The 226,251-nt window shown below is 64.7% G+C and carries 210 protein-coding genes, 3 tRNA genes and 4 pseudogenes (2 of these 217 only partly in view); 99 read left to right on the top strand and 118 right to left on the bottom strand.

All coding sequences use genetic code 11. The annotated features are described in order from the left end of the window. Positions 1-1,170: the 5' portion of an acetate--CoA ligase gene (gene acs, locus HAP48_RS14935; protein WP_166213121.1), read on the bottom strand. It extends 771 nt beyond the left edge of the window; the window shows 1,170 of its 1,941 coding nt (coding positions 1-1,170); its start codon is at positions 1,168-1,170; the stop codon falls past the left edge of the window. Between the two features lie 822 nt (positions 1,171-1,992). Here acs and HAP48_RS14930 point away from each other — a divergent pair. Further along, positions 1,993-3,165, top strand: a complete 1,173-nt coding sequence (locus tag HAP48_RS14930) for a DNA topoisomerase IB (protein ID WP_166213123.1) — start codon at positions 1,993-1,995, stop codon at positions 3,163-3,165. 156 nt (positions 3,166-3,321) lie between these two features. Here HAP48_RS14930 and HAP48_RS14925 read toward each other — a convergent pair whose 3' ends face one another. Both HAP48_RS14925 and HAP48_RS14920 read right to left on the bottom strand, forming a co-directional pair. Further along, positions 3,322-3,735 carry an EVE domain-containing protein gene (locus HAP48_RS14925; RefSeq protein ID WP_166213125.1) on the bottom strand — a complete coding sequence of 138 codons (414 nt, stop codon included), beginning with the start codon at positions 3,733-3,735 and terminating at the stop codon, positions 3,322-3,324. 176 nt (positions 3,736-3,911) lie between these two features. After that, complete coding sequence (locus HAP48_RS14920) at positions 3,912-5,039, bottom strand: alpha/beta hydrolase (protein WP_166213127.1); 1,128 nt, start codon at positions 5,037-5,039, stop codon at positions 3,912-3,914. A gap of 250 nt (positions 5,040-5,289) precedes the next feature. On the opposite strand from HAP48_RS14920, the gene HAP48_RS14915 reads away from it, so the two are divergent. After that, entirely contained in the window at positions 5,290-6,054 is a 765-nt protein-coding gene (locus HAP48_RS14915; protein WP_166213129.1) for a haloacid dehalogenase type II, read from the top strand. A gap of 102 nt (positions 6,055-6,156) precedes the next feature. Here HAP48_RS14915 and HAP48_RS14910 read toward each other — a convergent pair whose 3' ends face one another. Both HAP48_RS14910 and tsaD read right to left on the bottom strand, forming a co-directional pair. Further along, complete coding sequence (locus tag HAP48_RS14910) at positions 6,157-7,137, bottom strand: NAD(P)H-dependent glycerol-3-phosphate dehydrogenase (protein WP_166213131.1); 981 nt, start codon at positions 7,135-7,137, stop codon at positions 6,157-6,159. A 13-nt stretch (positions 7,138-7,150) separates the two neighbouring features. Continuing rightward, positions 7,151-8,224: a tRNA (adenosine(37)-N6)-threonylcarbamoyltransferase complex transferase subunit TsaD gene (tsaD, locus tag HAP48_RS14905; RefSeq protein ID WP_166213133.1), complete on the bottom strand. Its 1,074-nt coding sequence runs from the start codon at positions 8,222-8,224 to the stop codon at positions 7,151-7,153. Positions 8,225-8,421: 197 nt separating this feature from the next. Between tsaD and HAP48_RS14900 the strand changes: the two genes are divergently transcribed. The 10 genes from HAP48_RS14900 to HAP48_RS14855 all read left to right on the top strand — a co-directional run bounded on the left by HAP48_RS14900 (position 8,422) and on the right by HAP48_RS14855 (position 16,838). Next, the gene (locus tag HAP48_RS14900; RefSeq protein ID WP_166213135.1) at positions 8,422-9,153 is read left to right on the top strand and encodes a uroporphyrinogen-III synthase; all 732 of its coding nucleotides are present in this window, start codon (positions 8,422-8,424) and stop codon (positions 9,151-9,153) included. Positions 9,154-9,274: 121 nt separating this feature from the next. Then, positions 9,275-10,531, top strand: coding sequence for a COG4223 family protein (locus HAP48_RS14895; protein WP_166213137.1), 1,257 nt, complete (start codon positions 9,275-9,277; stop codon positions 10,529-10,531). Between the two features lie 20 nt (positions 10,532-10,551). Continuing rightward, entirely contained in the window at positions 10,552-12,321 is a 1,770-nt protein-coding gene (locus HAP48_RS14890; protein WP_166213139.1) for a heme biosynthesis protein HemY, read from the top strand. Positions 12,322-12,428: 107 nt separating this feature from the next. Then, positions 12,429-12,504 (top strand) — tRNA-Thr (locus HAP48_RS14885). Between the two features lie 188 nt (positions 12,505-12,692). Then, positions 12,693-13,940, top strand: coding sequence for a tyrosine-type recombinase/integrase (locus tag HAP48_RS14880; RefSeq protein WP_166213141.1), 1,248 nt, complete (start codon positions 12,693-12,695; stop codon positions 13,938-13,940). A gap of 225 nt (positions 13,941-14,165) precedes the next feature. After that, positions 14,166-14,987 carry a hypothetical protein gene (locus tag HAP48_RS14875; RefSeq protein ID WP_166213143.1) on the top strand — a complete coding sequence of 274 codons (822 nt, stop codon included), beginning with the start codon at positions 14,166-14,168 and terminating at the stop codon, positions 14,985-14,987. Between the two features lie 147 nt (positions 14,988-15,134). Then, the gene (locus HAP48_RS14870) at positions 15,135-15,350 is read left to right on the top strand and encodes a helix-turn-helix domain-containing protein (protein WP_224497051.1); all 216 of its coding nucleotides are present in this window, start codon (positions 15,135-15,137) and stop codon (positions 15,348-15,350) included. An 82-nt stretch (positions 15,351-15,432) separates the two neighbouring features. After that, the gene (locus tag HAP48_RS14865; RefSeq protein WP_166213145.1) at positions 15,433-15,636 is read left to right on the top strand and encodes a hypothetical protein; all 204 of its coding nucleotides are present in this window, start codon (positions 15,433-15,435) and stop codon (positions 15,634-15,636) included. 49 nt (positions 15,637-15,685) lie between these two features. Next, positions 15,686-16,465, top strand: coding sequence for a YdaU family protein (locus HAP48_RS14860; protein ID WP_166213147.1), 780 nt, complete (start codon positions 15,686-15,688; stop codon positions 16,463-16,465). Between the two features lie 40 nt (positions 16,466-16,505). Then, positions 16,506-16,838 (top strand): hypothetical protein, encoded by a 333-nt coding sequence (locus HAP48_RS14855; RefSeq protein WP_166213149.1) that lies wholly within the window; start codon positions 16,506-16,508, stop codon positions 16,836-16,838. Between the two features lie 838 nt (positions 16,839-17,676). Here HAP48_RS14855 and HAP48_RS14850 read toward each other — a convergent pair. Next, positions 17,677-17,943, bottom strand: a complete 267-nt coding sequence (locus HAP48_RS14850; RefSeq protein ID WP_166213151.1) for a helix-turn-helix transcriptional regulator — start codon at positions 17,941-17,943, stop codon at positions 17,677-17,679. 84 nt (positions 17,944-18,027) lie between these two features. Between HAP48_RS14850 and HAP48_RS14845 the strand changes: the two genes are divergently transcribed. Further along, positions 18,028-18,867, top strand: a complete 840-nt coding sequence (locus HAP48_RS14845; RefSeq protein ID WP_166213153.1) for a COG3904 family protein — start codon at positions 18,028-18,030, stop codon at positions 18,865-18,867. Positions 18,868-19,023: 156 nt separating this feature from the next. Here the strand turns inward: HAP48_RS14845 and HAP48_RS14840 are convergent, their stop codons facing one another. From HAP48_RS14840 to HAP48_RS14820, 5 genes are all read right to left on the bottom strand, one after another. Then, a complete protein-coding gene (locus tag HAP48_RS14840) occupies positions 19,024-19,770 on the bottom strand; it encodes a M48 family metallopeptidase (protein WP_166213156.1) in 747 nt (248 codons plus the stop codon). Beyond that, on the bottom strand, positions 19,770-22,817 hold the full coding sequence (locus tag HAP48_RS14835; RefSeq protein WP_166213158.1) for a type I restriction endonuclease subunit R: 3,048 nt from the start codon (positions 22,815-22,817) through the stop codon (positions 19,770-19,772). Before HAP48_RS14835 ends, HAP48_RS14840 begins: the two co-directional genes overlap by 1 nt. Continuing rightward, the gene (locus HAP48_RS14830) at positions 22,814-24,007 is read right to left on the bottom strand and encodes a restriction endonuclease subunit S (protein ID WP_166213160.1); all 1,194 of its coding nucleotides are present in this window, start codon (positions 24,005-24,007) and stop codon (positions 22,814-22,816) included. Before HAP48_RS14830 ends, HAP48_RS14835 begins: the two co-directional genes overlap by 4 nt. Further along, positions 23,997-25,511 (bottom strand): type I restriction-modification system subunit M, encoded by a 1,515-nt coding sequence (locus HAP48_RS14825; RefSeq protein ID WP_166213162.1) that lies wholly within the window; start codon positions 25,509-25,511, stop codon positions 23,997-23,999. The genes HAP48_RS14830 and HAP48_RS14825 overlap by 11 nt, the downstream gene beginning before the upstream one ends. A gap of 774 nt (positions 25,512-26,285) precedes the next feature. Next, on the bottom strand, positions 26,286-27,344 hold the full coding sequence (locus HAP48_RS14820) for a polysaccharide deacetylase family protein (RefSeq protein ID WP_166213164.1): 1,059 nt from the start codon (positions 27,342-27,344) through the stop codon (positions 26,286-26,288). Positions 27,345-27,863: 519 nt separating this feature from the next. On the opposite strand from HAP48_RS14820, the gene HAP48_RS14815 reads away from it, so the two are divergent. After that, positions 27,864-28,079: a hypothetical protein gene (locus tag HAP48_RS14815; protein ID WP_166213166.1), complete on the top strand. Its 216-nt coding sequence runs from the start codon at positions 27,864-27,866 to the stop codon at positions 28,077-28,079. A gap of 16 nt (positions 28,080-28,095) precedes the next feature. On the opposite strand, the gene HAP48_RS14810 is transcribed toward HAP48_RS14815, so the two are convergent. The 4 genes from HAP48_RS14810 to HAP48_RS14795 form a co-directional block, all read right to left on the bottom strand. After that, positions 28,096-29,841 carry a TRAP transporter large permease gene (locus HAP48_RS14810; protein WP_166213168.1) on the bottom strand — a complete coding sequence of 582 codons (1,746 nt, stop codon included), beginning with the start codon at positions 29,839-29,841 and terminating at the stop codon, positions 28,096-28,098. Continuing rightward, a complete protein-coding gene (locus HAP48_RS14805; protein WP_166213170.1) occupies positions 29,838-30,506 on the bottom strand; it encodes a TRAP transporter small permease subunit in 669 nt (222 codons plus the stop codon). The genes HAP48_RS14810 and HAP48_RS14805 overlap by 4 nt, the downstream gene beginning before the upstream one ends. Positions 30,507-30,593: 87 nt before the next feature. Then, on the bottom strand, positions 30,594-31,733 hold the full coding sequence (locus HAP48_RS14800) for a TRAP transporter substrate-binding protein (protein ID WP_166213172.1): 1,140 nt from the start codon (positions 31,731-31,733) through the stop codon (positions 30,594-30,596). A 223-nt stretch (positions 31,734-31,956) separates the two neighbouring features. After that, positions 31,957-33,636: an MFS transporter gene (locus tag HAP48_RS14795; protein ID WP_166213174.1), complete on the bottom strand. Its 1,680-nt coding sequence runs from the start codon at positions 33,634-33,636 to the stop codon at positions 31,957-31,959. A gap of 152 nt (positions 33,637-33,788) precedes the next feature. On the opposite strand from HAP48_RS14795, the pseudogene HAP48_RS14790 reads away from it, so the two are divergent. The 6 genes and pseudogenes from HAP48_RS14790 (at position 33,789) to HAP48_RS14765 (ending at position 40,626) form a co-directional block, all read left to right on the top strand. Further along, positions 33,789-35,077: pseudogene (locus HAP48_RS14790) on the top strand (hydrolase). 82 nt (positions 35,078-35,159) lie between these two features. Beyond that, the gene (locus HAP48_RS14785) at positions 35,160-36,545 is read left to right on the top strand and encodes a cytochrome P450 (protein WP_166213176.1); all 1,386 of its coding nucleotides are present in this window, start codon (positions 35,160-35,162) and stop codon (positions 36,543-36,545) included. 41 nt (positions 36,546-36,586) lie between these two features. Next, positions 36,587-37,996: an adenylate/guanylate cyclase domain-containing protein gene (locus tag HAP48_RS14780; protein ID WP_166213178.1), complete on the top strand. Its 1,410-nt coding sequence runs from the start codon at positions 36,587-36,589 to the stop codon at positions 37,994-37,996. A gap of 154 nt (positions 37,997-38,150) precedes the next feature. Then, positions 38,151-38,654, top strand: coding sequence for a tellurite resistance TerB family protein (locus HAP48_RS14775; protein WP_166213180.1), 504 nt, complete (start codon positions 38,151-38,153; stop codon positions 38,652-38,654). A gap of 226 nt (positions 38,655-38,880) precedes the next feature. Then, positions 38,881-39,660, top strand: a complete 780-nt coding sequence (locus tag HAP48_RS14770; protein ID WP_166213182.1) for an SDR family NAD(P)-dependent oxidoreductase — start codon at positions 38,881-38,883, stop codon at positions 39,658-39,660. Between the two features lie 162 nt (positions 39,661-39,822). Beyond that, positions 39,823-40,626, top strand: a complete 804-nt coding sequence (locus HAP48_RS14765; protein WP_166213183.1) for a glutamine amidotransferase — start codon at positions 39,823-39,825, stop codon at positions 40,624-40,626. 101 nt (positions 40,627-40,727) lie between these two features. Here the strand turns inward: HAP48_RS14765 and HAP48_RS14760 are convergent, their stop codons facing one another. After that, the gene (locus HAP48_RS14760) at positions 40,728-42,062 is read right to left on the bottom strand and encodes an IS1182 family transposase (protein WP_166202952.1); all 1,335 of its coding nucleotides are present in this window, start codon (positions 42,060-42,062) and stop codon (positions 40,728-40,730) included. Positions 42,063-42,211: 149 nt separating this feature from the next. Between HAP48_RS14760 and HAP48_RS14755 the strand changes: the two genes are divergently transcribed. Continuing rightward, complete coding sequence (locus HAP48_RS14755) at positions 42,212-43,021, top strand: enoyl-CoA hydratase (protein WP_166213185.1); 810 nt, start codon at positions 42,212-42,214, stop codon at positions 43,019-43,021. A gap of 119 nt (positions 43,022-43,140) precedes the next feature. Here HAP48_RS14755 and HAP48_RS14750 read toward each other — a convergent pair. Then, a tRNA-Ala gene (locus tag HAP48_RS14750) sits at positions 43,141-43,216 on the bottom strand. Between the two features lie 297 nt (positions 43,217-43,513). Here HAP48_RS14750 and HAP48_RS14745 point away from each other — a divergent pair. Genes HAP48_RS14745 through HAP48_RS14735 form a run of 3 tightly spaced genes read left to right on the top strand, consistent with a single transcriptional unit; the run spans position 43,514 to position 45,063 of the window. Beyond that, positions 43,514-43,804 (top strand): YggT family protein, encoded by a 291-nt coding sequence (locus HAP48_RS14745; RefSeq protein ID WP_016847252.1) that lies wholly within the window; start codon positions 43,514-43,516, stop codon positions 43,802-43,804. Positions 43,805-43,841: 37 nt separating this feature from the next. Then, entirely contained in the window at positions 43,842-44,177 is a 336-nt protein-coding gene (locus HAP48_RS14740; RefSeq protein ID WP_166213187.1) for a DUF167 domain-containing protein, read from the top strand. 1 nt (position 44,178) lies between these two features. Next, the gene (locus HAP48_RS14735; RefSeq protein WP_166213189.1) at positions 44,179-45,063 is read left to right on the top strand and encodes a bifunctional methylenetetrahydrofolate dehydrogenase/methenyltetrahydrofolate cyclohydrolase; all 885 of its coding nucleotides are present in this window, start codon (positions 44,179-44,181) and stop codon (positions 45,061-45,063) included. 189 nt (positions 45,064-45,252) lie between these two features. Here the strand turns inward: HAP48_RS14735 and ppa are convergent, their stop codons facing one another. Both ppa and HAP48_RS14725 read right to left on the bottom strand, forming a co-directional pair. Next, a complete protein-coding gene (gene ppa, locus HAP48_RS14730) occupies positions 45,253-45,783 on the bottom strand; it encodes an inorganic diphosphatase (protein ID WP_166213191.1) in 531 nt (176 codons plus the stop codon). Positions 45,784-45,944: 161 nt separating this feature from the next. Next, positions 45,945-46,454: a GNAT family N-acetyltransferase gene (locus HAP48_RS14725; RefSeq protein ID WP_166213193.1), complete on the bottom strand. Its 510-nt coding sequence runs from the start codon at positions 46,452-46,454 to the stop codon at positions 45,945-45,947. Positions 46,455-46,828: 374 nt separating this feature from the next. Between HAP48_RS14725 and HAP48_RS14720 the strand changes: the two are divergent. The 3 genes and pseudogenes from HAP48_RS14720 to HAP48_RS14710 all read left to right on the top strand — a co-directional run bounded on the left by HAP48_RS14720 (position 46,829) and on the right by HAP48_RS14710 (position 49,031). Next, a pseudogene (locus HAP48_RS14720) lies at positions 46,829-47,291 on the top strand (DUF2269 family protein). A gap of 7 nt (positions 47,292-47,298) precedes the next feature. Next, positions 47,299-48,627 (top strand): SDR family oxidoreductase, encoded by a 1,329-nt coding sequence (locus HAP48_RS14715; protein WP_166213194.1) that lies wholly within the window; start codon positions 47,299-47,301, stop codon positions 48,625-48,627. Further along, positions 48,624-49,031, top strand: a complete 408-nt coding sequence (locus HAP48_RS14710; RefSeq protein ID WP_166213195.1) for a thiol-disulfide oxidoreductase DCC family protein — start codon at positions 48,624-48,626, stop codon at positions 49,029-49,031. Before HAP48_RS14715 ends, HAP48_RS14710 begins: the two co-directional genes overlap by 4 nt. A gap of 97 nt (positions 49,032-49,128) precedes the next feature. On the opposite strand, the gene HAP48_RS14705 is transcribed toward HAP48_RS14710, so the two are convergent. From HAP48_RS14705 to HAP48_RS14675, 7 genes are all read right to left on the bottom strand, one after another. Next, the gene (locus tag HAP48_RS14705) at positions 49,129-50,376 is read right to left on the bottom strand and encodes a flavin monoamine oxidase family protein (protein WP_166213196.1); all 1,248 of its coding nucleotides are present in this window, start codon (positions 50,374-50,376) and stop codon (positions 49,129-49,131) included. A gap of 173 nt (positions 50,377-50,549) precedes the next feature. After that, positions 50,550-52,376 (bottom strand): translational GTPase TypA, encoded by a 1,827-nt coding sequence (gene typA, locus HAP48_RS14700; protein ID WP_166213197.1) that lies wholly within the window; start codon positions 52,374-52,376, stop codon positions 50,550-50,552. Positions 52,377-52,667: 291 nt separating this feature from the next. Continuing rightward, on the bottom strand, positions 52,668-52,904 hold the full coding sequence (locus tag HAP48_RS14695) for a hypothetical protein (RefSeq protein WP_166202902.1): 237 nt from the start codon (positions 52,902-52,904) through the stop codon (positions 52,668-52,670). Between the two features lie 9 nt (positions 52,905-52,913). After that, positions 52,914-53,183, bottom strand: a complete 270-nt coding sequence (locus HAP48_RS14690) for a hypothetical protein (protein ID WP_166213198.1) — start codon at positions 53,181-53,183, stop codon at positions 52,914-52,916. Beyond that, positions 53,180-54,625: a radical SAM protein gene (locus HAP48_RS14685; RefSeq protein WP_166213199.1), complete on the bottom strand. Its 1,446-nt coding sequence runs from the start codon at positions 54,623-54,625 to the stop codon at positions 53,180-53,182. The genes HAP48_RS14690 and HAP48_RS14685 overlap by 4 nt, the downstream gene beginning before the upstream one ends. Next, positions 54,606-55,325: a prolipoprotein diacylglyceryl transferase gene (locus HAP48_RS14680; protein WP_166213200.1), complete on the bottom strand. Its 720-nt coding sequence runs from the start codon at positions 55,323-55,325 to the stop codon at positions 54,606-54,608. The genes HAP48_RS14685 and HAP48_RS14680 overlap by 20 nt, the downstream gene beginning before the upstream one ends. A gap of 187 nt (positions 55,326-55,512) precedes the next feature. Then, entirely contained in the window at positions 55,513-56,277 is a 765-nt protein-coding gene (locus HAP48_RS14675) for a Crp/Fnr family transcriptional regulator (protein ID WP_166213201.1), read from the bottom strand. Positions 56,278-56,544: 267 nt separating this feature from the next. Between HAP48_RS14675 and HAP48_RS14670 the strand changes: the two genes are divergently transcribed. Continuing rightward, positions 56,545-56,922, top strand: coding sequence for a response regulator (locus HAP48_RS14670; protein ID WP_166213202.1), 378 nt, complete (start codon positions 56,545-56,547; stop codon positions 56,920-56,922). Between the two features lie 5 nt (positions 56,923-56,927). Here the strand turns inward: HAP48_RS14670 and HAP48_RS14665 are convergent, their stop codons facing one another. After that, a complete protein-coding gene (locus tag HAP48_RS14665) occupies positions 56,928-57,626 on the bottom strand; it encodes a hypothetical protein (RefSeq protein WP_176539571.1) in 699 nt (232 codons plus the stop codon). A gap of 213 nt (positions 57,627-57,839) precedes the next feature. Here HAP48_RS14665 and HAP48_RS14660 point away from each other — a divergent pair, with 213 nt between their 5' ends. Beyond that, a complete protein-coding gene (locus tag HAP48_RS14660; protein ID WP_166213204.1) occupies positions 57,840-58,994 on the top strand; it encodes a hypothetical protein in 1,155 nt (384 codons plus the stop codon). A 59-nt stretch (positions 58,995-59,053) separates the two neighbouring features. Here HAP48_RS14660 and HAP48_RS14655 read toward each other — a convergent pair whose 3' ends face one another. The 3 genes and pseudogenes from HAP48_RS14655 to HAP48_RS14645 form a co-directional block, all read right to left on the bottom strand. Next, positions 59,054-60,064, bottom strand: coding sequence for an N-acetylmuramoyl-L-alanine amidase family protein (locus HAP48_RS14655; RefSeq protein WP_224497050.1), 1,011 nt, complete (start codon positions 60,062-60,064; stop codon positions 59,054-59,056). Positions 60,065-60,193: 129 nt separating this feature from the next. Continuing rightward, positions 60,194-61,757 (bottom strand): annotated as a pseudogene (locus HAP48_RS14650) (alkaline phosphatase D family protein). Positions 61,758-62,055: 298 nt separating this feature from the next. Then, positions 62,056-63,462 carry a TAXI family TRAP transporter solute-binding subunit gene (locus HAP48_RS14645; protein ID WP_224497049.1) on the bottom strand — a complete coding sequence of 469 codons (1,407 nt, stop codon included), beginning with the start codon at positions 63,460-63,462 and terminating at the stop codon, positions 62,056-62,058. Positions 63,463-63,770: 308 nt separating this feature from the next. Between HAP48_RS14645 and HAP48_RS14640 the strand changes: the two genes are divergently transcribed. Both HAP48_RS14640 and HAP48_RS14635 read left to right on the top strand, forming a co-directional pair. After that, positions 63,771-64,076 carry a 4a-hydroxytetrahydrobiopterin dehydratase gene (locus HAP48_RS14640; RefSeq protein WP_166213205.1) on the top strand — a complete coding sequence of 102 codons (306 nt, stop codon included), beginning with the start codon at positions 63,771-63,773 and terminating at the stop codon, positions 64,074-64,076. A gap of 91 nt (positions 64,077-64,167) precedes the next feature. Then, the gene (locus HAP48_RS14635) at positions 64,168-64,557 is read left to right on the top strand and encodes a YkvA family protein (protein WP_166213206.1); all 390 of its coding nucleotides are present in this window, start codon (positions 64,168-64,170) and stop codon (positions 64,555-64,557) included. Positions 64,558-64,823: 266 nt separating this feature from the next. Here HAP48_RS14635 and HAP48_RS14630 read toward each other — a convergent pair whose 3' ends face one another. The 3 genes from HAP48_RS14630 to HAP48_RS14620 all read right to left on the bottom strand — a co-directional run bounded on the left by HAP48_RS14630 (position 64,824) and on the right by HAP48_RS14620 (position 68,230). After that, positions 64,824-65,996, bottom strand: coding sequence for a TAXI family TRAP transporter solute-binding subunit (locus HAP48_RS14630; protein ID WP_166213207.1), 1,173 nt, complete (start codon positions 65,994-65,996; stop codon positions 64,824-64,826). A gap of 35 nt (positions 65,997-66,031) precedes the next feature. Then, positions 66,032-66,850 carry a hypothetical protein gene (locus HAP48_RS14625; RefSeq protein WP_051346280.1) on the bottom strand — a complete coding sequence of 273 codons (819 nt, stop codon included), beginning with the start codon at positions 66,848-66,850 and terminating at the stop codon, positions 66,032-66,034. Positions 66,851-67,249: 399 nt separating this feature from the next. Then, on the bottom strand, positions 67,250-68,230 hold the full coding sequence (locus HAP48_RS14620; protein ID WP_166213208.1) for an NADPH:quinone oxidoreductase family protein: 981 nt from the start codon (positions 68,228-68,230) through the stop codon (positions 67,250-67,252). 90 nt (positions 68,231-68,320) lie between these two features. On the opposite strand from HAP48_RS14620, the gene HAP48_RS14615 reads away from it, so the two are divergent. The 6 genes from HAP48_RS14615 to argG all read left to right on the top strand — a co-directional run bounded on the left by HAP48_RS14615 (position 68,321) and on the right by argG (position 73,962). Beyond that, on the top strand, positions 68,321-69,160 hold the full coding sequence (locus tag HAP48_RS14615; RefSeq protein WP_166213209.1) for an SDR family oxidoreductase: 840 nt from the start codon (positions 68,321-68,323) through the stop codon (positions 69,158-69,160). A 178-nt stretch (positions 69,161-69,338) separates the two neighbouring features. Beyond that, a complete protein-coding gene (locus HAP48_RS14610) occupies positions 69,339-69,947 on the top strand; it encodes an invasion associated locus B family protein (protein WP_166213210.1) in 609 nt (202 codons plus the stop codon). Between the two features lie 74 nt (positions 69,948-70,021). Then, the gene (rlmN, locus tag HAP48_RS14605; RefSeq protein ID WP_166213211.1) at positions 70,022-71,236 is read left to right on the top strand and encodes a dual-specificity RNA methyltransferase RlmN; all 1,215 of its coding nucleotides are present in this window, start codon (positions 70,022-70,024) and stop codon (positions 71,234-71,236) included. A 4-nt stretch (positions 71,237-71,240) separates the two neighbouring features. Beyond that, a complete protein-coding gene (locus HAP48_RS14600) occupies positions 71,241-71,726 on the top strand; it encodes a hypothetical protein (protein WP_166213212.1) in 486 nt (161 codons plus the stop codon). A 39-nt stretch (positions 71,727-71,765) separates the two neighbouring features. Next, positions 71,766-72,545 (top strand): phosphatase PAP2 family protein, encoded by a 780-nt coding sequence (locus HAP48_RS14595; protein WP_166213213.1) that lies wholly within the window; start codon positions 71,766-71,768, stop codon positions 72,543-72,545. Positions 72,546-72,624: 79 nt separating this feature from the next. Continuing rightward, positions 72,625-73,962, top strand: a complete 1,338-nt coding sequence (gene argG, locus HAP48_RS14590) for an argininosuccinate synthase (protein ID WP_166213214.1) — start codon at positions 72,625-72,627, stop codon at positions 73,960-73,962. 223 nt (positions 73,963-74,185) lie between these two features. Here the strand turns inward: argG and HAP48_RS14585 are convergent, their stop codons facing one another. Beyond that, positions 74,186-74,773 carry a TetR/AcrR family transcriptional regulator gene (locus HAP48_RS14585; RefSeq protein WP_166213215.1) on the bottom strand — a complete coding sequence of 196 codons (588 nt, stop codon included), beginning with the start codon at positions 74,771-74,773 and terminating at the stop codon, positions 74,186-74,188. 97 nt (positions 74,774-74,870) lie between these two features. On the opposite strand from HAP48_RS14585, the gene HAP48_RS14580 reads away from it, so the two are divergent. Continuing rightward, complete coding sequence (locus HAP48_RS14580; RefSeq protein WP_166213216.1) at positions 74,871-75,236, top strand: nuclear transport factor 2 family protein; 366 nt, start codon at positions 74,871-74,873, stop codon at positions 75,234-75,236. A gap of 274 nt (positions 75,237-75,510) precedes the next feature. Here the strand turns inward: HAP48_RS14580 and HAP48_RS14575 are convergent, their stop codons facing one another. The 5 genes from HAP48_RS14575 to HAP48_RS14555 form a co-directional block, all read right to left on the bottom strand. After that, on the bottom strand, positions 75,511-77,784 hold the full coding sequence (locus HAP48_RS14575) for an OmpA family protein (protein WP_166213217.1): 2,274 nt from the start codon (positions 77,782-77,784) through the stop codon (positions 75,511-75,513). Positions 77,785-78,032: 248 nt separating this feature from the next. After that, on the bottom strand, positions 78,033-78,251 hold the full coding sequence (locus HAP48_RS14570; protein ID WP_166213218.1) for a hypothetical protein: 219 nt from the start codon (positions 78,249-78,251) through the stop codon (positions 78,033-78,035). Between the two features lie 111 nt (positions 78,252-78,362). Beyond that, complete coding sequence (locus HAP48_RS14565; protein WP_166213219.1) at positions 78,363-78,749, bottom strand: VOC family protein; 387 nt, start codon at positions 78,747-78,749, stop codon at positions 78,363-78,365. Between the two features lie 412 nt (positions 78,750-79,161). Beyond that, positions 79,162-81,228 carry an ABC transporter ATP-binding protein/permease gene (locus tag HAP48_RS14560; protein WP_210292845.1) on the bottom strand — a complete coding sequence of 689 codons (2,067 nt, stop codon included), beginning with the start codon at positions 81,226-81,228 and terminating at the stop codon, positions 79,162-79,164. Positions 81,229-81,995: 767 nt separating this feature from the next. Beyond that, positions 81,996-84,140 (bottom strand): hybrid sensor histidine kinase/response regulator, encoded by a 2,145-nt coding sequence (locus HAP48_RS14555; RefSeq protein ID WP_166213220.1) that lies wholly within the window; start codon positions 84,138-84,140, stop codon positions 81,996-81,998. A gap of 333 nt (positions 84,141-84,473) precedes the next feature. On the opposite strand from HAP48_RS14555, the gene HAP48_RS14550 reads away from it, so the two are divergent. The 3 genes from HAP48_RS14550 to HAP48_RS14540 all read left to right on the top strand — a co-directional run bounded on the left by HAP48_RS14550 (position 84,474) and on the right by HAP48_RS14540 (position 89,496). Next, a complete protein-coding gene (locus HAP48_RS14550) occupies positions 84,474-84,773 on the top strand; it encodes a FeoA family protein (RefSeq protein ID WP_166213221.1) in 300 nt (99 codons plus the stop codon). Next, positions 84,770-86,644, top strand: coding sequence for a ferrous iron transporter B (feoB, locus tag HAP48_RS14545; protein ID WP_166213222.1), 1,875 nt, complete (start codon positions 84,770-84,772; stop codon positions 86,642-86,644). The genes HAP48_RS14550 and feoB overlap by 4 nt, the downstream gene beginning before the upstream one ends. Positions 86,645-86,745: 101 nt before the next feature. After that, positions 86,746-89,496 carry a bifunctional acetate--CoA ligase family protein/GNAT family N-acetyltransferase gene (locus HAP48_RS14540; RefSeq protein WP_166213223.1) on the top strand — a complete coding sequence of 917 codons (2,751 nt, stop codon included), beginning with the start codon at positions 86,746-86,748 and terminating at the stop codon, positions 89,494-89,496. Between the two features lie 28 nt (positions 89,497-89,524). On the opposite strand, the gene HAP48_RS14535 is transcribed toward HAP48_RS14540, so the two are convergent. From HAP48_RS14535 to HAP48_RS14515, 5 genes are all read right to left on the bottom strand, one after another. After that, positions 89,525-90,310, bottom strand: a complete 786-nt coding sequence (locus HAP48_RS14535; RefSeq protein WP_166213224.1) for a succinate dehydrogenase iron-sulfur subunit — start codon at positions 90,308-90,310, stop codon at positions 89,525-89,527. An 18-nt stretch (positions 90,311-90,328) separates the two neighbouring features. Further along, positions 90,329-92,167 (bottom strand): succinate dehydrogenase flavoprotein subunit, encoded by a 1,839-nt coding sequence (gene sdhA, locus HAP48_RS14530; RefSeq protein WP_166213225.1) that lies wholly within the window; start codon positions 92,165-92,167, stop codon positions 90,329-90,331. Positions 92,168-92,170: 3 nt separating this feature from the next. Continuing rightward, entirely contained in the window at positions 92,171-92,545 is a 375-nt protein-coding gene (gene sdhD, locus HAP48_RS14525) for a succinate dehydrogenase, hydrophobic membrane anchor protein (RefSeq protein WP_166216401.1), read from the bottom strand. 14 nt (positions 92,546-92,559) lie between these two features. Beyond that, complete coding sequence (gene sdhC, locus HAP48_RS14520; RefSeq protein WP_166213226.1) at positions 92,560-92,955, bottom strand: succinate dehydrogenase, cytochrome b556 subunit; 396 nt, start codon at positions 92,953-92,955, stop codon at positions 92,560-92,562. Positions 92,956-93,184: 229 nt separating this feature from the next. Then, a complete protein-coding gene (locus tag HAP48_RS14515; RefSeq protein ID WP_224497159.1) occupies positions 93,185-94,087 on the bottom strand; it encodes a LysR family transcriptional regulator in 903 nt (300 codons plus the stop codon). A gap of 122 nt (positions 94,088-94,209) precedes the next feature. On the opposite strand from HAP48_RS14515, the gene HAP48_RS14510 reads away from it, so the two are divergent. Beyond that, complete coding sequence (locus tag HAP48_RS14510) at positions 94,210-94,473, top strand: hypothetical protein (protein ID WP_166213228.1); 264 nt, start codon at positions 94,210-94,212, stop codon at positions 94,471-94,473. Then, entirely contained in the window at positions 94,470-95,330 is an 861-nt protein-coding gene (locus HAP48_RS14505) for a sulfite exporter TauE/SafE family protein (RefSeq protein WP_166213229.1), read from the top strand. The genes HAP48_RS14510 and HAP48_RS14505 overlap by 4 nt, the downstream gene beginning before the upstream one ends. 190 nt (positions 95,331-95,520) lie before the next feature. On the opposite strand, the gene HAP48_RS14500 is transcribed toward HAP48_RS14505, so the two are convergent. Further along, positions 95,521-96,006, bottom strand: a complete 486-nt coding sequence (locus HAP48_RS14500; protein ID WP_166213230.1) for a DUF3658 domain-containing protein — start codon at positions 96,004-96,006, stop codon at positions 95,521-95,523. 17 nt (positions 96,007-96,023) lie between these two features. After that, positions 96,024-97,550, bottom strand: coding sequence for a malonate--CoA ligase (locus HAP48_RS14495; protein WP_166213231.1), 1,527 nt, complete (start codon positions 97,548-97,550; stop codon positions 96,024-96,026). A 194-nt stretch (positions 97,551-97,744) separates the two neighbouring features. Here HAP48_RS14495 and HAP48_RS14490 point away from each other — a divergent pair, with 194 nt between their 5' ends. After that, positions 97,745-98,506 (top strand): SDR family oxidoreductase, encoded by a 762-nt coding sequence (locus tag HAP48_RS14490; RefSeq protein ID WP_166213232.1) that lies wholly within the window; start codon positions 97,745-97,747, stop codon positions 98,504-98,506. A gap of 185 nt (positions 98,507-98,691) precedes the next feature. Here HAP48_RS14490 and HAP48_RS14485 read toward each other — a convergent pair whose 3' ends face one another. Then, positions 98,692-100,092, bottom strand: a complete 1,401-nt coding sequence (locus HAP48_RS14485) for an MFS transporter (RefSeq protein ID WP_166213233.1) — start codon at positions 100,090-100,092, stop codon at positions 98,692-98,694. 324 nt (positions 100,093-100,416) lie between these two features. Between HAP48_RS14485 and HAP48_RS14480 the strand changes: the two genes are divergently transcribed. The 3 genes from HAP48_RS14480 (at position 100,417) to HAP48_RS14470 (ending at position 102,580) form a co-directional block, all read left to right on the top strand. Continuing rightward, positions 100,417-100,971, top strand: coding sequence for a fasciclin domain-containing protein (locus HAP48_RS14480; RefSeq protein WP_166213234.1), 555 nt, complete (start codon positions 100,417-100,419; stop codon positions 100,969-100,971). A 180-nt stretch (positions 100,972-101,151) separates the two neighbouring features. Next, positions 101,152-101,784 (top strand): cytochrome b/b6 domain-containing protein, encoded by a 633-nt coding sequence (locus HAP48_RS14475; RefSeq protein ID WP_166213235.1) that lies wholly within the window; start codon positions 101,152-101,154, stop codon positions 101,782-101,784. A 10-nt stretch (positions 101,785-101,794) separates the two neighbouring features. Next, entirely contained in the window at positions 101,795-102,580 is a 786-nt protein-coding gene (locus tag HAP48_RS14470; RefSeq protein WP_166213236.1) for a molybdopterin-binding protein, read from the top strand. A gap of 124 nt (positions 102,581-102,704) precedes the next feature. Here HAP48_RS14470 and HAP48_RS14465 read toward each other — a convergent pair whose 3' ends face one another. Both HAP48_RS14465 and HAP48_RS14460 read right to left on the bottom strand, forming a co-directional pair. After that, positions 102,705-103,880, bottom strand: coding sequence for a YbfB/YjiJ family MFS transporter (locus tag HAP48_RS14465; RefSeq protein WP_166213237.1), 1,176 nt, complete (start codon positions 103,878-103,880; stop codon positions 102,705-102,707). A gap of 89 nt (positions 103,881-103,969) precedes the next feature. After that, a complete protein-coding gene (locus tag HAP48_RS14460) occupies positions 103,970-104,833 on the bottom strand; it encodes a DMT family transporter (protein WP_166213238.1) in 864 nt (287 codons plus the stop codon). A gap of 258 nt (positions 104,834-105,091) precedes the next feature. Between HAP48_RS14460 and leuB the strand changes: the two genes are divergently transcribed. Beyond that, a complete protein-coding gene (leuB, locus tag HAP48_RS14455) occupies positions 105,092-106,204 on the top strand; it encodes a 3-isopropylmalate dehydrogenase (RefSeq protein ID WP_166213239.1) in 1,113 nt (370 codons plus the stop codon). 110 nt (positions 106,205-106,314) lie between these two features. Here the strand turns inward: leuB and HAP48_RS14450 are convergent, their stop codons facing one another. Further along, positions 106,315-106,713: a hypothetical protein gene (locus tag HAP48_RS14450; protein WP_166213240.1), complete on the bottom strand. Its 399-nt coding sequence runs from the start codon at positions 106,711-106,713 to the stop codon at positions 106,315-106,317. 178 nt (positions 106,714-106,891) lie between these two features. Next, positions 106,892-107,686, bottom strand: a complete 795-nt coding sequence (locus tag HAP48_RS14445; protein ID WP_166213241.1) for a hypothetical protein — start codon at positions 107,684-107,686, stop codon at positions 106,892-106,894. Between the two features lie 116 nt (positions 107,687-107,802). On the opposite strand from HAP48_RS14445, the gene HAP48_RS14440 reads away from it, so the two are divergent. Together HAP48_RS14440 and HAP48_RS14435 are read left to right on the top strand one after the other, a co-directional pair. After that, a complete protein-coding gene (locus tag HAP48_RS14440; protein WP_166213242.1) occupies positions 107,803-108,837 on the top strand; it encodes an aspartate-semialdehyde dehydrogenase in 1,035 nt (344 codons plus the stop codon). Positions 108,838-108,963: 126 nt separating this feature from the next. Then, positions 108,964-109,518 (top strand): TIGR00645 family protein, encoded by a 555-nt coding sequence (locus HAP48_RS14435; protein ID WP_166213243.1) that lies wholly within the window; start codon positions 108,964-108,966, stop codon positions 109,516-109,518. A gap of 25 nt (positions 109,519-109,543) precedes the next feature. Here HAP48_RS14435 and HAP48_RS14430 read toward each other — a convergent pair whose 3' ends face one another. Continuing rightward, the gene (locus HAP48_RS14430) at positions 109,544-110,179 is read right to left on the bottom strand and encodes a carbonic anhydrase (RefSeq protein WP_166213244.1); all 636 of its coding nucleotides are present in this window, start codon (positions 110,177-110,179) and stop codon (positions 109,544-109,546) included. A 204-nt stretch (positions 110,180-110,383) separates the two neighbouring features. Here HAP48_RS14430 and HAP48_RS14425 point away from each other — a divergent pair, with 204 nt between their 5' ends. Further along, complete coding sequence (locus tag HAP48_RS14425) at positions 110,384-111,262, top strand: HpcH/HpaI aldolase/citrate lyase family protein (protein WP_166213245.1); 879 nt, start codon at positions 110,384-110,386, stop codon at positions 111,260-111,262. A gap of 181 nt (positions 111,263-111,443) precedes the next feature. On the opposite strand, the gene HAP48_RS14420 is transcribed toward HAP48_RS14425, so the two are convergent. From HAP48_RS14420 to HAP48_RS14405, 4 genes are all read right to left on the bottom strand, one after another. Continuing rightward, entirely contained in the window at positions 111,444-112,670 is a 1,227-nt protein-coding gene (locus tag HAP48_RS14420) for an integrase core domain-containing protein (RefSeq protein WP_420869824.1), read from the bottom strand. Positions 112,671-112,790: 120 nt separating this feature from the next. Next, complete coding sequence (locus HAP48_RS14415) at positions 112,791-113,585, bottom strand: glycosyltransferase family 32 protein (RefSeq protein ID WP_166213246.1); 795 nt, start codon at positions 113,583-113,585, stop codon at positions 112,791-112,793. 93 nt (positions 113,586-113,678) lie between these two features. Continuing rightward, complete coding sequence (leuD, locus tag HAP48_RS14410; RefSeq protein ID WP_029081278.1) at positions 113,679-114,281, bottom strand: 3-isopropylmalate dehydratase small subunit; 603 nt, start codon at positions 114,279-114,281, stop codon at positions 113,679-113,681. Positions 114,282-114,365: 84 nt separating this feature from the next. Beyond that, the gene (locus HAP48_RS14405) at positions 114,366-114,764 is read right to left on the bottom strand and encodes a metallopeptidase family protein (protein WP_166213247.1); all 399 of its coding nucleotides are present in this window, start codon (positions 114,762-114,764) and stop codon (positions 114,366-114,368) included. Between the two features lie 103 nt (positions 114,765-114,867). Here HAP48_RS14405 and HAP48_RS14400 point away from each other — a divergent pair, with 103 nt between their 5' ends. Continuing rightward, positions 114,868-115,194, top strand: a complete 327-nt coding sequence (locus tag HAP48_RS14400) for a hypothetical protein (protein WP_166213248.1) — start codon at positions 114,868-114,870, stop codon at positions 115,192-115,194. Here the strand turns inward: HAP48_RS14400 and HAP48_RS14395 are convergent. After that, complete coding sequence (locus tag HAP48_RS14395; protein WP_166202904.1) at positions 115,191-115,418, bottom strand: hypothetical protein; 228 nt, start codon at positions 115,416-115,418, stop codon at positions 115,191-115,193. The two genes, HAP48_RS14400 and HAP48_RS14395, sit on opposite strands and share 4 nt — an antisense overlap. A 258-nt stretch (positions 115,419-115,676) precedes the next feature. Here HAP48_RS14395 and HAP48_RS14390 point away from each other — a divergent pair, with 258 nt between their 5' ends. Together HAP48_RS14390 and HAP48_RS14385 are read left to right on the top strand one after the other, a co-directional pair. Next, complete coding sequence (locus tag HAP48_RS14390; protein ID WP_166213249.1) at positions 115,677-115,895, top strand: hypothetical protein; 219 nt, start codon at positions 115,677-115,679, stop codon at positions 115,893-115,895. 127 nt (positions 115,896-116,022) lie between these two features. Beyond that, a complete protein-coding gene (locus tag HAP48_RS14385) occupies positions 116,023-116,361 on the top strand; it encodes a hypothetical protein (protein WP_166202906.1) in 339 nt (112 codons plus the stop codon). Positions 116,362-116,454: 93 nt separating this feature from the next. Here HAP48_RS14385 and HAP48_RS14380 read toward each other — a convergent pair whose 3' ends face one another. Both HAP48_RS14380 and HAP48_RS14375 read right to left on the bottom strand, forming a co-directional pair. Continuing rightward, the gene (locus HAP48_RS14380) at positions 116,455-118,152 is read right to left on the bottom strand and encodes a methyl-accepting chemotaxis protein (protein WP_166213250.1); all 1,698 of its coding nucleotides are present in this window, start codon (positions 118,150-118,152) and stop codon (positions 116,455-116,457) included. 198 nt (positions 118,153-118,350) lie between these two features. Beyond that, positions 118,351-118,644: a DUF1330 domain-containing protein gene (locus tag HAP48_RS14375; protein ID WP_166213251.1), complete on the bottom strand. Its 294-nt coding sequence runs from the start codon at positions 118,642-118,644 to the stop codon at positions 118,351-118,353. A 158-nt stretch (positions 118,645-118,802) separates the two neighbouring features. On the opposite strand from HAP48_RS14375, the gene HAP48_RS14370 reads away from it, so the two are divergent. Further along, positions 118,803-119,375, top strand: a complete 573-nt coding sequence (locus HAP48_RS14370; RefSeq protein WP_166213252.1) for a hypothetical protein — start codon at positions 118,803-118,805, stop codon at positions 119,373-119,375. A gap of 66 nt (positions 119,376-119,441) precedes the next feature. Here the strand turns inward: HAP48_RS14370 and HAP48_RS14365 are convergent, their stop codons facing one another. Then, on the bottom strand, positions 119,442-119,654 hold the full coding sequence (locus tag HAP48_RS14365) for a hypothetical protein (protein WP_414645665.1): 213 nt from the start codon (positions 119,652-119,654) through the stop codon (positions 119,442-119,444). A gap of 194 nt (positions 119,655-119,848) precedes the next feature. Further along, positions 119,849-121,255 (bottom strand): 3-isopropylmalate dehydratase large subunit, encoded by a 1,407-nt coding sequence (gene leuC, locus HAP48_RS14360; RefSeq protein WP_166213253.1) that lies wholly within the window; start codon positions 121,253-121,255, stop codon positions 119,849-119,851. A 6-nt stretch (positions 121,256-121,261) separates the two neighbouring features. Here leuC and HAP48_RS14355 point away from each other — a divergent pair, with 6 nt between their 5' ends. Further along, positions 121,262-121,453: a hypothetical protein gene (locus HAP48_RS14355; RefSeq protein WP_166202908.1), complete on the top strand. Its 192-nt coding sequence runs from the start codon at positions 121,262-121,264 to the stop codon at positions 121,451-121,453. Between the two features lie 321 nt (positions 121,454-121,774). On the opposite strand, the gene rplS is transcribed toward HAP48_RS14355, so the two are convergent. The 4 genes from rplS to HAP48_RS14335 all read right to left on the bottom strand — a co-directional run bounded on the left by rplS (position 121,775) and on the right by HAP48_RS14335 (position 125,582). After that, complete coding sequence (gene rplS, locus HAP48_RS14350; RefSeq protein WP_166213254.1) at positions 121,775-122,155, bottom strand: 50S ribosomal protein L19; 381 nt, start codon at positions 122,153-122,155, stop codon at positions 121,775-121,777. Between the two features lie 108 nt (positions 122,156-122,263). Further along, positions 122,264-123,010 carry a tRNA (guanosine(37)-N1)-methyltransferase TrmD gene (gene trmD / locus HAP48_RS14345; RefSeq protein WP_166213255.1) on the bottom strand — a complete coding sequence of 249 codons (747 nt, stop codon included), beginning with the start codon at positions 123,008-123,010 and terminating at the stop codon, positions 122,264-122,266. A gap of 9 nt (positions 123,011-123,019) precedes the next feature. Next, positions 123,020-124,102 (bottom strand): quinone oxidoreductase family protein, encoded by a 1,083-nt coding sequence (locus HAP48_RS14340; RefSeq protein WP_166213256.1) that lies wholly within the window; start codon positions 124,100-124,102, stop codon positions 123,020-123,022. Between the two features lie 280 nt (positions 124,103-124,382). Next, positions 124,383-125,582 (bottom strand): MFS transporter, encoded by a 1,200-nt coding sequence (locus tag HAP48_RS14335; protein WP_166213257.1) that lies wholly within the window; start codon positions 125,580-125,582, stop codon positions 124,383-124,385. A 171-nt stretch (positions 125,583-125,753) separates the two neighbouring features. Between HAP48_RS14335 and gcvA the strand changes: the two genes are divergently transcribed. Beyond that, complete coding sequence (gene gcvA, locus HAP48_RS14330) at positions 125,754-126,665, top strand: transcriptional regulator GcvA (protein WP_166213258.1); 912 nt, start codon at positions 125,754-125,756, stop codon at positions 126,663-126,665. A gap of 13 nt (positions 126,666-126,678) precedes the next feature. Here gcvA and rimM read toward each other — a convergent pair whose 3' ends face one another. From rimM to ffh, 3 genes are all read right to left on the bottom strand, one after another. Beyond that, positions 126,679-127,200, bottom strand: coding sequence for a ribosome maturation factor RimM (gene rimM / locus HAP48_RS14325; RefSeq protein ID WP_166213259.1), 522 nt, complete (start codon positions 127,198-127,200; stop codon positions 126,679-126,681). Between the two features lie 17 nt (positions 127,201-127,217). Next, positions 127,218-127,550: a 30S ribosomal protein S16 gene (gene rpsP / locus HAP48_RS14320; protein ID WP_029081296.1), complete on the bottom strand. Its 333-nt coding sequence runs from the start codon at positions 127,548-127,550 to the stop codon at positions 127,218-127,220. 85 nt (positions 127,551-127,635) lie between these two features. Then, positions 127,636-129,183, bottom strand: a complete 1,548-nt coding sequence (gene ffh, locus HAP48_RS14315; protein WP_166213260.1) for a signal recognition particle protein — start codon at positions 129,181-129,183, stop codon at positions 127,636-127,638. 551 nt (positions 129,184-129,734) lie between these two features. Here ffh and HAP48_RS14310 point away from each other — a divergent pair. Beyond that, positions 129,735-130,715, top strand: coding sequence for an MBL fold metallo-hydrolase (locus HAP48_RS14310; protein WP_420869898.1), 981 nt, complete (start codon positions 129,735-129,737; stop codon positions 130,713-130,715). 161 nt (positions 130,716-130,876) lie between these two features. Here HAP48_RS14310 and HAP48_RS14305 read toward each other — a convergent pair whose 3' ends face one another. Together HAP48_RS14305 and HAP48_RS14300 are read right to left on the bottom strand one after the other, a co-directional pair. Next, complete coding sequence (locus tag HAP48_RS14305) at positions 130,877-131,584, bottom strand: SIMPL domain-containing protein (protein ID WP_166213262.1); 708 nt, start codon at positions 131,582-131,584, stop codon at positions 130,877-130,879. Positions 131,585-131,589: 5 nt separating this feature from the next. Continuing rightward, positions 131,590-132,300 carry a GyrI-like domain-containing protein gene (locus HAP48_RS14300; protein WP_029081300.1) on the bottom strand — a complete coding sequence of 237 codons (711 nt, stop codon included), beginning with the start codon at positions 132,298-132,300 and terminating at the stop codon, positions 131,590-131,592. 185 nt (positions 132,301-132,485) lie between these two features. Between HAP48_RS14300 and dapF the strand changes: the two genes are divergently transcribed. Together dapF and mtaB are read left to right on the top strand one after the other, a co-directional pair. After that, complete coding sequence (gene dapF / locus HAP48_RS14295) at positions 132,486-133,370, top strand: diaminopimelate epimerase (protein WP_166213263.1); 885 nt, start codon at positions 132,486-132,488, stop codon at positions 133,368-133,370. A 5-nt stretch (positions 133,371-133,375) separates the two neighbouring features. Then, positions 133,376-134,647, top strand: coding sequence for a tRNA (N(6)-L-threonylcarbamoyladenosine(37)-C(2))-methylthiotransferase MtaB (gene mtaB, locus HAP48_RS14290; protein ID WP_166213264.1), 1,272 nt, complete (start codon positions 133,376-133,378; stop codon positions 134,645-134,647). A gap of 731 nt (positions 134,648-135,378) precedes the next feature. On the opposite strand, the gene HAP48_RS14285 is transcribed toward mtaB, so the two are convergent. Together HAP48_RS14285 and HAP48_RS14280 are read right to left on the bottom strand one after the other, a co-directional pair. Beyond that, entirely contained in the window at positions 135,379-136,518 is a 1,140-nt protein-coding gene (locus HAP48_RS14285) for a DUF2336 domain-containing protein (protein ID WP_176399268.1), read from the bottom strand. 105 nt (positions 136,519-136,623) lie between these two features. Then, a complete protein-coding gene (locus tag HAP48_RS14280; protein WP_166213265.1) occupies positions 136,624-137,325 on the bottom strand; it encodes an RluA family pseudouridine synthase in 702 nt (233 codons plus the stop codon). Between the two features lie 211 nt (positions 137,326-137,536). Here HAP48_RS14280 and ftsY point away from each other — a divergent pair, with 211 nt between their 5' ends. Both ftsY and HAP48_RS14270 read left to right on the top strand, forming a co-directional pair. Next, positions 137,537-138,481, top strand: coding sequence for a signal recognition particle-docking protein FtsY (ftsY, locus tag HAP48_RS14275; RefSeq protein WP_166213266.1), 945 nt, complete (start codon positions 137,537-137,539; stop codon positions 138,479-138,481). 157 nt (positions 138,482-138,638) lie between these two features. Beyond that, the gene (locus HAP48_RS14270) at positions 138,639-139,238 is read left to right on the top strand and encodes a septation protein A (protein WP_166213267.1); all 600 of its coding nucleotides are present in this window, start codon (positions 138,639-138,641) and stop codon (positions 139,236-139,238) included. 150 nt (positions 139,239-139,388) lie between these two features. Here the strand turns inward: HAP48_RS14270 and HAP48_RS14265 are convergent, their stop codons facing one another. The 6 genes from HAP48_RS14265 to ccmA all read right to left on the bottom strand — a co-directional run bounded on the left by HAP48_RS14265 (position 139,389) and on the right by ccmA (position 143,056). After that, entirely contained in the window at positions 139,389-139,763 is a 375-nt protein-coding gene (locus HAP48_RS14265; RefSeq protein ID WP_166213268.1) for a ComEA family DNA-binding protein, read from the bottom strand. A 160-nt stretch (positions 139,764-139,923) separates the two neighbouring features. Further along, entirely contained in the window at positions 139,924-140,517 is a 594-nt protein-coding gene (locus HAP48_RS14260) for a DsbE family thiol:disulfide interchange protein (protein ID WP_166213269.1), read from the bottom strand. Then, positions 140,514-140,693, bottom strand: a complete 180-nt coding sequence (gene ccmD, locus HAP48_RS14255; protein WP_166213270.1) for a heme exporter protein CcmD — start codon at positions 140,691-140,693, stop codon at positions 140,514-140,516. The genes HAP48_RS14260 and ccmD overlap by 4 nt, the downstream gene beginning before the upstream one ends. 4 nt (positions 140,694-140,697) lie before the next feature. Next, the gene (locus HAP48_RS14250; protein WP_166213271.1) at positions 140,698-141,429 is read right to left on the bottom strand and encodes a heme ABC transporter permease; all 732 of its coding nucleotides are present in this window, start codon (positions 141,427-141,429) and stop codon (positions 140,698-140,700) included. A 90-nt stretch (positions 141,430-141,519) separates the two neighbouring features. After that, positions 141,520-142,188, bottom strand: a complete 669-nt coding sequence (gene ccmB / locus HAP48_RS14245) for a heme exporter protein CcmB (RefSeq protein ID WP_021078801.1) — start codon at positions 142,186-142,188, stop codon at positions 141,520-141,522. 265 nt (positions 142,189-142,453) lie between these two features. Further along, on the bottom strand, positions 142,454-143,056 hold the full coding sequence (ccmA, locus tag HAP48_RS14240; protein WP_166213272.1) for a heme ABC exporter ATP-binding protein CcmA: 603 nt from the start codon (positions 143,054-143,056) through the stop codon (positions 142,454-142,456). 239 nt (positions 143,057-143,295) lie between these two features. Between ccmA and acnA the strand changes: the two genes are divergently transcribed. From acnA to HAP48_RS14225, 3 genes are all read left to right on the top strand, one after another. After that, on the top strand, positions 143,296-146,016 hold the full coding sequence (gene acnA / locus HAP48_RS14235; protein ID WP_166213273.1) for an aconitate hydratase AcnA: 2,721 nt from the start codon (positions 143,296-143,298) through the stop codon (positions 146,014-146,016). 246 nt (positions 146,017-146,262) lie between these two features. After that, positions 146,263-147,024, top strand: coding sequence for a DUF1223 domain-containing protein (locus tag HAP48_RS14230; protein ID WP_166213274.1), 762 nt, complete (start codon positions 146,263-146,265; stop codon positions 147,022-147,024). A 547-nt stretch (positions 147,025-147,571) separates the two neighbouring features. Continuing rightward, a complete protein-coding gene (locus tag HAP48_RS14225) occupies positions 147,572-147,943 on the top strand; it encodes a DUF2794 domain-containing protein (protein WP_166213275.1) in 372 nt (123 codons plus the stop codon). 179 nt (positions 147,944-148,122) lie between these two features. Here the strand turns inward: HAP48_RS14225 and HAP48_RS14220 are convergent, their stop codons facing one another. From HAP48_RS14220 to HAP48_RS14205, 4 genes are all read right to left on the bottom strand, one after another. Next, on the bottom strand, positions 148,123-148,653 hold the full coding sequence (locus tag HAP48_RS14220) for a GNAT family N-acetyltransferase (protein ID WP_166213276.1): 531 nt from the start codon (positions 148,651-148,653) through the stop codon (positions 148,123-148,125). A gap of 86 nt (positions 148,654-148,739) precedes the next feature. Beyond that, the gene (locus tag HAP48_RS14215) at positions 148,740-149,531 is read right to left on the bottom strand and encodes a Bax inhibitor-1/YccA family protein (protein WP_029081319.1); all 792 of its coding nucleotides are present in this window, start codon (positions 149,529-149,531) and stop codon (positions 148,740-148,742) included. Positions 149,532-149,764: 233 nt separating this feature from the next. Continuing rightward, positions 149,765-152,335, bottom strand: a complete 2,571-nt coding sequence (locus HAP48_RS14210) for an ABC transporter permease (RefSeq protein WP_166213277.1) — start codon at positions 152,333-152,335, stop codon at positions 149,765-149,767. After that, positions 152,332-153,051 (bottom strand): ABC transporter ATP-binding protein, encoded by a 720-nt coding sequence (locus HAP48_RS14205; RefSeq protein WP_166213278.1) that lies wholly within the window; start codon positions 153,049-153,051, stop codon positions 152,332-152,334. The genes HAP48_RS14210 and HAP48_RS14205 overlap by 4 nt, the downstream gene beginning before the upstream one ends. A 55-nt stretch (positions 153,052-153,106) precedes the next feature. Between HAP48_RS14205 and HAP48_RS14200 the strand changes: the two genes are divergently transcribed. From HAP48_RS14200 to HAP48_RS14145, 12 genes are all read left to right on the top strand, one after another. Beyond that, positions 153,107-153,766: an arylesterase gene (locus HAP48_RS14200; RefSeq protein ID WP_166216407.1), complete on the top strand. Its 660-nt coding sequence runs from the start codon at positions 153,107-153,109 to the stop codon at positions 153,764-153,766. 168 nt (positions 153,767-153,934) lie between these two features. Continuing rightward, positions 153,935-154,471, top strand: a complete 537-nt coding sequence (gene thpR, locus HAP48_RS14195; protein ID WP_166213279.1) for an RNA 2',3'-cyclic phosphodiesterase — start codon at positions 153,935-153,937, stop codon at positions 154,469-154,471. 151 nt (positions 154,472-154,622) lie between these two features. Next, positions 154,623-155,810 carry a cell division protein ZapE gene (gene zapE / locus HAP48_RS14190; protein WP_166213280.1) on the top strand — a complete coding sequence of 396 codons (1,188 nt, stop codon included), beginning with the start codon at positions 154,623-154,625 and terminating at the stop codon, positions 155,808-155,810. 223 nt (positions 155,811-156,033) lie between these two features. Continuing rightward, positions 156,034-157,002, top strand: coding sequence for a malate dehydrogenase (mdh, locus tag HAP48_RS14185; RefSeq protein WP_166213281.1), 969 nt, complete (start codon positions 156,034-156,036; stop codon positions 157,000-157,002). A 159-nt stretch (positions 157,003-157,161) separates the two neighbouring features. After that, on the top strand, positions 157,162-158,358 hold the full coding sequence (gene sucC / locus HAP48_RS14180) for an ADP-forming succinate--CoA ligase subunit beta (RefSeq protein WP_166213282.1): 1,197 nt from the start codon (positions 157,162-157,164) through the stop codon (positions 158,356-158,358). A 2-nt stretch (positions 158,359-158,360) separates the two neighbouring features. Then, positions 158,361-158,837 (top strand): DUF1579 family protein, encoded by a 477-nt coding sequence (locus tag HAP48_RS14175; RefSeq protein ID WP_029081327.1) that lies wholly within the window; start codon positions 158,361-158,363, stop codon positions 158,835-158,837. Positions 158,838-158,870: 33 nt separating this feature from the next. Then, on the top strand, positions 158,871-159,752 hold the full coding sequence (sucD, locus tag HAP48_RS14170; protein ID WP_166213283.1) for a succinate--CoA ligase subunit alpha: 882 nt from the start codon (positions 158,871-158,873) through the stop codon (positions 159,750-159,752). A gap of 260 nt (positions 159,753-160,012) precedes the next feature. Further along, entirely contained in the window at positions 160,013-162,973 is a 2,961-nt protein-coding gene (locus HAP48_RS14165) for a 2-oxoglutarate dehydrogenase E1 component (protein WP_166213284.1), read from the top strand. A 151-nt stretch (positions 162,974-163,124) separates the two neighbouring features. Then, entirely contained in the window at positions 163,125-164,372 is a 1,248-nt protein-coding gene (gene odhB, locus HAP48_RS14160; protein WP_166213285.1) for a 2-oxoglutarate dehydrogenase complex dihydrolipoyllysine-residue succinyltransferase, read from the top strand. A gap of 71 nt (positions 164,373-164,443) precedes the next feature. Continuing rightward, positions 164,444-165,193, top strand: a complete 750-nt coding sequence (locus HAP48_RS14155) for an SDR family oxidoreductase (protein WP_166213286.1) — start codon at positions 164,444-164,446, stop codon at positions 165,191-165,193. Positions 165,194-165,375: 182 nt separating this feature from the next. Then, positions 165,376-166,776, top strand: coding sequence for a dihydrolipoyl dehydrogenase (gene lpdA / locus HAP48_RS14150; RefSeq protein WP_166213287.1), 1,401 nt, complete (start codon positions 165,376-165,378; stop codon positions 166,774-166,776). A 39-nt stretch (positions 166,777-166,815) separates the two neighbouring features. After that, positions 166,816-167,355, top strand: coding sequence for a hypothetical protein (locus HAP48_RS14145; protein ID WP_166213288.1), 540 nt, complete (start codon positions 166,816-166,818; stop codon positions 167,353-167,355). A gap of 191 nt (positions 167,356-167,546) precedes the next feature. On the opposite strand, the gene HAP48_RS14140 is transcribed toward HAP48_RS14145, so the two are convergent. Beyond that, positions 167,547-168,137 carry a DUF4337 domain-containing protein gene (locus HAP48_RS14140; RefSeq protein WP_166213289.1) on the bottom strand — a complete coding sequence of 197 codons (591 nt, stop codon included), beginning with the start codon at positions 168,135-168,137 and terminating at the stop codon, positions 167,547-167,549. A gap of 161 nt (positions 168,138-168,298) precedes the next feature. Further along, positions 168,299-169,270, bottom strand: a complete 972-nt coding sequence (locus HAP48_RS14135; protein ID WP_166213290.1) for a tyrosine recombinase XerC — start codon at positions 169,268-169,270, stop codon at positions 168,299-168,301. 223 nt (positions 169,271-169,493) lie between these two features. Between HAP48_RS14135 and HAP48_RS14130 the strand changes: the two genes are divergently transcribed. Further along, positions 169,494-171,704 carry a primosomal protein N' gene (locus HAP48_RS14130; RefSeq protein WP_166213291.1) on the top strand — a complete coding sequence of 737 codons (2,211 nt, stop codon included), beginning with the start codon at positions 169,494-169,496 and terminating at the stop codon, positions 171,702-171,704. A 101-nt stretch (positions 171,705-171,805) separates the two neighbouring features. Here HAP48_RS14130 and HAP48_RS14125 read toward each other — a convergent pair whose 3' ends face one another. Further along, positions 171,806-172,300, bottom strand: coding sequence for a septal ring lytic transglycosylase RlpA family protein (locus HAP48_RS14125; protein ID WP_166213292.1), 495 nt, complete (start codon positions 172,298-172,300; stop codon positions 171,806-171,808). Positions 172,301-172,930: 630 nt separating this feature from the next. Here HAP48_RS14125 and HAP48_RS14120 point away from each other — a divergent pair. The 7 genes from HAP48_RS14120 to HAP48_RS14090 all read left to right on the top strand — a co-directional run bounded on the left by HAP48_RS14120 (position 172,931) and on the right by HAP48_RS14090 (position 180,997). Next, a complete protein-coding gene (locus HAP48_RS14120) occupies positions 172,931-173,491 on the top strand; it encodes a F0F1 ATP synthase subunit delta (RefSeq protein ID WP_166213293.1) in 561 nt (186 codons plus the stop codon). Beyond that, positions 173,491-175,020: a F0F1 ATP synthase subunit alpha gene (gene atpA / locus HAP48_RS14115; RefSeq protein WP_029081339.1), complete on the top strand. Its 1,530-nt coding sequence runs from the start codon at positions 173,491-173,493 to the stop codon at positions 175,018-175,020. Before HAP48_RS14120 ends, atpA begins: the two co-directional genes overlap by 1 nt. A 91-nt stretch (positions 175,021-175,111) precedes the next feature. Beyond that, positions 175,112-175,990: a F0F1 ATP synthase subunit gamma gene (locus tag HAP48_RS14110; protein ID WP_166213294.1), complete on the top strand. Its 879-nt coding sequence runs from the start codon at positions 175,112-175,114 to the stop codon at positions 175,988-175,990. Positions 175,991-176,015: 25 nt separating this feature from the next. Beyond that, a complete protein-coding gene (gene atpD / locus HAP48_RS14105) occupies positions 176,016-177,458 on the top strand; it encodes a F0F1 ATP synthase subunit beta (protein ID WP_029081341.1) in 1,443 nt (480 codons plus the stop codon). Positions 177,459-177,574: 116 nt separating this feature from the next. Further along, positions 177,575-177,982: a F0F1 ATP synthase subunit epsilon gene (locus HAP48_RS14100; RefSeq protein WP_166213295.1), complete on the top strand. Its 408-nt coding sequence runs from the start codon at positions 177,575-177,577 to the stop codon at positions 177,980-177,982. A 205-nt stretch (positions 177,983-178,187) separates the two neighbouring features. Beyond that, complete coding sequence (locus HAP48_RS14095) at positions 178,188-179,876, top strand: adenylate/guanylate cyclase domain-containing protein (protein WP_166213296.1); 1,689 nt, start codon at positions 178,188-178,190, stop codon at positions 179,874-179,876. Between the two features lie 125 nt (positions 179,877-180,001). Continuing rightward, positions 180,002-180,997, top strand: coding sequence for a helix-turn-helix transcriptional regulator (locus HAP48_RS14090; RefSeq protein WP_166213297.1), 996 nt, complete (start codon positions 180,002-180,004; stop codon positions 180,995-180,997). Here HAP48_RS14090 and HAP48_RS14085 read toward each other — a convergent pair. The 12 genes from HAP48_RS14085 to HAP48_RS14030 all read right to left on the bottom strand — a co-directional run bounded on the left by HAP48_RS14085 (position 180,955) and on the right by HAP48_RS14030 (position 192,291). Then, positions 180,955-181,455: an RNA pyrophosphohydrolase gene (locus HAP48_RS14085; RefSeq protein ID WP_029081345.1), complete on the bottom strand. Its 501-nt coding sequence runs from the start codon at positions 181,453-181,455 to the stop codon at positions 180,955-180,957. The two genes, HAP48_RS14090 and HAP48_RS14085, sit on opposite strands and share 43 nt — an antisense overlap. Before the next feature lie 22 nt (positions 181,456-181,477). Then, on the bottom strand, positions 181,478-181,984 hold the full coding sequence (locus HAP48_RS14080) for an RNA pyrophosphohydrolase (RefSeq protein ID WP_029081346.1): 507 nt from the start codon (positions 181,982-181,984) through the stop codon (positions 181,478-181,480). A gap of 81 nt (positions 181,985-182,065) precedes the next feature. Further along, positions 182,066-183,283: a divergent polysaccharide deacetylase family protein gene (locus HAP48_RS14075; RefSeq protein WP_166213298.1), complete on the bottom strand. Its 1,218-nt coding sequence runs from the start codon at positions 183,281-183,283 to the stop codon at positions 182,066-182,068. Positions 183,284-183,422: 139 nt separating this feature from the next. Then, a complete protein-coding gene (locus HAP48_RS14070; protein ID WP_166213299.1) occupies positions 183,423-184,790 on the bottom strand; it encodes a S41 family peptidase in 1,368 nt (455 codons plus the stop codon). Then, the gene (locus HAP48_RS14065) at positions 184,787-186,193 is read right to left on the bottom strand and encodes a murein hydrolase activator EnvC family protein (RefSeq protein WP_166213300.1); all 1,407 of its coding nucleotides are present in this window, start codon (positions 186,191-186,193) and stop codon (positions 184,787-184,789) included. Before HAP48_RS14065 ends, HAP48_RS14070 begins: the two co-directional genes overlap by 4 nt. A gap of 40 nt (positions 186,194-186,233) precedes the next feature. Further along, positions 186,234-186,716, bottom strand: coding sequence for a 23S rRNA (pseudouridine(1915)-N(3))-methyltransferase RlmH (gene rlmH / locus HAP48_RS14060; protein ID WP_166213301.1), 483 nt, complete (start codon positions 186,714-186,716; stop codon positions 186,234-186,236). Positions 186,717-186,766: 50 nt separating this feature from the next. Continuing rightward, positions 186,767-187,135 (bottom strand): ribosome silencing factor, encoded by a 369-nt coding sequence (gene rsfS / locus HAP48_RS14055; protein WP_029081351.1) that lies wholly within the window; start codon positions 187,133-187,135, stop codon positions 186,767-186,769. Between the two features lie 186 nt (positions 187,136-187,321). Then, the gene (locus HAP48_RS14050; RefSeq protein WP_166307839.1) at positions 187,322-187,945 is read right to left on the bottom strand and encodes a nicotinate-nucleotide adenylyltransferase; all 624 of its coding nucleotides are present in this window, start codon (positions 187,943-187,945) and stop codon (positions 187,322-187,324) included. Positions 187,946-187,990: 45 nt separating this feature from the next. Next, entirely contained in the window at positions 187,991-189,283 is a 1,293-nt protein-coding gene (locus HAP48_RS14045) for a glutamate-5-semialdehyde dehydrogenase (RefSeq protein ID WP_166213302.1), read from the bottom strand. Between the two features lie 111 nt (positions 189,284-189,394). Next, a complete protein-coding gene (gene proB / locus HAP48_RS14040) occupies positions 189,395-190,537 on the bottom strand; it encodes a glutamate 5-kinase (protein WP_166213303.1) in 1,143 nt (380 codons plus the stop codon). 68 nt (positions 190,538-190,605) lie between these two features. Continuing rightward, positions 190,606-191,655: a GTPase ObgE gene (obgE, locus tag HAP48_RS14035; RefSeq protein WP_166213304.1), complete on the bottom strand. Its 1,050-nt coding sequence runs from the start codon at positions 191,653-191,655 to the stop codon at positions 190,606-190,608. Positions 191,656-191,811: 156 nt separating this feature from the next. Then, entirely contained in the window at positions 191,812-192,291 is a 480-nt protein-coding gene (locus tag HAP48_RS14030) for a MaoC family dehydratase (protein ID WP_166213305.1), read from the bottom strand. Between the two features lie 227 nt (positions 192,292-192,518). On the opposite strand from HAP48_RS14030, the gene HAP48_RS14025 reads away from it, so the two are divergent. Further along, positions 192,519-193,433, top strand: a complete 915-nt coding sequence (locus tag HAP48_RS14025) for a DMT family transporter (RefSeq protein ID WP_166213306.1) — start codon at positions 192,519-192,521, stop codon at positions 193,431-193,433. Between the two features lie 99 nt (positions 193,434-193,532). On the opposite strand, the gene HAP48_RS14020 is transcribed toward HAP48_RS14025, so the two are convergent. From HAP48_RS14020 to HAP48_RS14005, 4 genes and pseudogenes are all read right to left on the bottom strand, one after another. Next, positions 193,533-194,129: a GNAT family N-acetyltransferase gene (locus tag HAP48_RS14020; protein WP_166213307.1), complete on the bottom strand. Its 597-nt coding sequence runs from the start codon at positions 194,127-194,129 to the stop codon at positions 193,533-193,535. Between the two features lie 169 nt (positions 194,130-194,298). Further along, a complete protein-coding gene (gene rpmA / locus HAP48_RS14015) occupies positions 194,299-194,568 on the bottom strand; it encodes a 50S ribosomal protein L27 (RefSeq protein ID WP_029081359.1) in 270 nt (89 codons plus the stop codon). Between the two features lie 102 nt (positions 194,569-194,670). Further along, complete coding sequence (gene rplU / locus HAP48_RS14010; RefSeq protein ID WP_166213308.1) at positions 194,671-195,141, bottom strand: 50S ribosomal protein L21; 471 nt, start codon at positions 195,139-195,141, stop codon at positions 194,671-194,673. Between the two features lie 255 nt (positions 195,142-195,396). Further along, a pseudogene (locus HAP48_RS14005) lies at positions 195,397-196,347 on the bottom strand (GlxA family transcriptional regulator). Between the two features lie 124 nt (positions 196,348-196,471). Between HAP48_RS14005 and HAP48_RS14000 the strand changes: the two are divergent. Further along, the gene (locus HAP48_RS14000) at positions 196,472-197,275 is read left to right on the top strand and encodes an SDR family NAD(P)-dependent oxidoreductase (protein WP_166213309.1); all 804 of its coding nucleotides are present in this window, start codon (positions 196,472-196,474) and stop codon (positions 197,273-197,275) included. A gap of 107 nt (positions 197,276-197,382) precedes the next feature. Continuing rightward, complete coding sequence (locus HAP48_RS13995) at positions 197,383-198,540, top strand: ROK family protein (protein WP_166213310.1); 1,158 nt, start codon at positions 197,383-197,385, stop codon at positions 198,538-198,540. Positions 198,541-198,755: 215 nt separating this feature from the next. Here HAP48_RS13995 and HAP48_RS13990 read toward each other — a convergent pair whose 3' ends face one another. Further along, the gene (locus HAP48_RS13990) at positions 198,756-199,619 is read right to left on the bottom strand and encodes an alpha/beta fold hydrolase (RefSeq protein WP_166213311.1); all 864 of its coding nucleotides are present in this window, start codon (positions 199,617-199,619) and stop codon (positions 198,756-198,758) included. Between the two features lie 214 nt (positions 199,620-199,833). On the opposite strand from HAP48_RS13990, the gene HAP48_RS13985 reads away from it, so the two are divergent. Continuing rightward, positions 199,834-199,923, top strand: a tRNA-Ser gene (locus HAP48_RS13985). Positions 199,924-199,998: 75 nt separating this feature from the next. On the opposite strand, the gene HAP48_RS13980 is transcribed toward HAP48_RS13985, so the two are convergent. From HAP48_RS13980 to HAP48_RS13970, 3 genes are all read right to left on the bottom strand, one after another. After that, positions 199,999-200,526: a DUF1269 domain-containing protein gene (locus tag HAP48_RS13980; protein WP_029084302.1), complete on the bottom strand. Its 528-nt coding sequence runs from the start codon at positions 200,524-200,526 to the stop codon at positions 199,999-200,001. Further along, entirely contained in the window at positions 200,523-200,789 is a 267-nt protein-coding gene (locus HAP48_RS13975; RefSeq protein WP_175612326.1) for a hypothetical protein, read from the bottom strand. Before HAP48_RS13975 ends, HAP48_RS13980 begins: the two co-directional genes overlap by 4 nt. 187 nt (positions 200,790-200,976) lie before the next feature. Beyond that, positions 200,977-201,207, bottom strand: a complete 231-nt coding sequence (locus HAP48_RS13970; protein WP_156928937.1) for a hypothetical protein — start codon at positions 201,205-201,207, stop codon at positions 200,977-200,979. A gap of 221 nt (positions 201,208-201,428) precedes the next feature. On the opposite strand from HAP48_RS13970, the gene HAP48_RS13965 reads away from it, so the two are divergent. After that, complete coding sequence (locus tag HAP48_RS13965) at positions 201,429-201,770, top strand: hypothetical protein (protein ID WP_084518684.1); 342 nt, start codon at positions 201,429-201,431, stop codon at positions 201,768-201,770. A gap of 428 nt (positions 201,771-202,198) precedes the next feature. On the opposite strand, the gene HAP48_RS13960 is transcribed toward HAP48_RS13965, so the two are convergent. The 3 genes from HAP48_RS13960 to HAP48_RS13950 all read right to left on the bottom strand — a co-directional run bounded on the left by HAP48_RS13960 (position 202,199) and on the right by HAP48_RS13950 (position 206,908). Further along, positions 202,199-202,711 (bottom strand): lipocalin-like domain-containing protein, encoded by a 513-nt coding sequence (locus HAP48_RS13960; protein WP_084518685.1) that lies wholly within the window; start codon positions 202,709-202,711, stop codon positions 202,199-202,201. A 1,146-nt stretch (positions 202,712-203,857) separates the two neighbouring features. Then, the gene (locus HAP48_RS13955) at positions 203,858-205,450 is read right to left on the bottom strand and encodes an ABC-F family ATP-binding cassette domain-containing protein (protein WP_166213312.1); all 1,593 of its coding nucleotides are present in this window, start codon (positions 205,448-205,450) and stop codon (positions 203,858-203,860) included. A gap of 138 nt (positions 205,451-205,588) precedes the next feature. Continuing rightward, positions 205,589-206,908 carry an Hsp70 family protein gene (locus HAP48_RS13950; protein WP_166213313.1) on the bottom strand — a complete coding sequence of 440 codons (1,320 nt, stop codon included), beginning with the start codon at positions 206,906-206,908 and terminating at the stop codon, positions 205,589-205,591. A gap of 222 nt (positions 206,909-207,130) precedes the next feature. Between HAP48_RS13950 and HAP48_RS13945 the strand changes: the two genes are divergently transcribed. Next, positions 207,131-207,880 carry a class I SAM-dependent methyltransferase gene (locus HAP48_RS13945; RefSeq protein WP_166213314.1) on the top strand — a complete coding sequence of 250 codons (750 nt, stop codon included), beginning with the start codon at positions 207,131-207,133 and terminating at the stop codon, positions 207,878-207,880. Positions 207,881-207,895: 15 nt separating this feature from the next. Here the strand turns inward: HAP48_RS13945 and HAP48_RS13940 are convergent, their stop codons facing one another. Further along, positions 207,896-208,852 (bottom strand): LysR family transcriptional regulator, encoded by a 957-nt coding sequence (locus HAP48_RS13940; RefSeq protein ID WP_166213315.1) that lies wholly within the window; start codon positions 208,850-208,852, stop codon positions 207,896-207,898. Between the two features lie 98 nt (positions 208,853-208,950). On the opposite strand from HAP48_RS13940, the gene HAP48_RS13935 reads away from it, so the two are divergent. Then, entirely contained in the window at positions 208,951-210,132 is a 1,182-nt protein-coding gene (locus HAP48_RS13935) for an MFS transporter (protein WP_166213316.1), read from the top strand. Positions 210,133-210,253: 121 nt separating this feature from the next. On the opposite strand, the gene HAP48_RS13930 is transcribed toward HAP48_RS13935, so the two are convergent. Next, entirely contained in the window at positions 210,254-211,156 is a 903-nt protein-coding gene (locus HAP48_RS13930) for a helix-turn-helix transcriptional regulator (protein ID WP_166213317.1), read from the bottom strand. 311 nt (positions 211,157-211,467) lie between these two features. On the opposite strand from HAP48_RS13930, the gene HAP48_RS13925 reads away from it, so the two are divergent. After that, on the top strand, positions 211,468-213,108 hold the full coding sequence (locus tag HAP48_RS13925) for a flavin-containing monooxygenase (protein WP_166213318.1): 1,641 nt from the start codon (positions 211,468-211,470) through the stop codon (positions 213,106-213,108). Positions 213,109-213,196: 88 nt separating this feature from the next. Further along, positions 213,197-214,390, top strand: coding sequence for a methyl acetate hydrolase AcmB (acmB, locus tag HAP48_RS13920; RefSeq protein WP_166213319.1), 1,194 nt, complete (start codon positions 213,197-213,199; stop codon positions 214,388-214,390). Between the two features lie 32 nt (positions 214,391-214,422). On the opposite strand, the gene HAP48_RS13915 is transcribed toward acmB, so the two are convergent. Genes HAP48_RS13915 through HAP48_RS13905 form a run of 3 tightly spaced genes read right to left on the bottom strand, consistent with a single transcriptional unit; the run spans position 214,423 to position 217,402 of the window. Then, complete coding sequence (locus HAP48_RS13915) at positions 214,423-215,556, bottom strand: threonine synthase (RefSeq protein ID WP_166213320.1); 1,134 nt, start codon at positions 215,554-215,556, stop codon at positions 214,423-214,425. An 11-nt stretch (positions 215,557-215,567) separates the two neighbouring features. After that, positions 215,568-216,224 (bottom strand): HAD-IA family hydrolase, encoded by a 657-nt coding sequence (locus tag HAP48_RS13910; protein ID WP_166213321.1) that lies wholly within the window; start codon positions 216,222-216,224, stop codon positions 215,568-215,570. 17 nt (positions 216,225-216,241) lie between these two features. Continuing rightward, complete coding sequence (locus HAP48_RS13905; protein ID WP_166213322.1) at positions 216,242-217,402, bottom strand: DSD1 family PLP-dependent enzyme; 1,161 nt, start codon at positions 217,400-217,402, stop codon at positions 216,242-216,244. Between the two features lie 71 nt (positions 217,403-217,473). Here HAP48_RS13905 and HAP48_RS13900 point away from each other — a divergent pair, with 71 nt between their 5' ends. Beyond that, the gene (locus HAP48_RS13900; protein ID WP_166213323.1) at positions 217,474-218,394 is read left to right on the top strand and encodes a LysR substrate-binding domain-containing protein; all 921 of its coding nucleotides are present in this window, start codon (positions 217,474-217,476) and stop codon (positions 218,392-218,394) included. A 10-nt stretch (positions 218,395-218,404) separates the two neighbouring features. Here HAP48_RS13900 and HAP48_RS13895 read toward each other — a convergent pair whose 3' ends face one another. After that, positions 218,405-220,477 (bottom strand): acetoacetate--CoA ligase, encoded by a 2,073-nt coding sequence (locus HAP48_RS13895; RefSeq protein WP_166213324.1) that lies wholly within the window; start codon positions 220,475-220,477, stop codon positions 218,405-218,407. A 159-nt stretch (positions 220,478-220,636) separates the two neighbouring features. Between HAP48_RS13895 and HAP48_RS13890 the strand changes: the two genes are divergently transcribed. Beyond that, the gene (locus tag HAP48_RS13890) at positions 220,637-221,638 is read left to right on the top strand and encodes a glycoside hydrolase family 3 protein (protein ID WP_166213325.1); all 1,002 of its coding nucleotides are present in this window, start codon (positions 220,637-220,639) and stop codon (positions 221,636-221,638) included. Positions 221,639-221,734: 96 nt separating this feature from the next. Then, positions 221,735-221,917 (top strand): hypothetical protein, encoded by a 183-nt coding sequence (locus HAP48_RS13885; protein WP_166213326.1) that lies wholly within the window; start codon positions 221,735-221,737, stop codon positions 221,915-221,917. 93 nt (positions 221,918-222,010) lie between these two features. Here HAP48_RS13885 and HAP48_RS13880 read toward each other — a convergent pair whose 3' ends face one another. Next, positions 222,011-222,433, bottom strand: coding sequence for a hypothetical protein (locus tag HAP48_RS13880; protein ID WP_166216410.1), 423 nt, complete (start codon positions 222,431-222,433; stop codon positions 222,011-222,013). Between the two features lie 543 nt (positions 222,434-222,976). On the opposite strand from HAP48_RS13880, the gene HAP48_RS13875 reads away from it, so the two are divergent. Continuing rightward, a complete protein-coding gene (locus HAP48_RS13875; protein WP_166213327.1) occupies positions 222,977-223,585 on the top strand; it encodes a helix-turn-helix domain-containing protein in 609 nt (202 codons plus the stop codon). 16 nt (positions 223,586-223,601) lie between these two features. Here HAP48_RS13875 and HAP48_RS13870 read toward each other — a convergent pair whose 3' ends face one another. The 3 genes from HAP48_RS13870 to HAP48_RS13860 all read right to left on the bottom strand — a co-directional run bounded on the left by HAP48_RS13870 (position 223,602) and on the right by HAP48_RS13860 (position 225,547). After that, on the bottom strand, positions 223,602-223,850 hold the full coding sequence (locus HAP48_RS13870; protein ID WP_166213328.1) for a hypothetical protein: 249 nt from the start codon (positions 223,848-223,850) through the stop codon (positions 223,602-223,604). Between the two features lie 86 nt (positions 223,851-223,936). Beyond that, positions 223,937-224,656, bottom strand: coding sequence for a Crp/Fnr family transcriptional regulator (locus HAP48_RS13865; RefSeq protein ID WP_166213329.1), 720 nt, complete (start codon positions 224,654-224,656; stop codon positions 223,937-223,939). Positions 224,657-224,836: 180 nt separating this feature from the next. Next, positions 224,837-225,547, bottom strand: coding sequence for a Crp/Fnr family transcriptional regulator (locus HAP48_RS13860; RefSeq protein WP_035977971.1), 711 nt, complete (start codon positions 225,545-225,547; stop codon positions 224,837-224,839). 549 nt (positions 225,548-226,096) lie between these two features. Here HAP48_RS13860 and HAP48_RS13855 point away from each other — a divergent pair. Next, positions 226,097-226,251: the start of a flagellin N-terminal helical domain-containing protein gene (locus HAP48_RS13855; protein WP_166213330.1), read on the top strand. 1,447 nt of this gene lie beyond the right edge of the window; 155 of the gene's 1,602 nt are visible here — the first part of the coding sequence; its start codon is at positions 226,097-226,099; its stop codon lies beyond the right edge, outside the window.

The following is a 226,251-nucleotide window of genomic DNA, read 5'->3' as shown; positions in this document are numbered from 1 at the left end:
TTCCGGATTGATCGGCTCGCCGACCGAGCCGAGCAGGCGCAGCGATTGGCGCGAGGTCTTCTTCACCGGCTCGTCGCCGCCCTGCATCAGCGCGCGGATCGCGGTCGGCGCGGTGTAGAAGATGTTGACCTTGTGCTTGTCGACCACGTTCCAGAAGCGCGAATTGTCCGGGTAGTTCGGCACGCCCTCGAACATCAGCGTGGTCGCGCCGTTACAGAGCGGCCCGTAGAGGATGTAGCTGTGACCAGTGACCCAGCCGACGTCGGCGGTGCACCAGTAGATGTCGCCGTCGTGATAGTCGAACACATATTGATGCGTCATCGAGGCGAACACGAGATAGCCGCCGGAGGTGTGCAGCACGCCCTTCGGCGTGCCGGTCGAGCCTGAGGTGTAGAGGATGAACAGCGGGTCCTCGGCGTGCATGTGCTCGGCCGGGCATTCCGTCGTCACCATCTCGGCGGCCTCGTGATACCAGAGGTCGCGGGTCGGGTTCATCTCGATCTTGCCACCGGTGCGCTTCACCACCACGACCCAGTCGACGCCGCCGGTCTTGGCGATGGCGGCATCGACATTGGCCTTCAGCGGCACCTTCTTGCCGCCGCGCAGGCCTTCGTCCGCGGTGATGACGACCTTCGAGTCGCAGTCCTTGATGCGCTGGGCGAGGCTGTCCGGCGAGAAGCCGCCGAACACCACCGAATGGATCGCGCCGATCCGCGCGCAGGCCAGCATGGCGTAGGCCGCTTCCGGAATCATCGGCAAATAGATCGTGACGCGGTCGCCCTTCTTGACGTTCCGGGTGCGCAGGATGTTGGCCATCTTGCAGACTTCGTCGTGCAGCTGGCGGTAGGTGATGTGCCTGGACTCGGAGGGGTCGTCGCCCTCCCAGATGATCGCGGTCTGGTCGCCGCGCTTCTCGAGATGCCGGTCGATGCAATTCCAGGCGACGTTCAAAACGCCATCCTCGAACCATTTGATCGAGATGTTACCGGGCGCAAAGGAGACGTTCTCGACCTTGCTGAAGGGCTTGATCCAGTCGATCCGCTTGCCGTGCTCGGCCCAGAAGCCGTTGGGGTCCTTGACCGAGCGCGCGTACATCTCGCGATATTTGGCGTCGTTGACGTAGGCGCGCTTGGCCCAATCGGCCGACACGTCATAGATCTTCTCGGACATCGCTTTCCTCCACTCATTGCCGATCGCACACGACGCGACGGCAAGCCGTCTTGATCATTGCCGCGATTATGCGTTGCCGCATTCCGGCCCGGCAAGGAAAAAGGACTGTCACTTTCGTCGCGGGAAGCCGCCGGACATTCCGCCGGCTTCCGCATCTGATGGGCGGTTTACCGCGCCTCGTTGACGAGAGAAACCTATGCGCGATCACGCGCACCGCGTCACTGGTCTCTTGGTCGTAGTGATGTCGCTCCCAGCGCCGCTCGCCGCCACCGCGGCAAAGTCGCCCACGATGACGATACGCCGGCGCCGATTTAGATGGACGGCTTCAGGCAGAGTTGAACGAAGTGTCGGACGCCGCTGCGCTGCTCGCCGCTGACAATTGCTTGGCCGGCGACTGGCGTGGCCTGACGGCCCGCGGCCGGAAATTTTGTCGAGACGACACCGGCGACCTCCGCAATCCCTGCCCGCGGGCCAGCGGTTCGGCCACCGGCATTAGGCGGCATGCCAGCGCGGAATTGGCACGAAGGGGCACGATCTCCGACCTGGTCTGCGCGAGTCCGGCCCGGCCTGCTCGGCCCTCCCAAACCCGGTTCCGGGCAGTGATCTCGCCATTTTGACCGGTCCCGGAGGGACCAAAATCAAGGTTACGGGGCGAATGGCACCCATGAAAGGTAATTAGGAACCGTCAATAACTGATTCGCGACTCGCAATGTCGGCCCCGACGCCCTAAATCGCCTTTCCGAGGCCGGGACGGCCCGACCGGAACGAAGCCCGAAGCAACGGCATTACCGGGAGAACAGCGGAGCAAGGCGTCTTGGAAGTATGATGGATCAGCAGAACATCGCGGCTGTGCGGCCCATGTCCGCCGATCCCGCTGTCGCCCTGGCGAAGGCGCTAGGCCAGTGGCCCAAGCGGCCGCAGGCAAAGTTGCAGCCGCCGCGGGCCAAGCTCAACCTCGACGCGCCCATCAAGACCTCGGTCGAGGATCTCGCGCGCGATCTGGGCCTGCGGCTCGGCGACCAGAACGAGCTGACCATCCGCCGCATCAAGCGCGGCAAGAACTATTCATTCGTTCGTGCCAATGGCTCGCGGGTCCGCGATGCGCGGACGATCCGTCGGCTGCACGCCATGGCGGTTCCGCCGGCCTATCGCCAGGTGCGCTATTCCAGCGATCCTAGCTCGCATTTGCAGGCGGTCGGCCGCGATGCCGCAGGTCGTTTGCAATACCGTTATCACGCCGATTGGGAGAAGGTCCGCGAGCAGCGCAAGGCGCATCGCCTGGCCAAGCTCGTGGCGGCGCTGCCGAAGATCCGGCGCAAGGTCTCGGCGTTCCTGTCCGGCGAAGAGCCGACGCGCGAATTCGCGCTGTCGGCGGTGATCGAGCTGATCGCGCGCACCGCGATCCGGCCCGGCAACGAATCCTATGCCCGCCTCAACGGCACCCGCGGCGCCACCACGCTTTTGAAGTCCAACGTCACGCTGGAAGACGATTCTCTGGTGCTGACCTTCAAGGCCAAGGGCGGCAAGGCCGTGCGCAAGGAATGCGACGCGGCCAAGCTGGTGCGGGCGATCGGCATTCTGCGCGGTGTCCCGGGCAAGCGCATGTTCCAGTATCACGACCGCTCCGGCGTCGTTCGCGCCGCCTCGACCACGGCGGTGAACGCGTTCCTGCGCGAGATCGCCGGCATCAAGATCTCGCTGAAGGATTTCCGCACGCTGATGGCGTCGGCCGTCGTCGTGGAGTCGCTGTCGCGGATCACGCCGGCCACCAGCCAGCGCGGCCGCAAGCGCCAGGTGCTGGATGCGATCCGCGCCGCCGCCGACCAGCTCTCCAACACGCCGGCGATCTGCCGCAAGAGCTACGTCCACGACACCATCGTCACTGCCTTCGAGGACGGCATCCTCGAACGCTTCGCCGCGACGATGGGAGGCTACCGCACCCAGTCCAAGCGCGAGCAGCTGCTGGCGCAGGTGGTGATGGCGGCCGGGGCGTAAAGCTCCGAACTCTACGTCGTCCCGGCGAAGGCCGGGACCCATTACCCCAAATGTTGATTGCGGAAACAAGCTGGAGCCACAGCGCGCTCTAATAATGCTCGCCTGTGGTTATGGGTCCCGGCCTGCGCCGGGACGACGGTGGACTTCGTTGGAACGCTAAAGCCCACCCATCTTGCAGACGTACTTCCATTCCTCCGCAGTCACCGGCTGCACCGAGAGCCGCGAATACTTCACCAGCGCCATGTCGGCGAGTTTCTTGTCGGCCTTGATCGCGGCCATCGTCACCGGTGTCTTCAGCGGCTTGTCGGCCTTGATGTCGACGCAGACGAACTTGCCGGTTTTGTCGGTCGGGTCCGGATAGGCCTCTTTGATGATCTCGGCGATGCCGACGATCTCCTTGCCTTCGTTGGAATGATAGAAGAACGCCTTGTCGCCCTTCTTCATGTTGACGAGGTTCTGCCGCGCCGTGAAGTTGCGCACGCCGGTCCAGGCTTCGCCCTTCGCGCCCTTGGCGACCTGCTGGTCCCACGACCAGACTGACGGTTCGGATTTCACCAGCCAGTAGTTCATCGCAACTCACCCCGTTCCAAAACGCCGATTGCGCGGCAATCTACAGGCACACGGATGCCCGCGACAAGCGCGGGCATCCGATCAGAGCGTTTTCGAGCGAAGCCTGTCCCGCACTTGATGCGGGATCGGTACCGGTTCGCGTTGAAGAAACGCGTCAAATGAAGACGCCATCACGCTCACTGTTTCAGATATCGATCGAAGAATTTGGCGATGTCGGTGAACGCCTCTTTCGTCTCGGGCGCATCGGCGTTCATCTGGTACTGGGCGTGCGACTGCCCCTCATAGACATTGAGGTCGGCAATCACGCCGGCGCGCCGCAATTTGCGATGGGTGCGAACCGTGTTGCTGAGGAACAGGTCGCGCGTGCCCGATGTCAGGATGGTCGGCGGAAAGCCCTTGAAGTCGCCGTAGATCGGCGAAATGTAGGGGGTCTTCAGACTGGTCCCGTTTGCATAGAGCTTCGCCGCGCGGCCGAGCCATCCGTCCCAGGTCACCAGCACATTGTCGATCCACTCATTGCTGGCGTAGCTGTCGCCGATCTTGTCGATGTCGGACCACGGCGTGCCCGGCGCGATGGCGGCCGGCAGCGGCAGCTTCTCGTCCCTCGCGCGCAACACCATCGCGAGCGTCATCGCGCCGCCGGTCGAGGTGCCGAAGATCGCGAGCCGGTGGCGCTCATGCGACCTCAAGACCTCCTTCCACACCGCCATCGCGTCATCAAGCGCGGCCGGATAGGGGAAGTCCGGCGGCATCCGGTAGTCGACCGAGATCACCTTGAAGCCGCCAAAGCCGGCCATCATGATGGCTTCCGGCAGCGCCGCTTCGCCGGGGCCGAACACGTAACCGCCGCCATGGACGTGAATCAGCAGGCGCCGCCGGTTCTCGAGCGCGATCTTGTTCGGCGTGACGATGTAGCAGTGCACGCCGGCAATTTTGGTCTCCTCGACCTTGACGCCGAGCTTCGCCTTCATCGCCGGAAGACCCGCGATCAAAAGCTTGGCGTGGCGATCGATCAGCTCCTTCCATTCCGCTGATGTCTTCGGGTCGGCGTTGAAATGCGGCGGATAGGGCGCGCCGATGATCGCCTGCATTTCGGGAGAGACGTCGCTGGTGGGATTGCCGATCGATTTGAGCGGCGCGACCCGCTTGCCGTTCTCGGCATTGGTCGCGGCCTCGCTCCTGGCAAGGTCGTCGTATGAGGCTGCAGTTTGGGCGTGAGCGATAGCGGACGAGGCGGCGAGGGCGAGTGCAAGGCTGAACGAAACAAGGCTGAAGGAGACGATGACGCGTTGCGGTTGACGCATGTGTTTTTCCCTTGGGATCCGCTTTTCGATTCTTAGACCGGGATCCGACGGTTCGCCGCCACGCTAGTACAGCGCCTTCAGGCCGTGAAGGGCGGCTTGCGAGACGCTTTGGAGCGCATTTCTCCGGCCTGAGCGGTCGCGCCAGCAGGCGTCGATTGTTTTGAAATCTGGAATGGTCTCTGCCGCAATCCGGCGATTGTGCCGATGCGCTTTTTCTGTGAACGGTCGCCGCTCGTTCGACGGAGATCACATGCTTCTCAATCGCCGCACGTTCACGGCCTTGACCGCAGTTTCGGTCGCGACGGCGACAGTGCTGCCGTCCCAGGTGCGCGCCGCAGGGCGTTCCTCGTTCAAGGCGATCGCCTTCGACGGTTTTCCGATCATCGATCCGCGTCCGGTCTTCGCGCGCGTGGAGGAGATGTTTCCGGGCAGGGGTGCCGAGTTGAGCGCCTCCTGGCGCACGCGGCAGTTCGAGTATGGTTGGCTCAGGACGCTTGGCGGACGCTACACCGATTTCTGGCGCGTCACCGAGGACGCGCTGGCCTTCGCGGCCAAGGCGATGAAGATCGAGTTGTTATCCGAGCAGCGCGACCGACTGATGCAGACCTATCTGGAGCTGAAGGCGTGGCCGGACGTCGGGCCGGCGCTGCGGCAGCTGCGTGATGCGGGCCTTCGCATGGCGTTCCTGTCGAATCTCACCGCGCCGATGCTCGATGCCGCCATCAAGAACTCCGGGCTTGAGGGGCTGTTGGAGCCTCACCTCTCAACCGACAGGGTTCAAGCCTTCAAGCCCGATGCCCGCGCTTACCAGATGGGCGTCGACGCGTTCGGTCTACCGAAAGAAGAGATCGTCTTTGCGGCGTTCGCCGGCTGGGATGTCGCCGGAGCGAAGTGGTTCGGCTATCCGACCTTCTGGGTCAACCGCGCCACCGCGGCAGTCGAGGAGCTTGGCGTCGCGCCTGACGGAATGGGATCGGGATTGAACGACCTCGTCGCTTTCGCGACGGCGCGGTGACTAGAGCGCGATGACTTTTCTTCGAATCGTCATCCCGCTCTAGCTCTTTGATTTGAGCATGATCTTTTCGGAAAACCGCTACACACTTTTCCGGATCATGCTCTAGCCTTCGGCCTTGAACGGACGTGTCAGCAGGCCTTCGATCGCCGCGTCGATCGTCAGCCGGTTGCTCAGGATAGCGGCGACTGCGTTCGATACCGGCATATCGACCTTTCGCGAGGCGGCGAGCTCGCACAAGACAGGCGCAGTGAATGCGCCCTCGGCGAGCTTGCCGACCGGCGCGGCTTCACCGCGCCCGAGCGCGACGCCGAGCGCGAAATTGCGCGATTGCGCGGTCGAGCAGCTGAGCAGCAGATCGCCAAGTCCGGACAGGCCGGCGAGGGTTTCGGCGCGCGCGCCGCAGGCGCGGCCCAATCGTGCGAGCTCGCTGAAGCCGCGCGTGGTCAGCGCGGCGAGCGCAGAGGCACCGAGATTTCTGCCGACCACGATGCCGGCGGCGATCGCCAGCACGTTCTTGGCCGCGCCGCCGATCTCGACGCCGCGCACGTCGGTGGTGTGATAGGGCCGGAAGGTCGCCGAACCGAGCGCCTGCACGAGTGCACTCGCCAGCGCCTCGTCCCTGGCGGCCAGCGTCACGGCGGTCGGCAATCCGCGCGCGACGTCGTCGGCAAAGCTCGGTCCCGACAGGATCGCGGGCACGGCGCCGGGTGCTGCCTCCGCGATCACCTCGGTCATGAATTTGTGGGTGCCGTGCTCGATGCCCTTGGCGCAGGCGATGACGGGCGTATCAGGTTTGAGGTGCGACGCGATATGTCCGACCGCCGCGCGCAAATGCTGCGCCGGGGTCACGGCCAGAATGATGTCCGCGCGGGCGGCAGTAGCGATATCCGACGTCACGACGATGCCAGGATCGAGCTGGACGCCAGCCAGCTTCGGATTGACTCGCGTCGCCTGGATCTGCGTCGCATGCTCGGCATTGCGCGCATACAGCGTCACCTTGCGTCCGGCGCGCGCTGCGACCTCGGCCAATGCCGTGCCCCAGGCGCCGGCACCGATCACGCTGACTGACTTATGCGCGGGCATCAAAACCCTCGGTTCAATGTCCGGCGCGGCTGTTGGCGTAGCCGGCCGGCGCCTTGGCGTTGGCATCGAGCAGCCAGCGGGCGCGCGGCGGCGCTTCCATCGTGTCGGTCAGCCCGAGCGCCAGCCGCTCGGCGCCGGCCCAGGCGATCATCGCGCCATTGTCGGTGCAGAGCGCCGGCGGCGGGATGATCAGCGTGGTCTGCGCCTCCGCCGCGACATCCTGCAGCGCGCTGCGGATCGCGTGGTTGGCGGCAACGCCGCCGGCCGCGACCAGCGCACGCGGCGTGCCGAACCGCTCCTCGAACAGCTTCAAGCCAACGCTCAGGCGGTCCGCGGTCGATTCCAGCACCGCCGCCTGGAAGCTCGCACAGAGATCGCTGATGTCCTGCGGTTCGAGCGGCTCCAGCCGGCTCGCTTCATTGCGCACCGCCGTCTTCAGTCCCGACAGCGAGAAATTCGCATCGGGCCGGCCGAGCATCGGGCGCGGAAAGGCAAACCGCGTCGGGTCGCCGCCGGCGGCCGCGCGCTCGACCTCCGGCCCGCCCGGATAGGGCAGCGACAGCATTTTCGCCACCTTGTCGAAGGCCTCGCCCATCGCGTCGTCGACCGTGGTGCCGAGCCGCACATAGTCGCCGACGCCGACCACGGCGACGATCTGGGTGTGGCCGCCCGAGGCGAGGAACAGGCAATAGGGAAACGCCAGCGCGCAGGTCAGCCGCGGCGTCAGCGCGTGCGCCTCGAGATGGTTCACCGCGATCAGCGGCGTGTCGTGCACCATCGCGATTGCCTTTGCGGTGGTGAGACCGACGATCACGCCGCCGATCAGGCCGGGTCCCGCGGCGGCCGCAACCGCCGACAATTGGCCATAACTGACGCCAGCCTCCTTCATCGCGGAGGCGACGATGCCGTCGAGCAGGTCGACATGGGCGCGCGCTGCGATCTCCGGCACCACGCCGCCGAAGCGGGCGTGCTCGTCGGTCTGCGAGCGCACGACGTTGGAGAGGATTTTTGCCTGCCCGTCCGCCTGCCGCTCGACCACGGCGGCTGCGGTTTCATCGCAGGTGGTTTCGATCCCCAACACCAGCATCGGTGGTTCGTGTCCCAATTTCGGCCCTTGTGCTACGAGCATGATCCGGACGGGCCGGAACCGGGTTCCGGCCCGATCTGCTCACTGGAAATGTTCCCTCCGGGGTAGCATTGCGAGGTCTTGAAGTGCAATCGGTCGGCAAGGTCCATTTTTCAAGGTCCAATCCAAGGTCCAATCCAAGGCTGGAGGCCTGAACCGTGACGATCCTTGTCACGCGGCCGCATCCGGACAATGACGCCACGCTCGCGACGTTGCGGGGGCGCGGCTTTGACGCCCTCGCGGCGCCGGTGTTGCGCTTCGAGCCGCTGCCGTTCCACGACGATGACGATTCAGATTATGACGCCGTCATCCTGACCAGCGCCAATGCGCTGCGCGCGGTCGATCTCACGGCCAGCCGGCTGTTGCTTCTGCCGCTGTTCGCGGTCGGGGCGCACACCGCCGATGCCGCGCGCGCCGCGGGCTTCGACAGGGTGATCGTGGCCAAGGGCGACGCCGGCGGCTTGCGCGATCTCGTGCTGGCGCGGGTCAAGGCCGGTGAACTCGAGGCCTCGGCGACGCTGCTCCATCTCGCCGGCGCCGACCTCTCGCGCGATCTGGCGGGCGAACTGGGCGAAAAGGGGCTGACCGTCGTCACCCACACCACCTACCGGATGGCGCCGGTATCAGCTTTTCCCAGGGAGGTCAGCGACGCCTTCATGGCGAACCGGATCACCGCGGTGCTGCATTATTCCCGCCGCAGCGCGCAGGCGTTCCTGGACGCAATACGGGCCGATGGTCTCGAGATATCGGCCCTCGCTTTGCCGCAATGCTGCATTTCGGCGGCGGTCGCCGCAGTGCTCCGTGACGCCGGCGCGACCAAGCTGGTGGTGGCTGCACAGCCCGACGAAAACGCCCTGCTCGAGGCACTCAGCCGCACCCTGCGGCCGTGAGCGGCATAATTCTTTCGTCTGGACATGATGTTAGGCGGTGCCCGGTTTTTCGGATCGTGCTCTAAGAACTTCGGCCGATTCTGCTAGAATGTGCGGCCAATAGTTTTGAGGACCCCCTGCGATGGCTGAAGAAAGGCCCGACGACCCAGGACCTTCGCCGGATTCCCGGCCCAAGCGCGCGCCGCCGACCATCGATCTTGAGGCGACCGAGGTCTCCAGCGAGCCGCCCAAGACGGAGGGGGCCGAGGAGGCTCCCAAGGAAGCTGTCAACGAGGCTGCCGAGGCGGACGCTGCCGCGGCTGCAGCCGAGCCCCAGCCCGAAGCTGCGCCTCAGGCGGAGCCGCAGCCCGAGACCGCCTCCGTGGCGCGGGACACTGAGCCGGCGCGGCCGGTGTCGCCCTGGGTGGTGGCGCCGGTATCGGGCGCAGTCGCGGCGGCGCTGGTGATCGGGGTCGGCTCGCTGCTCGGCTGGCCCGCGGTGCAGACGGCCTCGGCGCCGCAGCCCGGCGCGGTAACGATCGACGAACTCGGCACGCGCCTGGCCGCGCTCGAAGCAAAGGCCAGCCGGCCGGCCACGGCTTCTGCCGATCCCGCGGCGACGGCGCGGCTGGAGGCGCTCGACAAATCGATCGCCGCACTGCGCACCGAGCTTGCCGCAACGCGGGCGCAATCCGACAAGCTTGCCGCAGCGGTCAACGACGCGAAAGCCGCACCGCGCGATGGCGCAGCTGCGCCGGACATCTCGGGCATCACGGCGCGCATCGACAAGATCGAGGGTGCGGTGAAGGCGCAGGGCGCCGCGATCGCCAGACAGGACAGCAAGATCGCCGACACCAAGGCCGAGGCGAAGGCGGACGATGCGCCGCTGCGCCGCGTGGTGGCGGCATCGCTGCTCGACGTCGCGGTTCGCCATGGCGATCCCTTTGCCTCCGCGCTCGAGACCGCGAAAACGCTCGCCGACGATCCCGCGATGCTGAAGCCGCTCGAGACGTTCGCGACGTCAGGTGTGCCGAGCCCGAACGCGCTGTGCCGCGAGCTGATCGAGATCGTGCCGCAACTGGCGCCGCCGGCGCCGGAAGCGGCGACGGCGAGTGCCGGGCTGGTCGATCGTTTGCAGGCCGGCGCCTCCAAGCTGATCCGCATCGAGCGGACCGATGGCACGGGGACCGATCGCGGCAGCATCGTCGCGCGCGTGACATCGGCCGCCGTGCATAATGACCTCGCATTGACCGAGCGTGAGTTGAAGTCGCTGCCGCCGGCCGATCGCACCGCGGCGCAAGCCTGGCTCAACAAGGTGGACGCGCGCCGCGCCGCGCTCGACGCGTCGCGTAAATTTGCCGACAACGCCATGGCGGCGCTCGCCACGGTCAACCAGTAAATCTTTGCAATAGGTTCTTGATGATCCGGATCATTCTGTTCCTGCTGCTGATCGCGCTCGCTGCAGCGGGCGCGGCCTGGATGGCCGATCAGCCCGGCGATCTCGTGATGTCATGGGGCGGCTTCCGCCTGACGTCCAAGCAGCCGATGTACCTGCTCGGCATCGTCATCGTCGTCGCGATGGTGGCGGGCGTGATCCTGCGCGGGCTGTGGAAGATCCCCGGCCACATCCGTCGTGGCAGGCGCGAACGGCGTCACGCCCGCGGCCGTCATGCCATCACGCAAGGCCTGCTCGCGATCGGGCATGGTGATTCCGCAGGCGCCCGCGCGCATGCCGAAGTGGCGCGGCGCCATGCCGCCAGCGATCCGCTGGCGCTGTTGCTGCACGCGCAATCGGCGCAGCTCGACGGCGACCGCGACGGGGCGCAGCGCGCCTTCCGCGCCATGGCCGAGCGTCCGGACACGCGGTTGCTCGGCCTGCGCGGTCTGTTCATCGAGGCGCAGCGCGCCGACGATCCGGTGGCGGCCGTGATGATCGCCGAGGAAGCGCTGAAAATGTCGCCATCGTCGTCATGGGCCTCGCATGCGGTACTCGGCTTCTGCTGCGCCAAGGGCGATTGGGCCGGCGCGCTGTCGATCATCGACAACAACCAGACCGCCGGACTGATCGACAAGGCGACCTATCGGCGGCAGCGCGGCGTGCTGCTGACGGCGCGCGCACTGGAGTTCGAGACTGTCGATCGCGACCTGTCGCGCGCGAGCGCGATGGAGGCGGTCAAGCTGGCGCCGACGTTGATTCCGGCCGCCGTGCTCGCAGCCAAATTCGAGAGCGAGGCGCATCAGGTGCGCCGTGCGATGCGCATCGTCGAGACCGCGTGGCTCGTGCAACCGCATCCCGATCTCGCCGATGCCTATTCCCATGTCCGGCTCGGCGATGCCGCGCGCCAGCGCCTGGTGCGCGTCGAGACGCTGGCGGCGAAGACTCCAGGCCATATCGAAGGCGCGCTGGCGATCGCGCGCGCTGCGATCGATGCGTCCGAATTTGCGAAGGCGCGTGCGGCGCTGGAGCCGTTCATTGCTGCGCCGACGCAGCGCGTCGCGCTGCTGATGGCGGAGATCGAGCGCACCGAGCACGGCGACAGCGGCCGAGCGCGGGCCTGGACCTTGCGCGCGGTGCGCGCGCTGCACGATCCGGTGTGGACCGCGGACGGCTATGTCTCGGATCGCTGGCGCCCGGTGTCGCCGGTCACCGGGCGTCTCGATGCCTTCCAGTGGCAGACGCCGGTGGCGGCGCTGCCGTCCGACAAGGGCCATGCGATCGAGCCCTCGCCCTTCGAGGAGGCGATGCTGGCGCCGCGGCGGGTCGAACCGCCCAAGGAGGTGGCCAGCGAGCCGGCGGCGGCCAAGCCGGTTGAGCCGGTTGAGGTCAAGCCGGTCGAGATGAAGCCGGTCGAGATGAAGCCCTTGGAGCCGGCCACGCCGCCCGTGCAGGATAACGCCCCGCTGCCGGCCGCCATCGAGGCCGAGCCGGCCCCGGCCGAACCCACCGCAGCGGAGCCCGCCCTGCCGCCGGCCGCCGAACCGGCGCCCCCGGCTCCCCTGTTCCGCTCCCGGACCGACCTGCCCAAGGCCACGCCGGCGCCAATCCCGGCCGTGATCCCGATCATCCGGGCCCCCGACGACCCCGGGGTCCACGAGGACGGCCCCGTGGACGAATTTGCGGAACAAATCGGCCCGCCCAAGGCCCAGATCGGCGGCTGGCGCGGATTTCTGGCGCGTTTGGGCAGCTAATTCGCGGTTAGGTAACGGCTGTGCGGTTATATAACCGCAGCTTCTTGCCAATCGGGGTCATGCCCGATATCAGGTGGCGCGAATTATCAGGCGTAGCCGAACGGTTCGCCGCAATAGCTCAGTCGGTAGAGCACGTCATTCGTAATGACGGGGTCGGGGGTTCGAATCCCTCTTGCGGCACCACCTCCCATCCGCCACCGTTCTCCACCGTTCATTTTGGATATGCAAGACACTGAAAACAGTGATCTTTTGTACTATTCTGTTCGCTCCTGTTCTTTCCCGTTCGTTGACAGCCACGAAAACTGTGGTTCTTTAGGTGGTGCTCGACTCTGCGGGCGATTCCGAAAAGACCACACTTCGGAGCGAGGAACATGGCGGGCGCCAAACTAACGGACAAGGCCATCAAGCACGCTAAGCCTGGCGAGAAGCTGGCGATTTTATCTGACGGTGGTGGCCTGCAATTATGGCTGACGCCGACGGGCGGGAAGCTCTGGAACTACGCCTACCGGTTTGGCGGCAAGCGCAAGCGACTGGCAATAGGGCCCTATGGCAAGGATCCGGCCGGCGTGCCGCTGGAAGCAGCCAGGAAGCGGAGGGATGAGGCGGCGGGCCTCGTCCGCGACGGAGTGGACCCGGCGACCCGGAAGCGGCAGGTGAAGGCTGCCCGCGCGGAGGCTCACTCGAACGCGTTCTCGGTGATCGCGGCCGAGCTGTTCGCCAAGAAGCAGCGCGAAGGGGTCGCGGCCGCGACCGCGGGCAAGCTGGAATGGCTGTTAGGTCTTGCCAAGGCCGATCTGGGATCCCTGCCTATTGCCGACATCTCAGCCGGCGAGATCCTCCGGGTTCTTCAGCCGCTGGAAGCGGCCGGCAAGCTCGAGACGGCCAAGCGGCTGCGGGCAACCATCGGCGCGGTGTTTCGCCATGCCGTCGCCACCGCACGCGCGGACAACGATCCGACACTAGCCCTGCGCGGCGCAATCGCTTCACCGAAGCCGCAACACCGCGCCGCGATCACCGATCCGAAGGCGTTCGGTGGACTGTTACGGGCCATCGAGGGCTTCATGGGGCAGCCGACCACGAAGGCCGCGCTGCAACTCATTGCGCTGCTCGCCTGCCGTCCCGGCGAACTGAGACACGCAACTTGGAGGGAGTTCGATCTTGACGGTTGCGCGTGGGAGGTTCCTGCCCAGCGAACGAAGATGCGCCGGCCGCACCGCATTCCGCTGTCGACGCAAGCTGTGGCGATCCTGAAAACGCTGCATCCGATCACCGGGCACGGCGCCGCCGGACTGGTGTTTCCGGGTCTGCGTAGTGTGAAGCGGCCGATCAGCGAGAACACGCTGAACGGCGCGCTGCGGCGCATCGGGTTCTCCCAGGACGAGGCGAGCGCGCACGGTTTCCGGTCGACGTTTTCCACCCTCGCCAACGAAAGCGGCCGATGGAGCGTCAATGGCATTGAGGCGGCGCTGGCGCACATCGAACCCAACGCGGTGCGCAGGGCCTATGCGCGCGGCGACTATTGGGATGAGCGCGTGAAGATGATGCAGTGGTGGGCCGACTATTGCGACACATTGCGCCAAGGCGGGCGCGTAGTTGAATTCAAGGCGGCATCAGTGTGATCCGGTCTCTAGGAGGCAACAGCCGCATCGGTGCCCGATTCGAGATGGCCGGCAAAGGCCCGCTGAAATCGTGATGCGCCAAAAGCAATGGCTAACACCCGAAGAACTTCCCCCCGCGGATTGAGTGCTCCGATAAATCCGATCCTTCTCCAGGATTTTTGCGATCGACTCCGGCTCAGCAGCTCTCATTTCGACCAAGCTACAATTCGTTCGGCCTCGGGCCGAATGATGACCATTCTTGCAAAGAAGGGGATAGGAAGGGCGCGAGCAGGAAGGGCCATAAAAGAAACGTTGGATTTAGCGGCATCGGTACATTTGGAAAAACTTCGGAGAGATATGGCCCGCGGTCGTATCGATGTAGGTAAGCGTGCTGCCGAAGGGTTGTGCCGCAGGCTCGATTCCTTCGTGGGCGAAGTTGATCGGCTTCCCCCAAGTTCCAAGCATCTGCTGAACAAATCTGTAGAGCGCCCACTGGCGTGCGGCTTTTTCGACACCAGCACATTCTTCTCGGTGCTCGACGCGATGGCTGCCACCTTGCCGCGCCTTTCCCCCAAGGTCCGCGCCGACGCCGCCTACGCTGTGCTATTCGCGCGGGACGCAGATCGAGAACCGAGCGCCGGGTTGGGTTGGGTTCGTGAGGAGGGATCAATGGGTCCTGTCTCAAGAGACACCTGCACATTGCTTTGGGAGGAGCTCGACGCTGAAACCAGGCGCAAGTGCGAGATGACGATCGAGGGCAAACTGCCGAAGGACATCTCGCTTTTCAGGATACTCGCCGACACGCTCCGAATCCCCGCACACTCATTCATGCGCGGTGCACCACCATCGCTCTATCGCGACTATGCGAGATCCGTCGATCGCATCTGGGACAAACTTGGTATCAGCAAGGGGCGCCGTCGGTACGATCCCGATCCCACCAAAAGTCAGCTTAGCGCGTTCGCAAAGTTCGCCAACGAAGCTCTCGCAGCAGTTGGGATCGAATCGCATGTGTCTGACAGGCAAATCAGGCAGGCTCTCGGACAGCGAAAAAAGCAGCGGCATCAGTAGCTCAATATAACCCATTGAATAAGTTTATTTATATCCGCGCCCCGCTCGGCTAATTCCGGACCATTAGACTAGTCCGATCACCGGCCTCATTTCTCCGCAAGAACTCGTAGCGCAATCCCGCGAACGAGCGCGAAGAAGAGGTTGTGCATGGGTCAACAACTAGCTGCCGACCTGGCTGTTTCTCTCCCCGCTGCCATGACGATCGATCAGTTTTGTCGCTCGTACTGCGTCGGCAAGACGAAAACTTACAGCGAGATCAAGTCCGGTAGGCTGAAAATCCGCAAACTCGGATCGAAGACAATCATTGCTCGCGCGGATGCCGAAGCATGGCTGGCCTCGTTGCCCCTTGCGAATGCGGTCTAGCTCATCCCCAAAACCACGCCCGGCGGCACGATCCGTCTTTGCAGGATCAATCGTGCATACCGGGCTCAGAGGAGTTTTGAACGTGAAGTCGAATAGCAAGCGCCTCGACGATATTCAATTAATTTCCAACCGCCTGCTATTCTCGTGGCGGCCGGTCACGGTCGAGCTAAGCACGGTCCAGTCGAGCATCCGTGCCGGCCAGTCTGTTGCGTCCCGAGTGGGCGTCGCCCCTGCTATCGCTGACGTGATCGCCAATCTGGCCGGCCTTAAAAGTGAGGTGCGCTGATGAGCGGAGCGACCATCATCGATGCGTGCCGGAACGAGAGGTTCTCCGAATGAACCCACCGAAAATGCCGATTCACATAGGCGACTTCTTGCGCGACACCGGCCATCTGCGGGCGGCTGGAATCGGCTCCTACCTACTGCTGCTCTTTCACTATTGGTCGACCGGGTGCCTACCGGACGATGACGAGCAGCTCGCGTGTATCGCCCGTACATCACCCGCCGAATGGAAAAAGGCCAAGCCAGTCCTGGAGAAGTTCTTCAAACCGGGGTGGAAACTTCGGCGTGTTGAGGAAGACTTGGCGAGCGCGCGTGAGAGCTACGAAAGGAGAGCAAAGGCGGGCGAAAAGGGTGGCAAAGCTAAAGCAATAGCACAGCAAAGCTGTAGCAATGCTACAGCCCTGCCAGAGCAACCTTTTACCTTTAACCAAGGTAAGAAAGATTCAGACGCTAACGCGTCTGGCGCCGAAGCGCCGCCCGACCATCGGAAGCGGCTGTTTAGCGAAGGGCTAGCGAAGATCGCAGCCATGACCGGCAAAGGCCCAGACGCATGTCGGTCTTTCGTCGGCAAATGCCTGAAAGCAGCCGGCGACGACGCCGTGATCGTGCTCGGCCTCATCGAGGATGCGGAACGCAATCGTGTAGTTGACCCGTCAGCGTGGATCGCTGCGCGGCTTAAGGGAGGCAGCAATGGAACGGTCACCAGCCCAATCATTCAAGCAGCTGACGATCTCCGTCGGCAAATTGCCAGCTTCGCTGGCCCAGGAGCAGGCGCGGAGCCGGTACGCGGCGGATCGGGCGAGGCTACTCCTCGGCTGCTATCGCAAGGGTGACGCCAACGATCCCAATACCTACGTAGCTGCGATAGCCGCAATGCTGGCGCGCTATCCCGAGGAGGTGATCACCGTGGTCACGCATCCGATGTCGGGGTTGCCGACCCAATGCAATTGGCTGCCAACGGTTAAGGAGGTGTACGACGCCTGCGAGGCAGAGATGCGTCCGATCCAGCAGCGGGCTGCGCGCGAGAATCGCATCAAAGAGCAACTGCTAGCAAGGGAGGAGGCAGACCGGGCGACGCGACCGACGCTCGGTCAGCTCAAGGCGAAGTACGGCGAAAATTGGGGGCTCTCTGTCGACGCGAGAGTCGAAGACGATCGTAAAGCGGATAGTCGACAGGCTATGGAGCGCGTCAGACGCGAATACTAAGCGTGACGGCGTGACAGCTCGCGCGCTTACGTGCCACACATGGCACGGGGCCGTTTGATATTGCTTAGTACTATCAAGGGGAGAGAGACGAAGGCCGGAAACTGTGCTGTGGCACAGCCTTGTGTCATGGCACAGCCGCTTCTGTGCGGCGTCTTTGCGGCGTCTTTTGCTATTCTTTCCGTCGTTTAGCCGAGACGCCCGCCGGCCCTGCCGCGCTTGCGGCCAAGCGCGGCTGCGGCGGGAACTTTGCCATCCGCGGGCATCGATTCGGCAATTTCGCCGATGGCGACCTTGCCGTCATGACGGTAGCGCCGATCACGACGCCGGGGCGCTTTTCGCTTTAGAGCCGCGGCGTATTAGAGATATCCCTTATTGTCTTCGATGCCTCGGAACGCGGATCCATGGACCTCCTCCGGGGGCCATAGTTCACCGTTCAGTATGCTCTGCCTCGTTAGCGCCGGCTTTGCCCAGCCGGTCAGAACGTTCCGACGCCATCGCCTCAACCGTTTCAATGACACGCTGGCGGCTCGCCCGATCCCGGATGGAGCGAAAGGCTCGAAGGAGTCGGAACGCATCGGCAGCGTCTTTGCTCAGTCTCTCCTTCGTCAAAGCTCGCCCTCGCATGATCGGCCAAATCCCTCAGTCTAACTAAACTTGGCATCCCTGTTCAGCCGTGGTGAGCGAAGTGGCTGTGCCATGAGTCTCGCCTGACCTGGATCGCCAGCGTCTTTCCGCACCTCGCGGGCATCGCCGGGCGCCTTTCCTATCCACGAGCAACGCGAAGACAACTTTGATAGATGATGATTGCTTTGTGCCACTTTTGGCAAATGACGATGGGTCAACGCTTAGTAGGCCGTCTTCCTCCTCGCAGAGGCTTAGGAGGCGGCTCGCCCTTCGGCGGAACAAGAAAAAGATCCGGGATGGTTGCTTCAAGGGCGCTCGCGAGCCGTTCCAATACCGCGACGGACGGGTTCTCCAGCCCCCTCTCTAATCGACTCACGTACGTTCGATCAATCTCCGCATCTACGGCCAGAGCCTCTTGGGAGAGTGAGCAACCGACCCGTAGCCGGCGAATATTCCGAGCAACCAGGGCATTCGCGTTCATGCGCGAAGGCGAACACTGAGGTGACTATTAAACCACGGACAATAGTGCTATGATTGGTCAGCGATTTCCGTTTTGGGGGACGGCATGCATTCAAGAAGATGGAGCGGCCTATTAGCTTGCCTGGTCCCGTTTGTTTTGATCACAAGCAATGCAAATGCCGCAGGCGTCACGGGCAGCGTCGATTGTGACCCCACAACGAAGTATTGTTCGATCAAGGGGCTCACAATTGAAGGTGAAATCAGTGATACGACTACGGTCGCGCTCTCCCGGCTGATCGAAACTTTTGGTCGTCTGAGAGATCCAAGTGTTCCATCCAACACTCTTTCGGGCACTATGATTAGGCTGAATAGTCCAGGAGGATCGGTAACGGCGGCGATGGCCATCGGTAGATTGCTGAGAAAAAATAGGATGACAGCATCGGTAAATCCCTACGCTTCCTGTCTCAGTTCGTGCGTGCTTATCTATGCGGGCGCGGCCACGAGGCTTGGCTATAATGAATTTGCACGGGTTGGTATTCATCAACCCTATTTCCAGGTACCGAACCAGAAGCTCGATGCCGAGACCGTTCGCAAAAACTACGATGCGATGCTCGCGGATCTACGGTCCTATTTGCGCGAAATGAACGTCTCCGAACGGCTGGCTGATGAAATGATGAAGACGCCACCGTCGAGCGTCCGGCTCCTGACCGCGGAAGAACAGGAGAGCTTTGGGCTAAGTGTGATCGATCCTGTCGAACGTGAAACTTCCGCTTTGATGGAAGCACAGAACTTGGGTTTGGATCGAATGGAGTACAACCGACGCGATGCACACGCTATGAAGACGTGCCCTCTTGATTCAAGTTTTTTCAGCTGCCACGACCGCTTGATGAAAACGGGAATATCAAATCTCCCCGATCTTAGTAAGTTTGGTACGCCGGTCGAGTGATTTGGTCTAAGCTCTGAGCGAACTGGCTGTGCCATCTGAGCGAGTCGGGTGTACGTGCCAATTTGATGCTTGGCCTGTGCTTAAAGCAATGCTTCGACCTTTCTTCAAGCATACCGGAAGCAGCTACCCGGTCCCACAAGCCCGCCTTCGATCGTCTCAACGGAATCCAACTGTCCGAAGAAACTCAGCGTCGAGTGATGCCTGATGGACATCGAGCCAGGCTTTGGGCTTTTCATACGAGGGCATGATCGACCGCAAAAAGGACCAAAAGGCCCTCCCATGCGAGCGGTGCCTAAGATGCGCCAACTCGTGGGCGACCACGTACTCTAGGACCGATCTCGGCGCGAAAACGAGCAGCCAGTTGACCGTTAGATTGCCGGCGGGACCGCACGATCCCCATCCGCCTTTCATATCGGCGACCCGGATCGAGCGAGGCTGGAGGTTGAACTTAGCCGCGTACGCAGAGGCAATCTCTCGGACATCGCGGCGAACTCGCTGCTTGAGCCAGACAGAGATTTCGGTGGCAACCGCAGCGTCATGATCTGCTCCGACCCATGACGGAACATCGACGACAAATCCGCGGTGGTAGCTGATCTCGATATGCGCTCCATCATGCCGCCGGACAGTCAGACGCGCCATCCGCCCCCGGTACGGGATCTTGGAACCGGTCGCAAAACGAGGGACGAGGGGGCGACGGGCGGCATACAGGTCGACCTCACGTAGGGCATTGAACAGCCACCGCCGCTTCCGCCTCAAGAACGCATCGATCTCGTCATCGTCATCACTCGTCAGGGCCAGAACCTCGACGCGACCCGGCGTGACGGTGATACGTCGCTCGGAGACGGTGGCGGACCGTCGAAGGGCGTAAGAGACCTTGGTCTGACCGATACGAACCACTCCCATCAGCGGACTCCCGCATAGGCGTGGACCGCGTAATCCTCGATCTCATCCCCGAGGACGTTGGTGTCGTTCAAGACAAGCGGACGCAACAGACCGCGGACTTCTCGCCGCAACTGCTTCTTGTATCCATCCATGAAGAACCATGACGGCTGGCTGGCTTGGGCCTTGGCATAGAGATCACCGATTTCTACGGCGACCGTTTGCAGAGGCGCCCGATCTCCTTCTGGCGCGTGCGGCTCCATGATCCGCAGGATGGCGAAGGCGCGCTCGTCCATGCCCAGTTCGTCATGGGCGCCCGCCTCGGTCGTGATCCCGCTAGTCAGGTCTTCGAAGTCTTTGAGCCCCTCAGCGGCGGCGATCTGGCCTTCTTCGAAGCGGCGGATGATCTCCAGCACCCGCTCGGAAAAGCGGCCGTATTGGGCGGGGTTCTTGTCGACCAGTTCGCGGGTGACGCGCTTCAGTTCAGCGGCCTTGCGCACGAACGCCTCGTGAAGCTCTTCCTCTGACTTCTCCTCGGTTCGGAAGTCGTCCTTGAAGTCAGGATCGGTGATGTTGCGGAGGCGGACGGTCGTGGTCAGGCCGGTGGCGCGGACGTGATCCTGCAGCATGTCCCTTATCTTGCCCGAGTAGGTCAGGTAGTCGAGACTTTCGTCCTTAGTAATCGCCTGCTGGGCCAACCTCAGGAATGTCGCCGTCCACTTCATATCCTGGGTAAAGTGGAGGATCGCGGGATCGGGTGACAGGTCGCCGTAGGTCCGCACGAAGTGACGACCCGACCGCTGAAGCTCGAACCAATCATCCTCGCGGCCATTGGAGACTAGCTTCTCAGCGGCATAGGTGGCCGCCTTCTCATCCATGCCGTCGAGGCCCATCAGCCGTCGCTGGCGCATGAACCGGGCATGGGCTTCACGCATATCACGGCGCAGGAGATCGAGGTCGCGTAGGGCATTCTGAACATCCTCGGCGCGATAGGAGGACAGGGCGTCGTCGAGGTGCTGCGTGATGCCGATGTAGTCCACGATCCGGCCGTGCGGCTTCTCGACTGCCGTGCCATCTGGCCCCTTGATCGAGCAGGTGCGATTGGTGCGAGCAATGGCCTGCAGCAAGCCGTGCTCGCGCAGCGGCTTGTCCAGGTACATGACGTGCTCGTTGGGCGCGTCGAAGCCGGTCAGCAGCTTATCGCAGACAATCAGGAAGCTCGGCTCGTCAGAGCTGCCCTTGAACGCCTTTTTGGCGACCTTCTCCCCTTCGGCGTCGAGGTAATAGGCGCGCAGCGCGGTGCGGATGGCTTCTACGTCCGGGTCTTCGCTCGGCTTGTCGTCCTCTTGGCTCTTGGAAAAGACACAGGCGATCATCCGGTCAGCCTTCGACGCCGCATCCGCCTCAGCCATGCCACCTTTCGCCAGATCGGCGGCTATCACCTCGACCAAGGCAGCGCGGTAGAGGACGACGGCCTCACGATCGATGGCGACGATCTGTGCCTTGAAGCCATCCGGGCGGCAGGTCTGCTTGAAGTGCTCCCAGATGTCGCGGGCGATTAGCCGGATGCGTTCGGGGTGTTTGGCGATCAGGGCGAGGCTGACGCCCCTCTGCTTCAACTTCTCGCGCTTCTCGTCGGATAGATCGACGAACCAGCGGTCAAACACGATGTCGATCTCGGCCTCGTTGATCGACCATTCGGTCTTCCGACCCTCGTAGAGGATCGGCACGGTGGCGCCGTCACGCACGGCGTCGTCGATCCCGTATTTGTCGAGGTAGGTCTCGCCCGGCTCGCTGAAGCGAGCATAGGTGTCCTTGTCGGCCTTCTTGATGGGTGTGCCGGTGAAGCCGAAGTAGCGGGCGTCAGGCAGGGTCGCCTGAAGGAAGGCGCCGAGGTCTTTCTCCTGCGTGCGGTGGCACTCGTCCACCAGCACGATCCAGTCCTCTGAGTTCGGGATCGGCTCGTCGGAGCCTTGAAACTTGAAGATGGTCGAAAGCAGGATTTGGCCTGAGCCGCCACGCGCCACGGCCTCGCGCAGTTCGCCCACCCAAGCCGCCTGTTTCGGGTTGGGTAGACCACAGGCGACGAAGGTCTTGGAAATTTGGTCATCCAGATCAATCCGGTCGGTCAGAACGAGGATGTTGGGGTTCTGAAGCGTCGGCGCGTCCAGCATCAGATGGGTCTTCAGCTTCAGGGCAAGGAACACCATCGTCAGGCTCTTGCCCGAGCCTTGTGTGTGCCAGATCAGGCCCTTCTTCTTGCTCCCCTCGACGACGCGGTTCACCGCTTTGTTAACGGCCCGGAACTGCTGATAGCGGCAAACCTTCTTGATCCGCCGCCCGTTGTCGGGGTCAGCCTCGAAGACGATGAAGTGGGCCAAGAGATCGAGCAGCCGCGACGGCTCCAGCAGACACCACAGGTCTTTGGTCAAGTCGTCGGCGAACTCGTCGCGCGAGCGCGGCCACGGATCGGGCCACGGGGCGAAGAACTCCGACGGGGCGCCGGTCGCGCCATATAGCGTCGCCATGCCGTCGGTGACGATGTTGAAGACGTTGGGATAGAACAGGCGCGGGATGTCGCGCTCATACTGCTTGATCTGCTCGAACGCCTGACCAGAGCGGTCCGCCGCCTTCAATGGACACTTGGCCTCGATCACAACCAGCGGGATGCCGTTCACAAATACCACAAGGTCAGCGATCCGCGACCGCTGCGCCTCAACTTTGAACTGACGCACGACGTGGTAGCAGTTCCTATCGGCCCGCTTAAAATCGATCAGAGCGACCGGCTTCTCCTTGGCCTCGCCTTTCAGTCGCCGGGAATAGGCACCGCGCAGACGCCGCTGCCATTCCTCACCGTCCGACAAGGTGGAGAGGTCGCTGTAGATCGCCTTGGCATCCTCGACTCCCATCCCCTCGTTCAAAGCCTGGAGAGCCTCGATCAGCACGGGCTTCAGCAGGACGCGGTTCGCCTCCTGCCGCATCGCCATCGCCGCCTCGGGATGAAGCGCGACGTAACCCATCGCCATCAGGGCATCGAGCGCGGGCTTTTCGGCGAGGCGGTATTCGCTCATGCGGGCACGCGCACATGGCCGAAGAGGAGGTCTGACTGAAGAGCCGCCTTCATGCGGACGAGACGGATATGCTCCTCACCTGACCGCACCATTGCCAAATCCATGTCGGTGATGGTCTGCGAAAGCTCGATCTGGGTGGGAAGATCAGGGAGGGGGACTTCGACTTCCGCGATGGTATGAGCATCCAGCTTCTTGGTCCCATGGGTAGCCGTGTTCACCTGCTTGAGTAGACCGTGCTCTTGATGCTGCAGGCACAGCTGGACGAACTTCGGGATAGCTCGACCATTTGGATGAAACGCCTTGATGTCCTGATTGTAAGTGGCAGCCATCGCCGTTGTGGCAGTGGGAATCGCCTTCGCGAGGATCATCCCCCGTACGACAAGGAGCAGCGTTCCGTTCGGAACCATCTTACACGCGCCCCCAATCGCTTTTTCAGCCACGGTACTTTCAGCGCGAGTGACGACCGGACTTTTCATATCGCGAGGACAAATCCACGGAACGTCGCCGTTCCAGAGAGATTGATCAGCCTTGGGAGGTGTGCCTCCACTCGACCATCGGCCAAGGTCTCCGAGCTTCACAGGTTCCCAAGCAGACTCCTCAAACGCGGCGTGAAGCGTAGCAGCCCGCACGCGGGACATATGCATTATTGATGCTCTGTTTGCCAAGATGGCTTCATCTACCGACCGCAGCACCTCGGCGATCCGCCGCTGCTCATCGACCGGGGGGAGGAGGATTGGCAGCAGTTTCGCGGTGCCTCTGCTCAACTCTTTAAAGGTGCTTCCGCCCGCCGCCGCCGTCAGCAAGTCCCTCTTCGCGTTTAGCCAGTGACAGAGAAATTCGGGGACGCAGTCGCTCGAACAGGCAAAGTTCAGGAAGCCCTGATTGGTGGCCATTGGCATGTCATTGATCACCGCGTAGCCGATGGTCGCTCGCGACGTCATCAGGACGGTATTCGGTGGATTAAGCTTGAGCGAGCACTCCTTCAGCGCACGCTCGGAAACTTGTGCTTCGGTGGTGGCTATCCGAGTTTGCCCCAAAGGCAACGAGGTGACATCCGATGGTGTCGCCCACGGCACCGTCCCATGAGTCCAATATGCGCCGTTGGACTTCGACGGCGTCGTGCCGCCGGATAGCGCAGCTATCTCTCCCAGTTTTGCTGGGAGCCAGCCCTTCGGCACCTCACTCGACATAGCCGAGCCTTTTCAGGTGTCCAAACATTACCGCCTCTGCCTCGTCGCGCTTGGCGATCAGGTCGTGGAGTTTGGCGACCTCGGCCGCCACATCAACAGCCTCGGCATCCGCGCCGGTCTGGACATAGCGGCTGATGTTCAGGTTGAAGCCGTTGGCCGCGATCTCAACCACCGGCACGACGCGCGCCAGCTTCTCGATGTCGACGAAGCCATGGAAGGCATCCGTTAACATCCGCACGTTGGCGTCGGTCAGGTGGTTCTGTGCCTTGCCCGATGTGAAAGTGGCGTCGCCGTTGATCACCAGCACCTTGCCCTTGCGCTCGGCGGGTTTGGCTTTCCGGACGATCAGGATCGCGGCCGGTATGCCCGCACCATAGAACAAGTTAGGCGCCAGCCCGATCACCGCCTCGATGATGTCGGCCTTCAACATGCCCTCGCGAATGCGGCCCTCGGCACCTCCCCGGAACAGCACGCCATGCGGCACCACAACGCCCAGCATACCGTCGTCCTTTAGCGAGGCGATCATGTGCTGAACGAAGGCGAGGTCGCCGTAGCCCTTGGGCGGCACTCCGTACACATCACGACCGAACGGATCGCCGTTGACCCAAACCTCGTGACCCCAGACCTTCTGCGAGAAGGGCGGGTTGGCCATCACTCTGTCGTAGGCGCCGACGCCGGGCGTGAACTCCTGCGCACGGGGGTCGTATCGCTTGGGGTCGAGGATGGTGTCGCCTTTGCCAATGAAAGCGTCGTCGATGTCGTGGAGGAACAGATTGATCTGGGCGATGGCCCAAGTGTCCAATTCCTTCTCCTGCCCATAGAGCGACAGGCTGCGCGGGTCTTGACCCTTGTGCTTCAGGTGCTGGACCGCCTCCAGCAGCATGCCACCCGAGCCGCAGGTTGGATCGTAGATCGACATACCGGGTTGGGGATCGAGGCACTCGACGATCAGCTTTACGACCTGCCGCGGGGTATAAAACTCGCCGCCCTTCTTGCCTGCGCCCTCCGCGAACTGCTCGATCAGATACATGTAGGCGTCGCCTAGCATGTCAGGCGGGACGTCCCTGTTCCGCAGCCGGTGTTTCTCGAAGTGGGCGAGCAGCTTCTCCAGTCGGGCGTCGGGGAAGCGTTCCTGATTGGCAAAGTCCACGTCACCGAACACGCCGCGAAGACGCAGGTTGGCATCTTCAATAGCGGCGAAGGCGTTGTTCAAATGCTGGCCGATCTGGGTGGAGTGCTTCCTAACAGCGGTCCAGTGATGCTGCGGCGGAACATGGAAGCGGTGCTCGTCGGGATCGGCAGCCTCCTCCCGATCTCCAGTCTCAGCCAGCAGAACCTCAAATTCCTCGTCCCACACGTCACAGAGGCGCCGGTAGAACAAGAGAGCGAATATGTAGTCCTTGAACTTCCCCGCATCGACGTGACCGCGGAGGATATCCGCAGCCTGCCAGAGATGTCGCTCCAGCTCCTCAAGCGTCATCCAACGTACTGATTTATCGAGCATTCCGCCCCCGACTCGTACAACTACGACCACCCTGACCATTGCGGCCGCTTATCACGTCTTGATCTCGCCAAGCATACGGGCAATTGCCGTGGAGGCATATGGCTTACCGCTCTCCCTGGTAAAGCCGACCCGGGCGAGTTCAGCCGAGATGTCCCCGAGCGAACGTCTGTTTACATCGAGTCCGCAGGGGCGTGAGAAGAGTACGGTTCAATGCGCCACCGCCAAGTTCAGCGCGGAATCGGAGACTACGGCGACACCTACTACCTCGTCGTGCACTGAGAGCGGTTGAGCTACGCAATCGATCGGGAGCGATTCGCGGATGTAGTGGAACTTCTGCATCAGGCCGAAGTACAGATCTACGAGCGAGCGAAGCTGCGGATCAGCTAACAAGCCTAGCGATCGCGCCGCTTCATCGCTGCATGCCGCTCGGTCTAGTCGTTCTGTGCAACGTTCAAACACGCGATTTATCCTCGGCAACCCCGCAATTCTGTGGTCCTTTTCGTGGTCCGTTTTAAGAATCGCGCAAGAAATTTCGAGCAAAATCAATCCAATGCGCCCTAAGTGCGATGCTCTCTTGCTACTTTGCATGGGGTTGTTTTCGATATTTTGGTGGGAGCCGCAGCCACCGGGCGTGATGGTGCCACTCTCGAAGGCGCATAAGCGTTCAACGTCGTCCGGCCGTGGCGGACCAGCAGAAGGTGGCTGCGATCAGAAAGCGAAAGCGCCCCTGGATCGGATCCAGGGGCGCTTTGCGTTGAGAGTGCGTCCGCTGCGTTACTCGGCGACCGTCTGCACGACGTTGCCGATTGGCCGGCCCGTTGCGATCGGCTTCTCGGTCTTCGCCATCATCGCGTCGTATTCGGGCAGCGTCTCGAGCTGGGTCTTGGCCTTCATCCAGACCACCTTGTAGCCGCCTGCCTTCAGCTTGCGCAGCAGCGTCGGCAGCGCCTGCGCGGTGTGCTTCTGCAGGTCGTGCATCAGGATGATGCCCTTGTGCTCCTTGTCGAGCTTGGTCATCACGTTGTTGATCACCTCGTCCGCGCTCTTGGACTTGAAGTCGTTGGAGTCGACGTCGACGGAGAACATCGCGATGTTGCGGGTGCCGAGATAGGCGGTTGTCGCCGGCGTATGCGCCAGTGCCGGGAAACGGAAGAACGGGGCCGGGTTGGCGCCCAGCGCCAGCTTCACCGCGCTGAAGCCTTTCTCGATCTCGTCCTTGGCCTGCTGCTCGGTGAGCTTCTTGTTCGCCAGATGCGCATGCGACCAGGTGTGGGCGCCGATGGTGTGGCCGGCGGCGGCGACCTGGCGGAGGATGTCAGGGTGATAGGTGGTGTGCAGGCCGATCGGGAAGAACACCGCCTTGGTGCATTCATCCGCCAGCGCCTTGAGCACGGCGGGCGTGGTCGGCCACGGACCGTCGTCGAAGGTCAGCACGACCTCCTTGTCGGTCAGGAAGTCATACTGCTTGTACTGCAGGAAGCCGAAGCCCGGGCCGCCATTGGTGTCGACCACGACGGTGCGGCTGATGCCCAGCGCATCGGGGTTGGCGCATTTGGGTGCGGCCGCGACGGGAGCCGGCATCGGCGCCGGCGCGGGGGCCGCGGCCGGGGCTGCCGCCTGGGTGGCATCGGCGCGCTTCGACAGCGCGGCGGTCGTCTCGACATCGTCCCTGGCGGCCTGTTTCGCCGCCGCCGGAAGCGGCTCGGCCTTGGCTGCGGCCGTGGTTTGCGGAGGAGCCGCGTCGGCACGCGGGGAGGAGGTCCAGAACCACACACCGGCGATCACGATCGCCGTTACAACACTGGCCAGCATCAGGCCCAACGCACTACGCATCGCTTCTACTCTCTCGGAACTCGGGATACGCCACAGCCGTAACGAGCGATTAATGCCAACAAGGTCTTAACGCGATCCCAACACGGCGCCGGAACGGCAAGAAAAAGCGGTCCTTACCCAGCCGCCGCTCAGCTGGAAGCGATTATTGACCATGCAGGCGGTGATCCCCGGAATGTTCGGGATCTCGGCTGGATCGCGATCTCGCCGCACAGCGCACGGCCGCCGCAGAGTGATTGGCGCCGGATCGCAGCGGGCAGGCCTGCGGCGACGAGACGCAGGCCGTCCCCGGGCGGCCGTCTCCGGCGGAGCCGGCTCGCTCCGCCGTTTCAAGCTTCTCCGCGGCACTGAAACGCTATAGACCAGCGGCGCATTCGCTGGAGCCTTTGTCCGTTCCGATGGAATCGGAACGGGGCTCCAGGTTCTTGTATTGACGCGTTTTCTTTACGCGAACCGGTACCCATCCCGCATCAAGTGCGGGACAGGCTTCGCTCGAAAACGCTTTTGTAGAGGCTTTGAAAGATGACCCGATTTCTGTTCGCCGTCGTTCCGCTGGTTCTGTTGACGTCGGCCGCCTCGGCACAGCAGCAGGGGCGTGATGCCTGCTCACGCGATGCCTCGCGGTTCTGCCGCGCCCATCTCAGCGAGGGCGATCAGGTCGTTTTGGCCTGCCTGAAGCAAAATCGCGCCCGGCTGAGCAAGGCGTGCCAGCAGACGCTGATCGATCACGGGCAGTAAAAGCCGTTATCACACCTCAGCCGCCATAGAGGTAGTTCGGCAGCCACAGCGTCATCCCCGGCCAGAGATACATGATCACCATGCAAAGGATCACGATCAGCATGTAGGGCATCATGCCGGCGAAGATCTGGTTGAGTGTGACGTGCTTTGGTGCGACGCCCTTGAGGTAGAACGCCGACATGGCAACCGGCGGCGAAAGGAACGCCGCCTGCAGGTTCACGAACACCAGCGTGCCCCACAGGATCGGGTCGATGTTGAAGTGCTTCAGCATGGGCAGGAAGATGGGCACGAAGATGATAATGATCTCGGTCCATTCGAGCGGCCAGCCGAGCAGGAAGATGATCGCCTGCGACAGGATCATGAACTGCACGGGCGTCATGTTGAGCGAGAGCACCCAGCTTTCCAGCAGGGCCTGACCGCCGAGGATGGCGAACACCGCCGAGAACAGTGCGGAGCCGACGAACAGCCAGCACACCATCGCGGTGGTCTTGGCGGTCAGGAACACCGCTTCCTTTGTGCGCTTCCAGTCCAGCGTGCGGGCTTGCACGGCGAGGAGGAAAGCGCCGGCGGCGCCGACAGCAGCGGACTCGGTCGCGGTCGTGATGCCAAACAGGATCACGGCCAGCACGACCGCGGTGAGGATACCGAGCGGCATCACGGACGAGGTCAGGAGCTTGAGCACCTCGAAGCGCTCGCCGTTCATGCGCCAATAGGAACGCGCGGTCCACAGGGCCAGGATAGCCGCGCTGACGGCGAACCAGAGATAGAACTGGAAGTCCGGCCCCTTGTCGGCGCGCGTCGGTTCCGCCGATACGGCACTGCCCAATTGCTCCAGACCCTCGACCGCTCCCGATGCCGCGGCCGCCTGCTGGTGGATCACGACGTACCACCAGACGGTTGACAGCGTGCCAGCGGTCAACAGGAACGGCACCAGCGCAACCAGGCCATTCTGCAAGATCGCCCGATAGCTCATCGGCTTGCCGTCGAACTCGACGCTCCTTGCCTTGCCGGGCGAAATCAGAGCCTTCAGCAGGGCGACGAACAGGTTGGGCGAATAGAGCGTCTCAAATCTGGTGATCCAGGCAGGGACCTCGACCCGGGTCTGCTCCTCCGGCAAGGGCGGAGCGATTTTTGGATTTATCAGTGCCCAAGCCACGATATAGACCAGGTATAGGAAGGCCAGGAAAAAGCCCGGGAACATCGCGGCCGCGTACAGCTTGACGATGGATTGTCCGGCAACCGCCGCATAGACGATGATCATCACCGAGGGCGGGATGAGGATCCCGAGCGTGCCGCCGGCGGTGATGACGCCGGACGCGAGCTTGACGTCATAGCCGGCCCGCAGCATCGGATTGAAGGCGATCACGCCCATCAACACGACCACCGCACCGACCAGTCCGCTGGCGATCCCCCAGAATGTGCAGACGATCAGGGTCGTGACCGCGAGCGAGGCCGGCATGCGGCGGAACGCGAGCTGGATCGAATGGAACATCTTGTCGACTAGCGCGCCGCGCTCCATCACGTATCCCATCAGCACGAACAGCGGGATGGAAATCAGCACGTCGTTGGTCATCGCGCCGTAGGTGCGCTGGACCATCAGCTCGAAGACGCGGTTCTGCGTCCAGTGCTGCGCCGGGTCGTAGAAGGCGATGAAGCCGAAGAACATGCCCAGCCCCATCAGCGTGAAGGCCGTGGCAAATCCCATCATGATGACGACGACGATAAGCGCCAGCATCAACAGACCGAGTGCCGGATCGCTCATGTGTTCACGTCCCCGCCCATGCCGCGCTGCCGTGCCATTTCGTCGATCCGCTGCGCGCCCTCGATGGCGAGCTTGCGCGATTCCTCATCGACATATTCGCTTTGCGCGAGCTGCTGTTCGACCACATCGATCTCGGTGACGTCGGCGAGCCGGCCCGGCCATTCGCCCGTCTTCAGGCACGCGATGCAGCGCACGATCTCAGCCAGCCCCTGCAGCATGATCAGCGCGCCGGCGATCGGTATCACCGATTTGAAGTGGTAGATCGGCGGGCCATCCGCCGTCACGTTGGAGTGCTCGGCGATCCGCCAGGAGTCCGCAGCGTAGAAGGTGCCGGCATAGATCAGCGCTGCGATGCCGGGCAGGAAGAAAACGATGTACAGCACGAGGTCCAGCGAGGCCTGGGTGCGCGGCCGCATCGAGGAATAGAGGAAGTCGCCGCGGACATGGGCGTTCTGCGCCAGCGTGTAGCCGCCACAGAGCATGAACAGCGTGCCGTACAGCATGTTGTCGAGATCGAAGATCCACGCCGTCGGCATGTTCATGACGTAGCGCTTGAACACTTCGACGCAGACGACGCTCATCAACAGGATGATCAGCCAGGCTGCGGCCTTGCCGACCCAGGTACTCAGGCGATCAATCGAGTACAGAAAACCCTGGACGCTCATGTGGTACGACCACCCGGCGCTAGACAGTGCCATGGCACAAAGCGCCATCCGGGTCGTGCCCTGGATGTCGCCTTGCGGCAAGCAGGATCAGATATTCTTGGCCGCCGCGTTGGCGCCAAAATAGTGTTCAAACGCCGTGCGGCGGCTGACCACTGTATCCATCTCCCATTGCAAAGCCCTTTTCGCGAAGGCGATCTGCGATTGCAGGATCTCCTTGAAGATCGGATTTTCCGCAGCCTTCTTCTTCACGATGTCGTCGTAGAGTACGAGCTGCTGCTTCAGGATGCTGTCGGGCGTCTTGTAGAACTTGACGTTATCCTTGGTCTGCAGCTCGATGTAGTCCTTCGAGTAGCGATCGATCGCCTTCCATGACATTTCGGCCGAAGCCGCTTCGACGGCGTTCGATATGATGGCCTTCATCTTGTCGGGCAGCGCATCGTATTTCGTCCTGTTGAAAGTGATCTCGAATTGCTCGGCGTTCTGATGGTAGCTCTGCAGCATGCAGATCTTGGAGACGTCGGGGAATCCGAGCACGCGATCGGACGTGGCGTTGTTAAACTCGGCCGCATCGAGCAGGCCGCGGTCCATTGCCGAGACGATTTCGCCGCCCGGCAAGGCGTTGACCGCGGCGCCCTGCGCCGAATACAGGTCGATGGAGATGCCGACCGTCCGGAATTTGAGCCCCTTGAGATCCTCGGTCTTGGAGATCGGCTTCTTGAACCAGCCGAGCGGTTGAGTCGGCATCGGTCCGTAGGGGAATGAGACGACATTGGCGCCGATCGACTCGTACAGCTTGGCGAGCAACTCCTTGCCGCCGCCGTATTTGTGCCAGGCCAGCAGCATGTTGGCATCCATGCCGAAAGCGGGTCCCGAGCCCCACAGGGCGAGCGCCGTCTGCTTGCCGTAGTGATAGACGAGCACGCCGTGGCCGCCGTCGAGCACGCCTTTGGATACCGCGTCGAGCAAGCCGAACGCGGGCACCACGGCACCCGCCGGGAGCACCTCGATCTTGAGATCGCCGCCGGTCATGTCGTTGACCTTTTTCGCGTAGTCGAGGGCGTATTCGTGGAAAATATCCTTCGAGGGCCAGGTGCTCTGCCAGCGCATGTTGATCGGCCCTTGGGCGCTGACGACGGTCGGGGCGACGACGGCGGTGGCAGCGCCTGCCGCAGCCGCTTTCAGAAAGCGACGACGACTGGAAGTCTTGTCCTTGGTTCGTGTGATCATGGTGTTCTCCCGAGGTGAACGGCCCTTGGGTGGGTCGGTCGTTTTCTATGTTGGCCGCAAGTCTAGGCGTCGGCGCTCAAATTTACCAAGCGACGCGGTGACGCGACTCGCCGGGTGGCGCCGCCTTGATCGGCTCGATGAGATCAGCCGGCAGTCCGGCCGAGGGCCAGATCCGTTGCGATGCCCCGTCGTGGGGAGAGGCGATTGCGGGGCGGTCGCCGGATCAGGTGCTACTTCCCGCCGCGGTCGCGACCACCGGGATCACCTCCTTGGCGGCGCGGTCCGGGGTCTCGTCCTTCCAGCGCACCGATCCGAACGGGCGCTCCAGCATCCGGCGCACGCGGACCGGCTCGGCGCCGATGTGGAAGTCGGCCGCCTTCTGGTGCAGTTCGCGTTCGATCTGGGTGGCGCGGTTGCGCTGGCGCAGGAAATCGAGCCAGGTCGGGCAATGATAGCGCTCGGTCCACAATTCGGGATCGGCGATGTCGCGCGCGATCGACCAGCCATAGGCGCCATTGCGCTGCCGGCTGAGCTGCACATCCTGCATCACATTATGGAAGGCGCGGGCATTCTCCTGCGCCACCCGGTATTCGATCTCGACCACCAGCGGCCCGCTACGTCCAGAAAGTTGCAGCCGCACCTCGGGATCGGCCAGCGCTTCCGTCGCGTCCTCGTTGCGCGCGCCAATCGGCGGCATCCGCAGCCAGAGGCCGAGCAGCGGCGACAGCAGCATCAAGCCGGCGGAGATCAGCAGCGCCATCTCGACGCCGCCCAAATCCGTGATACGTCCCCAGCCCCAGCTTCCGATTGCGATGCCGCCGGCGATCGAGGCTTGAAAGGCCGCCAGCGAACGGCCGGCGACCCAGCGCGGCGCCGAGAGCTGCACGCCGATATTGAACAGCGCGACCGCGAGCATCCACGCCGCACCGGCAACCACCAGTGCTGCGGCGGTGATCACCGGCTCCTTGCTCAGGGCGACTGCGGCGATCGCCGCGCCCATCGACAGCGCACAGGCGCGAATCGCGGCTTCGCCGCTGAGCCGGCTGCGGATCTCGCTGATGTTGAGCGCGCCGATCACGGCGCCCATGCCGAACGCGCCGAGCATGATGCCGTAGGTCTGCGCGCCGCCATGCAGCAGGTCGCGCGCCACCAGCGGCATCAGCGCCGAGACCGAGCCGCCGATGATGCCGGTCACCATGGTGCGGGTCAGCACGATCCTGATCGACGGCGAGTTGGTGATGTAGCGCACGCCGGAGACGATGGCGCGGTTCAGCCGTTCGCGCGGCAGCCGCGACGGTTCGCTGACGCGATTCCACATGAACAGCACGACGAGCAGCGGCAGATACAGCACGGCATTGGCCGCGAAGGCCGCCACCGCACCTGCGGAGGCCACCACGATGCCGCCGATCGCGGGGCCGAAGCTGCGCGCGATGTTGTAGCTGATGCCGTTCAGCGCGACCGCGGCAGGCAGCGTCTCCGACGGCACCTGCTCGCTGACCGAGGATTGCCAGGCCGGACCGAACAGCGCCATGCCGCTGCCGACGACGAAGCACAGCGCGAGCAGGATGTTCGGCGTCACCAGATTGAGCCAGGCCAGCACCGTCAGGGTGGTGGCGCCGGCCAGCGCGATCGCCAGCGACACCAGCGCGACGATGCGGCGGTCATGCATGTCGGCGATGGCGCCGGCCGGCATCGAGATCAGCATCACCGGCAGCATCAGCGCGGTCTGCACCAGGGCGACCTTGTCGGCCTCCGAGCTCATCTGCGTCATCGCCCAGGCGGCGCCGACGCCCTGGATGAGGATGCCGAGATTGGAGAGCAGGCTGGCGAGCCAGATTCGCCTGAAGATTGAATGCCGCAACGGTGCAGTGATACTGTCGGGACGCTTCCGCGCTTCGGTCATATCCGGTTCCGCTTGGCCTGCTATAGCTTGTTGAATGATTCCGGCAGCATCAACTGATGCCCGCGAAACGCGTGTCCTGTCCAGCAATTACGGTATCCTTGGCGGGCGTAGGGCACAGCTAAAGCCCTGAAAGGCTTGGGGAAGGGGAATCGATGGCGCTGTCGCGGCGGAGAATTCTGCAAGGGGCCGGCGCGCTGTCCCTGCTGGCGGGCCGGCTTGCCGCCCCGGCCCTGGCTCAGTCGGCCTTGGCGCAGCCGGCGCCGGCCGGCGACATCCCGCCGATCCTGTTCGTGCAGGGCAATGGCGATCACGCGCCGCTCTGGATGACGACGCTCTGGCGGATGGAGACGAACGGCGTGCCGCGCGAGCGCCTGGCCGCGCTCAATTTCACCGACCCGCTGGCGCGCACCGACGACAAGGTCGAGCAGGCCAACCGCTCCTCGACCGAGGACCAGCACCGCGAGCTCGCCGAGGCGGTGAGGGAGCTCAAGCAGCGCAGCGGCGCCGCGCGCATCGCGCTGGTCGGCAATTCCCGCGGCGGCAATGCGATCCGCAACTACATCAAGAACGGTGGCGGCGGCGACGTCAGCCACGCGGTGCTGTGCGGCACGCCCAATCACGGTGTGTATGCGTGGGATGACGGTCTCGGCAACGAGTTCAATGGACGCGGTCCGTTCTTGCGCGCCCTGAACGACGGCGACAGCGAAGTGACTGTTGGCACCGCATTCCTGACCTTGCGCAGCGATGGTCTCGACAAATATGCGCAAGCCGACGGCCGCTTCGTCGGCAAGCCGGGCACGCCGACCAATGTCACGGCGGAAGGCCCGGCGCTGAAAGGCGCGACCAACCTGGTGCTCGGCGCGGTGGACCATCGCGAGACCGGGTTTCATCCACGGGCGTTTCGCGAGATCTACCGGTTCATCGCGGGGCACGAGCCGTCGCGGATCGAGATCGTGCCGGAGACGGCGGTGCGGCTGAGCGGCCTCGTCACGGGCACGCCCGGCGGCGTGCAGACCAACCGTCCGGTGCCGGGCGCCACGGTCGACATCTACCATGTGTCGGCGGAGACCGGCGAGCGCAGGGGCGGGCCGCTGCACAGCTCGCAGACCGGCGCCGACGGCCGCTGGGGTCCGGCGCAGGTCGATCCGTCCTGGCCGCTCGAATTCGTGCTGACCTCGCCCGATGCGATGACGACGCACATCTATCGCTCGCCGTTTCCGCGCTCGTCCGAGATCGTGCATCTGCGCGCGGCGCGGCCGCAGCTCGCCGCAGATGCCGGCGCAGGCGCCATCGTGCTGATGTCGCGGCCGCGCGGCTATTTCGGACTACCGCGCGATATCGTGCTGTTCGACGGCAAGGAATCTTCAACCAGGAGCGCATCGTGATGCGGACCTGGCCGGCATTGGAGAATCGCATTGCGGTCGCCGAGCTGACTTATTAGGTCTGGTGAAGGTCCGCGCGCCTTCATGGCGCCGGGATCGCGTGGCTGGATCGGCCGTTGCGTGAGGCAGGAAGCGAGGACCATGAGCATAGCCGAAGTCTACGACATCACGGTCACGCGGCGGCCCCTGGTCCCGCCGGCGCCGCCGCGCGCGCCCGACGATATGACCGCGCTGCAGCGGATGCGGGTGATGCGCAACTCGCCGATCGAGACCTGGGGGCAGCGCGCCTATGAGGACGATATCGTCCAGGGCCGCTTCCTCCGGCACTCGAGCTTCATTCTCAACACGCCGGATGCGATCCGCCACGTGCTGGTCGACAATTACGAGAACTATACCCGTACGCCGGCCGGGCTGCGCGTGCTGCGTCCGATGCTGGGCGAGGGACTTCTGATCGCCGAGGGCCGGGCATGGAAGCATCAGCGCCGCACGCTGGCACCGGCGTTCACGCCGCGCGCGGTGACGACGCTGGTGCCCTCCATGATTGCAGCAGTCGACGAGACGATCGCCAAGCTGAAGGCCGCGAGCGGCGGTCCCGTCGATCTGCGCGAGGCGATGCAGCGCATGACGCTGGAGATCGCCGGCCGCACCATGTTCTCGTTCGGCATGGATCGGCACGGTGCCGCGCTGCGCGACTTCGTGATGGAATATGGCAACACGCTGGCGCGGCCGCATATGCTCGACCTGGTGTTGCCCTTGAGCTGGCCGACCCCGCAGGATTTCCGGCGCGCCCGTTTCCGCAAGCGCTGGACTGCTTTTGTCGGCATGCTGATGGCCGAGCGCCGCGCCGCCGGCAAGGATGACAACGCGCCGGCCCGCGACCTGTTCGACCTGATGGGTGCCGCGCGCGATCCCGAAACCGGCCAGGCCTTCACCGACGCCCAGCTCGGCGACCAGGTCGCCACCATGATCCTGGCGGGCCACGAGACGACCGCGACCGCGCTGTTCTGGGCGCTCTATCTGCTGGCGCTCGATCCCGAGACCCAGGAGCAATTGGCAGCAGAAGTCGGGAGTGCGGCGAGCTCAGGCGTGCTCGACATCGAGCGGCTGAAATTCACCCGCGCCGTGGTCGATGAAACCATGCGGCTCTATCCGCCGGCGTTTTTGATCGCGCGCGCGGCAGGCGGGCCCGATACTATCGCGGGTCGTTCGGTCAGGAAGCATGACGTGATCCTGATCGCGCCGTGGCTGTTGCACCGGCATGAAAAACTGTGGCGCGAGCCGAACGCGTTCGTGCCGCAGCGTTTCATGACGGAGACGCCGCCCGATCGCTTCGCCTATCTGCCGTTCGGGGTCGGCGCGCGGGTCTGCATCGGCGCGCATTTCGCGCTGGTCGAGGCGACGCTTGCGCTTGCGAAGCTTATCGGCGCGTTCCGCGTCGCGCTGGCCGACAAGGATCCAGTGGTTCCGATCGGCGTGGTGACGACACAGCCGAACCGATCCCCGGTGTTTACGATCAAGCCGCGCTAACCTTGCGCGGCGGTGTCCCAATGCTCACCTAGGTGCTCACCATGAGCGATACGCAGGCCCATTTCGCAGTCCTCAGGCAGACGACCGATCCGGCCGTCGTCGATGCCATGCAGCAACTGATCACTGACGGCCATGATCGCGAGCTTAATCGCATCAACGTTCTGGATTTCTCGCGCCGCACCGGGCTCGACGAGGAGCAGGTGATCTCCGGCTTCCTGCATGCCTCCCGGCTTGGCCTGTTCGACATGAGCTGGAACGTGCTCTGTCCGGGGTGCGGCGGCGTGCTCGATGCGCATTCGACGCTGAAGTCGCTGCGCCATGACGACTACAATTGCGCGCTCTGCGCAGCCGGTTACGAGGCGTCCGTCGACGAGCTGGTCGAGGTTGCCTTCACCGTCAGCCCGCGGGTCCGTCGCATTGCCGCGCACGAGCCGAACACGCTGCCGATCTGGGAATATTTCCGGCAGATATTCTGGAGTTCGGGGATCGAGTTCGACGAGAGCTCGGTGTCGACCCTGATCAACGAGGTGACGTTGGAAGGGCTCGAATTGCCGCCCGGCGAGAAGGCGATCCTGTCGCTCAATCTGCCCAGTGAATTCGTCATCGTGTTCGAGCCGGTGACGCATTCGGCGCACTTCTTTGCCGTCGAAGGCGAGCCCACCACCGATCGCCAGCAGTTCTCGATCGCATTCAACCAGTCGCATGCGCCGACCGGCACCTCGACGATGCGGCCTGGACCGCTGCGGCTCTCGCTGGAGAATCATGCCGACGTTCGCGTGCTGCCGTCGGTATGGATCGCGGGCGATCCACTGCACAAATTGCTCGGCAAGCGCAAGCCGATCCTGACCGCAAAGCGGATGCTGTCGAACCAGACCTTCCGCGATGTGTTCAAGGCCGACAATCTCACCGTCGACCAGCGGCTGAAGATCACCGCGCTGACCTTCCTGTTCACCGATCTGAAGGGCTCGACCGCGCTCTATGAGCGGGTCGGCGATCTCGCCGCGTTCGATCTGGTGCGCGCGCATTTCCACGCGCTGCTCGAGATCATCGCCTCCGAGCACGGCGCTGTGGTCAAGACGATCGGCGACGCCGTGATGGCGACCTTCATCCGGCCCGAGCACGCCTTGTCGGCGGGCCTGCGCATGCGCGCCGCGATGAAGCAGCTCAACACCGAGCGCGGCAAGGAAGATCTGATCGTCAAGATAGGCATCCATGAGGGACCGTGCCTCGCGGTGACGCTGAACGAGCGGCAGGATTATTTCGGCCAGACCGTGAATATCGCGGCACGGGTGCAGAGCCTGTCGACGTCGCAGGAAATCCACCTGACCCAGCCGGTGATGGAATCGGCGGAGGTCGCGGGCATTCTCGATCGCGAGGCGATCAAGCCGATCCAGAAGGAAGCGGCGTTGCGCGGCATTGCCGACAAGCTCGTGGTGTACGAGATACCGTAGTCATATTGCTGAAACGTAATGCTTGCCGAAACGTAATGCCGCTGCGGGAACCCGCGCGGATTGCGCCGGTTCTGTTTCCACGCCATATAGATTTCAACAGGGCATGATCCCGATCATGCTCAGATCAAACAGGCTTCATTCCACAGAGAGAGCGATGCTCGACGGACTCCGCCAATTCATTGCCGATATCGTCTCCCCCGATGCACAGGCCGACCGCAGCTTCGACGACGGCGATTATCGGCTGGCGGCGACCGCGCTGCTGGTGCATGTCGTCTCGCTCGACGGCGAACCGACAGTGGCCGAAAAGCGCAAGCTGCACAGCCTGATCGAGAGCCGGTTTCAGCTCGATCCCGGCACCGCCGACAAGCTGATCGCCTCCGCCATGCGGGTCGAGGGCGAAGCCGTGGATCTCTATCACTTTACCAGCGTGATCATGCGCTCGGTGAACGAGGAGGGACGGCTGCGCATCGTCGAGATGATGTGGGAGCTGGTCTATGCCGACGGCCAGGTCAGCGAGTTCGAGGACAATGTGGTCTGGCGCGCCGCCGATCTGCTCGGCATTTCCTCGCGCGACCGCATCGACCTCAAGCATCGGGTCGCCGAGAAGCAGGCGGCGCTGCCAAAAGGCCCCTGGGGCACCGCGGACGCGGCAATCTGACACGATGGCCGGCGCGCAAGCGGAGGCCCGTTTCCGGCGTCTCGGATGACGAAACTTTAATGTCCGCCGCGATTGCGGGCAATCCGACTGAAAATCTGGCGTTTCATTGCCAAACCAGCGCCTAGCCGCTGTCCACAAGCTTACACACGGCTTGCGTCCCACCGCATGCCTATGCTCTCGTCGACCTGTTGGGGACCTCACTAGAATTTGCAGTAAGAGTTTGATCGTGGCTGAGCGTGTGACGCTGATAACCGGGGCATCGGCGGGCATAGGCACCGAACTGGCGCGCGTGTTTGCATCAAATGGCCACCGCGTGGCGCTGGTGGCGCGGCGCGCCGATCGCCTGAAGGTGCTCGCCGACGAGCTCGGGGCCAAGGGCGGCACGGCGCCGATCGTGATCCCCTGTGATCTCCAGCAACCCGATGCCGGCGATCGGATCGCGCAGGCCCTGACCGAGGCAGGGGTCGAGGTCGAATATCTGGTCAATAATGCCGGTTTCGGCCTGTTCGGCCTTGCCGTTGAGCGCGACCGTGCCGAACAGCTCAATATGATCAACGTCAACATCCGGGCACTGACCGATCTGACGCTGCGCTTTGCCGACCAGCTGATCCGCAATCGCGGCGGCATCCTCAATCTCGGCTCGATCGCCGGATTCCTGCCGGGCCCCGGCATGGCGGTTTACTATGCCAGCAAGGCCTATGTGCTGTCGTTTTCCGAGGCGTTGCGCTGTGAACTGGCGCCGAAGGGCGTGCGCGTCACCGTGGTTTGCCCGGGTCCGGTGCCGTCCGAGTTCCAGGACCGCGCCGGCTTTGCCCCCGGATTCGATTCTGCCATCCTCAACGTTGCGCCGGCGGAGGTCGCCCGCCAGGCCTATCGCGGCCTGATGGCCAACAAGCGCGCCGTGCTGCCCGGCGCCTTCATCAAGCTTGTGCCGTTCCTGCTCCGGCTGTTTCCGCGCTCCTTCATCCTGACCGCGGTCGGCGGTTTTCAGCTGCGCAAGCGGTAGAGCTTCCAAAACACCCCCAGCATCGCTGTTAAGGCTGTTTCTGGCCCGCGATTTGCTTCGCACGGGTGTGCGCAAACTCACACGATGTTAACGACCGCTTAGCTATGATCGCGCCTTACGTGCCGAATCTTCAAGCAGAGGCCAAATCTTCAAGCAGAGGCAATGTCGTTCCGGTCTGACCAAAGCCGTGTCGTGGTGCCCTTCGCGAGCCGAAGGCCGGCCGCGGTCACGCCGGCGGACCAAGCGTTGCTACGGCCGGTGCTGATCGTGCTGCATCGGGAGACATCGACGCCCGGCCGGATCGGCAACGCGCTGCGCGCGCTGGGCTACCCCCTCGATATCCGCCGTCCGCGCTTCGGCGATGCGCTGCCCGACACGCTCGAGGCGCATGCCGGCGCGGTGATCTTCGGTGGCCCGATGAGCGCCAACGATCCCGACGACTATGTGCGGCGCGAGATCGACTGGATCGCGATCCCGCTGCGCGAGCAGCGCCCGTTCCTGGGTATCTGCCTCGGCGCCCAGATGCTGGCGCGGCAGCTCGGCGCCGACGTCGCGCCGCATCGGCAAGGCCGGGTCGAGGTCGGCTATTACCCGATCAGGCCTTCGGCGGCGGGCCGCGCATTGTGCCCGGACTGGCCGGCGCGCGTCTATCACTGGCATGGCGAAGGATTTCGATTGCCCGACGGCGCGGAGCTGCTCGCCGCGGGCGATGATTTCCCGGTGCAGGCGTTCCAGTTCGGCAACGCCTTCGGCCTGCAATTCCATCCCGACGTGACCTACGCGATGATGCATCGCTGGACCACACGCGGGTGTGTGCGGATGGATTCGCCGGGCGCTCAACCGGGCCATCTGCACTTCACTGAGCGCGCCGTGCACGATGCCGCCGAGCGCGCCTGGCTGAAGCGTTTCATCGATGGCTGGATCGCGCGCGTGCCGCAGCCGGTGATGCTGCAAGCCGCGGAATAGCCGCCGCGCGGAATTTCGCGCCGCCGTTTCATTTGCGCCGATGTGCTAGGAGCCCGTCCAGATATGTTTTCGTGACGGGCATTTGTTGTAGAGTAGCAGGCTCAGGCTGCGTTTGCGAGGTTGAACAGCTTGAGGAGGTTATGGACGGTGCAGATCATTGTCCACTCGGCGCGCACTTTCTCGATGCCCCGCAACAGGAACTGGCGGAAGCCTCTTGCCTGTTTGATCTGCCCGAACACCGGCTCCACCACTTGCTTTCGCAATCGGTAGGGTGTTTCGAAGCCGCCATCGTCGATCTTCTTTCGCATGGCCTGTGTCAGCGGGCCGCCGACTTTTCCGTTCGCTACTGTCGGGTGCTTGGCGCGTCCGGGCGCGACATAGCCATCGATGCTGCGTGTGTCGAGCGCTTCGAGATTGGCTTCGCTGCAGTAGCCGGAATCCGCTGAGGCCTGCCGCGGCTTGCGGCCAAGATTGCTCTCGATGGCCTCGATCAGGGGCACCAACTGGCCCTGATCGCTGCCGTGCTGGGTCAGTTCTTGCGCGACAATGATCTGGGCATGTGCATCGACGGCCGCCTGGGCATTATAGGCCTGAACGAAGCCATCCTTCGACTTCATGATGCGGCTTTCCGGATCGGTGAAGTTGCGTTGCGCCTTGGGATTGGGTTCCTCCGATGGCAGCGCCGCCGGTTTGCCCGGCTTCTTGCGGCCTTCGGCCTGGCGCTGCTGTTCCTTTTCGGCCTCGATGCGGCGCTCTTCCTCCGCCGCCAGTTTGGCGTCCGCTTCCAGCGCCGCCATCGCTTGCTGGATCTTCGCCAGCCGTTTCTGCTTGTCGACGGTCCAGTCCGGCAGTTCGTCGCTGTTGCCGAAAGTCTCATCCTCCGAGGCATCCGCCGCCTCGGCGGCCGCCAGCATGCGAGCGACCTCGGCCTTCAATTCCGCCTCGCGCTTCTTCATGCGCTCATAACTCATCGCCTTGTGTTTCGACGCGTTCGCCTTGATCTTCGTACCATCCAGCGCGACATGACCGAGCTTGACCAGCCCGGCCGTCTCGCACAACTTCAGAACCTGCACGAATAGCGCGCCGAGCGCCTTCAAATGTCGCTTGCGAAAGTCGCTGATCGTCCGAAAATCCGGCGCATCCAGCGCCACGATCATCACAAAATCGTTCCGCTCCCGGCAGGCCTTGGCAATCCGACGCGACGAATACAGCCCACTCGCATAGCTATGCAGCAGCAGCGCCACCATCATCCGCGGATCAAACGGCGGCTGCCCAAGCCCGCTCACATAGCTGCCCATGATCTCCCTGAGATCGAGGCTCTCCCGCACCAGATCAACCATAAACCGCGAGACATGGCCTTTCGGCACGAAGTCCTGCACATTCGGCGGCAGAAGCAGCGTCTGATCGATGTTCCAAGGCCGAAAATACTTGCTCATCGCCCAATGTTGAATCAGACCCGACCAGATTTGAACAGCGACTATCCAGACAAGCTCCTAGTCTCGCCACGGCTGCAGCGCGCGGCCGCATGGCCGCGCGAGCTCATCAGAACAAGACAAGGCATCACAACAAGCAAAGGGAGATCGCCGTGAGCTATGAACACATCCTCTACGACGTCAGCGACAGGATCGCGACCATCACGCTGAACCGCCCCGACCGCATGAATGCGTGGACGGCGATCATGGAGCGCGACGTGCGCCACGCGATGGAGGCGGCCGCCAGCGACGACAATGTTCGCGTCATCGTGCTGACCGGCGCGGGCCGCGGCTTCTGCGCCGGCGCCGACATGGAAGCGTTGAAGGGGATCGATCCCAACGAGGTCAGGCGCGGCGAGGGCGTTGCGTTCGACATGAACCGGCGCGCCGACTGGCAGACGCGCTATGCCTATTACCCCGCCATCAAGAAGCCCGTGATCGCAATGCTCAACGGCGCCACGGCAGGCATCGGCCTGGTCCACGCGCTCTATTGCGATCTGCGCTTCGCCGCCGACAGCGCGGTGTTCACCACCGCCTTTGCGCGGCGCGGGTTGATCGCCGAGCACGGCATCAGCTGGATGCTGCCGCGCATCGTCGGCCACGCCAACGCGCTCGATCTGTTGATGTCGGCGCGGCGCGTGTCGGCCGAGGAGGCGCTGCGCATCGGCCTCGTCAACCGGCTCTCTTCGCCGGACAAGCTGCGCGAGGAAACCTACGCCTATGCCCGCGACCTCGCCGATTTCGTCTCGCCGAGCGCGATCGCTGTGATCAAGCGCCAGGTCTATGACGTGCCGTTCCAGACACTCGCCGAAGCCACCATCGACGCCAACCGCGAGATGCAGATCGCGCTGAAAGGCAATGATTTCAGGGAAGGCGTCGCGAGCTTTGTGGAGAAGCGGCCGCCAAGGTTTACCGGGACGTGAGGGGGAGGGTTGGGCTTGAGTTTGCTGCAACCAGCCCGTCTTCGCCCTTCGGGCTACGACGAGGCAGCCTTCGCTACGAGAGGGCTTGCCTAGCCGAAGCTCGCGAAGCGAGCGAAGGCTGGTGGAGCCAGGCGGGATCGAACCGCCGACCTCGTCATTGCGAACGACGCGCTCTCCCAGCTGAGCTATGGCCCCATTGCGGCCGGGTGTTGCTGAGTATCCCGGCCGTCAGTCGGGCGCCATTTACAGTCCCGCCCAAGGCCAAGTCAAGAACGCTGAAACAGCGGTTTTCGGCCTTTACCGCCGGGAACTTCCCTTGTTTGCGGGGGGATGAACCGATATTTAGAGCGTGATCCGGACCGGTACGGCCGCGCCAGCGCAAAGTGTGGAGCGGTTTTCCGAAAAGATCCTGCTCAAACAAGAAGCGCGATGGCGGCTCAGTCCGGTCTCGTTGCGCCTCAATTGGTCGTCCCACCCGCGAGCCCCCATCATATGCGCGCTGTTCTCGACATCGTCATCATCATCCTCGACCTCTATGTCTGGCTGCTGATCGCCTCCGCTATCCTGTCCTGGCTGGTCGCCTTCAACGTCGTCAACACGCGCAACCAGTTCGTCTCCGCGGTGGCCGAGTTCCTGTACCGGATCACCGAGCCGGTGCTGCGGCCGATTCGCAACGTGATGCCGAATCTGGGCGGGCTCGATATCTCGCCGATCATCGTGATCCTGATCATCATGTTCATCCAGCGGGTGATCGCCTATTACATCTATCCCAATGTGATCTGATCCTTCGCGATGGAGCCTCGCTGATGGAGCCTTGGTAATGGATCCTTGGCGCTATTCCACCGAGGGCATCAGCATCGCCCTGCGCGTGACGCCGCGCGGTGGCCGCGACGACATCGACGGGATCGAGACGCTGGCCAATGGCCGCTCGGTGGTGAAGGTCAGGGTGCGCGCCATTGCCGAAGGCGGCGAGGCCAATCGCGCGGTGACCGAGTTGTTGGCCAAGGCGCTCGGCGTGCCCAAGGCCAGGGTGAAGCTGTTGTCCGGCGCCACCTCGCGGCTGAAGCAGATCGCCGTCGACGGCGACCCGAAAGGGCTTGGCGAAACATTGCGGAAGTTGACGGCGGCCGGGCCGAACCAGGAGACGAAGGACTGACATGACCGCCCGCATCATCGACGGAAAAGCCATCGCCGCCGAGCTTCGCGCCCGCGTCGCCGACGAGGTTGCCCGCGTCAAGCGCGACCATGCGCTGACGCCGGGGCTCGCCGTCGTGCTGGTCGGCCACGATCCCGCAAGCGAGGTCTATGTCCGCAGCAAGCATACCCAGACCCAGGCCGCCGGCATGGCCTCGTTCGAGCACAAGCTGCCCGAGGACGTGTCGCAGGCCGATCTGCTGGCGCTGATCGCGCGGCTCAACCGCGATCCCTTGGTGCATGGCATCCTGGTGCAGCTGCCGCTGCCGAAATCGCTGCACACCGAGACCATCATCAACGCGATCGATCCGGCCAAGGACGTCGATGGTCTGCATCCGAACAATGCCGGCCGGCTCGCCGGGGGCCTGGCTGCGCTGTCGCCCTGCACGCCGCTCGGCTGCATCATCCTGACCAAGAGCGTGCACGCCTCGCTCGAGGGCATGAACGCGATCGTGATCGGCCGCTCCAATCTGGTCGGCCGTCCCTTGGTGCAATTGCTGCTGAACGAGAATGCGACGGTGACGATCGCGCATTCGCGCTCGCGCGACCTGCCAAAGCTCTGCGCCCGGGCCGATCTGGTCTATGCGGCGGTCGGCAAGCCCGAGATAGTGCGGGGCGACTGGCTGAAGCCGGGTGCCACCGTGATCGATGTCGGCATCAACCGGATTCCGGTGCCCGGCGGCAAGCCGAAGCTGGTCGGCGACGTCGCATTCCAGGAAGCGCTCGGCGTCGCCGGCGCGATCACGCCGGTGCCGGGGGGCGTCGGCCAAATGACGGTGGCGTGCCTGTTGGTCAACACGCTGCGCGCCGCCTGCGCGATTGCCGGCCTGCCGGTGCCGGCGGTCTAGCCTTTCTTACCTCGCCCCGCTTGCGGGGAGAGGTCGGATTGCATCGTCAGATGCAATCCGGGTGAGGGGGTACAGGTCTCCTCACGTTTCACAACTCGCCGAAGCAGCCCCTCACCCCAACCCTCCAAGAGCGAGCTTCGCTCGTCTCGACCCCGCAAGAGCGGGGCGAGGGAGTTCTCGCAGCGAGATCTATTTCTTCTTCGCCCGCTCGATGCCTTCGAGGATCAGCTTGTGGGCTTCGTCGGCGTCGCCCCAGCGCAGCACCTTCACCCACTTGCCCTTCTCGAGGTCCTTGTAGTGCTCGAAGAAGTGCTGGATCTGCTGCAGCGTGATGTCGGGCAGGTCGTTGTAGTTCTGCACCTTGTCGTAGCGCTGGGTGAGCTTCGATGACGGCACCGCGATGATCTTCTCGTCACCGCCGGCCTCGTCCTCCATCAGCAGCACGCCGACCACGCGGACGCTCATCACGGCACCTGGCACGATCGCGCGGGTATTGACGATCAGCACGTCGCAGGGATCGCCGTCGCCGGACAGCGTGTGCGGGATGAAGCCGTAATTGCCAGGATAGCGCATCGGCGTGTAGAGGAAGCGGTCCACCACGAGCGTGCCGGCCTCCTTGTCCATTTCGTATTTGATGGGCTCGCCGCCGACGGCAACCTCGATGATGACGTTGACGTCGTGGGGCGGATTTTTTCCGATCGATATGGCGTCGATACGCATGGATTGCTCCGCGTGGCCTTTGGAAGTTGAGGACGGTGTGATTTTATTGGCGCCGCCGGGCCGCGAAACAACCTCCCGCCCGGCCGTAAGGCCGGGCTGGCCGTCGCGTGCAACGCTCAGGCTGGTTTAGCCTTGCTGCAGCTGCGAGAGAAGCAGGATTTTCAGTTGGTCCAGGCGAAAGCGACCTTGTCGAGCGATTTTGGCCCGAACCGCTCCGAGGAGCGCGCCACCATCCGGCCGCCCAGCGCACGGTAAAACTCGGTCGCCGGCTCGTTGTCGGAGAGCGCCCAGATCACCATGCTCTTGAGGCCGCTCTGCAGGAGGTCGCGGCGGGCGGAGGCGAACAGGCGCCGGCCGAAGCCGAGGCCCTGGAATTCCGGCCGCAGATAGAGCTCGTAGATCTCGCCTTCGAAGTGCAGGCTGCGGGCGCGGTTGCGGCCGTAATTAGCGTAGCCCGCGATCCTGTCGCCGAACACCAGCACGCTGACGCGGCTGCCCTTGCGGATGGCGCTGTCCCACCACTGCGGGCCACGGCGATTGATCAGCTTTTCGAGTTCGGCGCCGGGGATGATTCCCTGATACGCCGAGCGCCAGGCTTCGTCATGGGTAGACGCCACCGCAGCCGCGTCTGCAGCTTTGGCCGGCCGGACCTCGATTAGCGTTGTGCTCATGGACCTAATCAAAGCAAGTCGGAGCGCGGCCTTCAAGGTCCATCGTTAATTATCGGTTAACGTGTGGATTTTTTGCATCAGTGTCATGAATACTTGTACCGAAAGAGGACACTCACGGGGCTCAAGTGACCAACCGCCGATCCGGTGCTGTGCAAAAGCGTGGATAGCGAGCGCTCTATGACAATGCCGCAGGTCAGAAAAGGCCCATCCGGATTTGATTCGGCGGCGGGATTCCGCAAGCGAATCAAAGCGTGCCGCGGGTGCATCGATCCTTCCGCACCTGCGCCGTCGCAGTGGATTTTCGCGCCCGTCCGGCCTATGGCAGCGGCGGTATCTGTGCGCGCCAAAACCGGCCTAATTGCGGGTGGACCGCGATGACGCTCTACTTCCTGATCAAATATCTGCATGTGCGCCATCGTGATCCTCGGCACCGGGACCGGGATCGCCTTCTTCATGCTGATGGCGCATCGCACGCGTGATGCGGCTTTCATCGCACGAACGGCGGCGATCGTCGTGATCGCGGACATGATCTTCACGCTGAGCGCCGTGCTGCTGCAGCCGGTGAGCGGCGGACTGCTGATGATGCTGTCGGCAACGAGCCTTACCGAGCGCTGGCTATTGGTTTCGCTCGCACTCTACGCGCTGGCCGGTGTGTTCTGGGTTCCCGTCATCTTCATGCAGATGGAGATGCGCGACCTCGCGCACGAGGCGGCCGACAAGGGCCACCCGCTGCCGCCGCGCTACTTTGCGCTGTTTCGCCGCTGGTTCCTGTTCGGGATTCCCGGCTTCGGATCGGTGATGATCATCCTGTGGCTGATGATCGCGAAACCCGTTTAGGACTCCCATGAGTGACGGCGTATCACACAACATCCTCGTGCTCGGCGCGTCCGGCCTGATCGGGCGCTACGTCACCGACGATCTGCGGGCCCGCGGCTTTCACGTGATCGGGATCGCGCGTCACTTCACGCCTGCACAAAAGATGAGCGCCGCCGACCTCGAACTCCCGGTCACGTCGATGGATGCTGCGGCGCTGACGCAGCTGCTTCGCACCCATGAGGCCGATGTCGTCGTTAACTGCCTCGGCGTGTTGCAGGACGGCCCGGGCAGCGACACACGCGCGGTGCATCGCGACTTCGTGGCGCGGCTGCTGCAGGCCGTCAGCGACAGCCACCGCGCCATCCGTCTGGTCCATATCTCGATTCCCGGCGCCGCCAATGAGGACCGCACCGCCTTCAGCACCACCAAGCGCGAGGCTGAACGGCTGATCGCGGCGTCCGGCATCGCCTACGCGATCCTGCGTCCCGGCTTCGTCATTGCGCCTTCGGCCTATGGCGGCAGCGCCATGCTGCGTGCGCTGGCGGCGCTGCCGGTCGATCTGCCGGCCGATGAGGCGGCGACGCCGTTCCAGCCCGTCGCAGTCGAGGATATCGCCGCGACCATCGCCTGGCTCGCTGCGCGCGACGTCGCCGACAAAGCGGTGCGAGCAGTGACATGGGACCTGATGCAGCAGCAGCCAATCTCACTCGGCGGCGTCATCGCCCAGTTTCGCTGGTCGTTCGGCACGGCGAAGGATTTCCGTGTTCCGACGCCGCCCTTCCTGATCGATCTCGGCGCCCGCCTCGGCGATCTCTCGAGCCGGCTCGGCTGGATGCCGCCGCTGCGCTCCAATGCGATCGCCGAATTGCGCCGTGGCGTCACCGGCGATCCCACAGCCTGGATGGCAGCGACCGGCATCGTGCCGAAGACCATCGCGCAAGCCGTCGGCGGGCGCCCCGCGACCATTCAGGACAAATGGTTCGCGCGGCTGTTCCTGATCAAGGCGCTGATCGTCGCAAGCCTCGTGCTGTTCTGGGTGGCGTCCGGCTTCATCGCGCTGGTGATCTCCTATGACGCCGCGGCCGGCATCTTGCGCGCACACCATTTTCCGCCCGCGTTGGTCGGGCCGGTGACCGTGCTGACCAGCCTGATGGACATGAGCATCGGCGTGCTGATCGCGATCCGCCGCACCGCAGCGTTCGGTCTTGTTGTCGGCATCATCGCCTCGCTCGGCTACATGATGGGATCAGCGATCCTGACCCCGGACCTCTGGATCGAGCCGCTCGGCGCGCTGGTGAAGACCGGACCTGCGGTCGTGCTGATGCTGGTCGCGTTGCTGACATTGGATAACCGATGAGCGTGTGGCCCGACGATGACGTGATCCTCTACGACGGCGTCTGCATCTTCTGCTCACGCTGGGTGCAGTTCGTCATCGCGCGCGATCCAGCGCGCCGCTTCCGGTTCACGCCGATCCAGTCGGACTACGGCACGCGACTGGCAAAGACCTTCGGCATCGACCCCGATGATCCCGACACCAACGCCGTGGTTCATGGCGGCGTCGCCTGGATGAAGTCGGACGCCGCGCTGACGGTGCTGAGCCATCTCCCCGGCTGGGCATGGACCCGCGCGCTGTTCGCAGTCCCAAAGCCGCTGCGCGACGCGGTCTACAGCCTCATCGCCCGCAACCGCTACAAGATCTTCGGGAAGTACGAGACGTGCTTTGTGCCGGACGCGGATATGCGGGCGAGGGTGCTGGAGTAGCTTCCGTCGTCATTGCGAGGAGCGAAGCGACGAAGCAATCCATGCTTCCGTTATGCCGCGCGATGGATTGCTTCGCTTCGCTCGCAATGAAGAGAGGCTATTTGCGCGGCGACGCGGCCAATATCTCCTTCGCCGCCCGCTCCCCCGAATCCCGCGCGCCATGTGCCGTCGAGAAGAAGTGCGGCGAGGTGGCTTCGCCGGCGAAGAACAGCCGGCCGTCGACTGGGGTGGCCAGGACGGCGCGTTTGTCGGCGTGGCCGGGCAGCGCGTGCGAGTAGGAGCCGCGGGCGAACCGGTCCTGCGCCCAGCGCGATTCGCTGAGCGGCTTCAGCTTGCGGCGGAAATCGTTGCCGAGGAAGGAGACGATCTCGTCGATGCTGTGCGCGGCGATGGCGCCGTCGCCGGCATCTTCCAGCTGTCGCGCAAAACGTCCGCCGAAGAAGCCCTCGATGCAGGGCTGGCCGAACGGGCGGATGTGGTAGGTGCCCATCTCGGTGCGCATGGTGGCGCCGCGCAGATTGCCTTCCTTCGGCAACGCCTCGGGCTCGGCGAGCGCCAGCGTCACCTTATCGGCGAGGCCGAGCGGCAGGGCGTGCGCGGCCTCGCGCTTGTCCGGCAGCGCAGGCGAAAAGCGGATCGCCTCGTCGGCGATCAGATTGGTCGGCACGGTGACGATCACTCTGTCTGCTTCCAAGGTGCCGCGCGAGGTCTCGATGCGGATGCGCGGGCCTGCGTGGTCGATCAGCTTGACGATGCAGTTCAGCGCAACCGGCACCTCGGCGCCATAGGCCGCGACCAGCGCGCCATAGCCGCGCCTGACACGCCAATTGACGTTGCTGTCCTGATAGGCGTCGAAGTCGAGGATCGAGAGCTGGTCGAGCTCGCAGCCGTTCACATAGGTCGAAATTGCATCGATCATCGGGTTCCAGCGGTTGCCGGGCTCGAGATAGCGATCGGCAGAACTGTCCTTGCCGCCCTGTGCGGCCTGCTCGATGCGATCGTAGAATTCGTCGAGCGCAAGCATGAACGCGTCGCGCTCGGCCTGCGGGAACGCCTTGCCATAGGCGCGCTCGCGCCACGGCGGCAGGTCCTTGTTGAGTTCGAAGTCGAGCTGCTGGGCGATGCCGACAAAGCTGTTCTGGTCGGCCGAATGCAGCCAGCCGCAGCCGACGTCGAACACGACGTCAGGCGCGGCCTGGATGGTATGGGCGCGGCCGCCTAGGCGGTCGCGGGCTTCCAGCACGATGGTGGAGAGGCCAGAGTGCTTCAGCGCATGCGTGGCGCCGAGGCCGGCCGCGCCGGCGCCGATGATGGCGACATCGATCGTGGAGGGAAGCGAACTCATGTCCCGGCTCTAGCACGTCCGCTGCCGGGCCTGAAGCCGCCACATGCATGACTGCATCACCCGCGAATGCGGGTGATGCAGTATTCCAGAGACGGTTGTGATCGAGCCGACAGGCCGCGGCGTACTGGGTGCCCCGGTCAAGCCGGGCATGACAGTGGGGCTTACGCCACCGCTTACGCTACGGCTTCTTTGGCCTTCTCGGCGCGCTTGCGCTCGTTCGGGTCGAGATGCTTCTTGCGCAGCCGGATCGACTTCGGCGTCACCTCGACGAGTTCGTCGTCTTCGATATAGGCGAGCGCCTTTTCCAGCGTCATCCGGATCGGCGGCGTCAGGCGCACCGCTTCGTCCTTCGAGGTGGTGCGGATGTTGGTGAGCTGCTTGCCCTTCAGCACGTTGATCTCGAGGTCGTTGTCGCGGGTGTGCTCGCCGACGATCATGCCCTTGTAGACCTTCCAGCCCGGCTCGATCATCATCGGGCCGCGGTCTTCCAGCTTGAACATCGCATAGGCAACCGCTTCACCCTGGTCGTTGGAGATCAGCACGCCGTTGCGGCGGCCCTGGATCTCGCCCTTGTAGGCGGCGTAGCCGTGGAAGATGCGGTTCATGATCGCGGTGCCGCGGGTGTCGGTGAGCAGTTCGCCCTGATAGCCGATCAGGCCGCGGGTCGGCGCGTAGAACACCAGCCGCAGGCGGTTGCCGCCGGACGGGCGCATCTCGATCATCTCGGCCTTGCGCTCGCTCATCTTCTGCACGACGACGCCGGAATGCTCCTCGTCGACGTCGATCACGACCTCCTCGATCGGCTCCTGCCAGGCGCCGGTCGCCTCGTCCTTCTGCAGCACGACGCGCGGGCGCGACACCGAGAGCTCAAAGCCCTCGCGGCGCATGGTCTCGATCAGGATCGCGAGTTGCAATTCGCCGCGGCCGGAGACTTCCATGGAATCCTTGTCGGAGGCCTCGACGACGCGCAGTGCGACATTGCCCTCGGCCTCGCGCAGCAGGCGGTCGCGGATCATGCGCGAGGTCACCTTGTCGCCTTCGGTGCCGGCGAGCGGCGAGTTGTTGACGATGAACGACATCGACACCGTCGGCGGATCGATCGGCTGCGCGGTCAGCGGTGCCTCGACGCTGGGATCGCAGAAGGTGTCGGCGACGGTGCCCTTGGTGAGGCCCGCGATCGCGACGATGTCGCCGGCGTCGGCTTCCTCCAGCGGGGTGCGCTCGATGCCGCGGAAGGCGAGGATTTTGGTGATACGCCCCTGCTCAATCGTCTTGCCGTCGGCGCCGAGCACCTTCACGGCCTGGTTCGGCTTGATGGAACCCGATGAGATGCGGCCGGTGATGATGCGGCCGAGATAGGGGTTGGCTTCGAGGATGGTGCCGATCATGCGGAACGGGCCCTCTTCGACCTTCGGCGGCGCGACGTGACGCACGATCAGGTCGAACAGCGGCTGCATGCCGGCGTCATGCGAAGCTTCCGGGCTGTCGCCCATCCAGCCCTGCTTGGCCGACCCGTACAGGATCGGGAAGTCGAGCTGCTCCTCCGAGGCATCGAGTGCGGCGAACAGGTCGAACACCTCGTTGATGACTTCGGTCGGGCGTGCGTCGGGGCGGTCGACCTTGTTGATCACGACGATCGGCTTCAGTCCGACCTTGAGCGCTTTCGACACCACGAACTTGGTCTGCGGCAGCGGGCCCTCGGCGGCATCGACCAGCACCAGCGCGCCGTCCACCATGTTGAGGATGCGCTCGACCTCGCCGCCGAAATCGGCGTGGCCGGGGGTGTCGACGATGTTGATGCGGGTATCTTTCCACTGCACCGAGGCCGCCTTGGCCAGGATGGTGATGCCGCGCTCGCGCTCCAGATCGTTGGAGTCCATGGCGCGTTCGGTGACCTTCTGGTTCTCGCGATAGGTCCCGGATTGCTGCAGCAGGCGGTCGACGAGGGTGGTCTTGCCGTGGTCGACGTGGGCGATGATGGCGACGTTACGAAGGTTCATGGCTCTTCTTCTGGTCGTGCAATGGTCAGATGCGCGATCTCGCCGGACCAATTTGGCCGGCCGCTCGCTCACGTGGCCCAATCCGGGCCCGGATCACGCTCATACCCAAGAAATTTGACGGGGACGCATCACCCCAAAAAGGAAGCCCGGTCAGAGGACCGGGCACCTTGCGCGTTGCGGCGCAATATAGTCAGAAATCGCCAAAAAACAACGGTTTATTGGCCGTTTGAGAGCCTGATTTTGGTCCCGAAAGCGGGTTTTGAGGGACTTTTCGGCATTGATCCGGCGATGTTACCGGGTAAGCGTAAACACGATCAGCCCAAATCCGCCGAGCGCCACCAGCAACCCGAACGAGGTCAGGGGATCGCTGCCGGATCCGGCGCCGAATTTGACGTTGAGGATGGCGCACAGGACACCCGGGATCAGCAAGATCACCCCCACGACAAGCATGAAAGCGGTGGCGCAGCCGTTGCGTTGCCGCGGTTCCGGGGACCGACTGGGCGGGGTCTGGTCGAAATTGTTGATCACTGTCGACCTCTAGCTCCCCTTGATCGCGGCGCGGATCAGCATGACGCCGGCGAAGCCGACCGCGAGCCCGAGCAAAGCCAGAAAGAGGAGCCCGGGATCGGGGCTCGCCGAGGTGAAGGCGCCGACGCCGAACAGGACCGCGCAGAGCCCCGGCAGCAGCAGCGCCACGCCAAACAGCGCCATGAATGCGGTCGCGCAGCCGCCGCGCTGCGGAGGGAGCCGTGGAGGCAACGAGGGTGGAGATCCATCCGGATTGATGGGCCGGCTCTCGTCGCTCATCGCGGCACCTCCTCACGTTGCCGTACTTCACGATAAGTCTGGCCGGCCATCGCGGCGCGGATACCGTCGATCTTTCCGTCCCGATAGAACAGATTGTAGGTGTCGAACGGGATGATCGCGCCGCTCTCGGTGACGAAGTGGATGCAGCTGCGCTTCACGTTGCCGACGCAGAAATTGAAGCGATCAAGAAACTGCACAATGGTGACGCGGAAGACGTTCTCGTAAGTCAGGCCCTCCGGCACCTCGAAGCTCGGCAGGCAGCACAGCAATTCGCAGACGCGCTCGCTTGTATTGAGCGGTCCCGACGACAGCGAGAACAAATCGACGAACTTTTCCCGCAGCACCGGGTATTTTTCCGGGCTGATCGTGTTGGGCATGACAGCGACGAGCTGCTCCTGCGGGATCAGCGAGGTCAGCGGCAGCACCTTGTCGCCATTGCGTAGGCCGTAGCCGATCGAGATGCTCTCGGGATTGCACGGCAGCGGGATCATGTCCTTGTCGCCGAATACTCCGGTCTCGACCACGCGCTGGCGGATCTCCGACAGCATGATGCGGTCGGTGTCCTTGTTGAAATGCTCGTTGCGGCCGGCGTCCTGCACCGGCTGCAGCGTGACGCCGCGCACGCACTTCCAGGTGAGCGCGTGGCGGACGATGTCACCGATCTCGGCATCGTTGACGCCGCGCTTGATGGTCGCGACCAGCGTGGTCGAGACGCCCTCGCGCTCGAGGTTCTCCAGCGTCTGCTGGCGGATCTTGCGCAAATCCGCACCGCGCAAATTGACCAGCGCCTCGCGCTTGAGCGAATCGAACTGCAGATAGACCTCCAGCCCGCGTCTGTTCTCGGCGAGTTTTGCGACGAAGTCCGGCTCGCGCGCGATTCTGAGGCCGTTGGTGTTGATCATGACGTGGCGGATCGGGCGGGCGCGCACCGCATCCAGGATGGCGAAGAAGTCCGGATGCAGTGTCGGCTCGCCGCCGGAGATCTGCACGAGATCAGGCTCGCCCTCGCTCGCCACCAGCGCGTCGAGCATCTTCTCGATCTTGGCCAGCGGCGTGAAGCTGGTGCGCGCCGGCGAGGAATCTGCAAAGCACACCGGGCAGGTCAGGTTGCAGTGCTCGGTGATCTCGATCAGCGCCAGGCAGGAATGCTGCTCGTGGTCCGGGCACAGCCCGCAATCATAGGGACAGCCGAATTCGGTGTGGCGCTGGAAGGCGAGCGGCCGGTCGCCGGGCTTGATGAAATCCTTGCACAGCCGCCAATAGGCGGAATCGGTCGAGACCAGCGTCGATTGCACGCCGTGCTGCTTGCAGCGCTTCTCGTACCAGACCTCGTTGCCGAGGATCTGGATCTTGGTCGGCACCACGGTCAGACAGGTCTCGCAAAGCGATTGGGTCTGGCCCCAGAAGATGTACGGGCGGGCCTTACGCAGCGGCGCGTTCATGCTTCAAGCTCACATTTGGGGCCGTCGCCAGCATGATGGCGGCATAGATCATGACAAACAGCGACAGCAGGTGGAACAGCGAGAACGGCCCGATCAGCGCGCCGTAGGGCTTGATGAACTCCCATACGAAGCGCTGCAGGCCGTAATAGAACAGCACGAGGTAGAATCCATTGGTGATGACGGCGGCGTTGCGGTTCAACACCATCACGACGTAAAAGGCCGCGAACGCCGCCATCGCCAGGCTCTCATAGAGCTGCACCGGATGGCGCAGCACGCCGTCGCCGAAATCGTGGCCCCAGGGCAGCGCGGTCGGCGTGCCGTAGGTGAAATCCTCCAGCCCCGCGAAATAGCAGCCGAGCCGGCCGACGGCGACGCCGACCGCGAGCGGCAGCGCGAACCGCGCGCCGGTGCGCAGCGAGATGCCATGCAGCCATTTGTAGAGCTCGATCGCGACGATGCCGCCGGCCAGCGCGCCCTCGACCGAGCGGGCGATGCCCGGCATGCCCGAGAACCACAGGTTCAGGGTGCCGAAAATGTAGGCGCCGATACCGGCGCCGAACACCAGCGCGGCGATGTAGGAGAGCTCGAAGGATTGCCGGGGAAACTGCAGGGCGCGCTGGCGTGACAGCCACCACATGGCGATCGCGGCCGCGCCCCATGCTGCGACGTCGAAGACGGCGTGAAGTTCTGCCCCACTCATGAGGCGAGTGTAGCGTGATTTTCGCGTTGGGCGATATAGGTTCTCCCTCTCCCCGTTCTTACGGGGAGAGGGGCTTCCATCCGGCGAGCACCTCGTGGCCAGTTGAGCAGTGTGCCTCGCCCCTCACCCGGATCGCTAGCGCGATCCGACCTCTCCCCGCAAAGAGCGGGGAGAGGTAAGCAGCGTCCTAATTCGCCGGGTTGTCCTCGCTGGGATACACCCCGCGCAGCACCTCCTCGAAGTGATCCTTGACCGCCTCGTTGCACAGGCAGGAGCGCAGCCGCAGCTTGTCCGGGTCGCGGATCACGATGGCACCGCGGCGGGTGTCCAGCACGCCCTCCGCCTTGAAGTTCTGGATCACCCGGCTGGTGTAGCTGCGGCCGACGCCGAGCAGGGTCGAGAGCTGTTCATGGGTGAGCGGCACCACGCCGTTGCCATTGGTGCGCTCGATCGCCGAGATGATCCATTTCGCCGCGCGCTGCTCGATCGAGTGGATCGCATTGCAGGCGGTCGACTGGAAGATCTGCGCCAGCATGCAGTCGGCATAGCGCGCGAAGATGTTGCGCACCGAGATCGACTTCAGCTTGGCGGCGTCGAGCTTGCTGATCGGCAACCGCGCGAACGGGCCACCGAACTTGACGGTGATGCGGGTATAGGCCGGCAGGAAGCCCTGGCTGACGATGCCGCCGACCGCGCCTTCGCGGCCGACCAGGATGGTCTCGACATCGCGCCCGTCCTCATTGGGCACCATGTAGGACGCCAGGCTCGGTCCGCATGGGAAATGCGCGATCTGAACGTCGTCGCCGGGATTGTAGAGCAGATCGCCGGCCGCAGCTTCGAGCAGCGCAAGATGCGGCGCGATCAGCTCGTAGTCGGCAGCGTTCAGCCGGCGCAAAAGATTGTTGAACGGCCGGTCACTCGTCCCGGCCAACTCGGTCCGTTTGGCAATCATTGGAAAATCCTGGAGACCCAACGCGGACGATAATCGAAAAGTTCCTGGATTTATGTTCACTAGTGAACAGACGGCGTCGCTCGCGATGTGATGGGTTTCATCCTGGGAACAGCCGGCGTGCTTTCGGGCGCCGGTCGCGGGCCATCCGGCCGGACTGATCCGGTCTCTCATCCATGCTTCAGAGCGTTTTCGAGCGAAGTGGATACCGGTTCGCGTGAGGAAAGCGCGTTTAAACAACAAGCTCTAGCAAACGGAAACTGGCGCGCCATGGACTTCGCACCCAATGCCGGCATGCCCGGTGACGTGCTCGTCGTCGAGGACGATCCGATCATCTCACTCTATTTCGAGGACACCATCCTCGGCTTCGGCGCCCGCACGGTGCGCACCGCGGCGAACGTCGCCCGCGCGCTCGAACTGATCGCCGAGCGGGCGCCGGATTTCGCGCTGCTCGACGTCGGCCTCGTCAGGGGCGAGAAGACGTTCGCGATCGCCGAGCGGCTCGATGTGCTGAAGGTGCCGTTCGCCTTCGTCACGGGTTACGGCGCTGATATCAGGCTGCCGGCCTCGCTCTCCGACAAGCCCCGGCTGACCAAGCCATGCTCGAGCGAGACGCTGGAGGCGGCGCTCAGGCGTAGCGGGAAGTGAGGAGCTTAGCGCCGCGAGCCGATGCAGAGCTCGGCAAGATCGGCCTCCATCCCCTTGAGGGAGGACAGCGGCGCGCCCGGCGGCACCTTGTCCTTCGCGATCGAGGCCGCGCGCACTGCTGAGGCCTGCTCGGACAAATCCAGGAAGCGCTTCAGCGCCTTCGATTTGTTTCGCTTTGAAAACGCCTCCAGCGCAGCTTCGGTGGCCTCGGTCGGATTCTTGCGCAGCAATTCATCGTTGCCGGTCGCCAGCGGCGAGACTGCCGTGAGCTTGATCCGGCTCACCAGCGCGTAGCGGTCGAACTGCTCGAACACCGTGTCGAGGATTTTCGCCTGCTGCATCGGAGCCGCCAGCGCGAGGTATTTCTTGACGTCCGCGTTCTGCTGCAGCCTGTCGAGCTCGGCGGCCGCCGGAAATTTCTCGGCATAGACCTTCTGGTCGATCAGCGCGTCGGTGCCGTCGATCAGCCGCGCACCCCATTTGATCACGACGTCGCGGCCGCGCGCTTCGAGCTGGCCGGCTTCGATGCCCTTGCTCGCCAAACAGGCGGGATCGGCATTGTCGCGCAGCGATTTACCGAACTCGGCGCTCAACGCCTTGCCATAGGCCGAATTGAAGGCGTCCCGGATCTTCGCCGCCTGCGCATCGGGCACCGGCTGCGCCGACGCCAGCGACGGCGCGAGCAGGAGAAGGGCGGCAATCAATGGCGTGGCGCGTCTCAAATCGGCTACTCATCAATCAGGCCCGGGCCGGAAGCGGCTGGGCCTGATATGGTCGCCCGAACCGCTCGCGCGGTTCATCACTGGCCTGTCGCCGGATGACACCGGCTTCGCGACGAGCGTGCTCGCAGCCGGCGCGTTCGTCGTCTACCATCCATTGAGTCGGATTCGGCAACGCACAGGCATCGGGAGGCTGTCATGGCGATCAGGACGTCTGCCGCTGCGCCCGCAGCGGCGCTATCCCTCGGGCTGCTCCTCGCGCTGCCGGTTGCAACAGTGGCCGGTGCGGTCCTGCCGCTGGCTTCGGCCGTCATCGGTGGTCTGGTGTCTCCAGCCGTCGCCGGGCCGGTCGCCCTCACGAACGGGCAATCGGCCGCGCGCGAAACCTACGACAATGCCGTGAAGAACTTCGTCTCGATCCTGCGCCAGCGACGCGCGCAGATCGATTCCAGGCAGCCGCTGCCCAACCTGCCGGGCCAGGCCCTCTATCTTGCCCGTGTCGAGATGATGAGCGCATACAAGGATCTCACCGATGCGCTGCCGTCCAGGATCGGCAGACCCAACAGATTCGGTATTCCTCCAGCCTATTTTGACGCCGACAATGAGCCGCTGCTCGATGAGTACAGGGCGCTGTTTGACGTGATGGAGGCGCCGCCCGCGAGCGCACAAGGATCTGATACGCCGTTCAAGGACGTGGTCGACCTGGCGACGGCGATCGCGCGAGCCAAGGGGCTGGATGCCGCGAACGCCGCGGCCGCCGGCCGTATCAGTCTCGGGCTTTTCTTCGCCGAGACGAACGGCAAGCAAAATGCCGGCAATGCGCGGTCGAACACCTACAAGGGAAGCCTGCAGAGCGGTCCGTCCGAAGATCGCAACGGTCAAAGGAAATGGTCAGCCATCAAGGGATCAATCGCAACCCTCGATCCGGCACTGAGCCGTCGCGACGACAGGGAAGAAGTGCGGGCTGGCAATCTCGATCACAGGTTCAATCACTGGACCGCGGTGCGGGATGCGCTCATGAACGCACACGCGGATATTTTCCCGCAGGTCCCCGCGATCGCAAAAGCTCTGCCCGATCCGATCGATCAAATGAAGCTCTTTGAGCTCATCCAGATCATTCCCACCCCGACCAGGGCTGCGCTGCAGTCAGGCAACCTCGTCGGCTACAGAATTTCCGATCCCAGGATCATGGGATATTTGAGAAACAACAGCATCTTCGCCTTCGGCCGGGCCGACAGGGCAAGAACCTCTGCGACCTTCCGCGAAATCCTCGATGCGATGTGGCTCTTCAACGCCAAGTTCGAGCAGGCGCTTGCCAGGCTCAAGGAGATCGAGGCCGGCAAGCAGGGATGACATCGGCTGGCGCCGATCGGACTGCGGTTTCGCCGCGTGCTCGGGGCGTCACAGGTCGATCAGAGCGGACCGAGCAGGGCCCATCGCGGCTCGCAGAATTCCTTCACGGCAGAAGCGACGCCGCTGCTGATGATGTTGCGGCGCTCGGGCGAGTCCATCTTGAGTTCTTCGTCGCGGTTGATGATCGAGCCCGCCTCCAGCAGGACTGATGGCATCGAAGTCTTTCGGAGTACGATCAGCTCGTCATAGCTGTAGACGCCGGTTTCCTTGTTCAGCAGCGGGTGCTGGTAGCGCCCCATGATGGCCTGGCTGTATTGCTCGGCATACTGAAGTCCCTGGGCCTTCATTTCCCTGGCGACCAGTTCGGCGAACAGCAGGCTCGTCTTGAACTCCGGATTGTCCCGGGAGACGAAAACGGAGTAACCGCTGAAGCGATCGCTGAAGTGGCTCTTCTTACCCTCGAATTCCCATTCCTCGAGCATCTTGTTGGGCACGGAATCATGGTGGATCGACAGCAGGAGATCCGCGTGCAGATTGTTGGCGGCGGCGACCCGCTTGAACAGGCTGGGTCTGGCCCTGCCTTCGGTCAGCAGCAGCCTGGTCTCGGCAAAGCCTTCGGCCTTCAACCTCTCCTCGATCAGCCGCGCAAGGCGCAGGTTGAAGGCGAACTCGGTGACATTCCGGGCGCTGATCGCGCCTTCCGATTCAGCGGTATGTCCCACATCGAGAACGATCCGGAATGTCGAGGGATCGCATCTGGCTGCGGCCGGCTTGAGCACGGACGGCGGCAGGGCGACCGGCCCAAGGGCGGCAAGCCGCGTGGCGCGGTGCTTCGGCTGAGCGCGGTGCCTTGCCAATTTGGCCGGCCTTGTCGACTGCCTTGCCGACTTCGCGCGCTTTGGCGATTTGGCGTGCTTGGATGAAGTCTTGAAAAGATCAGGCAGCCAGCCGGCATCGCTGACCTCGATCGGCAACAGCGCGAACACGGCAATCGCGACGACAGCCAGGCGGCGCGGCCGCAACCCCGCGACGATGCCACCGAGCACGCGAATCAACTCGCAGCGCCTCATGCTCTGCCCCCCTTCGGGCGCCCCCAGCATAATGGCTCTGATGTCGATACCGGAAGAGGCCGCTGACGTCCATCCCCGGCCAAATCGCGTCTGGGCAGGGAGTGCGGTTTCGTCGCGGCTGCGACCCGATTACACCGGCTTCGGGTCGAGCGTGATCGCCCACAGCTCGGCGTCAACGCGGTCGCGCAGGCTCACCGTCATCTGCCCGCTCTTGCCGTCGATCCTGACGTGACCAAAGAACTGCATGCCGGCCGACGGCGGCAGGTTCTGGTTGGCTTCGCCGGGCGCCTTGATGAACTTCACCTCGGGGCCAAACGTGTTGTCGAGCTCGTTCGGACCGAACGTGCCGGCATGCAGCGGGCCGGAGACGAATTCCCAGAACGGATCGAACTCCTGGAACTGCGCCTTGTTCGGGTTGTAGTAATGCGCGGCCGCGTAGTGCACGTCGGCGGTCAGCCACACCGTGTTGACGATGCCGGCCGTCTTGATGAAGCGCAGGATGTCGGCGATCTCGAGCTCGCGGCCGCGCGCCGGGCCGTCGCCCTGCGCAAACGCTTCCGAACCCTTCTTGTTGGCGGCATCGTCATAGACGATCAGCGACAGCGGCATGTCGGAGGCGATCACCTTCCAGGTGGCGCGCGAGTTGAGCAGCGCGCGCTTCAGCCAGGCCATCTGGTCCGGCCCGATGAAATAGGCGTCGGGGCCGTATTGCTCCTGCAGGTTCGGACCGTTGGGGCCGCGATAGCTGCGCTCGTCGAGCATGAACACGTCGAGATGCGGACCGTAGCTCAGCGTGCGATAGACGCGGCCCGGCTCGACGATGCTCTCGCGCATCGGATACATTTCGTGGAAGGCTTTTGCCGCGCGCGCGGCCAGCACGGTGATGTCGCGTTCCTTGTAGGACGCCGGCAGCTGCTTCGACAGCGACCAGTTTGTTGGTCACCTCGTGGTCGTCCCACTGCACGAAGATCGGCACCTCGGCATTGAAGGCGCGGACATTGCTGTCGAGGAAGTTATATTTGTGCGCGGCCCGGTACTCGTCGAGCGTCTCGGCGACCTTGGCCTTTTCGGGAATCGTGACGTTCTTCCAGACCTTGCCGTCAGGAAGCTTCACCTCGGAAGGGATCACTCCGTCGGCGTAGATGGTGTCGCCGGAGTGCAGCAGGAAATCCGGATTGTGCTTCTTCATCGCGGCGAAGGTGATCATGCCGCCGTCGTCTGGGTTGATGCCCCAGCCCTGGCCGGCGACGTCGCCGCCCCACACGAAGGAGACGTCGCGACGGTCGCTCGGCGCGGTGCGGAAGCGGCCGACCACGGGCTCGCCCACGACGTCGATATGGGCGAGGTCGCGGAAGCGGACGCGATAGAAGATGTCCTGGCCGGAGGGCAGGTTCTCCAGCAGCATTTTTGCGGTGAAGTCGCTCTCGGGCAGCGCCGCGATCGGCGGCAGCGTACGGGCATCCTTGAACGACTCAGTGGTGGCGACCTCGACCATCATCTGCGCCGGCCGGTCCGCGCGCGCCCACACCACGCCACCGTCAACGCCGACATCGCCGGATTGCACGCCATGGGTGATCACAGGGCGATCGGCGGCGCGCGACAGATAAGGCATCGCGATCACACCGGCGCCAGCCGCAGCCGCCGTCGAGAGAAAGCGTCGGCGGGTGAGGTTTCGCGAAAACCGGATCGTCATGGGGAGCCTCCTCAGGTCACAGCGACAATGCGCCGCACGCGTGCCAAGACCTAGAAAAATTCCATGACGGAGAGATTACAGGAGGAAGCACAGTGTGAGGTGAGCACGTATGTCGGGCTCCCTCTCCCGCTTGCGGGGGAGGGTTGGGGGTGGGGGCTCTCTCCACGAATCATATCGCGGAGGGAGCCCCCACCCGCCGCGCTCCGGCGCGCAAGAGCGCTGCCGAGCGCGGCGGCCTCCCCCGCAAGCGGGAGAGGCGAAGGGAAACTCATGAAGATTTGTAGAGGTCGCGTAAGCTTTACGCCGTCCCCGCCGCCCTGAATTGCGTCGCGGTCCGCTGCAGATTCTGCGGCATGCTCAGCAGCAGCGCCTTGCGGTCGGCGACGGCGTTGTGGAACTGCTCGAGCGCGATGTTGAAGGCGGTCAGCGTGCCTTCCTCGATGGCACCATGCTCGAAGCAGTCGAGCGTGTGGCGCAGGATGTCGTCGGCTTCCGCCTGCATCTGGTCGAGTTCTTCGGTGGAGTCGCTTTGCCGCGCGGTTTTCAGCATCTCCAGCAGACGCTCGCGCTGCGAGGTGTTGGTGTTGCGCTCGTCCTGCTTGAGGTAGCCGGCGAACCACGCGCCGGCCGAGCCCATCGCCGAGAATGCCATCAGGCTCCACCAGATGTAGTCGCTGTAGCGGTCGAGGAAGGTCTTCTCCTCGCCGTCGACGAAGGCGGCCGCGCCGGGATGCACCGGAATGGTGGCGTCCTTGTCGGTGTCGGGCGTCTCGATCTTGGCCGCGAGCGGAAAATCGTTCTTGAGCGACTGCCGGATCGCGAACAATTGCCGCGTGAATGCCGCGACCGTCGCGTCCGACACGCCCTTTCGCGCGACAATGTGGTGCGAGAAGCTGATCGTCTTCACCTCATCGTCGGGCCGGTCGGCCGAGCCGAGCGAGCCGGCGGGAATTTCCGCGGCCTCGTAGGCCGGATGGTTCTGCGCGATCGCCTCGGAGGCGTCGATCGGCAGGAAGGTCGGCTCGCCGCCATCCTTGATCGACGCCGTGATCGCATCGATCGTGATCTTGCTGTTGGCCGGACCGACGGCGAGATAGGCGTCGGCCTTCAGGTTCTTGATGGCGTCCGCGGCCTCATTGGCCGGGAACTGGACGATCTCGACCTTCATCGGGTCGACGCCATACTGCTGCAGGATCAGCTTCAGCAGGTTGACATTGGCCGGGGTGCGGCCGACGACGCCGATCTTGCGGCCGGCGAGTTGCGTGATCTTGGTGATCTTCGCGGCCTTGCGGCCCTTGCCCTTTGCCGCCGGCGGGGCCCACATCACCACGACATTCTTGCGCAGCACCGCGACCGCCTGCGCATTCTTCGGCACCTCGAGATCGCCGCGAATGATGGCGAGGTCGGCCTTGCCGTCGGCCAGCGTCTGCGCGCTCGCGGTGGCGCCGTCGGTCTGCACCGGTCTTAGCTTGACCTGGGTGTGCTGCTGGTTGTTGAAGGCCTGCGCCAGCGCCTGAACCACCTTGAGGTCATCGCTGTTGGCGGGACCGACGGCGATCCGCAGCGTCACCGGGCGCACCGCGAAATAATAACCTGCGGTCAGCGCGCCGACGATGGCGAGCGCGCCCGCGATCAAGACGAACATCAGCCGCCGCTTTGCCGAACGCAGCGGCTTGGGCGATATGCCGGCGGGGCCGTCTGTCATCGATCTCGCAATCGTCGGGGCTCAATCTCGCAAACTACCAACGCGCATACATCCCACATTTGTAGCAAATTCCTGAGGATACAGATGTTACATCTGCTTCATGGTTACCAGCGGCGATAGGACGCGATTTTGGCCTTATTTTCGGCGTGGATGCCACCCGGAGGCCGGTTGGTAGAGCGTTTTCCAGCGAAGTGGACACCGGTTCGCGTGAAGAAAACGCGTCAAAACAAGAATCTAGAGCCCCGTTCCGATTCAATCGGAACGGAATAGGCTCTAGGCTAAGGTCGGCGTCAAACGGGAGGGTTGCCATGGTCGAACGGCTGTCAGCGGAAGCAAGGAAGGCCGCCCTTTGGGAACTGGCCGGCTGGTCGGAGCTGGCCGGGCGGGAGGCGATCGCAAAGACCTTCGTCTTCAAGGACTTCAACGAGGCCTTCGGCTTCATGGCCCGCGCCGCTTTGGTCGCCGAGAAGAATGACCATCACCCTGAATGGAAGAACGTCTACAAGACGGTCGAGGTCGTGCTGGCGACCCACGATGTCGGCGGGGTGACCAAGCGCGACATCGACCTCGCCAAGGCCATGAACGCGATCGCACGGCAGCTTGGGGTCAATTGACCCAGCCAGCCGCAATCTTGCGCCGGTTGGCCGACATCCCCAGATTCGAAGCGTCCGCCGCCCAACTGTCGCGGCGTCGAGGAACCCGGCGATGACATCGAGCGAACACGGTGTGGGATTTGGGCCTGCCGACCGGCTGGCGCAGGACCCGGAAAGCGTGCGCCGCCGCTTCTGGATCAAGTTCAAGAAGGTGGTGGCGAACCTGCCCTTCGCCGAGAACCTCTTGGCGGCCTATTACTGTGCCTTCGACCGGCAGACGCCGCGCCATGTGCAGGCGGCGCTGCTCGGCGCAATCGCCTATTTCATTCTGCCGTTCGATTTCGTGCCGGACATGCTGCCCATCCTCGGCTTCACCGATGACGCCGCGGTGCTCGCAACCGCGCTCCGCCTGGTGGCAAGCCACATCACATCAGAGCATCGCGAAGCCGCGCGTGCCGCGCTGAAGCGCGGGGTGCCGGAAGAGGGAGCGCCGCAGGCGTAGTGCGAAGCGCAGGGTAACCCGGTGATTCCTTCACCTCCCCTTGAAAAGGGGAGGTCGCTTTGCTCGCCAGAGCAAAGCGGGTGGGGATCTGATCTCTCCGCTTGCAGCTTCGCCTGTGGCTGACCCCCATCCCGACCTTTCCCCTTTCAGGGGGAAGGAGAAGACGGACCTGTGACCCAGATGAAGCGCAGCGTAATCCGGGGTGAGACCGTCAGCTCACGCACGAGGCCCCGGATCAGGCTGCGCCCCATCCGGGTCCCAGGAGGCTACCGTTTCTCACCGGCGCGCAGTTGGGAACGCGTATTTTTTTCCGCGTCCCACGCCTGGAACTGCTTGAACAGCGCCTCCTTGTCGGCGTCGCTCTGCAGACGTGCGGCCGCCGGGCTCTGCTTCAGGAATTCATCGAAACGGCTGCGCGAGACGGCTTCGACGCCATGGCGGTCGAGCCATTGCTGGGCCACCGGCAGGCGTTGCCAACCCGGCAGCGGCGCCGACAAAGAGACCTCCCGCCACTTCGGATGGAACGGCGGATTCTGGAACGTCGGAAATTTCGTGAAGAAGGCATCCACGAAATTAGCCAGCTTGTGGTAGCGCTCGGTGTTGGGCGCCCAGTTGTAAGCCGCAAGCACGGCAGGAACGGCGATCGTGTCGACGCGATCCTCTCCCGAAATCAGGTTGGGATAGTCCTTGGCCGACAGGCTCGCGGGCAGATAGTCGCCCTGCAACGGCTTCTCGTAGTTGACCGTCACCAGGTGGAACCGATCGTCCTTGAAGCCGCTCACGGACTTGTAAGGCTTGCCGCCACACACGATCACGGCGTCGATTTCGCCGGCCTTCAATTTCTCCAGCGCGATGCGCTGCTCGACATAGACGACCTTCGGCTTCATTCCGAGCCGCTCGAACACGGTCAGCGCGGTCACGAAGGTGCCGCCATTGGGAAGGTCGACGCTGACGGTCTTGCCCTCAAGGTCCCTGAGATTGCGGATCGATTTCGACGCGATCACATGCATCTCTTCGTTATAGAGCTTGGTCACGTAGGTGAATTGCTTCTTGATATCTTTCGCGATGCCCTTCCGCTCGAGATATTCGAGCGTGTCAGACCGAACGATGCCGAGATCGACGCCCTGCAGAAACAGGATGTCGGCGACGCTCTGCACCGAGCCGCGCCCGACGATCGGCAGAATGCGCAACTTGTTGCCGTCGTCGAGCACGGAGGCGAGATCGGCGCCGAACTGAACATAGGTGCCGCCGATCGTGCCGGAGATCAGTGTGACCGTGTTGGCGTTGAGGCTCTGCTTGGTGCTTACCGAGCCGAACTGAAAGATCGCCTTCAGGCTGTCGCTGACCTTGGCCGGGTCGAATTCGGTCTGCTCGGCCCGTGCCGCCAGGCCGCAAATCATCATGCCTGTGAATAGTACCAATCCAAACAAGCGTCGCATGTGTCCCTCGAGAAAAGCTTGATTCTGAGATGAGCCTAGTTTTGCAATTGCGCGAGGCGTTGCTGTGCGGGCTGCGAGCCGAGTTCGGCAGCCTTGCGATACCAGAAGCGCGCTGCATCCGGATCGGGCGTGATGCTCCGTTTGTCCAAGGTCCCCAGCACGTCGGGATCGTAGGTGCGCGCCAGCAACAGCGCCGCGTCCGCGTCCTGCGCATCTGCGGCCCGCTCGAGCAGCAGCCGCGCCGATACGATGTCGCCGATCGCAAGCAGGCTGTTGGCCCGCTTCAGGAGGCCTGCGATGTCATCCGGATCGAGGCGTCTTGCCGGTGGCGCCGCCGGTGGTGGTGGCTCGATCGGCGCAGCCGCGGGCGTTTCGCGCGCGACGACGTCGCTCTTGATCGCTTCCTGATAGGCGGCCGCGATCTGCGCGCGTGACGGCGGGCTTGCAGTGGCGGGCGACACCTCGGTGGCCGCGGCGCGAACCGCTTCCGCGATTTCCGCGCGGGCCTCGATCGGCGAGACGCCGACCAGCGCGGCCTTGGCGCTCACGACCGCGTCGCGCACGCTGCCGATGGACCACAGCCCGACCACCGCAGCCGCGACAAGTGCGACGGCCGAAATTGTCAGCAGGCCGGTGCGGAGGCGCGAACGTGGAATCGTGGTGCGCCCGTGCCAGTCCGCGTCGTCGATTGGGCTTGAAAGAAAAAGCGGGGCGGGTTCGTCCGCGCCGATGTCGATGGCTGCCCGATGTGGTCGCCGGTAGCGATAAGGTGCAAATTCAGGATCGTTGATATCAGCGTTGATCGCGTCGCGTGGCGGATCGCTGCCGTGAACGTGTGTTGGCTTCCCCACCATGATGATGCTTCCCCGATACTATGACGCAACAATCGGGCATCTCTGGTGTCTGGTTGTTGTTCTTGTTGGGGTCCCTGAGCGCCCGTTACGGACTCTTAATCGCCTTGCGATTGGGCCCAAAAAGCGACCTTGGTCGCTTCGAATCGGGAGAAATTTGGGTTTGATTGCGGCAGCGCGCGCCAATTCAGAGAAAACTCACAAGGTTTGCTCACGATTGCGCGCGCCGCGCTGAAGCGCGGGGTAGACGGATCGTCTCTCGACCCCCGTCATCCTGAGGAGCGCGAAGCGCGTCTCGAAGGATGCACGGCCCGGTCCGGGGCCGTCGTGCTTCGAGACGGCCGCTCCGCGGCCTCCTCAGCATGACGGTGATAGTGAGACGCGCGCGGTTATCCGCCGTCCTCAACTTCCCGGATGCAGGATCACCTTGCCCATCGCCTTGCGGCCGGCGAGCACCTTCAGCGCTTCTGCGGTCTGCGACAGCGGGAAGGTGCGGTCGACATGCGAGGAGATCTTGCCTTCCGCGGTCCACTGCACGAGCTTCTCGAGGTTCTTGCGGTTCTTCTCCGGATTGAGCCGCGCCCAGGCACCCCAGAACACGCCGCGGATATCGCAGCCCTTCAACAGCGCAAGGTTGAGCGGGATCTTCGGAATGTCGCCGGCGGCAAAGCCGATCACCAGGAAGCGGCCTTCCCATGCGGTCGAGCGCAGCGCCGCCTCGGCATAGGAGCCGCCGACCGGATCGAACACGATGTCGGCGCCCTTGCCGCCGGTCAGCTTGCGCAGACCCTCTTTGAGATCTTCCTTGGCGTAGTTCAACGTCAGCTCGGCGCCGTGCTGCTTGGCGAATGCAAGCTTCTCGTCCGACGACGCGCAGGCAATCACCTTCAGGCCCATCAGCTTGCCGAGCTCGCACGCGGCAAGTCCGGTGCCGCCGGCGGCGCCGAGCACCGCGAGCGTCTCGCCCGGCTTCGGGCTGGCGCGGTCTTCCAGCGCATGCAGCGCAGTGCCGTAGATGATGATGATGCCGGCGGCGCGGTCGTAATCGAGATTGTCGGGAATCTTCACGATCGAATTCGCCGGCAGCGCGATCTTGTCGCGCGCGCCGTTGTGGCCGCACGACGCGACGACGCGGTCGCCAACCTTGAGATCAGTGACACCAGCGCCGACGCTCTCGATCACGCCAGCAACTTCGGCGGCCGGCGAGAACGGGAACGGCGGCTTGATCTGGTACTTGCCCTGGATCATCAGGATGTCGAAGAAGTTCAGCGCCGCCGCCTTGATCGCGATCACGGCTTCGCCCGGACCGGCCACCGGATCGGGCACGTCGGCCAGCACGAGATCGTCGGGTTGACAGTATTGCGAGCAGAGGATGGCTTTCATGGACACACCTGAGTTTCGGACGCAAAAAGACCTGAAAGCTTCATGCCGGATTTGCGGCGGAGCGACAATACAATGCGGAGGGATCAAACTATGTTTGAAAAAGGCCTGCTAGCGAAAAAGCGCATTCTGATCACCGGCGGCGGCTCCGGCCTGGGCGCGGCGATGGGCCGCCGCTTTGCCGAACTCGGCGCCGAATTGATCATCTGCGGACGCCGGCAGGAACTGCTGGAGGAAACCGCAGCCAAATTCCGCAGTGAACTCGGTGCGAAGGTCTCCACCGCGCGCTGCGATATCCGCGACGGCGCGGCGGTCGAAGCGATGATGGATCAGCTGTGGCAGGACGCGCCGATCGACGTTCTCGTCAACAATGCTGCCGCAACCTTTATTGCGCAGAGCGAACATCTGTCATTCCGTGCGGCGGACGCGATCCTCGGTCCGACATTGCACGGCACGCTGTATTGCACGCTCGCCGCCGGCCGCCGCTGGATCGAAGGCAAGCACAAGGGCGTGGTGCTCTCGATCCTCTCGACTTCGACCATCACCGGCCGCGCCTTCACCGTGCCGTCCTCGATGGCCAAGACCGCGGTGCTGGCGATGACCAGGAGCCTTGCGGTGGAATGGGGGCCGAAGGGCATTCGCACCGTCGCGATCGCGCCCGGATCGTTTCCGACGGCTGGCGCAACGGGGCAATTGCGTCCCGAAGGGCGCGGCGAGAGCTGGGCGCTTCGCAATCCGCTCGGCCGTTCCGGCGAGCATTCCGAACTGGCCAATCTCGCGAGCTTCCTGATCTCCGATCAGGCCGGCTACATCAATGGCGAGATGGTGGTGCAGGACGGCGGCGCGCACCTGCGCAGTTCCGGTGCCGAGGACCTGCTGCAATGGACTGACGCGCAGTGGGAGAAGCAGCGCGCGGCGCGCGCCAAGGGCTGACGATCGACAACAAGCACCGAGCAAGCGCTAAGAAAAGGATGGACGCGCGATGCGGCTGCGGCTGACGCGCGCGTGCAGGCGTAACTGCCTTCCCAAAAAGGCGTTTCCCGGTTATCCATCCGAGCCGGCGGAGGGGAATCGCCGGGCCATCTTCCAGTCACAATGATGAGGGAACCAGTTGGCCGTGCGGCAAATACTGACATCATTGGTTGCCTGTAGCCTGGTGTGCGGGATCATCTCGCTTGCGCCGGCGCAGGCAGCGCCCAAAAAGGATGCGGCCAAGGATACGGCCAAGGACGCAGCCAAGCCGTCGCCTGCCGCGGCTGCGGCCGGTGGCGCCGAGCCGACGTTGATCGGCCAGTTCGGCACCTGGGGCGCCTACACGGCGTCGCCCAACGGCAAGAAGGTGTGCTTTGCGCTCGCCAAGCCGTCGTCTTCGAAGACCAGCCCGCCGAACCGGCCGCGCGATCCGGCCTATGCCTTCATCTCGACCCGTCCGGCCGAGAAGGTCGTCAACGAAGTCTCGGTCATGATCGGCTACACGGTGAAGCCGGGCTCGGAATCGACGCTCCAGGTCGGCGGCGGCACTTACGCGATGTACACGCAGGGCGATGGCCTCTGGATCAAGAATGCGGCCGAGGAGGAGCGGATGGTGGAAGCCATGCGCAAATCGGCCGAGGTGACGGTAAAAGCCGTCTCGGCCAAGGGTACCGAGACGATCGATACCTTCGCACTGAAGGGCCTGGCGCAGGCGCTTGACCGGCTGGGGCAGGATTGCCGGCGCTAAGACCGGCTCAGAAAGGCAAATTCGAGGTATTTGGTGGCTTTCCAGCGCCGGCTGGAAGGCCTATTTGAGGTTTCATGACCGACATCCAGTCCACCAATGCTGTGCCCGGCGCCCATGCGCCGCTCGAAAAGGTTCCGCTCGAGATCTATGTGCCGCCGGCGAAGCCGTCGCTGATCGGGCTGTCGCGCGCCGAGATCGCCGATCGCCTGGGCGAGATCGGGGTTTCGCCGTCGCAGCGCAAGATGCGCACCCAGCAGCTCTGGAACTGGATGTATTTCCGCGGCGCCAAGAACTTTGCCGAGATGACCAACGTCTCGAAGGACATGCGCGCCGAGCTCGAGAAGCATTTTACCGTCGACCGTCCCGAGGTGGTCGCCGAGCAGATCTCCAACGACGGCACCCGCAAATGGCTGCTGCGGCTGCCGAGCGGCGACAAGCTCGAGCGGCCGCACGAGGTCGAGTGCGTCTACATCCCCGAGACCGATCGCGGCACGCTGTGCGTTTCCTCGCAGGTCGGCTGCACGCTGAACTGCTCGTTCTGCCACACCGGTACGCAGCGGCTGGTGCGCAACCTCACCGCCGGCGAGATCGTCGGCCAGGTGATGGTGGCGCGCGACCGGCTGAATGATTGGGCCGACCGGGAAGACGGCACGCGCCGCGTCACCAATATCGTGATGATGGGGATGGGCGAGCCGCTCTACAATTTCGACGCGGTGCGCGATGCGCTGTTGATCGTCGGCGACAATGAAGGCATCGGCATTTCCCGCCGCCGCATTACCCTGTCGACCTCGGGCGTGGTGCCGAACATCCAGCGCACCGGTGAGGAGATCGGCGTGATGCTCGCGATCTCCTTGCATGCGGTGCGCGACGAATTACGCAACGAGCTGGTGCCGCTGAACCGCAAATATCCGATCAAGGAGCTCTTGCAGGCCTGCCGCGACTATCCCGGCGCGTCCAATGCGCGGCGCATCACCTTCGAATATGTGATGCTCAAGGGCGTCAACGATTCGCTCGATGACGCCAAGCTGCTGGTCAAGCTGCTCAAGGGCATTCCGGCGAAGATCAATCTGATCCCGTTCAATCCGTGGCCGGGCACCGCCTACGAGTGCTCGGACTGGGAGCAGATCGAAAAATTCTCCGAATACATCTTCAACGCCGGCTACTCCTCGCCGGTGCGCACGCCGCGCGGCCGCGACATCCTCGCCGCCTGCGGCCAGCTCAAGTCGGAGACCGAAAAGCTCTCGGCCCGCGAGCGCCAGGCGCTGCGCGCGATGGCGATGACGGACTAATCAGATGGCCTTGATCGGCCGCCTGTTCGTCGTCGCCTTCGGCTTCCTGATGGCCTGCTTCGTGGCGGGCATCATCGTGGTCGTTGCGGTGCTGTATCCCGAGATCAGCGATTTCGGCGGCCAGATCGACCAGAGCGCTGTGAACATCGTGCTCGGCTTCGGCTTCATCTTCATCTCCGGCTTTGCGCTGCTGCCCGCGCTGATCGTGGTGCTGCTGACCGAGGCCTTCTTCATCAGGAGCGTGCTGGCTTATGCCGTCGGCGGCGCGATCGTCGGCGCGGCCTGCTATCTCGGCCTGGTTCCGTTCGATCCCGATACGATGCATTTCCAAGGCATCGTGCGCCGGCACATGGAGATCATGACCGGCGCCGGCATCGTCGCCGGCCTGGTCTACTGGCTGATCGCCGGCCGCAGCGCCGGTGCCTGGCGCGAGCGCTCGCGTCCCTTGCCGCCGCCTCCGCCATTGCCGTCGCAATCGCGGCAGCCGTGATGCTTCCCATGCCTCGCCGCCTCGGCTAAACCGCGCGCCATGAACCGGACCGGACTCTTTATCGCGCTGGCGCTCGCGCTCATCATCGGGATCCTGTTTGGGGCCTATCCCGAACTCGACCTGAAGCTGGCGGCCTTGTTCTACGATGCCGCGCAAAACACCTTTCCGCTGAAGATCGATGCGGTGGCGTCGTTCGCGCGCGATGCGGCGATGTGGATCGCGTGGGCGCTGGTGCTGCCGGCGATCGTGACCATCGTCTGGAAATTCATCCGCCCGGAGCGGCCGATGCTGATGTCGGGCCGCGCCGCGGTGTTCCTGCTCACCACGATGCTGCTCTCGGCCGGCGTCCTCACCAACCTGACCTTCAAGAATTATTGGGGCCGGCCGCGGCCGGTGTTCGTGACGCAGTTCGGCGGCGACCTGCCATTCATGCCGTGGTGGGACCCGCGCGGCGGCTGCCCGCGCAATTGCTCGTTCTTCTCCGGCGAGGGCGCCACCGCGTTCTGGACCTATGCGCCGGCGGCGCTGACGCCGCCCGCCTGGCGGCCGCTGGCGTTTGCCGGGGCTACCGTGTTCGGCATCGTCACCAGCGGCTTGCGAATGGCCTTTGGCGGGCACTTTTTCACCGACGTCGCGATCGCGGGCCTGGTGTCCTTTCTGGTGGTCTGGCTGTTCTATGCCCTGATCTACCGCTGGGCCTCGACCCGGCTGACCGACGAGGCGGTCGATGCGGCGCTGACCCGGCTCGCGATGCCGGGCTACCGGTGGATGCAGCGGTGGCGCCGGGGCAAGGCAGAGCCCAGCGAGCGTGAGGCCTGATTAAAGGCGTGCCCCGCCTTCCGAAATTTGATATTCGGCCTGCCAAACACCACCCATTTTCGACCGATTGGACCGTTCCATGAGCACGATTCTGAAAAGCCTGCCCACCGGCGAGAAAGTCGGCATCGCGTTCTCGGGCGGGCTCGACACGTCAGCGGCGCTGCTCTGGATGAAGCTGAAGGGCGCCAAGGTCTTCGCCTACACCGCCAATCTGGGCCAGCCCGACGAGGCCGACTACGACGCGATCCCGCGCAAGGCGATGGATTTCGGCGCCGAGAAGGCCCGCCTGGTCGATTGCCGCACCCAGCTGGTCCATGAGGGCATCGCCGCAATCCAGTCCGGCGCATTTCACATCTCGACCGGCGGCATCACCTATTTCAACACCACCCCGCTCGGCCGCGCGGTGACCGGCACCATGCTGGTCGCGGCGATGCAGGAGGACGGCGTCAACATCTGGGGCGACGGCTCGACCTTCAAGGGCAACGACATCGAGCGCTTCTACCGCTACGGCCTGCTGACCAATCCGTCGTTGCGGATCTACAAGCCCTGGCTCGACCAGCAGTTCATCGACGAGCTCGGCGGCCGCGCCGAAATGTCGGCCTTCATGACCGCGCAAGGCTTCGCCTACAAGATGAGCGCGGAGAAGGCCTATTCGACCGACAGCAATCTGCTCGGCGCGACGCATGAAGCCAAGGATCTCGAAAGTCTTTCGAGCGGCATCACTATCGTCAACCCGATCATGGGCGTGCCGTTCTGGCGCGCCGACTGCGATGTGAAGGCTGAGAAGGTCGTGGTGCGCTTCGAGGAGGGCCAGCCGGTCGCGCTGAACGGCAAGACGTTCGCCGATCCGGTCGCGCTGTTCCTCGAGGCCAACGTGATCGGCGGCCGCCATGGCCTCGGCATGAGCGACCAGATCGAGAACCGGATCATCGAGGCCAAGAGCCGCGGCATCTACGAGGCGCCGGGCATGGCGCTGCTGCACATCGCCTACGAGCGGCTGGTCACCGGCATCCACAACGAGGACACGATCGAGCAGTACCGCATCAGCGGCATGCGGCTCGGCCGCCTGCTGTATCAGGGCCGCTGGTTCGATTCGCAGGCCTTGATGCTGCGCGAGACCGCGCAGCGCTGGGTGGCGCGCGCCGTCAGCGGCGAGGTGACGCTCGAGCTGCGCCGCGGCAACGACTACTCGATCCTCAATACCGAGAGCCCGAACCTGACCTATGCGCCGGAGCGGCTCAGCATGGAGAAGGTCGAGGACGCCGCCTTCACGCCGGCCGACCGCATCGGCCAGCTGACGATGCGCAACCTCGACATCGCCGACACCCGTGCCAAGCTCGGGCTGTACAACAAGACCGGTCTGCTCTCGAGCGGCGAAGGCTCGCAGATCTTTCAGCTCGAGAACGACAAGGACTGAGATCGCGAGCGGTAGACACAAATTCAGTGTCGTCCCGGGCAAGCGAAGCGCGACCCGGCGAAGAAGCAATCCATCTCCGTCATCCTGAGGAGCCGCGCAGCGGCGTCTCGAAGGATGCGCGGCCCGGCTGGTGGCCGTCGATCCTTCGAGACGCGCTACGCGCTCCTCAGGATGACGGAACCATGAGATCGTCGTGCAAGCTTCGCTTGGTCCACCCTACAATTCACTTCACCCTCAGCGCATCGAGCAGCGAGCGAAACGCCCGCGCGTAGTCCGTGCCGGTCTTGCCGATGTCGGGACCCGCTGACACCGCAACCGCGGCTTCCGTCACCGCGCCGAGCAACAGCCGCGCCAAGGGCTCGATTGGTTGCCTGGCGATCACGCCGGCGTCCATTGCAGCGGCCAGCGCGCGCGGAAATTTTCCGCCGAAATGCTTGGCATCGATCTCGCGCCAGCGCTCCCAGCCGAGCACGGCGGGGCCATCGCGCAAAATGATCTGGCCGGTCGGGCCCTTCGAGCACGCCGCGAAATAACCCTGCGTCCCTGCCGCCATCGCAGCGAGCGGGTCGTTCTCGGCGCGCGAGATGCGGTCGAGATCGGAGACGAGGTCGAGCGACACCTGCTCGAACACCGCCTCGAACACCGACTCCTTGGTGGCGAAGTGATGGTAGACCGCGCCCTTGGCGACGCGCGCCCCAGTGGCGATGTCGTCCATCGTCGCCGCCGCAAAGCCGCGCTCGCCAAACATGCGCCGCGCCGCCTTGATGATCGAGGCTCTGGTCTTTTCGCGCCGCTCGGCCTGGGTTGCCATGGCGCATCTCTAGCGCAGGTTCCGTGTCGGCGCCAGTTGACTTACCGACTCTCAGTCGATAAATACCGACCATAAGTCGGTAAATGGAGATGCCGTGATGCCCTCGCTCAAGACGCTGCAAGCCTTCGCTGACACGGTCGAGTCCAACGACCATGTCGGCGCGATCCGGAATTTCTATTCAGCCGACGCCCGCACCCAGGAGAATGACGGCGAATGGCGCGTCGGCCGCGAGGCGCTGGCGGCGCGCGAGGCGGCGGTGCTGGCCGCTGTTGCCGGCGTGAAGACGACGCGGCTCGGGCCGCTGCTGCTCGACGGCGATCATTCGGCGATCTGCTGGCGGTTCGAGTTCACGGCCAAGGACGGCAAGGTCCGCAGCATGGAAGAGGTCGCCTGGCAGACCTGGCGCGGCGAGGAGCTGGTCGAGGAGCGCTTCTTCTACGATCCGCAGCAGATGGCGCGGTGACGGACGCGCGTTCGCCGCATTGACGGTCCGCTCCCTCGCCCCGCTCTTGCGGGGAGAGGGGTGGGGTGAGGGCTCTCTCCGGCAGCACCGCGCGCGGATAGACCTGTACCCCCTCACTCGGAACGCATCTGGCGATGCGTTCCGACCTCTCCCCGCAGGCGGGGCGAGGTAAGGCGGAGCCCGTTGCTCGCTTCAGTGCCCCTCACAATCGCTGCACCAAAATAAAATGGCCGGGATCGCTCCCGGCCATTTCGTATCGCGATGTCTCGCCGGCTCAGCGCGGCGGCGGTGCGGCGGAGGCGGTGCCGCCGTTGAGCAGCGGGGTGATGCGGCGGACGGTGACGCGCCGGTTGATGCGGCTCGGTCCGTCGGTCTGCTCCTTCAGATATTGCGAGCCGTAGCCCTGCGAGGTCAGGTTCTCGGCCGGCACGCCGAACTGCTGCGTCAGCAGCTCGGCCGCGGATTGCGCACGGCGGTCGGACAGCGACAGATTGTCGGTGTCGTTGCCGGTCGCATCGGTGTGGCCCTCGATCAGGAACACCTCGCGCGGATTGCGCTGGATCGCCCGGTTTAGGCCGTCGGCGATCGCCTGCAGCTTGGCCGCCTGATCCGGGGGAATCTGCCAGGACCCTGAGTCGAAGTTGATGCTGTTGACGTCGATCGAGGGCATCAACATGCGCACGTTCGGGCTGTAGCGGATTTCGTCGAGCGAATAGCGCCGCGCGATCCGGTCCACCGGCGGGGCCTCCATGGTCTGGTAGATCACATCCGGCGCCGCGCTGTCGGACTCGACGATGTAGCGATCATAGGGGATGCGGACCACCGGCGGCGGCAGGTCGACATAGAAGCCGCCGACCGCGGCCGGATCGCGATAGGAGTTGTCGATGATGACGAGCTCGCGGCCACCCTGATCCCTGCGGATCCGGCGCAGCATCTGCCCGTCGGGACCGACCACCGTGATGATCTCGCTGCCGTCGGGACGGATCACGACGGTGCGGGTCTCGCCGCCGACCGTCTCGGTGCGGATGTCGCGGGCCCCATAGCGGAAGCGATAATTGTCGTCGCCGCGGACATAGGCCTGTCCGCCCGGATCGCGGATGATGATGCGGTCCGGCTCCGTGTAGATGGTGCGGCCGCCTTCGACGACTTCCTGCCGTTGGCCGTGCAGGTCGGCGATGGTCGCACCGATGACGGCGCCGGCCACCACGCCGGCACCGACTGCGGCGCCGATCGCGAGCGGCCTCAGATTGTCATGCCGCGGCGGCGGCGGCAGCGGTGCTGCGACGGTCGGCGCGGTCCGGAAGGCCGAGGAAACCGTCGGTGGGGCGTATTGCGCCTGGCCGGGCGGCGGGGTTGCGGCCGCCGAGCCGGGGACAACAGCCGGCGCCGAGGGGCCGGCTGGACGCGCCGCTGGCGCGCCCATGGCGGCTCCCGCGGCGGGCGGCACGGCGGGCGCAGCACCAGCAGCTGGCGGCGTGCCTGGGCGTCCCGGCTGACCCGGAGCCGGTGCTGCTCCAGGAGCTGCTCCGGGTGCAGCGCCGGGCGCGCCCATTGCGGCGCCTGGGGTCGCCGGCGTTCCGGGCGGAGTGGCCGGACGTCCCTGCTGACCCGGCGCCGCTGGCGTCGGCGTTGCGCCGGGCGCGCCCATTGCGGCGCCTGGGGTCGCCGGCGTTCCGGGCGGTGTACCCGGACGTCCTTGCTGACCCGGCGTCGGGGTCGCGCCGGGTGCCGCGGCGGGCGGAGTGGCCGGTCGTGCCGGCGGCTGTCCCGCTGCGGGAGGCGTCGTCGCTGAAGGCGCGGGCGTTGCCGGAGATGTCGCGGCGGGCGGCGTGCCCGGCGGTTGCTTGGCGCCAGGACGTTCACCGCCGGGACGTTCACCACCCGGACGATCACCAGGCCGGCGTTCGGCGGGAGCCGTCGTCGGAGCTGCCGGCGTTGCGGGGGCGGGCGTTGCTGCCGCGGGAGGCGGCGGCGTCGCGGGGCGTGCTGCCGGAGTTGCGCCCGGTGCCGGCGTCGGCGGCGTATGCGCAGCCGGGGGTGGAGGCGGCGGAGGCGTCGCCGGACGCTGCGGTGCTGCGGCAGGCGGCGGTGGCGTCGGCTTCGCCGGTGCAGCCGCGGGCGGCTCCGGCCGTGCGGGCGCGGCGGGCGGTGCGGGGCGAGCAGGCGCTGCCGCGGGCGGTGGCGGCGTGGGGCGCGCAGGTGCAGCGGCGGGCGGAGGTGGCGGCGTCGGGCGTGCCGGAGCAGCGGCCGGTGGCGGCGGTGGCGGGGTCGGCTTCGCGGGCGCCGCGGCCGGCGGCGGCGCGGGACGCGCAGGCGGCGCAGCTGCCGGAGGTGGTGCCTGCGGATGCGGCGCGGCTGCGGGCGGTGCCGGATGTGCAGGAGCACCCGGCGCGGGCCGTGGCTTTGGCTTTCCGTCAGGTCCGGTTTCTTCCTTTGGCTGCGCCTGTGCGACGACCAGCGGCGAGGTTTGGGCGTGCGACGCTGAGGTGGCGAATTGCATCACCGTCAGCGCAGTCGTGGCAAGCAGCACGAGACGAAGGTTTGTCATGATCTTGGAGTCCCCGGGCGGAAAGTCTGGGCAGGAAGGAAAGAAAAGTGTGCACCGAACAATTCGGCAGGACGATGAACGGCCAGCGGTTAGGCCGGATTGTGGCGAGCCACGAATCATCGTCGAAGTTTATTTCGACATTATAACGGGTTGCATGCGCATTTGTTCACCGCGCATTCAGAAGAAACGCTCGGACATAGTTGCAACCGATGGGGAACTGAGGCGCGGGGCTGATTCACCCCGCAGAGTCAATCTGTCGCAGATGGTGGACCGGATGGTCCCGGCGGTCCGCGCACCGGTAATTCGTCAGGCATGTTGCCGGGCAGTTCGTCGGGTCGCGGCGGCTCGCCGGGCTCGCGCACCGGTGCTGGGATCTCAGGCTGCGGATTGCCCGGCGGAATTCCCGGCGGCGGCTCGCTCGGCGTGCCTGGTGTCGACGGCGGAATCTCTGGGGGCTCGATCGGCATCACATCGAGACCTTGCCGTTGTCGCCGACGCAGGGTCGCGTCGTGCTCATTGATCGCTCCATCGAAATTCGAAGCGATAACGGATCGCGCGCCGCGGCGTTCCTGTGCGCCTCATCCGGGCGTGTGGCAGACCGCCTCGATATTGTGCCCGTCGGGATCGAGCACGAACGCGCCGTAATAGTTCGGGTGATAATGCGCGCGGATGCCGGGCGCGCCGTTGTCGCGGCCGCCGGCAGCCATCGCGGCCTTGTAGAAGGCATCGACGGTGGCGCGGTCCTTGGCCACAATCGCGATATGCACCGGCTTGTTCATCGCGCCTTCGCCGCCGATCCAGAAGTCCGGCTTGCCGTTGGCGCCGAAGCCCGCCGCAGGCGCGTGCCCGGTCACTTCCGCCGGCACCTCCATGATCAGGCCGTAGCCGAGCGGCGCCAGCGCCGTCTGGTAGAACGCCTTGGCGCGCTGATAGTCGGAGACCGAAAAGCCGATATGGTCGATCATCGCAAGCCTTCCTTCTGTGGATGCATTCTGTCGTTCCACCTCCCCTTTTCAAAGGGAGGTCGCTTTGCTCGCCAGAGCAAAGCGGGTGGGGATCTGCTCTCTCCGCGCACAGCGTGGTCTGCGGCCGACCCCCATCCCGACCTTGCCCCTTTCAGGGGGAAGGGGAAGACAAGTCCGTCGTCCGGAGCGGACGACCCTGTCCGCGGGCTCATCTACGATAGATGATTGCGAGCCTCCCTTGATGTGCGCAATTGCGTCCGCGTTCTCGCTTCACCTCCCCTTTTCAAGGGGAGGTCGCTTTGCTCGCCAGAGCAAAGCGGATGGGGATCTGGTCTCTCCGCAGATAATGTTGTCCGCGGCTGACCCCCATCCCAACCTTCCCCCTTTCGGGGGGAAGGGGAAGACAAGCCCGTTACGCCGCCTTGCCTGATGCCCGCCGTTGCCGCAGGAAGCGGCCGAGCAGCCTTCGCTTGCCCTTGCGCGGGATCAGGTCGACGTCGCTGACCAGCTTCGCCCCGCCCTTGCGGCGCTCCAGCACGATCTTGCGGCTATGAAACGCTTCCAGCTCGACGCGATGGGCGACGCTGACGATGGTCGCCTTGGGCAATTCCGTCGTCACCATCTGCATCATCTTGTCCTGGCTCTTCTCGTCGAGCGCAGATGTCGCCTCGTCGAGCACGACGATGTCGGGGTTGTGCAGCAGCAGGCGGGAAAAGGCGAGGCGCTGCTTCTCGCCGCCGGACAGCGTCTGGTCCCACGGCGCATCCTCCTCGATCTTGTCCTTGAGATGGTCGAGGCCGACCTTGTGCAAGGCGTCGCCGATCTGCTCGAGATTCCAGTCCTCGGCAGCACCGGGATAGGCCACCGCGCGCCGCAGCGTACCTGTGGGCACGTAGGGCTTTTGCGGCAGCATGAACAAGCGGCGGTCCGCATGCAGGCTGACATTGCCGCCGCCCCAGGGCCACAGCCCGGCGATGGCGCGGACCAGCGTGCTCTTGCCGGTGCCGGATTCGCCGGCGACCAGCAGCCGTTCTCCCGGCTCGATTACGACTTCGGTCTCGGCGACCACGGCGGTGCCGTCGTCGAGCGTGACCGAGAGGTCGTTGAGGCTCAGCATGGCCTCACCCTTGGTCTCCCTACGCTCGATGCGGCCGAACCCGTCGCCGGTCTCGGCGCGTTCGAGCCCGTCGAGCGACATCATCAGCGAGGCGATGCGGCGCGCGCACGCGTTCCAGTCGGCGAGCCGCGGATAATTGTCGACCAGCCAGCCGAACGCGGTCTGCACGATGCTGAAGGCGGAGGCCGCCTGCATCACCTGGCCAAGCGTCATGCTGCCGTCGAGGAATTTTGGCGCGCATAACAGCAGGGGGACCACTGGCGCGATCAGGCCCGATCCCTGCGACACCAGCGTCGTGCGCATATGCTGTCCGGCAAGCCGCGCCCATTGCCGCAACACGTTCGAGAACGTCTTGTCGATGCCGTCACGCTCTTCGGTCTCGCCGCCGAGCAGCGCGATGCTTTCGCCGTTCTCGCGCACGCGGGTCAGGACGTAGCGGAATTCGGCTTCCGCCTGGTTCTTGTCCTCGGAGATCTGCACGAAGCGGCGGCCGATCGCCGCGATCGAGCCGGACGCGATCGCGGCATAGATAATCGCGGCGATGACGAGGAAGCCCGGGATGTTAAACGACGAACCACCGAGCGTCAGGGTCAGGGCGCCGCCGATCGTCCACAGCACGACGATGAATGTGACGGCGGACAGCAACGCCGACGTCACCCCGGCGATGAAGTCGACCGGCGAGTCGGTCGCGATGCGCAGGTCCTCGGCGATGCGGTATTCCGGGTTCTTGTGATCGCCATCGACGAGGTTGAGCTGGTAGTAGCGGCCATTCGTCAGCCAGCGCGATACCACGGCGTTGGTCAGCCAGGCACGCCAGCGGCGCTGAATGCTCATGCGGCCGAACACCTGGGCGACGCCCAGGAGTACGCTGCCGATCGCGAGCGGAAAGAAGATGGTGGTCAGTTGGAAGACCGTGGCCGAATCGCGCTTCTCGATCGCATCGAAGATCGCGCGATTCCAGACATTGATGCCGTACTGAACGGCGACATTGGCGACGATGAGCAGCAAGAGGCCGATCGTGAACAGCCATGCCAGCCGGTCGCCGCTCCGGCCCCAGTAGCCGCGCGCGCTGATCCAGAACCGCGTCAGCAAATAGTCCTTGCGCGCCTGTTCGGCCTCTTCGGCCGACAGTTCTGGATCGGGTTCGACGATTTCCGGCGGAGGCGGCTCGATATGATCGCCGTCTTCGGCAATGATCTCGACGAATTCCGATTTGTCGTCAGCTTCGCCTTGCGCAGTGTCGCTGCCGTCAGCATCGCTTCGTTTCGCGCCCGGTTTCCGAGCCGAAGTGGTCTTGGCCGAAGTGGTCTTCGCCGAAGACGACCTGCGCGAAGATCCGGATTTTGCTGCAGCTTTGCCCATGCCGCGACAACGCCAGGCAAATCAAACGGTTCCTCGCGGGTTCCTGCGACCGGCCATGCGCTTCGCGAAGTGATGGAGAAGAGTGCGACAAAACAACTCGACGGGCAACTCAGCAAAACCTGTCAAGCCCGCACAACGAAAATATTTCGGTTTATCGGAATGGAAACTCGGTGTATGGTTCGCCCATCTCACCCGATCGAGGGGCGCTGCGCATCGTCACGGGTGTTGCGGTGAGATGCGGTGGACGCCGAGCGTGCGAGAGACGAAAGCATGTGAAGCGGACGGTGAAGTCGTGTGGTCCTGACGCCCCAGTGGCTGGTGTCCTCTCGCAAAACGCCGTTGTGTCTTGTGAGGGCGGTGACAAAAAAGCCAAGTCTCGCCGGGGAGAGCACGAAGTAAGCCGTAACCCATCGCGCAGGGAAAGCCGGATTGCTCCGGTTACACCTGTGGTCCTACCCCTGTGCTTTTCTTGTTGCACAGGGCCCATGGGTGCGATCGGCACCCGGCTTTCCCTGCGCCCTCTGCTCAACGAGAGGGCGGAACGAGATGCAAGACTCGGACAAATCATGTCGCGAGAGCGCGGATGCACGACCCACAAGCCGTGCCACACATTCGCCGTCGTCCCGGCGAAGGCCGGGACCCATAACCACCGATGCTGCTTGTCGCGCAACGCTGCAACGACGAGTCCCGTTCACAACACCCGCCGCGGCGTATGGGTCCCGGCCTGCGCCGGGACGACACTGTGCTTGCGATACCCGCGTCCATCATCACGACGCCGGCGCCTGGTCGCGCCGCAGCCGGCGCGAGCGCGCGGCCTTGTGCAGCACGCGCGCGAGCTGCTCGGCCGAATAGGGTTTCTGCAGCAGCTCGAAGCCGCCGCTGCCCTGCTGCGACAGCACCTGGCTGTAGCCGGAGGCGAGCACGATCGGCAGATCGAGCCCCTGCCGGCGGATCTCCCCCGCAAGTTCGATGCCGCTCATGCCGGGCATCACGACGTCGGTGAACACCAGGTCGAACCTGTCGGGGTCGACGGCAAGCTCTTCCAAGGCCTGGGTGGCGTTCTCTACCAGCACGCAGGTGCAGCCGAGCTGGGTCAGCGTGTCGGCGGCGAACTTTCCGACCTCGACATTGTCCTCGACGATCAAGACCGACGCCGCGGTCCGATCGACCGAAGGCGCATCCTCGGCGCGCAGCGATTGCGCGCGCTGCTCGCCGACGACGCGCGGCAGATACAGCGTGAACGTCGAGCCCTTGCCGACGTCGCTGGTGACAGTCACCTCGCCGCCGGATTGCTTGGCGAAGCCGAACACCTGGGACAGGCCGAGGCCGGTGCCCTGGCCGATTTCCTTGGTGGTGTAAAACGGCTCGAAGATGCGGCCGAACAGATCCTGCGGAATGCCGACGCCGGTGTCGGCCACCGACACCGCGACATGGCCGTGCGGGCTCGGCGGGTTCGCTGCTCCGGACGGCAGGCTGTTGACCGGGCGGACCGCGATCGTGAGCCGGCCGACGCCGTCCATGGCGTCGCGCGCGTTGACCGCCATGTTGATGATCGCGGTCTCGAACTGGCCGGCATCGGCGTTGACCAGGCAGGTTTCGTCCGGCACTTGCGCTGTGATCTCGATGCGCGAGCCGATCAGGGTCGCGATCATCTCGCTCAGGGTCCGCACATTCTGGCTGGCGTCGAACACCTCGGGCTTGAGGGTCTGCCGGCGCGCGAATGCGAGCAGCTGGTTGGTCAGCTTGGCCGCGCGGTTCACGGTGTTGGAGATCGCGTCGATGTAGCGCTGCCGCCGCGGCTCCGGCAGGTCCGGCCGCCGCAACATGTCGACCGAGGCGCGGATCACTGTCAGCAGATTGTTGAAATCGTGCGCGACGCCGCCGGTGAGTTGGCCGAGCGCCTCCAGCCGCTGGCCGTGCCGCAGCGCCTCCTCGGCCTCGATGCGCCGGTTGGCCTCTTCCTGCAGGCGCTGGGTTCGCCGGAAGGCGAGCGCGAGCAGGCCGAACAGCAATGCGGTGGCCGGGATCCCGAAGACGAGGTGCTGGGCCATGGTCGACATCCAGCGCGACCGGATCGCCGAGGTTTCCAGCCCGGCGCTGACATAGATCGGGTATTGGGCCAGTCGCTGATAGCGCATGCGCCGTTCGATGCCATCGGCCGGGGACTGGATCGTCATGGCGCCGGCCTCGGGATTGGCGACGATCTGCCGCCCGAGCGGCCCGCCCGGCTCGAACCTGACGTCGCGGTCGACGACGGGGAAGTGCGCCAGCACCGCGCCGTCGGTCCGGATCAGCGCCAGGAAGCTGCCGGGCTCGCGGCCGATCCGCGCATAGAAATTCACGAAATATTCCGGCAGCACGGAGGTCTGGATCACGCCGGCAAAGCTGCCGTCCTCGTTGTTGCGGCGCCGGCCGACGCCGAAGAACCGCGAACCCAGATAGGGCGGCCGCGGCGTCAGCACCTCGCCGATATAGGTGCCGATGTCGCCCTGGGCGTGAATCCGGAAGTATTCCCGGTCCGAGAAATCGATGTCGGGGGCCGGCTGCACCAGGCTGTTGACCAAGGCGCGGCCGTTGGCATCGAACACCCAGATCGATTTCACCTGGGGAAGCGCCTCGGCGACCTTGCGCAGTCGCTGGTGCAGGTCCTTGTCGCGCGCGACGATGTCGCCATCGCCCATGCCGCGGATAACTTCGGTAACCTCGGCCAGGCTGCGGTCGATGGTCTCGAACACCTTGAGCGCGTGCTCATGGGCGACATCAAGCGTGCGCTGGATTTCCTGGTCGGCGGCCTCGTTGATCGAGATCCAGGACATCGCGGAGGCGAACGCGAACAGCGCCAGCGGAAGGGCCAGCGCGGCGGCCATCATCCATTGCAGCAGTCTCAGCGAATTGCGTTGTGCAGTCGGCACGGGCGCTCCGGCTCCTTGCGGACCTTAACGCAAACCGTTGCGCCGGAGGAAGCGAAACCCCGCCTTGGCGGTGTGGCCTTGGGATGTGGCGCCGGGGCGCTTTCGCCGTGGTGCAGCGCCGGCCAAGGCGGATCGATCAATCGGGCGCCGGCTTGCGTTCGGGGCGGCGCCGGGCCGATGCCGCGCGGTGACATCACGGACCCGTTAGCGCCTCGTCGGCAGTCAAGCGGAAAATCGACCCGGATGACGCTTCCCGGCGCTGTTTTTAGGAGTTCTAAAACCTCTCACGGGCAAACGCTTGACCCTGTGACTACCTGCTGAAACACAGGCCGCATGACAGGCGATCCAAACAGCTCCCAGGTTAATCTCCAGGACAGTTTTCAGGACATCCGGCTCGGACATGCGGATCGCGGTTTTGTCGGAAAGATCATCAGGCTCGATGCGCTCGTGACGGGCTCATCGCTGTCTCCGCAGGAGCTGGAGCAGCGCCTGGTCGAGATGGGTTTTGTCGAGGGCGCGCGCGTGGAAATCCTGCATGAGGGCACGATCCGACGGGATCCGATCGCGGTGCGCGTCGACAACATCACGATCGCGCTGCGTCGGAGCGAAGCCATGGCTGTGATCGTCGAATGACCGCTGCATCCCTGCGTCTGGCGCTGGTCGGTGCCCCGAACACCGGCAAGACCTCGCTGTTCAACCGGTTGACCGGCAGCAGCCAGAAGGTCGCCAATTATCCCGGCGTCACCGTCGAGCGCAAATCCGGCGGCTTCGTCACGCCGGAGGGCCGCAGCGTCACCGTGCTCGACCTGCCCGGCACCTATTCGCTGCGCGGCCGCAGCCCGGACGAGGAAATCACCCGCGACATCGTGCTCGGCCGCTTCGACGGCGAGGCGGTGCCCGATCTCGTGCTCTGCGTCGCAGACGCCACCAACCTGCGGCTGACCTTGCGGCTCGTGCTCGAGCTGAAGCGCGTCGGCCGGCCGATGATGCTCGTGCTCAACATGATCGACATCGCGAAGCGCCGCGGCGTCACGATCGACATCGATCGCATGTCGCAGGAGCTGGGGCTCCCGATCGTGACCTCGGTCGCGGTGCGCAAGGGCGGCGTCGACGAGCTCCTGAAGCGGACCGACGAATTCCTGGCCCGGTCGCATGAGGCGGCGGCCAGCGAGTGGACCACGCCGACCATCGCCGACCTCAAGGCGGCGCAGCGCGAGGCGGACCGCATCATCGCCGCCGCCGTGACGCTGCCGGCCAAGCCCGACACGCTGACGACGCGGATCGATTCCGTCGTGCTGCATCCGGTCTGGGGTCTCGTGATCCTTGCCGTGATCCTGTTCGTGATGTTCCAAGCGGTGTTCACCTGGGCCCAGCCGGCGATGGAATTGCTGTCGGACAGTTTTGCCGCGCTCGGGCAATTGATTCACGGCGTGCTGCCCGAAAGCTGGGGGCTGCTGCAGAGCTTCCTGCAGAACGGTGTGATCTCCGGCGTCGGCAGCGTGATCGTGTTCCTGCCGCAGATCATCATCATCTTCCTGTTCATCCTGCTCCTGGAAGATTTCGGCTACATGGCGCGCGCCGCGTTCCTGATGGACCGCATCATGGGCGGCGCCGGGCTGCATGGCCGCGCTTTCATTCCGTTGCTGTCGAGCTTTGCCTGCGCGATTCCCGGCATCATGGCGACGCGGGTGATCGACAACAGGCGCGACCGCCTGACCACGATCCTGATTGCGCCGCTGATGACCTGCTCGGCGCGGATTCCGGTCTACACGCTGATCATCTCCGCCTTCGTTCCGTCGACCACGGTGTGGGGTTTCGTCAATCTGCAGGGGCTCGTGATGTTCGGCCTCTATGCCGCCGGCATCACCAGCGCGCTGACGGTCTCGGCGATCGCGAAGTTCTTGATGTGGCGCGACCATGCGCCGGCGCCGTTCATGCTGGAATTGCCCGACTACAAGGTGCCGCGGCTGCGTAGCATCGCGATCGGGGTGTTCACCCGCGCCAAGATGTTCCTGTACCGCGCCGGCACCACGATTCTCTCGATGATGGTGCTGATCTGGTTCTTGGCATCGTTCCCGCAGGCGCCGGCCGGCGCCGAGGGGCCGGCGATCAACTACAGCTTTGCGGCGATGATCGGCCATGCACTCGAGCCGCTGCTGCGGCCGATCGGCTTCAACTGGCAGATCGCGGTGGCGCTGATCCCGGGCATGGCGGCGCGCGAGGTCGCGGTTGCGGCGCTCGGCACCGTCTATTCGATCGAGGGCGGCAAGGAGGCGGCCGACCAGATCGGCCAGGTGCTGGCGCAGAAATGGACGCTGGCCACCGCGCTGTCGCTGCTGGTCTGGTACATCTTCGCCCCGCAATGCGCCTCGACGCTGGCGGTGATCCGCCGCGAGACCGGCAGCGCGAAGTGGATGGTGGTGACGTTCATCTACATGCTCGCGCTGGCCTATGTTGCGAGCTTCCTGACCTTTAACCTGGCGCAGGCGCTGGGGCTGCACTAACGGGACCGTCCGGCTCAATGGGTGCAACTGGTCGAATGACGAAGTAGAGTTCATTCGCGGGCGCGCTACCGGCGTCCGCTTGTTCCCTGCGAGACCACGCAATGTCGACGTTCGGCCTGGAGCGGGTATTTTCGCCGCGAAGCATCGCGATCGTCGGCGGCAGCTCGCGACCGTCGTCGCTCGGCGCGGCGGTGCTGCGAAACGTCAAGGCGAGCGGCTTCACCGGCCGCGTCGGGGTGGTCAATCGGCAGTATGCCGATGTCGACGGCGAGCCGACCGTTCCGGATCTGAAGTCGCTGCCGTTCGTGCCGGACCTCGTCGTCATCAGTGCGCCGGCGGCAGCGGTCCCGGAGATCGTGGCGGAGGCTGGCCTCGCCGGCGTCGCCGGTGCGGCGATCCTGTCGGCCGGTCTCGGTCACGGCGCGGGCTCGCTCGCGGAGACCGCGGAGCAGACGGCGCGGCGGCATGGCATGCGCCTGATCGGGCCCAATTGCATGGGCATCATGGTGCCGCATGCGAAGCTCAATGCGAGCTTCGCCGCGCATCAGCCGTCCGACGGGCACGTCGCCCTGATCTCGCAGTCCGGCGCGGTCGCGGCGGCGATGATCGAGTGGGCGGCGGAGCGGCGGCTCGGCTTCTCCGGCATCGCCTCGATCGGCGACCAGCTCGATGTCGACGTCGCCGACCTGCTCGATTATTTCGCGCTCGACGATCATACCAGCGCGATCCTGATCTACCTCGAGGCCGTCAAGGATGCGCGCAAGTTCATGTCGGCGGCGCGCGCCGCGGCGCGGCTGAAGCCGGTCATCGTCGTCAAGTCGGGACGGATGGCGCCGGGCGCGAAGGCCGCCGCGACCCACACCGGCGCGCTGGCCGGCTCGGACGCGATCTACGACGCCGCGTTCCGCCGCGCCGGCATGCTGCGGGTCTACGACCTTCGCCAGCTGTTCGATTGCGCCGAGTTGCTCGGCCGCGGGTTCGTCCCGCGCGGCAACCGGCTGGCGATCCTGACCAATGGCGGCGGGCTCGGCATTCTCGCGACCGACCGGCTGGCCGAGCTCGGCGGCGTTCCCGCGACATTGACGGCGGAGACGATTGAACGGCTCGACAAGGAGTTGCCGCCGGGCTGGTCGCGCGCCAATCCCGTCGACATCGCCGGCGATGCGGATGCCGCCCGCTACGTGGTGGCGCTCAATGCGCTGCTCGATGACGCCAACAGCGATGCGGTGCTGGTCGCGAATGTGGAAATGGCGGTGGCGCCTGCCGAGGGGATTGCCGAGGCCGTGGCGCAATGCGTTCGCGATCGCAGGTCGAAGCGGAGTGCAGTGGCGGCCCTGGTGCTCGCGGCGTGGGTCGGCGCCGACGAGCGCACCGGCGCGATCTTCGAGGCGGCGAGGATTCCGCATTTCCCGACCGAGGACGATGCGGTGCGCGCCTTCATGTATCTGGTGCGCTATCGCGAGGCCTCTACCGCGCTCGCCGCGATCCCGCCGGGTATCGCATCGGTGTTCATGCCGGAGACCGCCGCGGCGCGGCATGTGGTCGTGAAAGCATTGTCGGAGGGGCGCGCCTGGCTCGATCCGCCCGAGATCGTCGCCCTGTTCGAGGCCTACGATATCCCGATCGTGACGACCATCGTCGCCGAGAGTGCCGAGGATGCCGCCGAGAAGGCGGCGCCGTTCCTCGCCGAGGGGCGCGCGATCGTGGTCAGGGTGTTCTCGCGCGACATTCGCCACGCCTCCGACGTCGGTGGGATCATCCTCGATCTGCGCACCAGGGACAGCGTCGTCGAGGCCGCCAGAACCGTGATGGAGCGCGCACGAAGCGCGCGGCCCGGCGCGAAGCTGCAGGGCGTGACGATCCAGCCGATGATCGTGCGACGCGCGGCGCGCGAACTGATCCTCGGCATCGCCGACGATCCGACCTTCGGTCCGGTGATCGTGTTCGGCCGCGGCGGCTCCGCGGTCGAGGTGATCAACGACAAGGCGCTGGCGCTGCCGCCGCTCGACATGAATCTGGCGCGTGAGCTGGTCGGACGCACCCGCGTCTCGCGGCTGCTCGGCGGCTATCGCGATGTGCCGGCCGTTCCGGTCGGTGTGGTGCCGCTCACCCTCGTCAAGCTGGCGCAGATGGCGGCCGACATTCCCGAGGTCGCCGAACTCGATATCAATCCGATGCTCGCCGACGAGAGCGGCGTGCTCGCGCTCGATGCGCGGGTGGCGATCCGCAAGCCGGCGCTGCTGTTTGCCGGCCAGACCCGGCTCGCGGTGCGGCCCTATCCGTCGCAATGGGAGGGCGAGCTTGCGTTACGCGACGGCTCGCGCGTCACGGTGCGCCCGATGCGGCCGGAGGACGAGCCGATGGTCGGCGAGTTCTTCAAGCGCGTGACCGCCGAAGACCTCCGGCTGCGCTTCTTCCACGCGATGAAGGAATTCTCGCACGCATTCATCGCGCGCCTGACCCAGCTCGATTATGCGCGCGCGATGGCCTTCGTGGCGCTGGACCCGAACACCGGCAAGATGATGGGCGCGGTCCGGCTGCATTCGGACTCGCTGTACCAGAACGCTGAATACGCGATCCTGCTGCAGTCCGATCTCAAGGGCAAAGGGCTTGGCTGGGCGCTGATGCAGCTCTTGATCCACTACGCGAAGGCGGAGGGATTGAAGCGGCTGTCCGGGCAGGTGCTGACCGAGAACACCACGATGATCGGGATGTGCCGCGATCTCGGCTTCACCGTCACGATGGATCCGGACGATCACAGCATCGTCGATGTCGTGCTCGATCTCGATCGGCCTGGCGTCGATGCCGTCGGCGCTGACATCCTGATCCGGACCGCTGCGGCCGGCCGCTGATAACAGCGCCGGCCGCGGCCGTGTCGGATCAGATCTGGCGTTCGACCAGCTTGAACTTGAGCTCGGCGATCGCTTCGGAAGGGTTGAGGCCTTTCGGGCACGCCTTGGCGCAGTTCATGATGGTGTGGCAGCGATAGAGCCGGAACGGATCCTCGAGATTGTCGAGCCGCTCGCCGGTCGCCTCGTCGCGGGAGTCGGTGACCCAGCGTGTCGCCTGCAGCAGTGCGGCGGGGCCGAGGAAGCGTTCGCTGTTCCACCAGTAGCTCGGGCAGGAGGTCGAGCAGCAGGCGCACAGGATGCACTCGTAGAGGCCGTCGAGCTTCTCGCGGTCCTCGTGGCTCTGCCTCCACTCCTTCTGCGGCGTCGGCGTCGTGGTCTTCAGCCACGGCTCGATCGAGGCATACTGGGCGTAGAAATTGGTGAGGTCGGGAACGAGGTCCTTCACCACCGGCTGGTGCGGCAGCGGATTGACCTTGACCGCGCCGCCAGCGCCGACGTCGTGCATCGACTTGGTGCAGGCCAGCGTGTTCTGGCCGTCGATGTTCATCGCGCAGGAGCCGCAGACGCCTTCGCGGCAGGAGCGGCGGAAGGTCAGCGTCGGGTCGATGTGGTTCTTGATCCAGATCAGACCGTCCAGCACCATCGGGCCGCAATCATGGGTGTCGACATAATAAGTGTCGACGCTCGGATTCTTGCCGTCGTCCGGATTCCAGCGGTAGACGCGGAATTCGCGCGTCTCGGTGGCGCCTGAAGGCTTCGGCCAGGTCTTGCCGCCGGAAATCTTCGAATTCTTCGGAAGTGCGAATTCAACCATGCTTGCTCGCCTTCGTTCTCAGTAGACCCGCGCCTTCGGCGGGATGTACTGCACGTCGTTGGTCATCGTGTAGTCGTGGACGGGACGATAATCGATCGCCGTCTTGCCGGCCGGATCGATCCAGGTCAGCGTGTGCTTCATCCAGTTCTTGTCGTCGCGCGCGGAGAAATCCTCGCGAGCATGCGCGCCGCGGCTCTCGGTGCGGTTGGCCGCCGAATCCATCGTCACGATCGCCTGCACGATCAGATTGTCGAATTCCAGCGTCTCGATCAGGTCGGAATTCCACACCAGCGAGCGGTCCGAAACCGAGATGTCGCCGACGCCGCCATAGACCTTGTGGATCAGGTTCTGGCCTTCCTGCAGCACGTCGCCGGTGCGGAACACCGCGCAATTGTTCTGCATCACATGCTGCATGCTGTCGCGCAGCTTGGCGGTCGGCGTGCCGCCGGAGGCATGACGGAAGTGGTCGAGCCGGCCGAGCGCGAGGTCGGACGAATCCTTCGGCAGCTCCGGCTGCTTGGCGTTCGCCGTCAGCTTGTCGGCAAGGCGCAGCGCGGCAGCGCGGCCGAACACCACGAGGTCGATCAGCGAGTTGGAGCCGAGGCGGTTGGCGCCGTGCACCGAAACGCAGGCGGCTTCACCGATCGCCATCAGGCCCGGCACCACCGAATTGTCGTCGCCGTTGCGCTTGGTCAGCACCTCGGCGTGATAGTTCGTGGCAATGCCGCCCATGTTGTAGTGCACGGTCGGCACGATCGGAATCGGCTCGCGGGTGACGTCGACATTGGCGAAGATCTTCGCCGATTCGGAGATGCCCGGCAGCCGCTCATGCAGCACCTTCGGATCGAGGTGATCGAGGTGCAGGAAGATGTGATCCTTCTTCTTGCCGACGCCGCGGCCTTCGCGGATCTCGATCGTCATCGCGCGCGAGACGACGTCGCGCGAGGCGAGGTCCTTGGCCGACGGCGCGTAGCGCTCCATGAAGCGCTCACCTTCGGAGTTGACGAGATAGCCGCCTTCGCCGCGCGCGCCCTCGGTGACGAGGCAGCCCGAGCCGTAGATGCCGGTCGGATGGAACTGGACGAACTCCATGTCCTGCAGCGGCAGGCCGGCACGCAGCACCATGCCGCCGCCGTCGCCGGTGCAGGTGTGCGCCGAGGTGCAGGAGGCGTAAGCGCGGCCATAGCCGCCGGTCGCCAGGATCGTGGTCTGGGCGCGGAAGCGATGCAGCGTGCCGTCGTCGAGCTTGAGCGCGATGACGCCGCGGCAGACGCCCTGGTCGTCCATGATCAGGTCGATGGCGAAGAATTCGATGAAGAACTCGGCCGAGTGGCGCAGCGACTGGCCGTACATCGTGTGCAGCATGGCGTGACCGGTGCGGTCGGCGGCGGCGCAGGTGCGCTGCGCCTGGCTCTTGCCGAAGTCGATGGTCATGCCGCCGAACGGACGCTGATAGATCTTGCCGTCCTCGGTGCGCGAGAACGGCACGCCCCAATGCTCGAGTTCGTAGACCGCGTCGGGCGCGTTGCGCACCATGTATTCGATCGCGTCCTGGTCGCCGAGCCAGTCCGACCCCTTCACGGTGTCGTACATGTGCCAGCGCCAGTCGTCCTGGTGCATGTTGCCGAGCGAGGCCGAGATGCCGCCCTGCGCCGCAACGGTGTGCGAGCGGGTCGGGAACACCTTGGTGATGCAGGCGGTGCGCAGGCCCGCTTCCGAGCAGCCGACCACGGCGCGCAGGCCCGCGCCGCCGGCGCCGACCACGACGACGTCGTAGGTGTGGTCCTGGATCGGGTAGGCCTTGCCGTTCGTGGCCGGGCCACCGTTGGTGGCCTTGCCGTTTCCTTCACCGGCCATGGGTTATACTCCCGACGACAATTTGAGGATTGCGTAGATCGAGGCCAATGCGACCGCGACGCAGAAGAAGTTGTTCGCCATCACGCTGGCGATCTTCAGCTTCTCGTTGTGGATGTAGTCTTCGATCACGACCTGCATGCCGATCTTCATGTGCCAGGTGCTGGCAATGATGAAGAGCAGCAGGATGATGGCGATCGGGATCGAGCCGAGGATCTGCGCCGCGCCGGCATGGTTGCGGCCGGTCAGCATGATCACCACCACGATCACGGGAACGATCAGCAGCGTCATCGCAACTGCGGTGAGGCGCTGGCGCCAGAAGTCGCCGGTGCCGGTATGCGCGGACCCGAGACCGCGGACGCGCTCCAGCGGCGTGCGCATCGAGGAACGGCCGCTCATCGTCCACCTCCGATGGCGTAGACAGTCCAGATCAGGACGGTCAGCGCAACGCCGGCAACCAGCGCACCCCAGGTCAGCGCTTCGCGCTCATTGGCCTTGAAGCCGTAGCCGAGATCCCAGACGAAATGCCGGATGCCGCTGCACAGATGGTGCATCAGCGCCCACGTGTAGCCGAACACGATCAGCTTGCCGATCACACTGCCGGTGAAGGCCTGGACATTGGCGTAGGCGGAGGGGCCGGAGGCGGCTGCGATCAGCCACCAGGCGAGCAGCAGGGTGCCGAAATAGAGTGCCACACCTGTGGCGCGGTGGACGATGGACAGCGCCATCGTCAGCGTCCACCGGTAGGTCTGCAAATGGGGTGAAAGCGGTCGTTCGATCCTGGCGGTCATCGGCGGGCTTTATGGTGTGAGGGACCGCGGCCGGCCCATCGGGGAACGCGGTAGAGGTGTTCTATTTACGGAGTCGGATCAGCCCGCGCAACGGCCAATTAGCCTTCGGTCGAACCGAAGTTCATTGTTAGACTTGCCGAATTCTGGTTGATCCGCAGTGTGGTATACCAGATGCAAGGCCTGATGAACTAAGAAGTGAATCTTGATATCTGCGTGTGGCCAGGCGCGATTAACTGCGCGCTGACGGGCTCCGGAACGCGTCGATTTTGCCCCACTGTTCCACCAGATAATCGACGAATGCCCTGATCTTAGGCGATGCCAGGCGCGACGGCTGAAGCATCAGATGCAGCGGCGTCGGCGCCGGCTCATGGTCGATCAGCAGCCGTTGCAGGCGGCCGCTCGCGAGATCGGACTGCACTTGCCACGACGGCACGCGGACGATGCCCGCACCATCCCGCGCCGCACCAACCAGCGCGTCGAGGCTATTCATCCAGAGCCGACCGGATATGCGGAATTTGCGACCCGTCTTCGAGCCATCAGCAAAGCGCCACTCCGCGCTTCCAGGCGAATCGGAAAACACCAGGCAGTCATGACCTGCAAGATCGCCCGGCGTCCGCGGCTCGCCGCGCCGCGCCAGATAGTCCGGCGATGCGCACACGATCATCTGGAGATCGGTGAGCTTGCGCGTGACCAGCTGCGAATCGCGCAAGCGGCCGATGCGAATGGCCAGATGGATGTCTTCCTCGACCATGTCGACGGCGCGGTCGATCAACAGCAGGTCGACGGCAACAGCGGGATAACGGCGCAGAAACTCGCTCAGCAGCGGCGCGATCACGAGCCGCCCGATCAGGCTCGGTGAGCTGATCCGAATCCGACCCGATGGCTGGTGCGGGTCGCGCGCCAGCGTCGCCTCGATCTCCCTGACTTCGCCGAGAATCAATTTCGCGCGCTCGTAGAGGATGCGGCCGTCATCGGTGAGTGCGAGCTGACGCGTGGTGCGCAGCAGCAGGCGGGTGCCGAAATGCTCTTCCAGGGCGCTGATCTGGCGGCTCACCGCGGTCAGCGAGCTCGGCAGCGAGCGCGCCGCCGCCGACAGGCTGCCGGTATCGACCGCGCGGACAAAGGCCGCCATCGCCGCTAGCTGGTCCAAGCCCGATCCTTCCGTATTTCGCAAGAGAGTTTGCTCATTTCGAGCAAAACTCCCGTATTTGAGAAGGGTCTAGTCTGCCCGCTCCCCGATTCGAGGAGCGCGACATGGCCTCAACTTCCCTCCATCCGAATTCCCTCGGACGCCGCAGAACCGCCGGCCGCGCCAGTGCCGACGATCCGGCCATCCTGCTTGTTTTCTCGTGCGCCGGCCTGCTAGTCGACGTCCTGGCGTTGCTGATGCAGGGCGCAACGCCTTCAAACCCACTCCGCTTTGCTTTGATTGCGGCGGCTGCTCCGTTGGCAGCGTTGGTCACGTTGTGGCTGGCCGACCGCACTGACGCGAACGTCTCCCGACGACGGGAAGGGTGATGGCCGGCCTCGATCCGAAAGAACTGCTCGAGCTTGCACTGCTGCTGATCGCGGTCGGAGCGCTGTCCGGCTTTCTCGCCGGGCTGTTCGGCATCGGCGGCGGCGCGATCCTGGTGCCGGTGTTCTACGAATGCTTTCGCCTCGCCGGCGTGCCGCTCGAGGTGCGGATGCCGCTGTGCATCGGAACCTCGCTCGCGATCATCATCCCGACCTCGCTGAGTTCGTTCCGCGCGCACTACCGCAGGGGGGCCGTCGACATGGAGATATTGAAGCGCTGGTGGCTGCCGATCGTGATCGGCGTCGCCGCCGGCAGCGTCACCGCGCGCTTTGCGCCGGAGCGGCTGTTCAAGATCGTGTTCGTGATGGTGGCGTGGTCGGCGGCCGCGCGATTGCTGCTGGCGCGCGAGACCTGGAAGTTCGGCGACGATGTGCCGAAAGGATTTTTGATGCGGGTCTATGGGTTCTTCGTCGGCCTGCTGTCGACGCTAATGGGCATCGGCGGCGGCCTGTTCGCGAACCTGCTGATGACCTTCTACGGCCGGCCGATCCACCAGGCGGTCGCGACGTCGTCCGCGCTCGCGGTGCTGATCTCGATTCCCGGCGCACTCGGTTACGTCTATGCCGGCTGGCCCGCCGCCGCGCGCTTTCCCGACGTCGCAGCGCTGCAATTGCCGTTCGCGCTGGGTTACGTCTCGCTGATCGGCGCGCTCTTGGTGATGCCGACCACGCTGATCACCGCGCCGCTCGGCGTCAAGGTTGCCCACGCGCTGTCGAAGCGCGCGCTGGAGGTGGCGTTCGGGGCCTATCTCTTCATCGTCGGTGGACGGTTCGTGATCAGCCTGGTGGGCGGCGCATAACCTCCCCTTGAAAAGGGGAGGTCGCTTTGCTCGCAGAGCAAAGCGGGTGGGGATATTCTCTCGCCGCGCATGCAGCGTCGCCTGCGGCTGACCCCCATCCCGACCTTCCCCCTTTCAGGGGGATGGGGAAGACAGACCGCCTCCGGATTGCGCTAGGCTCCAACCGGGCTACGATATCTGATCTACAGGGCTAGTCCTTCAATCGGATCATGCTATTGCCCCAGTATCGCAGATCGCCCTGGCTCTCAAAGTGGCCCGCACTTGCCAATGCCTGAATCCGGGCAGCGATCGTTTCGCTGTTGATCGCTAGCCCGATGTCTGTGCACTCCACAAATGCCTGACCCACAATCATCATCATCTTCCGCCATTGTCGCTCCATGACAGAGAAGATGATCCGGTCGAGTTCGGTAACCGACACAGACCGGCTTAGCGAAACCTCGTCCCATGTGAGCGTGCTGCTGATCCGCGGGGGCTTGGGCCGCGGCTTCAGCTCCGGATGCTGGTCATAGATGTCGAACAGTTTCCCGTATACGATTGCGCAGGCCTTGGTCAGATGCTCCAACAAGGCGTCGCATTCGACCTTGTCGATTCCCTTCGTGGCGATGACCGCACGATCGAGTGCTCGGCCTACGTTGCGCAAGCGTTTCTTTAATTCGGCCGCCCGCTCTCGATCCATGCCAAAGGCCTCGTGACCTACGCCTTGTAAATATCCTTATACGTATCGCGCAAAATGTTTTTCTGCACCTTGCCCATCGCATTGCGCGGCAGTTCGTCGACGACGAAGACGCGCTTGGGCATTTTGAATTTGGCGAGCCGCCCGTCGAGCGCTTTCAGCACCGAGGCTTCGCTGATGTCGGCGCCCTTGCTGCAGACCAGCACGGCGGTGACGCCTTCGCCGAAATCGGCGTGCGGCACGCCGATCACGGCGGATTCGATCACGCCGGGCATGGCGTCGATCTCGCTCTCGATCTCCTTCGGATAGACGTTGAAGCCGCCGGAGATCACGAGATCCTTGCCGCGGCCGAGGATGTGGACGTAGCCCTTGCCGTCGATCTTGCCGAGATCGCCGGTGATGAAGAAGCCGTCGGGCCGGAATTCGGCTTTTGTCTTTTCCGGCATCCGCCAGTAGCCCTTGAATACGTTCGGGCCTTTCACCTCGATCATGCCGATGGTCTCCGGCGCGAGCTGCTTGCCGGACTCGGGATCGGTCACCCGCACCGAGACGCCGGGCAGCGCGAAGCCGACCGCGCCGGGCACGCGCTCGCCGTCATAGGGATTGCTGGTGTTCATGTTGGTTTCGGTCATGCCGTAGCGCTCGAGCACGGCATGGCCGGTGCGCTCCGACCATTCGCGATGGGTGTCAGCGAGCAGCGGCGCGGAGCCCGAGATGAACAGCCGCATATGCTTCGTCGCGTCCTTGTTCAGGCCGGGATTCTGCAACAGGCGGGTGTAGAAGGTCGGCACGCCCATCATCACGGTCGCGCGCGCCATCAGCTTGATGATCAGGTCCGGATCGAACTTCGGCAGGAAGATCATCGAGGCGCGCGAGAACAGCGTCACGTTGCTCGCCACGAACAGGCCGTGGGTATGATAGATCGGCAGCGCGTGGATCAGCACGTCGTTGTCGGTGAAGCGCCAGTAGTCGACCAGCGAGTAGGAGTTCGACGCCAGATTGTCGTGCGACAGCATCGCGCCCTTGGAACGGCCGGTGGTGCCTGACGTGTAGAGGATCGCGGCGAGATCGTCATTGCCGCGCGGCACGGTGGTGAATTCCTTACGAGCCTTGTCGGCGGCCTCGGTCAGCGAGCCCTTGCCGCTCGGATCGAGCGTCTCGACCTTGGCGCCCACCTTGGCGGCGATCGCCGTGATGCCTTCCAGCTTGGAGGGATCGCAGACCACCAGCGCCGGCTCGGCATCGGTGATGAAGTATTCGAGCTCGTTCAGCGTATAGGCGGTATTGAGCGGCAGATAGACGCCGCCGGCGCGCACGGTGGCGAGATAGAGCACCAGAGCCGGGACCGATTTCTCGGTCTGCGCCGCGACGCGGTCGCCCGGCTTGACGCCGCGCTCAACCAGCACATTCGCCATCTGGCCGGCCCGCGCGATCAGATCGCCATAGGAGATGCGGCTGCCGTCGAACTGCTCGATCGCGAGCCGGTTGGGGTCGTCGAGGCCGTCGAACAGGCGGGAAAACAGGTTGGCGTTGGTGGTCGTGTTCATGCAAACATTCCCCGAGGGGCGAAAGAGCCGGAAAGGCTAGTGCCGCCGATTTGAAGTTCCTAGCCAGGCGCCGCGAGTCCTACTAGGAACTTCAAATCGATAAGCGGCACTAGATTAATTAGATTACTTCGGAAGCGGGGCACTAGCGCTGGATTAGCAAAAACGCCCTTCGGAAAGCAACGGAGACAGTTTGCATGACAAATAATGGGAAACGCGTGGCCTGGGTCACCGGCGGCGGCACCGGAATCGGCGAATCCGGGGCGGAATTCCTGGCTGCGGACGGCTGGACGGTGGTGGTCTCCGGCCGCCGCGAGGAAGAGCTCGACCGCGTGGTGGCCAGCATCACGACCAAGGGCGGCAAGGCCGAGGCGATCCCGCTCGACGTCAGCAACAAGGCCGACGTCAACAAGGCGGCCGAGACCATCGTCGCAAAGCACGGCCGCATCGATCTCCTGGTCAACAGCGCCGGCATCAATGTGCCGAAGCGCAGCTGGGCCGACATGGAGCTGGAAGGCTGGGACAAGCTGGTCGAGATCAACCTCAACGGCGTGCTCTATTGCATGCGCGCGGTGCTGCCGACGATGCGCAAGCAGCAGGACGGCTGCATCATCAACGTCGCCTCCTGGGCCGGCCGCCACGTCTCGAAAATGCCGGGCCCGGCCTACACCACGACCAAGCACGCGGTGCTGGCGCTGACCCATTCCTTCAACATGGACGAATGCGTCAACGGCCTGCGCGCCTGCTGCCTGTCGCCGGGCGAGGTCGCAACGCCGATCCTGAAGCAGCGGCCGGTGGTTCCGAGCGAAGCCGAGCAGGCCAAGATGCTGCAGCCGGAAGATTGCGGCCGCACCATCGCCTTCGTCGCCAGCATGCCTGCGCGGGTCTGCATGAACGAGATCCTGATCAGCCCGACGCATAACCGCGGATTTATTCAGACGCCGGCGAACAGGGATTAAACTCAACTCCCTCAACGGGTCGTCCCTGCCAAGTGCGCAATTGCGCACGGGAGCAGGGACCCATAACCACAGGGTCGGATTGTTGGGCGCGCTGTGGCTCCAGCGACACCTGATAACGGCCATTCGTGGTTATGGGTCCCGGCTCGCGCTTCGCTTGGCCGGGACGACGGCGTGGACGGTCTACGTCACTCGATGATCTCGTTCAGCTCCTTGCCGGAATGCTCGGGCACCCACAGGAAGACACCGACCGCCATCGCGATCATCAGCACGGGAATACAGAGGAACGCCAGCGCGAACGAGCCGGTGTGCTGCTGGAGCGCGATGGACACGAACGGGAACAGCACGAAGCCGACGAAATAGGCGATCGCCCATACCACGCCGTTGGCGGCGCCGCGGATGCGGGTCGGGAAGATTTCCGCAGTCAAGGTCGTGCTCGGTCCCCAGAAGCCGAGGAAGCCGAGGCACCAGAGCAGCCCGAACGTCCAGAGCAGGACGCGGTCCTCGGAATAGACCCAGAGCGTCATGAAGATCGCACCCTCGATCAAGGTGATGATGAAGGCGCGCCGGCGGCCGATCTTGTCGATCAGCCAGCCGACCAGGCACAGTCCGAGGAAGCCGCAAAGGCCGTAGAACACGTAGAACAGGCTGTATTCCGTCGTCGACCAATGCTTCTCGGTCGATAGATACAGCGGCATCCAGGCGCCGACCGTGCCGTAGATGCAGGTACTGGCGCAGGCCACGAACAGCGCAACCAGTGTTGCGGGCAGCACGTCGGGCAAGAACACCTGGCGGATGCCGACCGATTTGGCCTTGCCGAACCAGGCGCCATCGTCGGCGCTGACCGTGCCGCCGCGCGCCAGCGTCTCCGAGATGCGCCGCTTGCGATCCTGCGCGCGCACCCAATAGGGCGATTCCGGGCAGGTGGAGCGGATATAGATCGCGAGCAGCGCGATCACGCCGGGCACCATGACTGCGACACGCCAGCCGAAATTGGCGGCGACCAGTCCGGTGATGGCGCCGGCGAGCGTGGCACCGAGGCACCAGGCCGATCGCGTGATGGTGATCACCCGCCCGCGCAGCCGGGCCGGCCAGGTCTCGGCCACAAGCATCGAGCCGAGCGACCATTCGCCGTTGAGCGCGAAGAACAGGAACGAGCGCGCGATCACGAAGACCGTAAAGGTCGGCGACAGCGCCGCGACCGGCATCAACAGCGAGAACAGCGCGATGTTGACGGCGAGCAGCGTGCGCCGGCCAAACCGGTCGGCCAGCCATGGCCAGAAATAGAGGCCGGCGATGCCGACGAACAGCGCGATCTGCATGCCGGAGCGATATTCCGGCAGGCTCAGCGAAAATTCCTTGATCACCATCGGGGAGACCAGCGCGAAGATCACGCCGTCCATGCCGTCAAAGCCCCAGCCGAGTGCGTTGGCGGTGGCGATGTGCCAATGCGTTTTCGTCACCTCCGTGCCGCCGGCGACCGCGCGGTAATTGGCGTATTGCAGGTGCTTCTGCTCGAGTGGGCCGATGTCGCTGCTGGCCTCGTTCGCCGCAGGCGCGGCGTGGCCATCAGCCGTGATGCTGCTCATGATTGGTCCCCCCACTGCCGCCTGCTGCGACGTTGCGCCACAATCTCAGGCTGAACCAACCGACGAGCGGCGGCAAGCGAATTGCTCGCGGCAGCGCACCCGTCCATTCCGCTGAATGGAATGGTCGACGGAACGGACGGAGCGCCGTGCGTACGCAGCGCGAGCCCACCGGTTTCAGGAATCACAAAGAATTATTTCCGGAAACCGCCGGGAAAACCTGCCGTAGCTCGGCCAACGACGACGCAGACACCGAACAACACGCGCCGTTGTCCATCATCGCCGGCGATGCCTCGCCGGTCGGATATCTCATCGGGAGACGAAACCATGTCGAAGCGTATTGCCTATCTCACTGCCGCCGCCTTCAGCGCGCTTGCGATCACCGCCACTGTCGTGGCCCCGGTCCGCGCCGAGGAAAAGACCGTGATGGTCGGCGGCGCCGCGATGTTCCCGTCCAAGAACATCGTCCAGAACGCCGTCAATTCGAAGGACCACACCACCCTCGTCGCCGCGGTGAAGGCCGCGGGCCTGGTCAGCACGCTGGAAAGCAAGGGCCCGTTCACGGTGTTCGCGCCGACCAACGCCGCGTTCGGCAAGCTGCCGGCCGGAACCGTCGACAACCTCGTCAAGCCGGAGAACAAGGCGACGCTGACCAAGATCCTCACCTACCATGTGGTGCCCGGCAAGCTCGAGGCCTCCGACCTCACCGACGGCAAGAAGCTGAAGACCGCCGAGGGCGAGGAACTCACCGTGAAGAAGCAGGACGGCAAGGTCTGGATCGTCGATGCCAAGGGCGGCACCTCGATGGTGACGATTTCCAACGTCAACCAGTCGAACGGCGTCATCCATGTGGTCGACACCGTGCTGATGCCGGCGACGTAACACCTGGCGGCCCGATTTAGTCCCCGAACGCCCCACGAAACAGCGAGCCGGAGCCTCGCCCCGGCTCGCATTTTTGTGACCAGATGGGGCGGCCTATATCAAACTGATAAGGCGCGATCCCGTAACGGAACGCCGGTTCCCGGCGTATAACCCGGTAACGACCACGAGCAGAGATATGCCATGACGAGCCTTGCCGTCAGCGACCACCAGGCAGAGACCGCAACGCCGGCGAAGGTGATCCAGCCGGTCTGGGTGCGGATGGTGCACTGGATCAACGCATTCGCGATGATCCTGATGATCATGTCCGGCTGGCAGATCTACAACGCCTCGCCGCTGTTCGGCTTCACCTTCTCGCGGAGCATCACGCTCGGCGGCTGGCTCGGCGGCGCGCTGCTCTGGCACTTCGCCGCGATGTGGCTGTTGATGGTCAACGGCCTGGTCTATCTGACGCTCGGCTTCGCCACCGGCCGCTTCCGCAAGAAGCTGCTGCCGATCACCCCCGGCGGCGTGATCTCCGATACCAAGGCGGCGCTGACCTTCAAGCTGTCGCATGACGATCTCAGCAAGTACAATTCGGTGCAGAAGCTGCTCTATACCGGCATCATCATCGTCGGCGTCGTCATCGTGCTGTCCGGCCTGTCGATCTGGAAGCCGGTGCAATTGCACTGGCTGGTGACGCTGTTCGGCGGCTATGACTTCGCCCGTTATGTTCATTTCACCTGCATGGCGCTGATCGTCGCCTTCCTGGTGATCCATGTCGCGCTCGCACTGCTGGTGCCGAAGAGCCTGCGCGCCATGATCATCGGTCGTTAGGGAGAGTGTCATGGGTCGCTTGCGCAAACTCCTGATCCCCGGTGTCGACAAGAAGCTGCTGGTGCGCGACGCGGTGAAGACGATGCCGGAGCTGACGCGCCGCCGTTTCATCACGGCGGGGACCAGCCTCGGCGCGCTGACCCTGCTGACCGGCTGCGACGTGGTCGATTCGTCGTCCGCGGAAGAACTGCTGAAGAGGGTCTCGAAGTTCAACGACGCGGTGCAGGCCTGGATGTTCAATCCGGATGCGCTGGCGCCGACCTATCCCGAGAGCATGATCACCAAGCCGTTCCCGTTCAATGCCTATTATGATCTCGACGATGCGCCCGAGGTCGCGGGCGCGGACTGGAAGCTCGAGGTGCGCGGCCTGGTCGACAACAAGAAGTCGTGGACGCTGGACGAATTGTACAAGCTGCCGCAGGTCAAGCAGGTGACGCGGCATATCTGCGTCGAGGGCTGGAGCGCGATCGGCAGCTGGACCGGCACGCCGCTGCGCGATTTCCTCAAGATCATCGGCGCCGACACGCGCGCCAAATATGTCTGGTTCCAGTGCGCCGACAAGGACGGCTACAATTCACCTTTGGACATGCGCACGGCGCTGCATCCGCAGACCCAGATGACCTTCAAATTCGGCGACGAGATCCTGCCGCGCGCCTACGGCTTCCCGATGAAGATCCGGGTGCCCACAAAACTCGGCTTCAAGAACCCGAAATACGTGCTGTCGATGGAAGTCACCAACGACTACAAGGGCGGCTACTGGGAAGACCAGGGCTACAATTCGTTCAGCGGGAGCTGACGCTCTCCCCTCGTCATTCCGGGGCTCGCGAAGCGAGAGCCCGGAATCCATTGTGACACAGACTGTGTGGCCAAATGGATTCCGGGCCTGCGCCTTGCGGCGCATCCCGGAATGACAGATTGCCTTACGGCCCCACCTTCCGCTGAAACGCCGACAGCAGCGCGCCGAGCGCGAGCATCGCGGCCGAGACATTCAATGCAAATGACAGGCTGCCGACGGCATCCGTGATCGCGCCGACCACGATCGGCCCGAGCGTCTGGCCGATGCCGAAGGCGATGGTCATCGCCGCGATCGCGGTCGGCCAGGCCTCTGGCGGGTAGTTGAAGCGCACGAAGGCGGTGGTCGACCCCACCACCGCGAAGAAGGCGACGCCGAACACCAGCGCGGAAATCGCAAGCAGCAGCGGCGAATGCCCGAAAATCGGTAGAGCCGCGCCGAGCGCGTTGACGCCGAGGATGATGGTGGTGGCGATCCCGCCGCGGTCGAGCGCCAGCACCCGCCGCCAGAACCAGGGCGTCACGAACGCGCTGACGCCGATCAGGCTCCAGAACGCGCTCTGGGCGACCGCGCCGCCGCCGCCATCGCGGACATAGGCGATCATGAAGGTCATGTAGGCGATGTAGCCGGCGCCGAACAGGAAATAGGCGGCAAGATAGATCAGCACCGGCATGATGGCGAATTTGGTCCGCACGATGCCGGCGGCTGCATTGCCATGGAATGGCGCAAGCAGCAGCGGCACGGTCATGATCGCCGAGAGCAGGGTCATCGCCCACCACACAATCCACCATGAGCCCGCGCCAAAGCCCTGCAGCACGAAGGGCGCGATCAGGCCGGATGCCAGGATGCCGACGCCCGGCCCGGCATAGAACAGGCTGAGCAGGAAGTTCGCGCGCTCCGGTCGCGATTGCGCAATCGTCGCCGCGAGTGCGCCGCCGCCGACAAAGCCGATTGCGGCGGCGAAGCCGACCAGCAGGCGGGCAAAGCTCAGCACGACGAAATTGCCCGAGAGGGCGCAGAGCGCCAGCGACAGCGCGCAGGCCACCGTCGACCAGCGTACCGATGTGGCAAGCCCGAAGCGCTGGATCAGGCGCGAGGCGAACAGCGCGCCGACCAGATAGCCGGCGGCATTGATCGTGTTCATGAAGCCGGCGGCCGAATAGGACCAGGCCAGCGAGTCGCGCATGTCGGGCAGCACCAGCGAATAGGCAAAGCGGCCGATGCCGAGACCGACCGTCGGTGCGAGCGACAGAATCAGGATCAGCCGCGCGGGATGCGGATAGGACGGGGCGGGGGCTCTCACAATTCACTCCGGCAATGCGGCCATTGTGGCAGGCCGCAGCGGCGCTGCCCAGCGCCGGAGGCCGCAACACTGTCGTGCGCATCGGGCAATCAGGCGATCAGGACCAGCGCGACGCCGATCACGGTGAGCAGGGTTCCGGCGACGATCCGCGCGGTGATCTCGACATGTTTGAGCAGCATTGCGCTCAGCGCCACGGTGACCAGCGGATAGATCGCAGCAAGCGGCGCCACCAGCGTGATCGGGCCGTTGCGGACCGCGGCGAACAGGCTGAGTGCGCTGAGCCCGTTGCTGATCCCGGTCAATGCGAACCAGAACCGGCCCTCGCGCGGGGCCTGCACCACGAAGCTGCCCTTGCGGATCCGCTGCACGGTCAGCACCACCAGCGAGGACATGATGTAGCCGATCAGGCAGGCCCAGAGCGGGCTCGGCCAGATCGCAAGCCCGAGCTTGGCAATCGGGGGCACGATGCCGCGCACCAGGGCGCTGGCGAGCGGCAGCAGCAGCGCCCAGCTGCGCCAATGGCCGAGGTCGCGCGGCCGGGTCACGGTGATGACAGCCGCGCCCGCCACCGCGACGACGAGGCCGGCGAGCTGCTGAGGCTCGATCGGCTCGTGCAGCAGCACCACGGCGGCGGTGACCGCAAACAGCGGCGCCAGATTGCCCAATGTCGAGGTGATGACCGGCCCGAGCGCCCGGTTCGACGCGAAGGTCAGGAGCGTCAGCGACGCCGGGAAGAACAGGCCGATCGCCATGAAGATCGGCAGGCCGCGCCACACCACCGGCTCGCCATGCAGGATCAGCGGCGACATCAGCAGGAACAGCAAAGTGAAGGACGGCACGCTGATTGCGGCGCCCGACAGCGGCTCGACGGTGCGCAAGCCAAGCTGCGCCAGCACAACGCCTGCGCCGAGGAAAATGGCGGAGGCGAAGGCGTAGACGATGGCTGCCGTCATGAGGTCCGTCTTGTTGGCTTCTTGGGGCGCGGTTGGCTCTGTGGGGCCATTTTGGCCCTGTCCGAGGCGCCTTGCCAATCCGCTCAGGGCGTTTTAGCACTCCGCCCGGATTTCCCCGCTCGTCATGCCCGGGCTTGACCCGGGCATCCATCTTCAAGGCTTCTTCGAAGCGGGATGGATTGCCGGGTCATTTGTGCGAGGACGCGCTTCGCGCTCTTGCCCGGCAATGACAACAAACAGTTAGCTCGAGGTAACACCATGGCGACCCATAAACTGCTGCTTCTCCCCGGCGACGGCATCGGCCCCGAAGTGATGGCCGAGGTGCAGCGCGTGATCGACTGGCTGAATGCGCAGGGCATCGCCAGGTTCGAGACCGAGCAGGGGCTGGTCGGCGGCTCCGCCTATGACGCCCACAAGGTGTCGATCTCCGAGGGCGACATGGCCAAGGCGACCGCGGCCGACGCCGTGATCTTCGGCGCGGTCGGCGGTCCGAAGTGGGACAGCGTGCCCTACGAAGTCCGCCCCGAGGCCGGCCTGCTGCGGCTGCGCAAGGATCTCGGCCTGTTCGCCAATCTGCGCCCGGCGGTGTGCTACCCGGCGCTGGCGGATGCCTCGAGCCTCAAGCGCGAGGCGGTCGAGGGTCTCGACATCATGATCGTCCGCGAACTCACCGGCGGCGTCTATTTCGGCGAGCCGAAGACCATCACCGATCTCGGCAACGGGCAGAAGCGCGCGGTCGACACCCAAGTCTACGACACCTACGAGATCGAGCGCATCGGCCGCGTCGCCTTCGATCTGGCGCGCAAGCGCCGCAACAAGGTGACGTCGATGGAGAAGCGCAACGTCATGAAATCGGGCGTGCTCTGGAACGAGGTCATGACCCAGGTCCACGCGCGCGAATACAAGGACGTCACGCTGGAGCATCAGCTCGCCGATTCCGGCGGCATGAACCTGGTGAAGGCGCCGAAGCAATTCGACGTCATCGTCACAGACAATCTGTTCGGCGACATGCTGTCCGACATCGCCGCGATGCTGACCGGTTCGCTCGGCATGCTGCCGTCGGCCTCGCTCGGCGAAGTCGACTCCAAGACCAGGAAGCGCCGTTCGCTGTTCGAGCCGGTGCACGGCTCGGCGCCCGACATCGCGGGCAAGGGCCTCGCCAACCCGATCGCGATGATCTCGTCGTTCGGCATGGCGCTGCGCTACTCCTTCGATATGGGCGATCTCGCCGACAAGGTCGATGCCGCAATCGCGGCCGTGCTCGCCAGCGGCCTGCGTACCGCCGACATCAAGTCGGAAGGCACCACGTCAGCCAGCACGACGCAGATGGGCGAAGCGATCCTGAAGGAATTGCAGAAGCTGCACGCGTAAGGACTGCGTCGTCATTCCGGGGCGATGCTGCGCATCGCTCCGGAGTGATCGCAAAACAAAAATGCCCGGCCGGAGCCGGGCATTTTCGTATCGGCTGTGCGCCGAAATTCTCAGTACAGCGGGAAGTTCCGCGGATAGCCGCCAACGTCGGCCGGCGTGCTGAGCGGCTGGCGATCGATCGGACGGTTGTTGTTCTCGCGCGCGAACGAGGGGTAGCCGATCTCCGGCGGATAGGCGTAGTCGTTGAACTTGCGGTCGCCCGGCAGCACTTCGGTGCCGGCGTCCAGCCACGAGCGCGTGGTGACGTAGACGCGGGTGCGCGGACCCTGCTGATAGACGCGGTTCGGACCCTGCTGGCCGTAATAGCGGCGGCCGTCGCGGTCATACTGCTCTTGCTGCTTGCGCGGGCTCTGCGCGCTGGCCGCGGTGACACTGAGCGCGGTTGCGGTGACGGCAGCCGCGGCAAGCAACACCACGAGCTTGTTCGCGGCAGGGAATTTCAAGGTCATCGCATCCTCGTCATTACGGCCCCGTCGGGGGGCTGGCGCGTCCGCCAAAATCACTCGGAACATATTGTAGCCTTGGTGGGAAGCCCGTCACTAGGTCAATTGCGCCACACCGGTCCAGATAATGCAGCCGGTAGAGCAAAAGTTTCATGTAAACCAGTGTCTTGCCACGGTCTTGCCATCAAAGGGCGCCGCGCAGAAGCGGGTTCGCGCTGCCCATCACCCAGTCGGCCGACATGGCCGGCGGGCCGGAGGTAACGCAGTCGGTACGGCGCAGCTCGGCATGCGCGAACAGCGCGGCGAGCCGCAGGTCATTGCCGGCGGCCAGCAGGGTCAGGCGGTTCAGCATGCAGACGATCGCGGCGCGCTGGGCCGGCAGGCCGGCGCCTTGGCAGGTCCAGCCGGAGATGCGCAGATCGGGCGCGTCGGCCTGCTTGAGGAAGCCGAGGCAACTGCGGCTGCCGTCCTGCCGCACCGGGCGCAGCAAGGTGACGCTGCCGAACTTGCTGTCGACGATGCCGGCGGCCTCGAGCTCGCGGACGCCGCCCGGGTCGAGCCGCCCGGCAATCTCGGTGACCGCGGGTCCCACGGCCTCGCCGCCGGGGCGGTAGATTTCCAGCTCCGCTGCCGGCGCGCCGTTGGCATCCGCCCAGCGGAAGACGTCCTTGCGGCCGCCCTCGGGGTGCCGGAAGATTTCGTAAGCCTCTGTTTTATCTAGCGGATCTTGCCGGCTGATGGCAAAAGCCGGCGTCGAGCGACCGGCCAGGCTCCAGCCTGTGGCGGCGGGGGCCGCCATCGCCGTTGCGTCCGGCAGTTGCTTCCATAGATAGGTGCCGAGGACGGCGAACAGCGCGAGCACGGCGACATAGGCGAACAGCCGGGAGAGCGTGGCGTAGACCTCGTCGACGAAACTCGTCAGCGCGGACGGAGTTCTCGTATGATGGGGTGCGGCCGGACCGGCCTGAAAGAAACGCATCAAAACGCTCAAATGCTGCGCAACGTTGTCTTGACGGGGTTTCTCGCATAGAAGCGCTGCCTCTTCCCTTTCCGCTGTCAGCGGGGGAACGGGCATTTTTCGTCGGAGAGTGAACGATGGGTTACAAAGTCGCGGTGGTCGGAGCGACCGGCAATGTCGGGCGCGAAATGCTCAACATTCTCGACGAGCGCAAATTCCCCGCCGACGAGGTCGTCGTGCTGGCCTCGCGCCGCAGCGTCGGCGTCGAGGTCTCCTATGGCGACCGCACGCTGAAGGTGAAGGCGCTCGAGCATTATGATTTCTCCGACGTCGACATCTGCCTGATGTCGGCCGGCGGCTCGGTCTCCAAGGAATGGTCGCCCAAGATCGGCGCCGCCGGTGCGGTCGTGATCGACAATTCGTCGGCCTGGCGCATGGACCCGGACGTGCCGCTGATCGTGCCGGAGGTGAACGCGGATGCCACCGCCGGCTTCACCAAGAAGAACATCATCGCCAATCCGAACTGCTCGACCGCGCAGCTCGTCGTCGCGCTGAAGCCGCTGCACGACAAGGCCACCATCACCCGCGTCGTGGTCGCGACTTATCAATCGGTGTCGGGCGCCGGCAAGGACGCGATGGACGAGTTGTTCACGCAGACCAAGGCCGTCTACACCAATGACGAGCTGATCAATAAGAAGTTTCCCAAGCGCATCGCCTTCAACATCATTCCCCAGATCGACGTCTTCATGGAAGACGGCTTCACCAAGGAAGAGTGGAAGATGATGGCGGAGACCAAGAAGATCCTTGATCCCAAGATCAAGCTGACCGCGACCTGCGTGCGCGTGCCGGTCTTCGTCAGCCACTCCGAGGCCGTCAATGTCGAGTTCGCCAATCCGATCACGGCGGACGAGGCGCGTAACATCCTGCGCAATGCGCCGGGCTGCCTCGTGATCGACAAGCACGAGCCGGGCGGCTACGTCACGCCGTACGAGGCGGCCGGCGAGGACGCGACCTATATCAGCCGCATCCGCGAGGACGCCACGGTGGAGAACGGCCTGTCGTTCTGGTGCGTCTCGGACAATCTGCGCAAGGGCGCGGCGCTGAACGCGATCCAGATCGCCGAAGTCCTGATCAACCGCAAGCTGATCACCGCGAAGAAGAAGGCGGCGTAGAGCATGATCCGGAAAAGTGCGAAGCGGTTTTCCCTCGCGACAAACGCGGAACGCGTTTGCGCGGAGATCATGCTCAAATAGCTGAGCCGAAGCGAAACGCGGGATACGGGTCAGGAAGCGCGTGTCATGGCGGAACAACCGGCGACCTACCGGCCCAATCCGACGCTGAAGCGCGTCGAACGTCGTTTCGAAAACCTGCTCTTCAACAGCCGCTGGCTGATGGCGCCGTTCTATTTCGGCCTTGTCATCAGCCTCGCGGCTTTGCTGCTCAAGTTCTGCATGGAGCTGTGGCACTTCATCCTGCATGTGCCGGATGCCAAGGAATCCGACATCATTCTCGGCGTGCTCTCGCTGATCGACATCTCGCTGACCGGCAATCTGATCCTGATCGTGGTGTTTTCCGGCTACGAGAATTTCGTCTCGAAGATCGATCCGGAAGGGCACCCGGATTGGCCGGACTGGATGACCAAGGTCGATTTCGGCGGCCTGAAGCAAAAATTACTTGCGTCGATTGTTGCGATCTCGGCCATTCAGGTGCTGAAGGCGTTCATGAACCTCGATACCGCGTTCGATCCCAGCAAGCTCGCCTGGCTGGTCGGTGTGCACCTGGTGTTCGTGGTGTCGTCCTTCATGCTCGCGATCTCCGACCGCTGGGGCAGCGGCCATCACGGCGGCGAGTAGATTCTACTCGCCCGATTTCATCGCGTCAGCGAACGCTGATGAATTCCTTCGCCGTCCTGTCGAGCACGAACAGCGAGCCTTCGGCGACGCCGAAATAGGCGCCGTGCAGTTGCATGTCACCGCTCTCCACGCGTTCGCGCACGAACGGGAAGGTCATCAGGTTCTCCAGCGAACGGAACACCGCGGCCTTCTCGATGCGGGTGACGAAGTCCTGCATGCTCTCATGCTCGCGCTGCTCGACGACCTCGCCCGGCTTGATGAACATCTGCATCCATTTGCCGATGAAGTCGCCCGGCGTCAGCGGCTTGATCTTGTCGATGAAGGCGCGGATGCCGCCGCACTGGGCATGGCCCAGCACCACGAGATTTTTCACCTTCAGCACGGTCACGGCATATTCCAGCGCGGCCGAGACGCCGTGGGCGTTGCTATCGGGCTGGTAGACCGGAACCAGGTTGGCGATGTTGCGGACCACGAACAACTCGCCGGGGCCGGCATCGAAGATCACTTCCGGCGAGACGCGGGAGTCGCAACAGCCGATCACCATGGTCTCGGGGAACTGGCCGCGCTCGGACAGGTCCCGGTAGCGGGACTGCTCGGTCGGCAGCCGCTGTGTGGCAAAGGCGTGGTAGCCGTCGATCAATTGCTTCGGAAAGGACTGCATGCCACTGCCTAACCACAAGCGCATGTCCGGAACAAGACTTTCGGCGTCGGGACTGAAATGATAGGGCCGGGGCTTGAAAAGCGGCGGCCGATCAGTGCCTAAACAATGGACGTTCGCTAGAGCATGATCCGGAAAAGTGCGAAGCGGTTTTCCGAAAAGATCATGCTTAAACAACAATCTGCCAAAGGCCTTGAGGAGACCACCATGACCCGTCCGCGCCGCAGCCTGTTGTTCATGCCGGGATCGAATGCACGGGCGCTGGAAAAGGCCCGGACGCTGCCGGCGGACGGCATTATCCTGGATCTGGAGGATTCCGTTGCCCCCGACGCCAAGGCGGTGGCTCGCGAGCAGATCGCCAAGGCGGTCGCCGCCAAGGGCTTTGGCAAGCGCGAGGTCCTGATCCGGATCAATGCCCTCGACACGCCCTGGTGGGTCGACGACATCGGCATGGCCGGCAAGGCGCAGCCGGATGGCATCCTGGTCCCCAAGATCTCCACCGTCGACGATCTCAACGCGGTTGCCGACCGCCTCAGCGAAATCAATGCGCCCGCCTCGATCCGGGTCTGGGCCATGATCGAGACCGCGCGCGCGGTGCTCGACGCCGACAAGCTCGCCGCCGCATCGAAAGACTCCGAAACCCGGCTCGCCGGCTTCGTGTTCGGGCCCAACGATATCGCGCGCGAAACCCGGATCCGGATGAAGCCGGGCCGCGCGGCGATGATCCCGATGATCACGCATTGCATCCTGGCGACCCGCGCGCACGGGCTCGAAATCCTCGACGGGCCCTATAGCGACATCAGCAATGTCGACGGCTTTGCAGAGGAATGCGCGCAGGGCCGCGATCTCGGCTTCGACGGCAAGACGCTGATCCACCCGAGCCACATCGACGCCTGCAACGCGATCTTCACGCCGCCGGAGGCTGAGGTCACTGAGGCGCGCAAGATCATCGCCGCCTTCGAACAGCCGGAGAACGCCTCGCGCGGTGCGATCCAGCTCGACGGCCGCATGGTGGAGCGGCTGCACGCCGAGATGGCCAAGCGCACGATCGCGATCGCCGACGCGATCGCCGCGATGGGGCATTAGCAGGGATTCTTCCCTTCTCCCCTTGTGGGAGAAGGTGGCGCGGACGCAGTCCGCGACGGATGAGGGGTCTCTATCCGTGGAGGCAGACCCCTCACCCGGCTTCGCTTCGCGAAGCCTGAGCAACCGGCGACATGGGTAACGGTTCAGACCGACGACATGGGTAACACAATTCTCGTTTCGTTCAGGTCTGTTGTTGGGGCTGTGGACCCTGAGGGCAACGCGTAGCGTTGTCCTCAAGTCCACAGCCTTTTGCCTTGCGTTTGGGTCTGCGGAGTTGGTCACCGCGATGGGCGATCGTGCCGAGCACGATCGGGCCATAGCTGACGGTCCAGCCGTCCGGGTCCTCGGCCAAGCCGACGGGCTCACCGATCAGCGCTTCGCTGATATAGATCGTGTTGCCCAACCACTTGATCTCTCCGTTGTGCCGGACCGAGCGGACGTCCTGACCGTCAGCGTATTCCGGCTTGCGCAAGACACCGTCGAAGCGGCGCGAGGAGGCCTGGTAACGGTCGGCTGGCGTGGCGTTGTCGAGCGATTGGTGAGGACGCTCTTCGTTGTAGAGATGCTGGAAGCTGTGCAAGCGCTTGAGCTGCTCGCGCATGGTGGGAGCCGGCGGATTGGCAACGTCTTGCAGCAGCGTCAGATGCATCCGCTCATGGCGGCCGTTCTGCTGAGGTTTGCCCGGTGCAATGCGCTCCGGCGTCACGCCGGCTTTGATCAGCTTGACCGACAGTCGTGACAATCCTCCGGCGCCGCGCGAGGCAAACGGCGAGCCGTTGTCCGAGCGCATGTAGAGTGGCAACCCAAACTCGCGCAACGCAGCGTCCAGCACAGGCCAGACATGATCCGTGTCGGTGCGTGCCAAGGCCTGGCAGCGCAGCAGATAGCGGCTATAGGCATCGGTGAGCGTCAGCGGTTCGCAGCGCATGCCGTCCCCGGTCAGGAACCAGCCCTTGAAGTCGATGCACCAGACGTCGTTGGCCGCCTCGCAACCGGCAAAGGGCGCGCTCGAGGGCGGCCCGCGCCGGCGCAGCTTGCGCTTCACCGTCAGCCCCTCACGATCGAACAGCTCGCCGATCGTGCTTGCCGCGGGCCATGCCGTCCGAGGTGACTTCCGTTCGAGAAAGGCCAGCACCTTGATCGGCCCCCAGCTAGGATGCGCCCGACGCACCTCAAGGCAGCGCTCAGCGATCTTCTCCGCAACGCTTTGTGGACGATGCAGCGGAGCTCGCGGACGATCGAACAGTCCGGCCGCGCCTTCTTCCTCGAACCGTGCAAGCCATTTGTAGCCCACCCGACGGCTCACTCCGAACCGCCGGCACACCGCCGCAAACGACTCCTCGTGCTTTTGTGCCGCCACCACAAACCGCATCCGTTCATCCACAGCACAGGTCTCCATCCACCCCATCGGCAAGTTCCTCCTTGCCGATCAGTTGACCCGTTACCTATGTCGCCGGTCTATTCTGTTACCTATGTAGCCGGTTAGGACCACGCCACCTTCTCCCACAAGGGGAGAGGGTGGGCTGCGCTATGGTCGCGCGCCAAACCTCTCCGTCGCCCATGCATAGAGGCTGCCAGGGATCGGCGCGTCCTTGCCGCGTCCCTTTGGCGAGATGTGCAGGCCGACGATGGCGGGGTCGTTCAGGTACCTCGAAATATCCGACGGCTCGAAGAACTGTCTCGGCTCGGCATGCACCGCGTAGAACGAACGCTTCGGCAGCGCGTGCTGCAACTCGCCCTCGCGGCGCGCCAGCGCGGTGAGCGCTGCCGGACCGAAGATCGCGACGCGGATGTCGGCGAGGCGATTGGATTTGCCGCGCAGCCGGCGCATCGCAAAGGTCACGCGGTGACGCAGCGCCAGCCAGTCCGGGGTCAGCTCGTCCTGCTGCATCAGCGCTTCGAAGGCGCGCACGATCGGATCGTCCGGCGGCAGATACAGCACCGAGTTGCCGAGTTGGCGCGGACGTTCCCAGGCAAAATAGGGCTTTGCCGGATCGATCTCGACGCCCTTCAGCAGCAGCACATCGGCATCGAGCCAGAGGCCGGCGCGCTGCCGCATCAGCCGCATACGGAAGAAGTCGCTGAACTGCAGGATGGTCCAGTCGCGCCACGAACCGTCCGGCTCGGCCGGACGCAGTCTTTCCGAGAACGAATGCGGCAGCACCGCCTCGGCCTCGGCATTGCCGACGCCGTCAGGCAGGCCGGGAATCGGATCGAAGCTGTAGACGGTGACCTTGTGCCCAGCCGCCACCTGCGAGCGCAGGCAGGTCTGGCGCAGCGCGTCCATCGAGCCGTGCCAGAAGGTGACGATGTCAAGCAGCATGCGCGTCAGCTATCAGCAAGTCTGCGGCGAGGCAATTCGGCAAGCAAAAGCCCCGGCGCCCGAGGGCACCGGGGCTCGATGATACGCTGCCGCTCAGGCCCAGGCGCGCTCCTTGAGCTTGGCCTCAAAGGTGTCGATCGACGTCTTCTTCTCCATCGTCAGGCCGATGTCGTCGAGGCCGTTGATCAGGCAATGCTTGCGGAACGGATCGATCTCGAACTTGACCTTGCCGCCGTCGGGACCGCGGATCTCCTGGTTGGGAAGATCGATGGTCAGTGTCGCATTGGCGCCGCGCTCGGCGTCGTCGAACAGCTTGTCGAGGTCCTCCTGCGACACGCGGATCGGCAGGATGCCGTTCTTGAAGCAGTTGTTGTAGAAGATGTCGCCAAACGAGGTCGAGATCACGCAGCGGATGCCGAAGTCGAGCAGCGCCCAGGGCGCGTGCTCGCGGCTCGAGCCGCAGCCGAAATTGTCGCCGGCGACCAGCACCTTCGCGTTGCGATAGGCTGATTGGTTGAGGACGAAATCCGGGTTCTCGCTGCCGTCATCCTTGTAGCGCTGCTCGGAGAAAAGCCCCTTGCCAAGGCCGGTGCGCTTGATGGTCTTGAGGTACTGCTTCGGAATGATCATGTCGGTGTCGACATTGATGATCTTCAGCGGCGCCGCGACGCCTTCCAGCGTGGTGAACTTGTCCATCGTTGCACTTCCCGGTCAAAATGAGGGATAGGGGCGGTTATTTATCGCGAATGCGACAGCGGTAAAAGGGCCATTTCTGCAGGGCTAGCCCGCATCGGCCTCAATCGCCTCCATATCGGCGTCGGAGAGGCCGAAATGGTGGCCAATTTCATGGATCAGCACGTGACGGACGATGTGACCGAGGGTCTCGTCGTGCTCGGCCCAGTAGTCCAGGATCGGCCGGCGGTACAGCCAGACCAGGTTGGGCAGCCGGGCGACGTCGCCATGGCTCTGCTGCGGCAGGCCGATGCCGTGGAACAGGCCGAGCAGGTCGAACTCGCTTTCGGCCTGCATCTCGTCGAGCACCTCGTCGGTCGGGAAGTCGTCGACGCGGATGATCAGACCCTCGCAGAGGGCCCGGAAGGTCTCCGGCAGGCGCTCGAAAATCTCGTGCGCCATGGCCTCCATCTCGTCGAGCGAGGGGGCTTTGGCTGTGGTCCACATGACACTCCTTTAGCGCGAGTGCCTCAGGCGGCGCCAGCGCAGTTGACCTTGGCGGTGCAATGGGAGACCGTGCGGCCCAAGATTGGGGCTCAAGGTGGGCGTGATGAAACGGATCGTGGCGGCAGTGCTGTTGGCTGGTGCAGTCGGGCTCTCGCTTCCGGCGGGAGAGGCGCAGGCACAGAGCGCGGCGGCTGAAGCGCGCATCGGTCAGGCGGACCCGGTTGTGCGCGAGCGGGTCGTCGAGCGCCGCCGGCTGAAGCGCGTGCCGATCTACCGGTCCCGGCCCGATCATTGGGAACCGGATGTCATCCCGCGCTACAATCCCGGTCCGAACGCCGTGCGCGACTGCACGGCGACCTATGTCCAGGAGCACCGGCCGAGCGGCACCGTGATCACGCCGCGCATGAACTGCTTCTGGCGGCCCGGCTAGCTGGGCCGACGTCGGCTTGCCGCACGGATCATTGCGGCAGCCGCGATCAATCCCATCGTTCCATAGACCACGAACGCCATCAGCATTTGCGTGAGCGGGCTCGCCGTTCCCATGCCGCCGCCCGGTCCCTGCGAGGCGAGCGCGAGATCGGCGAGCATGATGGAACCGCTGAGCGTCGCGAACGCGGTACGAAGCAACCGCGCGCGTGTGCCTGCTTGTGTCACGGCAACCTCCTGCAACAAAGAGCACGCGAGATACGACCATAGTCTGTGGCGGGTTTTGCGTGTGAACGCGAAAATTCGCGCGACGCGTCGGAACCTGAGCGCATCAGCGGCATTCACAATCGTGGCGCAGTCATTCACATCCCATTCACGTCGTCCGCACTCTGCTTGCGATCTGCGTCGCGGCAACGGCGGTCGATTCGCGCGCTAACGCGAGGCGTCGTTGCTAGACGTGACATCAAGGGATCAAGGAGAAGACTCATGAAGGTGATGAAGGTTCTGGGGCTCGCGGCCGTGGGTGCCGTGCTGGTCTTGGCGGCGCCGACCGAGCGCGCAAATGCGATGTCGCTGGCGACGCCAGGCGCGGCCGCAAAGGTTCAGGACAACGCGAACCAGACAACCACGCAAGTGGGCTGGCATCGCGGCTGGGGTCGCGGACATCACCGTGGCTGGGGCCATCGTCGCCACTGGCACCGCTGATCGCGCGGCGTATCAGCGCAGTTGAGACACAGGCCCGTGAGCAACGGGCCTGTTGTCGTTTGCAGCCATCAAACCGGCAGATTCGCGCGCGCGAGATGATATCAATCGCAATCTGCAGGAGTTGATCATGATGAGATGGATCGGTGTTGCCGCGGTCGCTTGTGCCGTCGCATTGACGGCGCCGGCATCCGCAACCGCGGCGGCATCAGCCAAGCCGCCGGCCGCCGCGCAACAGCGGCACGCAGGCAAGGCGACTGACTTCAGCGCGCAGCGCCATCATCACCATTACCAACGCCACCATTATCGCCACGGCTACCGGCCATATTACCGGCCGTACTACCGGTCCTATTCCACCTACCAACCCTACGGCTCCTACTATTACGGGCGGCCCTATTACTATCGGCCCTATCCATACGCCGCGCCGGCGCCGTTCACCTTCGGCTTCGGGTTCGGTCCGTTCTGGTGAGCCGCGGTTCGCGCGCAACTGCGCGGAGCCAACAGAAAGGGCGGCTCCGATCGCCGGGCGCCGCCCTTTGCAGTGAGAAGCTGCCTGATCCGGTCAGGCCGCGCGGATCTTGTCCAGGAATGCGTTGACGTTACCGCGCAGCGTTGCCGATTGCTGACTGAGATCGTCCGCGGCCGTCAGCACCTGCGTGGCCGCCGATCCGGTCTCGGTGGCGGCTTCGTTGACGCTGCCGACATTCGCCGACACCTCGCTGGTGCCGCGCGAAACTTCCTGGATGTTCTTCGAGATGTCGCGGGTAGCAGCGCTCTGCTGCTCGACAGCGGCGGAGATCGCCGCCGCGATTTCGCTCATCCGCCCGATGGTGCCGCCGATCGCCCGGATCGCGGCGACGGCTTGACCGGTCTCCTGCTGGATGGCCGCGATCTGCGAGGAGATGTCCTCCGTCGCCTTGGCGGTCTGGGTGGCAAGCGCCTTCACTTCATTGGCGACCACCGCGAAGCCTTTGCCGGCCTCGCCGGCGCGCGCCGCCTCGATCGTTGCGTTCAATGCCAAGAGATTGGTCTGCGACGCAATGTTCTGGATCAGCGAGATCACCTCGCCGATCCGCTGCGCAGCCGCGGCCAGGCTCTCGATGGTCGCGTTGGTGCGATCGGTCTCGTCGACCGCCGCCCTTGCCGTCTGGGCCGCCTGCGTCACCTGGCGGGTGATCTCGCTGATCGAGGCGTGCAATTCCTCGGTTGCGACCGCGACGGTCTGGACATTCGCCGAGGCCTCGTTGGATGCGGTGGCAACGAACGTCGCCTGCCGGCTGGTTTCCTCCGCGGTGGCCGACATGCTTCCGGCGGTCGCGTGCATCTCGGTCGAGGCCGCGGTCAGGGCGTTGAGCGCTTCCGAGACCTGATTGTCGAAGGTCGCGATGTGGCCCTCGACAGCGCGCTGCCGGGCCTCCTTGCGCAGCTGCTCCTCGCGCTGTTCGGCTTCGAGGCGGCGCGCCGTGATCGCATTCTCCTTGAACACGCGCAGCGACTTGGCGAGACCGCCGACCTCGTCGCTCCTGTCGTCGCCGACGACCGCGATGTCGAGATCGCCCTCGGCGAGCTTCGTCATCTCCTCCGTCATGCGCGATAGCGGCCGCGCGATCTGGCTGAACGCGATCCAGGCGAGGATATTGAAGGCACAGAGCAGCCCGGCGGCGGCGCCGAACAGCAGCACGATGCGGGTCTGGTCGGCGGTGGCGATGCCCTGGTCACGTGCGGCCTGCATGCCCTTCACATTGGCGGCGATCAGGCTGGCGACCGCCTCCATCGCGGTCTGGCGATGCTTGGCCGCGACATTGCGCGAGTAGGCGAAGGCGTCCTCCAGCTTGCCCGCGGTGACCAGCTCGAACACCTTCGCGCTGGCCTCGCGGCGGTCCTTGACCGCGCGGCGCAGCGTGTCGATCAGTTGCTGCTGTCCGGCGTCCGATGTGACGGACGCCAGGCGGTCGACCGCGGCAAGCGTCGCATCGGTTGCCTTGTTGTAGGCTTCGATGTTGGAGGCGATCGCCTTGGTATCGGAGGCGCTGAGGATGACATTCTTCTCGCTGACGGCCGCGCTGTTGAAGTTGCTCTCGGCTTCGAGGCTGTACTGCACGCGGCGGGCGTTGCCATCCACCAGGTCGGACGCGGTCGCCGACAAATGGCTCAGCGCCAGCGAGGCCTGGACGACGATGCCGATCGCGACCAGGGCGATAATGGCCGCGGGCACCGCGATCTTGGCAATGATGGGCAAATTCTGAAACTTGATGGTCATTTCCGGTCCCACGATAATGCTGCTGTTTCCATCGGCTCACCCGGCCGATGCGGCACGTGTGAGGACGCGATGCCACGGCTTGGCCTGCCGGCCGCGCCATGGAAACCGAAGTCGTCCTGAATTTTCTGATTGATTGTCCGTTAACCCTAGCCACCAACCCTTAGCAAAGGGTTCACGCTCGGTAGCCCGGTGACGGCATCAGGGCGCAAAGCCCTTGGCCAGCAAGACAATGCCTTGCGCACCCGCTTTGCGATCACTGGAGATCTCGACATATTCAGGCGATTCCGACCAGGCGCGGAATGCGGCTTCGTCAGGGAACGACATCAGCACCAGCTTGTCGCGATCCCAGGTGCCTTCGAGGACCGCGGGCTGCTCGTAGGCCGACAGCAGCCGCCCGCTGAACTTCCTGAACACGTCGAAGAAGCGCGCCTGATACCGATCATAGGCGGCGCGATCGGTCATCTTGAGCTGCACGATCACATAGACAGTCACTGGCGTTGCTCCCGGACTTTTCGTCGCATCGTTTGCGCGTTCATGGCGCATTCACTCAGGGATTTCTAGCGTTGCGCCGGGAGCGACCGCAATGAACGCAATGCAACCGGCTGCCATGCAGCGTGGTTCTGATTGCTGTTGTCAGGGAGGTTCTGAAGATGACGGAAGGGTATTTGCGGCGTGGCTTGGTGCGCCGTCTCGGTGTCGCGGCGGCCGCGGTCTTCTCGTTGTCGATTTCAGCGCAGCAACGCGCCGAAGCGCTGTCGCTGGCGAGCCCGGGCACCGTGCCCGCGGCGAAGTCTGCGGTCGACGCAATGACGACGGAGGTCCGGCATGGTGGTGGCGGCGGCCATGGTGGCGGCGGTCACGGCGGCGGAGGTTTTCATGGCGGCGGCTTCCGCGGCGGTGGTTTCCATGGTGGCGGATTTCATCGCGGTGCCTTCCACCGCGGCGGCTTTCGCGCGGCGCCGGCGTTCCATGGCGGCTTCCATCGCTATGGTGGCATCCATCGCCACTACGGTGGTTACCACCGCTTCTATGGCGGCGGGTACCGCTACGGCTACCGCCGGCACTTCCATCACCGGCGCTACGTCTATGGATCGTCCTACTACTATCCGGCCTACTATCATCACCGCCGTTGCCGGGTGGTCTGGACCTATTACGGGCCGCGCCGGATCTGCCGGCCGTATTGGCATCACCGTCACCACTGGCGGCCGTATGGCTACTGGTGAAGGTTGAAATGACAGCGGGCGCCAAACGGCGCCCGTTTTGTCAGGTCACTCCCGCTGGAGACCGCTCTAGTCCCAGTTCTTCAGCCTCCAGGGCTTGATCTTCCACGGCGTCAGGTTTTCGATCCGCCACTGCGTCCAGCGCTCCGGCGGCCAGTGGCTGAGGCGCGAGGTCTCCTTCACCTCGGGAGGCGGATCGATGATGCGTGGCGCGGCGCGGCGGCGCTTCTGCCGCGTCGCCTCGCTAATCATGTCGACGAATTCGCGCTTGTCGTCAGCCACGTCCGGCTCCCCGCGAAGCTTGTCCTCGCAAGGAGGCAGTGTGCGTGCGCCCCGTTAACGAGCCGTTTCCACAACGGCTCGAGCTTGAGACAAGCAATAGCGTTTTCGAGCGAAGTGGTTCCGGTTCGCGTGAAGAAAACGCGTCAAAAAGAGAACTGGAGCTTCGGTTCTGGCCAGAACCGAAGCTCCCTCGTTTACCGCCAGTCGCGGACGTCGACGAAGTGGCCGGCGATCGCGGCGGCAGCGGCCATCGCGGGCGACACCAGATGGGTGCGGCCCTTGAAGCCCTGGCGGCCTTCGAAGTTGCGGTTCGAGGTCGAGGCGCAGCGCTCTTCCGGCTTCAGCTTGTCCGGGTTCATCGCAAGGCACATCGAGCAGCCCGGCTCACGCCATTCGAAGCCGGCCTTGACGAAGATCTTGTCGAGGCCTTCGGCTTCCGCCTGCTCCTTCACGATGCCCGAGCCCGGTACGATCATCGCGTTGACGTGGGCGTTGACGGTCTTGCCCTCGGCGATCTTCGCCGCGGCACGAAGGTCCTCGATGCGGCCGTTGGTGCAGGAGCCGATGAAGACGCGGTCGAGCTTGATGTCGGTGATCTTGGTGCCGGCGGTCAGGCCCATATATTTCAGCGCGCGATGCTTGGAGAGCCGCTTGGCCTCGTCCGCGATCTTGTCGGGGTCGGGCACAAAGCCGGTCACCGAGATGACGTCCTCAGGCGAGGTGCCCCAGGTGACGATCGGCGGCAGCTTGGCCGCGTCGAGCCTGAGCTCGTGGTCGAAATGCGCGCCATCGTCGGAGCGCAGCGTCTCCCAGTAGCGCATCGCGGCATCCCAGGCCGCGCCCTTCGGCGCCTTCGGACGGTCGCGCAGGAAGTCGAACGCCTTCTGGTCGGGCGCCACCAGGCCGGCGCGCGCGCCGCCTTCGATCGACATGTTGCAGACCGTCATGCGGCCTTCCATCGAGAGCGCACGGATCGCCTCGCCGGCATATTCCAGCACGTAGCCGGTGCCGCCGGCGGTGCCGATCTCGCCGATGATCGCCAGGATGATGTCCTTGCCGGTGACGCCTTCCGGCAATTTGCCGTCGACGACCGCGCGCATGTTCTTGGCCTTCTTCTGGATCAGCGTCTGCGTCGCCAGCACATGCTCGACCTCGGAGGTGCCGATGCCGTGCGCGAGCGCGCCGAACGCGCCATGGGTCGAGGTGTGGCTGTCACCGCAGACGATGGTGGTGCCGGGCAGCGTAAAGCCCTGCTCCGGGCCGATGACGTGGACGATGCCCTGACGCTTGTCGAATTCGTCATAATACTCGATGCCGAATTCCTTGGCGTTCTCCGCCATCACCCGCATCTGCTCGATGCTTTCAGGATCGGGGTTCGGCTTCGAGCGATCGGTGGTCGGGATGTTGTGGTCGACGACGGCGAGCGTCTTCTCGGGCGCGTGCACCTTGCGGCCCGCGGCGCGCAGGCCTTCGAATGCCTGCGGCGAGGTCACCTCGTGCACCAGATGGCGATCGATATAGAGCAGGCAGGTGCCGTCGTCGGCCTCGTGGACCAGATGGTCGTTCCAGATCTTGTCGTACAGCGTGGTCGGTTTGGACATGAGCTTGTGCTCCAAAAGAAATTCAGTGGTGAGTGGCGTGAGCGCGCCGCGGCGCGCGAGCAGGCGAAAGCGTCCAGGCAGCGTTACGCTGCGCGCGTAAGCTCTGACGTTGCCGACGTCGCAAAGCGCCCGAAGAAGCGGCCGGGCAGCCGCGAGCGATCGTCGATCACGACGCGCTGGCAGGGCTGGCTTGCTTGATCCGGAACCATTCTAAATTTCTAACACAGGGCTGATATCCGCGACAATCGATCGATGCGCGGGGCGCCTCTTCGTCATTGCCGGGCTCGACCCGGCAATCCATCCATCTTGAGCAGGAAGTTCCTCTTCCTGATGGATGCGCGGATCCCGGCTCCGCCAAAGGCTTCGCCGAGGCTTTGCTGCGCTGGCTCGCCGTAGCTTTAGCGGAGGCGGCAAGCCCGCGCATGACGAGTTGAGGCTGACCCTCGATATAGGTATGCCGCAACAAAAAAGCGCGGGGCAGGCCCCGCGCTTTCGGTCAGACAACCCTTTCGGGGTGAATTACTCGCCGACGGCGGTCTGGCGGTCCTGCTTCTCGACGATGCGGGCCGACTTGCCGCGCAGGCTGCGCAGGTAATAGAGCTTGGCGCGACGGACCTTGCCGCGGCGCACGACCTTGATCGAGTCGATCATCGGCGACATCACCGGGAAGACGCGCTCGACGCCCTCGCCGTAGGAGATCTTGCGCACGGTGAAGCTCTCGTTGAGGCCCTGGCCGGAACGGCCAATGCAAACGCCTTCATAGGCCTGCACGCGGGTGCGTTCGCCTTCGACCACCTTCACATTGACGATGACGGTATCGCCGGGGCCGAATTCCGGGATGGTTTTGGTGGCGGCGAGCTTGTCGAACTGCTCTTTTTCGAGCTGCTGAATCAGGTTCATCGAAATCTCCATCGGCGGCGCGCCCAGCCTGTGCGGGCTGCGCAAACGTCCATCTATCCTGCGCGTGTGCGGATTAGGCCGTGCCTATAAGGCAAAGCGCAGGGTTTGTCACCCGTCTGTCGTGTTTTTTGTCCCTCGCGGAGCGGCTTTTTGGCCGGCCTTGCGGGCCCAGAGGTCCGGCCGGCGGTCCGCCGTGAGGGCTTCGGATTGGGCCAGCCGCCAGGCGGCCACCTTGGCGTGATCGCCGGAAATCAGGATTTCGGGGATCTGGCGGCCCTCGAACTCCTGCGGGCGGGTGTATTGGGGGTATTCCAGTAGTCCTTCGGAGAAACTCTCCTCGGTTCCCGAGGCCTGCTTGCCCATCACTCCCGGCAACAGGCGGACGCAGGCGTCGATCAGGGCCATCGCGGCGATCTCGCCGCCCGACAGCACGTAATCGCCGATCGAGACCTCCTCGAGCCCGCGGGCCTCGATCACCCGCTGGTCGATGCCCTCAAAACGGCCGCAGACGATCAGCGGGCCGGGGCCGGCCGCAAGCTCCGCGACCCGCTCCTGGGTCAATGGCCGACCCCGCGGGCTCATCAGGAGGCGCGGGAGGTCAGGCGCAATCGCCGCGGCGTCGATCGCCGCCGCCAGCACGTCGGCCCGCAGCACCATGCCCGGACCGCCGCCGGCCGGCGTGTCGTCGACGCTGCGGTGCTTGTCGGTCGCCGACGCGCGGATGTCGCGCGCCTCCAGCGCCCAGAGCCCGCCGGCCAGCGCCTTGCCGGCCAGGCTGATGCCGAGCGGCCCCGGAAACATGTCCGGGAACAGGGTCAGCACGGTCGTACGCCATGGTGTCGCTTGGGTTGTCATGGCCTCTGGTTACGGCACCACGGCCGTGAGGTCGAGGCTCTGCATCATGGCGGCGGCGTCGACCGCGCGGCGGAAGTCGGCAAGCCCAAAGGTCGCGACATTGATCTTGCCGAGATCAAGCAGGCCTTCGGCGGCGAGGCCGGCGAGCTGGCCCGGCGCGGTGCGGTCGTACATGAACTGCCCGACCACCTCCCAGTCGTTGGCCAGCATCTCGCGGAAGGACAGTTCGAGCGGTACGTCGGCGCTGCCCATCAGCACCATCCGGCCGCCGCGCTTGAGCGCACGCAGAGAGGACAGCGTGGTCGAGGTGCTCCTGGCGGCGCCGAGCAAATCGAGCCCGACATCGGCGCTGCCGCCGGCGGCGCGGCGGATGATCGCAAGATCGCCTGCGGCATCGCCGGTGACGATAGCGGGAATGACCCGCGGGCCAAACGCATCGCGCAATTGTTCGAGCGCGGCCTGCTTGCGTCCGACCGCGACGACGCGGCCCGCGCCCATCGCGACCGCGAGCATCACGCCGCCCGAGCCGAAATAGCCGGTCGCGCCGTTGACGATGATGGTCTGCCCGCCGCGCAGGCCGGTGCGCTGCAATCCGCCGAACGGCACGATCAGCTTGGCGAGCCCGATCAACTCAGTCGCCGGTCTGTCGTCGAGATTGGCAAGCGGCGTGACGCAGGCGGCCGGCCAGTGCGCGATCTCGGCGAACACGCCGTCGCGCCAGCGCGCCTGCAACGCGAACGCCTCCGGCGTCGTCACCGTCGCGGTGAGGCCGATCAGGATCTGCGGCGGATCGCGATCCGGCACGTCGCCGCGCAGATGCGGGCTCAGGAACACGCGGTCGCCGCTCGCAACGTGCGTGACGTTCTCGCCGGTGGCGACGACGCGCGCGATCGCGTTGGTGCCCGGCACGAACGGCATCGGCGGCAGGCTGTAGGGCAATGCGCCCGACAGCAGCCTGTTGGTGTAGGACAACACCATGCCGGCCTCGATCCGCACCACGACGCCATCGGGCGCGGGTTTCGGCGTCGCGACATCCTCGAAGCGAAGATCATTGTGGGCGTGCAGCCGCCAGGCCTTGTGCGTGCTTGTCATTGGGATGCTCCGTGAGACCATTGCTTAGGTAGCCCGAATGGAGCGAAGCGCAATCCGGGAATCACGCAAGCAACGAGGAGCGGCCCCGGATTTCGCTGCGCTCCATCCGGGCGATAGCTTCAACCTCCCCTTGAAAAGGGGAGGTCACTTTGCTCGCGAGAGCAAAGCGGGTGGGGATGTCAGCTTGCAGCGTCGCTCGTGGCGGACCCCCATCCCGGCCTTCCCCCTTTCAGGGGGAAGGAGAAGACAGACGGTCGCCCGGGCTTAGTCGCGTTATGAGTCACGCCGTCGTTCGCTCGTCGCCAAGATGCCGCGCCAGCGCGATGGCGAGCGGACAGATCGCCAGCGCCGTGATCGCGGTGGCCGCGGTTGCGAGTGTCGGGCCAAGTGCGTCACCAAGCAGGCCGTAGAGCACCGGCGCGAACGCGCCCGATCCGATCGTCCCGGTGTAGAACAGCGCGAACGCGCGTTCGGTCCGATGCGCCGGCGTGAGTTCGGGCACCGTGCCATAGAGCACGGATGAGGTGCCGTTGAGCATCACGCCGAGCAGCGGCAGCAGCACCATGGTCGGCGCAAGCGGCAGCGCCAGCACCGCGGCGATCAACGCCGCCGTGCCGCCTTCGGTGATCAGCACGGTGCGCAGCGTGCCGACGCGTTCGCCGAGCCAGCCGCAGGTGAATTTTCCTGCCGCGCCGCCGATGAAGACCAGCGCCAGCGCGAGGCCGTTGGTCGGCAGCGCAGCGCCCTTGTCGCGCAGCAGGAACGGCAGGAAGGTGAGAAACCCCATCCGGACCGCAGTGTCGAGGATTCCGATCGCGAGCAGCCAGGAGAACCCGCCGCCGGCGCTTGCGTGGCGTGACGCTGCGGCCGTCTTGCGCTCGGCGCCTTTGCCGACCGAGGGCATCCACAGCGCGATGCAGATCGCTACGAGCAGGCCGGCCAAGGCGAGCACGAGCAGCGTGTGCCGCCATGACATGATCACGAGCAGGATCGAGGTCAGTGCCGGGATCGCCGCCTTGCCGAGATCGCCGGAAAAATTATAGATTCCGAGCGGCCCACGCGCCGCCGTGCCATAGGCGCGCGACACCGCGGCCGAAGCGATCGGATGCTGCGTGCTCGAGCCTGCGCCGGAGAGTGCGAGCGCGAGGCCAAGTCCGATGACGCCGCCGGAGAATCCGGCGAACACGTAGCCGAGCGCCGACAGCGCCGTGCCCGCGATCAGGATGATCTTGCCGTCGATCCGCTCTGCGATGCGCCCGACCGGAATCTGCAGTCCGGCCATGGCGCCGGCATAGAGCCCGCGCAGCAGCGCCAATAGCCCGTAGCTCAGCGCGAATTCAGCCTGCCAGACCGGCAGCAGCACGTAGATCAGGTCGGTGTAGCCGTCGTGGAGGGCGTGGTTGAGCCCGGTCACGGACAGCGTGCGCGTCGCCCGGGCGTGGTCGGGACGGGATGCGTCGATTTCCGCGGATGCGCTCATTGTCGTCGTCCGGAGCAAGAAAATCTAAAGATAGAACGAGGGTGCATTTGAGTGAGGTCTCTAAAAATCAAGATACATTAGTGGCTTGCTGCGCAATATGCGCCCGATCGATCGCTGTCACAAATCAGTAATAATCGGATCATACATTAGAAAATCTGATATTGAGGGGTCATGTTCGTCCCGCGCCGCAGCCTGCCGCCGCTCAATGCGGTTCGCGCCTTCGAGGCCGCCGCACGCCTCGGCAGCTTCAAGGAAGCCGCCGCCGAGCTCAGCGTGACCCATGGCGCGGTCAGCCAGCAGATCCGGCTGCTCGAGGAATGGCTGGGCGCGCCGGCGCTGTTTCGGCGCTCGGTCCGCCGTGTGGTGCTGACGCCGGCGGGCGCGGCCTTGCTGGCGGAATTCGCGCCCGCGCTCGACCGGATTTCCGCCGCCGTGCAGCAGCATCGCGAGCGGCGCGGCGATGCTGTCGTCGCGGTGCTGCGCGTCAATGCGCTCGCGACCTTCAGCTTGCGCTGGCTGTTGCCGCGGATGAGCCGGTTTCGCGCCGAGCATCCTGATATCGAGGTGCGTCTCGCCACATCGAACGATCCGGTGGATGCGCTGCCCGAACGGTTCGATGTCGTGATCCGCGGCGGGCCCGACACGTTCCACGGTTTTTCATCCCGCTTCCTGGTGTCGGAGCGGAGATTGCCGGTGTGCAGTCCGTCGCTGCGAACGCAAGTGCCGTTGAATGAGATCGCGGACCTCGCCAAGCACACGCTGCTGCATGTCACCTCGATGCCGCGGCTGTGGCGCGACTGGCTCACCGAAGCGGGGCAATCCGCGCTGGAGCCGGCGGCCGCGCTGACCTTCGATCATTTCTATCTGACGATCCAGGCCGCGCTCGACGGTCTCGGCGTTGCGATGGGACCGACCGCGCTGATTGCGGATGATCTCGCGGCCGGGCGTCTGGTGACGCCGTTTCCGGCGATCAGCCTGCCGGCGCGCAGCTACTTCGCGTATTTTCCGGCGGGCCGCAGCAACGATCCGCACAGCGCAGTGTTCTGCGACTGGCTCGAGCAGCAAGGCCGGATGACGGGCTGAAAATGTCTCTTGATCAAGCCGCCGACGGATCGTCGCCGTCGATTTCCTGCGGCAGCTCGATCACGACGCGGCCGCCGGCGAGATCGACCGTCGGCACCACGGCGTTGGTGAAAGGCAGCAGCATCGTCGCGCCCTGCGGCGGGGCGATCTCGATGATGTCGCCGGCGCCGAAATTATGGATCGCGATCACCTTGCCGAGCGGCTGCTCCGATGTCGTCACCGCGGCGAGCCCGATCAGGTCGGTGTGGTAGTATTCACCGTCATCGGTTTCCGGCAGGCGGTCGCGCGGCACGTAGAGCTCGAGGCCATTGAGCCGTTCGGCATCATCGCGCGAGGCGACGCCCTTCAGCGTCACCACCAGATGATCCTTGGCCTCGCGCGCATGCGTGACCTCGAACTGGCGCGCGCCGTCCTTGGTCATCAGCGGCCCATAATCCTTCACGGCCAGCGGGTCTTCGGTGAAGGTCCACAGCCTGACGGCGCCGCGCACGCCATGCGCAGCGCCGATACGGGCGACACAGACCGGTGCTGTCACCGCAGCAGCCGTTCAGCTTATGCCTTGGCGGCGGCTTCGGCCTGCGCCTTGCGCTCCTTGCGCGGCACGGCCTTTTCCGGGTTGTTGCGCGCGGTGCGCTTGACGACGCCGGCAGCGTCGAGGAAGCGGGTGACGCGATCCGACGGCTGCGCGCCCTTGGCGAGCCAGGCCTTCACCTTGTCCATGTCGAGCTTCAGCCGCGCCTCGTTGTCCTTCGGCAGCAGCGGGTTGAAGTGGCCGAGACGCTCGATGAAGCGGCCATCGCGCGGAAAGCGCGAGTCGGCGACGACGACGTGATAGACCGGACGCTTCTTGGTGCCTGCGCGAGCGAGGCGGATAACAACGGACATTTAGTTCTCCTTCAAAGGTCGATGCGTTCGATTGATTGGCATTCCGCGTCGCGCCGGCCGCATTTGAGCCGTCGCGACGAATTCCTCATTTCTTCTTGCCCGGGAAGCCGCCGAGGCCCGGCAGCGTCGGCTTGCCGGTAAGCCCGGTCAGGCCCGGCACGTTCGGCAGGCCGCCGCGCAGCCCGACCGGCAAATCCTTCGGCAAATTGGGCAGGCCGCCGCCGGCGCCGCCCTGCATCTTGTCCGCGAGCGCCTTCATCTCCTCGGCCGAGGGCGGCTTCATGCCGCCGCCAAAGCCCATCGCCTGCGCGATGCCGGCGAGCGGGCCGCGCTTGCCGCTTCCCATGGCCTTCATCATGTCGGCCATGTTCCGGTGCATCTTCAGCAGCTTGTTGACCTGCTCGACGCTCTGGCCGGCGCCGGCCGCGATGCGCTTCTTGCGGCTGGCCTTCAGGATGTCCGGGTTCTTGCGCTCCTGCCGCGTCATCGAGTCGATGACGGCGACCTGGCGCTTGATGATCTTGTCGTCGATGCCGGCGGCCGCGATCTGGTTCTTCATCTTGGCGATGCCGGGCATCATGCCCATCAGGCCGCCGATGCCGCCCATGTTCGCCATCTGCTGCAGCTGCTCGCGCATGTCGTTGAGGTCGAACTGACCCTTGCGCATGCGCTCGGCGGTGCGCGCGGCCTTCTCTGCGTCGATATTGGCGGCGGCCTTCTCAACCAGCGAGACGACGTCGCCCATGCCGAGGATGCGGCCGGCGATGCGGTTCGGATGGAAGTCTTCCAGCGCATCAGTCTTTTCGCCGGTGCCGAGCAGCTTGATCGGCTTGCCGGTGACTGCGCGCATCGACAGCGCGGCGCCGCCGCGGCCGTCGCCGTCCACTCTTGTCAGCACGATGCCGGTGAGGCCGACGCGCTCATCGAACGCGCGGGCAAGGTTGACCGCGTCCTGGCCGGTGAGGGAGTCCGCGACCAGCAGCACTTCATGCGGGTTGGCGGCGGCTTTGATCTCGGCCGCCTCCTTCATCATGTCTTCGTCGAGCGTGGTGCGGCCGGCGGTGTCGAGCAGCACGACATCGTAGCCGCCGAGCTTGCCGGCTTCCAGCGCGCGCCGGGCAATCTGCGGTGGCATCTGGCCGGCGACGATCGGCAATGTCGGAATATCGAGGTCGCGGCCGAGCACTGCGAGCTGCTCCATCGCCGCCGGGCGATAGACGTCGAGCGAGGCCATCAGCACCTTGCGCTTGTCGCGCTGAACCATGCGCCGCGCGAGCTTTGCGGTGGTGGTGGTTTTGCCGGAGCCCTGCAGACCGACCATCATGATCGGAACCGGCGGCACGGAGTTGATATCGATGGTCTGGCCGTCGGAGCCGAGCGTGGCGACGAGCTCGTCATGGACGATCTTCACCACCATCTGGCCGGGCGTGACCGACTTGACGACGGTGGCGCCGATCGCCTGCTCGCGGACCCGGTCAATGAAACTGCGGACCACCTCGAGCGCGACGTCGGCTTCGAGCAGCGCGCGGCGCACCTCGCGCATCGCGGCATCGACGTCCTTTTCGGTCAGCGCACCGCGCCCCGTCAGACGATCGAGAATGCCACCAAGCCGTTCCGACAGATTGTCGAACAATGCCGTTGTCCTTCGTTGCGCCCGTGAGCGCGCGTCATCCGTTTCTCGTCATACCCCGCGAAAGCGGGGTATCCAGTACGCCGCGGCCTCCCGGTTCAATCCGGGCTGCTCTGGAATACTGGATCACCCGCTTTCGCGGGTGATGACCACATAGTCCGCCTTGGCACCGTGCCAAGACGGTGTACCCAGGACGATGGTCCAAACACTTTCGCGCCCGAGGGCGCATCGCGCTGTCGGGCGTTGGCCTCTGGTCTCCAGGACCAGTGGGCGGGTCGAAAAGACGGATCTTTCCGAGAAAGTGGCGGCGTTAAACGCTGCCGGGGGCGGAAAGTCAAGGAAAGTTTCGCCGCGATCGGCACGGCATGCCCAGTAAGGCGCTGAAATTACTTCATTTTGTCGGATTGGTTCCGAATTCGCCGGTGCCACCCATATAAACGGCGCCCGCCTCCTATTTGGGAACCCGCTTGCCCATCATCACCCGCCGTCGCCTTCTCGCAACCTTGACCGGAGCCGCCGCGGCGATCGGCGTGCCCTCGATCTGGATGTCCTATATGAAAACCTATGACGGCCCCGTCTCCGATCATTTCGACGGCCTGCACTTCTTCGATCCGGATGGCTCGCCGCCGAAATCGCTCGGCGAGGTGCTGCGCTGGCAGTTCGGGGGCAGGCGGCAGCGCGCGGTCTGGCCGGAATGGGCGCCGAGCCCCTATGCCGATACGCCGCCGCCGCGCGTCGACGGCGACAGGGTGCGATTCTGTTTCGTCGGCCATGCCAGCTGGCTGATCCAGACCGGCGGTCTCAACATCCTGGTCGATCCGGTCTGGTCGATGCGCGCCTCGCCGTTCGGCTTCGCAGGTCCCGTGCGGCACAACGATCCCGGCATCGCCTTCGAGAAGTTGCCTAGGATCGACGTCGTGCTGGTGTCGCATGGCCATTACGATCATCTCGATGTCGCGACACTGTCGAGGCTCACTGCGACGTCTGCACCGCGGGTGATCACGCCGCTCGGCAACGACGTCACGATGCGCGCATCGGATGCCGCGATCAAAGCCGAGGCATTCGACTGGCATCAGCGCGTCGAGCTCGGCAGCGGCCTTGCCGCGACGCTGGTGCCGACGCGGCACTGGTCGGCGCGCGGCCTGTTCGACCGCAACAAGGCGCTGTGGGCGAGCTTCGTGCTGGAGACGCCGGCCGGCAAACTCTACATCGTCTGCGATTCCGGCTATGGCGACGGGCGGCATTTCCGCCGCGTCGCCGACGCGCATGGACCGCTGCGGCTCGCGATCCTGCCGATCGGCGCCTATGAGCCGCGCTGGTTCATGCGCGACCAGCACATGAATCCGGAAGACGCCGTCAAGGCGCTGGCCGATTGCGGCGCGGCGCAAGCGCTGGCGCATCACCACGGTACGTTCCAATTGACCGACGAGGCGATCGACGCACCGGCGATCGCCCTCGGCGAAGCGCTCGACGCGGCAAAAGTGCCGCGCGAGAAGTTTATGACGTTGAAGCCCGGGCAGGTGTTCGAGATTTAAAGGCTGTCATCCCTGCGGGACGCACGTGCCCCGGATGCAGCGCAGCGCGCGAGCGGTGCGCTGCTGGTCCGGGGCCCATCGCGCCAGCAAAGCAAGAGTGGGTCCCGGCGCTGCGGTGCATCGCTTCGCGCTGCGCCGGGTCCGGGACACGAGAGTAGCTTCTACTTCCCCTTGATCGCCCAGGATACGCTGACGCTCACCGACAGCGTTTCCTCGCCCTGCGCGACCGGTGCGCTGGAGGCCGTCATCGGCGCGGCCATCTTGCCGCGGTACACCGGCACGGGCGCGCTGGCCTCCTCGGAAATGTTGATCGGCTCTCCGAGCGTGACGCCGGCGGCTCTGGCGTAGATCTCCGCCTTGCGGCGCGCGTCGGCGATCGCCTTGTCGCGCGCCTCGTCCAGCACCTTCGAGGCCTGTGACACCACGAAGTTGATGCCGCCGATCTCGTTGGCGCCGGCGCCGACCAGCACGTCGACCAGGCTGGCGACCTTGGCGACGTCGCGCACCTTGATGGTGACGCGGTTGGTGGCGCGGTAGCCGCTGACGGTGGGGGGCCCCGACACGCGGTCGGGCGCATGTTTCGGCTGCAGCGATAGCCGCGAGGTCTGGTAGTCCTTCTCGTCGAGGCCCGCGCCCTTCAGCGCGCCGAGCACCTTCGCCATCGCAATGTTGTTGGCGTCGGCGGCCTCGCGCGCGGTCTTCGCGTCTGTCGTCACGCCGCCATCGATCACGGCCTGGTCCGGCGCCACCGAGACGGTGGCTTCGCCGGTGACGGAAATCGCCGGTGGCGGCACCTGTGCCAATGCCGGGGCGGCAATCAGCGAAAGGGCAAGGGAGGCGAGGGCAAGGGTGGCAAGGGTCAGCTTCATGGGTCTCACTTCAGGGGCACGTAAACGTTGATCACCAGCTTGTCCTCCGCGGTCTTCAGCGGATCGGTGATGTATTCCTCGATAAAGGTGTCCTTGGCTTCGAGCTTCTTGTCGTCGAGGTGATTGGTGATCGCCTCATAGGTGTTGTCCATGTTGTCGTAGGACCCGCGATGGACGAACTTCAGCGCCTTGCCGTCGGGCGAATTGCCCATGCTCATGTTCTTGCCGAGGTTCTTGACGTCCTGATCAACCGGGATTTCCGCAATGAAAGTGAAGCCGGTGTCGTCGGTCGAGGTGTAGACGATCATCGGATTGCCCGATGCCTTGATGCCGCCCTTGTCGAGCAGCGCGGTGAGTTGCTTGAACGCCTCGATCAGCGCGTCGAAGGCCGAATCCCAATTGGCGGTGCCCTTCAGCATCACGACCTTCTTCGGTTCCAGCGTGAACGGCTCGCCGAACGGATCGGCGGTCTGCACCGGGGCGGCCGGCGGCGGCGCCGGGGTCTGCGACGCGGCGGGGCTGTCGGCCGGCGACTTGGTCTCGGCCGGAGGCGGGACCGGCGTGGCCGAGGGCGCCGGAGCGGGGGTTGGGCTCGGGCTGGCTGCCGGAGCGGGCGAGGCGGCCGGCGACTGGGCGGGCGCCGGGCTTGCCAGTGCGATCGCGGCCAAGGGCAGCAGCGCGACCAGGGCCGCGCGGAGCGTGCTGATACGGTTCATTCGGTATTCTCCATCCCCATCCTCAAACGGCCGCTCGATCTGTCCCGGCGCGCGCGGTCCGCGAGGTGCGCTATTCCTAACACGCAAGTTCTGCATTCGTCCCATGACAGATGTGTCACGGAGCCATTCCGACTGGCCAATCAGCCATCACTCGCCATATAACCGGGCGGAATTTGGGAAAATCGATGAGCGCGCTCGCCAATCACGCATTTGCCAAGATGAACGGCATCGGCAACGAGATCGTCGTCGTCGACCTGCGCGATTCAGAGGCGCAAGGTCGGGCACAGGTCTCGGCGGCGGAGGCGCGCGCCGTGGCCTCGCCGGCCGGTGTTCCCTATGACCAGTTGATGGTGTTGCAGCCGCCGCGGCTCGACGGCACCGAAGCGTTCATCTCGATCTACAACAATGACGGCTCGGAGGCCGGCGCCTGCGGCAACGGCATGCGCTGCGTGGTGCGCCGGATCTTCGAGAAGACCGGCCAGACCGCGGCGACGTTCCAGACCCGCGCCGGCCTGCTCAATTGCTGGCAGGGGCCGGCGCCCGATCTCTACACGGTCGACATGGGCGCGCCGAAGTTCGGCTGGCAGGACATTCCGCTGGCGGAGGAATTCCGCGACACCCGTTACATCGAGCTGCAGGTCGGGCCGATCGACAAGCCGGTGCTGCATTCGCCCTCGGCGGTCTCGATGGGCAATCCGCATGCGATCTTCTGGGTCGACGACGTCAATGCCTACGATCTCGAACGGTTCGGGCCGCTGCTGGAAAACCATCCAATCTTCCCGGAGCGTGCCAACATCACGCTCGCCCATATCGTCGATCGCGACCACATCACGATCCGCACCTGGGAACGCGGCGCCGGCCTGACCAGGGCCTGCGGCTCGGCGGCCTGCGCGACCGCGGTGGCGGCGGCACGGCTGAAGCGCGCCAACCGCATCGTCGAGATCACGCTGCCCGGCGGCAAGCTCGGCATCGAGTGGCGCGAGCGCGACGACCACGTGCTGATGACCGGCACCGCCGATTTCGAATATGAGGGCCGCTTCGATCCGGCGCTATTCGCCAGCGTCGCTTAATCGCTATGGGCGTCGACGTCGTCACCTTTGGTTGCCGCCTCAACGCATTCGAATCCGAAGTGATTCGCCGCGAAGCGGAGCAGGCGGGGCTTACCGAGACCATCGTCATCAACAGCTGCGCCGTCACCAACGAGGCGGTGGCGCAGGCGCGCCAATCGATCCGCAAGTTGAAGCGCGAGCGGCCTGAGGCGCGCATCGTCGTCACCGGCTGCGCGGCGCAGACGCAAAGCCAGATGTTCGCAGAGATGGCCGAGGTCGATCGCGTCGTCGGCAATGACGAGAAGATGCGCGGCGCTGCCTGGCAGGCGACCCGCGCTGCGTTCGATCTCGGCGGAAGCGAGAAAGTCGCGGTCGCCGACATCATGGCGGTGACCGAGATGGCGCCGCATCTGCTCGATGGATTCGAACGCGGCCTGCCGCGGGTGTTCGTGCAGGTGCAGAACGGCTGCGATCATCGCTGCACCTTTTGCATCATCCCCTACGGCCGCGGCAATTCGCGCTCGGTGCCGATGGGCGCGGTGGTCGATCAGGTCCGCACGCTGGTCGAGCGCGGCCATGTCGAGATCGTGCTGACCGGCGTCGATCTCACGAGCTACGGCGCCGACCTGCCGGGCGCACCGAAGCTCGGCCAGTTGACCCGGCAGATCCTGCGCCATGTGCCCGAGCTGAAGCGGCTGCGCATCTCCTCGATCGATTCAATCGAGGCCGATCGCGACTTGCTCGATGTCATCGCCGACGACGCGCGGCTGATGCCGCATCTGCATCTGTCGCTGCAATCGGGCGACGACATGATCCTCAAGCGGATGAAGCGCCGGCATTCGCGGCAGGACGCGATCGATTTCTGCGCGCAGCTGCGCCGGCTGCGGCCGGACATCGCGCTCGGCGCCGACATCATCGCGGGCTTCCCGACCGAGACCGAGGAGATGTTCGCGCGCTCGCTCGATCTGGTCGAAGAATGCGATCTCACCTTCCTGCACGTGTTTCCCTATTCGAAACGCCCGGGCACGCCGGCCGCGCGGATGCCGCAGGTTGCAGGCGGGGCGATCAAGGAGCGTGCCAAGCGGCTGCGCGCGGCCGGTGAAGTCGCGCTAGCGCGACGGCTTGCTGCGGAGGTCGGCGCGACACGCGAGGTGCTGATCGAAAGCAACAGGCAGGGCCGTACCGAGCAATTCCTGCCGGTCGCGATCAATGATGATGTGCCGGGCACGGTGCGGCGGCTGGCCGTGACGGGCCATGACGGTGCGCGTCTCATCGGGGCGTGCGGCGACGCTACCTAGCGCTCAGTGCCCTCAGCGACGTCGAGACAATTAATGGCGACTTCTTCGCCACCTTGCTCCGATCACCGTCCCCACGATCGATGAAAGGCAGACCACTGTTCCCATGATAGTCACGGGCTCCGGCGCCATCCGGAGTGTTTCCGGTTACACCTGTGGTCCTACCCCCGAGCTTTCTACCCTTGCTCGGGGCCCAAGGGTGCGATCGGCACCCGGCTTTCCCTGCGCGCTCTGTGAAGAGAGAGGGCGGAACGACAAGCAAGACTCGGGCAATCATGTCGCGAGAATGCGGACGCATGACCCGCAACTGGCGCAACAGATTAGTGTCGTCCCGGCGAAGGCCGGGACCCATAACCACCCAAGGTGATTGTTGCGCGACGCTGGGGCCGCAGCTTTCCTCACCAACACAACCCTGTGGTTATCGGTCCCGGTCTTCGCCGGGACGACGGTGGAGTATGCGGAGAGAGTCGCGCGACGAATGCGAAGCTGCGTCCTCATCCTCATCTGTCTTCGCCCGGCTCGCCGCCTTCGCTAAAGCTTCGGCGCGCCAGGGATTCGTGGCCTCGTCGAAGCCTTGGCGTAGACGGGACCGGGCGATCCAGTACGCCGCGGCCTCTCGGCTCAAGCATCGGCGTCTCTGGAATACTGGATCACCCGCATGCGCGGATGATGACACCGAATACGCTGTTTGACAGGTCGAATCGAAATCGGCCCGCGCATTGCGCGGGAGATGATCAACGGCTGCGTTCGCCGGGCTTTGGCGGCTGCGACGCGCGGACTTGCCAGAACCGCAGCATGCGGTCGGCGTTGGCGTGCGTTATTCGCGTGAACTGGCTCTTCGCGTTGGCGAGTTCGACCGGCCCCATCGATCCGGTCGAATAGCGGCATTCCATCACCGCGGCCGTCGTCTCCCAACTCAACCCCGCGGCCCGGCAGGGCACCAGCAGACCTTCGCTGCGGAGACTTTGCATCAGGGGGCGGATCACCTCGATGCTGGCCTGCGCAAGCTCCGCCAGCGCAGCGATGGTTTCCTCATACATTCGTTGTCTGGCGAAGCCGAGCAGGGCGGCCTCGTTGAGCTCGCCGGAACCCTTCAGCCTTGCGATGTGGCGCCTGGCTGCGGTGAAGTCCCGGGCCCGCGACATCTCGCGCTCGACGCCGGCGACGACCCCGGCGATCGCGTGGCGGATCTCCTCGAACAGATGCGCCGGCGCGTGTTGCAGCAAACGGCTGCGCACCTCTTCCGTTGCATCGTGCAGGAGTTGAACGCGGAGCTCCGGGGGCAGATCCGCGCGGATCCCGGTCTGGACGGCAAGCACCGGGTCGTGCTCGGCCTGCGCGAGGATGATTGCGAACCCGTCCGCCGACACCTTGGCGCCGGGATTGCTGACCAGGCGGTGACTGACGCTCGCGAACCGACGGGCCAACAGCGCGTCGGTGACGACTTCCTTCAGCCACCAGCGGCCGGCGACGGCGAGCAGATGCAGCTCGCTCTTGGTCTTCGCGATCTCGACCAGATCTTCCGTGTTGAGACGCGACGATTCCTGCAGGATCGGCCGGGCGATCCTGATCTCGTCATTACCAGCGAGACGGCGAATGATCGCGGGCGGTGCCTGGGTGACCGGTGCGAGCTGTTCGCTGATGTCGGTGAGCGCCATCCGGGCGCTGATGTCGGCAAGGGCCCGCAACTCGATGGTCTTCACGAGGCGCTCGAGCACATTGTCGAACAGCTCGACCTGTTCGCTGTTGAAGCTGCCGGCGGAGGCCAGGAAAAGGCCGGTGACGCGCTTCGCCGCTTCTATGCATTTTTCGGCGGAGCCGGCGCGTATCGCAGCCTCGACTTCGTCGACAATCCCTTGCCCAGCATTCAGCATTGCTCGTCCTGAGCCGTGGTGGCGCGCTTTTTCTAAGCCTCCTGCAGGACTACCGGATGGGCCTGAATGTTCCGTAAAGGATAATTGTCCGTAAAATCACGGAGATCACTGCCCGTTCCAGCCGCAGCTCCTGAGCCGCTCCTGCATATGTTTCGGCGCGGGCGCGACGACATGCACCGGCTCCTTGTTGCGTGAGATCGGGATGCCGATTTCGCGGGAATGCAGATGCAGGGTCGGCTCGCCGAAACGCGGACCGTTGCCGTAGATGTTGTCGCCGACGATCGGCCAGCCCATCGCCGCTGAATGCACCCGCAGCTGATGGGTGCGGCCGGTGACCGGCTCCATCGCGAGCCAGGCGAGGCCCTCGCCGCGTCCCAGCACCTTCCAGTTGGTGATCGCCTTCTGCCCATCCGGATCCGGCTTCTGCCACCAGCCGCGCTCGGCGTTGAGCCGGCCGAGCGGCATGTCGATGGTGCCTTCGTCCTCAGCGGGCCCGCCCTCGACCACGGTCCAGTAGGTCTTTGCGATCTTGCCGTGCTTGAACAACAGCCCGAGCGAGGCGGTCGCCTTGCGGTGGCGTCCCAGCACGAGGCAGCCGGAGGTGTCCTTGTCCAGCCGATGTGCCAGCACCGGCGGCCGCGGCAGGCCGAACCGCAGCGCGTCGAACGAGGCCTCCAGATTGGGCCCGCCCTTGGGGCCGCGATGCACCGGCAGCCCCGCCGGTTTGTCGATCACCAGCATCAGTCCGTCGCGGTGGAGCACGCGGCCCAGGATTTCTTCCGCGGTCAATTGGGGAACATCAATCAATTCGTCGAGACTTTCGTTTATGGGCCGAAACGGCTAACACGTCCCTGGTGCGGCGGATTTGACATTCGCTTCTTGTTTCCACGCACCGGCGAGCGAATGTCAAATCCGAAAAGCCGCACCAGAATCAAAATTTTCTAGTGTCCCTTCGGCTCTAACATTCGCAACAGAGCTAGCCGCAACGGGATGCGAATGTTAGAGCCGGACACTAGGCATGAACGATACCACTGCGGGAACTCCAAAACAGAGCTGGTGGCAGCGCCTGAAGGGCGGCCTGAAGCGTACCTCCGGTGCGCTGGGGACGGCGGTCGCCGATCTCGTCACCAAGCGCAAGCTCGACCGTGCCATGCTCGATGACATCGAGGATGTGCTGCTGCGCGCCGATCTCGGCACCGAGGTCTCGGTGCGGATCGCGGAGGCGGTCGGCAAGGGGCGCTACGACAAGGCGATCTCCGCCGACGAGGTCAAGTCGGTGGTTGCGACCGAGGTCGAGAAGGTGCTGGCGCCGGTGGCCAAGCCGCTCGAGATCGATGCCGCCAAGACGCCCTTCGTCATCCTCGTCATCGGCGTCAACGGCTCCGGCAAGACCACGACGATCGGCAAGCTGGCCGCGAAATTCTCCGCCGAGGGCCGCAAGGTCATGCTCGCCGCCGGCGACACGTTCCGCGCCGCGGCGATCGAGCAGCTCAAGGTCTGGGGCGAACGCACCAAGTCGCCGGTCATCGCGGGCGCCCAGGGTTCGGATTCGGCAAGCCTCGCCTTCAGCGCGCTGACCGCGGCGAAAGAGCAGCAGCGCGACGTGCTGCTGATCGACACCGCCGGCCGGCTGCAGAACAAGTCCGAGCTGATGAACGAGCTCGAAAAGGTCGTGCGCGTCATCAAGAAGGTCGATGCGTCGGCGCCGCACGCCGTGCTGCTCGTGCTCGACGCCACGGTGGGACAAAATGCGCTGTCGCAGGTCGAGGCGTTTCATCGTACGGCAGGTGTCACCGGCCTCGTGATGACCAAGCTCGACGGCACCGCGCGCGGCGGCATCCTCGTCGCGCTGTCGGAGAAGCACAAGCTGCCGGTGCATTTCATCGGCGTCGGCGAAGGCGTCGAGGATCTCGCCCCCTTCACGGCGAAGGATTTTGCCAAGGCAATTGCTGGAATCGAGTAATTCATCCTTCGAGACGCGCGCAAGTGCGCGCTCCTCCAGCAACAACGGCAAAGCCGTTGTGCGGGATGACGGTGGGATACGAGAGGTCGTCATCCTGAGGAGGCGCGGAGCGCCGTCTCGAAGGATGGCCAAGACACGAGTTCAATGGACTGAATTGATGGACAAGACCCAACCACATCCGCTGTTCAAGCTCGCGACCGAACTCGGGCCGCTGCTCGTGTTCTTTGTCGCGAATGCCAAATACCATCTGTTCGTCGCAACCGGCGCGTTCATGGTGGCGATCGTCGCGGCGATGATCGCATCCTACGTAGTGACCAAGCACGTGCCGATCATGGCGCTGGTGACCGGCGCGATCGTGCTGGTGTTCGGCACTCTGACACTGGTGCTGCACGACGAGACCTTCATCAAGGTCAAGCCGACCATCATCTACGGCCTGTTCGCGGCCGTGCTCGGCGGCGGGCTGCTGTTCGGGCGTTCCTTCATCGCCGTGATGTTCGACCAGATGTTCAATCTGACGCCGCAGGGCTGGCGCATCCTCACCATGCGCTGGGCGCTGTTCTTCGCCGGCATGGCTATCCTCAACGAGATCGTCTGGCGCTCGCAGACCACGGATTTCTGGGTGAACTTCAAGGTGTTCGGCGTGACGCCGTTGACCATGATCTTCGCCATCGCGCAGATGCCGCTGACCAAGCGCTATCACCTGGAGCCGGTCTCGCTGGAGACCAGCGAGGCGGACGCGGGCGATCTGCGCAAGTAACTGATCTCTTGTCCCGGACGCGGTGCGGCGCGCAGCGCCGCTCCGCAGAGCCGGGACCTATCTCACCAGGCAGGCTTCGTTGAGGTGCAGGCCCCGGCTCCGCAGCGCATCACTTGCGTGCTGCGCTGCGTCCGGGGCACGAGACAGAAATCAGCTCTTCTGCTTGGCGATGATCTTGTCCTTGATCTTGTCGTAGGTCGCCTGCGGCAGGATGTTCTTCTGCACCAGTTCATCCTTGCCCTTGTAGGGGCGGCCCTTGATGATCGCGGCCGAATAGGCCTTGCCGACGCCAGGCAGCGCGTCGAGCTGGTCGGTGCTGGCGCTGTTGATGTCGAGCAAATCGTCCTTCGCCATCCCCGTTGTCTTCTGATCAGGGGCGGCTGCCTTCGGCGCGGGAGCCATCCTGGTCTCGGACTTTGCGGCGGGCGCGGCCGGCTGCGGGGTTTGAGCGAACGACGGCGCGGCCGTCATCATGCCGAGCGTGAGCGCGGTGGCGAGCAGTGAAGCGAGCGTGGTCTTGCGCATATGTCCCCTCCAGAGGAACGTTGATGTCAACGCCAGTGAGTTGGGGCTGCGTTCATGGCGTTGCCATGGCCGCGAAATGAACCGCAGATAAACGTGTCTAATTATTTTGTCGCAGCCTTCGCGCGCAATCTGTTCGCGCAGCCGCGGAACGACGCCGCGATTATTTGTTCGCGCGCAGCGCCTTCTCGATCTCGGCCTTGAGCACGCTGTTGACGTTGTCAGGTGTCACCGGGCCGACCAGCTTGTAGACGATCGTGCCTTCGCGCCCGACCACGAAGGTCTCGGGCACGCCATAGACGCCCCATTCGATCGAGGCGCGGCCGTTGCCGTCGACGCCGACGATGCCGAACGGATTGCCGTAGCGGCCGAGGAAGCGCCGCGCATTCTCCGGTGAGTCCTTGTAGTTGATGCCGATGATCTGGAAGCGCTTGTCCTTGCCGAGCTCGGTCAGCAGCGGCGCCTCGTCATGGCAGGGCACGCACCACGACGCCCAGACATTGACGATGCTGACCTTGCCCTTGAAGGCGTCGGGATCGAGACCCGGCACCGGCGTGCCGTCCCGCACCAGGCCGTCGAGCGCGGGCAGGGCGGTCTGCGGCGCGGGCCGTCCGATCAGTGCCGACGGGATCTTCGAGGGATCCCCGCCATAGAGCCGCAGCAGGAACAGTCCGGCGAGCCCGAGGAAGAAGATGAGTGGCAGCACCACCAGCAGGCGGCGGGTTTGCGGCGGGCCGTTTGTCGCCTGCTCGCTCATCTTATATCCGCCGCGCTGCGGCCGGAGCGGCGCATGACGCCGCTGGCCTCGATCTCCTTGAGGCGGCCCTGCTGCCGGCGATAATCGGCGCTGATCCAGATGATCAACAGCAGCACGACCGCCGCGACCAGCGCATAGGACGTCACGATGAAGGAAGCGTAGGGACCAAGCGACATCGTGTCATGCTGCCTGTTGGTTAGCTTGCATCATCTGCAAGCTGCGCACGCGCCGGCGCAGGATCTCGTTGCGCATCGCCGCCAGATGCAAGGTGATGAAGAGCAGCGAAAACGCGATTGCCATCACCAAAAGCGGCCACAGGAACGCCTTGTCGAGCGTCGGTCCGCCGGCGCGAAACACCGAGGCCGGCTGGTGCAGCGTGTTCCACCAGTCGACCGAAAACTTGATGATCGGGATGTTGATCGCGCCGACCAGGGTCAGGACTGCCGCCGCCCGCGCCGCGCGCGACGGGTCCTCCACCGCGCGCCACAGCGCCATCAGGCCGAGATACATCAGGAACAGGATCAGCACCGAGGTCAGGCGGGCATCCCATTCCCAATAGGTGCCCCACATCGGCCGGCCCCATAGCGAGCCGGTGACCAGCGCGAGGAAGGTGAAGGCGGCGCCGATCGGAGCTGCGGCCTTCGCGGCGACGTCGGCAAGCGGATGCCGCCACACCAGCGTGCCGAGCGCGGCCACGCTCATGACGCCCCAGACGAACATCGACAGCCACGCATTCGGTACGTGGATGAACATGATCTTCACCGTGGCGCCCTGCTGGTAGTCATCGGGCGCCATGGCCGACCCGTAGAGCCCGACGGCGAGCAGGATCGCGGTCAGGCCCGCGAGCCATGGCAGGATCCGCGCGGTCAGCGCCAGGAACTTGGTCGGATTGGCGAGGTCGGTCAGCGTCATGGCACCCTGATAGTCGTCCGATGTGCCGCAGGCAATTGGCCGAACTGCCCTCGTCGAGATTTGATCTGGCCCAATTTGATCTTGCGCATTTCAGTCCAGCCCGTGCCGCAGGCTCGCGGCGGCGGCAAACGGGCCGATCACCAGGCTGGCAAGTGACAGCGCGCAGAGGATCGAGAACGGTGTTCCAAAGGGCAGCGGCCCCGAGATCGCGGCCTGGGAGGCCGCAACGCCGAAGATCAGCACCGGGATCGACAGCGGCAGCACCAGCACCGCGAGCAGCAGCCCGCCGCGATGCAACGTCACCGCCAATGCCGCGCCGATCATGCCGGTGAAGGTCAGCGCCGGTGTTCCCGCCAGCAAAGTCGCCGCAACGGCCAGCGTCGCTGTGCCGTCGAGATTGAGCAGCAGGCCGAGCACCGGCGTCGCGATGATCAGCGGCAGGCCGGCGGCGATCCAATGCGCCAGCGCCTTGGCCGCGCAGGCGAGTTCCAGCGGCGTCCGGCTCATCACGATGAGGTCGAGCGAGCCGTCCTCATGATCGGCCGTGAACAGCCGGTCGAGGGTGAGCAGGCTCGCCAGCAGCGCACCGAGCCAGAGAATGGCCGGGCCGAGCCGTGACAGCAGCGCCAGATCCGGCCCGACCGCGAACGGCATCAGCACCGTGACGGTGAGGAAGAACAAGACCCCGATCAGTGCGCCGCCGCCGACGCGCAGCGCGATGCGGATGTCACGGCGGATCAGTGCGGCAAGCGCGCTCATGCCGCGCCTCCGCGGTGGTTGCTGCGCCAGCCGATGTCGCGCCGCGTGCTCGCTGTGCTCCCTCCCCCCTTGTGGGGGAGGGCTGGGGAGAGGGGTGGCCTCGGGCGAGATCGTTGAAGCGAACGTCGCCTTCGCAATCTGGGCCCTGCGTCGCGGAGATGCTGACGGATGGAATTCGTCGTGTGGCACCCCCCTCCCTGACCCTCCTCCACAAGGGGGGAGGGAACGGAGACACGGTTGCGCAATGGCGGGCGAAGCACTGCGCTCATGCCGTGCCTCCCATCCGCAGGTCGCGCGCGGCGATGCCGAGCGGCAGGTGGGTCGCCGCGACGATCAGGCCGCCGCTGGCGAGATGATCGCGCATCAGCCCGACGAACAGCTCCTGTCCGGCCGCATCGAGTGCCGATGTCGGCTCGTCCAACAGCCAGACCGGCCGCCGCACCGAGAGCAGGCGCGCGATCGAGAGGCGGCGGCGCTGGCCGGCGGAGAGGTAGGCCGCCGGCAGATGTGCGGCGTGGTCGAGCGCCACGGCGGCAAGGCAGCCCCCGGCGTCCTCCGTCTCGCCGCCGAGGAATTCCCGCCAGAAGGAAAGATTCTCCGCAACGCTCAGCGCCGGCTTCAAGGCATCGCGGTGGCCAAGATAGTGGGCTTGCTCGGGCAGGCTGAGCTCGGCGTCGCCGCCCTCGAGCACGATCGAACCCTCGGCGGGAACCAAGAGCCCCGCGATCACGCGAAGCAGCGAGGTCTTGCCCGCGCCGTTGGGACCGGTGACGGCGAGCGCCTCGCCGGCGGTGGCCGACAGATCGAGGCCGGAAAACACCTCGCGTCCGCCGCGCACGCATTTCAGATTTCGTCCGGAGAGCTGCATGGTTCGTCTTGTCACAGCCCTCTGAAATCTTTCGCTACCGCGTGAGAATTTTTGGGTCGCGCAACGCTGTCGCACGCTTGTCGGTGTGGCGGTGCTTCTAGAAAGGTTCTATAAGCCCGGAACTTGATGCAGCACACACAATCGGCGGCCGCAAGCCATCCAGGCCATCCCTCGGCCAGTGTCGTTCGCCGGTGTTTAGTTACCCTTGCCGGGTATAACTGAAAATTGGGATTCCTCGCATGACCTCGCTCGACAGCTTCAAATGCCGCAAGACCATGAAGGTCGGCGGCAAGTCCTACGTCTATTACAGCCTGCCCCAGGCAGAGAAGAACGGACTGAAGGGAATTTCGAAGCTGCCGTATTCGATGAAGGTTCTGCTCGAGAACCTGCTGCGCAACGAGGATGGCCGCACCGTCAAGAAGGAAGACATCGTTGCGGTGTCGAAGTGGCTGAAGAAGCGCCAGCTCGAGCACGAAATCGCCTTCCGCCCGGCGCGCGTGCTGATGCAGGATTTCACCGGCGTTCCGGCCGTGGTCGATCTCGCGGCGATGCGCAACGCGATGCAGAACCTCGGCGGCGATGCCGAGAAGATCAACCCGCTGGTGCCGGTCGACCTCGTCATCGACCACTCGGTGATCGTCAACTTCTTCGGTGACAACAAGGCGTTCGCGAAGAACGTCACCGAGGAATACAAGCAGAACCAGGAGCGCTACGAGTTCCTGAAGTGGGGCCAGAAGGCGTTCTCGAACTTCTCGGTGGTGCCGCCCGGCACCGGCATCTGCCACCAGGTCAATCTCGAATATCTCGCGCAGACGGTGTGGACCAAGAAGGAGAAGATGACGGTCGGCAAGAAGACCGGCACTTTCGAGGTCGCCTATCCGGATTCGCTGGTCGGCACTGACTCGCACACCACGATGGTCAACGGCCTCGCCGTGCTCGGCTGGGGCGTCGGCGGCATCGAGGCGGAGGCCTGCATGCTCGGCCAGCCGCTGTCGATGCTGCTGCCTGAGGTGGTCGGCTTCAAGCTCAAGGGCCAGCTCAAGGAAGGCGTCACCGCGACCGACCTCGTGCTGACCGTCACCCAGATGCTGCGCAAGCTCGGCGTGGTCGGCAAGTTCGTCGAGTTCTTCGGCCCGGGCCTCGATTTCCTGTCGGTCGCGGACAAGGCGACCATCGGCAATATGGCGCCCGAATACGGCGCGACCTGCGGCTTCTTCCCGGTCGATGCCGCGACCATCGATTACCTGAAGACCTCGGGCCGCAAGGCCGATCGCGTCAAGCTGGTGCAGGCCTACGCCAAGGCGCAGGGCCTGTTCCGCACCGCCAAGTCGGCCGATCCGGTGTTCACCACCACGCTGACGCTCGACCTCGCCGACGTCGTGCCGTCGATGGCTGGACCGAAGCGCCCCGAAGGCCGCATCGCGCTGCCGGCGGTGTCGACCGGCTTCGCCACCGCGCTGGTCGGCGAGTACAAGAAGCCCGAGGGTGAGACGAAGCGCTTCGCCGTCGAGGGCCGCGACTTCGATCTCGGCCATGGCGACGTCGTGATCGCGGCGATCACCTCCTGCACCAACACCTCGAATCCGAGCGTGCTGATCGGCGCCGGCCTGTTGGCGCGCAAGGCGGCAGCCAAGGGCCTGAAGGCCAAGCCGTGGGTGAAGACCTCGCTCGCGCCGGGCAGCCAGGTGGTGGCGGAATATCTCGCCAATTCCGGCCTGCAGACCGATCTCGACAAGGTCGGCTTCAACCTGGTCGGCTTCGGCTGCACGACCTGCATCGGCAATTCTGGCCCGCTGCCGGAAGACATCTCGAAGTCGATCAACGAAAACGGCATCGTTGCCGCCGCCGTGCTGTCGGGCAACCGCAACTTCGAAGGCCGCGTCTCGCCGGACGTGCAGGCGAACTACCTCGCCTCGCCGCCGCTGGTCGTTGCGCATGCACTTGCCGGCACCGTGACGAAGGATCTCGCGGTCGAGCCGATCGGCATCGGCAAGGATGGCAAGCCGGTGTTCCTGAAGGACATCTGGCCGACCACCAAGGAGATCAACACCTTCATGAAGAAGTACGTCACCGCGACGATCTTCAAGAAGAAGTACGCCGACGTGTTCAAGGGCGATACCAACTGGCGCAAGATCAAGACCACGGAAAGCGAGACCTATCGCTGGAACATGAGCTCGACCTATGTGCAGAACCCGCCCTATTTCGAAGGCATGAAGAAGCAGCCGGACCCGGTCAACGACGTGGTCGACGCGCGGATCCTGGCGATGTTCGGCGACAAGATCACCACCGACCACATCTCGCCGGCCGGTTCGATCAAGCTGACCTCGCCCGCCGGCAAGTTCCTCAGCGAGCACCAGGTGCGCCCCGCCGACTTCAACCAGTACGGCACGCGGCGCGGCAACCACGAAGTGATGATGCGCGGCACCTTCGCCAACATCCGCATCAAGAACTTCATGCTGAAGGGCGCTGACGGCAATATTCCGGAAGGCGGTCTGACCAAGCACTGGCCCGACGGCGAGCAGATGTCGATCTACGACGCGGCGATGAAGTACCAGCAGGAGGAAGTGCCGCTGGTGGTGTTCGCCGGCGCCGAATACGGCAACGGCTCGTCGCGCGACTGGGCCGCCAAGGGCACGCGCCTGCTCGGCGTGCGCGCGGTGATCTGCCAGAGCTTCGAGCGTATCCATCGCTCCAACCTGGTCGGCATGGGCGTGCTTCCGCTCACCTTCCAGGACGGCACGTCGTGGTCCTCGCTCGGCCTGAAGGGCGACGAGAAGGTCACGATCCGCGGGCTGCAGGGCGACCTGAAGCCGCGCCAGACCCTGACCGCCGAGATCGTCTCCGGCGACGGCGGCAAGCGGGACGTCCCGCTGCTCTGCCGCATCGATACGCTGGACGAGCTCGATTACTACCGCAACGGCGGCATCCTGCACTATGTGCTGCGCAAACTCGCGGCCTAGGCCCTTTGTTTGAGCATGATCTCCGCGCAAACGCTTGCGTTGTCGCGGGGGAAACCGGTTCACACTTTTCCGGATCATGCTCTAACGCGGATTTGTGATCGGTGCCTCACCGCTTAGTGAGTGGCGACTAAAAAGAAGGCGGCCTATGACAGGGCCGCTTTCTCGCGTTTTGGGGCACGCAAGTTCAGGGACAAACTTCATGCTCCGTACAATTACGGATGGAAATCATCACGACTGGTTCGCAGTATGACAGCGATGATGGCCTATAACTCGATCTCGCGATGGTCCAGCGCTCTTGGTATTTGCGCGATCGTTGCTGTCATCCGCCCCGCTCACGCCGATCCGCGTGCTGTCGTCGAACTCTTCACCTCGCAGGGGTGTTCGTCCTGTCCGCCCGCGGACAAGATCATCGGTGATCTCGCCAAGGACCCCAACGTCATCGCGCTGAGCATGCCGATCGACTATTGGGACTATCTCGGCTGGAAGGACACGCTGGCCGATTCCCGTTTCAGCGCGCGCCAGAAGGCCTATTCGCACATGCGCGGCGATCGCGACGTCTACACGCCGCAGGCCGTGATCAACGGCTCCGCGCATGTGATCGGCAGCGATCGGGCGAGCATCGAGAGCGCCATCAAGGATACCGAGAAGAGCGGCAGCGTGATGTCGGTGCCGGTGACGCTGACGCTGACCGGCAAGCAGATCAACGTTTCGGTGGCCGCGTCGAAGTCGCCCGCAGTGTCGCGCGGCGAAGTCTGGATCTGCTCGATCTCGAAGTCGGTGCCGATCTCGATCGCGCGCGGCGAGAACCGCGGCCAGGAGATCACCTACCACAACGTGGTGCGCAATCTCCTCAAGGTCGGTGACTGGAACGGTTCGTCCGGGAGTTGGACCGTGCCGCTGGAGAACATCACGCGCGATGGCGTCGATGCCGCGGCGGTGTACGTCCAGGACGGCAATCGCGACAAGCCGGGCCCGATGCTCGGCGCCGCCTTCACCTCGCTTCGCTAGCACCTTGCGGCGCCACCTTCCGTCGGTCGCGCCATTGGGCGGCACGCAGTTTGTCGTGCAGCCCACGCGGGAGGCGACCGACATGCATCCAGAGATATACTGAAACGAACGCGGTGAGCCTCTGGGCGCGTCTCGATCGCGCGTGCCTTGAGCAGGCTCCCAAAAACAAAAAGGACCAACTTTCGTTGGCCCAGTGTTGGGATTAACTCCCCTGCGAACAGGCCCGATCCCGACGGCCCCGGGGGGCTGGGGGCTGAGGAATCCGGAACCGAAAGGACCGGGCCAACGCAGGATTTTCTTTTCGCAGGGCAGCGGGGCGGGCGATGGGCGGAAGTGGGGCAGCAATATGATTCCGCTAACGTTCCCGTGACTCTCTGGTTTTCCGGATAATCTGCCGCGCCAGACCGTGGTTAAGACCCGGTTGCATCGCGAATGGCCCCTTGCAGGCCCCCTCGCTTAGCGCAATCATGTCAGCGTTGTGACGATCCCGAAAAGGGGGGACCGGCTTTCGGACCATGATCGTCACTGGGATGACAGGAGGCGCTCGATGAGTCTGATCTCGGAGGACACTGATCCGAGCGGGAGCCGCGCCGCGGCGCGCCCCGCCGCCGCGATCCCGCAGCCCAACCGCGTGACCTTCAATCGACTAGAGCTCAACCGCATTCTCAATCTCTACGGCCGCATGGTCGCCGACGGCGAGTGGCGCGACTATGCGATCGACTTCCTGAAGGACCGTGCCGTGTTCTCGGTGTTTCGGCGCGCGTCCGAAATGCCGATCTACCGGATCGAGAAGGATCCCCGGCTTGCGCGCAAGCAGGGCATGTACAGCGTGATTTCGGCGACGGGCCTGATCCTGCGTCGCGGCCATGAACTCGAACGCGTGCTGTTCGTGATCGACCGCAAGCTGTCGGTGGTGTAGCCCCACCTCCCCTTGAAAAGGGGAGGTTGTTTTGCTCGTCAGAGCAAAGCGGGTGGGGATTTGCTCTCTCCGCACACACAGCGTCGCCCGTGGCTGACCCCCATCCCGACCTTCCCCCTTTCAGGGGAAGATAGATTATCTCGGATGTCGCTTCGCTCATTCGGGCTGCGGATTGTCGGCTAGTCCGCCGGCACGGTCGCGCCGCCTTCGCCGAGCGCGCGCTGCATCATCACGGTATCGAGCCAGCGGCCGAATTTCAGGCCGACACCCGGGTGTGTCCCGATCATCTCAAAACCGCAGCGGCGGTGCAGTCCGATCGAACCGGCATTGGCCGAATCCCCGATCACCGCGATCATCTGCCGGAAGCCGCGGGCGTCGCATTCGGCGATCAGGCGCTCCATCAGCTTGAGGCCGACGCCGCGGCGATGGAGCGCAGGATCCAGATAGACCGAGTTCTCGACCGTGAAGCGATAGGCCGGCCGCGGCCGGTAGGGGCCGGCATAGGCATAGCCGGCGACGCGGCCGTCGAGCTCTGCCGTGAAATAGGGGAAGCCGCCATCGATCAGCGCCCTGTAGCGGCGGGTCATCTCGGCGAGGTCGGGCGGAATCAGCTCGAAGGTCGCGGTCCCAAAGCGAACCGCCTGCTCATAGATCGCGGTGATCGAGGGCAGATCCGCCTCGGCGGTCGGCCTGATTTCCGGATTGGACATGGTGGCGACAGTATTTTTGCCACGCCCAAAAGAAAAGCCCCGGCCGCTAGGGCCGGGGCTTCGGTCGATCCCTTCGCTCGAGGCGCTTAGTCGCGCTGGCCGAGCAGCTGCAACAGCAGCGTGAACAGGTTGATGAAGTTCAGGTAGAGCGACAGCGCACCAGTGATTGCCGCACGCTCTGCCATCACGCCACCCTGCGAGGCGTAGCCGTAGATGTAGTCGTTCTTCAGCCGCTGGGTGTCCCAGGCGGTGAGGCCCGCGAACACCAGCACGCCGACCACCGAGACGATGAACTGCAGCGCCGAGCTCGCCAGGAACAGGTTGACCAGGCTCGCGATGATGATGCCGATCAAACCCATGAACAGGAACGAGCCCATGCCGCTCATGTCACGCTTGGTGGTGTAGCCGTAAAGGCTCAGCGCACCGAACGTAGCCGCGGTGATGAAGAACACGCGCACGATCGAGGTGTGCGTGTACACCAGGAAGATCGACGACAGCGACAGGCCCATCAGTGCCGAGAACACCCAGAACAGGAGCTGGGCGGTCGCAGGCTGCAGGCGGTTGATGCCGGCCGAGATGACGAACACCATCGCAAGAGGGGCGAGGATGAACAGCCACTTCAGCGGGCTCACGAACATCGCGTAGCCGAACTGCGTCAGATAGGCGTTGCCGAACTTGGCGACGGCGGCGGACTGGTCGCTGGTCACCGCACCCATGTAGACGCCGAGCGCGGCAAGGCCGGTGATGGCGAGGCCGATGCTCATGTAGTTGTAGATGCGCAGCATGTAGGCGCGCAGACCGGCGTCGACGGCCGCAGCGTCAATGCGCCCGGCGGCCCGGCCGAAAGGAGAAGCGTAATTGCGGTCTAGGTCCGACATGGTCGAATTCCCGTGGTTGGTCCCGGTGGAGCGCAAGGGATTTGCGGCGCCGGTCGTAAATCTATCTCAGATGGCTCGGTTTGCGGAATATTAATTCCGTGTCATTCAACCGACCATCCGGCTCGATTGGTATGTGGGAAATTAACACATCCGACGCAAGCTTCCACGCGCGGCCGAATGTCGCTCTGCGCGAACAGTATAGGGAAAAACGGCCTCGGTGCCGCTACAAATTGTCACAAATTCCGCAGCACCGAGGCCGGCTTCTGATTCAGCGCGAGCAGCGTTCCGGCCAGCCCCAACCCAACCGTGACGATCAGCGCGGCGACCACGACCAGCGCGGCGCTGCCGGCCTGCCAGATGAAGCTCAGCGTCATCAGTCGCGTCACGATCAGCCAGGCCGCGATCGAACCGGCGATCACACCGAATAAGGCGGTTGCAAAACCGATCATCAGATACTCTAGCGCGTAGGCGCCGAGCAATCGCACCCGCGTGGCGCCGAGCGTCTTGAGAATCACGGCGTCGTAGACGCGGTGGCGGTGACCTGCCGCGAGCGCGCCGCCCAGCACCAGGATCGCCGAGATCAGCGTCACCGCGCTGGCGCCGCGGATCGCTAGCACCAGATTGCTGACCACGCTGCCGACCGTCTCCAGCGCCTCGCGGACCCGCACGCTGGTCACCATCGGGAACGCGTCGGTGACCTGCTTGATGATGCGCGCATCGTCCGCGTTGTCAGCATGTGGTTCGGTCAGCGTCGCGACATGGCTGTGCGGTGCGCCCCTGAAGGCATTCGGCGAGAACACCAGCACGAAGTTGATGCCGAGACCCTGCCAGTCGATGTTGCGCAGGTTGGCGATCTTCGCCGATACGTCGCGGCCGAGCACGTTGACCACGATCTCGTCGCCGATCTTCAGATCCAGGCCGTCGGCGATCTTCTTCTCCATCGAGACCAGCGGCGGTCCGCTGTAGTCCGGCCCCCACCATTCGCCCTCGACGATCTTCGAGCCCTTGGGGATCTCGCCGGTGTAGGTCAGGCCGCGGTCGCTCTGCAGCACCCATTCCGAATCGACTGACGGCTTGAGCTGGTCGCCCTTGACGCCGCGCGCGGCGACGATGCGCCCGCGCAGCATCGGCACGTCCTCGACGGTCGAGCCAGGCGCGATCTGCGCCAGGAAGGCGGCAAAGCGGTCGGCCTCGGTGGAGGGGATGTCGATGAAGAAGAATGACGGCGCCCGGTCCGGCAGCGCGGCCAAAAATTGCCGGCGCAGATTGCCGTCGATCTGGGTGATGGTGACGAGCACCGCGAGCCCGAGCCCGAGCGACAGCACGACCGACGGCGTCAGCGCGCCCGGCCGGTGGATGTTGGCGATCGCGAGCCGCAGCATGGTGATGCGGCTGCGCGGCAGCCGGCGCGCCACCGCCATCAGGATTTCGGCGATCCCGCGCAACAGCAGGAACACCGCGATCGAGGCGACGACGAAGACGGTCGCGACCCGCTTGTCATAGGCAAGCCCGATCGCAACCCCGATCAGGAGCGCGATCACCACGGCCATCAGCGCCAGATAGCTCCAGCGCGGGCGGTGCCACTCGCTGGTGATGGTCTCGCGGAACAGCGCGGCGACCGGCACGTCATGCACCCGGCCGAGCGGCCACAGCCCGAACGCCAGCGCGGTGAGCTGGCCGTAGAGGAAGGAGAGCGCTAGCTCGTCGGGATGCAAGGCGGGCACGACCGGGAGCGGCAGCAGCTTGCCGAACAGGCCGACGATGACGAAGGGCAGCGCGGCGCCGAGCACGAGCCCGATCACCGAACCGATCCCGGCCAGCACCACCACCTGCGTGCAATAGATCGTGAAGACGTCGCGACCGGTGGCGCCGAGCGCCTTGAACGAGGCGATGACGTCGCGGCGCCGGTCGATATGGCTCTTCACGGCATTGGCGACGCCGACACCGCCGACCAGCAGCGCGGCCAGGCCGACCAGGGTCAGGAACTGGGTGAAGCGGTTAATGGTGCGCTCAAGCTGCGGCGAGGCGTTGCTGCGGCTGCGGACCTCCCAGCCGGCCTCCGGTGCCGCAGCCCGCGCGCCGTCGATCAGCGCGGTGGTGGCGCGATCGTCGTTGGCGCCCTCGGGCAGCTTCACCCGGTAGATCCAGCGCACCAGGCTGCCCGGTTGCAGCAGGTCGGTGGCGTGCAGGCTGGCTTCGTTGATCAGGAAGCGCGGGCCGAGGCCGACGCCGCCGGCGAGCTTGTCGGGCTCGGCCGCCACCACGCTGCGGATCTGGTAGGTCGCGCTGCCGATGGTGACGCGGTCGCCGAGCTTGAGGTCGAGCCGCGCCAGCAGCGTTGAATCGGCCGCCGCGCCATAGACGCCGTCGCGTTCGGCGAGCAGGTCGGCGACCGGCATGTTCGGCTCGAGCGTCAGTTCGCCGAGCATCGGATATCTGCCGTCGACCGCCTTGAGCTCGACCAGCGCGAGCTTGCCGTCGCCGCTGCGGGCCATCGCGCGGAGTGTGGCTGCGACCGAAACCTCGCCGCGCGTGCGCAAATAGGCGATCTCGTCGGGCTTGGCCTCGCGCGAGATCAGCGAGAACGCGACGTCGCCGCCGAGCAGCGTGCGCCCCTCGCGCGACAGGCCGTCGCCGAGGCTCGCGGCGACCGAGCCGACGCCGGCAATCGCCATCACGCCGAGCGCGATGCAGGCGATGAAGACGTAGAAGCCGCGCAGGCCGCCGCGCAATTCGCGCAGCGCATATCGGAAGGCAAGCGACGACGCGCGACCCTGGATAGCGACTTCGGACGCAATGCTCATCTCGTGGATTGTCCGTCGATGCGGCCGGAACGCAGCCGCACGACGCGGTCGCAGCGCTGGGCGAGCGCGAGGTCGTGCGTCACCAGCACCAGCGTCATGCCGCGCTCGGCGTGCTTGGTGAACAGCAAATCGACGATCTGCTTTCCGGTCGTCTCGTCGAGATTTCCGGTCGGCTCGTCGGCGACGAGGATCGCGGGATCGGGTGCGAGCGCACGCGCGATCGCGACGCGCTGCTGCTCGCCGCCGGACAATTGCGTCGGATAGTGATGCAGGCGTTCGCCGAGCCCGACCGATTGCAGCTCCTGCGCGGCGCGCGCCGCGGCATCGGGATTGCCGGCGAGCTCGAGCGGCACGGCGACGTTCTCCAGCGCGGTCATGGTCGGGATCAGATGGAACGACTGGAAGACGATGCCGACCTGGCGACCGCGGAAGCGCGCCAGCGCATCTTCATCGAGGGCATTGAACGCGGTGCCGTTGACGACCACTTCTCCACTGTCAGGACGTTCAAGCCCCGCCATCACCATCAGCAAGGTCGACTTGCCCGAGCCCGACGGGCCGATCAGGCCGATGGCCTCACCCGCTGCCACACGAAGGCTGATATCTTTGAGGATATGAACCCGTGCCGCGCCGGTGCCGAGCGAGAGATTGACGTTCCTGACGGCAATGGTGTCCGGCTCGACGTCGGTCAGTGAAGAGGATTCGATGAGACTGTCCATGGTTCGGTCATATGGCACTTCCGCGGCTGCGGTCGAGGGCCGGTTGAGAATCTTCGTGCACATACTCGTGTTGCTTATGGGCTTGATGACGGCGGCAAGCGCGCAGACACCGGGACCGGAGAAGGGCCCCGCGGCAGGTTCGGCAAAACCGGTCAAAATGGTGGTCCTGGGCGATTCCCTGAGCGCCGGTTACGGCCTTCCTGGCCCGGCGGCGTTCCCGGTCCGGCTGCAAAAGGCCTTGGAAGCCAAGGGGATAAAGGTCGAGATGACCAATGCCGGGCTGTCCGGCGACACCGCCTCAGGCGGCCGCGAGCGGCTCGACTGGTCGGTGCCTGACGGAACCGATGCGGTGATCGTCGAGCTCGGCGCCAACGATGCGCTGCGCGGCATCGATCCCGCGGTGACGCGTGCCGCGCTCTCCGACATCATCACAAAGTTGCAGGCGCGCAAGATCGCCGTGCTCTTGTGCGGCATGCTGGCGCCGCCGAACTATGGCAGCGACTATGCAGCGAAGTTCAACGCGATCTATCCGGATCTGTCGAAATCCCTTGGCGTGCCGCTCTATCCATTCTTCCTCGACGGCGTTGCTGCCGATGCCAAGCTCAACCAGGCCGACGGCATGCATCCGACGGCAGCGGGCGTCGACATTGTCGTGAACAACATGCTGCCCACGGTGGAGGCATTTCTCGGCGCATTATCAGGGCAACGCAGTTGAATCGCAGGCAGCGAGCCGTGTGGTGTCCGTAGGTTTACGAGCTGTTAACCGGTCATGCTTCGCAGAGTCACATATCTCGGGTACAAATAGGCATCGGTGATTCGTCACCGGGGTCTGTTACAGGGTGCGGGCTCCCAAAACTCGCGCCAAGCATCGAGGATTATTGCGATGCCGCGTCTGTTCACTGGACTGGAAATTCCGGCCGAAATCGGCCAAACCCTCTCCAGCTTGCGTGGTGGCCTTCCCGGCGCACGCTGGATCGATCCCGAAAATTATCACGTCACTCTGCGCTTCATCGGCGACATCGATGGCATGTGGGCCAACGAGATCGCAACGATGCTGTTCCGGGTGAACCGCAAGCCGTTCGAGGTCAAACTGCAAGGCCTGTCGAGCTTCGGCGGACGCAAGCCGCGCGCGGTGGTTGCCGCCGTCGAGCCGAGCCGCCCGCTGATCGAACTGCAGGCCGAGCTCGAGCGGATGATGCAGCGGATGGGGCTCGATCCCGAGGGCAGGAAATTCACGCCCCATGTCACGCTCGCGCGTTTGCATGACGCCTCGAGCCAGGACGTCGCGGATTATCTGTCCGTGCGCGGCTACTTCCCGAGCCGCAGCTTCCTGGCGGACCGCTTCGTGCTGTTCTCGTCGCGGGCGTCGACAGGCGGCGGCCCTTACGTGGTCGAGGATTCCTACGCGCTCTGCGCGTAAGGCATCGCAGACCGCGGCTTGAGGTGTCAGGCAGCCCGTGCGGTCGGCCGTGGTATGCAAGGGCCTGCGCCCGCATACCCGTTGCCTGCATGGCCGTTGGCACAATTCCCGACTTGCATTTTTCCGCGCACTAGGGCCGTAAGGTGGGCCCATGTTGTCCACCTCGCCGAGTTCCTTTCTCGAACACTACAACGCCCTGGTCGCCTCCGGCGCGATCGAGGCCGATCCTGCGCAGGCGCGCGCCGCTGAAGCGTTCGGCGCGCTGGACGAGCGGCTCGCGAGCTACAAGCCGCAGCGCAAGCAGGGCCTGTTCGGACGGCTGTTCGGCGGCGACAAGGACGACAAGCCGCCGCGCGGCCTCTACGTCCATGGCGAGGTCGGCCGCGGCAAGACCATGCTGATGGATCTGTTCTTCCAGCAGAGCCCGGTCGAGCACAAGCGCCGCGCGCATTTCCACGAATTCATGGCCGAGGCGCATGAGCGGATCTACGGCTACCGTCAGCAGATCGCGCGCGGCGAGATCTCGGACGGCGACGTGATCGGGCTTACCGCGCAGGCGATCTTCGACGAGGCCTGGCTGCTCTGCTTCGACGAATTCCACGTCACCGACATTGCGGACGCGATGATCCTCGGGCGGCTGTTCGCAAAGCTGTTCGATCTCGGCACCGTCGTGGTCGCGACGTCGAACGTTGCGCCAGACGACCTCTACAAGGGCGGGCTCAATCGCGCGCTGTTCCTGCCGTTCATCGCGCAGATCACCGACCACATGGATGTGCTGCGGCTCGATGCGCGCACAGACTTCCGGCTCGAGAAGCTCGTCGGCGTGAAGATGTGGCTGGTGCCCGCGGATGACGCGGCTCGCGAGGCGCTCAACGCGGCGTGGCGCAAGATGACCGGCAACGCGCCGTGCAAGGCGCGCCTTATCGAGATCAAGAAGCGTCTGCTGATTGTGCCGTGCTCGTCGCATGGCGTCGCACGCTTCAGCTTCGCCGATATCTGCGAGAAGCCGCTTGCCGCGTCCGACTACCTCAGGCTCGCGCACGACTACCACACGATCCTGATCGACCACATTCCGGTGATGGACTACGCCGAGCGCAATGCCGCCAAGCGCTTCATCTCGCTGATCGACACGCTCTATGACAATGCCGTGAAGTTGATGGCCTCGGCCGAGGCCGATCCGGTGTCGCTGTACCTTGCGGAAGACGGCATCGAGGCGATGGAATTCAAGCGCACATCCTCGCGCCTGATCGAAATGAGCTCGGAATCCTATTTGGCGCTGCCGCATGGCCGGAAGGACTCCTCCGCAAGTGGCTCGTCGACCGGCCTGGTCGAGACCTGACACTCAGCCTCGAAATTCGGCCTCGAAATTCGGTCTTGCGCGCGGTGCGGTTCGGAGCAACTTTCCGTGTCTCCGGGACGGATGTTGCTGGCATGCCTGATCGAATTCCAGGCAGGGCCCGCAATTGGGCAGGCCGCGACTTGAATGGATCATTCGAAAGGGATAACCACCCTTGCAACCGACTTCCCTCCCTCCTGCACCCAGTTCAAAGGACTGATTTCCCATGGCACGCGACAAGATTGCTCTGATTGGCTCCGGACAGATCGGCGGAACGCTGGCGCACCTCGTTGGCCTCAAGGAACTCGGAGACGTCGTGCTGTTCGATATCGCCGAGGGCGTGCCGCAGGGCAAGGCGCTCGACATCGCGCAGTCGTCGCCGGTCGACGGCTTCGACTCCAATCTGGTCGGCGCCAACTCCTATGAGGCGCTCGACGGCGCCAAGGTCTGCATCGTTACCGCGGGCGTGCCGCGCAAGCCGGGCATGAGCCGCGACGATCTCCTGTCGATCAACCTCAAGGTCATGGAGCAGGTCGGCGCCGGCATCAAGAAGTACGCCCCCGACGCCTTCGTCATCTGCATCACCAACCCGCTGGATGCGATGGTGTGGGCGCTGCAGAAGGCTTCGGGCCTGCCGCACAAGAAGGTGGTCGGCATGGCCGGCGTGCTCGACTCCGCGCGTTTCCGCTACTTCCTGGCCGACGAATTCAACGTCTCGGTCGAAGACGTCACCGCCTTCGTGCTCGGCGGCCACGGCGACACCATGGTGCCGCTGACCCGCTACTCGACCGTTGCCGGCATCCCGCTGCCCGACCTCGTCAAGATGGGCTGGACCTCGCAGGCGCGGATCGACGAGATCGTCGATCGCACCCGCAATGGCGGCGCCGAGATCGTCAATCTGCTCAAGACCGGCTCCGCCTTCTACGCGCCGGCGGCGTCGGCGATCCAGATGGCCGAGAGCTATCTGAAGGACAAGAAGCGCGTGCTGCCCTGCGCCGCCTATCTCAACGGCGAGTACGGCGTGAAGGACATGTATGTCGGCGTGCCTACGGTGATCGGCTCCAAGGGTGTCGAGCGCATCGTCGAGATCGAGCTGGCCGGCAAGGACCGCGAGGCCTTCGACAAGTCGGTTGCCTCGGTGCAGGGCCTGGTCGACGCCTGCAAGAAGATCGCGCCCGATCTGCTCGGGAAGTGATCTGAGTTAGCAATGGCCCGATAGGCGGTTCCGAGCGCCTGTCGGGTGCAAGGTGATGAAATTCCGGCGAATTTTCTAGTTGCACGAGGCCTGGTATATGGTATGCCAGATTCAGGCTGACGTGAAGTTCGCCGCACGAGGGTTTGGGAGCGACGATCGATGAATATCCATGAATACCAGGCCAAGGCTCTGCTGCATGAATTCGGCGTGCCGATCTCGCGCGGCGTGCCGGTGCTGAAGGCTGAAGAAGCCGACGCGGCGGCCAAGCAGCTTCCCGGCCCGATCTGGGTGGTGAAGAGCCAGATCCATGCCGGCGGCCGCGGCAAGGGCAAGTTCAAGGAAGCATCCGCCGGCGACAAGGGCGGTGTCCGGATCGCCAAGTCGGTCGCCGAGGTCGACGCGTTCGCCAAGCAGATGCTCGGCGCGACCCTAGTCACGGTGCAGACCGGCCCGCACGGCAAGCAGGTCAACCGCCTCTACATCGAGGAAGGCTCCGAGATCGACAAGGAGTTCTATCTCTCGATCCTGGTCAATCGCGAGACCTCCGAAATCTCCTTCGTGGTGTCGACCGAAGGCGGCGTCAACATCGAAGAGGTCGCGCATTCGACCCCGGAAAAGATCGTCTCGTTCTCGGTCGATCCCGCCACCGGCATCATGCCGCACCACGGCCGCACCGTCGCCGAGGCGCTGAAGCTGAAGGGCGATCTTGCCAAGCAGGCCGAGAAGCTGACCGGCCAGCTCTACACCGCCTTCGCCGCCAAGGACATGGCGATGCTCGAGATCAACCCGCTCGTCGTCACCAAGCAGGGCCAGCTCCGCGTGCTCGACGCCAAGGTGTCGTTCGACAGCAACGCGCTCTATCGTCACCCGGACGTGGTGGCGCTGCGCGACGAGACCGAGGAGGACGCCAAGGAAATCGAGGCGTCGAAATACGACCTCAACTATGTCGCGCTCGACGGCACGATCGGCTGCATGGTCAACGGCGCCGGCCTCGCCATGGCGACCATGGACATCATCAAGCTCTACGGCATGGAGCCGGCGAACTTCCTCGACGTCGGCGGCGGCGCCAGCGTGGAGAAGGTCGCGGCCGCGTTCAAGATCATCACCGCCGATCCGAACGTGAAGGGCATCCTGGTCAACATCTTCGGCGGCATCATGAAGTGCGACGTGATCGCCGAAGGCGTGGTCGCCGCGGTGAAGCAGGTCGGCCTCAAGGTGCCGCTGGTGGTGCGCCTCGAAGGCACCAATGTCGAGCAGGGCAAGAAGATCATCCGCGAGAGCGGCCTCAACGTCCTGCCCGCCGACAATCTCGATGACGCAGCACAGAAGATCGTGAAAGCCGTCAAGGGAGGCTAACGATGGCCGGTCATCTCGACGCTCCGACACCGCTGGAAGAACACCGCAAGCTCGCGGTTTTCGCGGGCGAGTGGAATGGCGAAGAGATGGTCTATCCGTCGCGCTGGACCGCGGGCGGTCCGGCGAGCTCGCATGTCGTCGCGCGCATCGCGCTCAACGGTTTCTACCTGATCCAGGACAGCGTGCAGACCCGCGACGGCAAGGAGAGCTTCGCCACCCACGGCGTCTTCACCTACGACCGCGACGATCGGGCCTACAAATTGTTCTGGCACGATTCGCTCGGCTACTATCCGCCGTCGCCGGCGTCCGGCGGCTGGGCGGGCAAGTCGCTGATCCTGGTGCGCGGTTCGTTGCGCGGCAACGCCCGTCATGTCTACGAGGTCGTCGACGACAACACCTACAACATGAAAATCCAATTCTCGCCTGACGCGGAAGGGTGGGCCGACGTGCTCACCGGCGTCTACCGGCGTGTTCACTGAAACCCTTCACCGCTCGTCTCGCGAAAGCATCCCATGTCCATTCTGATCGACAAGAACACCAAGGTCATCTGCCAGGGCTTCACCGGCAAGAACGGTACATTCCACTCGGAAGCGGCGATCGCTTACGGCACCAAGATGGTCGGCGGCGTGGCGCCGGGCAAAGGCGGCTCGACCCATCTCAACCTGCCGGTGTTCGACACCGTCGCGGAGGCGCGTGCGAAGACCGGCGCCGACGCCAGCGTGGTCTATGTTCCGCCGCCGGGCGCGGCGGATGCGATCTGCGAGGCGATCGATGCGGAGATCCCGCTGATCGTCTGCATCACCGAGGGCATTCCGGTGCTCGACATGGTGCGCGTGAAGCGCTCGCTGTCCGGCTCCAAGTCGCGGCTGATCGGGCCGAACTGCCCCGGCGTGATGACCGCCGGCGAGTGCAAAATCGGCATCATGCCGGCCAACATCTTCAAGCCCGGCTCGGTCGGCATCGTCTCCCGCTCCGGCACCCTGACCTATGAGGCTGTGTTCCAGACCACCCAGGAGGGCCTCGGCCAGACCACCGCGGTCGGCATCGGCGGCGATCCGGTCAAGGGCACCGAGTTTATCGACGTGCTGGAGATGTTCCTGGCCGACGAGAAAACCAAGTCGATCGTCATGATCGGCGAAATCGGCGGCTCCGCCGAGGAAGACGCCGCCCAGTTCCTCAAGGACGAGGCCAAGCGCGGCCGCAAGAAGCCGATGGTTGGCTTCATCGCCGGTGTCACCGCACCTCCCGGCCGCCGCATGGGCCATGCCGGTGCGATCATCTCCGGCGGCAAGGGCGACGCCGGCTCCAAGACCGCGGCGATGGAAGCGGCCGGCATCAGGGTGTCGCCGTCGCCGGCGCGGCTCGGGCACACGCTCGCGGAGATGCTGAAGTAGCCGCCTTCGGGCGAGGTTCCCTTCGGGGTATGGCGCGGTTTCCGGCGGGTTCCCGTCCGGGAACCGCGCATTTTTACGCGCATTACCCGCCGATCGGGCGGATCAATAAAATATGAAACCATATTCATTTCTTGGTTCTTTTAGGCAGGAATATCTGTCCTAGATAGGGTAAAGGGTAACGACCCAGCCGGCGCTCTTCTCAGACCGGCACTTGCGCCGTCTTCCACGCGCGAACCGAAAAAAATCACCAGGACTGCCTCATGTCTCGCCAAGACGCGAACGCCGCTTTTGCTCTCTCATCCTTCCTGCAGGGTACCAACGCCGCCTACATCGACGACCTCTACGCCCGCTACGAGCAGGACCCGTCGTCGGTCGACGCCGAATGGCAGGATTTCTTCAAAAGTCTGAAGGACGCCCCGGCCGACGTCCAGAAGAACGCCGAGGGCGCCTCGTGGGGCCGCGACAACTGGCCGGTGACGCCGCGCGATGAGCTGACCTCGGCGCTCGACGGCAACTGGGCCCAGGTCGAGAAGGCGGTCGGCACCAAGCTCGCCGCCAAGGCGCAGGCCAAGGGCGCCGCGCTCTCCGACACCGACGTGCATCAGGCCACCCGCGATTCGGTTCGCGCCCTGATGCTGATCCGCGCCTACCGGATGCGCGGCCATTTCCACGCCAAGCTCGACCCGCTCGGCATCGAGGCGCCGCGCGACCGCGAGGAGCTCGACCCGCGCTCCTATGGCTTCACCGAGGCGGACTTCGATCGCAAGATCTTCCTCGACCACGTGCTCGGCCTCGAATACGGCACGCTGCGCGAGATCGTGCAGATCTGCGAGCGCACCTATTGCCAGACGCTCGGCGTCGAGTTCATGCACATCTCCAACGCCGCGCAGAAGGCGTGGATCCAGGAGCGCATCGAGGGGCCGGACAAGGAGATCAGCTTCACGCCGGAGGGGCGCCGGGCGATCCTCAACAAGCTGATCGAGGCGGACGGCTTCGAGAAGTTCTGCGACACCAAGTTCACCGGCACCAAGCGCTTCGGTCTCGACGGCGGCGAATCGCTGATCCCGGCGCTCGAGCAGATCATCAAGCGCGGCGGCAATCTCGGCGTGAAGGAGATCGTGGTCGGCATGCCGCATCGCGGCCGCCTCAACGTGCTGACCCAGGTGATGGGCAAGCCGCACCGCGCGCTGTTCCATGAATTCAAGGGCGGCTCGGCCAATCCGGACTCGGTCGAAGGCTCCGGCGACGTCAAGTATCACCTCGGCGCGTCCTCGGACCGCGAGTTCGACGGCAACAACATCCATCTGTCGCTGACCGCCAATCCGTCGCATCTCGAGATCGTCGATCCCGTCGTGATGGGCAAGGTGCGCGCCAAGCAGGATCAGCACGGCGATCCGCCCGACATGCGGATCTCGGTGCTGCCGCTCCTGATGCACGGCGACGCGGCGTTCGCGGGCCAGGGCGTGGTGGCGGAATGCTTCAGCCTGTCCGACCTGAAGGGCTACCGCACCGGCGGCTCGCTGCACTTCATCGTCAACAACCAGATCGGCTTCACCACCTATCCGCGCTACTCGCGTTCGTCGCCCTATCCGTCCGACGTGGCGAAGATGATCGATGCGCCGATTTTCCACGTGAACGGCGACGATCCGGAGGCCGTGGTGTTCGCGGCCAAGGTCGCGATCGAGTTCCGGCAGAAATTCCACAAGCCGGTCGTGATCGACATGTTCTGCTACCGTCGCCACGGCCACAACGAGGGCGACGAGCCGGCGTTTACCCAGCCGGTGATGTACAAGCGGATCGCCTCGCATCCGTCGACGCTGGAGATCTACGCCAAGCGGCTGGTCGCCGACGGCGTGTTGACCGAGGGCGAGGTTGAGAAGGCCAAGGCCGATTGGCGCGCGCGGCTCGATGCCGAGCTCGAAGCCGGCTCGGGCTACAAGCCGAACAAGGCCGACTGGCTCGACGGCAAATGGGCAGGATTCAAGTCGGCCGATCAGGAAGAAGACGCGCGCCGTGGCATCACCGGCGTCGATCTCGCGGTGCTCAAGGACATCGGCCGCAAGATCACCAACGTGCCGGACGGCTTCCGCGCCCACCGCACCATCCAGCGCTTCCTCGACAATCGCGCCAAGGCGATCGACACCGGCGTCGGCATCGACTGGGCGACCGGCGAGGCGCTGGCGTTCTGCACGCTGCTGCAGGAGGGCCATCATGTGCGCCTGTCCGGCCAGGATTCCGAACGCGGCACCTTCTCGCAGCGCCATTCGGTCCTGATCGACCAGGAGGACGAGAGCCGCTACACGCCGTTCAACCATCTCGGCGGCGAGGATACGGGCCACTACGAGGTCATCAACTCGCTGCTGTCGGAAGAGGCGGTGCTCGGCTTCGAGTACGGCTACTCGCTCGCCGAGCCGAACGCGCTGACGCTCTGGGAAGCGCAGTTCGGCGATTTCGCCAATGGTGCGCAGGTGGTGTTCGACCAGTTCATCTCCTCGGGCGAACGCAAATGGCTGCGCATGTCGGGCCTCGTCTGCCTGCTGCCGCACGGCTACGAAGGGCAGGGACCGGAGCACTCCTCCGCGCGCCTCGAGCGCTACCTGCAGATGTGCGCCGAGGACAATATGCAGGTGGTCTATCCGACCACGCCGGCGAACTACTTCCACGCGCTGCGGCGCCAGCTGCATCGCGAAATCCGCAAGCCGCTGATCCTGATGACGCCGAAATCGCTGCTGCGTCACAAGCGCGCCGTGTCGCGGCTCGACGAACTCGGCGAGAACGCCACGTTCCACCGCATCCTGTACGATGACGCGCAGATGCTGCCGGACGAGAAGATCAAGCTGGTGCCCGACGACAAGATCCGTCGCGTCGTGCTGTGCTCCGGCAAGGTCTATTACGATCTGTACGAGGAGCGCGAGAAGCGCGGCATCGACGACATCTATCTGATGCGCATCGAGCAGCTGTATCCGGTGCCGCTGAAGGCGCTGGTGCAGGAGCTCGGCCGCTTCAAGAATGCCGAGGTGGTCTGGTGTCAGGAAGAGCCCCGCAACATGGGCTCCTGGCACTTCATCGAGCCCTACCTGGAATGGGTGCTGAACCAGATCCACGCAGCCAACAGGCGGCCGCGCTATGCCGGCCGTCCGGCGTCGGCGGCGACCGCCACCGGCCTGATGTCGAAACATCTGGCGCAGCTCAAGGCGCTGCTCGACGACGCACTGAACTAACGATCTTCACCAACACCATGCCCCGCGAAAGCGGGGCATCCGGTATCCCGTCATCCAGCACAAGCGCTGTCGTCACGGAGTACCGGATCGTTCGCTTTGGCGGCGGTGGCGAGACAAGTTTTACGACCGCAAGGTTATCGGGGAAAAGACCATGACTGAAATTCGCGTTCCAACGCTCGGGGAATCCGTGACCGAGGCCACGATCGGCCGCTGGTTCAAGAAGGCCGGTGAGGCCGTCGCGGTGGACGAACCGTTGGTGGAGCTGGAGACCGACAAGGTCACCATCGAGGTGCCAGCGCCGGTCGCCGGTACGCTCGGCGAGATCATCGCAAGGGATGGCGAGACCGTCGCCGTCGGCGCACTGCTCGGCCAGATCAATGACGGCGCTGCCCCGGCCAAGCAGGCTGCTGCCGCTGCGCCCGCCAAGGCTGCCGCGCCGGCCGCTGCGGCGGCTGCCGCCGCTCCCGCACCGGCTGCGCCCAAGGTGCCGCCGGCGGATGCGCCGCTCGCGCCTTCGGTGCGCAAGCTGTCCGCCGAAAGCGGCGTCGATGCTTCCACGGTCCCCGGTTCGGGCAAGGACGGCCGCGTCACCAAGGGCGACATGCTGGCCGCGATCGAGAAGGCCGCTTCGGCGCCGACCCCGGTCAACCAGCCGGCTGCCGCGGTGCAGGTCCGTGCCCCGTCGCCGGCCGACGACGCCGCGCGCGAGGAACGGGTGAAGATGACCCGGCTGCGCCAGACCATCGCGCGCCGCCTGAAGGACGTGCAGAACACCGCCGCGATGCTGACGACCTTCAACGAGGTCGACATGACCGAGGTGATGAAGCTGCGCGCCCTCTACAAGGACACGTTCGAGAAGAAGCACGGCTCGAAGCTCGGCTTCATGGGCTTCTTCACCAAGGCCGTCGTGCAGGGCCTGAAGGACATTCCCGCCGTCAACGCCGAGATCGACGGCACCGACCTGATCTACAAGAACTACTATCACATCGGCGTTGCGGTCGGCACCGACCGCGGCCTGGTGGTGCCGGTGGTGCGCGACTGCGACCACAAGTCGATCGCCGAGATCGAGAAGGGAATCGCCGATTTCGGCCGCCGCGCCCGCGACGGCCAGCTCAAGATCGACGAGATGCAGGGCGGCACCTTCACCATCACCAATGGCGGCATCTACGGCTCGCTGATGTCGACGCCGATCCTCAACGCGCCGCAGTCCGGCATCCTCGGCATGCACAAGATCCAGGAGCGGCCGATGGTGGTCGGCGGCAAGATCGAGGTGCGGCCGATGATGTATCTGGCGCTGTCCTACGATCACCGCGTGATCGACGGCAAGGAGGCGGTCACCTTCCTGGTGCGCGTCAAGGAGAGCCTGGAGGATCCGGCCCGCCTGGTGCTGGACCTGTAAGGTCATTCGCGCGCGGCGCCCGATTACCTCGGGCGTCGCGTTCTGTTGGGTGCTTACGTTTGGGGATCAATGTGACGGATAAGGTCGTTGTCATCACCGGCGGTAGCCGCGGCATCGGCCGCGCCACCGCGCTCGCTGCTGCCGCGCGCGGCTATCGCATCGTGGTCGGCTATGCGTCCAATCAGGCGGCGGCCAATGAGGTCGTCGCCGCGATCGAGGCCAGGAACGGCAAGGCGATCGCAGTGAAATGCGATGTCGGCAGCGAGCAGGACATCCTGGCGCTGTTCAAGGCCGCCGATAGCTTCGGAACGCTCGGCGCGCTCGTCAACAATGCCGGCATCGTCGGCAAGAGCGGCGTGCGTGTCGACGAGATGTCGGCCGAGCGCATCCAGCAAATGATGGCGGTCAACGTCACCGGCAGCATCTTGTGCGCGCGCGAGGCGGTGAAGCGGATGTCGACCAAGCACGGCGGCGAGGGCGGCGTCATCGTCAACCTCTCCTCGGTCGCGGCGCGGCTCGGCGCGCCCAACACCTATGTCGACTATGCGGCCTCCAAAGGGGCGATCGATTCCTTCACGGTCGGCCTCGGCTACGAAGTCGCCGGTGAAGGCATCCGCGTTGCGGGAATCCGGCCCGGACTGATCGATACCGACATCCACGCCGCGGGTGGCGAGCCCGATCGCGCGCATCGGCTTGCCCATATGGTGCCGATGAAGCGCGTCGGCACCGCCGACGAGATCGCAAACGCCATCGTTTGGCTGATCTCGGACGAGGCCTCCTACGTCACCAGCGCGATCCTCGACGTGTCGGGCGGTCGCTAGAGCGTTTTCGCGCGAAGTGGGTACCGGTTCGCGTCAAGAAAACGCGTCAAGACAAGAACCTGGAGCCCCGTTCCGATTCAATCGGAACGGGGCTCCAGAACACGATCAAGAAGCGGGAAGCGGTCTTCCGACGAGGTCGCGCCCGCCCAACTGTCACAGAGTTTAGCTACAGGACCTCAATCATGGCTTCTTACGATCTCGTCGTCATCGGCACTGGCCCCGGCGGTTACGTCTGCGCGATCCGCGCGGCGCAGCTCGGCATGAAGGTTGCCGTCGTCGAGAAGGATGCGACGCTGGGCGGCACTTGCCTCAATGTCGGCTGCATGCCGTCGAAGGCGCTGCTGCACGCCTCCGAGATGTTCGAGGAGGCCGCGCACTCCTTCGCCAAGATGGGCGTCAGTGTCCCGGCGCCGAAGCTCGATCTGCCCGCGATGATGAACTTCAAGCAGCAGGGCATCGACGGCAACGTCAAAGGCGTCGAATTCCTGATGAAGAAGAACAAGATCGACGTGCTCAAGGGCACCGGCAAGATCCTCGGCGCCGGCAAGGTCGAGGTCTCCGGCGACGGCAAGACCGAGACCGTCGAGACCAAGAACATCGTGATCGCCACCGGCTCCGATATCGCGCGCCTGAAGGGCATCGAGATCGACGAGAAGCGCATCGTGTCGTCGACCGGCGCGCTGTCGCTGGAGAAAGTGCCGGAGAAATTGTTGATCATCGGCGCCGGGGTGATCGGGCTTGAGCTCGGCTCGGTCTGGCGGCGTCTCGGTGCGGACGTCATGGTCGTGGAATTTCTCGACCGCATCCTGCCCGGCATGGACGGCGAAGTGGCAAAACAATTTCAGCGCATGCTGGAGAAGCAGGGCTTTGTCTTCAAGCTCGGCGCCAAGGTCACCGCGGTCGACACCTCGGGCAAGACGCTGCAGGCCAAGATCGAGCCGGCCGCCGGCGGTGCCGCGGAAACCATCGAAGCCGACGTCGTGCTCGTCTGCATCGGCCGCGTGCCCTACACCGAGGGGCTCGGGCTGAAGGAGGCCGGCGTTGCGCTCGACAATCGCGGCCGGGTTGAGATCGACGCGCACTTCTCGACCAATGTGAAGGGCATCTACGCCATCGGCGACGTCGTGGCCGGGCCGATGCTTGCGCACAAGGCGGAAGACGAAGGCGTTGCCTGTGCCGAGATCATCGCGGGTCAGGCCGGCCACGTGAACTACGATGTCATTCCAGGTGTTGTGTATACCACGCCGGAAGTGTCGTCGGTCGGCAAGACCGAGGAAGACCTCAAGCAGGCCGGCGTCGCGTATACCGTCGGCAAATTCCCGTTCACTGCAAACGGCCGCTCCAAGGTCAACCAGACCACCGACGGCTTCGTGAAGGTTCTCGCAGATGCGAAGACGGATCGGGTGCTCGGCGTGCACATTGTCGGCCGGGAAGCCGGCGAAATGATCCATGAAGCCTGCGTTCTGATGGAATTCGGCGGATCGGCGGAAGATCTGGCCCGCACGTGCCACGCGCATCCGACCCGCTCCGAGGCGATCAAGGAAGCCGCGCTTGCGGTCGGCAAGCGCGCCATCCATATGTGATCGAACATCCGGCGCGCGTGCCGGGTAGAGATCATAGTGATGCTGCGCCGCCTGCTTCAGCCGTTCTGGGTCCTGCTTGCGATCATCTTCCTGATCGAGGCCTGGCTATGGGACCACGTCGAGCCGATCGTGGCGCGGGTGGTCGCGTGGATTCCGCTGCGCGCGCTCAAGCAATGGCTTGCCGACCGGGTCGATTCGCTGTCGCCGGCGATGACGCTGATCGTCTTCGTCGTGCCGGTCATCCCGCTGTTTCCGCTGAAGCTGGTCGGGCTCTGGCTGTTGGCGAACCAATACTGGCTCAGCGCAGTCTCGCTGATCCTGTTCGCCAAGATCGTCGGCGTCGGCGTGACGGCGTTCCTGTTCGACGTGACGCGGCCGAAGCTGCTGGAGATGCCCTGGTTCGAGGCACTCTATAATTTCGTCATGGGGCTGCGCGCCAAGGCCACCGCGCTGGTCGAACCGATCAAGCGGCGCATCCTCGAGATGATCCGCGGCGACGGCGACGGCTGGTCGGCGCGTACGCTGCGCCTGATCGCGCGCTTCCGCAAAAGCGTGCATGAGACCAGCAAGGTTCTCTAAGCAGCGCTTTTACCCCGTCATCCTGAGGTGCGAGCCTTGCGGTGCGCTTGCACCGCTGGGCGAGCCTCGAAGGATGGACGGCCCGGCCGGTGGCCGTCGATCCTTCGAGACGCGCGCAAGGGCGCGCTCCTCCAGCGATAAAGGCGAAGCCTTTGCGCGGGGATGACGGTCCGAAAGCAGAGCCCAGCCCTTCAATGCAGATGCAGCAAATGCGGCTGGAACAGGCCGAGCAGCGTCATCACGATGCCGGCCAGCGTGACCAGACCCGACACCCAGGCCAGCGCGATGATGCCCGTGATGATCGTCGCTGACGCCAGCACGATCGCGATCTGGAAGGCGGCGGAGGCCAGCTCGAAGTGATGATACTTCGCGGTGGCCTCGTCGCGCTCATGCTCGGCGTGCTTGGCGCGTTCGGCGAGTTGCTCTGAACCCTCGCCGGTCTCCGGCTCCGAACGATAGCGCGCCGCGGTCTTCTGCCAGTCGTCGATCTGCTTCTGCAACGCAGCCCTGGCCGCCTCGTCGGTGGTGGTCGCGAGGTTCAGCTTGCCCTGATCGGCCGCGGTCTGCACCGCGGTACGGCGGGTGCTCTTGGCCTGGAAGAAGGCCCAGAGGTTGGACGCCTCGACGTTCTTGCTGATCGATTCGGTCTGGGCGCCCTTGCCGAGCGTCTCCGACAGCGCCAGGCAGAGCGCGATCACGGCGATCAGGAGTGCGATTTTCTTGTTCTCACCCGACGCATGCTCGGCATGCTCCGCGTGCTCCATACTTTCATGTGCGCTCATGATTCCCCTCCGGATGAGACCGCGCCACGATTGCCGAATGCAGCGCACAAGGCAAGGGGCGGGCGGTTTGTGGCAGTCCTATGAATATGAACGGCGCATGATGAACCGCGCATTGATGGGGAGCGAAGCCCGCGCCGTGTTCTGAACTCAGATCCGGGCGTTCAGCCGCGCGGGTGCGCGGAGCGATAGACTTCGAGCAGGCGCTCGCTGTCGATGCCGGTGTAGATCTGCGTGGTCGACAGCGACGCGTGGCCGAGCAATTCCTGGATCGCACGCAAATCGCCGCCGCGGCTGAGCAGATGGGTGGCGAAGGAGTGCCGCAACGCATGCGGCGTCGCGCTGTCGGGCAGGCCGAGCGCGCCGCGCAGCCGCTCCATGGTGAGCTGGATGATGCGCGGGCTTAAGGGGCCGCCGCGGGCGCCTATGAACATCGGCCCGGTCGGGCTGAGCTGGTGCGGGCAGATCGCCGCATAGTCCGCGATCAACTGCAGCACGTTCTGCAGCACCGGCACCATGCGGGTCTTGTTGCCCTTGCCGGTCACGACAAGCACGTCGCCTTCGCCCGGCTTCGGCACGTCGCGGCGCTTCAGGCCGAGCGCCTCGGAGATGCGCAGGCCCGAACCGTAGAGCAGCGCCATGACGGCGGCATCACGCACCAGAATCCAGGTCTCGCGGGTTTCGTCAGCGCGCTCGTCGGCGTCGGTAAAGCGTTTGGCCGCTTCGATATGGATCGGCTTCGGCAGGCTCTTCGCCACTTTGGGCGCGCGGATCGCCGACAGCGCGCCGACCTTGCCCTTGCCTTCGCGTTCCAGGAAACGTCCGAACGAGCGCAGGCCCGCCAGCGCCCGCATCAGCGATCGCCCGCCGATCTCGTCTGCGCGGCGCATCGCCATGAAGGCGCGGACATCGCTCGCCTCGAGCGCGGAAAATGCCTTGAGCGTCACGCGCGCGCCCCAGTGTTCGGCGAGGAAAGCCAGGCATTGGCGTACATCGCGGGCGTAGGCCTCGAGCGTCTTCGGCGACAGTCGCCGCTCGGCACGCAGATGCGACAGCCAGCGCGTCATCTCCTGCGTGACTGAGGCGTCGGCGCAGTCGAGCTCGATCGGTTGAATGGGCTGATCGGTCCGGGCCATGTCCGTCTCTTAAGGGCTATTGGCGCTGCGATTCTCCTGATTATATCGCACTGCCTTCGTTTACCGTTCGCTAAAGCGGCGCAGCGGTGTTAGAGCGTTTTCGAGCGAAGTGGGCACCGGTTCGCGTGAAGAAAACGCGTCAAAACAAGAAGCTAGAGCTTCGGTTCTGATTTAATCAGAACCGAAAATGCTCTAGCCCGTTTCGGTTCAAAGTTCTGATTCAATGGATCACACCACACGCCCCGGCCCAGCCGCAGCATCGACGACAGGCGTCGTCGACGTGCTGGTGCCTGTCGCGTTGAACCAGACCTATTCCTACCGCGTGCCGCGCGGCATGGAGCTTGCGCCCGGCGACGTGATCTGCGTTCCGCTCGGGCCACGCGAGGTCGTCGCGGTGGTGTGGGCCGAGAATGCCAGGCCCGATCCGCGGCTGCACAACCGGCTCAAGGACGTCAGCGAGAAGCTCGATGTTCCGCCGCTGAAGGCGGAGCTGCGCCAGCTCATCGACTGGGTCTCCAATTACACACTGTCGGCACGCGGCATGGTGCTGCGGATGACGCTGCGGATGGGCGAAAATCTCGGGCCCGAGCGGATGCGCCTCGGGGTGCGCCTGGTCGGCGAGCCGCCGCGGCGCCTGACACCGGCGCGCCGGCGGGTGATCGAGGTGCTGTCGGACCGGTTGCTGCACGGCAAGTCGGAGGCGGCGCGGGAGGCCGGCGTCAGTTCCGGCGTGATCGACGGCCTGGTCGACGAAGGCACGCTGACGGTCGAGGCCATGCCGCCGCCGGCGGCGCCACCTGTTCCGGATCCCTCCTATGCGCAGCCGGATTTTTCGCGCGAGCAACGCAGCGCGGTCGACGTGCTGCGGACACTGGCTGCGAGCGGCAGCTTTCACGTCGCGCTGCTCGACGGCGTCACCGGTTCCGGCAAGACCGAGGTCTATTTCGAGGCGATCGCCGAGAATATCCGCCGCGGCAAGCAGACGCTGATCCTGATGCCGGAAATCGCGCTGACCGGCCAGTTCCTCGACCGCTTTGCGCAGCGCTTCGGCGTGCGGCCGCTGGAATGGCATTCAGAGCTCACGCCGCGCACGCGGGCGCGCAACTGGGCTGCGATCTCCGAGGGCAAGGCGCCGGTCGTGGTCGGCGCCCGCTCCGCGTTGTTCCTGCCCTATGCCGATCTCGGCCTCATCATCGTTGATGAGGAGCATGACCAGGCCTACAAGCAGGACGAGGGCGCGCATTATCACGCGCGCGACATGGCGGTGGTCCGCGCCCATATCGCAAAGATCCCGATCGTGCTGGCGTCGGCGACGCCCTCGGTCGAGAGCGAGGTCAATGCGCGCAAGGGGCGCTACCAGCGCGTGGCGCTGCCATCGCGGTTCGGCGGCCAGCACATGCCGCATATCGAGGCGATCGACATGCGCCGCGCCCCACCGCCGCGCGGGCGCTTCATCTCGCCGGTGCTGGCCGAGCAAATTCGCCATGCGATCGAGCGCCGCGAGCAGGCGCTATTGTTCCTCAACCGCCGCGGTTACGCGCCGCTGACGCTGTGCCGCGCCTGCGGTCACCGCTTCGCCTGCACGATCTGCGATGCATGGCTGGTCGATCACAGATTCCGCCAGCGGCTGGTCTGTCATCACTGCGGCTTCTCGATGCCGCGCCCGAACATCTGCCCGCATTGCGCGGCCGAGGAATCGCTGGTCGCGGTCGGTCCCGGCGTCGAGCGCCTGCAGGAGGAGGCAGCTCACATCTTCCCCGAGGCCCGCACCATGGTGCTGTCGAGCGATCTCATCACCTCGATCGAAACCATGCGCAGCGAGCTGAACGAGATCGCCGAGGGCCGCGTCGACATCATCATCGGAACACAGCTGGTGGCGAAGGGGCACAACTTTCCGCGGCTCAACCTGGTCGGCGTCATCGATGCCGACCTCGGCTTGAGCAACGGCGATCCGCGCGCCGCCGAGCGGACGTTCCAGCTGCTGAACCAGGTGGTCGGCCGTGCCGGCCGCGATCAGGGCCGTGGCGTCGGCTATCTGCAGACGCACCAGCCTGAGCATCCCGTCATCAAGGCCTTGATCGCCAATGACCGCGAGGCGTTCTACGCCAGCGAGATCGAGATTCGCGAGCGCACCGGCTATCCGCCGTTCGGCCGACTGGCGAGCCTGATCGTGTCCGCTGGCGACCGTCCGACGGCGGAAGGCTTTGCCCGCAAACTCGCCGCGGTCGCGCCGCTCGATGAGCGGATCCAGGTGCTCGGCCCCGCCGAGGCGCCGCTTGCCGTCATCAAGGGCCGCTACCGCTTCCGCCTGCTGGTGAAGTCGCTGCGCAATGTCGACCTGTCGCAATATCTGCGCGAATGGCTTGAGGCGGGCCCGAAGACCAAGGGCAATCTGAAGCTCGAGGTCGACGTCGATCCGCAGAGCTTCCTTTAGGCAGCCCGCAAAGAAAAAAGCCTGCCGTCATTCTCGACGGCAGGCCTTTGGCGCGAAGCAGGCCTCGCGGCCGTTACGCAACGCAACGCTTACTGAACGCGTTACGAGACGACCTCGGCGGTGACGCGGCCGACGCCGGCACCGGTCAGGCCGATGGCGCGCGCTGCGCCGGTCGAGAGGTCGAGCACGCGGCCGCGGATGAACGGGCCGCGATCGTTGATGGTGACGACGACGCTGCGGCCGCCATGGGTGACGCGAAGCTTGGTGCCGAACGGCAGCGAACGGTGGGCCGCGGTCATGGCGTTCTGATTGAAGCGCTGGCCGGAAGCGGTGCGGCTGCCGGATTCATTGCCATAGAAGGAAGCCATCCCCGAGAACGACGAGTGGCCGCCGGACGGCTGGATCGATGCATTGGCGTCGCGCCAGGACGAGCCTTCGGCGCGGGCGTGGTGATGATGGTGGTGGCGATGATGGTGGTGCCTGGACTTCGCGGACGCCTCCGTCACGGTGCCCCCGACCAGAAGAGTTGCGGCTACAAAAGCAAGCGCCGTACGCGAGCGGGTACCCTTGCCCGCCGCCTTCTTGATATTCAGCATTGATAAGACCCTCAGACAGTATTGCCGCTAACACGGCAAGTGGACCCCCGTCCCTTCGTTGACCAATGCCGTTTGGTTTCGCAATGAGGCACGAATTGGGCAGTAAATCCCGAATGTCTCGTGTTGAAATATCTTGTTACCGCTTCGGGGTATTCGAGCGAGGTTCCGTAATCTTGCCCTTTAACCAATTTTTAATGGTAACTATACTCATGAATACTGATTAGAGGCGCGACGGTAAGTTTTCGGTAAGTAATCGCCAAATGAAGCGGACGCCCGTTTTGGGTTCCCTGCGCGAGAGCCCATAGGCCCATGCAGATTTTCGATGGAACAAATCTGCGGTGACCTGAATCGGTGTTGGCGGGACGGGTTTCCGCGCGCCGAATTTTTATGATTCGGCGGCTCGCTGCGGTCGCCAAAAAGCGCGTGCGACAAGGCGGCTCGCACGATGCCGTCATGTTGCACCTGCGCGATTGCTATGTTAGCAAAGCCGCGATTTTAACGGTCCCGGCACGTCCTGTGCCGGTCGAAAATCGAAGTCCCGCTTGAATTCCAAGGGCTTGGATCGCTAGGCGCTGCTTTGGTGGCGACGGTTTTTCCCTTGCGAATTTGACAGCAAAAAAGAGCGAGCTCGTGGCTGCTGAAGATCCGTCCGTTTCGGGAGTGTCCGGTCGTTACGCAACGGCCTTGTTCGAGTTGGCGCGCGACGAGCAATCCGTCGATCAAGTCAGGGCCGACCTCGACAAATTCGAGGCCATGCTCAACGAGAGCGCCGACCTCAAGCGTCTCGTCCGCAGCCCGGTGTTTTCCGCGGACGCCCAGCTCAAGGCGCTGACCGTGGTCCTCGACAAGGCCGGTATCTCCGGCGCGTCGGCCAGATTCCTCAAGGTGCTCACCGCCAATCGCCGGCTGTTCGCAATTGCCGATGTGATCCGCGCCTATCGCGCGCTGGTGGCGAAGTTCAAGGGCGAGGCGACTGCGGAAGTCACCGTCGCCGAGCAGCTCAATGACAAGAATCTCGACGCGCTGAAGGCCGCACTGAAATCAGTGACGGGCAAGGACGTCGCGCTTAACGTGAAGGTCGATCCCTCCATTATCGGTGGCCTCGTGGTCAAGCTTGGCAGCCGCATGGTGGATAGTTCGCTTCGCACCAAACTCAATTCGATCAAGAACGCGATGAAAGAGGCAGGCTGATGGACATCCGCGCCGCAGAAATTTCTGCGATCCTCAAGGACCAGATCAAGAATTTCGGCCAGGAAGCCGAGGTCACCGAAGTTGGCCAGGTGCTGTCGGTCGGTGACGGTATTGCCCGCGTCTACGGTCTCGACAACGTTCAGGCCGGTGAAATGGTCGAGTTCGAGAACGGCACGCGCGGCATGGCGCTCAACCTCGAAACCGACAACGTTGGTATCGTGATCTTCGGCGCCGACCGCGAAATCAAGGAAGGCCAGACCGTCAAGCGCACCCGCGCCATCGTGGACGCGCCGATCGGCAAGGGCCTGCTCGGCCGCGTCGTCGATGCGCTCGGCAACCCGATCGACGGCAAGGGTCCGATCCAGGCGACCGAACGCAAGCGCGTCGACGTCAAGGCGCCGGGCATCATTCCGCGCAAGTCGGTGAACGAGCCGATGGCCACCGGCCTCAAGGCGATCGATGCGCTGATTCCGATCGGCCGCGGCCAGCGCGAGCTGATCATCGGTGACCGTCAGACCGGCAAGACCGCGATCGCGCTCGACACCATTCTGAACCAGAAGCCGCTCAATGCCCAGCCGGACGAGAACCTCAAGCTGTATTGCGTCTACGTCGCGATCGGCCAGAAGCGCTCCACCGTGGCGCAGTTCGTCAAGGTGCTCGAAGAGCAGGGCGCGCTGGAATACTCGATCATCGTCGCGGCCACCGCGTCGGATCCGGCGCCGATGCAGTACATCGCGCCGTTCACCGCCTGCACGATGGGCGAATACTTCCGCGACAACGGCATGCACGCCGTGATCATCTATGACGACTTGTCCAAGCAGGCCGTCGCCTACCGCCAGATGTCGCTGCTGCTGCGCCGTCCGCCGGGCCGCGAAGCCTATCCGGGCGACGTGTTCTATCTGCATTCCCGCCTGCTCGAGCGCGCGGCGAAGCTCAACAAGGACCACGGTTCGGGCTCGCTGACCGCGCTGCCGGTCATCGAAACCCAGGCCAACGACGTGTCGGCCTACATCCCGACCAACGTGATCTCGATCACCGACGGCCAGATCTTCCTGGAAACCGACCTGTTCTTCCAGGGCATCCGTCCTGCGGTGAACGTCGGTCTGTCGGTGTCGCGCGTCGGTTCGTCGGCGCAGACCAAAGCGACCAAGAAGGTCGCCGGCAAGATCAAGGGCGAACTCGCGCAGTACCGTGAGATGGCGGCGTTCGCGCAGTTCGGCTCGGACCTCGACGCCTCGACGCAGCGCCTGCTCAACCGTGGCTCGCGCCTGACCGAGCTCCTGAAGCAGCCGCAGTTCTCGCCGCTGAAGATGGAAGAGCAGGTTTGCGTGATCTGGGCCGGCACCAACGGCTATCTCGATCCGCTGCCGCTCAACAAGGTGAAAGCGTTCGAGGACGGCCTGCTGTCGCTGCTGCGCGGCAAGAATGCCGACATCCTCGATGCGATCCGCACCAGCCGCGATCTGTCCGACGACACCGCCGCCAAGCTCAAGACGGCCGTCGAAGGCTTCGCCAAGACGTTTGCATAACGAATGGGACGTCGCCCGGCTCGCCGCCGGGCGTGACGAACGGAGGCTTGCGATCTGACCGTTGTGGTCGGATCGCCGGGGTGAACGAAGAATGGCGTCACTAAAAGACATGCGGGTCCGCATCGCCTCGACCAAGGCGACGCAGAAGATCACCAAGGCCATGCAGATGGTCGCAGCCTCGAAGCTGCGCCGCGCGCAGAACGCCGCCGAAGCGGCGCGGCCTTATGCCACCAAGATGGACGCGGTGATTTCCAACATCGCCGCCGCGGCCAATGGCTCGCCGGGCGCGCCGCCACTGCTTGCGGGTACCGGCAAGAACGACGTGCACCTGCTGCTGGTCTGCACCGGCGAGCGCGGCCTGTCCGGCGCTTTCAACTCGGCCATCGTGCGCCTGGCGCGCGAACGGGCGCAGTCGCTGCTCGCGCAGGGCAAGGAAGTCAAATTCTTCTGCGTCGGCCGCAAAGGCTACGAGCAGCTGCGGCGGACCTTCGAGAAGCGCATTGTCGAGCATCTCGACCTGCGTTCGGTGCGTCAGATCGGCTTCGTCAACGCCGAGGACATTGCCCAGAAGGTGCTGGCGCGGTTCGACGCCGGCGAGTTCGATGTCTGCACATTGTTCTACTCGCGTTTCCAGTCGGTGATCGCGCAGATCCCGACCGCGCAGCAGATCATCCCGCTCGAGGTGGTTGCGCCTGCGGCCAGTGCGGCTCCCGCCACGTCCTACGAATACGAGCCTGAAGAAGACGAGATTCTCGGCAGCCTGTTGCCGCGCAACCTCGCTGTGCAGATCTTCCGCGCGCTGCTGGAGAACAACGCCTCGTTCTACGGCGCGCAGATGAGCGCGATGGACAGCGCGACGCGCAACGCAGGCGAAATGATCCGCAAGCAAACCCTGATTTACAACCGGACCCGCCAGGCCCAGATCACGAAGGAGCTGATTGAAATCATCTCCGGCGCTGAGGCGGTCTAAGGCAGATTTCGAAGGAGAACAGTCCATGGCTACAGCAGCCAACCAGAACGGTCGCGTCACCCAGGTCACGGGCGCCGTGGTCGACGTGCAGTTCGAAGGCCACCTTCCGGCGATTCTGAATGCGCTCGAGACCAAGAATGGCGGCAATCGCCTCGTGCTCGAAGTCGCGCAGCATCTCGGCGAGTCGACGGTCCGTACCATCGCGATGGATATCACCGAGGGTCTGGTCCGCGGTCAGGAAGTGACCGACACCGGCGAGCCGATCCGGGTGCCGGTCGGCGAAGGCACGCTCGGCCGCATCATCAACGTGATCGGCGAGCCGATCGACGAAGCCGGTCCGATCAAGTCCGAAGGCCTGCGCGCCATCCATCAGGAAGCGCCGACCTACACCGACCAGTCGACCGAAGCCGAAATCCTCGTCACCGGCATCAAGGTCGTCGATCTTCTTGCTCCGTACGCCAAGGGCGGCAAGATCGGCCTGTTCGGCGGCGCCGGCGTCGGCAAGACCGTGCTGATTCAGGAACTGATCAACAACGTCGCGAAGGCGCACGGTGGTTACTCCGTGTTCGCCGGCGTCGGCGAGCGTACCCGTGAAGGCAACGACCTCTATCACGAGTTCATCGAATCGAAGGTCAACGCCGATCCGCACAATCCGGATCCGAGCGTGAAGTCGAAGTGCGCGCTGGTGTTCGGCCAGATGAACGAGCCGCCGGGCGCCCGCGCCCGCGTCGGCCTGACCGGTCTGACGGTCGCCGAGCACTTCCGCGACCAGGGCCAGGACGTGTTGTTCTTCGTCGACAACATCTTCCGCTTCACCCAGGCGGGCTCGGAAGTGTCGGCGCTGCTCGGCCGTATTCCTTCGGCGGTGGGCTATCAGCCGACGCTCGCGACCGACATGGGCGCGCTGCAGGAGCGCATCACCACCACCCAGAAGGGCTCGATCACTTCGGTGCAGGCGATCTACGTGCCGGCCGACGACTTGACCGACCCGGCGCCCGCCACCTCGTTCGCGCACTTGGACGCCACCACGGTGCTGTCGCGCGCGATCTCGGAAAAGGGCATCTATCCGGCGGTGGATCCGCTCGACTCGACCTCGCGCATGCTGTCGGCGCTCGTCGTCGGCGACGAGCACTACAACACCGCGCGTATGGTCCAGCAGATCCTCCAGCGCTACAAGTCGCTGCAGGACATCATCGCCATTCTGGGCATGGACGAACTGTCGGAAGAGGACAAGCTGACGGTCGCCCGCGCCCGCAAGGTCGAGCGCTTCCTGTCGCAGCCGTTCCACGTCGCCGAAGTCTTCACCGGCTCGCCGGGCAAGTTCGTCGACCTCGCCGACACCATCAAGGGCTTCCGCGATCTCTGCCAGGGCAAGTACGACCATCTGCCGGAAGCGGCATTCTACATGGTCGGCACCATCGAAGAAGCCGTCGAGAAGGGCAAGAAGCTCGCCGCCGAAGCGGCCTAAGCTTTGGGATGTCGTCATCGCCGGGCTTGATCCGGCGATCCATCGCACCAGAAGCATTTTGACTGATGGACCCGCGGGTCGAGCCCGCGGGTGACAGCGCAAAGAACGGAAAGACCATGGCCACCTTCCACTTCGATCTCGTCTCTCCCGAAAAGCTCGCCTTCTCCGGCGAGGTCGATCAGGTTGACGTTCCCGGTGTGGAGGGTGATTTCGGCGTGCTCGCCGGACATGCTCCCGTCATCGCCACGGTTCGTCCGGGCATCCTGACGATCAGGGCTGCCGGCAAGCGCGAGAGGGTGATCGTGCTCGGTGGTCTTGCCGAGGTGTCGGACAAGGGCCTCACTGTGCTTGCCGACGTTGCGACCGCGATTGAGGACCTCGATCGCGCGAAGTTCGCCGAGACAATCACCGAGATGCAAGAGAAGCTCGCCGAGAAGGAGGGCTTCGAGCTCGACAACGCGATCGAGCGGCTCGATCACTTCAAGAGCATCCAGCACGAGCTCAACGCGACGGCGATGCACTAAGGCGCGATTGCTGACTAGCGATCGCGCCCTTGCGTCCGGATGAGCCGGACCTCCTTGTGAAATCGCTCACACATTTCCAGTCATCGGCTACGAAACTTGAACAATTCAACGCTCGCCGCAGCCTGGCGGGCGCTGAATGCTTGTTGCGCCTGCGAGCATCTGGCGGCATTCTGCCCGACATATTTGGGTTCCGGGGCTGGTGCTCATGAAGCGCAAGATCGCGGCGATCTTTGCGGCCGATATTGCAGGCTATAGTCGATTGGTTGCCGAGGATGAGGAAGAGACGCTGCGGCGGCTCGCCTCCTATCGGCAAGTCACCGACGATTTCATCGCGAAATGCGGTGGCCGCATCTTCAACACCGCGGGCGATGCGGTGCTTGCGGAATTCCCCAGCGCCGTTGAAGCCGTGCGCTGCGCGATCGACATCCAGGAAAGCCTGCGCACGCGCAACATGGCGTACCCGCCAAGCCGGCAGATGGCGTTTCGAATCGGCATCACCATCGGCGACGTCGTCGAGCGCGACGGCGATCTGCTCGGCGATGGCGTCAATATCGCCGCGCGGCTCGAAGGCCTCGCCGAGGTCGGCGGCATCTGCATATCGCGCGCGGTGCACGAACAGGTCGCCAACAAGCTGTCGGTGCAGTTCGCCGACATCGGCGCGCAGGAAGTGAAGAACATCCCGACCCCCGTGCACGCCTATATGGTGGCGATGCGGCGCGAGGACGGCACCTACGCGACGCCACAGGTCAAGAAGCCGGTCAAGGCCGCACCTGCGGGTGCGCCGGCCTGGATGTGGCCCGCCGCCATCACCCTGGTGCTATTGGCGGCGATCGGCGTCGGCGGCTTCCTCACCTACACCAAGCTGGAAACGTCGGCGACGAAGCCCGCTTCCGTGGCGAGCTCCACTCCGACATCCGTGCCCGTGGCATCCGCTTCGCCGGCGCCATCGGCGGCACCGTCGCCATCAGCATCGACGGCGCCGTCTGCCCCGGCGAAACTTGCGCCTGCGCCGAATCTGGCCGCGCCGGCCTCTCCGGTGCCGCCGTCACCGCCACCTTCGATTTCATCGGGCGATAAGTTCGTCGCCGACAGCACTCCCTTCGTCAGCGACCGCACCCGCAGCGCGCTGGCGACCGAATATTTGCCCGCGGGCGATTCCAAGGCGGTTGCCCTCAACATCAACGGCTTCGTCGGATGGAGCGTGGCGCAGCCGAGCGAGGACACGGCGAAGACGGCGGCACTCGAGCTGTGCCAGAAGCGCGCCGACAATGCCAACTCGCCGCGCAAGTGCGAACTGTACGCCGTCGGCAACACCGTCGTGTATGCCCATGGCCAGCCTCCGCTGCCGCCCTTGCCATGGGTGAGGCGCGATGCGCTGGTCGAGAAGCCGTACGCCACCAGGGACGTTCCGCTGCTGCGCGACCCGGCCAGGGCCCGGCTCGACAACCTGTTCGTGCCGGGGCGCAAGACGCGGACCATCGCGCTCGGTCCGGGCGGGCAATTCTTCTTCAATTCGGGCATCGATTCGCTCGAGGAATCGGCGCGCCGCAACCTGCAAGCCTGCGGCGCGGTCGCGGGCGTGCCCTGCACGATCGTCGTGGTCGACGATGTCTTCGTGGTGCCGATTCCGACCACGTTGCGTGTCACGGGTTTCTTCAGGGCCGCGGACAGCTCGGTCATCGCGCCGGGCGAACGCAATGAAGTTGCACGGAAGCTCGCCGATGCGACGGCAGGTTGGAATGCGATCGCGGTCGGCGCGCAGGGACGGCCGGGGCTCGGATTGAAGGCCGCCAACGAACAGGCCGCGGTGAATTCGGCGCTCGGCGAGTGCGTCAAGCGCGACAGCGATTGTCGTGTCATCGCGATCGGTCCGTTCGCGGTCGGCCCGAACTAGAGCATGGTTCGGAAACTGTGAAGCAGTTTACAGCGAGAATCGTGCATAAATGACAAGTTGCGGCGCGATGACGAATTGGCCCGATCGCATCGCGATTTCATCCCTGATGTAACGGACAAGATGCAGTGCTGACTTTCTCCACCGATGCTCTCCGCCCGCAGGACCGTTTCGAGCACTGGTGCGACGTACGCGGCAAAAGCCTATTCGGGGTCACGATCGAGCTCGACCGTGACAAGCGGCCCGATTTCCGTGGACGGTTTTCCGCAACACCGGTGGGCGGCGCCGTGCTGGCGGAAATGTCGGCGTCGTCCTATCGCGTCAGCCGGACCTCGTCCGACATCGCGCGCGTCCCGAGCAACAGTCTGCATCTTGCGTGGCAGGTGCGCGGGCCCGGTCACATGGATATTGGCCGCGATCGCGTCCAGTACGTGCGCAACGGAGATCTGGTGTTCGGTCACTCCAATCTTCCGTTTGCCTCGAAACCCGAACGCACCGACGGCTTTCATTTCTACAGCCTCAAGATTCCCATCACCAGCGAGCTTGTGCTCGATGCGCGGATCGAGGACGTGCCGCCGGTGATGCTGTCGCGGGATGCCGGGCTGACCCGGCTTGTCGGCGCCATGTTCCGCGCGATGACGCATGACCCCGCGCAGGCTGGGGAGTTCGCCGGCGACGTCACGCACATGGTGCGTCTGGCGCTGCTTGCGCGCGGGCGCGTGCGGCCACGCCAGGATGAAATCCGTGCCGCGCTGCGTGCGGGCTACCTCCACGCCGCGCGTGAAATCCTGCTCCGCGACCTGCATCGGCCGTCGCTCACGCCGGCCGCGGTCGCCACCGAGCTTTGCATTTCACTTCGGCAATTGCATGCGCTGTTCGAGCCGACCGGCCTGTCGTTTGCGCGGACGCTGACGGCGGCAAGGCTGAGGGAGGCGAGGCGGTCTCTCTACCTCATGCAGGAGCGTGGCATTGACGAGATCGCGTTCTCATGCGGCTTCGACAGCATCGCGACGTTCTATCGCGTGTTCCGCGCGACCTACGGCATGACGCCGGGCGATGCGCGGCGCGTTGCGCCCGCAGATCAGCCGGCGAATTCCGCAAACCGGGTGGCGACGGCGCGATAGACGTCGCGCCGGAACGGCACCACGAGATCGGCGACGCGGTCGAGGCGCTCCCAGCGCCATTGATCGAATTCCGCGGGCTGGTTGTTGCGCGGCGTCAACGGATCGATCTCGTCGTCGCGCCCGGTGAAGCGCAACGCAAACCACTTTTGCCGCTGGCCACGAAATCGTGCAAGACGGTGTGTTTCCGGCACATGATGGGACGGAAATTCGTAGGTCATCCAGTCGGTCTCGCCGAGATAGTCGGCGTTGACCGCTCCGGTCTCTTCCCACAATTCGCGCATCACGGCCTGGCGCGGATCCTCGCCCGCGTCGATGCCGCCTTGCGGCATCTGCCATTCGAGGCCGGGCAACACGATCTCCGGACCATCGTCCTTGATCCGGTGGCCGATCAGCACGCGTCCAGCGGTGTTGAACAGTGCAATGCCCACGTTGGGGCGATACGGCTTATCTGATGACATCTCGGTTGCGTGAGTCGTGGCTCTATTTGGCCGCCAAACCGGCGAATTCCTTCACGACGCGCTCATAGACCGGGCGCTTGAACGGCACAATCAGTTCCGGCAGATTCTTCATCGGCTCCCAGCGCCAGGACATGAACTCGGCCTTGTGGCCTCCACCACCGGGATTGGAGACGTTGATCTCCTTCTCCTCGCCGGTGAAGCGCAAGGCGAACCATTTTTGCCGCTGGCCGCGATAGCGGCCTTTCCAGGCGCGCCCCGCGACAGTGCGCGGGATGTCATAGATCAGCCAGTCCGGGACCTCGCCGAGCTTTTCCACTGATTTGACGCTGGTCTCTTCATAGAGCTCGCGCCTTGCGGCCTGAAACGTATCCTCGCCGGGATCGACGCCGCCTTGCGGCATCTGCCAGACATGAGCGTCGTCGACATGCTCGATGCCGCCGGCGCGGCGTCCGATGAAGACCAGCCCGGCGGTGTTCAGCAGCATGATGCCGACGCAGGTTCGATAGGGCAGGTCTTCATAACGTGCCATGCTGCCGCTACCTCGTACAGTTTCCGGAGCCGCCGACCCGGCCCCCCGGCAAGGTCTCAAGCTGCACCAACGGATTGATCTTTAGCCCGATTTTGATTTCAGCATCGCCGTTGTCAATGGCACAAGCATGATGCCCTTGGAGTCCAGTGTCTTGAGCCAGGCGCCGAGCCGTTCGATCGAGACCGGCAGGGCCGAGGCGACGCCCACGGCGGTGCCGCGTTCCTTGGCGATCGTCTCCAGCTTGACCAGCGCGCGGTCGATCTCCGCCGACGTCGGCACCGCGTCGATGGCGAAATCGGCCCTCGCGAACGGCAGCGCCTGGCCGGCGGCGAGGCTCTGCGCGACGCTGCGCGGGGTGGAACCGTCATCGAAATAGCTCAGGCCGCGCTTGGCCGCTTCGCGGACGATGGGTTGCATCACGGGATCGGTTGCGACGAACCGGGCACCCATGAAATTGGCGATCCCGGCGTAGCCCTGCAGGCGGCTCAGGTGCCAATAGAAGCGGTCGAGATTCTGCTCGCTGCCGAGTGTCGTCAGCAAGGTCTGCGGCCCCGGATCGTTGTCGGGATAGTCGAACGGCTCCATCGGGATCTGCAGCAGGATCTCGTGGCGCTGGGTCCGGGCGCGTTCCGCAAGCTTGCCGGGGTCGGCGCCATAGGGCGTGAAGGCCAGCGTCACGGCCGGCGGCAGCTTCATGATGGCATCAGTGGTCTTGGCGGCACCGACGCCGAGGCCGGCGACCACGATGGCGACCACCGGCATCCGGCCCGCCTTGGCGCGGTCGGCGTCGGCCGCATAGACCGTGAACGGCTTCAGGCCGTCGGCGACCACCGGGATCATCCCGTAGCGCGACTTTTCCAAAAGGCGGGGGTCGATGCCGGCCATCGCGAGCGCCGGCGCGTCGCCATCGCTCTTGTCGGCGGGATCGGCGGCGCCGATCACCACGTCCTGGCGCTTGCCGCTGGAACCGTCGATGATGGTGACGGTCTTCGCGTCCTTGGCGTCGCCGACAGCGGCCGGCACCTTGGCGGGGGATTTGGCCGCCGGTTCGGCCTGGCCGGCCGGGGCGTGCTTGTCGTCGGCGGCTGCGGGCGGGGGTGTACGGAGCGCGATACGGGCCATCGGTTCGCCGCCGAGCGGATTGTCGTTGAACAGCGCGACGCCACCGAAACCGACCAGCACGAGCCCCAGCAGCACGGCAAGCGCCTGCATCGCCGTGAATGGCAGGCGGACGCGGCGCCTCCTGCCCTTGGTCGTCTGCCCAAGCGGCGTGCTCAGTTCATCGGCCGCCTCTGCCATGACCCTCCCCGAATCAACAGGGCGAACGATAGCACGATGCGGTGCATTCCCGCGCCCCGGCCTCCCCGTCGAAGCACAGGTGCAGAAAGCAGAAAGGGCGGCCCGAGGGCCGCCCTTTGCGCCAGATCGATGGAAAAGATCAGTTCGCGGCCTTGTTGCCGGGCTTGTCGACCGCGGCCTTGTCGCGCGCGGCCTCAGGCGCCGGCGTCGCGCTGGAGGTCGACTTGATGCCGTGCAGCAGGTCGTCGGCCATCTTCAGCGCCTTGTCGTCCTTGGCATCCGGCGGCACATAGGACTGCGAGCCGGTCTTCTCGTCGCCATCGTTCTTCAGATGGCCGCGCAGCGAGGCCTCGCCCTTGGTGTCGGTGCGCGCTTTCAGCTCTTCCGGCACGTCCTGCAGCACCTCGATGTCGGGCACGATGCCCTTGGCCTGGATCGACTTGCCCGACGGCGTGTAGTAGCGCGCGGTGGTCAAGCGCAGCGCGCCGTTGCCCGAGCCGAGCGGGATGATGGTCTGCACCGAGCCCTTGCCGAACGAGCGGGTGCCGACCAGCGTCGCCCGCTTGTGGTCCTGCAGCGCGCCGGCGACGATTTCGGAGGCCGAAGCCGAGCCGCCGTTGATCAGCACGATGACCGGCTTACCCTTGGTGAGGTCGCCCGGATGGGCGGCGCGGCGCTGGGTTTCCTCGGCATTGCGGCCGCGGGTCGAGACGATCTCGCCACGCTCCAGGAACGAATCGGACACCGTGACCGCTTCCTCGAGCAGGCCGCCGGGGTTGTTTCTGAGGTCGATGATGTAGCCCTTCAGCTTGTCGCCGATCTGGCCCTGCAGATTGGCGACCTCCTTCTTCAGGCCTTCGGTGGTCTGCTCGTTGAAGGTGGTGATGCGGATATAGGCGATGTCGTCGGCCTCGACGCGCGCGCGCACCGAGCGGACGCGGATGTTGTCGCGCACCAGCGTAACGTCGATTGGATTGTCCTGGCCCTTGCGGATGATCTTGAGCTTGATCTTGGTGTTGACCGGACCGCGCATCTTCTCGACCGCCTGGTTGAGGGTGAGACCCTGCACCGCTTCGTCGTCGAGATTGGTGATGATGTCGTTGGCCATGATGCCGGCCTTCGAGGCCGGGGTGTCGTCGATCGGCGAGACGACCTTGATCAGCCCGTCTTCCATCGTGACCTCGATGCCGAGGCCGCCGAACTCGCCGCGGGTCTGCACCTGCATGTCGCGGAAGCTCTTGGCATCCATGTAGCTCGAGTGCGGATCGAGGCCGGACAGCATGCCCGAGATCGCGGATTCGACGAGCTTGGAGTCATCGGGCTTCTCGACATAGTCGCTGCGCACCCGCTCGAACACGTCGCCGAACAAATTGAGCTGGCGGTAGGTGTCCGACGTCGCGGCGCGCGCGCTCGATCCCATCAGCACCGCGCGGGGCTGCGTGACGAAAAGCGTCAGGGCCGCGCCGGTGGCGGCGCTAAGGAGAATTACCGAAGTCTTGCGCATCATCCGCGAACCTTTTCGCCTTCATTTGCGGCCCACCATGGACCTGGATCGATTGGAGTGCCGTCTTTCCGGAACTCGACATAGAGCACTGGCTGGCTCGCATTGGTCGCGAGAATGGATGCAACTTGGGACGTCGACCCCATGGTCGCAACCGGCTCCCCCGTAAGTACAAACTGGCCGATGTTTACCGAAATACGCTCCATCCCGGCGATCAGGACATGATACCCGCCCCCGGCATTGAGGATCAAGAGTTGTCCATAGCTGCGGAAGGGACCCGCGTAAACAACCCAGCCGTCACACGGGGTTGTGACCTGCGCGCCCGGCTTGGCTGCCAAAGAAATGCCTTTTTGTACACCGCCCGCGCCGTCGGAACCGCCAAATTCGCGAATCTTGGTGCCATTCACGGGATAGGAGAACAGGCCCTTGGCCGAGGCAAAGGCGACCGCCGGGCTCAGGCGGGCGGGGTCCTTCAGGGCCCCCAGATTGGGCTTGCCGTTAACCGTGGCGGGCGCCCCCTGGAGGCTGGCCGTGGCCGCCGCCTTGGCCGCGCTCTTGAGATCCTGCTCCATCTTGGCGATCAGGCTCTGCAAATTGTCGGCCTGTTTGGACAGCGTAATAGCGCGGGCGCCTTCCGCCTCCATGTCCTTTTCGGCCGCGCTCTGCTGACGCTGCCGTTCGTCGACCAGCGCCGCAAGGCGGGTCTGGTCTTCCCTGAGCTTGTCGCGGTCGCCCGCCAGCGCGTCGCGCTCGGTCGAGATCGTCTTGCGCAGCGCCACCAGTTCGCCGAGGTCGGCGGCAAGCTTCTCCGCGCGAACGCGCAACTCCGGCACCACGGCGCCGAGCAGCATCGCGGTGCGCAGCGATTGCAGCGCGTCCTCGGGCCGCACCAGCAGCGCCGGCGGCGTGCGTCGTCCGGCGCGCTGCAGCGCGGCCAGCACCTCGATCACCTCGGAGCGGCGTGAATCCAGCGAGCCGCGGATTTCACGCTCGCGGCCGTCGAGCGCCTGCAAGCGTGCCTCGGCGTCCGCGATCCGCGTCTCGACGCCGCGTACCTGGCCGGCAATGTCGATCAGCTGCTGATTGAGCTTGCTGCGGTCCTGGCCGATCGCGGCGATGTCGGCCTTCAGCTTCTCCTGCAGTTCGGTCGCCTTGCGCTGCTGTTCGCGCGCGGCCTCGAGCTCCTGCTCGCGCTGCTTGATGGCATCGGGCGATGTCTCCGCCGCGGTGGCCTGCTGCGCCGGCGGCGCGGATTGTTGCGCTGGAGGTGTCGCTTGCGCGTGCGCCTCTGCCAGCGGATACGCAGCGAACATGGCGATCGACAACGGCAGCGACGCCGGCAACCAGAAGCGGCGCGCGGTGCCGAAATACGAAGCCAAATACGAAGCTGTGTCCCGCTTGTGCTGCATCCGAGTGCGTTCAGCGCTTTCGACTGTCCGTCGCCGCGCCTCAGGCGCGGTGATAGGGATGGCCGGCCAAAATGGTTGCGGCCCGATAAATCTGTTCCAGAAGCATGACGCGGACCATTTGGTGCGGCCAGGTCGCGGAGCCGAATGCAATACGCAACGAAGCCTTGCGCTGCAATTCGGGCGAAAGTCCGTCGGCGCCGCCGATCACGAAGACAGTATGCGCCAATCCCTCGTCGCGCCAGCGGCCGAGCTGCTGGGCAAAGCTTGCGCTGTCGATGCTCTTGCCGCGCTCATCGAGCGCCACCAGCGCGTGCTTGTCAGGCAGCAAAGCCGAGATCGCCGTGGCCTCTTCGGCGATGCGCGCGGGCGTGTCACGCGCGCGGCTCTCCGCAATCTCATGAATGTCGAGGCCGCGAAAGCCGAGCTTGCGGCCGATATCCTCGAAGCGCTCGCGATAACGCTCGGCGAGCTCCCGTTCCGGGCCCTGTTTCAGGCGGCCGATGCAGATGACGACGAGGCGCATCAACGCAGACTAGCTGCGCTGCAGCCGATTCGCATCGGCTTCGACACCCCTTAGACCGCCGCGACCGCCGGGTTCTGAGTCCACAACCGCTCGAGATTGTAGAACTCACGCACCTCGGGTCTGAACACGTGCACGATCACGTCGCCGGAATCGATCAGCACCCAGTCGCAATTGGGCATGCCCTCGACATGGATGCTCTTGACCCCGTTTTCCTTCAGGCCCTTGGTCACATTTTCCGCGATCGCACCGACGTGCCGGTTCACCCGGCCGGTGGTGACGATCATGTAGTCGGAATATGCGGATTTGCCGCGAAGGTCGATGGTGACCGTCTCTTCCGCCTTCATATCCTCGAGGCGGGAGAGGATCAGGCTCAGCGTCTTGTTGGCATCCGGTTTGTCGGCATCCGGTTGCGCCTGCAAGGCCGCGGTTTTCGTCGATGTTTTACGCGCAGTCTTTGGAACCTTGGGTAAAACAGACTTGGACAATACAGATGTGGCCAGGGACCATTCCTTTCACTGTATCGCGGGTGCCGAATCCTCGGCCCCACGCACCATATTACGCATGTGGGGTTAATGGTTTCAATATTCCAGTAACCCTTTTGCGCTTCACGCCGTCCTCCAGCTCCCATCCGGGTTCCGGAGTCCGGTCGAAGACAGATTGGATTTCATTCCTGTCAGGAACACCCAGGCCGGGGCCTGCTGATCGGCCAGCCGGGTCGCCTGATTTTCGGGCAAGCGATAGCGCATGAGCGCCTGCGCCGCCGGTGCGGCAAGGGCGCGGAAGCTTTGGGGCGGTCGGTCGATCACGGCAATCGGCACGTCGGAGGCGATGCGCCGCCAATCTTTCCAGCGATGAAATTGCGCGAGATTGTCAGCGCCCATGATCCAGACGAAGTGCACGCCGGAGACACGGCGGCGCAAGTGGATGATCGTGTCGACAGTGTAGCGGACACCAATGACAGCTTCGAGACAGCTGATGTCGATGCGCGGATCGTCGGCAACGCGGCGCGCGGCCGCGGCGCGCTCGGCGAGCGCGTGCAATCCATCATGGTTCTTCAGCGGATTGCCCGGCGTCAGCAGCCACCACACGCGGTCGAGCTGCAATCGCTTGAGCGCGAACTGACTGATGGCGCGATGCGCGGCGTGCGGCGGATTGAACGAGCCGCCGAGCAGCCCGATGCGCATGCCGTTGGTATAGAACGGAAGCGCCTGGGCTGCGGAGTGCGGCACGGTCGGGGCTTGCTGCAATGGTCTACCGTGCGCGTGCGACAATGGTCACGGCCGTGTCTGCCCGGTGCCGTGGACGCGGTACTTGAAGCTCGTCAGCTGCTCGGCGCCGACCGGGCCGCGGGCGTGGAATTTGCCGGTGGCAATCCCGATCTCCGCGCCGAAACCGAACTCGCCGCCGTCGGCGAACTGGGTCGAGGCGTTGTGCAGCACGATTGCCGAATCGACCTCGTTGAGAAATTTTTGCGCGGCAGCGGCATCCTCCGTCACGATCGCATCGGTGTGATGCGAGCCGTGATTTTGAATATGCGCAATCGCTTCATCGAGGTCGTCAACGATCTTCGCCGAGATGATCGCGTCCTCATATTCGGTGTCCCAGTCCTCGTCGGACGCGGGCTTCACCCTGGCATCGGCGCCTTGCACGAAGGTGTCGCCGCGCACCTCGCAACCGGCATCGATCAGCAACTCGACCAGCGGTTTCAGCTTCGTCGCGGCGGCCTTGCGATCGACCAGCAGGGTTTCGACGGCGCCGCAGACGCCGGGACGGCGCATCTTGGCGTTCAGCACGACCGCCTTGGCCATATCGAGCCTGGCGCTGGCATCGACATAAATGTGGTTGACGCCCTCGAGATGCGCGAACACCGGAACGCGTGCTTCCGCCTCGACGCGTGCGACCAGGCTCTTGCCGCCGCGCGGCACGATCACGTCGATGCCACCGTTCAATCCCGTCAGCATCAGGCCGACAGCCGTACGGTCACGGGTCGGCACCAAGGTAATCGCGGCCTCAGGCAGGCCGGCTTCACGCAGGCCCTGCACCAGACAATCATGGATCGCGCGGCAGGAGCGGAAACTGTCGGAGCCGCCGCGCAGGATCACGGCGTTACCGGACTTCAGGCAAAGCACGCCGGCGTCGGCGGCGACGTTGGGGCGGCTTTCGAAGATCACGCCGATCACGCCGAGCGGCACCCGGACGCGCTCGATGGTCATGCCGTTCGGACGCTGCCAGCTTTCGGTGACGGCGCCGACCGGATCAATAATTTCGCGCACGGTGGCTACGCCATCGGCCATGCCGGCGACGCGCGCCTGCGTCAGTGTCAGGCGGTCAACGAAGGCAGAGGTCATGCCGGCAGCCCGCGCCTCGGCGACATCTTCGGCATTGGCGGCGAGAATGGCCGGCGCGTTGCCGCGGATCGCGCGCTCGATCGCGGCGAGCGCCCGGTCCTTCTGCTCCGGCGGCGCCAGCGCCAGCACGCGCGCGGCAGCGCGCGCCTTGGCGGCGAGGTCGGTCATCAGGGCGGCGAGATCGGCGTTGCCGTCGATCGCCTTCAGGGGCGCGCTCATGGAAATCCCAGCTTGGATTAAGGCCATGTTCTAGCATGGCAATTGATGGGTTGGCGAGGCACGGAACCGGCATGGCAGGTGGGCGGGAGGCCGCCCCCGTCGGCCAATGACCTATTTGGCCGGGATCGCCCCCGCCGGGCCGATCACCAGGTCGTCGCGATGGATCATCTCGGACCGGCCGCTGATGCCCAGAATCGCCATCACGTCGGGCGAGGAGCGGCCCTTGATCTTCTCGGCGTTCTCGGCGTCGTAGGCGACCAGGCCGCGGCCGATCTCATGGGTGTCGGGCCCGCGCACCACCACGGCATCGCCGCGGGCGAACTGGCCGTCGACCCTGATCACGCCGGCCGGCAGCAGGCTCTTGCCGGCGCGCAGCGCCGCGACCGCGCCGGCATCGATGGTCAGCGTGCCCTTCGGCTCGAGCGAGCCGGCGATCCAGCGCTTGCGCGCGGTGACCGGATTGGCCGGGGTCAGGAACCAGGTGCAGCGGCCGCCGTCGGCGATCGCCTGCAATGGGTGCTCGATCTTGCCGGAAGCGATCAACATGTGGGTGCCGGCGGTGGTCGCGATCTTCGCGGCTTCGATCTTGGTCGTCATGCCGCCGCGCGACAGTTCGGACCCGGCCGAGCCCGCCATCGCCTCGATCTCCGAGGTGATGCTCTCGACCACCGGGATCAGCTTCGCGTCGGGATCGACCGCGGGCGGCGCGGTGTAGAGGCCGTCGATGTCGGACAGCAGGATCAACAGATCGGCGCTGGTCATGGTGGCGACGCGGGCGGCGAGGCGGTCATTGTCGCCGTAGCGGATTTCGGTGGTCGCGACCGTGTCGTTCTCGTTGATCACGGGCACCGCGCGCCATTCGAGCAGCTTTGCGATGGTCGAGCGCGCGTTGAGATAGCGGCGGCGTTCCTCGGTGTCCTGCAGCGTCACGAGGATCTGCCCGGCGCCGATATCGTGATGGCCGAGCACCTCCGACCAGATCCGCGCCAGCGCGATCTGGCCGACCGCCGCGGCCGCCTGGCTCTCCTCGAGCTTCAGCGGTCCGCGCGGCAGCTTCAGGCGGCTGCGGCCGAGCGCGATCGAGCCCGACGACACCACCATGATCTCGCGGCCGCCCTTGTGCAGCTTTGCGATGTCGTCGACCAGCGCGGCGAGCCAGGACGCCCGCACCTCACCGGCCTGCGAGTCGACCAGCAGCGATGAGCCGACCTTGACGACGATGCGGCGAAAGTTCTTGAGCGCGGGGCGTTTCATGGGTGCGGTCTGGCAGGAAGATGGAAGCAATATGCGCCACGAGGTGGCTGGGGAAATCGAGGTGCCGTTCAACCCTGCGGCAGCGGCGTCGCCCACGGCTCCGCCTGAGCCTTGGCCTTGTTGGATACCGGCGCCTCACCGATCACGTCGACCAGCGTGCGCAGCGCGTCCTGCACGCCTTCGCCGGTCACGCCTGACAGCAGCAACGGCGTCTTCTTCGCGGCCCGCTTGAGGCGGTCCTTCTGCTTCTTCAGCTCGTCGGGCGCGACCGCGTCGATCTTGTTGAGCGCGACGATCTCGATCTTGTCGGCGAGCTGGCCATCATAGGCTTCGAGCTCGGTGCGCACCGTCTTGTAGGCCTTGCCGGCATGCTCGCAGGTTGCATCGACCAGATGCAGCAGCACGCGGCAGCGCTCGACATGGCCGAGGAAGCGGTCGCCGAGGCCCGCGCCCTCGTGCGCGCCTTCGATCAGGCCGGGGATGTCGGCGAGCACGAATTCACGGCCGCCGTAATTCACCACACCGAGCTGCGGATGCAGCGTGGTGAAGGGATAGTCGGCGATCTTCGGCCGCGCCGCGCTGACCACCGACAGGAAGGTCGATTTGCCGGCGTTGGGCAGGCCGACCAGGCCGGCGTCGGCGATCAGCTTCAGCCGCAGCCAGATCCAGCGTTCCTCGCCCGGCGCACCGGGATTGGCGTTGCGCGGCGTGCGGTTGGTGGAAGATTTGAAATGCGCGTTGCCGAAGCCGCCATTGCCGCCTTCAGCCAGCACGAATTTCTCGCCGAGCTCGGTGAAGTCGTGCAGCAGCGTCTCGCGGTCTTCGTCGAACACCTGGGTGCCGACCGGCACTTTCAGCATGATCGACTTGCCGTTGGCGCCATGGCGGTCCTTGCCCATGCCATTGGTGCCTTTTGGCGCCTTGAAGTGCTGCTGGTAGCGGTAGTCGATCAGCGTGTTCAGCCCAGAGACGGACTCGATGATGACATCGCCGCCGCGGCCGCCATTGCCGCCGGAGGGACCGCCGAACTCGATGAACTTCTCGCGCCGGAACGCGACGCAGCCATTGCCGCCGTCGCCCGAGCGAATATAGACTTTTGCTTCATCGAGGAATTTCATGATCTGCTCTAGTTAGGGCAGGGGGGCCGCTGCGGCAACCCGGAAAGGCCCTGACTTCGGCGAAAAGCCTTAATTTTCGGGCCTTTTTGCGGCCCCGGCTTGTTGTTTGAGCACGATCTTCTCGGAAAACCGCTTCACACTTTTCCGGATCATGCTCTATGCCGGCCTTCGCCGCACCAGGAATTTCTGCATTCCTTCAAGCACCAGCTCGCGGCGCTGATTATGCACGGTCGAGCGCAGCGTCACGACGCCGGTGGTCCGGCCCGGGACGAGCTCGATCACCTCCAGCGCCGGGTAGATGGTGTCGCCGGCATAGACAGGTTTCAGGAACTTGCTCGACTGTTCCAGGAAGCCGACCAGCGACTCCTCCACGACATAGGGGAACAGGCCCGCGCCGGGCGCGGTGTGCACCAGGGTCTGGAAGCCATGGGCGAGCAGGTCAGGCATGCCGCGCGTGCGGCAATATTCGACGTCGTAATGGATCGGATGGGTGTCACCGCTGGCGGTCTGGAACGCCGCGAACACCGCCGAGGTCTGGGTCCGGCTCGGAATCACGAAGCGCTCGCCGAGCACGAAATCCTCGAACCAGCGCTGCGCGGGGACCATGCGATGCTGGGTGGGGTCGAATTCGCTCATGCGGCGTTTCCTGCTCTTTTTGTTACCGGTGTGAGCTACCGGTATCGCAGCGATACAGGTGCGGCAATCCGTTCAATTCGTCATGCCCGGGCTTGTCCCGGGCATCCACGTCTTTAAAACCGGGCGACTCGGAGCGAAGACGTGGATGGCCGGGCGTAGGCGAGCGGAAGCGACGCCGTTCTTCGAACGGCTAGGCCCGGCCATGACGAAGGAACGCAAGTCTATTCATGAGCCTGTTCGCAAAACTGTCCTCCTATGACGATCGATCGGCGCGGCTCGCCGGCATCGGATTGATGCTGCTGTCGATCTTCATGTTTTCGTTCGGCGACGCGATGGGCAAATTCATCGTCGCCACCTATTCGGTCGGGCAATTGCTGTGGCTGCGTGCCTGCGCGGCGCTGCTCGTGCTGCTGCCGATCGTGTGGCAGCGGCGGGCTGATTTCCTGCATCTGGAGCGGCCGTGGCTGCAATTGCTGCGTGTCACGCTGTCGACGCTGGAGGTCGCCGCGTTCTTCCTGGCGACCGTCTATCTGCCGCTCGCCGACGTCATCACCTACTATCTGGCCGGGCCGATCTTCGTCACCGCGATGTCCGGCCTCGTGCTCGGCGAGCATATCGGCTGGCGGCGCTGGACCGCGATCCTGGTCGGCTTTTGCGGGGTGTTGATCGCGCTGCGGCCATCGGCGCAGACGATCAGCTGGCCGGCGATGATCGCGCTTGGCGGCAGCCTGTCGTTTGCGGTGCTGATGCTGATCACGCGCTCGCTGCGCGCGACGCCCGATATCGTGCTCGCGACATCGCAATTCGGCGGCACGTTCATCCTGGGCGCGGTGCTCTCGCCGTTCGGCTGGGTGACGCCGAGCGCCGGCAGTCTCGTGCTGTTCTTCACCGCCGGCATCATTTCGGTCGCGGCGCTATTGTGCGTCAATCGTTCGCTGAAGCTCGCACCGGCGAGCGTGGTGGTGCCTTACCAATATTCGATGATCGTCTGGGCGGTGATCTTCGGCTTCGTGGTGTTCGGCGACGTGCCGTCCTGGGCCACCATCGTCGGCGCCGCGATCATCATCGCGGCCGGCCTCTACATCTTCGTGCGTGAGCAACAGCTCGGACGCGGAGACTCTTCGGTGAATCCGCCGGCATGAAATCGCACGGCCGTCATTGCGAGCGAAGCGAAGCAATCCACCCTGCCGCGAGCGGTGAAATGGATTGCTTCGTCGCTTCGCTCCTCGCAATGACGCGATTTATCCGTGCCGCCGGGTCGAACTATTCCAGCTCTTCAGCGAGGCCCAGACGCCGCGCGACAGCCGGAAGGCATCCACCGGGCTCGATGAGCCCAGTGCCTCGAAGCGATGCAGCTCGACGCCGCTCCACTGGAAGCCGCACTTCTCCAGGATGTTGCGCGACGACGGGTTGACGACGCGGGCGCCCGCGATCAGCTGGTCGAGATCGAATTCCTCGAAGAAGTAGTCGATCACCGCGCGCGCAGCCTCGGTGCCAAAGCCCTGGCCCCAATGGTCGACGCCGAGCCAGTAGCCGAGTTCGGCCGCGGTCTCCTCGCGCCAGTCGATGCCGACCATGCCGATCGGCGTGTGATTGTTCTCGATCAGGAAGACGGTCTCGCGCCCGCCCGCGCCGAGTGCGCGCACGAAGTCGATGGCGTCGTCCTGGGTATAGGGATGCGGCAGGCGGCGGGTGTTCTCCGCGATGCGGCGGTCGTCGGCGAGGCGTGCAATTGCTTTTACGTCCGCGAGCGTCGGCTTGCGCAATGTCAGCCGTTCGGTCTCGAGGACGCATGCTCTTGCCTCGCGCAAGGTCGGCGTCGGGATGTCCTGCAACATGTCGAGCTCCTGTGATGCGACAATCGGTACGCAACGCTTGGAACGTCACGCGCGGTCGAACCGGAACGCGCGCAACGAAAAGGGGAGGCCGGTCATCCCGCCTCCCCTTGGAGCCCTTTGCGACTCCGCCGGTTCAACAGGACCCGGCGGACTCATGTGTGTCCACCGTCTACTCGGCCGCCTCCGCCATCGGAATAACCGATACGAATGTGCGGCCGTTGGCTTTGGCACGGAACTCGACATGACCCTCGATCTTGGCGAAGAGAGTATGGTCGGTGCCCATGCCGACATTAAGGCCAGGATGCCAGGTGGTGCCGCGCTGACGCGCGATGATGTTTCCGGGGATCACGCGCTCGCCACCGAACGCCTTGACGCCAAGGCGCTTGCCCTTGGAATCACGTCCGTTACGCGATGAACCGCCTGCTTTTTTATGAGCCATAGCTCGTCTCCGACTTCGCTTTGATCTCTAGATCAATTCCTTGACGGAATCATTTCACGTTTTGTCACGCTTCAAATCTGAAAGCGCGACGATCACTTCTTGTTAGCTCTTGGCCGCGGCCTTCTTGGCCGGAGCCTTCTTTGCGGCCGGCGCCTTTGCGGGCGCCTTCTTCTTGGCCGCCTTCGGTGCTGCGTCCTCGCCATCATCGGCGGGCGCTGCGACCTTTTCCTTCTTCGGCCGCGGGCCGACGGTCGGCTGGGCGTTATCGGCGAGGATCTCGGTGATGCGAAGCACCGTGAGCTCGTCGCGATAGCCGCGCTTGCGGCGTGAATTCTTGCGGCGACGCTTCTTGAACGCGATCACCTTGGCGCCGCGCTTGTGCTGCAGCACTTCGGCCGCAACGGTGGCGCCTGCCACGGTGGGCGTTCCCAGCACCGGCGTGTCACCGCCGAGCACCAGAACTTCGCCTAGCTGCACGATCGTGCCGACATCGCCGGCGATCTTGCCAATCTCGAGTACATCATTCGGAACGACACGGTACTGCCGGCCGCCGGTTTTGATGACTGCGAACATCGTTTGATTCCTTCGTGTTCGGTTCCGGCCTCGGACGGTTAGCCCGGGTCGGCTTTTTGTTCAGTCGCTATGGGTTATGTGTTTCGCGCGAAGGGAATGAATTCCCAAACTGGATCGCACAAAAACGATCGGCGCGAGAAAATCCCCGCGCCGGATGCGCGGACTTATAGCCGCATACGACCGAGAGTCAAGGTAAAGCGGGGCAAAAACCGGCCAAAAATGAAGGGTTTGGCGTGATTTTGGCCCAGATTGGCCTCAAGCCGCGGTCTGGGCGGCGGCCCTGGCGTGCCGGCGGATGGTCTGCGGCGGCTGGCCCAGCACCCGCAGGAACGCCCGCCGCATCCGTTCGCGGTCGGCAAAGCCGGTTTCGCCGGCGATTTCGTCCATCGAATGGCGGCCGTCGCCGATCAATTCTCGGGCAGCCTCGACCCGGAGCTGCTCGATCGCCTTGGCGGGCGACTGCCCGGTCTCGGCGCGGAACGCGCGGCTGAACTGGCGCGGGCTGAGCCGTGCGATCTCGGCGAGCTCCTCCACCGAGAGTTCGTTGCGCAGGTGAGCCTTGGCATAGTTCAGCGCGTTCTGGATGCGGTCGGATTTCGGCTCGAGCTCGAGCAGCGCTGAAAACTGCGACTGGCCGCCGGTGCGGCGGTGATAGACGACAAGCTTGCGCGCCACCGAGCGCGCGACCTCGATGCCGAGATCATGCTCGACCATCGCCAGCGCCAGGTCGATCGTCGCGGTCATGCCGGCCGAGGTCCAGATCGGCCCGTCGACGATGTAGATGCGGTCCTAGTCGACCTTGAGCCTGGGAAATCGTGCCTGCAATTCTGCGGCAAATTGCCAGTGCGTGGAAACGCGCCGGCCATCGAGCAGGCCTGCCTCAGCCAGTGAAAAAGCGCCGATGCAAGGCGCGGCGATGCGCTGCGATGCCGTCATGGCGTGGCGAATGTAGTCGGTCAATTTTGGCGACGCCGGATGAAGCTCATGGCCGGCGCCAATGAACAGCGTGTCGAAGCTGCGATCGCCAAAGGCTTCCGTTTCGACATTGAAGCCGGCAGAGGATCGCACCGGGCCACCGTGCTCCGACAGCAGCGTGACCTCATAGAAGCGTTCGCCTGCGATCAAATTGGCAACCTCGAAGGCGGTGATGGCGGCAAACCCCATCACCTGAAACTCCGGGAAGACGACGAAGCCGATCTCCTGCATAGAACCCTCCGACGGGAATCTGTGTCCTAAAAAGGTGTATATATGACATTTGAGACATGCAAGGGGGCCTGTAGAACCTGAGCAGCGGCCAAGTCCGGCCGTCCAGGTCAAACAGGAGACCAACATGACCAAGTCAGCCAAGGGAACGGCGCTCGTTACCGGTGCGTCGTCCGGAATCGGTGCCATCTATGCGGACCGGCTCGCACGGCGTGGCTACGATCTGATCCTCGTCGCACGCAACCGTGAGCGCCTCGATGGGCTCGCCAGGCGTCTGTCGGCGGAGACAGGCCGATCGATCGAGATCGTTGCCGCCGACCTCGCCAAGCGCGGTGACGTTGCACGGATCGAATCCATTCTGCGCAGCAATGCCGGCATCAGCGTGCTGGTGAACAACGCCGGCGTCGGTGCCACCGCGCCGCTGCTCGCATCCGATGTCGACAAGATGAGCGACCTGATCGCGCTCAATGTCGACGCGCTGATGCGCCTGACCTATGCGGCGGTGCCGGGATTGGTCGCGCGTGGCAGCGGCACCATCGTCAACATCGCCTCGGTCGTCGGCGTCGCGCCCGAAATGCTCAACGGCGTCTACGGCGGCAGCAAGGCCTTTGTGCTGGCGCTGACCCAGTCGCTGCAGCATGAGCTGAAGGACAAGAACATCCGGGTCCAGGCGGTGCTGCCGGGCGCCACGGCGACTGAGTTCTGGGACGTGGCCGGCACGCCGGTCGAGCATCTGCCCAGCCAGATTGTGATGAAGGCGGAGGACATGGTCGATGCCGCGCTGGCCGGGCTCGATCAAGGCGAAGTCATCACCGTGCCGTCGTTGCCCGAGGTTGCCGACTGGCAAGCCTATGAGGCCGCCCGTCAGAAGCTGATGCCGAACCTGTCCCGCAGCACGCCTGCGGCGCGCTACGGCGTCAAGGCAGCCTGACGCCTTGCGAATTGCCTCCCGCGCCGGCCAAAGCGCCGCGCGGGAAGCAACCATTTGAGTTCCCGGTCGTTAGTGCTGGGAACCTCAAGCGGGCAGGCAAGGGCTAAATGGCTGACGACGCTGGACTGACCACGGGCATCGCGCACCACGGTGCCGCGCGGCTGCCATCTGTCGACATCGACAGCTTCAACATCGAATTGAAGGACGACGAGGGCTTCCTTGGCGATCGCGCCTCAAAGGGCGCTTTCCGCAAGATCCTGGACCGCTGGCGCAAGCCACTGCGCAAGTCGGATGAAGATCCGTTCGGCGACGAGCCGTCGGACAAGATCAGCAAGAAGAAGCTCGATGAGTTGCTGGTCGGCGACGACACCGAGGCCTCCGCGGTCGTGCACAGCGCGATCGAGGAGTTCGCGCAGGAACTCGCCTATGTGACGCGGCGCTTCCTCAACACCAAGGCCTGGGCGAAGACCGAGCGCATCGTGGTCGGCGGCGGCTTTCGCGACTCCAGGCTCGGCGAGCTCGCGATCGCGCGCACCGACATCATCCTGAAGTCGGAGGGTCTCAAGGTCGATCTGGTGCCGATCCGCTTTCACCCCGATGACGCCGGCCTGATCGGCACGCTGCATCTGGCACCATCGTGGATCTTCGAGGCCCATGACGGCGTGCTCGCGGTCGATATCGGCGGCACCAATATCCGCTGCGGCGTCGTCGAGACGCGCTGGAAGAAGGAGCCGGATCTCTCCAAGGCAACGGTCTGGAAATCGGAGCTGTGGCGCCACGCCGACGACGAGCCGACGCGCGAAGGCGCGGTGAAGCGGCTGGTGAAGATGCTGAAGGATCTGATCGCCGAGGCCGAGAAGGCGAATCTCAAGCTCGCGCCATTCATCGGCATCTCCTGTCCCGGCGTCATCAAGGAGGACGGCTCGATCGAGAAGGGCGCGCAGAATCTGCCGGGCAATTGGGAGAGCAGCAAATTCAACCTGCCGGCGAGCCTGGTCGAGGCGATCCCGCAGATCGGCGATCATGACACCGCGATCGTGATGCATAATGACGGCGTGGCGCAGGGGCTGGCCGAGGTCCCGTTCATACAGGATGTCGCGCGCTGGGGCGTGTTGACGATCGGAACCGGGCTCGGCAACGCCCGCTACACCAATCGCAAGAAAGACAACGGCAAGGACGACAAGAAAGCCGAGAAGAAGGACAAGGACGACGAGGGCGACAAGAGCGAGAAGAAGGCCAAGAAAGCCAAAAAGGCCGACGCCTGAGCCTCGGACGCTTGAAGCTCGCTTGTGTCAGCCGATCGCGCGGTAAGGTTGATCGGTTAGGTTAAGATCGGGTTCGCGTTGCCGTTTCGGCGTCGGCCGCTACCGTGACCCGTGTCGCTCCCGCCGACCGGCGAAGCCGCACTTCCCGGCCAGCATTTTTGAGAAGCGGCACGGGACCGCCAGTTTTTGTCGCGTCCTGGCGGTCCCACCACTTTCTACCTCCAATTGATCCGCTCGAAAAAGCCGGCGATCTCGGCGGCCGCGCGGTCGGGGTCCTCGCGATGCGGGAAATGCCCGACATCGGGAAACATCTTCAGGTCCAGATTGGTGAAGGTCTCGCCGAGCCGGTCGGTCCAGGCATAGGGAAACAGCGGATCGTGCTCGGCCCAGCGGATGCAGGTCGGCACGCTGATCGGCGGCAGCGCGGGGGCTTCACCCTGCATCATCTTCACGCGCCCCGCATGAGAAGCGCGATAATGCGCAAAGCCGCCGGCGAGATTGCCGGGCTTGAAGAAATTGTCGGCGAAGTCTTCGATCACGTCGTCGAACGCAGCCTTGCGGTGTGCCCAATTGTGCAGGAAATGGCTGATATAGATGCGGCAATTGTCGCGGCTGGCGCCGACCAGCGCGGGCGCCATCTCCATCTGGTGGAACGACTGGTACCAGATGTGGTTCAGCCGGTCGGGCGCCGCCATCCGCGGGCCGATGCCGGGATAGACGAAATCGAAGAAAAACAGGCCGGCGATGCGCTCGGGCGCCTTGCGGGCGAGCGGCTGCATCACCGCGCCGCCGACGTCGTGACCGACCACGCCGGCCTTGTCGATGCCGAGCGCGTCGAGCAGCGCCAGCATGTCGTCGGTATGCTGATCGGGCCCGTAGGGGCCGGTGGGCTTGTCGCTGTCGCCGAAGCCGCGCAGGTCGGGCGCGATCAGGGTGTAGCGGTCGGCGAGGCGCGCCATCACCGGCTTCCAGGTCAGCCAGAATTCCGGCCAGCCGTGCAACAGCAGCAGCGGCTTGCCGCTCCCGGTCCGCGCGACGCGGAACGCCGCGCCATTGGCCCGAATCGTCACATGCTCCATGGTCCGCTCCTGCTCCTTCTGGTTGGCCGGCGCGCCGACCGAACCAGAACCGTCCCGCTAGCGCTTTGTTTCCGCGCGCTTTCTTGCATCACCCCCGGTGCTTCGATGGGGCGAGGCACGGCTGACGGAAATATTGTTGCAGCGCCTTGTCTGGCCCGCCATCCTCGCCTAGAACACGCCCCGACCGCGGGTGGCGCAAATCACCCGGGCCATCGGAGAGGTGGCAGAGTGGTTGAATGCACCGCACTCGAAATGCGGCATAGGTGCAAGCCTATCGGGGGTTCGAATCCCTCCCTCTCCGCCACTCAAACCAGGCAAGGTATTGAGCAGACTCCTCTATTTGGACGAGCAGCGGTCGTCGGGAGGCGTCGTAATCGTTTCAAACGCCCGGCAAATCAGGAGGCGCAGCCGGTACCGCCGCTTTGACCTCCGCCAGAGCCGCTTGCAAGGCGGCTTCCTTAGTGTGGTCGAGAGAAGTCTTTAGCACCGTGCCACCTTCTCCTTTGAGCCTCTCAAGAACCTTGTCCGCCGTGACTTTGCGCACCAGTACGAAGAGCGCTGCGGTTCCGGGTTGAACGGCGGCAGCAGTCTCTTTCATCCATTTGTCGTTGATGCCGACATCCGTTAAATATCCGCTGAGCGTGCCGGACGCGGCGCCAAGGGCAGCACCAGCAAGCGGCATCAAAAAGATCAGGCCAATCAGCGTGCCCCAAAAGGCGCCAGTAGCCGCACCAGCAGCCGTGGTATTGATCAGTTGATTTAGTTTAATGTTTCCTTTGCTGTCTTTCACCGCGATCACGGCATCGCCGAGTTCGATCAAATACTCCTTCTGCATGGCCAGCAATTTTTGACGAACTTCCTCCGCCTTCGCCTCGGTTGGAAATGCAATTACGACAAGGTCACTCATCTGTTCTGCTCCTCTACTCGAACGAGAAAATCTTCTTCCAGTCGTTCTTGATGCCGATCACTGTCCAGTTTTTCATCTTTGCCTAGAGCGCCTGCGTGACGGTCCCGACCTTGGTCTCCCGGCAGGCCTTGCGCCGAAGCCTGAAATCCGAGCACGCGCTTGTCCCACGCCTCGCAGGCGAGCCGGTCGGCTTCCTTGCGTGCCCGCTCTGCCGCCGCCCGGACCGATCCGTCGTAAATCGCCTCGCGTGACTTGGTGCCCATGGCGAGAGGATCGCTGGGCCACGCGAGACAGGCAAGCCGCTACGGATTGCGGTGGATAGCGTGGCGGACACAACAGAGGCGCCGGGCCGGTCAATCCTGCTCATCGACCGCTCGACATCAACACGCGCAAGGATGAATTGAATAAGCCAAGGCGCAGGCAGGCGCTCGACCAAACGCGCAATGTTGATCATCCGCAGAGATAGCGCTGCGCGAACACCCGCAGCGGCTCGGCCTTGACGAGCCACTGCGCGGCATATTCCGACGGGATCACGATGCAGTGTCCGGTGCGGACCTCGCGCGGACCTTGGCCGGTTCGCTTTAGCGCGGCATACAGCTCTGGCTCGATGTCGAACATTTGGCAAAACTGTGTCACCGTCAAAGCCGTGGAAATGTCAGGCCGTGGTTCCTGCGCTTTCATCAGCGACATCCTTAACTTGATAGGGTGCCTACCAGCTGACAGCCCTTCAAGCGGGTAACCCGTGTTTACAACTGTCACTGCAACAGTGATGGAGCACGTCGATGAATTGGAGGTTTGATCTAGATCAAAAGCGCGAAGCTCCCGCGCGCGACGCTTCGGACAACCCGCGGTTCGCTATGTGCGGGTGTCCGCGGCTTTCCTCTCGAAGAAGGAGTGCGCCAATGTTCCGTCGAGTTCTCATCGCTTCGGCAGCCGCAGCCATGCTGCTGGTCACTTTCACTCCCGACGACGCGTTCGCCCGACGTGGCGGCGGTATGCGTGCTGGAGGCTACCACGGCGGCGGCGCTGTCGCGGTTCGAGGACCACGGGGCGGCGCTGTCGCTGCTCGTGGATATCGGGGTGGCGCTGTCGCTGTGCGCGGCGGGCGCTACGGCTATCGCGGCTACGGTGTCGGTGCAGCGGCAGTGGGCGCGGCTGCAGTCGGCGCAGCTGCGACAGGGGCCTACTACCGCAGCGGCTGTGGCTACGACGCCTACGGCAACTGGGTTTGCCCGAACTACTGAGCGGCGCGACGCCGCTGGCCTATAGATGCTCGAAGCCGATGGTGAAGTCATCGGCAGAGCTTTCCGTGACATAGACGATGCAAATGGTCAGACCCACCGTGTTTGCGCTCGCGCTGTGCGTTGTTTCCTCCGCACAGAGTATGCCGTATGTCCCGCTCCAGCAGCTGAACAATTCGGTCATTCAAGTCCGCCAAGGATGGGGGCTCGCACGACGGCGGCAGCGTCAGCACCGCGCTCTCCTGAAATCAGGAGAGCAGCACGGACGGCACGCCAGCGTCAGCAAGCGGCAGCCAGCGCTCGTACCGCGCCACCATCGCGAGCCGTCGCAACCGCTGATATTGAAAAGGGAGCGCCAGCGTCGGACAGGCTACCGATAGCGAACGTCATCGCGTCATCGTCTCGACGCAGATGATGGCATGGCAACCTGGTCACTTCGCCCGCTTGAACACCAACTCCAGCGTCACACCTGCGGGTGTGCGCGGGTTCGTGAGCTTCAATTCCTCGTCGGTAATCGACGTGACGATCCGGCGCTGATTGGGCGCTCCGACGAAATTCGGAACCGAACTCGTCTCGATGTTGAGGTGAGCCGTCTTCGTGCTTTCGTCCAGCGTGTAGGTTCCGGTGTAGGCAACCACGCCCGACGCAACGGCCATGGCTTCCTCGGGGGACGGTCGTGCTGGGTCGCCCGACGCATACTTCGGTACGTCGGTGCGCACCGTGATGAAGTGGAAGCGGCCGTCGGCCGTGTAGGTCACCGCGCCTTGGGCGCTTGGCCGCGGCACGGCGCTGCCATCCTCCCGCTTACCTGTGCTGGACACGTAAATCCACGTGCCGACGAGTTGATCCTTGAGCGACTTTCCTTGCGCCTTGCTGTTGCTTGGGAAAGCAGGGATTGTGACCAACGCGATTGCACAAAGGCCAAATATGCAACGCCTGTTCATGAGACCCCCTAAAGTTGGTCCAACCACGGTACTTCAAAGGCTGGTGAGCGAAAATAGTGGGTCCCAAATCGAAATTGTCTCTCCTCCCCGGTGGGGTCAGGCGAAAGCATGCTTGCACTCGCCAGATAGCTGAACGCCAAATGAGAGCGTTAAAGCTCACGGGTTTCGCGGAAGGGGCGGCGGACTCCCTCTCCGCCATCCTTCGCTCTGCCGCGCTTTGGGTAGCAGGCCACCCTGCCGGATCAGGGCCAAGGCTGTCTCCCGAAGCTTTGCGCGGACTCACCGGCTCCTCAACATGACACAGACGGATTTGGGCGCGCGACTCGCGCAACCGTTGTCGCGGACTACCGGACGCGCATAGCTCAGACGCGGCGGCAGTTGCGCAGCCTCGATCGGATAAAAGCTCGCGTCATTGCTGGCGCGCGTATGCCGACTTCGAAAGCAGCGCCGCGCCTCGGTTAACCTTAATTTTTCCTTTCGATTGTCGATAAAGTTTTATCGATTATCCTGGTGACAGTTGAGCGGTGTGACGAACCGCGCGATGAGAGGCAGCGAAGAGCCGAGTGGCTCGACAACCTCTCTGAAATCGAAGGGTGGGCAGAGCGCAGTGCCAGCCACCTTTCGGGCTGTCCGGCGGCGGCCGGCAGGGCAAATCAATTCCTGAAGTGCATTTGATTGCCAGGCTGCGGTGCATCTCGCGCCGCATAACGTAACGCTTATCAATCGGGATTTTCCAAGATGGCCTTCGCGCATTTCTTGATCGCGGTCGGTGCCGTTTCTTTGTTGCTGGCCAGCTTCATCGCATTTGCCCTTTGGAGAAACGCGCTCCATTCGAGGGCGCGAATTTAGCAACAGGCGAGATTGAGCTCCGACGGCCTCGTTCATGGGGATGAGCGAGGCTGGCGGGATGGCCGCACCGCCGCGCGGCCTGACAGCCGAGCACCGCGCCTTCCACCTACCCCAAGGCGACGCGTGCTCGGCTGTTCACTCTCTGATCAGCCGCATTGTTCGAAACATTGATTGCGTGAAAGCAATTGCCGCTGGCTACTTTGCATGGGGTTGTTTTCGATATTTTGGTGGGAGCCGTGGCCACCAGGCTGCAATCAGATCCGTGCCGAGGGAGGACCCGGACAATCCCGTCTATCGCTAGCGGGTATACGCAGCGAGGTCCAACCTGCGCCCGATCGCGATCGCCTCGAGGAAAGTCTCGTCGTGGCTCACGACCAGCAGCGCGCCGTCATAGGCGCGCAGCCCGGCCTCGACCGCTTCCATGGAAGCGATGTCGAGATGATTGGTCGGCTCGTCGAGGATCAGGAGCGGCGGCGGCGTCACGCCGCCTAGCACACAGGCGAGGCCGGCGCGAAGCAACTGCCCGCCGCTCAGGCTGGAGACGATCTGTAAGGCTGCATCGGCGCGAAACATGAAGCGAGCCAGCGCCGCGCGACAGGCGTTCTCGCCGGAATTCGGATTGATGCGCCGGAAATTATCCAGGATGGAGGCCGAGGCGTCGAGCAGGCCGACCGCCTGATCGAACATCGCAAAGCGGGTCATCACCTCGACAGTGCCGCGCGACGGCGACAGCTCGCCGCTGACGAGCTTGAGCAATGTCGTCTTGCCGGCGCCGTTGGGGCCCGTGATCGCGACGCGCTCCGGCCCCGAGATGGAGAAGGTGAGATCGCGCAGGATCAGCGCCTCCGATGCGTAACCGACGTCAGCGGCTTCGATCCGCAGCACCATCCTGCTCGCCGGCAGATGTGTCGATGGCAGTTGCACCGAGAACGGTCGCAACACCTCGATGCGTTGGCGTGCCGCGCTGGCAAGTTCGAGCGCTTGCGTCCGCCGGCGCTCGGCGAGCCGGGCGTTCTCGCCGCCGCTATCTTCGGCGCGATCCTTCCGTAGCCCGGCGGCGATGCGCGGCATGTCGCCCTTGGCGCGCTGCTTCGCGCCGGCGCCGTCCTTGCGTGCTTTCCGTTCGGTGGTTTCCCTTGCCTTGCGGTCGATCTCGGCGACGCGCTTCTCGGCATCCGCCAGATCGTGCCTTGCGGCCGAAAGCTCGACGTCCCTGCGCGCGCGGTATTGGCTCCAATTGCCGCCGTAGCGCCTGGCCTCCAGCGAGGTCAGTTCGACGATCGCATCCACGGTCTCCAAGAGCTCGCGGTCGTGGCTGACGATGATGGCGCCATGGCGCCAGTCGGCGAGCAGGTCGATCACCGCCTCGCGTCCCGCGCGATCGAGATTGTTGGTGGGCTCGTCGAGCAACAGAAAGTCGGGCTCTGCAAAGGTCAGCGCGGCGAGGCGGGCCCTGGTGGCCTGCCCGCCGGACAGTGTTGTCAGTGGCGCGTCGAGAGCGGTGCTTAGTTCGACGCGCTCAAGCGCGGACGCGATACGCGTGTCGAGCGTCCAGTCGACATCCGCAAGCTCGTCAGTGGTCGCAAGGCCCTGTTCGGCGCGGCGCAGGGCGGCCAGTGTGTGGCGCGCGCCGAACAGATCGATGACGCATTGGTCCGGTGTCAGCTGAACCGTCTGACGCAGCATGGCGACGCGTCCCTGAACCGAGACCGTGCCGGATTGCGGCGTGCGCCGGCCTGCGATCAGGTCGAGCAGTGTCGTCTTGCCGACGCCGTTCCTGCCGACAAGGCCGGTGCGTTCGGGTCCGAAATTGAGATCGATGTTGGAGAGGAGAACCCGGCCGTCAGGCGCGGACAGGGTCAGATTCGAGAGCGAGATCGATGCAGGCATGGTGATGGATATCCCCGTGGGCAAGGCTGATGGGCGTTGCGGTCAGGGTGAAATCCATGGCTATCGGCATCCTCTCGGATTGATGGTCGCAGTGATGTAGTCGCGTATTGGGCCGGGATCAAGGCGCGACGGGTGTCGTCACGCCGCCGCGGCGAAGGTCCAGCGGTCGGGATCGGGCGTGTGGCCGATCAGGGCGAGGCCATAGGCGATCGATTCGAATTGATCTGCCGAGGTCAGCCGCGCCGCGCCAAAGCGCTCGGCGAACAGGCGCTGCACGGCCGGCACGAACGAGGTGCCGCCGGTCAGGAACACCTTTTCCACGTCGTGCGCGGTGATGCCGGACTTTGCCAGCGCCTCGTCGACGGTTGCACCGAGCCGCTCGATGTCGTCGGCGATCCAGGATTCGAAATCGTCGCGCGTCACGGTCGCGCCGATATCGATGCCTTCGCGGGCAAACCGGAACTCGACGCGGTCCTGGCTCGACAGCGCGACCTTGGTGTCCGATACGGCGCGGTAGAGCGCAAAGCCGAGATCGTGGTCGACGATGGTGATGAAATCGTGCAGCGGCGCCGGATCGAGCGCGGTGCGCGCGAGTTGCTGCAATTCGCGCAAATCGCCATTGCCCCTCATCATCGCGAGCTGATGCCAGCGGGCGAGGCTCGAATAATAATGGTTGGGGATCGGCAGCACCTTGTCGAACGAGCGGTAGTTGCTGCCCTTGCCGAGCCGCGGCGAGACGATGTGGTCGACGATACGGTAGTCGAAGGTGTCGCCGGCGATGCCGATGCCGGCATGTCCCAGCGGCTCGGCGCGCAGCGCGCCGCCCTTGCGCGAGAAGCGCATCACCGAGAAGTCGCTGGTGCCGCCGCCGAAATCGGCGACCAGCACCGTGGCGTCGTGGTCGAGACTGCGCGCAAAGGAGAACGCGGCGCCCACCGGCTCGTAGACATAGCGCGCGTGTCCGGCGCCGAGCCGCTCGAACGCGGCGCGGTAGCGCTGCATGGCGAGCTCGTCATTGGGATTGCCGCCGGCGAAGCGCACCGGGCGGCCGACCATGATGGTCGGCGCGCCGAGATCGAACCCGTCGCCGGCATGGCGCGTCAGCGTGCGCAGGAACGCCGCGAGCAGGTCCTCGAACTTGTAGCGCTGCCGGAAGATCTGGGTGGTGTTGAAGGCCGAGCTCGCCGCAAACGACTTGAACGACTGGATGAAGCGATGGATCGTCCGTCCCTCGAGGAACTGCTCGATCGCCCAGGGGCCGCCCTCGGCGCGCGGGTGCAGGCCGGCGCCGGGCCGATCTTCCCAGAAGCACAGCGCGGACACATAGACGCTATGCGTGCGGCCGCCATGGTCGAATCTGACCGCCTCGACGCGGCCGTCGCCGTCGGACAGCGCGACCACAGTGTTGCTGGTGCCGAAATCGACGCCAATCGAGACGGCGGGCGGGGCGCTCGACATGTCATGCTCGGATTTGTGATGTAAAGGGGGGTGGACCTTTAGCGGCTTTGGCCGGACTTGCCAACCCTTTCTGACGCGCTGCGCGCACTCCGGGAACAGGCTGTGACGCCAGGATGACGAATGTTCAGCGAAACGTGAATCGGCCCGCTCTTCCCGTCCTGCGCGCCCGCTGCTCTATACCGCCGGACAGGGTTCACGGCACAGCATGGCTAGGAGAAGCGGATGACACTCAACCCCACGGCCAAAAATTATCGTGTCGCGGTTGCTGCTTACGAGGCCGGCCGTCCCAGCTATCCCGCCGATATTGTCGCCGCGCTGCCACTCCAAACCGCGCATTGCGTCGTCGATCTCGGCGCGGGAACCGGCAAGTTCACCCGCTTGCTGCTTCCGCATCTGTCCTCGACCGCGCGCCTGGTCGCGGTCGAGCCGGTTGCCGAGATGTCGGCCAGGCTGACGAACGAAGCCGGGATCGAGGTGATCAACACGCGCGCCGATGCGATCGATCTTGCAACCGGCAGTGTCGATCTCGTCACCTGCGCCCAGGCGTTCCATTGGTTCGACAACGAGCCGTCGGTCGCTGAGATCGCGCGACTGTTGCGTCCCGGCGGGACGCTTGCGCTGGTCTGGAACAACAGGGATGACCGCGCGCCGTGGGTCGACGCGTTGTCCGTCATGATTGAAGGCTACGCGGGAGACACGCCCCGGCAACGCTCGGGGCGTTGGCGCTGGATCCTGAACGATCCACGCTTCGTGCTCGAGAGGGAAATCGTGCAGGACCATCCGCATCGGATGGGGCGACAGGGCGTCTATGAGCGCGTCGTGTCGACCAGCTATGTCGCTAATCTTCCTGATGCAGAGAAGGCAGTCCTTCGCGAGAAGACGGACGTCATCCTGCGTGAGGCCGGTCTCGGTGACGCCGACGAGGTGGTGTTTCCGTACGTCACGCATCTCTATCTGCTGAAGCGGACCTAGATCCGTTCATAACATTCACCCGCCAAGCACGACTTTCCACTTCCCATCGGCGCCACGGCGCAGCGCCGGGTCGCCGATGCGGGTGTGTTGTGCGAGAAAATCGATGAAGGCGCGCACCCGCGCCGGCAGCGGACCGGCATGGCCGACATAAACCGCGTGGATGTCCTCGCGGTCGCCGGGATTGAGGTTTTGCAGCACCGGCACCAGACGCCCGGCCTCGATATCGGGACCGATGTGGAACAGCGCCAGCCGTCCCAGCCCGATGCCGCCGAGTGTGAGTTGACGCGCGGCTTCGCCGTCGCTGACGCGGGCAACCGGTGGCGGCAGCGCTTCGTCGATCCGCTCGGCACGGCGGAACGGCCAGCCGCGGATGCTGCGTGGAAAGGTCCAGCCGATGCCACGGTGCGCAGTGAGGTCGGCCGGCGTCTTCGGAACACCGAAGCGGGCGAGATAGGACGGCGCGGCGACCACCACCATGCGGCTGGTGCCGAGCTTGCGCGCGATCAGCCGCGAGGCGCCGAGCGGACCGACCCGGATCGCCACATCGGCTCGCTCCTGCATCAGATCGACCAGCGTGTCGGTCAGCACGATGTCGAGCGTGATGTCCGGATGCTCGCGCATGAAGCGCGGCAGCAGCGGCATCACATGCAGCATGCCGAACGGGATATTGCTGTTTACGGTAAGATGGCCGCGCGGCACGCAGGAGGCGGCCTCGCGTTCGGCCTCGTCGATGTCGGCGAGGATGCGCTGGGCGCGTTGATAGAAGGCCTGTCCCTCCTCGGTGAGCTGCAGCTTGCGCGTGGTGCGGTTGACCAGCCGCGTGCCGAGTCGCGTCTCGAGCCGGGAGACCAGCTTGCTGACGCCCGACGGCGTCTGGCGCAGGCTGTTCGCGGCAGCGGTGAAGCCGCCGAGATCGACGACACGGACGAACACGTCCATCTCGCCGGAGCGATTGGTGTCTGACCGGGCCATCTTGAATTCACGTCACAAATGATTGGATTGCGGCCATTCTAATCCTTATTGGTCCGGACCGCTATGTCGCATTGCGGAATCCTCATCCGGAGCGACACATGCCTGCTGCAGTCCTTGCCTTGACCGCCGGTGCCTTTGGCATCGGCACCACCGAATTCCTCATCATGGGACTGCTGCTGCAGGTCGCCGCCGACATGCAGGTATCTGTATCAGCGGCGGGGCTGTTGATCTCCGGCTACGCGCTCGGCGTGTTCGTTGGCGCACCGATCCTGACGCTTGCAACGCGGCGGATGCCGCGCAAGGCGGTGCTGCTGGCGCTGATGGCGATCTTCACGCTCGGCAACGTGGCCTGCGCGCTGGCGCCGAACTACGAACTGCTGATGGCCGCGCGCATTCTCACCTCGCTGGCGCACGGCACCTTCTTCGGCGTCGGCTCGGTGGTGGCGACAAGTCTCGTCCCGGAAGACAAGCGCGCCTCGGCGATCGCCACGATGTTCATCGGCCTCACGGTCGCGACCCTGCTCGGCGTGCCCTTCGGCGCTTGGTTCGGCCTGATGCTCGGCTGGCGCGCGGCGTTCTGGGCCGTGGCTGTGATCGGCGTGGTCGCTTTCATCGTGCTGGCCGTGCTGGTGCCCGGCCATGTCGGCGCCAAGGACAAGCCGGCGCCGCTGCGCGATGAGCTCGCGGTGCTCGGCCGCCCGCAGGTGCTGCTCGGGCTTGCGATGACGGTGTTCGGCTTCGGTGGCCTGTTCGCGGTCTTCACCTACGTGCAGCCGATCCTGACCCGGCTGACCGGATTTTCCGACGCTGCGGTGTCGCCGATCCTGTTGGTGTTCGGTGCTGGACTAGCGATCGGCAACGTCGCGGGCGGCCGGCTCGCCGACAAGGGACTGGCGCGCGCATTACTGGTTTCCCTTGGCGGCCTTGCTGCCGTCCTCGTCGCGCTTGCCGCCGTGGTCTCGATCAAGGCGCTGGCGGTGGCGCTGCTGTTCATTCTCGGCATCGCGGCGTTCGCGACGGTGGCGCCGCTGCAGCTCCGCGTGCTCGAAGCCGCCGGCGTGGAGGGGCGGACGCTGGCCTCGAGCCTGAACATCGCAGCCTTCAATCTCGGCAATGCGCTCGGCGCCTGGGCCGGCGGCGTGACCATCGATCGCGGCCTCGGCCTCGGCGCGCTGCCGCTGGTGGCGGCGCTCATCACCGCGGTCGGGCTGTTGCTCGCGCTGTGGAGCCTGCGTCTCGATCGGCCGGTCGTCCTCGCCACGCAGTGCCCGGCGGAGTGAATCGCAGCGACACCGCCGACGTCCATTCCAACGGCGCGTCGGAGGAGATTCTCGGCGCCGCGATCAAGGGCCCGCCGCGACAAGGTGTGAGTCCGTTGCAGGGTCCGCCAGCGTCGCGCTCTCACGCCTGCGCGGTGTGCTCGCAGACTTGCCTGCGGTATTCCGCCGGCGTCACGTTCATGTGCTGCCGGAACACGCGGTTGAGATGGCTCTGGTCGGCGAAGCCGGCAAGCAGCGCGATCTCCTTCAGCGCCACGCGGTCCTTGCGCAGATGCTGGCACGCATGCTCCACCTTGCGCCGCAGCACATAGGCATGCGGCCGCATGCCGTAATGCACCCGGAATTTGCGGGCGAACTGGATCGGCGTGCAATTGCAGATGGTCGCCAGCTCCTCCAGCGTGATGTTTCGGAAGATGTTCTGTTCGATATAGTCCTCGATCAGCCTTGCATGCGCCGGCCTGAAACGCCCCTGCGCGCACGGCATCTTGAACTCGATCGCCGCATATTTGCGCAGGATGTGCACGCTCGTCTGCAATGCCAGCGCGTCATAGCAGAGGCGTCCGCCCGGACCTCCTGCGGCAACCTCCTGAACCATCTGGTCGTTGATCCAGGTCAGCATCGGATCTTCGGCCTTGAGCAAATCGTGCAGTTCGATCGTCTCGGCATCGCGGTCGAAGGCATCGCTCGCGGTCTTCATCATGAGCGCGGGAGCGATATAGAAATGGGTGACCTCGATGTCATTCTTCCAGTGCCAGCTCGATGGCTCCGCGCGGGTCAGCAATGAGGTGACGCCGCGACCGACGTGATCCTGCTTCCACGCGCCGGTGACACGCCGATTCATCGACGTCACGCCGTCGCGATAGAGCACGAGGAGGAAGTTGGCCGACGGCGGAACCCAGATGTCCGACGGCGCATAACGGAAAATCCGCAGCCGGAAATCGTTCCGCCCGACCGCCGCACTATCCAGCTTCAGCTCGCCGGGAGCGTAGCGCGGCAGCTCCTCGACCGTGATCAACTGGCCCATCGCGCGAGCCTCCTCCTTGGAGTCTGTCCCTGGAATCCCTGGCGCAGTTGACCGCTGCTTCTTGGCCGGATGGCTGGGCGCAGAATAGGCCACTTTCGCCGGTTGCCAAGCCGACCAATGGCCGGTGGTTCGATTGAACGGCGGCGTTCAAGAGATTGTCGGTTTCATCCAAGCCATCAGGTCGAACGGCCCGTAGCCTGCCCTGCGTTTCGGCACACTGCGTGCGGCCGAGACCCAATTGACGCAACGCACCATCATCCGGCGACACGGCGGGGTGGGAGCGTGTGTGAAGCAAAACACAGGAGGAAACAATGACCGAGGCCGTCACAAGGTCCAACGGAAGCAATGGTGCGCGTGCCACGACCAAGCTCGACGCCGTTGTCGTCGGCGCCGGCGTCGCCGGTCTCTATCAGCTGTTCCGCCTGCGCGAGCAGGGACTGAACGTCAGGGCGATCGATGCCGGGTCAGGCGTCGGCGGCACCTGGTACTGGAACCGCTATCCCGGCGCGCGCTTCGATTCCGAAGGCCACACCTATCAGTACCTGTTCTCCGAGGATCTCTACAAAGGCTGGAGCTGGAGCGAGCGGTTCCCGGGCCAGCCGGAAATCGAGCGCTGGCTGAACTATGTCGCCGACCGCCTCGACCTCAAGAAGGAAATCCAGTTCAGCACCACGGTCAGGAGCGCGCACTTCAACGAGGCGACGCAACGCTGGCTGGTGACGACCGACCAGGGCGATGTGATCGACACCCAGTTCCTGGTCACCTGCTGCGGCATGCTCTCGGCCCCGCACGTGTCCTTCCCGGGACAGGAGACATTCAAGGGCAAGCTGTTCCACACCGCGCGCTGGCCCAAGGGGCCGATCGAGCTCGCCGGCAAACGCGTCGGCGTGGTCGGCAACGGCGCGACCGGAATCCAGGTGATCCAGACGATCGCGGCAGAGGCCGGTCATCTCAAGGTGTTCATCCGCACGCCGCAATACAGCATCCCGATGAAGAACCCGAAATGGGATGCGTCGGATGCCGAAGCATACAAGTCGAAATTCAAGTTCCTTACCGAACGGCTGCCGAAGACGTTCACCGGATTCGAGTTCGACTTCGAGCACGCCTGGGCCGATCTGACGCCGCAGCAGCGTCGCCAGGTGATCGAGGACTGCTGGAACGACGGATCCCTCAAATTGTGGGTTGCATCCTTCGCCGAACTGTTCTTCGACGAATCCATCAACGCCGAGATCACCGAATTCGTGCGCGAGAAGATGCGCGAGCGGATCAAGGATCCCAAGCTGTGCGAGTTGCTGATTCCGTCGGATTACGGCTTTGGCACGCACCGGGTGCCGCTGGAGAGCAATTTCCTCGAAGCCTTCCTCCGGCCCAATGTCGAGATCGTCAGCGTCAGGGGCAATCCGATCGCGCGCATCACGCCCGAGGGCATCCAGACCGCCGACGGCACTGTTCACGAGCTCGACGTCATCATCCTGGCGACAGGGTTCGACGCCGGCACGGGCGCATTGACGCGCATCGACATCCGCGGTCGCGACGGCCGGTCGTTGAAGGAGGATTGGGGCCGCGACATCCGCACCACGATGGGCCTGCAGGTTCACGGCTATCCGAACCTGTTCACAACCGCGGTGCCGCTCGCGCCCTCGGCCGCGCTCTGCAACATGACCACGTGCCTGCAGCAGCAGGTCGAGTGGATCGCCGACTGCATCAAGTATTTGCGCGGCAAGAGCCTCAACGTCATCGAGCCGACCATGGACACCGAGGATCAGTGGGTGGCGCATCACGACGAGACCGCCAACGCAACGCTGATCGCGAAGACCAACTCCTGGTACCTGGGCTCGAATGTCGAGGGCAAGCCGCGCCGGGTGCTGTCCTATTGCGGCGGCGTCGGCACCTATCGCCAGAAATGCGACGAGGTTGCCGCGAGTGGCTATCAGGGTTTTGCCATGCAGTAGCGCCTGGTCGTGATCCGGCGCTGCGGTCTTCTGACCTGCGGCGCCGCCACGATCGATCACATCACAAAGCAAATATGGGAGGACGACAATGAGCACGAATTTCAGTGCGGCAGCAGATGCGATTCTCGACGGCGTCGTGACATCCAGCCCGCGCGTTCCCGGCGTCGTTGCCATGGTGACCGATCGCCATCGCAACATCTATGAAGGCGCCGCCGGCAAGCGCCGCCTCGACCAGGCGGCGGACATGACGACCGACAGCGTGTTCGCGATCTTCTCCACCACCAAGGCGATCACCGGGACGGCCGTGCTGCAACTCGTCGAGGGGGGCAAGCTCGATCTCGATGCGCCGGCCAAGACCTATGCGCCCGACATCGGCAAGCTCCAGGTCATCGAAGGTTTTGACGACAAGGGCGAGCCGCGGCTCCGTGCGCCGAAGCGCGACATCACCACGCGCATGCTGATGGTCCATAGCGCAGGTCTGAGCTACGACTTCATCAACCACACCTACAACCGCCTCGCGCAGGAGAAGGGGCAGCCCAGCGTCATCACCGCGTCCAAGGCGTCGCTGATGACCCCACTGCTGTTCGATCCGGGTGAGCGATGGGAATACGGCACCAACATGGATTGGTGCGGCCAGATCGTCGAAGCGATCGCCGGCCGCCGGCTCGGCGAGGTCTTCAGGACGCGTATCTTCGAACCGCTCGGCATCAAGGACACGTCATTCGAGCTCACCGACGCGATGCGTCGCCGGCTCGCCGGCATTCACGCCCGCAACGCCGACGGCTCGCTCACGCCGATGGATTTCGAGCTGCCGGCCAATCCGGAAATCCACATGGGCGGCCACGGGCTTTACGGCACCATCGGCGACTACATGCGCTTCATCCGGATGTGGCTGAACGACGGGGCCGGCGAACACGGGCGCGTCCTGAAGGCAGAGACCGTGCGGATGGCAGAAAAGAACCATCTCGGCAACAACAAGGTCACCGCCATCACCGGCGTGATCACCGCGCTCGCCAACGACGCCGAGTTCTTCCCCGGCCAGTCGAAGTCCTGGGCGCTGAGCTTCATGATCAATGACGAGCAGGCCCCGACGGGCCGCCCCGCCGGCGCGCTCGGCTGGGCCGGCCTCGCCAACCTGTTCTACTGGATCGACCGCCAGAACGGGTTCGGCGGATTCTGGGCGACCCAGATCCTGCCGTTCGGCGATCCGACATCCTTCATCGGCTACATGAATTTCGAGACGGCGTTCTACGAAGCCCTGAAGATGCGCAAGGCGGGTTAGGACTCGCAGCCTCTCTCGCGGTTGAGGACGTTTCAGCCGTTTGCGAGCAACTCCGTGATCAGCGACGCCGCCTTGATGCCGGTGCCGCTGATGATGACGACGGTGCGCTCCGCCGGACGGATCGCGCCGCGTTGCTTCAGCACGTCGAGCGCGGCGGCAGCCGAGGCCGAGGTCGGCTCGACGAACAGGCCGGTGTGCGCCAGCCGCTTCAATGCGGCGACGATGCCGTCTTCGGGGATCGCGACGGTGCCGCCGCCGCTCTCCCTCAGCGCCGCGATCATCTGCTTCAGCCGCAGCGGATGCTTGATCGCGGTGCCCTCGGCGATGGTCTTGCGGACCGCGCGATCGACCGGCGTGTCGAGGCCGGCGGCAAAACTGGCATCGACCGGCGAGCAGTTCAGCGGCTGCGCGGCAAACAGGCGCGGCAGCCGCGCGATCTGTCCGGCCGCCAGCAGCTCCTTGAAGCCGATATAGCAGCCGAGCAGGCTGCTGCCGGCGCCGACCGGCATGATGATATTGTCGGGCGCGGTGAAACCGAAATCCTCCCAGATCTCGTAAGCCAGCGACTTGGTGCCCTGCAGGAAGAACGGCTGCCAGTTGTGGCTGGAATAGAAGATCTGTTTCGATTGGCGGATCGCTTCCGCCTCGGATTCCTCGCGCGGCCCTTCGACCAGCTGCACCTCGGCGCCGAAGGCGTGCATCTGCGCCACCTTCATCGGCGACGTCGTCGCCGGCGCAAGGATCCGGACCCGCATGCCGCCGGCCGCGCCATAGGCCGAAACGGAGGCGCCGCCATTGCCGGAGGAGTCCTCCAGCACCGCATCGACGCCGAGCTGGCGCAGGAAGGAGAGCATCACCGTGGTGCCGCGATCCTTGAAACTCGAGGTCGGATTGAACCATTCGAGCTTGAAGTGCGGCCGCAGCTCATCCCACGGCTTCTCGACGACAGGCGTGCAGCCTTCACCCATCGTGATCGGCTGCCTGATCTCGACCGGCAGCGCCGCGCGATAGCGCCACAGCGACCGCGTCCCACGATCGATGTCGTCGCGGGATATGCCCGGCAGCGGTGTGATCAGCAGCGGCTTGCCCTCGTCGGAGCACCAGCGCGGGACATCCAGCGGATAAAGCTTTCCGGTGAGCGGGTCGATGTAGCTGGGTGATGGCATCAATTCAGTCCTCAAGTCGCGGGCGGGCCGGACGCGTCGCGACCGAGCACGAAAGCCGGCAGGGTCGCAAGCTTGTCACGAACCACGATCGGGGCGGGCGCCCCTTCCGGCAGGTTCATTCCGGCCCGATTATGCCACCAGGTCGGCAAGTGCACACGTGCCGTGCCGAACAGATCATACGCCGATCCCGCGACAAACAGGCATCGATTGGCCGGCACCGGCAGTTCGTCGAGCGCGAGCTGGTAGGGTTGTGGCCGCGGCTTGTAATAGCCGGCGCGCTCGGCCGTCACGAAGACAGCGAGGGGAACGCCGATCCGCTCGGCTGCGATGCGGCCGAGCCGCTCCGAGCAGTTCGTCACGACGCCGAGCGCGACGCCGGCCTCGTGCAGCGTCCGCAGCACCTCGCGCACCTCGGGCCAGGGATCGAGCTCCGCGTAGCGCGCGCCAAGCTCCTCGGCACGTTCGAAGGGCAGCCCGACATTGTGCGCGGCCTCGCCCACCAGATCCTCATAGGGCCGATAGCGTCCAGTGGCGTAGGTGTTCTTGAGGTACTCGGCCCGCCAGCGCAGCCCGGCTTCATCGGAGCCCGCGACCTTGTTCCAGAGCGTCCAGCTGTCGAGCAGCGCGGTCAAGAGATCGAACAGAACGGCGTCATAGGCTCGAATCATGGGCTGAGCGCCGTCTTCTACCATCCGCGAAACCGTTCCCATTGCCTGACGGCGTCCGAGCCGGCGGCAATGACGTGATAGCGGTCGTGCTGGGCTCCGGTCGCGCAGGCATGGTTCGGCAAGATCCGCACCTTCGTGCCGACAGGCAGCGCGGCCTGCGGCGCGGTGCTGCCGGGACGGACGGCGATGATGCCGTGCTCCTGATTGGTTTCGGTCACGATCAAATCGGGATAGGGCCGTCCATCGATATCGCAGACGATGCCGTAGCCCTGGTCGATCGGCTGTTTCGCGGTACCGCGATCGCGCGACAGTGCCATCCAGCCCGCGTCGATGAAGGTCCAGCCGCGATCGGCGCGATGGCCGATCACCGTCGCGAGCACCGACAGCGCAATGTCCGCGACCGCGCAGACCCCGATTCCGGCCATCACCAGATCGAACATCATGAAGACGCCGGCGCGCACCTCGGTGACGCCATCGAGCCGGCGTGCGAAATGCGCTGTCGGCGTCGAGCCGACGCTGACCACGGGGCAGGGCAGTCCCGCCGAGCGCAGCACCTCGGCGCAGGCCACCGCGGCGGCGCGCTCCTGTTCGGCGGCTTGTTCGAGCGCCGCCACGCTGCGGCAGGAATAGGATTCGCCGGCGTGGGCCATGACGCCGCGCAATTCGGCACCACCTTGATGCAGCGCGCGGCCGATCTCGACCAGCAGCGGGTCATCAGCACCGACCCCGGCGCGATGGCCGTCGCAATCGATCTCGATCAGCACGGGAATGCGGTCGTTGGTCATGCGCGCCATTGCGGTGACGGCCGCGGCCTGTTCCACGCTGTCGAGCACCACGGACAGGTCCACGCCCCGCCGCCGCAGCGCGGCCACGCGATCGAGCTTCTGCGGCGCGACGCCGACGGCATAGAGGATGTCCGTTACGCCCGCCGCGGCAAACACCTCCGCCTCCTGCAGGGTCGAGACCGCGGCCGGGCCGGCCGCACTGTCCATCACAGCGCGCGCCGCCGGAATTGATTTCGCGGTCTTCAGATGCGGGCGCAGCGGCACGCCGAGCCGCGCCAGCCGCGTCTTCAGGCGCGCGATGTTGTGCAGCATCCGGTCCTCGTCGAGAATCAGGCAGGGCGTCTCGATCCCGGCGAGGGAATGCGTTGTCGTCGAAACGGGGGCTAATGACATGCGGCGAGACTAGCCGTTTCCATGCTAAGTGCAATTTACCGAATGTCATTCCTATATTAAGTCTGGACTTAATGATCTCGACCGACGACATCCGCTTTTTCACAGCGATCGCTACAGCCCGCTCGCTGGCGGCCGCGGCGCGGGCGCTCGACGTCACGCCATCGGCGGTCTCGCAGCGGCTGCAGAGCCTCGAGCAGCGCTTGGGCGTTCAACTGGTCAGCCGTTCGGCCCGGCGGCTGACGCTGACCGATGAGGGCGAGCTCCTGGTGTTGCGCGGCGGCGCGCTGCTCGACGAGGCGACGGAGTTGACGGAAGCGCTGCAGACGCGTCGCGGAACCATCTCGGGCCATCTGAAGATCCTTGCGCCGCTCGGCTTCGGGCGTCGCTACATTGCCCCGGCCGTCGCCGCCTTCCGGTCCCGCCACCCCGACGTATCGGTCGAGCTCGAACTGTCCGATCGGCCCGGACGCGCCGCCGGTGCGTGGGACGTCATGATCCACATCGGCGCCTTGACGGATTCCACGCTGCGTTTGCTGCGTCTCGCGCCGAACGAGCGCTATCTCTGCGCCTCGCCGGCCTATCTGAAGCGCCGCGGAACGCCGGCGAGCCCGCAGGATCTGCGTGGGCATGATTGCATCGCGTTGCGCGAGAACGAGGAGGACGTGACGCTCTGGCGGTTCTCGCGCCGGCGTGCTGCGGCGGCGCCTGATGTCATCCGGATCGAGCCGATGCTGTCGAGCAATGACGGCGAGGTGGTGAAGGCCTGGGCGCTGGCGGACCACGGCCTGATCGTCAGGTCGGAATGGGATGTCGCCGAGGACCTCGCCTGTGGCCGGCTGGTGCGTGTCCTGCCGAACCACCGTCTGCCGCCAGCCGACATCGTTGCACTGCTCAACCCCGGCCGCAGTGGCCGGGCCCGGCGCACGCAGGCCTTCGTGGAGCATCTGCGCGCGGCCCTCTCGCCGCCGCCCTGGCGCGGCAGGCCGCGATGACTGCAATCGCCTACGCCACGCCGGCCTGCTTGCTCAGATAGCTCCTGGCAAAGTCGAGATACCAGTCGAGGCAGCCGGGATTGGCCATCGCATCGCGGTTGATGACCTTCTCGACCGCATGGCCGAGCAACAGCTTCTTGACCGGCAGCTCCTGCTTCTTGCCGGACAGCGTGCGCGGAATTTCCGCCACGACGAAGATGTCGTTCGGCAGGAAGCGGCGCGACAGCCCGGCCTCGACCGCCTTGTTGATTTTTGCCTTCATCGCGGCATCGAGGGCAACGCCCTCGCGCAGCACCACGAACAGCGGCATGTAGCTGTCGCGTCCGAGATATTCGAGGTCGACGACCATCGAGTCCAGCACCTCGGGCAGCGCCTCGATCGCCGAATAGAGCTCGCTGGTGCCCATCCGCAAGCCGTGGCGGTTGATGGTGGCGTCGCTACGGCCGTAGATCACGCAGGAGCCGTCGGGGTTGATCTTGAGCCAGTCGCCATGCCGCCACACCGGGCCGCGGCCGCTTCCGTCGAAATTGTCGGGATAGGTTTCGAAGTAACTGGAAAGATAGCGTGCGTCGCCGGGATCGTTCCAGAACCGCAGCGGCATCGAGGGCAACGGCTCGGTGCAGACGAGCTCGCCGACCTCGTCGATCACGGCGCGGCCCTGCTCGTCGAAGGCCTCCACCGCGCAGCCGAGCAGGCGGCATTGCATGATGCCCGGCGTCTGCGGCAGTTCGCGATTGCCGCCGATGAAGGCGCCGGCGAAATCGGTGCCGCCGGAAATATTGGCCCACCACATATCGGCCTGCGCGGCGTTGCCGTTGCGCTTCGAAAGCGCGGCGAAGCGCTCGTTGAACCAGGCTTGCGTATCGGCGCTGAGCGGCGAGCCGGTCGAGCCCAGCGTGCGCAGGTCCGAGAGATCGCCCACAGCAGTGAGATCGATCTCGGCCTTGGTGCAATTGGCGAAGAACGCCGCGCCCGCGCCGAAGAAGGTCGCCTTGGCATCGGCGACGAAGCGCCACAGACTGGTCCAGTCTGGCTTGTCCTTGCTGCCGCCGGGACTGCCGTCGAAGATGCAGCAGGTGGTGCCGTTGAGCAGGCCGTTGGCCTGGCAATTCCACATGATCCAGCCGGTCGACGAGTACCAATGAAAGCGTTCGCCGAACGAGTTCGGCTGATAGCTGCAGCCGATGTCGTTGTGCAGCGTCGAGAGCGGCAGCGCCACCACGATGATGCCGCCATGGCTGTGCAGGATCGGCTTCGGCAATCCCGTGGTGCCTGAGGAATAGACGATCCAGAGCGGGTGATCGAACGGCAGCCATTCCGGCTCGAAGGCGTCGATCTCCGCACTCTCGCCCGCGAGGATGGACGACAGCCGCGTCTCGGCTGGCGCGGCTTCGCTGTGCAGGATGACGTGCTGCACCGTCGGCAGCGCGCGCCGCAGCTCCTCGATCACACCTTGCCGGTCATGGCGGCGGCCGGCATAGGTCACGGCATCGCAGGCGATCAGCACCTTGGGCTCGATCTGCTTGAAGCGGTCGATCACCGCGGGTGCCGCCATATCCGGCGCGCAGACGCTCCAGATCGCACCCAGGCTCGCGGTCGCGAGAAACGCGATGATGGTCTCGGGGATGTTCGGCAGATAGGCCGCGACGCGATCGCCCCGGCGCACGCCGTTGGCCTTCAGATGCAGCGCCAGCGCGGCCGATTTGCGCTGCAGCTCCGGCCAGCTCGTCTCCGAGAGCTTGCCGTCCTCGCCGCTCGCGATCAAGGCCGGCAGCCCCGCGGCATGCGCCGGCGCGACATGACGGAAGACCTGGCGCGCATAATTCACCGAAGCGCCGGGAAACCACACCGCGCCCGGCATCTTGCGCTCGGCCAGCACCGCCGAATGCGGCGTCGGCGAGCGCAGATCGAAATAATCCCAGACGCTCTGCCAGAATCCGTCGATATCGGTGACCGACCAGCGCCGCATCGCCTCGAAGTCAGCAAATTCAAGGCCGCGCGTCTGCTTCAGCCATTGGCGATAAAGGGCCATTTGCGGGACGTAAGGTGCGGTCATGGGTGGTTTCCGGATTTTCTTTGTCATGGCGTGCGCGCATATGGCGTGCGGCGCTGTCTTAACATGGTGACGCAGGCACGGGGAACGCAGTCGAGCCACGGCTTGCGTCATATTCTTACCGCCGTCGCAGCGTGCTATGCCGTCGGGTGCAAGGCTGATTCCGTGCGCATCCGATAGAGAGCTGCGATGTCCGTCGGCGAACTCTTCATCCTCGGCTTCTACGGCAAGGTCGTCCCGCCCTGGCTGAGCGAATTTGCCGCGCGGTTCGGGCTCGGCGGGGTGATCCTGTTCGATTATTCCTGCCAGACCCGGCAATACGACAACAACATCGCGTCGCCTGAACAGGTGCAGTCGCTCTGCGCCGAGATCGCGGCGCTGCCGTCGCGGCCGCTGGTCTTCATCGACCAGGAGGGCGGTCTGGTGCGCCGGCTCAAGGATGGCCTTGGCTTTCAGCCGCTGCCGAGCGCGAAGGACTTTAATCTGCTCGCCACCCCCGAGAAGCAGGCCATCCTGCAGGCAAGCTATCGCGAGCTGCGCCGGCTCGGCATCCGCTTCAATTTCGCGCCTGTCATCGACGTCGACTTTAACCCTGACAATCCCAATATCGGCAGGGTCAAGCGATCCTATTCGGCCGATATCGGCGAGGTCGAGGCCAATGCCGGCCTGGTCGACGCCGCGGCGCGGCAGGCAGGCGTCGGGCTTTGCCTCAAGCATTATCCGGGCATCGGCGGCGCGCACGTCGATTCCCATATGGAGTTCATGGACATTTCCGATGCGTTGCGGCCGGAGCAGGAGGAGCTGTTCTACGCGCTGGCGCCGCACACCTTCGGCGATGCGGTGCTGGTCAGCCACGCCATTGTCCGGCAGTGGGACGCGCAGCATCCGATGACGTTGTCATCGAGAGGGATCGGCCGGCTCCGCGGCCGCTTGCCGGAGACGCTGCTGATCACCGACGACATGCAGATGCAAGGGCTACAGAAGGCGCTGGGCACCGGCGCGGCCAGCCTGCAGGCGATCGCCGCCGGCATGGATATGATCTGCATCGGCAACAATCTGTTCGACCAGGAGCAGGAGATGGCCGGCATCGCCGCGGCGGTCGCGCGTGCGGTGCAGGACGGGGCGCTGGATCAAGCCGCGGTGCAGCGATCCTTTGCGCGCGTGCAAAAGCGCAAGGCGCTGCTCGCCTGATGGCGTTGAACCAAATTTTGCGCCGAGCGACCACAGGGGACGGAACCAAATTTCATGACCGCGATTTAACACTGACGCTCATCGGGGCTAACAACCATGAAGATGCTCAAGCGTCTCTTCCGATTGACCTGGCTGCGCCGCGTCGCCCGCAACCCCGCCGATCTTCCGCCTGCCTCTATCGATCCCGACGAATTCACCCGCCTGCTTTGTAGCGGGCGCAGCGAAGATCTGCGGATCCTGGCAAAGCGGCTGAGCCAGCGCTCGCGGGCCCACGCGTAGGCGGTGAATCGATCCAATCGCGAGGCCGGTCTTACGCAGAACCGGCTAGTCCGGCGCGCGACCGCGGCTCCAGCTCGAGTCTCGATGCATCAGCTACTGCTTTGCCTTTTCGTGATTGCCGATCCCAATCGCCTTGTAGTCATAGGTCGGGTAGAACTCGGTGTGATAGGCGCCCCACGCGCTGTTCTCGATGATGCGGTTGACCTCGCGCAACCGCGATGCCGGCAGCCGCAGCGTCACCACCTGGCCGACACCCATCATCACGTACCAGCTGACGACCTCGACACCTTCGGGCGGAAACGCCTTGTAGAAGCCCTGCCGCTCCAGCTGCGCGTTCAACTCGCTGAGCGGGCGCGACTGATCATGCTTGAAGAAGATCGTGAGCATGACGGCGTTGTCCGCCGTCGGCGCTGCATCGCTGGTCGGCGGGGTCTGGGCTTGCGCGGTGGCGCCGACCAGCAGTGCTGCGGCCAGCGCCGCCATCGTCATCCAGGATCCGTTCCGCCCTCGCTGCATTGCCGCGCCCTCATTGTTGTTCGAGAGGCGGCGATCATCGCGGCGCCTGCCGCGGCTGTAAATTGACATTCGCCTGACCTGTCGCGTTGGGCCGATGTGAACTGCCTCACACGCATAGGCGCCGCCGTGCTGTATGCCGGTGCCATTCCAATGCCCCAGAGGGATGATCGATGTCGACCCAGCGGATGGCGTATTGGTGGTTCAGGTTCGTTCTTTCGGGACGGTTCCTGCAAAAGTTCCTTCGGTCCTGAAGGCCGAGCCGCGGCCCAGGTCTTGGACAGTGCAACCCAAAACGGGGCTGAGAGGCGAGCGGCCGAACCGCCGAAGGTAAACGCCTGACCGTGAAGCGGCCGGGACGAAGCCGGCCCGGTATTCCCGTAAGAATACTGTCATTCGACTCGAATATGCGACTTTCGTTGCCAAATCAGCGGTAATCTGCGCCTGCTTGGCGGGTCGGGGCCCGAGGTCACAGTTGCGTCACCCGTAGTTTTACGGAGTCCCCCGTTAACGCGGCCACAAGTTCACCTTTGGTAAACCATACTTATGACGCAGCATGACAATCGGGCCGAGGTGCGCCTTCCGACCTGGGTGGGTGGAACCGCATCGCTCGAAACGCCGCCGCTCGAGCTTCCGGAGGCCGCCGCCCCGCGGGCGCAGGTGGCCACGGACGCCGGCGCCGCGATCGTCCGCCAGTTCAACGGACCCGTGACGGCGCTGCTGCTCTATATGAATGAGCTCAAGCAGCACAGCCATCAGTTCGCGCACGCCCCCGGCAACGGCGTCTATCTGCGCCAGGTGATCGAGAACGCGCTCGAGCAGACCGAGCGGGTGTCCGCGATGCTGAAGCAGATTTCCGATCTCTATCCGAACGCGATACCGGCCGCCGATCTCAAGCCGCCGGGGGACGACAAGCCGGCGGGTTCAAGGTCGCCCGAAATCATTTTCGCGCCGGAGGCCGGGCGCAAGCCGTTGACCAAGCGCGAGCGTGAGGTGCTCAGCCTGATCAGCGACGGCTACTCCAACAAGCAGGGCGCGCTGCGGATGAACATCAGCCCGCGCACGTTCGAGAGCCATCGCGCCGAGGCCATGCGCAAACTCGGTGCGCGCAACACCGCCGATCTCGTCCGCAAGGCTCTGCTGCACTCCGCCTGAGCGGGGGTGGCGGCTCTCAGAAATCGTCTTCCGCGGCGAAGCACAGGCGCGGTGCGGGCCGGGCTGCCGGGGCAGCGGCCTTCGGTTCGTCCGGAACGATCGTGACCACCCAGGCTGCCGTCGCGCCGGACCTGCTTTCGACAATCGCGCGCACGCGTCCCGTCACGGTCGCGCCGGCGGACCGGACCGTGGCGGGCCGGCCGTTGAACTGGGCCATGCGGAAGCGGCGGGCCTCCTTGCGATCGGTCGTCTGGTACGTGAACATCAGCTCCCCCGTGCGTCCACGCAATTCTGGGGATTCAGCGTTATCCGACGGTGAAAATCGTAAACCGTAGAAGTACGGCTTGGCGCTCAGTTGCTGGTTTCCTGGCAACTCAGTAGCCGCGCATATTGCGCCTTGACCGTGGCGTAGCATTCGCACGCGGTCCTGATCAGTCCATCCGCGTTGGTGATCTCGATGTGACCACGGCTGTAGTGGATGAAGTTCGCCTGTTGCAGGGTGTGCGCAACCAGCGAAACGCTGTTGCGGCGTGCGCCGATCATCTGCGCCATCGCCTCCTGCGTCAGGACGATCTTGTTGCTGCCGGAGAGATCGCGCGTCTGCAGCAGGCATCGTGCCAGCCGCGACTCCACGGTGTGGGCGGCGTTGCAGCCCGCCGTCTGCTGGATCTGGGCATAGACGGCGAGCCCATGCCGGATCAACATCGCGCGCAGCGTCGGGCTCTGGCCGGCAGCTGCCCGCAACGGCTCGAGCTCGATCGTCGAGGCGATGCCCGGCACCAGCACCATCGCGTTGTTCAACGTCCGCCCTTCGACGAGCGGGGCGAAAGCACCATAGATGCTGTCGCGGCCGACCATCGCGACCTGGACGCGCTCGCCTCTTGCCAGCTTGACCACCAGCGAGATCACGCCCTTGTGCGGCATGTAGGTCCGCTTGAGCATCTCGTCGGTCTCGATCAGGACCGAATCGGCGGTGAGGTCGACCGTCCGCAGATGCGGCCGGATCAGCTCAAAATCGCTCTCCGAGAGCGACGACAGGAATCCGTTGGGCGATCGCGGAACCGTATCCAAAGCAACCTCCTGCCTTCTGGCAAGCTTTGTCTCTGGGCACCAGGGCTGACGCGTGCAGCTGGACGTTCTTGCAACCTATTCTGGCACGTGTTGGTTCCAATGGGAACACGTCTTGGTTCCAATAGGAATAGACCGATCGCCGCATGATGCGGTTTGCGTGCTCAGGCCGGCCGGCGCCGGTCAATCTTCCGGCCCGATCAATTGTTCGGCGTGCGCCTTGACGGTCGCATAACATTCACACGCCGCCTTCCGCAGACCGTCGATATCGGTGATTTCGATATGACCGCGGCTGTAACGGAGGATGCCGGCCTGCTGAAACCCGTGCGCGACGATCGAAACCGCGTTGCGGCGGACGCCGATCATCTGCGCCAGCATCTCCTGGGTCAGCGGCAATGCTTCGCTGCCGCACAGATCGCGCGCGCGCAGCAGCCATCGTGACAGCCGTGCCTCCACCGGATGCGAAACGTTGCAGGCGACGGATTGCTGCGTCTGCGCCATCAGCGCCTGCTCATAGAGCGCGACCAGGGTCCGGAAATCCGCGCTGCGATTTGCTGCCTCGCGGAACTCCTCCGCCCGCAGCATCGAAGCCGTGCCCGGCACCACGACGATCGCGTCGGCAAGCGGCGGCCGCTCATGCAGCGCGGCGGATGCACCGACGATTCCGTCGCGACCAATGGTTGCAATCTCGACCGATTGCCCGTCGGACAGATTGACCACCATCGAGACCACGCCGCCGTGCGGAAAGTAGACCCGCTGCACCGGTGTGCCGGCATCGGCGAGCACCGTTTCCTTGGTCAGGTCGACGGTTTCCAGAAGCGGATGGAGCTGCGCGTACTCCGTGGGGGGAAGTGCTTGCAACAGACGATTGGGCGGGCGCGATAGCGCGGACATTGGAGCTCCTGCCGAGGGCGGGAGCACTACGGTCTCGCATCACCTACTCTTGGCGTGTGGAATGAAAGCGAACATAGCTTGCCTGTCCAATTGCACAAGGGTTGTGGTGCGAACTCTATACCCTCTAGGGGGCGGACGGTCCGCCGCATCGGCCTGCGCGGCCATCGGGATGGATTCGAGCGACAAGCATCGCGCGACCAAAGGTTGCGGCTTTGGCGCGCATTTATTGATTTCCATTAACTCTGATCCGTGCAGACCGCGCGTCGACGTAGCCGTGATTCCGGCTGTCTGGTCGGCAGCGCCAGGATGCGGCAAGTCCTGCAAATGCGAGACGAATTCGCCGCCGCGACAACGGCGCGTTGCCGGCCTTGCGCGGCGTCATCCAGCGGCAGCGCCAGGCGGCCCGTAAATCACCCGCGAGGCCATTCTGGGTATTTGTACGGACCAGCCCTTTAACGAACGGGTAGCGCGGACAGACCAGTGTGGCACGGGTCGCCGTGTGAAACTTGCGGCGTCGCGTCAATCGTGTTCATCCAGAAGGGTATCAGTATGTCCGGCATCGTTCTTTCGGCATCGGTCCGTCAAAATCTGCTTTCGCTGCAGTCCACGGCCGACCTGCTCGCCACCACGCAGAACCGCTTGTCCACCGGCAAGAAGGTCAACACTGCGCTCGACAATCCGACCAACTTCTTCACGGCGCAGTC

The sequence above is a fragment of the Bradyrhizobium septentrionale genome (assembly GCF_011516645.4).
Classification (GTDB): domain Bacteria; phylum Pseudomonadota; class Alphaproteobacteria; order Rhizobiales; family Xanthobacteraceae; genus Bradyrhizobium; species Bradyrhizobium septentrionale.
The sequence above is the reverse complement of the archived record's forward strand: the minus strand, read 5'-3'. Positions and strand labels throughout refer to the sequence as shown.

Bases quoted from the DNA above. Each gene is read 5' to 3' on its own strand.
- HAP48_RS13870 (WP_166213328.1), bottom strand. From the start codon at position 223,850: ATGTTCACGTACCAGACGACCGATCGCAAGGAGGCCCGCCGCTTCCGC.
- HAP48_RS14535 (WP_166213224.1), bottom strand. From the start codon at position 90,310: ATGGTTGAATTCGCACTTCCGAAGAATTCGAAGATTTCCGGCGGCAAG.
- HAP48_RS14310 (WP_420869898.1), top strand. From the start codon at position 129,735: ATGAAAACCTATGACGGCCCCGTCTCCGATCATTTCGACGGCCTGCAC.
- HAP48_RS14655 (WP_224497050.1), bottom strand. From the start codon at position 60,064: ATGAGGCGCTGCGAGTTGATTCGCGTGCTCGGTGGCATCGTCGCGGGG.
- HAP48_RS14895 (WP_166213137.1), top strand. From the start codon at position 9,275: ATGGCTGAAGAAAGGCCCGACGACCCAGGACCTTCGCCGGATTCCCGG.
- HAP48_RS14710 (WP_166213195.1), top strand. From the start codon at position 48,624: ATGAGCGTGTGGCCCGACGATGACGTGATCCTCTACGACGGCGTCTGC.
- HAP48_RS14500 (WP_166213230.1), bottom strand. From the start codon at position 96,006: ATGGATCGAGAGCGGGCGGCCGAATTAAAGAAACGCTTGCGCAACGTA.
- trmD (WP_166213255.1), bottom strand. From the start codon at position 123,010: ATGACAACCCAAGCGACACCATGGCGTACGACCGTGCTGACCCTGTTC.
- HAP48_RS13905 (WP_166213322.1), bottom strand. From the start codon at position 217,402: ATGTCATTAGCCCCCGTTTCGACGACAACGCATTCCCTCGCCGGGATC.
- HAP48_RS14645 (WP_224497049.1), bottom strand. From the start codon at position 63,462: ATGACAGACGGCCCCGCCGGCATATCGCCCAAGCCGCTGCGTTCGGCA.
- HAP48_RS14080 (WP_029081346.1), bottom strand. From the start codon at position 181,984: ATGGCACGTTATGAAGACCTGCCCTATCGAACCTGCGTCGGCATCATG.
- HAP48_RS14175 (WP_029081327.1), top strand. From the start codon at position 158,361: ATGGCCGGTCATCTCGACGCTCCGACACCGCTGGAAGAACACCGCAAG.
- rpmA (WP_029081359.1), bottom strand. From the start codon at position 194,568: ATGGCTCATAAAAAAGCAGGCGGTTCATCGCGTAACGGACGTGATTCC.
- ccmD (WP_166213270.1), bottom strand. From the start codon at position 140,693: ATGTCGCTTGGTCCCTACGCTTCCTTCATCGTGACGTCCTATGCGCTG.
- HAP48_RS14660 (WP_166213204.1), top strand. From the start codon at position 57,840: ATGGCGATCAGGACGTCTGCCGCTGCGCCCGCAGCGGCGCTATCCCTC.
- HAP48_RS14265 (WP_166213268.1), bottom strand. From the start codon at position 139,763: ATGCGCAAGACCACGCTCGCTTCACTGCTCGCCACCGCGCTCACGCTC.
- HAP48_RS13955 (WP_166213312.1), bottom strand. From the start codon at position 205,450: ATGCCTGCATCGATCTCGCTCTCGAATCTGACCCTGTCCGCGCCTGAC.
- HAP48_RS14145 (WP_166213288.1), top strand. From the start codon at position 166,816: ATGCTGCGCCGCCTGCTTCAGCCGTTCTGGGTCCTGCTTGCGATCATC.
- HAP48_RS14920 (WP_166213127.1), bottom strand. From the start codon at position 5,039: ATGCGTCAACCGCAACGCGTCATCGTCTCCTTCAGCCTTGTTTCGTTC.
- HAP48_RS14830 (WP_166213160.1), bottom strand. From the start codon at position 24,007: ATGTCGAGTGAGGTGCCGAAGGGCTGGCTCCCAGCAAAACTGGGAGAG.
- HAP48_RS14825 (WP_166213162.1), bottom strand. From the start codon at position 25,511: ATGCTCGATAAATCAGTACGTTGGATGACGCTTGAGGAGCTGGAGCGA.
- HAP48_RS14685 (WP_166213199.1), bottom strand. From the start codon at position 54,625: ATGAACGCGCCGCTGCGTAAGGCCCGCCCGTACATCTTCTGGGGCCAG.
- HAP48_RS14025 (WP_166213306.1), top strand. From the start codon at position 192,519: ATGAGCCTGTTCGCAAAACTGTCCTCCTATGACGATCGATCGGCGCGG.
- HAP48_RS14725 (WP_166213193.1), bottom strand. From the start codon at position 46,454: ATGAGCACAACGCTAATCGAGGTCCGGCCGGCCAAAGCTGCAGACGCG.
- HAP48_RS14845 (WP_166213153.1), top strand. From the start codon at position 18,028: ATGCATTCAAGAAGATGGAGCGGCCTATTAGCTTGCCTGGTCCCGTTT.
- HAP48_RS13895 (WP_166213324.1), bottom strand. From the start codon at position 220,477: ATGACAAAGAAAATCCGGAAACCACCCATGACCGCACCTTACGTCCCG.
- HAP48_RS14835 (WP_166213158.1), bottom strand. From the start codon at position 22,817: ATGAGCGAATACCGCCTCGCCGAAAAGCCCGCGCTCGATGCCCTGATG.
- dapF (WP_166213263.1), top strand. From the start codon at position 132,486: ATGAGCGCGCTCGCCAATCACGCATTTGCCAAGATGAACGGCATCGGC.
- HAP48_RS14285 (WP_176399268.1), bottom strand. From the start codon at position 136,518: ATGCTGAATGCTGGGCAAGGGATTGTCGACGAAGTCGAGGCTGCGATA.
- HAP48_RS13970 (WP_156928937.1), bottom strand. From the start codon at position 201,207: ATGAAAGCGCAGGAACCACGGCCTGACATTTCCACGGCTTTGACGGTG.
- HAP48_RS14085 (WP_029081345.1), bottom strand. From the start codon at position 181,455: ATGTCATCAGATAAGCCGTATCGCCCCAACGTGGGCATTGCACTGTTC.
- atpD (WP_029081341.1), top strand. From the start codon at position 176,016: ATGGCTACAGCAGCCAACCAGAACGGTCGCGTCACCCAGGTCACGGGC.
- HAP48_RS14765 (WP_166213183.1), top strand. From the start codon at position 39,823: ATGTCGTTCCGGTCTGACCAAAGCCGTGTCGTGGTGCCCTTCGCGAGC.
- obgE (WP_166213304.1), bottom strand. From the start codon at position 191,655: ATGAAATTCCTCGATGAAGCAAAAGTCTATATTCGCTCGGGCGACGGC.
- HAP48_RS13875 (WP_166213327.1), top strand. From the start codon at position 222,977: ATGACGCAGCATGACAATCGGGCCGAGGTGCGCCTTCCGACCTGGGTG.
- HAP48_RS13965 (WP_084518684.1), top strand. From the start codon at position 201,429: ATGTTCCGTCGAGTTCTCATCGCTTCGGCAGCCGCAGCCATGCTGCTG.
- ccmB (WP_021078801.1), bottom strand. From the start codon at position 142,188: ATGAGCGCGCTTGCCGCACTGATCCGCCGTGACATCCGCATCGCGCTG.
- HAP48_RS14445 (WP_166213241.1), bottom strand. From the start codon at position 107,686: ATGCGTTTCTTTCAGGCCGGTCCGGCCGCACCCCATCATACGAGAACT.
- HAP48_RS14165 (WP_166213284.1), top strand. From the start codon at position 160,013: ATGTCTCGCCAAGACGCGAACGCCGCTTTTGCTCTCTCATCCTTCCTG.
- HAP48_RS14340 (WP_166213256.1), bottom strand. From the start codon at position 124,102: ATGACAAGCACGCACAAGGCCTGGCGGCTGCACGCCCACAATGATCTT.
- HAP48_RS14260 (WP_166213269.1), bottom strand. From the start codon at position 140,517: ATGAGCGAGCAGGCGACAAACGGCCCGCCGCAAACCCGCCGCCTGCTG.
- thpR (WP_166213279.1), top strand. From the start codon at position 153,935: ATGCCGCGTCTGTTCACTGGACTGGAAATTCCGGCCGAAATCGGCCAA.
- HAP48_RS14705 (WP_166213196.1), bottom strand. From the start codon at position 50,376: ATGAGTTCGCTTCCCTCCACGATCGATGTCGCCATCATCGGCGCCGGC.
- HAP48_RS14065 (WP_166213300.1), bottom strand. From the start codon at position 186,193: ATGCAGCACAAGCGGGACACAGCTTCGTATTTGGCTTCGTATTTCGGC.
- HAP48_RS14000 (WP_166213309.1), top strand. From the start codon at position 196,472: ATGACCAAGTCAGCCAAGGGAACGGCGCTCGTTACCGGTGCGTCGTCC.
- HAP48_RS14495 (WP_166213231.1), bottom strand. From the start codon at position 97,550: ATGAACACGACCACCAACGCCAACCTGTTTTCCCGCCTGTTCGACGGC.
- HAP48_RS14540 (WP_166213223.1), top strand. From the start codon at position 86,746: ATGTCGACGTTCGGCCTGGAGCGGGTATTTTCGCCGCGAAGCATCGCG.
- HAP48_RS14795 (WP_166213174.1), bottom strand. From the start codon at position 33,636: ATGACCGAAGCGCGGAAGCGTCCCGACAGTATCACTGCACCGTTGCGG.
- HAP48_RS14405 (WP_166213247.1), bottom strand. From the start codon at position 114,764: ATGTGGACCACAGCCAAAGCCCCCTCGCTCGACGAGATGGAGGCCATG.
- HAP48_RS14760 (WP_166202952.1), bottom strand. From the start codon at position 42,062: ATGAGCAAGTATTTTCGGCCTTGGAACATCGATCAGACGCTGCTTCTG.
- HAP48_RS14775 (WP_166213180.1), top strand. From the start codon at position 38,151: ATGCTCGACGGACTCCGCCAATTCATTGCCGATATCGTCTCCCCCGAT.
- HAP48_RS14850 (WP_166213151.1), bottom strand. From the start codon at position 17,943: ATGAACGCGAATGCCCTGGTTGCTCGGAATATTCGCCGGCTACGGGTC.
- HAP48_RS14870 (WP_224497051.1), top strand. From the start codon at position 15,135: ATGGGTCAACAACTAGCTGCCGACCTGGCTGTTTCTCTCCCCGCTGCC.
- HAP48_RS14510 (WP_166213228.1), top strand. From the start codon at position 94,210: ATGGCCTCAACTTCCCTCCATCCGAATTCCCTCGGACGCCGCAGAACC.
- HAP48_RS14205 (WP_166213278.1), bottom strand. From the start codon at position 153,051: ATGGACAGTCTCATCGAATCCTCTTCACTGACCGACGTCGAGCCGGAC.
- HAP48_RS14675 (WP_166213201.1), bottom strand. From the start codon at position 56,277: ATGATTGCCAAACGGACCGAGTTGGCCGGGACGAGTGACCGGCCGTTC.
- rlmN (WP_166213211.1), top strand. From the start codon at position 70,022: ATGACCGACATCCAGTCCACCAATGCTGTGCCCGGCGCCCATGCGCCG.
- sucC (WP_166213282.1), top strand. From the start codon at position 157,162: ATGAATATCCATGAATACCAGGCCAAGGCTCTGCTGCATGAATTCGGC.
- HAP48_RS14220 (WP_166213276.1), bottom strand. From the start codon at position 148,653: ATGTCCAATCCGGAAATCAGGCCGACCGCCGAGGCGGATCTGCCCTCG.
- HAP48_RS14515 (WP_224497159.1), bottom strand. From the start codon at position 94,087: ATGGCGGCCTTTGTCCGCGCGGTCGATACCGGCAGCCTGTCGGCGGCG.
- HAP48_RS14450 (WP_166213240.1), bottom strand. From the start codon at position 106,713: ATGACCTTGAAATTCCCTGCCGCGAACAAGCTCGTGGTGTTGCTTGCC.
- HAP48_RS13885 (WP_166213326.1), top strand. From the start codon at position 221,735: ATGAAGATGCTCAAGCGTCTCTTCCGATTGACCTGGCTGCGCCGCGTC.
- HAP48_RS14270 (WP_166213267.1), top strand. From the start codon at position 138,639: ATGGACAAGACCCAACCACATCCGCTGTTCAAGCTCGCGACCGAACTC.
- HAP48_RS14670 (WP_166213202.1), top strand. From the start codon at position 56,545: ATGGACTTCGCACCCAATGCCGGCATGCCCGGTGACGTGCTCGTCGTC.
- HAP48_RS14815 (WP_166213166.1), top strand. From the start codon at position 27,864: ATGACCCGATTTCTGTTCGCCGTCGTTCCGCTGGTTCTGTTGACGTCG.
- HAP48_RS13950 (WP_166213313.1), bottom strand. From the start codon at position 206,908: ATGTCGAGCGCCCCGCCCGCCGTCTCGATTGGCGTCGATTTCGGCACC.
- HAP48_RS14575 (WP_166213217.1), bottom strand. From the start codon at position 77,784: ATGACAAACCTTCGTCTCGTGCTGCTTGCCACGACTGCGCTGACGGTG.
- HAP48_RS14380 (WP_166213250.1), bottom strand. From the start codon at position 118,152: ATGACCATCAAGTTTCAGAATTTGCCCATCATTGCCAAGATCGCGGTG.
- HAP48_RS14390 (WP_166213249.1), top strand. From the start codon at position 115,677: ATGAAGGTGATGAAGGTTCTGGGGCTCGCGGCCGTGGGTGCCGTGCTG.
- HAP48_RS14485 (WP_166213233.1), bottom strand. From the start codon at position 100,092: ATGAGCAGCATCACGGCTGATGGCCACGCCGCGCCTGCGGCGAACGAG.
- ppa (WP_166213191.1), bottom strand. From the start codon at position 45,783: ATGCGTATCGACGCCATATCGATCGGAAAAAATCCGCCCCACGACGTC.
- HAP48_RS13990 (WP_166213311.1), bottom strand. From the start codon at position 199,619: ATGGAGCATGTGACGATTCGGGCCAATGGCGCGGCGTTCCGCGTCGCG.
- ftsY (WP_166213266.1), top strand. From the start codon at position 137,537: ATGAACGATACCACTGCGGGAACTCCAAAACAGAGCTGGTGGCAGCGC.
- HAP48_RS13910 (WP_166213321.1), bottom strand. From the start codon at position 216,224: ATGATTCGAGCCTATGACGCCGTTCTGTTCGATCTCTTGACCGCGCTG.
- HAP48_RS14430 (WP_166213244.1), bottom strand. From the start codon at position 110,179: ATGCAGTCCTTTCCGAAGCAATTGATCGACGGCTACCACGCCTTTGCC.
- HAP48_RS14630 (WP_166213207.1), bottom strand. From the start codon at position 65,996: ATGCGACGCTTGTTTGGATTGGTACTATTCACAGGCATGATGATTTGC.
- HAP48_RS13860 (WP_035977971.1), bottom strand. From the start codon at position 225,547: ATGTCCGCGCTATCGCGCCCGCCCAATCGTCTGTTGCAAGCACTTCCC.
- HAP48_RS14915 (WP_166213129.1), top strand. From the start codon at position 5,290: ATGCTTCTCAATCGCCGCACGTTCACGGCCTTGACCGCAGTTTCGGTC.
- HAP48_RS13945 (WP_166213314.1), top strand. From the start codon at position 207,131: ATGACACTCAACCCCACGGCCAAAAATTATCGTGTCGCGGTTGCTGCT.
- HAP48_RS14680 (WP_166213200.1), bottom strand. From the start codon at position 55,325: ATGAGTGGGGCAGAACTTCACGCCGTCTTCGACGTCGCAGCATGGGGC.
- HAP48_RS14460 (WP_166213238.1), bottom strand. From the start codon at position 104,833: ATGACGGCAGCCATCGTCTACGCCTTCGCCTCCGCCATTTTCCTCGGC.
- HAP48_RS14250 (WP_166213271.1), bottom strand. From the start codon at position 141,429: ATGACGCTGACCGACCTCGCCAATCCGACCAAGTTCCTGGCGCTGACC.
- HAP48_RS13935 (WP_166213316.1), top strand. From the start codon at position 208,951: ATGCCTGCTGCAGTCCTTGCCTTGACCGCCGGTGCCTTTGGCATCGGC.
- HAP48_RS14225 (WP_166213275.1), top strand. From the start codon at position 147,572: ATGAGTCTGATCTCGGAGGACACTGATCCGAGCGGGAGCCGCGCCGCG.
- HAP48_RS14620 (WP_166213208.1), bottom strand. From the start codon at position 68,230: ATGAAAGCCATCCTCTGCTCGCAATACTGTCAACCCGACGATCTCGTG.
- HAP48_RS14800 (WP_166213172.1), bottom strand. From the start codon at position 31,733: ATGATCACACGAACCAAGGACAAGACTTCCAGTCGTCGTCGCTTTCTG.
- HAP48_RS14625 (WP_051346280.1), bottom strand. From the start codon at position 66,850: ATGGTGGGGAAGCCAACACACGTTCACGGCAGCGATCCGCCACGCGAC.
- HAP48_RS14570 (WP_166213218.1), bottom strand. From the start codon at position 78,251: ATGCCGATCGAGCCCCCAGAGATTCCGCCGTCGACACCAGGCACGCCG.
- HAP48_RS13890 (WP_166213325.1), top strand. From the start codon at position 220,637: ATGTCCGTCGGCGAACTCTTCATCCTCGGCTTCTACGGCAAGGTCGTC.
- HAP48_RS14075 (WP_166213298.1), bottom strand. From the start codon at position 183,283: ATGGCAGAGGCGGCCGATGAACTGAGCACGCCGCTTGGGCAGACGACC.
- HAP48_RS14135 (WP_166213290.1), bottom strand. From the start codon at position 169,270: ATGGCCCGGACCGATCAGCCCATTCAACCGATCGAGCTCGACTGCGCC.
- HAP48_RS14030 (WP_166213305.1), bottom strand. From the start codon at position 192,291: ATGAGCGAATTCGACCCCACCCAGCATCGCATGGTCCCCGCGCAGCGC.
- rplU (WP_166213308.1), bottom strand. From the start codon at position 195,141: ATGTTCGCAGTCATCAAAACCGGCGGCCGGCAGTACCGTGTCGTTCCG.
- HAP48_RS14470 (WP_166213236.1), top strand. From the start codon at position 101,795: ATGGGTCGCTTGCGCAAACTCCTGATCCCCGGTGTCGACAAGAAGCTG.
- HAP48_RS14735 (WP_166213189.1), top strand. From the start codon at position 44,179: ATGACCGCCCGCATCATCGACGGAAAAGCCATCGCCGCCGAGCTTCGC.
- tsaD (WP_166213133.1), bottom strand. From the start codon at position 8,224: ATGCTGGTGTTGGGGATCGAAACCACCTGCGATGAAACCGCAGCCGCC.
- rplS (WP_166213254.1), bottom strand. From the start codon at position 122,155: ATGAACCTGATTCAGCAGCTCGAAAAAGAGCAGTTCGACAAGCTCGCC.
- HAP48_RS14615 (WP_166213209.1), top strand. From the start codon at position 68,321: ATGTTTGAAAAAGGCCTGCTAGCGAAAAAGCGCATTCTGATCACCGGC.
- mdh (WP_166213281.1), top strand. From the start codon at position 156,034: ATGGCACGCGACAAGATTGCTCTGATTGGCTCCGGACAGATCGGCGGA.
- HAP48_RS14490 (WP_166213232.1), top strand. From the start codon at position 97,745: ATGACAAATAATGGGAAACGCGTGGCCTGGGTCACCGGCGGCGGCACC.
- leuC (WP_166213253.1), bottom strand. From the start codon at position 121,255: ATGTCCAAACCGACCACGCTGTACGACAAGATCTGGAACGACCATCTG.
- lpdA (WP_166213287.1), top strand. From the start codon at position 165,376: ATGGCTTCTTACGATCTCGTCGTCATCGGCACTGGCCCCGGCGGTTAC.
- HAP48_RS14305 (WP_166213262.1), bottom strand. From the start codon at position 131,584: ATGAAGCTGACCCTTGCCACCCTTGCCCTCGCCTCCCTTGCCCTTTCG.
- HAP48_RS14020 (WP_166213307.1), bottom strand. From the start codon at position 194,129: ATGTTGCAGGACATCCCGACGCCGACCTTGCGCGAGGCAAGAGCATGC.
- argG (WP_166213214.1), top strand. From the start codon at position 72,625: ATGAGCACGATTCTGAAAAGCCTGCCCACCGGCGAGAAAGTCGGCATC.
- HAP48_RS13995 (WP_166213310.1), top strand. From the start codon at position 197,383: ATGGCTGACGACGCTGGACTGACCACGGGCATCGCGCACCACGGTGCC.
- proB (WP_166213303.1), bottom strand. From the start codon at position 190,537: ATGAAACGCCCCGCGCTCAAGAACTTTCGCCGCATCGTCGTCAAGGTC.
- sdhA (WP_166213225.1), bottom strand. From the start codon at position 92,167: ATGGCCGGTGAAGGAAACGGCAAGGCCACCAACGGTGGCCCGGCCACG.
- HAP48_RS14420 (WP_420869824.1), bottom strand. From the start codon at position 112,670: ATGGGGTGGATGGAGACCTGTGCTGTGGATGAACGGATGCGGTTTGTG.
- rpsP (WP_029081296.1), bottom strand. From the start codon at position 127,550: ATGTCCGTTGTTATCCGCCTCGCTCGCGCAGGCACCAAGAAGCGTCCG.
- HAP48_RS14910 (WP_166213131.1), bottom strand. From the start codon at position 7,137: ATGCCCGCGCATAAGTCAGTCAGCGTGATCGGTGCCGGCGCCTGGGGC.
- HAP48_RS14880 (WP_166213141.1), top strand. From the start codon at position 12,693: ATGGCGGGCGCCAAACTAACGGACAAGGCCATCAAGCACGCTAAGCCT.
- HAP48_RS14095 (WP_166213296.1), top strand. From the start codon at position 178,188: ATGAAGCGCAAGATCGCGGCGATCTTTGCGGCCGATATTGCAGGCTAT.
- HAP48_RS14595 (WP_166213213.1), top strand. From the start codon at position 71,766: ATGAACCGGACCGGACTCTTTATCGCGCTGGCGCTCGCGCTCATCATC.
- HAP48_RS14715 (WP_166213194.1), top strand. From the start codon at position 47,299: ATGAGTGACGGCGTATCACACAACATCCTCGTGCTCGGCGCGTCCGGC.
- HAP48_RS13925 (WP_166213318.1), top strand. From the start codon at position 211,468: ATGACCGAGGCCGTCACAAGGTCCAACGGAAGCAATGGTGCGCGTGCC.
- HAP48_RS14840 (WP_166213156.1), bottom strand. From the start codon at position 19,770: ATGGGAGTGGTTCGTATCGGTCAGACCAAGGTCTCTTACGCCCTTCGA.
- HAP48_RS14045 (WP_166213302.1), bottom strand. From the start codon at position 189,283: ATGAGCGCGCCCCTGAAGGCGATCGACGGCAACGCCGATCTCGCCGCC.
- HAP48_RS14640 (WP_166213205.1), top strand. From the start codon at position 63,771: ATGGTCGAACGGCTGTCAGCGGAAGCAAGGAAGGCCGCCCTTTGGGAA.
- HAP48_RS14370 (WP_166213252.1), top strand. From the start codon at position 118,803: ATGACGGAAGGGTATTTGCGGCGTGGCTTGGTGCGCCGTCTCGGTGTC.
- HAP48_RS14560 (WP_210292845.1), bottom strand. From the start codon at position 81,228: ATGGGCAAAGCTGCAGCAAAATCCGGATCTTCGCGCAGGTCGTCTTCG.
- sucD (WP_166213283.1), top strand. From the start codon at position 158,871: ATGTCCATTCTGATCGACAAGAACACCAAGGTCATCTGCCAGGGCTTC.
- typA (WP_166213197.1), bottom strand. From the start codon at position 52,376: ATGAACCTTCGTAACGTCGCCATCATCGCCCACGTCGACCACGGCAAG.
- HAP48_RS14810 (WP_166213168.1), bottom strand. From the start codon at position 29,841: ATGAGCGATCCGGCACTCGGTCTGTTGATGCTGGCGCTTATCGTCGTC.
- zapE (WP_166213280.1), top strand. From the start codon at position 154,623: ATGTTGTCCACCTCGCCGAGTTCCTTTCTCGAACACTACAACGCCCTG.
- HAP48_RS14335 (WP_166213257.1), bottom strand. From the start codon at position 125,582: ATGAGCGCATCCGCGGAAATCGACGCATCCCGTCCCGACCACGCCCGG.
- HAP48_RS14690 (WP_166213198.1), bottom strand. From the start codon at position 53,183: ATGAGCGACGAGAGCCGGCCCATCAATCCGGATGGATCTCCACCCTCG.
- HAP48_RS14600 (WP_166213212.1), top strand. From the start codon at position 71,241: ATGGCCTTGATCGGCCGCCTGTTCGTCGTCGCCTTCGGCTTCCTGATG.
- gcvA (WP_166213258.1), top strand. From the start codon at position 125,754: ATGTTCGTCCCGCGCCGCAGCCTGCCGCCGCTCAATGCGGTTCGCGCC.
- HAP48_RS14070 (WP_166213299.1), bottom strand. From the start codon at position 184,790: ATGATGCGCAAGACTTCGGTAATTCTCCTTAGCGCCGCCACCGGCGCG.
- HAP48_RS14565 (WP_166213219.1), bottom strand. From the start codon at position 78,749: ATGATCGACCATATCGGCTTTTCGGTCTCCGACTATCAGCGCGCCAAG.
- HAP48_RS13915 (WP_166213320.1), bottom strand. From the start codon at position 215,556: ATGCCATCACCCAGCTACATCGACCCGCTCACCGGAAAGCTTTATCCG.
- HAP48_RS14580 (WP_166213216.1), top strand. From the start codon at position 74,871: ATGCCCTCGCTCAAGACGCTGCAAGCCTTCGCTGACACGGTCGAGTCC.
- HAP48_RS14475 (WP_166213235.1), top strand. From the start codon at position 101,152: ATGACGAGCCTTGCCGTCAGCGACCACCAGGCAGAGACCGCAACGCCG.
- HAP48_RS14400 (WP_166213248.1), top strand. From the start codon at position 114,868: ATGAAACGGATCGTGGCGGCAGTGCTGTTGGCTGGTGCAGTCGGGCTC.
- mtaB (WP_166213264.1), top strand. From the start codon at position 133,376: ATGGGCGTCGACGTCGTCACCTTTGGTTGCCGCCTCAACGCATTCGAA.
- rlmH (WP_166213301.1), bottom strand. From the start codon at position 186,716: ATGCGCCTCGTCGTCATCTGCATCGGCCGCCTGAAACAGGGCCCGGAA.
- HAP48_RS14140 (WP_166213289.1), bottom strand. From the start codon at position 168,137: ATGAGCGCACATGAAAGTATGGAGCACGCGGAGCATGCCGAGCATGCG.
- HAP48_RS14805 (WP_166213170.1), bottom strand. From the start codon at position 30,506: ATGAGCGTCCAGGGTTTTCTGTACTCGATTGATCGCCTGAGTACCTGG.
- HAP48_RS14215 (WP_029081319.1), bottom strand. From the start codon at position 149,531: ATGTCGGACCTAGACCGCAATTACGCTTCTCCTTTCGGCCGGGCCGCC.
- sdhD (WP_166216401.1), bottom strand. From the start codon at position 92,545: ATGCGCACGCCGCTGGAGCGCGTCCGCGGTCTCGGGTCCGCGCATACC.
- HAP48_RS14415 (WP_166213246.1), bottom strand. From the start codon at position 113,585: ATGCTGCTTGACATCGTCACCTTCTGGCACGGCTCGATGGACGCGCTG.
- HAP48_RS14740 (WP_166213187.1), top strand. From the start codon at position 43,842: ATGGATCCTTGGCGCTATTCCACCGAGGGCATCAGCATCGCCCTGCGC.
- HAP48_RS14780 (WP_166213178.1), top strand. From the start codon at position 36,587: ATGAGCGATACGCAGGCCCATTTCGCAGTCCTCAGGCAGACGACCGAT.
- acmB (WP_166213319.1), top strand. From the start codon at position 213,197: ATGAGCACGAATTTCAGTGCGGCAGCAGATGCGATTCTCGACGGCGTC.
- acnA (WP_166213273.1), top strand. From the start codon at position 143,296: ATGACCTCGCTCGACAGCTTCAAATGCCGCAAGACCATGAAGGTCGGC.
- leuD (WP_029081278.1), bottom strand. From the start codon at position 114,281: ATGGACAAGTTCACCACGCTGGAAGGCGTCGCGGCGCCGCTGAAGATC.
- HAP48_RS13940 (WP_166213315.1), bottom strand. From the start codon at position 208,852: ATGGCCCGGTCAGACACCAATCGCTCCGGCGAGATGGACGTGTTCGTC.
- leuB (WP_166213239.1), top strand. From the start codon at position 105,092: ATGGCGACCCATAAACTGCTGCTTCTCCCCGGCGACGGCATCGGCCCC.
- HAP48_RS14785 (WP_166213176.1), top strand. From the start codon at position 35,160: ATGAGCATAGCCGAAGTCTACGACATCACGGTCACGCGGCGGCCCCTG.
- HAP48_RS14385 (WP_166202906.1), top strand. From the start codon at position 116,023: ATGATGAGATGGATCGGTGTTGCCGCGGTCGCTTGTGCCGTCGCATTG.
- HAP48_RS13960 (WP_084518685.1), bottom strand. From the start codon at position 202,711: ATGAACAGGCGTTGCATATTTGGCCTTTGTGCAATCGCGTTGGTCACA.
- HAP48_RS14425 (WP_166213245.1), top strand. From the start codon at position 110,384: ATGACCCGTCCGCGCCGCAGCCTGTTGTTCATGCCGGGATCGAATGCA.
- HAP48_RS14635 (WP_166213206.1), top strand. From the start codon at position 64,168: ATGACATCGAGCGAACACGGTGTGGGATTTGGGCCTGCCGACCGGCTG.
- HAP48_RS13930 (WP_166213317.1), bottom strand. From the start codon at position 211,156: ATGGGCCAGTTGATCACGGTCGAGGAGCTGCCGCGCTACGCTCCCGGC.
- HAP48_RS14480 (WP_166213234.1), top strand. From the start codon at position 100,417: ATGTCGAAGCGTATTGCCTATCTCACTGCCGCCGCCTTCAGCGCGCTT.
- HAP48_RS14210 (WP_166213277.1), bottom strand. From the start codon at position 152,335: ATGAGCATTGCGTCCGAAGTCGCTATCCAGGGTCGCGCGTCGTCGCTT.
- HAP48_RS13975 (WP_175612326.1), bottom strand. From the start codon at position 200,789: ATGGGCACCAAGTCACGCGAGGCGATTTACGACGGATCGGTCCGGGCG.
- HAP48_RS14110 (WP_166213294.1), top strand. From the start codon at position 175,112: ATGGCGTCACTAAAAGACATGCGGGTCCGCATCGCCTCGACCAAGGCG.
- HAP48_RS14440 (WP_166213242.1), top strand. From the start codon at position 107,803: ATGGGTTACAAAGTCGCGGTGGTCGGAGCGACCGGCAATGTCGGGCGC.
- feoB (WP_166213222.1), top strand. From the start codon at position 84,770: ATGACCGCTGCATCCCTGCGTCTGGCGCTGGTCGGTGCCCCGAACACC.
- HAP48_RS14860 (WP_166213147.1), top strand. From the start codon at position 15,686: ATGAACCCACCGAAAATGCCGATTCACATAGGCGACTTCTTGCGCGAC.
- HAP48_RS13900 (WP_166213323.1), top strand. From the start codon at position 217,474: ATGATCTCGACCGACGACATCCGCTTTTTCACAGCGATCGCTACAGCC.
- HAP48_RS14550 (WP_166213221.1), top strand. From the start codon at position 84,474: ATGACAGGCGATCCAAACAGCTCCCAGGTTAATCTCCAGGACAGTTTT.
- ccmA (WP_166213272.1), bottom strand. From the start codon at position 143,056: ATGCAGCTCTCCGGACGAAATCTGAAATGCGTGCGCGGCGGACGCGAG.
- HAP48_RS14820 (WP_166213164.1), bottom strand. From the start codon at position 27,344: ATGCGTAGTGCGTTGGGCCTGATGCTGGCCAGTGTTGTAACGGCGATC.
- HAP48_RS14125 (WP_166213292.1), bottom strand. From the start codon at position 172,300: ATGCTGAATATCAAGAAGGCGGCGGGCAAGGGTACCCGCTCGCGTACG.
- HAP48_RS14745 (WP_016847252.1), top strand. From the start codon at position 43,514: ATGCGCGCTGTTCTCGACATCGTCATCATCATCCTCGACCTCTATGTC.
- HAP48_RS14230 (WP_166213274.1), top strand. From the start codon at position 146,263: ATGACAGCGATGATGGCCTATAACTCGATCTCGCGATGGTCCAGCGCT.
- atpA (WP_029081339.1), top strand. From the start codon at position 173,491: ATGGACATCCGCGCCGCAGAAATTTCTGCGATCCTCAAGGACCAGATC.
- HAP48_RS14855 (WP_166213149.1), top strand. From the start codon at position 16,506: ATGCTGGCGCGCTATCCCGAGGAGGTGATCACCGTGGTCACGCATCCG.
- HAP48_RS14930 (WP_166213123.1), top strand. From the start codon at position 1,993: ATGATGGATCAGCAGAACATCGCGGCTGTGCGGCCCATGTCCGCCGAT.
- odhB (WP_166213285.1), top strand. From the start codon at position 163,125: ATGACTGAAATTCGCGTTCCAACGCTCGGGGAATCCGTGACCGAGGCC.
- HAP48_RS14435 (WP_166213243.1), top strand. From the start codon at position 108,964: ATGGCGGAACAACCGGCGACCTACCGGCCCAATCCGACGCTGAAGCGC.
- HAP48_RS14875 (WP_166213143.1), top strand. From the start codon at position 14,166: ATGATGACCATTCTTGCAAAGAAGGGGATAGGAAGGGCGCGAGCAGGA.
- HAP48_RS13880 (WP_166216410.1), bottom strand. From the start codon at position 222,433: ATGCAGCGAGGGCGGAACGGATCCTGGATGACGATGGCGGCGCTGGCC.
- HAP48_RS14585 (WP_166213215.1), bottom strand. From the start codon at position 74,773: ATGGCAACCCAGGCCGAGCGGCGCGAAAAGACCAGAGCCTCGATCATC.
- HAP48_RS13980 (WP_029084302.1), bottom strand. From the start codon at position 200,526: ATGAGTGACCTTGTCGTAATTGCATTTCCAACCGAGGCGAAGGCGGAG.
- HAP48_RS14100 (WP_166213295.1), top strand. From the start codon at position 177,575: ATGGCCACCTTCCACTTCGATCTCGTCTCTCCCGAAAAGCTCGCCTTC.
- HAP48_RS14925 (WP_166213125.1), bottom strand. From the start codon at position 3,735: ATGAACTACTGGCTGGTGAAATCCGAACCGTCAGTCTGGTCGTGGGAC.
- HAP48_RS14890 (WP_166213139.1), top strand. From the start codon at position 10,552: ATGATCCGGATCATTCTGTTCCTGCTGCTGATCGCGCTCGCTGCAGCG.
- HAP48_RS14300 (WP_029081300.1), bottom strand. From the start codon at position 132,300: ATGAACCGTATCAGCACGCTCCGCGCGGCCCTGGTCGCGCTGCTGCCC.
- HAP48_RS14130 (WP_166213291.1), top strand. From the start codon at position 169,494: ATGGATCACACCACACGCCCCGGCCCAGCCGCAGCATCGACGACAGGC.
- sdhC (WP_166213226.1), bottom strand. From the start codon at position 92,955: ATGACCGCCAGGATCGAACGACCGCTTTCACCCCATTTGCAGACCTAC.